Source organism: Psychrobacter sp. 1Y1 (assembly GCF_051847395.2).
Lineage (GTDB): Bacteria > Pseudomonadota > Gammaproteobacteria > Pseudomonadales > Moraxellaceae > Psychrobacter.
In genome coordinates, this window is record NZ_JBPYDF020000001.1 from 2,133,842 (window position 1) to 2,364,527 (window position 230,686).

Genomic DNA, 230,686 nt, shown 5'->3' on the forward strand with positions numbered 1-230,686 from the left:
CGCCGGGCACTGGGTCACTCTTTTCAAGCGCTATTTGAATAACGCGCTGACCTGAAAGCTGTGTCTCTAAGATATGCCCCGCCCATTTTGTGCCAAACGCTAAATAAGACTCAATTTTGTTTTGAGCGTCTGAACGTCTGTCTGCAAAGTCGCTCGCGTTAAAGAAAAACACACTAATATTTGGATTATCAGGTATTTCAGTCAATAGCATTCGCGGCGCCTGCAATAGCTCAGCATTAGCCGTCTTAACCGCTAGCGATACCTTACGCAAACGCACACGACCAAGTAAGCGGTCAATATCCGATACATCAGGGAATAAGTTATTAGATACGCCATCGACGACAGCAATACCCGTTGGCAGACCACCGCCATCAGGCGTGTCAGCCATGATCTCTGACTTTAAAATTTCTAAATCGTTTTGAGTAATTGCCATGTCGTCATCCGTCAAATTTTAGGCATTAAAAAACCCACTACGATGAGTGGGCTGTGGTTTTACTATTAGGGTTTACTTTTTAATCTTGGCAATTAGTTTTGCTGCTCTATCGTTAATGCGCTTTTGACGCTCGATAGGTAGTGATGCCATGTATTCATCGAATGATACGGTTTTCATAATAACTCCTTGTAAATTATAGCCAATTGTACCATTTTACACGCTCGGTATCTCTAAAAACCTAAGCGTTACGTTGTAATAATCGGTCAATTCAGGACTGGTTGAGTTCTTGACTGGCTTAGCTTCAATCGCCTCACCTGTCGTATCAAACATGACCTTCACGCGCTTTACCGCCCCATCCGCTAGATAGTCTAGCCAAAACGTAGCTCCTAGCTTGTCACGCTCAGATTTGAGCGCATTAACCGTTGCTCGTGATAGTACACCATGACCAGCAGGTGCTTGCATCGTGTATGGTCTGCCAGCTTTACGCTCTGATTGCTCGACGATCATTGTGCCATCAAGTGCGTACTTGGTATTTGATACGATAGCTGACCAGTCATGCTCACCTTCTGGGTATAAGCTGTCAGATAAAACGATAATTTCATTGGTCGCTGCGTTCGTCAGCTTTGTTTGTGCATTAGTACGCATAATATCCCTTAACTAAAACTGTGAATAGGCGTTTCTACTTCTACACTGTACTTATCGAGTAACTTATTAGCGGTACGCAATCTCATATCAACTAGCCACTTGTCACTCAATAGTGTTACTACTGGCTCAGCCTCGGGGTCATCTTCGTTGTACTCAATCTTTTGATGTACTCCGATAACATATAAGACGTACTGACTTGGGTGTAAGTCATCTGTCACTTGCCCGATAGCTTCATTAGCTTGAGACTCGTTATCAAACACCAGTTTATAATCTTGCATTTAATTAATCTCCAATGAGCGTATGCGACCATAGCCTGTCCATGACAGTTGACCGTTTACAAGTGATAGATTGAGTGTGCTGTCCCAATCACCTGTTAGTGCTGTGCCTGTAGTGATTTTTGATGCTATAAAATCAGCGGGACGTGTGACTGAGGTAGTATTTGTAACAATAAAAGAGGTAGGTGTCGCACCTAACTCAAACTGCATACCGTTAACAATGATGTCTGAGAATTTACTAGAAACTCCCCCGTTTGTATCTCTTTCATACACCCCTTGGGTTTTAGACAAACCCAAGACTGTGCTAATAGGTTGTATGGTTGCTTGTGTGTGCACGCCTGAGTAAATTAATTTACTACCGAAGCTACCGAATGTCACGGGCGTGTTATCCGAGCTACGTACTAAACAACTAAAACACCCAGCACCATTTAGCCCTGTGCCATTTGCGGCTGTAAACCTAGTGTAAATTATTACGTCATTTGGCATCACTAGCTCTTGACCTGTACCTAATATGTTAGGTTGTAAAGAGTAATTTCCTCCTTTATACCAAAAATTATCAACACCGTTCTGTAGTAAACTTTGCTTCCATACGTTAGTCGCACTCTGCTCAATTAATAACCCATTATCAAACCGTGGTACATCAACCGCGTACTCAACTAAGCCAGTGTCTTTAATGAGCCATGCTTTACCTGCACGATTGAAGTCAAAGACCTCAGCGAATGTTTTAGCTTCACCGCTTGCTTTGTATTCGCCTGTGGTAAAGTCAGCTTGTAGTTTGGGGCCGCTTTCAAAGAAACCAAAAAATCCGGATAAAAAGCTCGGTCTATCAAAGCCGAAATATTGCATGATAGCTCCTTACTTGATGATGTTGATGGGCGCACTGTCTCGCTTACTATTGCTCGCTAACTTGCAATAAACGGCTGTTTTGTATGCAAAAGTAGTGGGTTCGTTGAGCTTTAACTTTATGCTAGCGCTACCTGTTGGTGCGGTCGCACTGATAGCAATGTGATAAAAGTCGCCGATGTAAGCCGCCTGCACAGTGCAGTCGCCATCTGATAATTTAGTCCACGCTTTTGTTACTGTTACTTGTGTAGTCGCTGCCATATTCAGACCCTTTTATTTAGTAGTAAGTATTTCATTTGAGTAAGCAACCGTCACGCAGTCACTTAATTAAACAAAACAGGTCTATGTGATTTCACATAGACCTATCGAACTACAGATTCACAACTTGATACGTTGCACCTGCATCTTCATCAAACAGACATTCACCTTCGATACTCATCTCTGCAAAGTTCTCATTGATGAGGTCATAAGTGTCGGCTGGATCAAGTTTGACGCGGTAAGCAGTCGTAATCTGACGACCTTGCTGACCAACCGTGTTAATGCCATCAAGACGGACTTCATAATAATCAACGTCATCAGTCATTGGCTTGGTTACCTTAGACTCACCGTAACCGTAATCGATAGCTAGTGGTGCTGTATGACCACCTGTTAAAAGCTCAACACGTCCATAATCAGCATCGACTGTGTAATCAGTACCTTGTACTAATGGGCCATCTGCTGCATCAGTGATAGCCACGTCTGACACGTTGCCATGTTTCAAAAAGGTCATATCGCCAACTTCGCCAACGTTATGACTCTCACCTTCTACGGTATCTGCTGCCACAGTTTCAACAGTTGCTTGCAGTGCTGCACGCATCGCATCATCGCGTCGCTCTTGAATGGTTAATGAGACAGAGGTTTTTTTAGTGCCCTCGCTCACATCCCACAATTGGTTGTTGCCAGAGTGGTTCTCAAACAACTCTTGTTTGCCATCGACTGAGTGACTAAACGCCATTGCTGACGCGACGCCCACCCAAAACGCTGACTGCTTAACACCATCTTTCACTGGTGTCATATAGATTTTACCCTTGCCGATAAAGGCGTGGGATTGGTTTGTTTCTGCCATGAGTTAATTCCCCTCAATTAAGGCTTGAATTGTGTACTAAAGGTGAAAGGATAAAGCGCAAACGTGCTGAAATAGTCCGGTCTGCCTGATGTGCTAGTACGCTGTAACGCGCTGTGCCAATCGTCTAGTTGATAACCTTGCACATGGTTAATCACCTTACCGATAAGCTCTCCTGCATCGCGCATAAGAGCTGCTGTGTCTGACTGTGATGCTTGGTTGCTGACTGCGATAACAACCGTCCATTGCTGCACGTCCACGCTGTCTAGTGAGCCGACAGCGTTTGGATTATTGCTTGTGTTGACGACATAGAGCGCAGGTGTGATTTGCTTATTAATCTTGCTGATATCTGCAACGGTGCCGATGTGCTTAACGCCCCACTCGTCAGCTTTAGCCTCTAAGTGCTCGATTAGGCCAAGACCTACTGCAAAATAATTACTCATAAGTCCACGTCCATAATTCGATTGATAATGTTCAGCACTGATGCTCTGTCGTTCTCATTCATGCCAAGGAAAGGTCTAGCAGATATATCGCCCCATAAATGAGGGAATAGCGCCTTTTTACCGCCGTAGTGCATCATGCGTGCGTACACTACGTTTGTGCCCCACTTCACTCCGTCAGGTAGCGCAATATAGGTCAGTGACGCCATTAATCGGCCAGTATCACGCAAGGTTTTACCGTTTTGAATAATTGCACGTTGAGAAGGTATCCATGGTTGACGCTGTAAATCGTGCTGATTAGCAAAACGCTCCTCAGTCTGATGGACCATCTCGCTACCAGCCATACGGCTAAACTTTTGCATCTTTTTATTATCAAAATGCAAGTCACCTAGCCGCCTGATTATCTCGTCACCGCCTGATAGCTCTGCATCAAACATAGTCACCTCACGTTAGGCATCTTGGCAAAGACATCATCACCAAATATTTGACCAGGGTAGCTACTGCCAATTGGCACCGCAGGCTTAACATAAGTGCTTTGCTGCTCAGTGGCACTTAGTGGCTCAGCAAATGTGACATTAGCACGACCAGCACTAACATCCTTTAGCCAAGCAATCTCTTCTTTGTAGCGATCTTCTGGTTCGCCTGTTGCGTCGTTCTTATACAGCAAATATCTTGCGATATTGCAGCAGACAAGCTCCAAGTTATCCGTTTTAGCGATGGGTGTGTTATATCGGGTAGACAAGAAGCTGTCCATCTTGCCGCTTGCGCTTTTTAGTGCTTTAGCGGTTGCAGCCAAAGGGTCTTCATGCAACGACTCAAGCTGACCAATTTCTAATTCACTAAAGTGACTAATCAAATCATCACGAGTCGCGTACATAATCAGTCCTTTGGAAAGCGTGCGATTAGCTCAGCTTTGGTATCTGAGTCGTTGTACTCGATTTCTTCATCATCGAGTAAAGCTTTTAGCTCTTTATTGGTGAGTGTATCGAGCTCGACCACTTCACCACCTTCGCCAGTATCAACATCTTCGCCTTCAACGGCTTCAGCTTCTACGATGGCGCCTTGTTCAAGTAAGAATTTGGCACGCTTTTCGGTCAAGCCTTCAACCACTTCACCAGTCTTAAAACGGCCTACCGATTGTTTTGCAATATACTTAGACATAATTTGCTCCAAAAAAAACCCTGCGATTAGACAGGGTTATTAAAGTTAGTTGGTATTAAAGAGTGATAAAACCAGTACCGCCACACGCACCATTTTTATTGATTGGTACAGGTAGAGGGCTTGAGTCAGCGATGAATTTATCAACTGAAGGATCATCACTAAATACATGGTACGGCATCAACTCCATCGCTAATTTAGCAGGGTTATTACGATGCTTAATCATGCAGAAGTACAGCTTATTAGCACGCTCAGAGATTAACCAGAAACCATCTTCTGGAATCATCAAGTCGCTCGTACCATCTTCGGCATCAAAATCAGCGTCATACGTCCAGAACTCAATACCGTCAAGTGTGCCACGCAAGGTTGCTTTAGTCTCGCCACCAAAACTGCCATCAAACACACGAGTTGCTGTACTGTCTTTTGACGCTGTGAACTTGTCATTGAAGGTTTTGTTGTCAGCCATCGCATCAAAAACGCGGCTAGACATCAACGCATCAACTGGGCGACGCTTACCATGCTTAACCAAATCCTTAACCATGCCGCGAATATCTTCATACGGCGTAGCACCTGTTTGGTCCCATGCAATAAGCGGACTAAACGTCAAATCACTGTGGCGACCATAATCAACCGTTACACCTGCATTATCATCACCTTCTACAACAACCTTGCCGTACAGCAAAGCATCACGGCACATAATAGCGATACGGGCAGATAATGACTCACGGATAGTCCAGTAAGACACTGCTGCTGCCATTTCCCACTCATCTTGCATGGTAGGTGGCACACCTGCAGCATTGGTAGCAATCACGCGCATTGTCTGCAATAGCTTGAGCATTTTGGCTTTGATTTTGCTGCTAGGCTCTACAACACAGGCAGGTTTAAAGTAAGGCGCTGGAATATATTTAACATTCAACTCAACCTTATCTTTGATGACACGGCCTTGAGCTGTTGGTACCACAGCAGGTGCTAGCGGAATATAGGTTTTGATGTCACCTACAGGTACCTTGTCTTCGTTGTTTAAGTATTCTTCATCGTTAAAATAGCGGTCACGGAAAAAAGTGTCGACCGGCTTACTATGATCATAAACCGCGCCAAGTTCTTCAAAAGATGCTGTTTCAATTTCAGCGCCTTCAATATTAAAAGTAGCCATAAATATTTATCCTTATTTAACTACGCTAAGCGTGATTTTAGTTGAGCGATTAGCGTATGCACGCGCCGCTAGTTTCTGAGTCGCATCGAGTGCTGTGCCGTTCAGCTTGACCTGATCAACATCAAACTTACCCGCAACATAAACAGGCATTTCAATACCTGCAGCTGCTTTAGCTGTTGCTTGCTCAGCGGTTACGTCAGCAAGACAGATGACATGCCAATCAGCTTGTGCGCCTGTTTCAGTATTACTGTGAGTCGCTACGTTGGTACCAGCAGCAATCACCAGTAGGTCACCGCGTTTGTACGCTGTAGCAGTGGTAGGCACTACGCTATCGGTGATAGGTGCGACATCGACCGTTAACGGCTGCTCAGTTGTATAGTTGAAATCAACCATTATTTAGCTCCTTGTGCTTTAGCTGCTTCAACAGCTGCTAGAATTTTACTTTCGCCACCTTCGCGGCCATTGGTTGCTTGAGCTTTATCAAGACCATCTGGCAGCTCAGGCGCTTTAGGTGTAACTGGTTGAGCCATAAACTCAGCGACAGCAAACTGTGCGTCGTCCATTGCTTTAAACGCAGTTACTTGCTCGTCAGTAAACTCACGACCAGTATTAGCGGCTAGCTTATCGATAGCAGCTTGGCGTGTTGATGCTTGCGACTGTGCTAATGCGTTTTGCGCTACAAGCGCAGCAGCTTTTGCGTCAGCAGCTTCTTGTACAGCTTTGGCCTCAGATGCCTCTAGCTCTTTAATTTTGGCTTGCGCCTCTTGTAAATCCATTGATTCCCCCTCGGTTTTTGGATTTGTATTGCTCTGATTGGTGGTGCTTGACACTACTACGCTATCGGCAATTGCATCAATTAGACCTAATTCTTTGGCTTTAACGGCGGTGAAAACATCACCTTCCCAGCCTTTGACTGTTTTGGCATCAACATTACGCTGTGCTGCTACATGATTAAAAAAGATACTTGCTGATTCATCGACGCCTTCTTGTAGGCGCTGTTTTTCATCGTCTGTCAGTGGCATGAATGAGTTGAATGCGGCCTTCCATTTTCCTGATCGGAACAATGAAACCTTTTCGCCATAGCGTTCAAGCCAACCACTCTCTTCGGTGTGGACCACATAAACACCGATACTGCCAATACCCGACTGCTTAGAAGCCGTAACCTTACTTGTACTAGCACCTAACCAGTAAGCGGCTGAGTACATATCGCCACTGACAAACGTTTCAATCGGCTTTGCTGATTGGTAGATGCTCTCGGTGATACCGTCAAGTCCTGCGACATAACCACCGCCACTATCAATGTCTAAGACAATGCTAGTCACTGTGTAATCGTCATTGGCTTGCTGTATGTAGTCAGCTAAGTTTGCATAGCCTGTGACACCCCATGAGCGATAATCGCGTGAGGTTTCAGGTACTAACAGACCGCGTACATCGATAGTCGCCACACCGTTCTCGACTGTGTAGGTCGGCTCACTGTCATCACCGTCATAGCGTGATACTCTGGCCAACTCCTTAAAATCGATAGACGCAAGCTGATGCTCAAGCCCTGTGCAGCTCATGAGCGCATGACTGTCAATATCGCGCTTAATCTTTGCTTGTAAGTTCATAGTTTTACCTTTATGTAGGCATTAAAAAACCGCCCTTATCGGCGGTCTTTTTTTTGTTTCTTGCGTTTGGTGTAGATGGTCACCGCTATATCAGCTATCAGCACAACAGCTCTGAGTATTCGTGATTTATTCATTCGCTTTCTTCCTCAATCAGCTCTTTAGCCTCATCAATCATCAAAACAAGCTCTGGCACTGGCTGTGCCAACATCACTGTGATAGCCGCCTCAATACGCTGTCTTGCTGCCAAGATAGCATCTGACTGCTTGTAGTACGTGATAGCGAGTTCAGCTATCTTGTCATTGACTAGCTTATTCATGCGATTAGTGTATTGCGCTGGAGTACCGCCGAAACCATTCTGCGGGTTAATATCAGGTAGGTCACTATCAACAGTAATGCCTTTCGCTTCAGCTTGCTCTTTGGTCAACGAGCGCATATGGCAACGACATTTAAAATCATCTGGAGCGTAGTGTATATCCCAAAACGGGTCATCAATCGGTCTAATAATGCCATCTAAGATACGGTGAGCAGGTCGTTGACGACTATCATTGATACCGTCACGCATCAAATACGGGCGTTCATCTTTGTTCTGTTGCTGCTGATACCATCGACCACGGCCATAAGCACCTTGAATATTCGTTCTAAAAATATTATCTAGCCGATGCCTTGGTAGATTAATATCAATATCACCGTCTTTTACTGCCTTTTGAAAGTCTGCAAACGTGCCGCCACTATCGAGTTGATCATTGACCAGACCCATCACATGCTTAATCTGCTCAGTCTGCCCCAATCCTGCGATAGATACCGCTTGTTGACGCTGAATAGGCGTCATGCGGTCATAGTATTCATCAGGTAAGACCACGTTACGATTAAGCGCGTAAGCAATGGCTTCGATGAACTTTACGTCAAATGCTGCTGTTGTCGTTGCCATTACTCACTCACTTTATTTTGCACATTAAAAAACCCCACGGTTAGGCGGGGTCTTGTTTGTTAGTGTATATTTCTTGGTGGCTCAATCTTCGTAAAGACCCGAATACTCGTTTGCTATATCATCTTTAATAGCACATCGAATAGAACACTCGCCAATTGGCATATCAGGCGTTCGCCAAATAGGTAATCTGATAGGCTGACCCTTAACGCCGTACTGCTTACTGTGCTTTTCAATTTCTGCGGCGCTTGCCAATGGATTGACAATCATTATTGTGTGCGTTTTAGGAAAATCAAAACTCATCTCTTGGTTCATATCATTCACCCCTCTGTATTTGGAGTGCTGAATCTAGTTTATCGGCATAAAAATCTAACTTTCTAGCGACCTCTCTCGCCTCGCTTGCGGTTAGCTTTACACTTGCCCCGTATGCGGACTCATAAGGCTTACTAAAGTACATTGCTATCTTGTTATCAATTATCTTAAATTCTTTTTCATAATCACTCATATCATTAACACCTATTCAGATAATACACCCTATAAGGTGTGGCAATCGGGGGTGTAATCCGACTTTCAAAAGGGGTAATTAATCCCGTTCTAGCCACGCTTAATTATACCACTAAACCTCACTCGATTCATCAGCAAAACCATGCACATCAGCGACCTGTATAGCGGTATTAACCAACTGCGTAAACTCACTTTGAGCCAAGCTATCACCGACCATGCTAAATAGCGCCTCACGTAAGCTGTCAGCGTCCGTTGCAAGCTCGATAGCCGATAGCACCTTATTAACGTCAAACGGCTGTAAACTCAATTCAAGCGCATCATCTGCAACCCGTTCAAGCTCTTGCTGCTCATCAGTAAACTCACTGTCACTGTCAGCTGCTTTAAATGGCAGCCATGTTTTGCTAGTCATTGACGCATAGCGATTAGCTTGTGTCGATGTTGGCAGACTAACAGCACCATTACCATAATCCATATAGGCAATGTGCTGCTCGTTGTAACCATGCTCATCAACAAAGTATGACTTGGTAAAGCGAACACCCATATCATGCGCTTTCTTGTCAGCGTCTAACTGGTCTTGATTGATGAACTTCTTAGCCACCCATTTAAATTCAGGTATCTCAAATCCATTAGCCGTACAGATAACATCAATGAACCGTTGAACGGCTTTAAGCGCATGCTTACGGTCGCTGCTAAAGATAATCTCTTGCTGTTCTTGGTGTACTACCCCTTGACCGTAGGTACCGCCTTTATCCGTACCACTGGTAAGCGTCTGACCTAGCAAGTAAGTCGTGATGCTTTGCTTAACCACTGAATCATAGCTAACAAACGCTTCACCGTTACTGCCACCGGTTACCGCTGTCACATCCTCATCAACGCCGATAGTCACGACACCTGAGTTATGCGCTGCTAGTAGTGCATTAGCAAAGTCCTGCGCGTCAGCATCACTGGTTGCGTCAGTCTTACCGATAAGCAAGGGTGAACCAAAACGCTCCAAGAACTTAGACCAAAAACGCCAGCCATTGGTTTTGAAGTAATGCAGCCAGTACACGCGGCTTAATAATGATTTGCCTTTAGGGTTTAGATAGGTCGGCTTATGCTGTTGGTATAGATAGCGATAGTAAAAGTCAGCCTGATCACTAATCATGACCGGCTGACTACCATCGTTCGGAAACCATTGCAGCGCACCGCCAGATAATGGCTCAAACCATTGAATAGGTTTTGACATCATCGAGGTGACCGCATTACGCCCATTACTATCTTTACCCCAGAGCATTTCAATCACATCATAGCCGTACCACTTGCTAAGAGATGATCCTTGTAATATCGTCTCAAGATGCAGGTCTAACTGCTCATAGATAAAATCAGCAACAGCACCCTCGCTTGGTGTAATTGTATAAGTCGCACTGCCTAACTCTTCTTCACGTCTATCAATCGCTTGGTCAATGTCTGGGTCAGTAAGCAATGTCTTTAGTGCATGACGACTGATACCCGCTTTCTTAAGGATCTCGTCAGTGTCAGTACGAATCAGGTGTCGGTAAAAGGTCTTGCCACGTAAGTCGGTTACCTGCTCTTGGTTTAGCGCCTTACCTGCTGTGACACGGTAACGCGGCTTTTCAGTTATATCATTCATCTATACGTCCGTTTGCCAGCAGTGGCTCTGTGTCGTTTAGTATTAGCACCGCGCTTCATAGTGCGCTCATGTGCATATCTCAGTGAGTCAATCAAATGGTTATGCTTATCGATAATCTCCGGCAATATCTCACCGCTTAATCGGTCCGTCTTGTAGCTGTATAACCTGAACTCTTTGGCGGTTGCCGTGCACCTTGGATGAATGACAATCTGCTTATAGCCTTTTAGATGAGCAATGCCATCCTCAACACTGCCCTTACCTTTAACGCATGCCTTAATTTTTGGTATGCCGTTACGCTTCAGGTAGCTGATTGATTCAGGTCGAGCGTTATCAGCTATCACCTCGTAGTTTTCGATGCCTGGTATATTATCTTTCAGGTAGTCTGGCGTATCGTCAATCTCAAGACCAACCTTGCATGCCTCGTATTCGATATAGAGTATGCCGTCATGTTCCCATGAGTTTGTGGCGCCTGTTGGATCTGTAGAGAACCCAAAGTCTAAGCCGTTGTATGGCCCATTCCATGTTGGATGTCTTTCAAACTCTTTAACAATAAACTTACCGTTAAATATCTGAGCATCTGACGCTTCAAGATAAGCACCTTCCCAAATCCAGCAGTAGGTCGCATCATCAAGGTTTTCTTGATCATTAAGTCGCTCTTGCTCGAGCACGTCAGGGAAGAATGGGTTGTCGTTATAATTCATCTCAACGATGAACTCGTGTTCAACCTGTCTAAAACGTTTGTCTGTTGCACTACCTTTGTTTTCAGGGTTCCAAGTTATCCAAACCTCTGAATCATCTTCACGTACAGTTGGCAGTAGCTTTCGCCATGCAGCTTCACTGACGTTCTCAGCTTCATCTACCCAAGCGAGTAGTATTCTCGACTTACCTTTGATACTGTCTAAGTTATGACGCAGGCCAGTAAAGGCATAAGCAACACGCTTATTCTTAGTGCGAACGTATTTCTCACCAATCTCATAGTAATCATTGAGCCAACCGACTGACTTAATAGCCTGTTTAATTTCCTCTAATGACGACTCGTTTAATGAGTTCATGTACTCACGGCCGCATAGGATTATGCCGCTAGCACCTGCTTCGGCTAGTCGATAACCCTCTACGGCTGTCATCAACGCGAATGTACGTGTCTTGGCACTACCACGGGCACCATAAGCGCCTTTGTAGCGAGACTTAGATTCAAATACTGGTATAAGCTTGTCAGGTATAGTTATGTCAGCATAAACCTCATCACCTTCACTTAATAACTCGTCCATTTTCATCTACCTTTGGAGCCATTAAGCGGATGACTGTTGGTTTACTGCTCATACTCCCATCCTCCGACACATGGTTCACCGTATCTTTAAACATACCTAAATGCCTTGCCACATTATCAAGCGCTTTCATGCGGTCAGCTGTCATAACCTCGATGCCGAACTTAGTTTCTTTTGCACCTTGATAAACGAGCTTGGCAGCAGGCGATAGCTTGCTAGTGTCAGCAATGTGCACATGGGGTGAACCTTCACCTCTGCATATACCGCAATCGGGGTTAGGCTCACGACTTGGATCAATCTCTCGAGCATCATCGTCATCACCCATCGTGATGTTGTCGCCATAGCAATAACCACAAGCAACACGTCTAACGCTAGACAGCTCGTTATAGTCTGCATTGGCAATCTGCCACCACATAGTCACGACTTGATCCTGCGTGATAAATAAGCGTTTTTTACGATTTGCAATAGCGTCAGTGATAGCGGCCAGTATGCGGTCATCATTTAGCAATCGATGTGCTTGTTGACCTGCGTAGTTGGGTTTATACCCTGCTCGAATAGCTGCCTCTTTACCGTTAAAGTCGACAATGTATTCAAGGGCGAAAAGCTGCATCATGGGTGTGAGCTTTTTCGACATGCTCACCTCCAATTAGCGAGTGTTAAAAATGCCTCGTCCAATCAAGGGAGGCAAAAGTGGCTATCTAGTTGCTTCAATCAGATCAACGTAATATTGTGCATCACGATACCTGCAATTAGCGCGGTCTCTTAGCTTAGTCAGCCAGTACAGCTTTGCAATAGCATTGTCTGTATCATCCCATCGATGATAAAGCTGCTTGTTTGTTAGCTCGTAGTTCATAGCCGTCCATCGCTAAATTATAGGCATAAAAAAAGCCCCATCATTTAAGATAGGGCTTGAATAGGTTTTGTATTTACCACCTTCCGCTGCGGATGCATACAATATAACACCTTTATACTATAGGTCTGGGTCAGAAGTCAAACTATTTCTTCTGTTAATAGCTGCTCAACTTCTGATTCAGCTCTGTCAACTAACGTCTTGCAGTGCTTGTGGCACATCTTCATACCTGCTTTAATGCCGCCGCGTCTATACTCAGGCATTGATTTAGTGAGCTTCTGCGCCAGTCGTTGGTAGCTATAGCCGTATCGGTATTTGAGCTTGATCAGTCGATAACTAAAAGCATCATGCGTTTTGAGATAGGACATCGCGTGTTCAATATCTAACATATCATCGTCACAACCGATATCAACGCCGCCGCCATCGCTTGGCAGTATGAAGCTCCACGCTGATTTATAACCTAACGGACTGCAGCTACCGACGCTACCGCCGCTACCGCCGCCTACTGTTGATGCTGCGATATTGCCGCGGCCTACCCAGCGCCCCCACATTGTAAGTTTAGCCTTGATGCCTAGTTCATCAATCATTCGCCTTGCTCCTCAAAGTCCTGCAAAAATATCATTGGGTGTTTGCTGCCAATGTCGCCCTGGGCGTTTTGATAGGTGACGTACGTCTTAGCGACTCGCAAGATGAGTACCGGCTCGCCGCTTTCTTTGTTTATCCATGTTTTGTCTTTTGTGATCATTGGTCGGCCTCGCGGTCTAAATCTATCGAGTCAAGCTTTGCATAAAACTCAGACAGCGTACTGTTGTTAGTGATCACAATATCGCCAGGCTTTACCGCTAATGTCTGCTCTGATACATGTCCACCGTCGATGCCGCCGCGTCCTTTGATGTGGATCAGAAAACCATGCTTACGTATTAAGTCCGCTTCGTTATCAAAACGTACGTCTGGAACAATCAAGCATCGTCCCGCATTCATTGACTCGAAAACCGTTAGCCAAAAATCGTCAGCTATGAGATTACGACCCCATTCCGTGCCAAGCGTTTGCAGCATGTGACGTGTAGAGACACCGTATTGATTGGCGGGTAGGTCTTTAGCCTCATCGCTAGTATCGACGTCGATTGCGTTAAGCATGGCTTTCATTGGATCCGCGAACGAAGCGCTATACCAATCAGCGCCTAGTTTTTTTAGCAGATATTTTGCGGCTGTGTCTTTACCGCTACGAGCTTTACCCGCTATGCCGATTAATCTCATCTTATTCACTGGTAGCTCCCCGAAAGTCTGTAGTTCAATCCCATCGTCAAACGTGCAATCAACATCACTCATAACCCAATCCTCGATAAACATTTATAAACTTCGATATACTTTTTTATACTCTAAACCGGCGTCCCTTCTAGGCAGGGATTCAGCTCCGGCGCCTTTAAAACTAATAACAAACTTTTGTCTATCTATATTTTCCCTTTATTCTTTTTTTTAACTTAGAAAAAGAATAAATAAGGGGGTAAAAATAGAGTTGGGACGATAAGGACGATAAAAGGGCATATAACAAAGACTTGTCTATATAAGAGAGGTTTTTCAAAATGGGGTACTTATCGTCCTTATCGTCCCAAATATCTTAAAAACCTAACTTTTACCCTTAATTAAAATAAAATGTTAAAAACTATCGCCCCTACCGTCCCAAATATAGAAGCCAATCCGCAAAGATTGCGGGTTAACGACGTACCCGCAAGTATTACGCCATGCCGTCCTCTACATTCTCAAAGTCATCTTTGACGGATATACCCAAAATACCGCGTCCGCGAATACCATCAGAGTTCTTGACTCTTTTCACGTATGTTCGCGCTTCCAGTTTTTTGTTCAGTGTTCTAGCATTACTGATATATCTCAGCTCACCGCGCACCTCAGCAAACTGTTTCCAACTGGCCCACAGCGCCGCGTTAGTAGCGACCTTATCCCGACCAATCTCACAGCATTCTTCTATCCACTCAGCGAGTAGGTCCATATCGCTTTTATACTCGTCACGCGCTTCCTCAACGATGGCTGGCGGGTTCAGCCCTATCTCTAAATAAGCCATCGCACCGCGTACGAGCCATGCCAGGATGCCTTCATACTCAGCCTTGAGCTTTTCGCTACGGTCGTTGTCTTTGACGATATCGGGATCGGTACTGAAGTTACGGGTAAAGGGTACGAGCATGATGCGGCGCCAGATGCCGAAGTCGTCACCTTTAATGATTGGTTTGTGGTTGGTGGGTAGGATGACTGTCCATGTGGGCGTGAACTGTACGAAGGTGCGTGAGTATGCCGCGCGCGCTGCCATGGCCTCACCGCCAGTCATCGATTTGATCAACCCTTCTTTTAATTCGCGGTCTTCATCAGGCTCAGTCACATAAACAAAGCGACTACCGCGAAGGCGTAGGATATCGTCACGCGGACCACCAGCATTAGCGCCGCCACTACCTAAGAACGTCTCATTGGATGCGGTAATAGCATGCGCACCCATCGCGTCACGGATAGCGCCTAAGACAGTCGACTTACCATTACTACCGGTGCCGTACGGTATGACGATGATGTCTTCTTTAGGATCCGCAAGTAGCGTGTAACCCATCAGACGTTGGAAGAACTCGACCAGCTCAGTATCTCCGTAAAAACACTCACTAACGGTTTGCTCAAACAGTGGGCATTTAGCATCAGGCTTATATTTGGTGTGACTGGCAATCGTGATACGGTCCAGTCTGTCCGACGGTATTAGATCACCCGTGGTCAAATCGATAGCACCGTTGGCCACACCAAACAGCATTTTGTTAGCGTCTAAGTCACCAGTATTTACTAAGATGCTTTTTTCAGTACGGATGATTTTTACCATGGCAGTCATCATGGCGACTTTTAGACTGTTCTTAACAAAGTCGTATTGATCACTGGCCAAGATACCCTGCTCAGCGCCATCAGCGATAAGCTGCATGAGCGTATCTTTAGATAACTGCTCAAGCTCAGCCTGTGCCGATACGCGCCAGTAACTCCCTGTCCAGCGATACCAGGTCTCGGTATCCGCAGCAAACATAATGTTGTCGCCGAACAACTCAAGCATACGGCGTGCGTTACCGAACTCGGTATATTGCATCTGACGTTCTAAGTTCTCAGCGCTGGTATCACGCCCAAGCCCTAAAAGCGTATTGATGTTGGCATCTGAGATAGACTGCTTCATCATGGCTTTGTATTTTGTCTTAGCGGTTGCGCGTACTTCATTGCAAGTGATAACTTCGTTTTTATCAAGCTCACGGCCAATAGCGCGTAACGTCTCTTCAAACTCAAAGCCATCGCTACACTCTTCGATACGGTCTTTGTAGTCTTGAATAGCGTCACGCTTCTGTGCACGTTTTTGCTGCGTGTTGGCGTCATTACCCCACTTGAGCAATGTGCGAATAGTGATACCGCCACCATCGTGACCAAAGCCTGACCAGCGTTTTTCTAGGTCTTCATCACTTGAGTAGTTATCCGCTTTTTGCGACCAGTCATCCCAAACGTTAAACGCATCATCGCTACCGTCGTACTCATGATGTAACGCCATGCCGACTTGGAGCCAACGGTCGTAGTCTGCAGCGTCAAGGTTATTGAGTAGCTTTGCCGCTTCTTTTAGCGTCACGCCTACTTTGGCACCGGCAGTGAAGTCTTCAGGATCAGCTTTACCGCTATTGATAGTCTTAGCAGATGAGCCGCTACAAACTTGCATACCGGCATCTAACGCCATCTGCTCAAAGACTTCTAGCACTTGCGTTATTTCATCAGCAGTGACTATTGGTAGCTCAGACGCTGGCGTGTATTCCAGACCGCCAAGCATATCGGTCCACTCGTACGGCTCCTTAGTATCTGGGTGAATGTGATAAGCGACGAACTGCTGCCCTTTCCCCAGTATCTCGACACGCTGCTTTATGTCGCTGCTATCGGTAAACCAACGGCTTGCCGCTTTAGACCAGCCGCTATCACTGGCACGGTATACAAGCATCGTCTTTGGCGCTTGTCCGACACGCTCAACGGTCATACCTAAATTGTCATGACACCACTGCGCTAATGCCGACGCCAGTTCAGGGTTCAGCACATCGATGTCTATGGCGCACACTGGATACTCACCAATGCCGCACTTCACCCCGATACCCGCATCGATATCGTCAGCGGTAAAGGTTTTCTTTTGCCACTCTTTGATCATTGGCCCCTTTTGGCCTTTATTAATAGGTACGATGCTATACGCGCCGTCACACAGTCTTTTTGCTTGCATATTGTGGTCACTCATGGTTTACTTATCCTTAGTTGTGTTAAAAGAGAAATGAACCCCATCAATTCGCCGTTGACTGGGGTTTTTCTTCGTCTTGAGTTTTACCATCCCACCCTTCTCGCTGCTCTTGCACCATTCGAGCATGACGATCTGCTTCGTCATTGGCGGCTTCATCAAACAAGATTGCGTTGTTCAAGCACATGCCATACTCCTAACTGTTGATAATGTTTGTTCCAATTCGCCTTGAGTGTTGAGATTGTTGCATCGGTAAATACCAAAGCTGGGATTGGTCTAATTGATTGGTGACAGCATTTGCCATTAAGAGCGTTTGGGCAGTCGTCGCAGTTCATAATTTACTGTCCTTGTAAATGTGGATTATCTTTCGCGTGTTTGCGCTTAACGTGATTATTAAGGGACTGCAGTGCTGACATAGCGGTCTGTATCTTGTTCGATAGAACGTCCAACTCGCTGCAGCTTATGCGGCCGTCTTCTAATGCCTTGTGCATCTCAGCCATCACATCACCTTGACAAGCCGATGCTGACAACGCGGTCATGATCAGCTCATCCTTTGTCGCTTCACCATTCACTTCACAAAACACACCACCAAGACGATGAGCCATCGCTTGGATGATGCTGTGGTCATTAGTAAATTCCATAATGGTCAACGCTTCATCCAAACGTAGGTGGTGCGTATCGCAATTGGGGTTTACTTTGCTGTTGAGCACATTGTTTGACATACCCATACGAGCTGCAATAACAGGAGAACCACCGTGTTTTTCGTTGTGTACCGTCTTGTGTGCTGCGTCTATTACTTGCATTTGCGTGTCCTGTCTATCTATAAAAACGTTTTGTGTAAGGCATTATTGCCGTAATGTTAATTACAAGGTGTTAGGCTGGTTCGGCTTCTTTTCTCTGAGCATTACGCTCTTTGATAATATCTTTAATCTGATATTCGCGTAGTTCAGGAATTTGCTCATCATCCCATTGCGAAATAGCAGGGTGTTTAATACCTAACATTCGGGCTAGCTCATTCACTGAACCGCCAGCCACTTCAAGAGCTTCCGATTTAGTCATGTTGGTTACCTTAATATATTTAAAAAGTAAGTTAAGTTACCTATTAAAGCACAGAAAACTTACCTTATCAAGTGGTAAGATAACTTACCAATACGGAAGGAGGTGTTATGAATACTTTAGGTCAGCGAATACTGAAATTAAGAAAAGATAAAAAGCTCGCACGCGATACGCTTGGCACAAAAATAGGCGTTTCAAAAACTTCAATAAAAAACTGGGAAGATGATGAAAACCCTCCAAAATTTGAACACCTTCAAGCGATAGCTGACTATTTCGATTGCAGTATTGAGTACTTAACACACGGCGCAGGTGACGGTGATAATTTCAAAAAAATACAAGACAAACCCGTTAGACGCGCACCTGTCTTAAACTTTGTCCAAGCTGGCGCTTTTTGTGAATATCACGACGATGCGATATCTGATGAATCAGAACCCGTTATTGGTGACTGTGGCCCAAACGTATATTGGATAAAATTAGAAGGTAACAGTATGGAGCCTGATTTTGAATCAGGGGAGCTAGTTCTTATAGATCCAGATATGCAGCCTAATCCTGCTGACTATGTTGTCGCGCTACGTAAGGGTGAGAAGGCAGTAACTTTCAAGAAGTGGCGCCCGCGGGGCTTTGACGAAGCAACTGGCGAAGAGTATTCACAATTAATTCCCTCTAACCCAGATTTTCCTATCATTGATAGCCGGTTCATTCCTTTTTCAATCTGCGGCGTGGCAGTCCAGCGCAATCAAGTATTGAGGAAATAATGAAACCTTACGAATATTATTGGATATGTCACTTTATAAAAAATTCTAAACAAGTAAACAATCTACCCTTTGGTTGGTGTGTCTATCGCGAACCGGTAGATTTTTACGATTAAATAGAAAAATAATTCATACCTACAAGCCCCGTCATTGATGGGGTTTTTTGTTACCTATCGAAAATTAGGTAACTTTTCTTACTTTCTTTCTTGACACTAAAGGTAAGTTAAGTTACCTTATACACATCGAAAGGGCGAACGCCTTGTGAGAAATCACTAAAACTATTTAACGCATGAGTTTGAAAACTGTTAGTAAAACGCAGTGTGAAGCCCTAGCTGAGAGAATACGAAGTGGACGCGCCACGCCGCCATGGATTCGACCTTGAGATATCAGCCTTGTGTTTTATTGACTTTAGTTATCTGTGTAAGCGCCTTTGAGACGTATATGTGGATAGCACAGATTTAGTTATTTACATACATGCGATTGGTACGCCAGTCGTATGCAGTAAGCAACTAACAAGGACCGAGTTATGGAACGCTCAATAATCGTATTGCTTATAGCAATCATCATAGCGCCTTTAACAGTGCTACTGCCAAGGGCTTGTGCCACACAAGCCGCTAATGACCAAGCTGCTATCGAGATTCACAAAGATAGCATCCGTGACACTTATATAAGCCCCGCTGATCAAGTCTACATAGATTTTGCCAGTGATGATTTTAAGAAAGCCAATGAGCACGCAAACGAGTTTTTACGTGCTAACAGAGAGGACTAGACATGGCATACACCTTGAACCAACTAAAAGCGCTAGACGCCCGCGAACTGCTTACTCTCGCTGAGCATGACGTTTGCGAGTTCAGCACGTCCGATACGGAACGCGCTTTGATTTACCAGTTTAATGAGATGTTTGATTTAAACGATGAGCTACTTTGCCCAAACGATGTAGAAGACGTTTTGAACGAAGTCAGCGCCCAGCTACCCGAAGACGATTTCTTAGGACACGCCATAGATATCGCGAACGACATCGCCAAAGGCAACATGCTTAAAGGGGATATGAAAGCGGAAGGCCTAAGATTATCAAACCTGCTACAAGCCATCCAAGATGAGCAGCAAAGCGCTACCGAATACGCCTGTCATGAAATTTTGAAGTTAACCCAACCAACGGCTGCAAGCATAGCCTAATAAGGATAAACATTATGAGTATTGAAAGCGGAATTACCAAAATAGCTGAAGCGCTTGGCGCATTGGCACAATCCGGCAACGCTATCGCAGAAAGCATCAACCGCTACTGCGACATGGCCCAAGCCGAAGCGGTCAGCACTGGCGACGATGTTGAGCTGAACGAAGTGATCAACAAAGCGGTTGCCGAGTTTGAAGCTGAACACGATGCGCATAAGGCAAAAGCGGAGCAAAGCGACTCGCAAGTCGCTGAAGTTAAAGAGGACACCCCTGAAGAAGCTGCCACTGAAGAAGTCGAACCGGTAGTTAATGGCTCGGAACCTGAAAGCGATGAACCCGTCACCTTTGAAGAAGCCAAAACGGTTGTCATCGATGCGGTAGCCGTCAAGGGTAAACCCGCAGTCGCTGCCATATTCAAGCAGCTAGGCGCTAAGAACTTACCAGGACTTGAGCCAAGTCAATATAACGAGCTTGTCGCACTGTGCAAAGCGGCATAAGGAGTGAACCATGGCACACGCCAAACTAAGCCCATCATCGAGTGGACGGTGGCTCACCTGCCCCGCTTCACCCTTGATGGAGGACGGTAAACCGGACAGCGCCAGTATTTATGCTGCTGAAGGAACCGCCGCGCACTATTTAGCCGAACAAAGCTTGTCGTTCGGACATACAACGCCTGCCGAGCGCGTAGGTGAAACCATTCTAGTCTTTGATAACGGTGATTGTTGTTTTGAGCAAGATCGCAAAGATTGGATGCCTAAAGATGTATTCGCCAAGTTTGAAATCACGCAAGACATGGCGGCGTATGTACAAGTCTATATCGACCTAGTGGACGATTTAGTAGCTAGCACCCAAGGCGATTTGTTTGTAGAAGAACGCCTCAGCCTCACGCCGCTCACTGGCGAGGAAGGCGCAGGTGGTACGGCAGACGCGGTAATTCTCACCGATGATGAAATTATCATTGTCGATTTGAAGTACGGACAAGGCTTAAAGGTAGACGCTGAGAATAATACCCAGCTCATGATCTATGGCCTTGCAGCAATGGAAGAGTACAGCCTGATTGGTGACTTCAAGCAAGTGCGATTAATCATCAGCCAACCTCGTTTACACCATGTCAGCGAGTGGACAGCCGATATCGACACGCTTAATGCTTTTGCCAAGCGCGTGACCAATACGGCAAAACTTATCAATAGTTTAGACGTTAGCAGCGACTTAACCGAGCTATTCGCGCCAAGTACCAGCGCTTGCCGCTACTGCAAAGCCAATACGGAATGCAAGGCGCTTGCCGAGCACAACATCAAGTTAGTTAGTGATGATTTCGAGACTTTAGATGGCGCCTACACCGTAAGCGACGCGAAGTACGACAGCGACACGCTCGCCAAGGTTTACGGGCAAATCGACTTGCTCAAAGACTGGATAAAAGCCGTTGAGCAAGGCACGTACGCCAAGCTCATAAACGGTGAAAGCGTTGGGGATTTGAAACTGGTGGAAGGACGTGGCGGCGCCCGTAAATGGTCGGACGCAAACGAGGCTGAAACCACGCTCAAATCGATGCGCTTAAAAGTCGATGAAATGTACGACAAGAAAATCATTAGCCCCACTACTGCTGAAAAACTCGCTAAAGCGGGAACATTAGGCGATACGCAGTGGGACAAACTACAAGCCATTATTGTAAGACCTGAAGGCAAACCAAGTATTGCCGCAGGTAACGACCCAAGACCCGCCCTCTCTTTTAACACTGTCGAAGACTTCGACGATATAACCAACGTATAGGACTAAATAAAATGTCAAAAGTAATCTTACAAAACGTACGCATCGCCTTCCCTAACATCTTCCGCCCATCTGAGCAGTTCGATAACTTCGGTGCGCAGTTGATCATCGAGAAAGGCAGCGAAAACGAAAAGAAAATTAACGCCGCTATCGCAGAAGCCGCGACCGCCAAATGGACCGCTAAGGCTGAAAGCACCATCAAACAGCTAAAAGCGGGTAACAAAATCTGCTTTATCGATGGCGACTCTAAAGCTGAGTACGAAGGTTTTGAAGGCAACATGGCGCTATCTGCTACCAACCGTCAACGTCCTACCGTAGTCGGTAAAGACCGTAGCCCATTAACTGAAGCTGACGGCATTGTCTATGCAGGTTGCTACGTCAACGCCGTAGTCGATATCTGGCCGCAAGACAACCAATGGGGCAAACGTATCAACGCCAGTCTCAAAGGTATTCAGTTCTTTGCCGATGGCGACTCATTCACTGGCGGCGGCGTAGCATCTACCGACGACTTTGACGATATCAGCGAAGGCGCAGACGCTGAAGACTTCGTATAAGCGCATAGACAATTAAGTCTTAAAAAATCGATTAACTGCCGTAAGCAGTTTTATTTAGTGAGCCAATTGGGTGTTACCCATCACACAGTCGACCAGTTGGCTCAACTAAATAAACCCGAAAAGGAGTAATACCGTGGCACATTTCAGCTTATCCCGAAAGGCTAGAAAAGCGAATAAAAAAGCCGCCTACAATATGGCGGTCAAACTTAAAAAAGGCGAATCACTAAATAATAACGAGCTTGACAGCTTGCTTTTGTACTTCGCTCCGAGCTTACCGAAAAAAGCGACAAGCGCACTGCATTGGGTCGCCAAAGCCGCTGCGGTAAACGAGGAACGTAAGTATCTAAATTATGTACGTGTGCAAAACGGTACGGCATACGCCTCGGACGGTGGGCGAATACATATCGCTAAAAGCGACTTGCCGGAAGGCTGGTACTGTCCGCTAACCCTTGCGAGCGTAACGCCTGACCTACACGCACCTGATTATTTACGAGTAACAAAGCGTATGGCAAACGCGGTAACAACACAGGCAACGCTTGGCGAATTAACCAAAGGCATAGACGGTAAAAACCCATACCTCTTTCATACGGGATTAGATACCGCTGTGAATGAAAACTATCTTGTCGATGCACTGAACAGCCAGGACGCCAACGCTGCTTTTGAGTATGAAGAATACAACGCCAGTTACCGGCTTCACGGATCACATGAGTTCGGCGATTTTATCGTAATGCCTATGCGAGTAAAACCATGAATACGCTATTTTTAGATTTAGAAACCTTCAGCGAAACGCCTATCAAGCACGGCACCTATAAATACGCCGCTGACGCCGAGATTATGCTTTTCGCTTACGCTTGGAACGATGAACCGGCTAAAGTATTTGATTTAACGGGCACCGCCGATTACCGCATGGCTATCGAAGATTTATTAGCAGACGCCGACGTTATCATCGCTCATAACTCAATGTTTGACCGAAACGTGTTAAAAGCTAACGGCTTCAATGCGGATCTGAGCAAATGGCGCGATACGATGATTAAAGCGTACAGCCACAGCTTAGTCGGTAGCCTTGATAATCTTTGTACCATCCTAGGGGTTGACGCTGACCAAGCCAAAGACAAAGACGGTAAAAAGCTCATTCAATTATTCTGCAAGCCGTTAGGTAAAAACAGAACGCTCGAACGCGCGACCAAAGACACACACCCTGAAGAATGGGCGAAGTTTGTCGAATACGCGCGCTTAGATGTTGAAGCTATGCGAGCAGTCGATAAAGCCATGCCCGATTGGAATATGGCAAGCGAGATACCGCACTGGCATCTTGACCAGATTATCAATGATAGAGGTTTTAAAGTAGACACCGAACTGGTAGACGCTGCGCTCATAGCAATCGATATCGAAAAAGAACGCTTAGCGAATGAAGCGCAGCTAATGACAGACGGTGCCGTTGAATCAGCAACACAACGCGCAGCGCTACTCGAATTTATCTTGAGCGAATACGGTATCGATTTACCGGATATGCAAAAGTCTACGCTTGAGCGCCGTATCAATGATCCGGACTTACCAAGCGCAGTCAAAGACCTTCTCAATAACCGACTGCAAGCAAGTACGACCAGTACCAGTAAATACCAAGCGCTCGCGCGTTCTACCAACAGCGATGGGCGACTTCGTGGCACATTGCAATTTGCCGGAGCCGCACGCACTGGACGCTGGGCAGGTCGCACATTCCAACCACAAAACCTGCCACGCCCAACCATGCACGATGATGCTATCAACGCCGGTATCGAAGCGCTCAAAGCAGACTGCGCCGAGTTTATCACCGATAACATCATGGAGCTGACAAGCTCAGCGCTACGCGGCTGCATCATAGCGCCCAAAGGCAAAAAGCTAGTCGTCAGTGACTTATCGAACATTGAAGGACGCGCTCAAGCATGGCTTGCCGGTGAAACGTGGAAGCTAAAAGCCTTTGCTGATTTTGACAAAGGACAAGGCTACGACCTTTATAAACTGGCTTACGCTAAATCGTTTGGCGTATCGCCTAAAGCGGTCACTAAAGACCAACGGCAAATCGGTAAGGTGCAGGAATTGGCACTGGGTTACGGCGGCGGCGTAGGTGCTTTTACTACGTTCGCAATCGCTTACGGTATTGACCTTGACCAACTCGCAGACGACGCTTGGGACACACTACCGCCGCACGATGTTGAAGCGTCACGCTCATGGCTCGCCGTCCGTAAAAAGGACAAAGAATACGAGCACACCATGAGCGACAAAGCTTTTATTACGTGTGACACGCTCAAACGCATGTGGCGAAATGCCCACAGTAATATCAATCAGCTTTGGTATGACTTGGAGAACGCTTGCCGCAATGCGATTAACGCTGAAGGCCAAACGTTCAGAGCGGGTAAATTGGCCATACGTCGTGACGGTACTTGGTTACGTATCAGACTGCCAAGCGGTCGCTATCTATGTTACCCAAATATCCGCATCAAAGACGACACCATTCAATACCAAGGCATGAACCAGTATACCCGCAAATGGCAGTATCTCAGCACTTACAGCGGTAAGCTCTTTGAGAATATCTGCCAAGCCATGAGCCGCGACATCTTAGCGCACAACATGCACACCATCGACAAAGCCGGTTATAAGATTGTTTTAACCGTCCACGATGAAGTGATATGCGAAGCGCCTGATACTGACGACTTTAACCATGAACACCTAAGCGAACTGCTAGCGGCTAACCCGCCATGGGCCAAAGACATGCCACTTGCCGCAGGTGGCTTTGAAGACTACCGATATAAAAAGGATTAATTATGGCTCAAATTATTAACGGTGACGAAAATCACATCGGACTTATCCAGCAATTACCTTGTGGACGTATTCGCCAAATCGGTACGACTCCAGAGCAGCAGATGATGTTGCAAATGGTACTGACTTCATTCTCACAAGATAAGCCGATGGTCATACTGCCCGAGTCTTATGACCTGGTATTGAAAAGCGAGGTTAATGCGTGATCACTGAAAAGGACATTGAGCAATATCTTGTCAAGCAAGCGCAAAAGGGTACTGATTGGCAGATACGTAAAGCGCAATGGGTAGGACACAACCACTGCCCCGACCGCTTAATCATGACGCCTGATATCACTGTTTGGGTAGAAGTCAAAGCGCCAGGCAAAGAGCCGAGAGCCGGACAAGAACGCGAACATACTCGAATGCGCCGCGCTGGGCAAATTGTTGTCAGCGTCAGCACCAAAGACGAAGTCGACCAACTTATAAGCGAGATAAAAGATGCCAAAAGTAAATAAAGCAAAAGGCATCTGTACCACCGAAGGATGCGACAACGAGATACGTTGTAAGGGAGTTTGCAATAAACATTACCACGTAATGAAAAAGCTAAGACGTATGAAACCTTGCGGCTGTGGTTGCGGCGAACTTACCGCCCACACTTATAAACACGGGCACCATACGCGGCTATTTTCATCTGAAGAACAGTCGCGTCGCGGACAAATGAATACCGGCGATAAGTTGCGCGGCACTGGTAAAGGTCTTTGGTATGTTAAGCGCGACCAGAAGCATGAGCACAGAACCGTAGCTGAAAAGATGATAGGTCGCAAACTCACCTTTGACGACGTAGTACATCACATAAACGGTAATAAGCGCGATAACCGACCAGAAAACTTAGAGGTGATGACGCGCCAAGAGCACATCGCCGAACACCGCGAAGACATGATAAGGGGGCTTAGACGTGCCAAAGGAATTTGTACCACATGATTATCAGCAGATAGCGCTTGACCATATCCTAAGCACCAAGCGTAATGCTCTTTGGGCTTCCATGGGGCTTGGGAAAACCTCGGTATGCTTAACCGCTATCGATAATCTACAACTGGTCGAACCTGAGCCAGTTTTAGTCTTAGCGCCCAAACGAGTAGCAGCGACCACATGGCCAGATGAAGCGGCTAAATGGTCACACCTTCAAGGTTTGGACGTTACGCCGATATTGGGTAGCGCTAACGAGCGCAAAGCTGCACTAAAAACAGATAGCGCCGTTTATACCATGAACTATGAAAACCTACCCTGGCTCATAGAACACTACGGTAAGAAATGGCCTTTTAAAACCATCATTGCCGATGAATCCACGCGCCTAAAGTCTTATCGCTCACGCGGCGGATCTAAACGCGCAAGGGCATTGGCAAAGATATCGCATAGCCACGTTGACCGCTTTATTGAGTTAACAGGTACGCCAAGCCCAAACGGTTTAATCGATTTATGGGGACAGGCTTACTTCTTAGATGGTGGCGAACGCTTAGGCTACTCGTTTACTGCTTTTAAAAGTCGATGGTTTAAGAGTATCCAAGTAGGCGCACAGCGCTTTGCCGTGCGCTTAGAGCCGCACGACTTTGCACAAGAGCAAATCCAAGAACGCTTAAGCGATATCTGCTTAACGCTCGACGCACACGACTACTTTGATATCGCAAAGCCTATCGTCACAGACGTTTACGTTGAGCTACCAAGCAAAGCGCGAACGCTCTACGACAAGATGCAAAAAGAGATGTTTTTTGAGCTTGGCAACGTTGAAGTCGAAGCGATGAACGCCGCGTCTAAAACTATCAAGTGCCTGCAGTTGGCAAACGGCGCGATTTATACCGAAGGCGGCAACTGGCAACCGTTGCACGACGCCAAATTACAAGCGGTCGAATCCATCGTTGAGGAATCTGCGGGTATGCCCGTGCTAGTCGCTTACCACTTCAAAAGTGACTTGGCACGACTGCAAGCCGCTTTTAAGCAAGGTAAAGTTTTGGACAGTGATCCGCAAACGATACGCGATTGGAACGCGGGTAAAATTCCGATACTTTTCGCCCACCCTGCGAGCGCCGGTCACGGGCTAAACCTTCAGGACGGCGGCAATATCCTAGTCGTCTTCGGCCATTGGTGGAACTTAGAAGAGTACCAGCAGATTGTGGAGCGTATCGGACCCACGCGCCAAGCGCAAGCCGGACACAAGCGCCCCGTATTTATTTATCACATCATCGCAAAAGATACCGTCGATGAACTCATTATGGAGCGCCGCGACACCAAGCGTAGCGTTCAAGACATTTTACTTAACGCAATGAAAAGGACTTAATTATGAGTATGTTAGAACAGTTAAACCGCTCACTATCTCTGCAGCTCGCTAACGTTATGGAATCTGACGGCGAAGAGCTAGAGGAAGAAATCAAACGCACTAAAGCGGTAACCGATATTTCAAAGCAGATATTAGACGGTCACCGGATCGTACTTGACGCGACCAAATTCGCCTTCGAGAAAATGCAGCAAGAAGTCGACTTTGACAAATCATTATTAAGCGTTGGGTATGGCGGCTTGGAGGGACCTAAAGATGGCTAAATATCATAGATACACCGATGAGCAGCACGCTTTTATCGTTAAGCATCAAGCAGATATACCGCGCAAGGAATTAGCGGAGCTGTTCAACGCTGAGTTTGGCACTGAAGCTACTACGTCAATGATGAACGCTTACTGCCGTACTAGAAAGCTTAAAAGCAATAGTACGGGACGGTTTGATATCGGCAGGTATAGTCGTAAAGGCGCACATACCTACACCACCGAGCAACGCGCGTTTATCAAGAAGCACCAAGCGTTTAATACTCGCAAAGCATTGGTCAAAATGTTTAATACCCGCTTTGGTACTAACTTATCCAAAAATCAAATCGTTTGGTATTGCCTAGTACATAAATTAAAGCGGTACAACAACGCGAACCCAGGTAGCGAAGTGCCGATTGGCTCAGTGCACAAAGGCGGTAAGCAGCAATTACATATCAAAATCGCTAAAGATGAATGGGTACCGCTACATCGGCACAACTATGAAAAAGAATACGGTCCGCTACCGCAAGACCATACTATTCGATTTTTAGACGGTGATAGTTTTAATTGTGAAGTGTCTAATCTACTAGCCGTACCGCGATCAGCGCAAGGCGCTATTAACGCGACTAAAACATATAAGACTGAAAACACTGAGCTTAACAAAGCGACCATGTTGACCGCAGCATTAAGCACCGTCGTTAAAAGAAATAGTGAGACGCACCATGCCAAAACCTAAAAACCGCGATAAACGCAAGAAGCTAGCACAGCGTAAGCGCAACCAAGCCGTACAGCAGAAGCGCGATGATGGCGAGTTCGTGAAGTCGTTTACTGGTTATATGCAGCTCACATTCAAACGCGAGACAGACGATGAGACTATTCGCAAAAATGTGATCCGATGTGACGACTGGCTAAAGAATAGCTATCAGATATTTAAGAACCCACGCCGTTACCTGGTAGGCGTTAAGCTCTTTAAGTTTGATAAAAGCATTGAACCTGCTGAGCTCGAATGGGCTACAGAAACCGAAATAGCAAAAGAGAACATCGTTGACCTTGCTGCACAGATGGCAGACAAAATGTCGAAAGGACACGACGATGTTGACTTTGATAACTCTTACATACGCATTTATGCGTGAAGGATAATATTGTGATTAGTATACCAAAAGAAGTAAGCGCAGCAATGATGGAAGATGTTTTAGAGATGGGTTACGGTTGGGGCGTACTCTACGGACACGATGAAGATGCTCGGTACGCTAAAGCTGAAGAAATCGTCATTAATATAATTAAACGCTTTGCAGATGAAGCATTGCGGGGTAATAGCGGGGTGACTACCAATGGCAACGATTGAAACTGATATTGACCTTGAAGCGCTAAAGAATTCTGGTAAACGGGGACGTGAGCTCGTTAACTTTGCATTTAAAGAGCTGCAGTATGACGGTGAAAAGCTACTTCACACCGCCATCTATGCAGGTGCACCGCATGTGAATCATATTTATGCTGCCAGCATGCTTGGTTATAGCGCAGCCACATTGCGCAATTGGTCCAGTCAAAGTAATGGGCCTATACAGCCAAAGCGTATCAATGGCACACCTTACTGGCGTATGCGTGACATACGAAACTTGTTAGACCTTTAATCATAAAGATGGCCGGTATAAATACCGGCCTCTTTTAGTATAAATTGCTCAATCCTACCATGCCACATTCTCAATAAATCAATCGGACGGTCAACGTAGTGCTTTTCATCAATTGCACTTGGACGATGGCCCATAACTTGATTGACAATCCCACGCGGTACATCTACCCACTCAGACAGCGTTCTGAATGACTTACGCATAGCTTTAGGCGGCAAGTTCGGCAAGCCACTCTCTACAAGCAAGGTGCGATATTTTTTTGTTATTTCAATATACCCTTCCTGCCTTACCTTACTCCCAAAAACAAAATCATTGATACGCGGCAAAGCTTGGATAGTTTGCTTAGTATAAGGCGTCAGTGGAATGATACGTTCCCACTGATCAACCTTATCGACAATCTTAATCGTATTCCATTCAAAATCTATATCAGACCATTTAAGCTGCAGCATCTCCCCTGGTCGGGATCCGTTCATTAGCATGCAGATTAAAGCAGCTCGCTGAACGCTACCAATCTGGTCAACTACATTAAACCAAGTTTCTAACTGTTGCTTCTGCAGCGAACCTTTGTGAGCACGCACACTCTGTACTGACTTATTGACCTTGCGACTATTGTAAGTCTTATTAGGTATTAGTTCAGCGTACTTGTCTGTGTCTTCTGCCCAATTAGCGCATGCTTTAAACATACGAAAGTTTTTGGCCATGGTAGTAGCGCGTGTTTCGTTCTCTTTACGAATCCACGACTCTACAAAATCAGGCGTAAGCTCAGCAAGTGACACTTCCCATATATTACCAATTGGCTGAGCCATATAAGGCTTGTCTGTCAGATACGGACGCGCTGCTTGATAGTGATCATTAAGATAAGTCTTTGACCATTCAGATTTATGAGTATTGATGTAGTGCGTAAACAGGTCGCCAAACGTCAGCTGCTTGCGTACTTGTTCACGAGCAAAAGCCTTATTTTTGGCCATGTTGTCAGCCTTGGTGCGACTTGGATCAATACCAGATGCTAACTGCTTGCTAACCTCAGATGCTTTATCGATTGCGTCTTGCAAACTCATGACAGGGAATTTACCCAAAGTGATACGCTTGGGTGTGCCGGTACCGCCAACCCTACCTTGATAAATAAATGCTTTACTGCCACCAGGTGAAATACGTAAGCCCAGACCTGTGAATCTCACATCCCAAACGAAGTATTGTTTGTCCTGCGGTTCTAGTTTTTCAATTTTTGCAGTGGTTAACTTGGCTTCCATGTGATTACTAATCTATTTTATAAAAAGTAATCATATAGTAATCACATATAAAGTAAATTGCCATAAACTGAGTGATACTATTTTTAGGTGATGCACTCTAAGTTGCTGATATTGTTTACATAACTATATTGTAAATGATATTGCGGTAAACTGAGTGATACGTTTAGACACGGACTCATAATCCTTTGGTCGTAGGTTCAAGTCCTACTGGGCCCACCACATATTGAATCAGGCTTGTTCGCAGCGATGTGGCAAGCCTTTTTTTATGGGATTTTACGTAATTTCCGAATGCCTTGGTATATGGCGAACTATATAGAATACTGGTATATTTGTTGGTATAGATTATACCAACACGGAGATATACCAACATGCCATTAACTCATACGATTATCAACAAACTAACCCCAAGTGAAAAATGCACCCCTAGCCGCCCTGACAAGCATAGTGATGGTGATGGCCTTCAGCTATGGGTAAGACATACAGGAAACAAAGTCTGGGTCAGCGCTTATCGCTGGCAAGGTAGACAGCAGTCACTCACCTTAGGTAAATATCCTGTAATCACACTGCAGCAGGCACGCCAGCGTAATTTAGAAATAAAGCAGCTTATTAACGAAGGTATTAACCCAAAAGATAAGAAAAAGGAACAACGCGCTGAGCAAGACGGTTCGAGGCTTTTTGATACTATTGCCCAGGCTTGGTATGCAGACCGCAAGACCTTTTTGGCATCTAGTACGTTTAGTCGTAACTATTCAGCCTACATACGCGACGTTAAACCAGTTATCGGCCATAAGCTTATCGACGATATTACATCACCTGATATTTTAACGATTGGTAAAAATGTCGAGCAACGCGGGGCTAATGAGATGGCACGGCGAATAATGGCAGAAGTAGGACAAGTATTTAAGCACGCTATTCGTACTGGTATGGCAACGTCAAATCCTGCAGCAGATTTATCAGCGGCCATTAAACCGCATAAGACTAAAAATCACAGTCGCATTACTTCAAAAGAGTTGCCTCAGCTTTTAAGCGACATTGATAATTACACAGGTCACATCACTGTTAAATTGGGTCTATGGTTTCTATGCTATACCTTCGTGCGCACTAATGAGCTCAGGTTCATGGAATGGTCAGAGATCGACTGGAATGATAAAACTTGGCGCATACCTGCAAACAAAATGAAAATGGATAGACCTCACGTTGTGCCTCTTGCACCACAGGTTATGAGGATATTAGAGCGAATCAAAGAACTAAATTTTTCAGAGCAGTATGTGTTCTATAACCCCTCTACCCGTAAGCCGTACAGTCAAAATGCTTTTATTAACGCTCTATATCAAATGGGCTATAAGTATAAAATGACAGGGCATGGTTTTCGTGGGCTGGCAAGCACTACCTTACACGAGCAAGGGTTTATGCATGAAGCTATTGAATTACAGCTAGCACATGAACAAGAGAATAAAATTAGTAAAGCGTACAATGGCGCTCAGCATTTAGAATACCGTAGAGATATGATGAATGAATGGGCGAGTTTTGTTGATAGTGCATGTAACAATAATACTAAGACGTAGCTGAAGTAGAGACTAATTATGAGCAATGAGATTAAAGAGTTCTATGACTTAGATGAATTGACAACATTATTGTCTAGAAACTTAAATATTGATATAGAAAATAAAAAGGAATTGAGTGAGGTTATCTTCAAATTAATCTCAAAGAACCACCTTACTCCATATTTAGAATATAGAGGATTAGTAGGTGACGTTGAGTCCTATATATCATACGCTTCGTATCAGATTATCGAAACTCTTCTATATACTCTAGAACCAACTAACCTTAATGGAAATGTAAGCGAGAGCTCCAATTTATATAATTATAATCCTACTCTAAACTCCATAAAAAATCTAGTTAGGACGTTTGAGCATGGTTATAGTACTAAACCATCACAAATAGAGTATAAAACCCACGCTATTTTTAGATTATCGCCCTTATCCATTATAAATACTGTAGATGGTATACAAGTAGAACTTGGTTTTGACAAACCAGTGGCTCATATAAAGAAATTTATTGATTATCCCATAAAGAATAATGAACATGAATTTTATGGCTATCAACTTTACCGCTCAAAACAGGTTGATACTCCAAAGTTAAAAATAAATGACACTTGTAAGCTAGTATTCTCTCGATTTGATATTGAGTATTTTATAAATTCAAGTGATTACAACAATATAAGAGAGTTAGAGAATTCTAATTCATTGAGCTTGGAAGATAAAAACAGTAATCTTAATCGTAGAGCAAGAAATCAGGACCATAAAATAATCGCAATGATGGCCATTCTTCTATCTAAAAAATCTTCACAATTCAAAGTTGGTGAGAAACCTAATGCGTCAGCTATAAACGAAGAAATCCAAAACCTCGTTTGTGATTTACAAATCAATTCTGAATGTGGTTATGGACTTAAGTCCTCTAATAAACGTATTAAAAAGTATGTTGACGATTTTTTACAGACCTTGGTTTAGAAAATAAGGAAAACTGAAGGTTCAATCTGATTATTGAACCTTCAACTATCTCAATATTTCAAAATGTATCATTCTATCCATACCGAGACACCCCGTCACGGTTCATATGGAGAAACAGAATGTTACCCTCTCAAGACACAGAACATACTCATATTGAAAATAGTGATGTAGTAACTAACTATCTTCCACATCAAGGCATGTCACGCGCTAAAGACATCCTACCATTCTTACCGTTTGGGCGCACGACGCTACACGAATGGTCACAAAATGGCAGATTCCCAGCCAGCATTAAACTATCACCAACCATGGTCGCTTGGCGAAATGCGGATGTTATAGAGTGGCTGGAAAATCATAGTAATCCTGTCAATAATGCACAGGAGATTATTAATGAATAATATAATCAAAGAAAAAGCCCATGCTGACGGCATGGGCTTATCTCAATATCTAGCTGATTTCTTACTCGCTACGTTTGCAGACGTAGCAGATAACGAAGTTCTAGCAACTCTTATCAATACTCATGAAAATGCTGATATCTATAAACTACATTGTGATATTACCATTTTTTCTGGACAACTAGAAGGGCAAGTACAACTGGACACTGCTAATACGCTAGGTTTAGTTATGCTCAATAACAAAGCTGAGCAAGTTAATCTTGCTAGCATACCGCTTGATGATAACGGACGTATCTTTATATCCGATACCGACATACCGAGCGCCTTTATCATTGGCTCAATGAGTCGTGATAGTAAGTGGATAGTGGTAGCTGATCTTGCTGAGTCAGTGCGATGTTATAACGCTTATCGCAAGCAAGGCATTGACGTAACGGTACTCACTTGCCTTATACCGAGTTTATTAAATCGGACGGTAAAGCACTTTGCAGAGGTGCATCAAGTCACTATCGTGACCACCTCACAGTATAAAGCCAAAGTCATAACACCACTTAAAGGAGTGAATGTTGAAGCCATTATTTGTGAACATACGCTTATTTATGACGCGCTCGAGTTTGGTGCTGATTATGATGACTTGATAGCCGATGCTGAGATTATAAACTTGCAAGCACTAGGCAAACCAAAACCTAAACCTATCAGTCAAAAGCTACCACCAGTTAAGACACTTACAAGCACTATGATGCCAAAAATGATATGGGATTATGCTTCAAATTGTGCTGAGCGCTTGAGCGCACCTATCGAATATGTACTGATGCCCTTGATGGTATCGTTAGGTAGCGTAATAGGCACTAGGCTGAGCATTTACCCAAAAATGTACGATAATTGGGAAATAGTACCTAACTGTTATGGTGCAATTGTTGGTGATCCATCGAGTAAGAAATCACCGTCATTATCTGAGGGCTTAAAACCCATATCGCATTTAGTAGCGCTTGCTAAAAATAAGTACAATGAGGACAAGCTCGAGCATGACACCCAAAAAGAGCTTAACAAGCACATGACAAAGGCAGCTGAGAAACAGCTCAGTGAGCTTGCTAAAAAGCTAGCAACCCAAGCCGATGATGCTACTGAAATCAGCCAAGATGACCTAAAAGCCAAAGCGCAAGAGTTAGCAGAGGCCAAGCAGAGTGATGATCTGATACCTGAGATTAAACGCTACGTTACTGATGACGGTACGATTGAGAGTATCGGAGAGCTGGAGAGCAAACACAAAAACGGTATGCTGGTTAAGCGTGATGAGCTGACAGGTTGGCTTGCTTCACTAGAGAATGAGAGCAATCAACAAGCGCGCTCATTCTATCTTGAGGGCTTTAATGGCTTAGGTAGCTTTCAAGTCGATAGAATAGGCAGAGGCTCAGTGTTTATCGACACTCACTGTTTATCAGTTATTGGTGGCATTCAGCCTGACAAGCTTGAGTATTACTTATCTAAAACCATGAAAGGGCTAGGAAATGACGGACTTATCCAACGCTTTCAACTGATGGTTTATCCTGATCCTCTACCGAACAGTAAAGAGCGTGACTTGCCACCTGATAAAGAAAGCCGTGATGCTATCTATAACTTGTTTGAAACCATCGACAGTATGCAGCTAGGCGACTTCATGCGCTACGGTGCAAATCCGATTGATGAGTACCATAAGCGTCCCTACTACCGCTTTAATGATGAAGCTTATCAAGAATTTATGAATTGGTATGATGCGCTTAAACTCAGAGCTGGTGAAGCTGAACATAGCATCATAGCTGAGCATCTTCTCAAATATGCTAAAACAGTGCCGTCATTAGCACTAATCTTTCATTTAGTGGATTGCATCGAACATGGCACATCATTAGGTGCAGTCAATATAAATGCACTCAAGGCAGCGCTGGCATGGTGTGATGTGTTAGAGAGTCACATGATGAGAATATATAGCACTGTCACTGATAGCGCTAATATCAAAGCGTCTTATTTAGCCGATAAAATAATGAAAATGGTCAGAAAGGGAGCTGACAAAACTGACACAACCGACTGGATTAGTCATGGCTTTACCGCTAGGCAGCTAATCCGCAAAGGCTGGAAAGGTCTGAATGATGCTGATGGCGTATTGAACGCGCTTGAAATATTAGTCGAACATAACTGGTTGAGCTGGCAGGAAGTACCAAGTACAGGTCAAGGAGGTAGACCAACAGAGCGTTACTCTATTAACTCAAAATTAACTGAGCTTATATAGGTTATGGCAGTTATGGCAGTTATGGCAGTTATGGCAGTTATGGCAGTTATGGCAGTTATGGCAGTTATGGCAGTTATGGCAGTTATGGCAGTGTAGTATTAGAGCGCTATTGAAAAATAGCGCCTTTTTTTGTGCTTGAATGATAGTTTCGTCAGTAGTACTACTTATGGTTCTTATTGAGATTTCTTATATAAAAAATCTCTATTAAGATACCTCAATCAAACCACTGATCTTTATTTTTAATAATCCAATTGTCTAGCTTATCAACTTGAATAAACTCAATTTCAATTGGCACCGGAGGGTTTCTATGAATCCAATAAATTTGCCTAGCAATATACAACATAATTATTTTAGGGTTAGTTTCAGTATTTAGTGAGTATCCTAAAATTTCACAAATCCTATGATGGTTTTGAACAAGAAAATCATGTCGCTTCAATATTTTAGGAACATGAGTTTTTCTACCTTCATCGAAAACCCTATTTCGGAGACGCTTCATATCTTGTAAGCAATATGGAGTTTGGTTGTATTTACATTCGACCATAACCCAAGTATTTGATTGGGGAATGTATACCAGCACATCATAATCACCAACATCTTCAAAACCCTCTTTTTTAAACTTTCTTTTAAAATCTATACCATGATGACAATAGTTAGAATGAAAGTAGCGGTTAAATATTTCAAAGGTAACCAATTCAAGTTTTTTTTCTATGTCTTTTTTAATGCTATCAACTACCGTATTAACAGATTTCCAAGCAAAATTGGCAGGCAGGCAACCCTCAGCTATTCGAGCTAGCCATATTTTCCTTGTCCTAAAAGCACAACCTGCGCTCCATAAAACGCTGTCATTGCTTATTCTAATTAAAGGTTTTATATTTAAGCGTTGATCTCTTTTGTTGTACTCTAATACAGGTACATCAAATTCCACTTTGTCAGAACCCAATTTTTTAACCACTCTATCTGCATCTAAAGTTAAAAAATTGATGGCTTTTCTAATTTCTTGCTCTATAACAACTCTATTTGAATCCTGGAGTTCTAAAACCTCTCTAACACATACAGAAACTAATTCACTGAAAAAAGCGCAATAATGATTTTCTAGGTCGATTTGATTAATATTTGCCCAGCTTTGTAGAACATCTAGGGTTATAATAAGTGTTGTGAATGAAAAACCTAAATCGGCCATAAATGCCACATTGATTTGATTTAGTACTTTTTCAGTAATTTCTCCTGTAACCTCGTCACTTTCATTAACACCTACCCCCAGATTAGTACCTGCTTGTTCAATTCCGAATTCATGATCAAATTTTCCAGAGTTTTCTGAGAAAAACACCTGTGGAATGTATTCGCTGTCAATCTCAACTCCTCCAACCTCAATGCCGTGATGAATAACATCGCTGGCAGAGTACAACGTCATTAACCAACCTACGTAAGCAAGTATCAATAAAATATTTTCTTTAGAAGGTTCTTCACGACCACTAGACTTATTAGCAACTAGCCTTTCAATAATATAACGATGATGATTACTGTTTTTGTTAAACTCGCTCTGTAAGTCATAAACAGACTCTTCTCTATTAAATGCAACCTCATGTTCTAAGCTTTTTAATGCACGATGATTATGATGATATTTGAAGTTAATGTAAGCATCGTAATTATCTAACAAACTTATCAGCAACTGAACTTTATCAAACTTTGAAAGAAGCTTAAGTAGTGTGCTTAGATAGTCTGATGAAATATCGTTAATTAGATCTTTAGCAACAGCAAGCTCATATCGATTTTTCTCATAACCCTTATTTCTTATTATTTCTGCTAATTCCTTCCTCGCAATTATATAATGTTCAGGTTTAGGTAAAATATGAAAACTTTCAAGAGAGTCAAATGTTCTCTTCATCGCACCTAAAGATACTCTGGTTTGGTTCTTGTACGACTCTTCTAAAAGTTCAATGGTTTGATCCGAGATAAAGCTTTTATTTATTTCATAAATAATATTTATTACTTTCTTTGCTAGCTTGCCTTGAAACTCACTGTTGATCGAGTTGTCTAACTCTGTTTTCATAGCTAAGATATTTACAGATAGTCTGATTTCTAGACATTTATCATATTTGCTTGTATCTTGATCAACCCACCAAACTAAATCATTAAAAAAGTTTTTACTAGTAGGTCCTACTTTACCTTTATCGTCAATCAAGAAATTCTCATCAAGTAAACATTTGAAAATAATCGTTTGATACTGATTAACAACTATAAGTTGCGAGATAATGTTTCGTCTTTGAGATAGTGCATCTGCAGTACTCTCAGCAAAAAAATTAAGCATTCTACCGTTTATTTGAGGTAAGTTTATGAATTCATTAATTTCTACCAAAAAATGTATGGATGTATTTGACACTTTAGTTGACCAAGTATACTTAGTACCATTATTAGCACTTAAAAATTGGATATCATCGTAAGAGCTACTAGGTGTCCACTTAGATATTTTATCAGGGAAGTCTACAATCAAATTTTGCCAATAATTAGCCAAATATTTATAGCGCCAGTTAGAGCCACTATGAGGGTCTAAAGCTATAATGTCATAGGTAGTGGCTCCTTTTTCTAAAATTCCATTTGAGTCCTTGAAGGTTGCAAACTTGTCTACTAACGAAACAACAGAGGAATGCATCTTACGGTCATGTCTTTTTATAAAACTTAAGAATTTTACAAGCTCATCAGCATTTTCAATACTATCAAAAACTGAAATGAATTCAGGGAAAGGAAAGACTATTCCAGATTTTGGAGGTGAATAGTAACCTGCCGCGGTAGCGGCACCTCCTGTAACGTATAAGATCTCTATCTGTTCTCTTGAGACCATGTCTCCAATTCGCTCCTTAACATTAAAAGCATAAGGAGAATTTAATTTTTTAAAACCCCAGTACTCACTTTGAAGCGCATTCTGCAAATCAGTTTCAAGCTTTCCAGCTGTGTCTTCGTCATCATCTAAAATCACTACAAAATAAAATTTTTCATCAAAGTAAAACACAGAGGTTATTATGGGAGAGTAAATTTTTTCTGCATCAAATAATTGTAATGGTAATTCACTGAGTGTTTCTAATCTACGGTTGATGAAGTCAAGCAGTCGAAATGAGACTTCTTTAGGATCGGATGACTTTGAGGCCCACTTATCTATGACAACAGAGATACTATTACGAATTGAAAAAGGAAATAGTTTTTTTGAAATTTCGACAAACACATTTTGATTTACCTGTGACTGCATAAATGCATTAGTAAATTCGTCAAGACTTGAGTAAGTTCTCTCTTTGCCCAATCTTATAGCTATGCCATTGGTATCCTCGCTAATATAGTCACTAGTATTTGTAATCACCTGTCGACAAGCCATCCAAAAATCAACATTTGGAATCTCAATATGCCCATTTTGAACATCTTTAGGTAGATCGACGACATGCTTAAGTTGGTTAATTATATGATCTTGCAACTTTAAGGCATATAAAATGTCGACTATTGCTTCTGGCTTATCACCATGAATAATTAAGAAAGAATGCAAAAAGTCAGGCACTCTTTCAATACAGCCACCATAGAATATATTAAAGTACTGATTGTCGACGTTAACCTTAACTTCTCCCCAATCTATTTCAGGAACAAAGTCTTCCAACATCGGAAATGTGGGAAGTAAGTCTATTAAATAGCTAGAGAACTTGCAAAATTCATCGTAGTTGTTAATAGCTTTATTATATTTAAAGTCATTTTCTTTAATACTTAAAAATGCATTAACTAAAATACTCTGTTTTACAAGTGATGAGATATTAGGCGGCCATAGCTCTATAGTATTAATAGCTATAATAATATCTACAGGAGAGTACTGCTTCAAAAACAGGACTAGATCATCGTATAGTTTTGTATAGTTACTATCATTCTTATTTTTAGGAGAACTATATTTAAGTGAATTGTTGAGGCTCTGGATAGCTTTTTTATTTATCCCCAAAGAAGTGCTAACACCTAGCAAATCATAGATTGATTTGTGCTTTTTTTTCATATACCACCTCAAATTAAACTGACAAAACTGACAAAACCTCGCTACAAGATATATTTTTATTTGAATTCATTAAACATCGTTATGCTATAAATTACTACCTTTAAAAACTTCTGATGTATATCTAGAATATCGTCTTTAGTCTACTATTATTCAACTAATATCATTAGAATATAGCCCAAATATTTCATTACTCCCGATGAGGCATAATAATCGCCTGTTATAGCCAAATTCTTATCAGACCGCTTACGTTTTTTCTGTACTGCCCTAACCTCATAACCATGAAAATTCTCACGAGCACCCACACGTATTGAGCTATCGAGCCCTAGCTCTTTTTTAACATTACGTGCTGCTTGCTCGCTATGCGCCCTAATCTGCCAATGTCCAGCATCGGTAAGTTGACAACCTATTGTCACGAACTGCTGTAGCATTTCAAGCTGTGTCTCTTTAATCCCAAAATGAATCGATGATACGTTTAAGTTTTGTTTACCTGTAAATATTTCCACAAACGATTTCAGTCTAGCAGGTTCATCAATTGACATCTGATACGCACAATCAAGTGCTTTAACTAGAACCTCTTGATTTTTATGTCCACTCGGCGCACTCAGCAATAACCTATCATCAGTAAAAATCTGACAAGCTTTATCGTAAATCTTTCTAGCTTTATTGACAGAAATACCATGCCGAAGTGCGACTTCTGCCAACTGATCTGCTCTTTTATCAACGCTTATTTTTTGAAGCTCTTCTAACAGCGCAATGACATCGTAAACTTTAGGATGAATAAATATAGATAGCTGGGTATCTACTGCATCATTTTGTGTGTTTTGCTGGCAAGCCATGTTAGCTGGTGTGCTGTTATAAAAAAATAGAGAATCTTTGCTCGCAATCTTGTTGGTTAAATAGCCACGCAACTTATCAAGATGCACCTGTTTAGTACTGGCATTATATGCCCTGCTGTCTTGCCTATTCACCGTCTGGTAACCAATACCTGTCACCATCTCAAATATAGTTATAGGCATAACAAGTTTGGCCTTACTCATCTGCCACCCAGCCAGCAAATGAGCGGTATGGATATAATACTCAAACGTAGTATCTGGCGTTAGATGTCCAGCAAGGCTAGCCAGCCCAAACCACATCCCCTTTTCTTTATTATTAGCAAGAATAGCTTCAACGATAGCATCGCTATGATCTTTATCATAATCCGTCATCACCTGCTTAAGTGGTGAGCCGCTTAACACCAGTGCCAATTGGCTAATGGCGGTATGCCGAAAGCTATGAAAGGTAAAGTCATGATTATTTAATAAGCGATCCCATATTATTTTCATCATATTGCTGAAAAACATAGATGGTAGTGGTTGATCGCCTGACCCTTGTGAGAATAAATAGCGGCGCTTTAACCTTTTTTGTTGATAATAGAATGCGATGAACGGTTGCAACTCATCAATCTTGAAAATCTTATCTATCGGTATCACTCGTTTGGCACTACTGCTTTTAAGACTACGATAGCGGTTGGGTTTGAGAATTATTTTTGGCGCTTCAATCACTTGGCCATTGATAAACCCTATATCTGTAATGTCGTTAACCTTAGTACCAATGATTTCATTGATACGCATACCGGTGCGATAAGCAAGTGCTAGAACCACAAAGCATAATTGCTTTTGCTCAAAATCTAAATTTGATGACTGAATATAATCTTTCATCGCATGATACACATGCGGTGACACCATCTCAGATTTTACTACCTGCCGATTATTGCCCCATGGAAAATAAACGTAAGGCGCATCAAAGTGCATACGCTGATAATCATGAAATGCTTTCAGACGCCCATAAGTAAATTTCTGGCTGTCTTTCAGGCGGTCAAGATGAGATAGCTGTTGACCAGTAGCATTGTTATCATTATCTATACCACTAGACGTATCATCAAACTCTGATGATTTGCTAAGCACAGATACCCTGCGGCCATCTTTTACCTTACTCTGAATAATCTGCTCATAAACTTCCTCAAAGTCACTGCCTTCCCACTGATCAACGTCCTCATCCATCGTTAGCATCAGCCAGTCGCGGCCAATGCAGCCTACATACTTACTGATAGTATTTAGTCTAATGCTAGTATCACCGAGCAACGACAGAGTCCAACTAAGCAAGCGCTGTGCATTGGGCTGGCTAGCGTCTATTTTTAATGTTGTGATAGTAGAAATAGCGGCGTTTCTAGTCAGTTTGAGTGCATCTTGTAGCTCTTTGATCAAATTTTTACTAAAGCTTGGATAAGCTGTAGCATTTCTCTTGTCTTGTGATTTTCCTGCCGTCTGATAACTGGCATCAAACAGCTCAGACCACTCGAGTGGCTCAGGACTTGGCTTAATGGGCTCTCGGTTATAATGAATAAGTTTCTCAGTCGGCAGCCCCGTGGTTTTAATATCACCTTGCTTCACCACGGAAAGCGCACCATCAATCAGGCTACCCTCTAGCTGTCGCCAGTGATAGTTGGCATATTTAATGAGCAGTGAGTGCTGCGGGCGCTCACTATCTTTATTGGTGAGTTTAAGCGTTTGTGAGATATCGTTGATTATGGTATTAAATGGCTTTATCTTGGCAGTGTTTAACTCTTTATTTTTTAGAGCATATAAAAAACACAGGCTCATATCATCGGGGACATAATCAACAAAACGGTGTAAGCTTTCGCTGTCATCTAGCGTAACTCCATAATTATCATCACGCACTCTAAGCGGTATCACAGCCAAATGCTCTACTCTGCTTTTTTCATCAGTTGCTGGCATGCTAGTTTGATAAATCTGCCGCTCATCAAATAGCCAATCGTACAGCACTTTTAAAACCTCGATGTCGTTGATACCGCCATACATGATGCTGCAATACAGTACCCCTTCAACCAAGTCATTCACTGAGAAACGCCGTTTTCGTTGCCAAACCTCTATCATTGTCGCGCTACTGTCTGCCACAGCACGTCCATTCACAAACCAATCATAGTTAATGGTCAAGCGCTCACGAGTTGCCAGTATGGGTACCACAGGCTCATTAAGATATATCTGGTGAGTTTTATTATAATCACGAACAAACTCTAAAAACCCGCGCCGCGCCAATTGGAAGTTTTGAGCGGTGTCGAACGTCCCTTCTAGTAACTGGTTAATTGCTTCATAATGATGCTGCAGCTCACAAGGCGGCTGCATAGAATTTTGATTGATATATTCTTCGATTAATTTTTTAGCATCACGCTTAATACTTTTTTTGGATTCTTCTCTATTAAGCTGTCGCAGTTTATGAGCGCTAATATTATCCATATAGGCGAACCTCAATTTGTTTTAAGTGAAGATCTGTAGCGATCGCATCTAAATGAGGGCTGAGCTGGTGCAGCTGATTGATAGAGCTTGATGACATCGGGTGCATAAATTCCTGATCAGCATGTTCGTGACCGTAAAGGGCGCAAATCAGATAGTCAGGCACGCGGCCTGTGAGCATAGATCTCAGCTGGTGACGCAGCCAGTTATCCTGATGACTAAAAAAATCTTGCAACTGGTAGCGGATGCGGCTTGGTGTAATACTGGCAAAGCCTTTTGGATTTTTTTGGTAAATTTGAATGAGAGGTTGTTCTGATTGCAAGATTTCATTGATGGGATAAGGCGCTGCTGGACATAATGAATTATAGATGGCAGCAAATTGCTTAATATAAATAATGTAGTTTTGAATAGCCGTTATCAAAAACTTGCTAAGAGGAATGAGCCTGCCATCAGACTGCGCATGACGCTCTTCTTTGTCAGATACCCATAACATGCACCGATGAAAGTCAAACTGGTGTAGCAAGCCTGGTGCGTGCTTAACTGGGCGGATACCCGTTTGGATCATGACAATATGCCACAACCAAATACTATAGCTATTAAACTGCGCAATATAGCGATCCATGTGGGACTTTAGCTTGCCATTAAAGCTCTCGGCACTGACAGCCAGTTGATTAAAGAACTGCTGGCACATTGTGGTCTTTAGTGCCATATCACTACCAATGTGGCTTCTATGCCCGTTCATCGGTACGCTACACTCATCTATTAAAAGTGCTTTTTGCTCATCATTACAGTATTCAGTTATCAGCTCTACCGCTTTTATATAAGTTTGCTCTAGCTCTACCGTTTTAGTGCTAAGGTAATACAGCGCAGAGCTATGCCGTACATCAACGCCTGTGATCAGATCAGCATATAATGGCTTATTAAGCTCATTTTTTATCAGGATAAATAAGCCTGCTTCAATATACTGGGGACTCAGTGCTGGCAGGTTAAGTATATCTTTAGCGTAAGAGATAGCGGCTTTAACAGTATCGGATGAAACGGCAATCTTATCCTCAAGCATGATTTGCAAAGCTTCAGGCAGTGCGCAATAAAAGGTACTGCCGTAGCTTTGTCTGTGGGCAAGCAGATGACTTCGAGTATTGGTCGTCACATCAATCGTGATGCCAATGCTAATGATTTCACGGACACGATCATAAATGAAATACTGCCGTTGACTGCGACTGCATTGCCAATCAGCAATGATACTATCAATACTAAGACCGCTTAACAGTGATAGCAGTAGTACCACATATCCAGTGCCACTCTCTTTATCAACATCCATAAAACGTTGCCAAAGCGTGGCAAATAACATCTGGTAGCCGGTAATGCTTAGCTGACGATGATTGGTTGGGAAATGAAATTGATTACGGCGGGCATGTTGATGGTTGTTCTTTAATCGCCATTGCTGCATCTCAGAGGATTTAGCAATTTGTGTGGCGGGCTTAAAGTCATTGTCTAGTAATGGTATTTCATCGTCATCGGCAATATTTTCAGCGATTGCCACGTTACTGTGTTTTTTTAATTGTTTCGTACCAAACATTATTCTTTGTAGCGGCTCACCATCGATATGCATCACTGTCTTAGTGACTGCTTGAGCCGACTTTATGCATTTAATATTTTCAGTATAGGTTTTACCAATAAAAGCCTTATTATCAATCGCTACTTCATAAGCCAACCTAATTTGACCAATTTTACTACCAAGATATTGGTTGGCTATTTCACCTGTTGCCTCTTCCTGTTTGACGCTTACTTCATATTGTCTGATATAAAGTAAACATGAGAACAAGCTGTCGCACTGGGCGTGAATGCTAATTAACTGGTCGAGAATGCCACGTTGTGGATCAGAATGTCTTAGCGCCATACGAACACGCACACCAAGCTTATCTATTTTAGCAAAGTGCTTGTCATGGCGCACTGTGATCGTAACCATAACCTTTAAGTAGCCACTCATAAACCGCCAAGCATTATTATTGATATCAACTTCGCCATACGTCTGATAAAAGACAATTAGCATATAGCTGACCGCCCACTCTCCAGTTTTACCTTCCCGAATGATTTCTTTAATCACATCTTCACAGTCTATGCCAGTAAAGTCTGCAAAATTAGACTCTGGTGTCAACGGCAGTAAATCAGTATCATTATCTGGCACTAAATTAATCACATCAATCACTAGCTGAGACATTTGTATGTGATGTGGTGAACCTACTGGAATAAGCTTATCCAACACTCGCCTGTCGGTCACATCATTAAATAATTTAGTGTGACCCATAAGATATATCCATCCAATTCAGGTTTTTGGGCAGCCCCAGCATCGCCTCATCATTGGCTACCTTACACTGCTGATACTCATAAGCACTTTGGCTGATACCAGCAAACCTACAATAATTGTCTACCGTCAGACGCTCAATATTCATGAGTTCGCAAATAATACTTTTTGGTGCACTGGAGCTTAATGCTTTTAAAAAATCAGGGTGATTAATTCCCCGTGAGAAGGCCAGCTCGACAACCTCACTCCAAGCCAAACGCTTAATATCTCTGAAGCTTTCAGCGGCAACTAGACAAGGCTGACGTAAACTCATCTCGTCTATTAGAATTTCATCAAACCTTCTAAACTCATTAAAAAAATAATAGGTCGAATCTTTACCAATGACCAATCGTAGCGGTGGGCGATAATAGTCATCCAAGCCACCTATATTTATACCTCTCATTCTTGGCCTAAATTGATGCCATATTAGCAATGCCTTTTGCGCATCTTGATGAACAACCAAATTATATTTACTAAAAGTTATGAACTTCTGAGTAGGCTTTAGATGAATACTATTCATTTTAATACTATTAATAGTGAATTATACTAATTATGATATGTTATAACCTATCGATTGTAAAGCCTTTGATATTGCTGTTATATTTTTATCTTTGGATAAATAAAATACTGATTCATAACTATTTTTTAGACAAAAAAATACTCTCTAACCCATGATAAATAAAGGCTAAAGAGTATTTTAAAATTTCAATTTTAGTTGGGTGAGGAGGTTAACGTCTTATATCAGTCGACCTTCCTATCAAGCTTAGTTCTCTTCGTTATCATCGGGAACATACTTTAAAACATCTCCTGGGGTGACTTTTAATACTTGGCACAACTTACTCAGGGTATCGAATTCTATGCGAGTTGTCTCATCATTATAAATTCTATGAAGCGTTGACTTACTGATATCTGTCATTCTTACTAAATCTGCAACTCGCAATCTTCTTTCCGCTAAAAGCACTGGTAGATTACATGAAATCACAATAAAATCCTTATTGGTAAGTAAAAAATACTTGCCAGTGACTACTTTTCTGTTAAAATAATACTCGTTGGCAATAACTAAGTTTCCGTCAAAAACTATTTTCTGCTGACTAACGCTCTATTATGTCATAGACTCATCTTGCTGCTCAATAGCTGGCTAACTGTGATGGGTACGACTTGTTCGATAGATATAGTAACTATAAAAATGTGACACTAATCACAGTCATTCTGCCAGTAAAAAGGAGTATATCGTGGGCGTCAAGATTGAATGGAGCATGATACAAAATGCATGGGATAAACGGGTCTGTGAGGATTATTGGGCCTATAATCATAAAATCAGCTATGCAGATTATGTGCGTATGCTCTGTCAAAAATACAATATTAGCTCGCAAATATTATTTGAAACTGTAAGCCAATGCTATACTTGCTTAGATGATGTTTGCTGTGAATATTGTGGGAGCGCCTGTCCAATTGAAGTACCTGCTGATATCGCCTATATGCAGGCAAAAGAGAGTTGGTTTTGTGCAGTATGTGAGCATGCTATGTGGAGAAGTGACTTTATTAGCAAGTAAATAATCAAAGCTACTTTCAGCTAAAAAACTGATATTGGGAGTTTCCTAAAAACTGTGTAACTGCTTATAATCCATTAACAGGAGAATAAGCAATGACTACTCAATCTGACATTAAAAAACTGGCCGAGCAAATGGCTGGTAGCATGAACAGCTTCGATGACATCAAAGACTTTCAGAGGCAGCTCATGCAATCTTTTATCGACACCGCACTTGAAGCCGAGATGGAAGACCATCTCGGCTACCCCAAGCATGAGAAAGCAGATAAACCAAACAAGCGCAACGGACACACTAAAAAGACCGTCCGCAGTGATACAGGCGATCTTGAAATCTCTACCCCAAGAGACCGTGATAGCAGCTTTGAGCCTGTACTCGTTAGTAAGCATCAAACCCGTATCTCAGGTCTCGATGATAAAATCATATTCCTTTACGCCAAGGGTCAAACCACCACTGAGATCGTAGAGAGCATTAAAGAGCTCTACGATGTCGACATTTCAAGCTCTCTTGTCTCAAGAGTCACCGATAACATATTAGAGGACATTACTGCTTGGCAGAACCGGCCGCTGAGCAGTGTTTATCCTATCGTCTATCTAGACTGCATCGTCGTGAAGATACGTCAAGACAAGCAGATCATCAACAAAGCCATTTACTTAGCCCTAGGCGTTAACCTTAACGGTAAAAAAGAGCTGCTTGGTATGTGGCTCTCAGAGAATGAAGGCGCTAAGTTCTGGCTAGGTGTTCTTACCGAGCTTCAAAACCGTGGCGTACAAGACATCTTAATCGCTTGTGTTGACGGTCTAAAGGGCTTCCCTGATGCCATTAACACCGTCTATCCAAAGGCACAGGTTCAGCTGTGTATCGTACACATGGTGCGCTATTCAATGAAGTTTGTGCCGTGGACGGATAAAAAGGCCGTAGCGGCTGATTTAAAGGCCATCTACGGCGCTGATACCCTTGAGATGGCAGAGGCCAATCTTGAGCACTTTGATGAGACTTGGGGCAAAGATTACCCGCACGTGGTCAAGTCTTGGCGCAATAACTGGGAGGGCTTAACGGTGTTCTTTGAGTATCCGAAAGACATCAGAAAAGTGATTTATACCACCAATGCGATAGAGTCGCTAAACAGTGTGATTCGGACGGCAGTGAATAAGCGTAAGGTGTTCCCATCTGATCAGGCAGCATTCAAAGTGGTGTACTTAGCCACCCAGCAGGCGTCTAAAAAGTGGTCGATGCCAATCCGTAACTGGACGTCTGCTCTGAATCGTTTTATGATTATGTTTGATGATCGCATCAGTAAGCATTTAATCTAAATGGCAGTTACACAGAATCTGGGATGGTCTCCTGATATTTTTATCTGCCATAATCAATCCCTCTCACTTAAAACACTAACTCTATTCGTATTCATGACGATTTGGTTTTCGTTGACTTTATCATCAGTCAACAAGGCATCTGTATAACCAAATATATTTCCATTTATGTCGTGATATCACATAGCCTATTCAATCCTCAATATATATCGCTTTTAAATGAAACGAGTTAGGCTCATCAGTCATACTTGATCGATAATATATATACTCACCAGTATTAGATAATAGTCCTTCGACAGCATCTCCTATGTAAGCAAAAGCTTCTATTGGTAAGCTTTGCTCGCTCTGCATACCAACAAATATCCCTTTAGTATCATGGGCTTTTTTAAGTTGGCTAGTTAGCTTGTGTGTAGCTGTTTTCACCATATCTAATTCAGTATCACCCGTAGCGCTTGCGTGAACAAACTGGAATGAATTGCCACACTCAAGTAAGTTTATAACATCTACCACATCTATGCCGATAATAGTACTTGCCGCATTTACATCAAGCAGTTCAACGACATCTTTTATTTCATCAGGCTGACACTTAATAACTGCCTCTACGATATCTAAGCTTCCATGGTCATGATCATGATTATCTGTTTGTACGCCTACCAAAATATCAGCCCTTATTTTCTGTTTTAGCTCAAATAGTGCCTGCTCATTCCATTCATCGTTCATAACCAAACAACCAATGATAGCTGGTGGAAAACACTCTATGTTTGATCGATATAAAGCGGCACAGGGGGTATCATCTATTTGCGAGTTGTCGAGCTGATATTTCATGATTATACTCACTTATAATTAGAGCTTTTCGTTCAATAGATGGTTATCATTTAAAACCTGAAACACCGTGTCCATTTCTTCCAAAATTTTATCGGCCATCGTTCCTTCATTTATCATTGACCATGCCTTAGTAGAGCTCTTCCAGTTTTGAGGATCAAAGTAGTAATATGCAGGCCAAAGTGGCGAAGCACCAATATTATTTTTAATTAACTCTCTATTCAAAACAGCTTTCATATTGCTGGCTTCGATACAATTTTTAACTTCTTTTCTAGAATTAAATTTAATTCCTAAGCATGGGCGATCAAAATTTGCGCCTTGAAACTCAAAGGAAATATACCCTTTATTATAATTAAGGATTATAAAGTTAATCTGCTCGTAATTTTTACCCGTACCGATATAGCTGACATCTAATTGATATAAACCTTTATTATATTTTTCTATAAATTTAGCTTTCACATCTCGTATCAACTTTTGTATGAGCTCTTTTTTCATCTTGTCTACATTGCTTGATATCTGAATGCTAGCTTCTATATTCTCTACACTTTTCTTCATGATCTCTAAAACTGCATTATCTTCGTTCATATCTTCTATTCCCATAAATTTCTTTTGAATAAACTTAGTTAGCTGTGCAATAAATTCACTGACACTATGATTCTGGCATTCTACTTGACACGCTTTGAGCCAACCAATCAAGTCACTAAATCTAAGATGGCTATATTGATTGCGGGTTATCCAACCTTCTAAAGTTTTAGTATCAACGCTATACTCGCTTGGTACGTCATTATCCTCGTTTAAGTAAACAAGATGCCAAGAATTGTGTTTTCTATTTTTAAGTTCAATAGCATAATCTTTCATTTGGTCAAGCTGATCTGCTGCATAAGGTTTATTTTCAATACAAATGCCGTAGCTGTCATCATCCACCTGACATCTTAAGTAAATATCCATACGGCGTTGGGTATTACTTTTCCCCGTTATTTCTTCAAGAAAAACGTCTGTTTTCTCAAGATTGTTAAGGAAAATCTGCCAGTTATCGTTTTTATGTATAACAGGCAAACAATACTCAACAAATAATCTTAAAAAACTTTCTTTCTGAGCATGACTTCCTTTAGGATCAAGCAGAGCTGCCAAAATACGACTAATTCCTAACTCATCGGTATTGATATAATCAAAAGTACTGAAGTCTGGAGACAATTGACGACTATAAAGTGCTTGCGCAGTCTCTAAAGCGTTAATCTTTTGGCTCACATCATTTATCAAACTTTGCACGGTACTCATACTCATCTATCCTCTTAAAATCTCACTCGGTTTTATTCACTTATATTGCTGGTCATTGATTTGCTTTAGCATCTTGATAGTGTTTATATCGTAACTGCCAGCAAAGGATTGGTGTAAAAGCTGCTCAAATACACACTTGTTACCAGCGGCAAAGGCAAATAATGTTAGCGAAGATTGCAGCTTCAAATTATCCGGTGAACCAAAGATATCCAAAGCGCTTTTATCAGGATGTAATAGCAGTAATTCAGCGCACTCTATTAACCGTGCTCCAAGCACCTCATGCTGCAAATACGCTTGTGCTTGCTCCAGACTCTCTATTGCAAAGCGTCGAGACATTTTACTGTGCCCCAACCCTTTCATCTGTGGAAAAATAAACCACATCCAATGCGTGCGCTTACGACCTTGGGTCAGCTCTTCAATCACTTGTGAATAGATAGTATCTTGATCTTGAATAAAATCATCAAATAAATCTTTATCTGTCTTTGTCATCTTCTGCATTCCTTGCGATTTAAATAATGAGCGTTTGCCTACCTGCCACGCTAACCAGCCACATATATTGCCCCCATCCAGCAATGGTCAGGTTTATCAATCATCCTATTGCCGTAAAACACTTCTGCATCATCAGAAATCCGACTTTCAACAGCAGTTGTGACGCTAAAGAATTCATCAAGAGATAGCTTATGATCGCTTTCAATATCAAGCATCATATACTCGATACTAAGACCTTCAGGAATTTGATTGAGCAGATGATTAACGGTACTCTTTATTTGTTCTGAATCTGGTATGTCCGTTGCCCTAGCCTGTATAAAATTGGCAGGCTTTTCAGCCCCGCAAGATTTTTTGATATCATTAACATCTATACCAACCTTATCACAATCAGATAATACTGATTCAAACACGGTTATTACCTGCCTGACTTCATCCACTTTGCAAATAATGATCCCGTCTATTACTTCGAATCTATCAATATGCTTATCTGTGGTTTGTAGCGCAAACAATGTGCAACCGACTTGTTGTTGTAGATTTAGCAATGACTGTTCATCCCAACCATCTTCGATAACAATAAACCCAACCTCAGACAAGAGGTAGCTATCTGATTGTGGCGTATATAAAGTAGCTAAAGGTATGGGCTCTATCTGAAGCTCATCATTATCTTCTTCGTTGATATCGTTTTTTATAGTCTGTTTATCTTTAATACTACTATCTACTGTCATACTCGGCCCCTCTTTAAAGTGAAATCATTAATTACGGTTATAAAGCTGCATCCCACTTTCTAGGCGCTCAAGAATAACTGTCTTTAGCTCTAATGGTTCAATGACAACGGACAATTGCGACATACTTACCAGCCAATCTTGCAGACGAGTCGTATTAGCAACTGTAGCGCTGACTTGACGCCAAGTGTCATCAATAATCGTAATCTTCTGATCTATCGATAATGGGCGCTCATAAAGATGCTGACAGGCAAATTTCTGTACTTTTAAAACCAAGTTGATTTCAGTATTTTTACCAAACTCTAGCTTGCCCAGCTTCTGTAAGCTATCTAATGTAAAAACGTCACGCCCTACCCAGTCAGGTATTGGCTTATCTACGGCTACCTCGGTAATACGATTGACCGCAAAGTTGCGATGCTCCTCTAGCAATACGTCATCATCGATATGATCATCAGCAGAATTAAAGCCAGTGAGATAGATCATATTGTCAATAAAGATCAGTCCTTTGGGATACACCATTCTTTGAACTGGTTTTTCTTCCCATTTATTTTGATAGACTATCCGTAATTGACGATTCTGTAGCAAAGCTTGATGAATACTGCCAAACACCTTACTATCAAGATTTGGCGCTTGCACAATACTAGGCAAGGTGACGAGATGATCTTGCCATTGCCCTAGTGGACTTTGATGAAAATTATCTTTGTCTTGTCGACGTAGTTGAGTAAGCTTGTCTGTGATTCCTTGTTTAAAAGATACTGGTAAGTAGTTGGCGGTATATTTATCAAGCATCTCCCAAAAGAACACGGTTTGCTCGTTAATAACATCAATACTAAAACTGGGTTCAATATAAAACCGTGCCGTCTTGCCACTGATATTCTTGCCCCATGCTGGCACCCGGATTAAGGCGTCACTATAGAATATGTCGTTAAAGATTCGATTTAAGCCAATCAGATCGTTCTCTAAATTTTTACGCTCATTTGTATAATTATTAGGATCATTACCATAGTTGTGCATAAGCTCTGTCAGTGACATAGCATCTGCTTCACTTCGAGGAAGGCTTTGATATAAAGCAAATAGACGTGCTGACTTTGTATAGCTGGTGATTGGATGTGCAGGCATAGTAGCTTCTCTATTAGACTGATGAAGTAATCAACTTATTATTAAAATACATATTCAATCAAAACGAACCAAAATCGCAGTGCCATTATCGTAAGCATTGCCATCTGAGTCATACACTTGATGCTAAAGCGTCTGTAGCAAATCATTGCTCAGTACTGAATCATGAATGCCGTCACTACAAATTTCGAGACTAAAGACGATGCCACAGGCTTGGGCTATTGTTTCAGTAAGAGTTTCATATTCATCACTTAAAGTAGCTGTCATATTCATTCGCTTATTATTTATTATCATTAAGACAAGTATAGTAGACTACCTATAAAATTATTTTCTAGGTAGTCTACTATTATAAACCTCATAGATTATCCCAAGACAATAGTTAGCTTTGATTGTTGTTAGATCTAAGGGTATATCGCTAGTAAAGATAAATGAATCTATATACTATAGTCTAATCTTTCACTCCTACTTATAAGCCATCAACACATTAGAACTGCCATAAAAATAATAAAATACTTACTCTTGCTGATCATTGTAGATTTATCAAACACTACTACTCAGGTGAAGATACCAAAGTTTTCGAGGGTACGTCGTTATCAACTTTAATAGGACAAAGAGTCGATTATTTAATACACCCTAGTACTAAAAATCGATAATAAGCACCGTCTTATATAGCTTAGCGAATTTTTTAGTTTTCAAAGAAATACTCAGGTGGCTTGGGCAATATTGGGGTTTGACGGAAAACCAGAGTATGATATAGACCATTAAACTACTACCTTCATTTATATTTGTTTTACTAAGAGAATCTATTAATGAGTGACGTTTTATCACTGTCCCAGTTAGAGCAATACCTTTCAAAAGCGGCTTGGATCCTAAAAGGTCCCGTCGATGCTTCAGACTTCAAAGTCTATATCTTCCCCCTTCTATTCTTCAAGCGTATCTCCGACGTTTATGATGAAGAGTATCAGCAAGCGCTAAAAGAGTCTGACGGTGATATTGAATATGCATCCATGCCAGAAATGCACCGATTTGAAATACCACAAGGCTGCCACTGGAATGATGTACGTGAAACGACTACTAACGTAGGTCAAACCATAGAACAGGCGCTACGTGGTATTGAGCAAGCTAACCAAGACTTTTTATACGGTATCTTTGGTGATGCTCAGTGGGGTAATAAAAATAAGTTGCCAGATAAGCTGCTGATTGATCTAATTGAGCATTTCTCACAGTATCGTTTAGGTCATGAAAATGCCAATCCAGATATGCTAGGTAATGCCTATGAATACCTGATCAAGCACTTTGCTGACTTAACTAATAAAAAAGCAGGTGAATTCTATACCCCACGTTCAGTAGTACATTTGCTAGGGCTTATTCTCGATCCACACGAAGGTGAGTCTGTCTATGATCCTGCCTGTGGGACCGGAGGTATGCTGTTAGAGTGTGTCGATAACCTGAAACATAACGATGAAGATTTTCGTACTCTTAAACTCTACGGCCAAGAAAGAAATCTAACATCCAGTGCTATTGCACGTATGAATATGTTTTTACACGGTATCGAAGATTTCGAAATTCTGCGTGGTGACACCTTACGTGAGCCCGCCTTTTTCCAAGCCGATGGCCTGAAAACCTTTGATTGCGTTATAGCCAATCCGCCGTTCTCATTAAAAGATTGGGGCGCGGATAATTGGGCTAATGATCCCTATGGGCGCAATATCGCTGGTGTGCCACCTAAAGGTAATGGCGATATGGCTTGGGTACAGCATATGGTTAAGTCCATGAACAGTACAGGCCGTATGACCGTAGTATTGCCTCATGGCGCCCTATTTCGTAAAGGTGCCGAAGGTAAAATCCGTAAAGCATTACTAGAGCAGGATATTTTAGAAGCCGTCATCGGCTTAGGTCCTAATGTATTCTACGGCACACAGTTAGCTGCTTGTGTCATGGTCTTTAAACAGAACAAAGATGCTGACAAGAAAGGAAACGTGCTATTTATCGATGCTTCTGAACAAATACGCGTGGGCCGTGCACAAAACCACCTAGAACCAGAGCATGTTCAGCAAATATACCAATGGTATAGCGATTACCAAGATGTTGAGAACTACGCCAAGATCGCCAGTTTCGAGGACTTAAAAGAAAACGATTTCAATCTCAATATTCCACTCTACGTAGAGAAAATTATAGAAGATAACTTGCCTACTGTTGAAGAAGCTATGGCTGATTTAAAACAAGCATGGCAAGCCAGCCTAGAAGCGGAAGAAAAGTTTAAAACAATATTAAAAGGATTCTTATAATGGCATATTCTAGCTTATCAATTAAACAACTGATTACAGATATCAACTCTAATAAATATTATTTGCCTGCAATCCAAAGAAAGTTTGTTTGGGGTGAAGGAAAAATATGCAGATTGTTTAACTCTATTATGCAGGACTACCCGATTGGAACTTTCTTATTTTGGGAATTAACAGCTCAGAAAGCCAATGAATATACGTTTTATGAATTTCTTAAGAACTATCATGAGCGTGACTCTAAAAATCAGCTAGTCAACTACGACTTTCCTTTTGAGATTCGTGGAGTATTGGATGGACAGCAGCGTATTAGTTCAATGTATATTGCTCTTCAAGGTGTGTATTGCACTAAGAAGAAATATGCAAAGACCACGAACAATAGCGCATATCCCGAACGTAAAATGTATATAAACCTATTAAATGATGAGTATGAGTTTAAATTCTTAACTGACAAAGATGCTCAAAATAGTAAAAGCGGTTACTTTTATCTTGTTAGAAATATTTTAAGTGAGCTCGAAGATTCGGATGCTGACTCTGACAATATTGTTGATAAGCTAATTGAAACTGATCCTAGTAGATCAGAGCTGTTAATAGAGAATAGAAGACAGGCAAAAAAGATAATTAATCGTTTACTCAATAAATTTAACGATGACCAGCTAGTGAGTTACTTCAAGATCATTAATAAAGACCTAGATGATATCTTAGATATTTTTGTACGCGTTAATAGCGGTGGGACGATATTATCAAAATCTGATCTTCTATTCTCTACCTTAGTAGCACATTGGGAGGATGGTCGTGACCAAATTGAGAAACTTATATCTGATATGAATGGCGAAGATGGTCTCTTTAATTTCAATACCGATTTTTTGATGCGGACATGCTTATTTATTGTAGATGCTCCAATGAACTTTAAGGTGCAGACCTTTAACTCTACGAACATCAATAAGATAAAAGATAATTGGGACCAAATTCGCAAGGCCCTAATAGATGCAGCAGCAATGCTAAGAGAGTTTGGCTTTAATAAGAAGCGATTATCCTCCAACTATGCTGCAACTCCATTAGCCTATTATTTATATAAAGGCGGAAAGGTCAACTCTACGACTAAGCTAGAATTAAGAAAATTGATTGTGCATAGTCTCTTGAAGCAGGTTTATAGCGGTCAAGCAGATACGGCCCTAAGTGGTTTGCGTGATGGCTTTAGAATAAGGTCTGACAATAGCGATGAGTACATACTTAAAAACACTAGCTTTAATTTTTCCGAGTATAAACACACGAGAATGTCAGGCGGGAAGAAGCTAACCATTGATACCACGGACATTGAAAACTTCTTAGAGTACAAAAAAGGGGCATTTAGCTTCTTATTACTTTCAACGCTTTATCCAGACTTGAAGTTAGATCAAATATCATTCCATCAAGATCATATGCATCCTCACAGCAAGTTTAAGCCCTCTATATTGAAGGAAGTTGGAATAGACGGCGAAACTATCAAGCAGTGGCAGGATATGCGAGATCAGGTCCCTAACTTGCAGTTACTCGAAGGTCGCGAAAACACTGTAAAGCAGGCTACTGACCTATCTAAGTGGGTGAATAATAAAGCTGATAATGCAACTTATTATCGAAAGCGAAATTATATCTTAGATGAGCAGTCATTAGAGCTAGCAGATTTCGAGGATTTCTTTGCACATCGAAAACAACTTTTAAGAAAAAAACTGTATGAGCTATTTGATGTGACTCATATTCAAGAATCATTTGAGGAGGCAGTATAGTGGCCAACCAAGAACTTGAGCAAAAAGCCTTAGAAAAATACCTTTGGGGTGCAGCTACTACCTTACGCGGCACCATTGATGCTGGCGACTACAAGCAGTATATCTTTCCTTTACTATTCTTTAAGCGTATCTCTGACGTATACGACGAAGAGTTTGAGAAAGCGTTAGCTGAATCAGATGGAGATATGGAGTATGCCGCCTTTGCAGAAAACCACCATTTCCAAATTCCAGAAGGTGCACGCTGGCAAGACGTGCGTGAAACTACGGTTAATATTGGCCAAGCACTGCAAAGCGCTATGCGCGCTATTGAGCAAGCCAACCCTGATACCTTGCAAGGCATCTTTGGTGATGCCAGCTGGACTAACAAAGAGCGCCTATCCGATGCCATGCTCACCAACCTTATTGAGCATTACTCGCAGCATACGCTTAATTTAGCCAATGTACCTGACGATAAGCTAGGTAACGCCTACGAATACCTAATTAAAGAGTTCGCTGATGATAGCGGCCATACGGCAGCAGAGTTTTATACCAACCGTACAGTAGTCAAGCTGATGACTATGATCATGGACCCGCAGCCAGGTGAATCAGTCTATGACCCTACTTGTGGCTCTGGTGGCTTGTTACTGAACTGTGCGCTACATTTAAAGGACGAAGGCAAAGAGTACCGCACACTCAAATTATACGGCCAAGAGATTAACCTGCTTACCTCAGCCATTGCCCGCATGAATATGTTTATGCATGGTATTGAAGAGTTTGAGATTGTACGTGGCGATACTTTAGCCAATCCAGGCTTAATAGAAAACGGTGAGCTTAAAAAGTTCAACGTGATATTGGCTAACCCACCCTACTCGATTAAATCCTGGGATAGACAGTCTTTCGAAAATGACTCTTATGGTAGAAATCTGTGGGGTACACCGCCGCAAGGTTGTGCAGATTACGCATTCCAACAGCATATTCATAAGAGTTTAGATTCAGATAACGGACGCTTCGCCATACTTTGGCCTCATGGCATTTTGTTTAGAGATGCAGAAGCAGCAATGCGCAGAAAAATGATTGAATCAGATCAAATTGAAGCTGTGATTGGTGTAGGTGCAAACCTGTTTTATAACTCACCAATGGAAGCGATGATTTTAGTCGGTAATACAAATAAACCGGCTAACCGCAAAGGTAAAGTTTTATTTATCAATGGGAAAGATGATGTAATTGATAATAAAGGACTTGCTTACCTAACGACCGGACACATCGATAAGCTATATCAAGCCTATAATGACTTTACTGATATTCCGCATTACTCAACAGTTGCTACTAATGAAGAGATTTTAGCGTTAGATGGCAATATGAATATTAATTTCTATGTTAAAAAAGACAACTCAGATAGTGATATATGCTTTTCAACAGCACTATCCGATTGGCAACAATCTGGTGAGGATTTAAAGGTATCGATGAATAAATTATTTGAGGCAGCTGAATAACATGAGTGAAGTATTTGAAAAAATAGTTGCTGAACTAAATTTAGATAGAAATGATTGGCAGCTAGTTAAGTTTGGCGATATAGCCATTCAACAAAAACAAACCGTAGATCGTGAAAATACAGAACTAACTCGCTATGTTAAAGGCGAGCATATGTATTCTGAAGATATTCATTTGCGTGAATGGGGTGAATTGAAGGATGAATACTTAGGACCTGCTTTTATCCGTAAGTTTGAGGAAGGGGATATTCTGTATGGCTCTCGCCGTACCTATTTAAGGAAGGTCGTAATAGCTCCCTTTAAAGGTATTACCTCTAATACTACTTTTGTTATCAAAGCTAACGAGGAAAAAATCGATAAGCGCTTATTACCATTTATCATGCTATCTGAAGGCTTTTCACAACACTCAATCAAAAATTCAAAGGGTTCTGTCAATCCCTACGTTAATTGGAAAGATATAGCGGGATATGAGTTTTTACTTCCATCTTTAACCTTACAAAATAAATTAAGTGAACTGCTTTCTGATCTAGAAGTACTTAAAGAAACAGAAATTTGTTTAAGAAATAAATTACAAACTACTTATGAGGCTTTTATTAAAGAAAATTGTTTGAACAATAAAGGTAGCTCAACAAAATTAAGTGAGATTATAGAACGTTTGGATTCTGGGGTTAGTGTTAATTCCGAAGAAGGGGAAATAACAGCAGAAGATAAAGGAATTTTAAAAACAAGTGCTGTTTCATATGGTTTTTTTGATCCTAATGAGTATAAAAAAGTTAGAGCAGACGAACTAACTAGGCTAAAAGGTAAAGTTGAAAAGAACACAATTATTATTAGCAGAATGAATACTTATGAACTTGTTGGAGCTAATGCATATGTTGAAGACATTCACGATAACTTATATTTACCTGATAGACTTTGGCAAACTCATATTTCAAGAAAAGATATTAATGTTAAGTTTCTATGGTTAATTCTATCCTCTAAACAGTATAGAGCAAAGATCTCCATGCTTTCGTCTGGCACTAGCAATAGTATGAAAAATATATCAAAAGAATCATTTCTAAGTCTTAAGGTGTATCTTCCAAACAAGCCTTATCAAGATAAGATAGTTGGGCAAGTAGAACAAATTGAAAAGTCTAAAACTGATTTATCTAAGAAATTAGAATATTTAATCAAGTTAAATAAATCAATAATAAATCAGGTATTCTAGACATGAGCTTCACTGAGTTAAATAGCGTAGAGCACTACATCATCAATCAAATGAGCGGCGTTAACTTAAATGTGTCTCAAGAAAGCAACCAAGTTAATGAGCCTCGCAGTCAGTATGGTACCCAGTGGCAGTTTCAATCAGCAGAGCAGCTTGGCCGTAGTGTTAATGAGGTAATAGTTGAATCGCAAGTAAAAGCGGCTCTATTGCGCTTAAATCCTGATATCCAAGCAAACCCTGCATTGGCTGATGAAGTCATTCATGCCCTACGCGCTATTTTAATTTCGGTGAACCAAGTTGGTTTAGTCAAAGCCAATGAAGAATTTTTCCAGTGGCTAACGGGCGAAAAGACCATGCCCTTTGGTGAGAATAATCACCATGTGTCTATTCGCCTGATCGACTTTGAAAACCTCGATAATAACCAATACGTCATTACCAACCAGTTTCGTATTTATTATAGAGAAACCAAAATACCCGATATCGTCATGATGATTAACGGCATTCCTGTCGTCGTTGGTGAAGCCAAAACACCTATTCGGCCCTCTGTTAGCTGGCTCGACGGCGCGCATGAGATACACAATATTTATGAAAACGCGGTGCCACAGTTATTTGTGCCTAATATTCTCTCCTTTGCTACCGAAGGCAAAGAGTTCTTTTATGGCTCTGTACGCTGTCCACTAGAGTTTTGGGCACCTTGGCGTCTAAGTGATGATGACGATGCTATCGCTAGAAGCTTTGGTTTAGGTGGCGTGGGTAAAGAATTAAAAGATCTGCTTAACCCTGCCCGCCTACTCGATATCATGCGTAACTTCTCCTTGTTTAGCAGTAATAAGAAAAAGCAGCGTATGAAGATCATTCCGCGTTTTCAGCAATATGAAGGTGCGAATAAAATCGTTGAGCGCGTGGTTGAAGGTAAAATCAAAAAAGGCCTAATCTGGCATTTCCAAGGCTCAGGTAAATCCTTATTGATGGTGTTTGCCGCACAGAAACTGCGCCGTGAAGCAAAGCTAAAAAGTCCAACCGTTATTGTGCTGGTAGATAGAACCGACTTAGATACGCAAATAAGCGGCATCTTCAATGCGGCCGACATCGCTAACGTAGAGAGCACAGAAAGCATCAAAGAATTGCAGCAGATGCTTGAGCGTGACACCCGCAAAATAATTGTTTCTACTATTCATAAGTTCCATGATGCTAAGCCTAATATGAATACCCGCGATAATATTATTGTGCTGGTAGATGAGGCTCACCGTACACAAGAAGGTGACTTAGGGCGTCAGATGCGTGCTGCGCTACCTAATGCATTCCTATTTGGTTTAACAGGTACGCCCGTTAATAAAGCAGATAAGAATACGTTTTGGGCATTCGGTGCCGAGGAAGACCAAGGCGGCTATATGAGTCGCTATACCTTCCATGACTCCATTCGTGATGAAGCCACTCTACCCTTACATTTTGAGCCACGCTTAGTTGATGTTCATATTGATAAAGAATCGCTTGATAAAGCCTTCGCTGACTTTAAAGAAAGCCAAGCCCTAAGTGATGAAGACGCCGATGCCTTAAATAAAAAATCAGCCAAAATGGCAGCCTTTTTAAAGTCGCCTGAGCGCATTACTAAAATAGCTGAAGATATTGCTATCCACTTTATGGATAAAGTAGAGCCTCATGGCTTTAAAGCAATGATAGTCACGCCAGATCGTCATGCTTGTGTACTATATAAAGAAGCATTGGATGAGCACTTCCCTGAAGCGGCCAGTAAAGTGGTTATTTCCACTACCGCTAACGATGATTATGAGTTTAAAAAGAAATGGGGTATCGACAAGAGCCAACAAGAAAAAATAGTTGATGAATTTAATGATGCAAGCTCAGAGCTTAAATTTATTATCGTCACTGCCAAGCTTTTAACCGGTTTTGATGCGCCTATCTGTCAGACCATGTACTTAGATAAGTCCATGAAAGACCATACCTTGCTGCAAGCTATATGCCGAACCAACCGTCTATATTCAGGCAAGACCTTTGGCTGTATTGTTGATTACTTTGGTGTGTTTGATGATGCAGCAAAAGCGCTAGAGTTCGATGAGCTAGGTGCTCAGCAAATCATTACTAACTTATCAGAGCTACGCGAACAGCTACCACAAGCCATGAATAATGCCCTATCCCACTTTGAAGGCGTAAATAGAACCTTAGAGGGCTTTGAGGGTTTAGAAGCAGCACAGAACGCTATAGCCGATAATGAGAAGAAAGATGCTTTCGCATTGGACTTCAAATTCTTATTTAAACTTTGGGAATCGCTGTCACCGGACTCAGTGTTGGATGAATATAACCAAGACTATAAATGGCTAGCTCAGGTTTATGAATCGGTTAAGCCCGCTTCAGACAGTACCGGAAAACTGCTTTGGCTGACATTAGGCGCGCAGACGACAAAGTTGATCCATGACAACGTGCATGTAGGCGGCGTGCATGTATTAGATGAATTTGTGATGGATGCAGATATTATCGAGGAAATCTTCAATAACCCTAGTCCCAAAAAAGTAAAGCAATTAGAGAAAGCTTTAATTGAGCGTTTTAAGGGTGCAGGGGATCTTCCCACCTTTAAGTCTTTAAGTGAACGCCTTGAGGCTTTACGTGATAAAGCAGAAAAAGGATTAGTAGCTTCAATTGATTTTGTAAAAGAACTTTGTAAGATTGCTAAAGAAACGGTGCAGGCAGAGAAAGAGCTAGAGATTGATGTTCAAGAGAAATCACCTACAGCGGCTTTGTCTGAGTTGTTTTTAGAGTTAAAGACTGATCAAACACCGGCCGTGGTCGAGCGCATTGTTGGTGATATCGACGCAATTGTAAGAATTGTTCGGTTCCCCGGCTGGCAAACCACCAGCGCTGGCGAGCGTGAAGTACAAAAATCATTACGCAAAGCACTTTTGAAGTATAAGCTACACAAAGACCAGGAACTGTTCGATCGGGCTTATGCTTATATTAAAGAGTACTATTAGGTGCATATGTCTACATGTTTTAAAGGATCAGCAACCTATGTTTTAACATTTCTGAGAACTTAACCATCTAAGATTTATTTACTAATATATAAATCTTAGATAATGTTCAGCGAACTTATATAAACCTCCTTTTCTTAAATGATATGAGTAATATCAGGATTCGCCAAGGTTTCTTTCTCGCTGCTTCAAACCTTTAAGTATCAAATGGACAATTTCATCAACGAAATGTGTTTTCATTAATCGAATATAATCATCTTTACTCAGACCAGACTCTGAAGACAATTTTTCAACCGATAAATTTAACAATGATGTTTCTACCTGTTCGTAATTAGCTTCAAAGGAATTACCTTTTGCAATCTGTTGAAGTTCTATATACCCCGCATTATGGCTTATCTGCCACCCTTCAGCAAATTCTTCGCATATTTCATTATTTAAAATACTGTCACATAGCTTTTGGCAAAGTCCACCGAGACCTCCAGCCAAATATATTGGTTTATTCAAGTCGATAGCTATCAGAAATTCTTCTAGTACTCCAGGCATCTTACCTAAGTATCCCTCTAACTTGCCCCCTGCAAAAATTCTGATATCTGAATTCTCTATCGATTCTTCCCTCATAGTCGTTAAGCAACGCGACCATATATATTGGTTTTCTGGACAGTCAGGTTTAAGAAAAATTTCTTTATCCTTTAATATAGAGTCTATATCGCCAGGTACTTGATGCTTGACGATATCTAATAAACCATAATACTTAATACTAAATTCTTTACTGGCTGGAGTTAAGTACAAAGGCCACGCTAAGTGATTTTTAACATTAAACTGATCTGATTTTAAGCGCTCTTTTAATACTGATGCTTCTTCAAGAACAAACTCTGTAAAACCATTTTCCCTCAAGTCTCCCCCATAGATTAGAGTATGATCACGAGATAAAATATGTCTCGCCAAATCTTGAGAAAGTCTTTGCAACTCATCTGTATGCTGATGATGTTCCTCATAACCATCTTCAAGATAATCTGAAATAGAGATTCCAATATTATATTTCTCGGTTTGCTCTTCATTACTTGACCACAAAGGAGTAGACACTGTTATATTAAGATAATCTGTCCATATAGTCTCTTCTTGATATAGAGGTGGTTCAGGATAACAAAGATGCAATCTACCGGAGTCATTTGAGGAACTTTGATTCTTAGATAGAAGCTCTACTACCTGCTGTACTTCAGGAGGACGACAAAGAATAGAAGCTTTTGAATCAATCCATCCCTGAGATTGATAAAATTTTAAGGACACTTCTGCATATTTGAAACGCACAGTTTCTAATAAAGATGCAATTAGAATGCGCAATATATCTTTGTGCGTTAAAGTTTCAGCGGTAACGTGTACACAGGGTACATTACCGATAGAAGGGAAAATCCTATCTTCGTAGTCCTCAAGACTATTAACCACTACTATAGGTCTATGCTCTGATTTAGCAGTTAAAACTTCGCGCTGACACCAATATCTAGAAGAGTAGGCATCACTCACAATAGCTACCATTGTAGAATTTTTAAGATGACGTTCTATCTCTTCATCAAATTTAAAACCTGGCGATATTTCATTGGCATCGAAAAACCGATTCATATTACTATTGTCAATAAATCGCTTAATTTCTTGAGCGTGATTCAATCCTGTATCGCCTTTTTTTGCATGGCTTAGGAATAACTTTATTGACGTCTCTTTTCCAACCTCATTAGAATTAATATCATTTAGACCATAACGATACAGCTCATGTGAAAGCTCTAAAATACCACTTTCTATACGGTTATCGTCGGGCCAATTATGCGCTCTAATGAAATTATAGTTTTTAAGAGTTCCAGAGTAACTATGCTTCATACCGGCTTCATCAATAGCAACTGGAACAATAAAGTAGTCAGTGCTACCGCCTAGTTTATTGAAGTAGTCTACCCATGATGGTTCGGTCAAAGTTTGTCCACTAGTAAATACGAAGACAACATTTTTATCAGCAAGCTTAGGCGGAGTGTTCTTCGGTGGGTTACTTGGATTTCTAGAGCTATAGAGAAAGGTAGGTATATTGATCTCCCGTGAAAATGGTCTATCTGTATCGCGAGTAATATACCTACGGAACTCACTAATAATGTTAAAAATAAATTCTTTGTCGGAAGGGTGCCAAATAAAGTGAACAGCAAGAGGTGGTAAGTTCTGAGTAGAAGTAGTCATATTATAAAGATCCAAGATGGCTTTGATTAAATTTAAGCTTGCCAGTAATTTTGATGTTCTCCACGATTTGATGAAAAATAGGTACGATTATTGCTAGGCGTAACATGTATATTATTCCTTCTATGAAAAGCCTCATGAATCCATGTCATTAGCTCATGATGGCTCGTAGGATAGGAATAAATTTTCGCATAGCCAGCTTGTACGTTGTCATAGAGTCTAGGTGGAACATTACACGGCGTGTATACAGTTCCATTTTCAGATATTGAATAAGAGCAAGACCCTAGCGCATATGATTGATAGCTTGGCAATAATATGCCAATAAGTCCTGAACGTGTATTCTGACTGGTTTTTTTGATGCTATACCCCACCTCCCAATCAACATGTTTTCTTTTCCAAGTATCTTGACCAATCAATACAATAGTAACTGAGCTTTGAGATATGAATCTGTCTCGAATCACCTGGCGAGTAGTTTCAGTTTTATTATTAGGATCAATATCACCATCTTGAACTGAGCGAGAAACAAAGATTTCAACATCATTTGAGAAGATATTTTCGAACTCTCTCCGATCATCATCATCAGCGTGATGGAAACTGATGAATACTTTATGTTTTGGTATATTACTTAGCATATGGTTCTTAACCTCCTTCGTGATATGATCACTTTATAAGTTATCATGTAAAACGTACCTACGGGTACGAATATGATAATTAGAGTAGCATAGATTTATTGAGAATCGGGATACTGAACAATCTCTAAACAAGGTAGAATCAAAATGACTAAAGCTAATAGTATTTCTTTGACTAGCTATATTAAACTTGTTAAAGAGACTAATAAGTTTACTTCTGATAAAGCTCTTTTCGGTGCTCAGATGGGATTGTTTAGTGAAGTAGGTAGTTTAGTATCTTTATTAAAAAAGAAGCTACTCAACAACGACTCAAATGATCATTCAAATGAGTTAGTCATCGAAGAGATGGGAGATATTTTCTGGTATTTTACACTTATCACCATTGTTGAAAGCATTGATCTCTATGAATTAATCAACGATATCGATCCCTATGATAAACATGAAAGTACAATTTTCATAACAGGAATTAAAACCCGACCGTTTATTAAAGTTAAGTCTAAAGAAAGTATTAGTGACACTCAATTATTATTCAACGATCTGATAATTCATACAACATCTCTTAGCAAAGATACTACTTCAGAAAAAATTGAAAGATTTTTAAATATTTATCTGAAAATGATGGAATTTTTAAATCTTGATTTGTTAAGTATTGTTGAAAATAATACTTTTAAAATTAGAAATAGATTTGTACCAATTGAAGAACTTTATTTACCTCTATTATCGTTTGATAGCACTTTTAGTAAAGATGAGCAGCTACCAGTAGAGTTCGAGGTCCACATAGTTGAAAAACCGAATGGTAAGGCTTATCTGAAATGGAATGATGTATTTATCGGGAGTGCTCTAAATGACAACCATCAAGAGAATGATAATTACAAATATCATGATGTATTTCATTTAGCATTTGCAGCCATACTACACTGGTCCCCTACTTTTAGAGCCTTAATTAAACATAAGAGAAAAAGTGACCCTTCTCTTGATGAAACACAGGATAGTGGCAGACCGATTGTGATTGAAGAGGGTTTGAGTGCCTGGTTGTTTTCCATATCAAAGCAAAGGGGTATTGATTTTACTAAGGAAAGTAGTATTTCATATGATCTATTAAAAACTATTCAAATTTTCATCAGAGGATATGAGGTTGAAAAATGTCCGTTACAGTTATGGGTAAAAGCTATTATCCAAGGATATACGGTATTCAATCAGGTCGTCGCAAATAAAGGTGGCATTATAATAGGAAATCGTAGAGAAAGAACACTTGGATTTAAAAAGCTTGATACAGAATAAAAATCAGCCACTCTACAATATCTAAATCAAATAAATAGTTGTAATAATTATGATTAAACCGAATGAAGAGGTTTTTAAGTATTATTTTTACTTTATTCAAGAAAGAATGAATATATTTTGGAACAAGTATGAAGAAAACTATCCTCTAACACGAGACCCTACCCTACAGTCTTATAAATTTACAAATGTTTATAGAGCAATGGATAGAGTGAGTCAATACCTAATTAAAAACGTTATTTATTCAGATGAAAAATTTTCTGATAAAGATGTTTTATTTCGAATTATCGTATTCAAAATATTTAACAAGTTTGAAACATGGGAGTATCTTGAGAGTGAAATTGGTGAAATTTCTTTAGAAAACTTTAATTTGAAGCACATCAATAACGCTTTACTAGCGCGTAAAGTAAGTAATCCTATATTTAATAATGCTTATATGATGACAGGCACACATTCTTTATATAACCATCTTAATTATAAGCATGAAAAATGGCTCCAAATGGTTAAAGATGAGTTAATTGGGCAGTCTGTCATCGATAAAATCATCGATGCTACTTCTTTATCAGATACTTTTGACCACCTCAGAGGCTGCTCTTTTATCGGTGATTTTTTAGCGTACCAATATGCTATTGATATGAATTATTCAAATGTAATTAACTTTAGTGAGGATTCATTTGTAAAGGCAGGAATTGGGTCTATTAGAGGTATTAAAAAGTGCTTTGGTAATGCTTCGTCAGCGAGTTATAGTAATGAAGACATTATTAAATTCACGCAAGAAAACTTTGAATATTATCAGACAAAGTTTGATTTTGATGAATTCAAGCCTCTTTTTGGGAGAGCGCCTACTCTCATAGATTTACAAAACTGCTTTTGTGAAACGGACAAGCTTTTAAGAGTAAAGATGCCAGACTTACAAGTTCAGAATAAACGTATTAAGCAGCGATATAAAGAGACACCTAAGTCATTAGAGTTATTTTTCCCCCCAAAATGGAATATTAACAATAATATTGAAAGATTGTCTTTAGCTCCAAGAGCAGAAAACTTCACACTCTTCTAGCAGCTAAAAATATAAGTAAGATCAGTTGTGTATATAGAGAACTAAGTGACAGATACTACGGGAGTTTCCTAAAAACTGTGTAACTGCTTATAATCCATTAACAGGAGAATAAGCAATGACTACTCAATCTGACATTAAAAAACTGGCCGAGCAAATGGCTGGTAGCATGAACAGCTTCGATGACATCAAAGACTTTCAGAGGCAGCTCATGCAATCTTTTATCGACACCGCACTTGAAGCCGAGATGGAAGACCATCTCGGCTACCCCAAGCATGAGAAAGCAGATAAACCAAACAAGCGCAACGGACACACTAAAAAGACCGTCCGCAGTGATACAGGCGATCTTGAAATCTCTACCCCAAGAGACCGTGATAGCAGCTTTGAGCCTGTACTCGTTAGTAAGCATCAAACCCGTATCTCAGGTCTCGATGATAAAATCATATTCCTTTACGCCAAGGGTCAAACCACCACTGAGATCGTAGAGAGCATTAAAGAGCTCTACGATGTCGACATTTCAAGCTCTCTTGTCTCAAGAGTCACCGATAACATATTAGAGGACATTACTGCTTGGCAGAACCGGCCGCTGAGCAGTGTTTATCCTATCGTCTATCTAGACTGCATCGTCGTGAAGATACGTCAAGACAAGCAGATCATCAACAAAGCCATTTACTTAGCCCTAGGCGTTAACCTTAACGGTAAAAAAGAGCTGCTTGGTATGTGGCTCTCAGAGAATGAAGGCGCTAAGTTCTGGCTAGGTGTTCTTACCGAGCTTCAAAACCGTGGCGTACAAGACATCTTAATCGCTTGTGTTGACGGTCTAAAGGGCTTCCCTGATGCCATTAACACCGTCTATCCAAAGGCACAGGTTCAGCTGTGTATCGTACACATGGTGCGCTATTCAATGAAGTTTGTGCCGTGGACGGATAAAAAGGCCGTAGCGGCTGATTTAAAGGCCATCTACGGCGCTGATACCCTTGAGATGGCAGAGGCCAATCTTGAGCACTTTGATGAGACTTGGGGCAAAGATTACCCGCACGTGGTCAAGTCTTGGCGCAATAACTGGGAGGGCTTAACGGTGTTCTTTGAGTATCCGAAAGACATCAGAAAAGTGATTTATACCACCAATGCGATAGAGTCGCTAAACAGTGTGATTCGGACGGCAGTGAATAAGCGTAAGGTGTTCCCATCTGATCAGGCAGCATTCAAAGTGGTGTACTTAGCCACCCAGCAGGCGTCTAAAAAGTGGTCGATGCCAATCCGTAACTGGACGTCTGCTCTGAATCGTTTTATGATTATGTTTGATGATCGCATCAGTAAGCATTTAATCTAAATGGCAGTTACACAGAATCTGGGATGGTCTCGATACTACTGGTATAATCTTAATTATCAACCCTGTGAAAATAGTAAGTATAGCACCTACTACCATAGCGTAAGCTAGTAACTTGTCGTACTTTTTATCAAGTTCATTAATCTGTTTCTGTAGTTGAGCTGGAGAGGCATTGTCACTTCCTGTCATGTGCTTATTTATTAGGTCTCCAGTGACTCCAGATTGTTTTTGGTGTTTACCATTATAACCTTCAGATATACTTTTAAGCTCTGCGAACCAAATTTGGAACAAAGGTTTTCCTACCGTTAGATTTATAGGACTAGGTCCAGCGTTTAACACTGAAAATACAATCTTCCCTTCGAAATGAGGGTCTACATGAAAGCCGGATATATTGACTAATCCTTTAAATTTAATGCCTGCCTTGATTGAAATAAATGCCATTAAGTTATTCGGCATCTTAATATTTTCTTGAGTTTCTAAGAAACAAAACTGTCCTGGATTAATGATTATCTGTCCATTCTTAGCTTTCAAAACTTCATGTTTACTATCTGATGCTGAGTATGAGTGACCGAGTGATAGCTCATATTTATTGCTGTCAATATTATTCTTATTATGAAGTGGAATGATCGTTTTCAATTCCCTTCTCAGATCTTCTCTACCTAAAAAACTCATGTTTTTCTCAAACTGTAAGGATGAATATTTGTTTATAAAATAATGTTCGAATATAATTGATGATCTGTATCTATATCGTTACTATGTATTCATAGTATAAACAATTTTTAGATTTATAGTTATTTATTAAGATACTTATGTAAACTAATAGATGTATCGTTATAGGAGGTTGATATGAGTAAGAAAAGCAATATTTTTATAAGCCACTATGGTAAAGATGATGATAATGTTCAGAAATTAAAGCAACGTTTGAAAGACAAAGGCTACGATATTCGCAATAGTTCTGTAGACAGTACTAAGCACAACAACGAAAAAAGCTCTGAAAATGATCAAGCTATTAGGAAAATGTTAAAAGAAAAAATCACATGGTCTGGTACATTTGTTTGTTTGATTGGTAAAAGAACGCATACGCGCCCATGGGTAGATTATGAAATTGAACAAGCTGTATCGATGGGTAAGAAAATTATTGGTGTTTATAAACATGGGTGCGCAGTTGATACTAAGCTTCCCGAAAATTTAGAAAAATATGCCGACTCAATTATAGGCTGGAATTCAACTGATGATATAGGCAATGCGATTGCAAGTGATAAAGCTTCGTTCGAAAATTCAGATGGAACCGAAAGCGAACCCCTATACAAAATTCAAAGAGTGAGTTGTTAAATATGAATATTTTTTCTTATAAAGTTGAGCATGATTTAGGTCTAGCACCTAACCCTTTCCATAACTTTTGTACATTAGCTGTCTGTAAGTCTTCTATCAGACGCAATAGAAACCTGTCTATCGGTGATTGGGTTATAGGTACTGGAAGTGAAGCTCTAGGTAATACTAACCATCTTATTTATGCGATGAAAGTGGAGGAAAAGCTCACATTTAATGAGTATTGGGAAGATGAAAGATTTGAAAGTAAAAAGCCTATAATTGAAGGTAGTCTAGTTAAAATATATGGCGATAATATATACCACCAAGACGCTAATAACGAAGAATGGATTCAGGAAGATTCTGCTCATTCATTAGATCAGGGATTAACTAACGAAGATCATTTGAAAAGAGATACAGGTGGACAGTATGTACTTGTTTCCCAAGAATTTTATTACTTCGGTGAAAATGCTCCTAAAGTACCAGAAGATCTTATAGAACTTTGTCCTAAAAGTCGTGATATGGAGTACTTAAATAGGTCACAGGGTGTTGTAGAAGCTTTTGTTAAATGGTTAAAAGATAATCATAAAACAGGCATACATGGCGATCCTATCAATTGGAAAGATCACTATTGATGTGTAGTTCAACAATATAGACGTGTGTGTTGAATGATAAAATTTCAGTAAATTATAACTCTGAAAATTATCATTAAAACGCATATATCAAGCTAAAATAGTATGACTAGAACATTCTAAATTCGTTTTCTTCCATTCTAGTCAAGTTTTCCATGCCAGCCATATCAGCTAATAAATTCGTATAATTGATTAATATTTTTTGCAGTTCAACCAAGTCCACTCGGAATTCTTGGCGAAGCTCTGAAGACAGTTCACAAGAAATAGTGTACTCGTGCCATTTCGCAGTGAATGGTCGTACACTTGGTTCAATACTACTATAGAGATTTTAGTAAGTTCTTTACATTGCCCTCCATTAGTTTTTAGAATGTCTCGTGTCGTTTGAAATAAAGAGTAGATATTCTTCAGAGCAGTTAATTCGTCTCCATGATTTTTTTATAATTGCTAGGTAGCAATACTTGTTAGTAATTCTACATATAACTCCCAAGCACGCTGTTTATCCTTTTAATTGGGTTGCCACTCCATACTTAGAAAACCTGTTGTAAGGCTTAATGAGCTAAGACTCCAACTATCAAGTAATTCACTTCATGTGATTATTCCTCTGTCTTTAATCATGCTTTGATATTGATATATCATTATAATGTATTTCATTAAATTGCTTAACAAGTACATAAAAACACTGATAGTACAATAAGTAACAATATTTTTTACAGATTATTGATTTATAAATCTGGTTATTCCATTAGGTGATTACTCACTTATATTGTTGGTATATTTGTTGGTATAAGGAATTTATTTTCACATAATAACTTTTTATATCAATTACTTAAAAACAAAGAATGGTTGATACTGGGCCCACCATATTTAAGTATTAATAAAAAAGACCTTCAAGAGATTGGAGGTCTTTTTTATTGTCTGTTGTTTTTTTAGTAAATAACAACTATGTGTATAAGCATAGGTATAGGCACTTTATTCAAGCCTCTTCGCTGACAGCGGATAATTATTGATAGTTTTGTAGTGCTGATTTTTTTCAGACCTCTTGCGAGCCGCTACAGCGTAATGTGCTAGTTTTGGACCCAAAAAGCCTAACTATTAATATAGATAGGCTTTTCTTAGGTAAACAAGTGCTTTGCCTCTACAAGTCAGTAACAGATCTATACACGTAATGACTATCTGTTCGTAGTAGACAGTTTGTATATAATCATTGAAGATGGCTGAATAAAATCCATGTACCGATTGCAATTAGCATCACACCACCAAATATTTCAGCTCTGTGACCGATTATGGAGCCCAACACCTTTCCTAACATCACCCCTAGAGTGACCATTATCGTAGTCGCTAGACCAATTAGACCTGCCGCCAGCAAAATATTGACCTTTACAAATGCTAGGCTCACACCGACAGCCATGGCATCGATGCTGGTACCAAATGCAGTCAAAGCAAGTTTGAAAAAAGAATGTCTCGATAGCACTTCTGCCGTTTCATCACTTGGCTTCAGTCCCTCATACAGCATGTGCAGACCGAGCGTAAAAAGTATGACAAACGCGACCCAATGATCCCATGCCTCAATAAAAGACGCATCTATAAAGGATGTGGCAGAGTGACCAATTAACCAACCAATAATCGGCGTGATCGCTTCAATGGTGCCAAAAATAACACCCATTCTGAAGGCTTCGGTAAAACGAGGGTTTTTAAGAATTGCTCCTTTACTGATTGCCACAGAAAAGGCATCCGTAGACATAGAAAAAGCAAGTAATAGAAGTGCGATAGGATTCATGTGATTTTCTCTGGTCGAGTATAGAGTCCACGACATAGCCACACCCCCGACCTGCAGTGTAGATATATCGATGGTCTCGCCAACCGAGAGGTGTTCGCACCATGGCATGTGGCCAAGTATGTTGATACGAACGCTTTCGCAGTACGAAAGCAGGCTACTCCCCAAAGAGTGCTTAGATTAGCATTGATACGCTATAAGTCAATCATAAAATACTAAAGAAGAATTTTACACCTGATAAAGCGTGAAGTTGGAAACGCTAGCAAATACTCTTGGAGCAGATGAATGATTTAGAGAGTTATGAACATTAAAAAACCCTTCACGCTAAATTTTCATAGCATGAAGGGTTTTTTAATGCGTGACGCTTTTTAGTAATCCACGGTATAGCTCAAGCCGTAAGTTGTCCCTGAAGCAGGTAAGCGGTTTAAATCGCCAAAGGTCGTTTGATGATACACGGTCTGATAGTCTTTGTTTAAGATATTATACACGCCGTAGCCCATACGTCCGACAGGTAATTTGACTTGCCCAAGCACATCAAAGGTCGCATAGCCTGTCAATGGCTGCGCACTCGCGTCTGGGTCGTTCTGTTGGTCTTTATAAGCCTTGTCGCTACCGCCGACTGCCAGCGCTTGCAAGCGAATGTTACTGCCTTCGCTAAAGTTATACTGCGCGTATGCCGTGCCTTTGAGTGGCGTCAGGCGTACTGCATCCAGCTCCAGCCAGTCGCCGTCTTTTTTGTATTGCCCGCGGGTATAAGCAACACTGCCGCCTACTTGCCAGTCTTTGTTTAAATCATGCGTGAGCGAGGCTTCAGCGCCGTAAATACGTTCGTCCGTATCGACGACTTCGACGGTATAGTCGTTGGTAAAGCGCACGGTTTTGTCTGAGTCGTTATAAAAACCGCTAACCTTTGCGCTGGTATCACCGCGCGTACCTGTCCAGCCCAGCTCGTAGTTATTGATAGAAATGGGCTGAATATTGTCTGAGTTGACCACAAATCCAGCGCGCACGTCACGTAAGGCGCGCTGCACGTCAGCCGTGGTAAAGCCTTGCGAGAAGTTAGCAAAGACTTGGTCGTCATCGGTCAACTGATAGCTGGTACCAAGGTTAAACAGTACTTTGTCGTGCTTACTGCTACCCGCCTCAACCGCGCCTGCTTCGTAATCAATACCGTAAGCGTCAGCAATATCACTGATGCCATTGGTCGCAAAATAATCCGCCAATAGCTGTTCATAAATGGGCACAAAACGGTCGGTATCCGATTTGATGTTTTGATAGCGCACGCCAGCGCTGGTGTGCCATTTGTCGGTCATATCCACATCGGCATTGACGAACGCGCCCCATTTATCGATAGTGGTTTTTGGTCCGCCGTTATAGCTCAGACCATTACTTGTTGAAGTCAAGCCATTACTTGCAAGGAAGGTAGTCAGGTCTTGGCCATAATAGGTCTGCTCACTCTCTTCACGTTCAAAGTCCGCGCCATAGCTGAACAAGGTATTTTTACCCATAACATCGGTTTCAGTCTGCATAGCGGCGCGCAATCCCATCACCTCAATGTCCGCTTCTGATTGAGTAACCACAGCCGATGCAGCCAATAATTTTCCTAAGGTTGTTTCATCCGTCAAGCCATTATTTACCCATACCTCTTGGGCTTGTTTGTTAAAAAGCTTTCCTGACGGATAAAAGCGCGCCTTTTCGTCACGGTAATAGCCTGTCAGACTTAAGTTAGAACCCAAAAAGTCGCTGTCATTGTAGTTTAGGTTGACCGAGCTTTTGGTATTGTAGGGCTGGTTTTCGATATTGGCGCCATCGATAGCACGTAGTGACGGTATAGTACCTTTTACTAGCAGTACAGACAGATCATTGCCGTAATCGACGCCATAATCGGTATCTTGCTCGCTGTCATAATAAGTCGCCGCAAGATTCATGGTTTTGGTATCGCTAATATCAAAGCCAAGGTTGGCGTTGACGCTGATAGTATCGGTGTCTTGGTTGTCGGTTTGGTTGGCATCAGGGCTGATGCGGTCGCCATGACTGTCAAACTTGCCACCTGTGGTCTCGTAGTCTACATCGACATTACCATACACGCGCTCGCCGCCGTAGCCGATGCTTTGTCCCACATGATAGCCGAGCGAGTCGGATTTAAACTCGCGGCTGCTGTTGATGCCAAGGCGCGTCTGTCTTGTCAAGCCATAGCCTGCCGTCGATTTGGTCACAATATTAATCAGACCGCCGGCTGCCCCCGCGCCATAGATGCTGGTCGCACCTGAGAGCACTTCGACGCGCTCAATTTGCTCAGGGTCGATGCTGTTTAGCTCGCGTGACAGACTGCGCGAGCCAGATAATGGCACGCCATTTAGCAAATACTGTACAGGACGCCCGTGCATGGTCGTGCCGTAGTTACTAACCGAGCCGCTGCTCACGCCAAGGCTGGGCACGAGCTGGGCTAAGATGTCCCCAACCGTGCGGTTACCTGTCGCCTGCGCCTGAATGTCCGCCTCATAAATCACTTGCGTGACAGCAGGCATTTCACTGATTTTCTGTGCCAGCGCTGTGCCTGTTTTGGCATTGGCACTAACTGTAATAGCATCTAAAGTCACACTAGGTACATCGCTTGATGATGCATTCGGGGTCGCCGCAGCGGTGGCCTGCACACCTGATGCACTTTGCACTGAATTGGTATTAGTTTGGGCGTATAACTGCTGGCTGATACAAAGGGTAAGAAGAGATAGAGCAACATGATGGTGGCTTTTCATAATTACTTCACTTAGGTTATTTCACTTAGTTGGATAGGTGGACAGTGATACGCGTTATATTTAGCAAATAATACTGTATGTACTAACTTTGTGAATGACATTCTAAATGATAATGATTTTTATTTCTATAAGTATTTACAAATAGGTTTTTATAAGTAGCGAGTGACCATGTTGACTGACTTACTGCAATTACCGTCCGTTTCTTTGGTAAATTTGGCGAAATGGTTAGACAGTGACATAAGCGGCTTGTCTCAAAGTTTGTTCAAATAAATAGATAAAAGGGATAAGCCTTCAAGCAGATCGTCATTGACACCGGTAATCTACATGCTGCCCAACTATGAAGTTGATCGTTATGGCGCGCGGGGTAATTTGCACGCTGAAGGAATCGTGAATAATAAAAGCACCGCGATGATCACCAGTATTTCTTGGATAGCGCTCGCCGTGCTGTCACTACTACCTGCTGCTAATAACTGCGCACCTCGACTGTCTATATAAATGGTGGACAGCGTGATAAATATAGTAGAGATGATACGGCGACTGATGTTATTAAGGGCTGCTCCCTCAGTGACCGCGTCTTTGGATAAGCTGCTAAACCCTACCGTTGTGGTTGGCAGGTAAGCCAAACCTACCCCAATACCTCGCACACTCATAATTAGTATTAATAGCCAAAGCGTGGGCTGATACAAGCACCATGCCAGCATTAAGGTAGACAGCGCACTAATCGCAATTCCTACGATGCCAATCCCTCTGGCACCTTGCTTATCTACCATCTTGCCAGCGTAATGCGTGGTGATACTGGCCACGATCGTCGCGACCATCAGGACAACACCTGTCCATAAGGCATTCTCGCCCATCACGTCTTGGATTAACACGGGCAATAGCAAGAGACACAACATCAAACCGACTGTTTGGCTAATGCTAATGATATTACTGTGCAAATAGGTCTTATTGTTAAACAAGCGCACGTTCAATAACGGATGACGCTGACGCCGCTCATATGCCCACCAAACCATCGCAGACAGTAGAAATCCAATAGATAATAAACCCAACGTGGCTATCTTTAATAATCCGTCACTGCTGAGTAGCCCGCCAGTAAAATCTATTTTCAGCGTGCTCAGCCAAACCATCATCGCAAGCAGCCAAACAAGCAAACTGATAAACCCGATGATATCGAAAGGGGTTTCTTGATCATGTGAGCGCATGTCAGGTATTAGCCGCCATACCATCGCCATGACCGCCATACTAAGTGGCAACGTAATGGCAAACAGTGTCCACCACGCAAACTGCTCAACCAAGTAAGCACCGACCAAAGGGCCAAACGCTAATGACATCATAATAACAATGCCCCATAGCGCCATTACTCTGCCGTGCTGCTGCAGCGGATAAATCTGATACAGCATACCAATAGACAGCGGGATAATCAGACCGCCACTCAGTCCTTGTATAGCCCTAGCAATAATGACAAAGCTCATACTAGACGCCAGCATGCCAATAACTGAGCCCAACATAAATCCAAAAATTGCCGCCAAATAAACATGCTTAAAAGGAAACTTTTTGTTTAAGTAGCCACTCAGCATCAGCCCCACACTCATGGCCAAGACATAAGCATTTAGCACCCAGCCGCCCATCACAATATCGACATCAAACACCGACATAAAAACAGGAATGGCTGGATTAAGCGCACTATTGCTAAAGCTGACAACCGTACCGCCGAGTAATAGCGTCAGTAATACCTGCTGTACTTGTTTGTTGCTCAAGCCATCACTACTACTCTGAGAGGTTTCGTTTATAGAAGACTCATTTGTAGATACCTTGTTTATAGGGGCTTTATTTATAGGGGCGTTGCTCATTAAGCAGTGGCACCATAAAATTGGGTGATGGTCGGCATGACTTGTTCCTAGTTATTATTTTGCTAGCCTGCCAAGCACGTCATCCAATCTAGCTGAAACTTAACATCGTTATTCTTATCAAACTGCTGATCAAGTAAGGTTCGATAGGTCTATGCTGAATGAAGTAAAAATTGTCGGCCATTCAATGCTTGCAGACATGAGCTATCTATTTGCTGAGGCTGGTACCTTACGAATGAGCCATAAGAAATACCCACCACCGATAATGGCAGCAATCGTACCAGCTGGCAGCTCATAAGGGAAAATAACATAACGGCCAATCCAATCCGCTATCACCATTACCCCTGCCCCTAAAAGTGCAGCTAGTGGCAATTGTCGTTCAAGCTTCACAGCTCCCAGTGAAGTAGCCAAATGCGGCACCATCAAACCAATAAAGCTCAATGGGCCAACGGCAAGCGTGCTGGCCGTACTAAGTGCTGCTACTAATGCCAATAACGACAAAGTCACTGGCGTAACTGCCACACCTAAATTACGCGCCACACCTGTACCTAGTCCAAGAACGCGCAAAGGCTTAATCAGCAGTAGACTGAGTATAAATAAGATAGCGGCAATGCCAATGAGATACCATACTGTACTGGGCTGCGCACTGTAAGTCGTCCCTGATAACCAGCTGAGCATTGCTTCTAGACGTGGATCTCCCGAGAGCTTGACCATATGCATCACCCCATCCATCATGGCGGCAATGCCTATACCTACTAACAATAAATAACCTGAGCTGACCCTGCGTGCCAGCCAAATAATCAATAGCAGCACGGCCATCGCTCCTGACAGTCCTGAAACCAGCAACGTCCCTGCTCCCGCAGATAGCCCTAAACTTGGTAATAATAAAAACCCTAAAATAACCCCCAATGCAGCACCTGAACTGACACCTAGCACCTCAGGACTGGCCATAGGGTTACGCGTTAAGGTTTGCAGTAGCACACCGGCGACTGCCAACATCAAGCCTGTGGCCGCAGCGCTCAAACTGCGAGGTAAGCGGTACTGCTGCGTAAGCGCCCAGTCCGTACTTAACCCCCAACCATTGATATCTTGTACAAATAAACAGGCAAACATGATAATAGCGAGCACGCCAACGCCCCATCGCCAAAAGGCAATGGATGTATGCTTACCTGCAAGCATCGGTGTCACTGTCTCTATCCGCTCGCGACGCTGACGCAAAATCAGCCAAATAATCAGCGGTGCACCCAAGATACCTGTCATGGCACCAGCTGGAATCTGCATATCAAGTAACGGCTCAAGCAGTAACGCGACATTACTGGTCAACAACAACAGCAGCGCCCCCAACCCAAAAGCAGTAGCCAAACGCTTACCAATAGCAGAAATACCTAGCGCATTGACCAAACTTGCCGCACCAAGACCAATAAAACCAATCAAGCCAACTTCACTAATCACTAAAGCAGTCACAATTGCCACAATCAACACAACAAGTGCGCGAATCCCATTAATAGGTACACCCAGACGTTTTGCCTGCGTGTCATCTAGACTCATCAGCGTTAATGGTTTTAGTAATGGCAGACATACGACCGCCATCAAAATAGCAGTGATAACTAGCGCGATACTGGTATGCCAGCTATTTTGTGCCAAAAACCCAGCCGCCCATGACAACATGCCATTGCTACGCTCAGCAAAAAATAGCACTAGTACATTGGCTACGGCCGCCAGCAAAATATTGACCACCAAACCGGCCAATATCAAAATCAATGGATTAAATCGACTGGGTGCTGATAAGGCAAAGACCAGACCCATACTGATGATAGCCCCTACAAAGGCCACATAAAGTCCGCCATAAATAGCTAAGCTAGGCAAAAACAAAGTGACGATGAGCATGGCCAACTGTGCACCAACACCCACCCCTAGCGTCGTATCTGATGCGAGTGGGTTTTTTACCAATTGCTGTAGTAAAATACTGACCACGCCTAATAGCCCGCCAGCCAACAACGCCACCACGCTGGTCGCCACTAGATGCAGCTGTATCGCCATACTGGCAATATCCAATTGCGAGCTTGGTATAAGCAAGTCACTGACTGGGCGCGTCCACTGTTGATCTAACAGCGCCCAACTACTCCATAACGACAAAGCCGCTAGTCCGATGAGCATGGTCCATAGTCGCCAAGACAAATTGGCAAACAAGGAAGTTTGAGAATTGGGTTGATTCGGTGGCTGATTCAGTGGTGATGACTGTTTCGATGACGTTGATGAGGGTTTTGGAACTGTTGCTGCTTGAGAAGCTAATGTCATTGGATGAGCACTGTCGGTGTGGTTATTGATATTATTGTTTTGGTTGTTGTGAGTATCTGCATTGGCGCTCATAGTACTTCCCCGCCTTTTAATGAAACTTCTGACAAGTTGTTTGCTAAGCTAACCAATGATGACATCCCGCCATAAATCCATACTGGTGGTAACTCTCCCACACAGCGGGTATTACCATAACCCAGGCGCTGCCAAATCAAGCTGTCATCAATTTCAGCTCTAGTAATTGGGCTTAGTGGATCGATAATTAATAGACAAGTCTCATCATCTAGTTGCGCCAAATCTCCCATTCGTATTGGCACAAACCCCCACTGATTGCCATTGCCCAATACCACAAGCTCTCTGTCCATCTGCTCTAGCGCAGGCTGAAATAAACTATTTGCCACATACATACGCATGTTATTGGCATCTGCAAACTGTACCACTGCGAATTTCTTGGCTTTTGGATAGCGCTGCTGAAATTGCTGACTGGCCAGCTGTATGTCTTTTTGACTTTGTACAATATAGTCTTCAGCCATCTTCGGATTATCAATCAGTACGCCAAGCTCCCGCGTCGGTTCGGTATAGTCATCCCACGTTGCTGTCTCTCCTTTTGCCGCAGACATTACAGATTCCGCAGGGACATCGCCATATAAATTGCGTGCATGCTCATAAAAATAATTATCTATGACCATATCGACAGGCAGTTGAGCGATTAGCTCAGCGTTGGGCTGATAGCGGATGCCTAAGTCTGTTATCGATGTTGGCAGTTTAGGGCTACCCACCCATCTGTCCCAAACCCTAACATCACCTGTCGCAATTGGTGCATGCCCCATCGCTATTAAAGTCGCTGCATTACCCCAGTCGGGAGACACGATATTCATCCTATCGCTATGACTGTTTTCTGCTTCTGAGGTAGTGGATGTCTGACTATTACAGGCCGTCAATACCAAGCACAATGCGAGGGCGAACCATTTTAGTGTTGTCATTACTGATACTGACGTAACCATTGGATGTTTTGATAATTTATCTGTATAAAAAACGGGAGGCATAGAAGCGTATCTTTGTAGGCGAATTAAAAAGAAGGAGCAAAAACCAAACGTTAAGCGACTGCGACAGGCTGTCCAGTAATAGGATGACTGAGTAGCTGCATATCGACATTAAAGATATCGTGTAGCACGGTAGGTTGCATGGTACTGGCGATATCGCCGTTGTGACATATTTGGCCATTTTTCAGCGCGATGACTCGATCGGCATATTGAGCGGCCAGATTAATATCATGGATAATAATTACCACGCTTAATCCTTGCTCATCCACCAAACGACGAATGAGCTGAATGACCTCGATTTGATAATGCATATCAAGCGCAGCAAGTGGCTCATCGAGCAACAGATAACGGGTATCCTGTGCCAGACACATGGCAAGCCAAGCACGAGCGCGCTCACCACCTGACAGCGTGGCCGTGATTCGATCAGCGAAGGCTTCGGTTTGAGTCACTTTTAATGCTTGTGCCACTTTATCTTTATCAATCTGGGTGGGCTTTTGTAGCCATTTTTGATGCGGATACCGTCCCAACATAACCAGTTCACGCACAGTAAATCCAGCAGCTTCTGGCAATTGCTGCGGCAGATATGCCATTTGCCGCGCTAATTCCTTACTGCCATAGTCATTGATACTGTGCTCATCTAAAGTGACATTGCCGCTACTACTTGCCATCTCACCCGCTAGCGCTTTGATCAAGGTCGACTTGCCAGACCCATTATGCCCAACCAGAGCCACCAGCTGATTGGTATCAATCTCACAAGTCACTTTGTCTAATAGAGTATTTCCTTGACGGCTGATAGTCAGCTGGTTTGCACGTAGCATATAAGCACTCATTGTTGATAAAAATAATATGTCATAAAAATGATGGTTCATCGGCCATCGGTTGTAGACCAATTTTTGACGATCAAACCACAATAAAAATTGATTTTACTCGTAAATGATAACAAAAACAATTATCATTAACCATAAACTCATTCACTTTAATTTCAACGCTCTGTTGATTGCGAGTATTTATATGACCAACCTTCTTTTAGCTACTACAGAAAACACTGATAACCAAAACAGCCAATACACTTCCCTAAACGATCCTGAAATAGCAAGTGTGGTCGCTCATATTAATGAAGAGCACCTTGACGAACTGCTTGGATTTTTGAGTGCATTTACCTCATTATCTACCGCCGAATTGGATCTGGTCGATGCGCAAATAACTGATATTTATGTTGAAGGTATTGCTATACAGACTTGTCTAAAAAGCTCAGAGATTCAACCAGCTGGCACTCACAATACCTCGCTTCATGACCAGAATTTCTTTATCGATTTTGCCGCCCCCATCTCCCAGCTTGATGATTTGCAAGCCCAATATATCTTGCTAAAACAAAGAGCAGATAAAAAGCTAGGCAAAAAAACAATCAAACTGACCAAGCAAGTATTTGATATGAAAAATAGTTATAGAGTCAGCAAAAATATGCTGCGCCTTGAATTGAGCATGCCGTCATTAAATAGTGATACGCCATTAAATAATACCGCTCAGTTAAGTAATGCTAAGGGCGTCACAAGCTCGACGTCAGTACCTACCAACGAAGCGGGTTACGCTTACTTGTTTGATTTAGAGCACAATGCAATGGCCAATGCATTGATTACTGACAGCACTGATGACAATAAATCTAATGGCAATAAAGCTAGTGACTATAAAACTAATGGTAGCGAGAAGGAGAACTTACGCCCTGCTCGTCCTCACTGCTATTACACTTTGAGAAAAGCATGGCAAGCTGATGATGGAATACGAGCATGGGTTGATGTTTTTTTGCATGGGGATACGCCGGGCGGCAACTGGGCAGCAGCACTGCAAGCAGGCGAGACCGTTGTCACAAAACGAGAGTTTCCAGAAAAGGTAGAGCACTTACGAGACGGGCAAGCGGTACTGATTGTCGATGAGACCTCAATGCCAACAGCTGCACGACTGCTGGAGCTATGGAACAACCCTACGCCACCATTAGTCATTTGTGTGACACAAAATGCAGACGATCAAAGTTATTTTGATACTGTAAAAATACGCAGTGGCATTGATAACATTGGTAATGACAATAGCAATAGCAATAGCAATAGTGACAGTGACACTAATAATGATTGCGATACTGAAAGCCGCGAGGATAACCACTTTACCGTATTGCCTATAGTAACCAATCAACCAAACTCAGGGGCAGAGTTAGCCACGCTAATTGACAGAGAGTTAGGCGACTATTTGACTGACAATCCTCTACAGATTGATAAAGTTTGGGGGGCGCTAGAAGCAAATACTGCCAAAGCATTGCGCCCATTGCTGAAAGACCGACTTGAGCTAAGTCGTACCGATGTCGTGGTAAAGGTCTACTGGCGTCACGATTAGATTAGCCTTATAAAATGAAACTCAAAACCTATCCTATATATAGTGGATGCTACTGACGCATCCACTATTAATGTTTGCAGCAACGAATGCATGTAGGGTATAGTTTTCATTTTGAACGTTTAATCAACATAGTATATCGGCAGATAGTTTTATCGCTAGGATTACCAGTGATAGTCGAGTAGCACTTAGAGACTCATTTTTAATAGACTGTCTAACACCTGTGCCAGAATGCACTGTTATTTTTCTAACCCAAGGATGATGTATGAAAAAACTTAGGACACCTGACTCGTGTTTTGCTAACTTGCAAGATTACGATTTTGAACCGAACTATTTGATGGTCGATGATACAGAAGGTGGCGAGCTGCGCGTACACTACCTTGATGAAGGTCCAAGCGACGCTGATCCTATCTTATTATTACATGGTGAGCCTTCTTGGTCTTATCTGTACCGCAAAGTCATTCCCATACTAACAGCAGCAGGACACCGTGTTATCGCGCCAGACCTTCCTGGGTTTGGACGTTCAGACAAACCTGCATCGCGTGCTGACTACACTTATCAGCGCCATGTCGATTGGATGCAATCGGTGCTTGATCAATTAGATTTAAAAAATATAACACTGTTTTGTCAAGATTGGGGCGGTTTAATCGGTCTACGTTTAGTAGCAGCGCATCCTGATAAATTCGATCGCGTCGCAGCAGGTAATACAATGCTACCGACTGGGGATCATGATCCTGGCGAAGGTTTTCGCAAGTGGCAGAAGTTCTCTCAAGAGACGCCGCAGTTCAATGTAGCAGGCACCATTAAAAGCGGTACCACAACAACATTGTCTCAAGCCGTACTGGATGCTTACGATGCACCCTTCCCTGATGAGTCCTATAAAGAAGGTGCTAGACAGTTTCCTATCCTAGTGCCCACGACACCAGATGATCCTGCTTCAGAAAACAACCGAGCAGCTTGGGTCGTGCTAAGCAAATGGAGCAAGCCATTTATCACATTGTTTAGTGATTCCGACCCAGTGACTGGTGGCGGCGATCGCATCATGCAAAAGCTAATTCCGGGTACCAAAGGCCAAAATCATACGACTATTGTTAATGGCGGTCATTTCCTGCAAGAAGACCAAGGCGAAGCGCTGGCTGAGCTTCTATTAACATTCATTAATGACAATCCGAAAGCACAGTAATAGATAACAAAAACCCTGACTGCTAATGTACTAGCAATCAGGGTTTTTAGTAATGCCGTGATAATTGGTCAACGACAAAAGGCGCGAGCTGTCATAACTAAAAAATCTACTTTTTATACAGCCTTACTATACGATATTTTTAAAAATATCATCGATATACTTCTCTACCGCATCATTGTCGTTAGTAACCTGCGCATAAGTTCTAAGACCTATAATTTGAATTTGGAAATAACGCGCCAGCTCAACTGGGTCTTTCTCTGCGCTAATCTCACCGCTATCAATGGCTTGTCCAAAGAGCACGGCAAACGACGCCTCTATACCTTCCAATATATTCGTTGCATGTGCGAGCAAATCTGGACTATCGTTTTGAGTAAGCTCAGCGACTGTCTTGACGATCATGCACATACCACTAGGCGCAGTAGCGCTATTACAAACAATCACTGTATGGATAAAATGTTTTAAGCCATCTAACACTGTGTCTTTTTGCTCAATACAGTCGGCCAATCTCTTGGCACCATCTGCGGCATAGCGATTCAGTGACTCTGTAAATAGTTTATCTTTACTACCAAAAGCTGCATAAATACTACCTGGATGCATATTTACCACATCTTGCAAATTGCGCATTGATGTCGCGTGATAGCCTTTTTCCCAATAGAGATTTTTTGCTTTTTCGATCACATCCTCACGATTGAACTTTATCGGAGCACTCATAATTTTCACCTTAATATCTTTGCCATGAACTATCCACTACCTTGCTTATAGGTAGAGGTTTCTTAGGTAACGCTCTTACTTAATACGCTATTCTGTATCAGCGGTTAAGCGAATTTACTAAGCTAACCCTATCGCACCGACAGTTTTTGATTGTTTAACCAATATCAATCCTTGATTTAAGATATTGATGCTGGCATTGATGTCTCGATCATGGGTCTGTAGACACCTTGGGCAGTCCCATAATCTATCGCTGAGTTTAAGGTCATCTTTGCCAAGGACATAATCACAGCCTGAGCATGTTTTAGATGACGGATACCATTGGTCTATTCTCACAAGCGCTTTGTCATACCATTCTGCTTTATAAGCAAGCATAATTGTAAAGACTGACCATGAACTAGCGTTAATAGCTTTGGCAAGCTTTCTGTTTTTAACCATCCCTTTAATGTTCAAGTCCTCTATAGCAATGACATCGTGGTTTTTGATGATATTGAATGAGAGTTTATGTAGAAAATCAAGACGCTGGTTGGTTATTTTTTCGTAAATCTTCGCGACTTTAGCTTTTTGCTTTTGATAATTACGACTGTCTGACAGCTTATTTAGCAACCTCTCTACGTTTGGCTAAAATCTTTTGCTCACGCGCAAGCTTGTCTTTCAGCTTCGATAGAAACCTAGGATTAGCAACTTTAGTACTGTCTGATAAGACAATAAAGTTGGTCAATCCTAAATCAATGCCTATATTAGAATAAGTCTTTGGTAGCGGCTCCACTACTGTTTCAACCAATAGGCTGACAAAGTACTTACCAGATGGGGTTGCGCTGATAGTGGCACTTTTAATAAGCCCATTAATGCGGCGATGTATTTTTGCTTTGATATGACCAATTTTGGGGAGTTTGACACTGTTATATGTGAGTGCAACCGTCCCTTTTTGGTTATTAGTGGTGTAGCTGTCTTTGATACCTTTTTTCTTGAATTTAGGGAAGCCTGTGTCTTGTTCGAAAAACTTTTTATAGGCGCTGCGAAGGTTCTGCTGCACGTTAGCTAACGCTAAGCTATCTACTTCTTTGAGCCATTCAAACTCTTTTTTATACTGAGCAGGGTGTTGTTTAGAATCGTTTTATTTGCTTTATAATGATTAACCTTATCAGACAACATCTTATTCCAAATAAAGCGGGTACATCCAAATGATTTAGCAAAGAATACTTGCTGTTCGTCATTTGGATATAATCTCACTTTATAAGCTTTTAAGATTTGTTTGGGCATAAGGTATGATAACATCTTAAGCTATACTAAAAAATAATGATATACTCATCCCTCTACTTTAAAGGTAGAGGAATTCTGCACATAGTCATTAAAATCTATTTTAAGGCAAAGTTTGTAGAATCAACCTTAGTTACTGGTTTTAATCACTTTTTATATTATAAGACTTATTGAGTCTCTTTGCTTCGATTAACTATTTTTATCAAAGTTTTGCGGATAAAGCGCGCGTGCAGCAACGTCGTCAAACTCAGTTTTGAAATCAATACCTTTAGGAATGTCACGGGCTTTTTGTACCGCTGGACGAGCATTAATGCTATCAAACCAGCGCTTTAGATTCGGATAATTATCCAAGCCGCCTTCGCTTAGTACAACTGTCGCCTTATCAATCCAGCCCCAAGTAGAAATATCAGCGATTGAGTAGCTATCACCAACCATATATTCACGGCCTTCTAGGTGCGTATCTAGCACTTCATAATGACGCTCAGCCTCACGAAGGTAGCGATTAATTGCATATGGGATTTTTTCTGGCGCTTTATGTCTAAAGTGAACAGATTGACCAGAAAAAGGGCCCAATCCAGATGCTACAAACATTAGCCACGATAGCATCTCGCTACGATCTTCTGGCTGTCCTGCCAGCTTGCCTGTTTTTTCAGAAAGATACATCAAGATAGCCGTAGAATCAAACACGCGTTTGCCATCATCTTCTAGGGCAGGTGTTTTGCCGTTTGGGTTGATAGCACGGTACTCAGGTGTATGCTGCTCACCTTTTAGAGTATCTACTGCCACAAGCTCATAAGGCAGACCAGTTTCTTCAAGAAACAATGCTACTTTCATTGGGTTTGGCGTTTGATGGAAATAAAATTTAAGCATAACTTTATCCTATTATATGAAGACAGTCGTCTAATGACTACAAAAGCTGACAACTATAAAAATTGTAATGAGATAACAAAAACAAGCATCTGATTTGAAGCACATTTTTATTGTCTGACATACACTATAAACGCAAATGAACGGTCGTTCAAGTAATGTTATATATTGATATAATAAGCATCATATCAATACTATTTTCTCTACATGCAATGGATGAAGTCGATCAGCTCCATTTCGATAAGTCTTGTTCGTACTACAGAGCCACTAAAGTTAAAAAATATTTTTATCGTTGTTTTTTATTACTACTTACACAGTGTTACCTTCTTAAGATATTGATATTAATAGAGTAGTATGAATTAAGCAGAGTAATGTAATTGAGCCATTACAATTTACTTGAACGACTGCTCAATATCATTTATAGTAGTCTCTATTGACTCGCTTGCTAAGCAAAGTTGCTAATTTTGAGTAATTACTCAAGCCAATAATTAAATGTAAATCAGCGACTGCTTTGAAGCGGGCATGAAAACTCTAAAACACACTAAATCTTAAACCTATTATCAGGAATTATATTATGACCGAATTTACTCTACACGATAAAGACACAGCCCCAGCAGAAAGCAAAGACTTACTTGATTCTTCTATCAAAGCATTTGGTATGGTACCTAACCTACACGCTGTGATGGCTGAAGCGCCTGGTTTGCTTGAAGGCTATCAACAGCTACATCAACTGTTTTTAGACAGTAGCTTTGATGATGAAGAGACCACTGTTGTATGGCAAACTATCAACGTTGAGCATGCTTGCCATTACTGTGTGCCTGCGCATACTGGTATTGCTAAGAGCATGAAAGTAGATGACGCTATCACTGATGCATTACGTGATGAAACGCCACTACCAACTGAAAAACTGGAAGCATTGCGTACCTTCACACTATCTGTAGTCCGTAATCGTGGTAACGTTGATGACAGCGCGGTTCAAGCGTTTTTAGATGCAGGTTACACTAAGCGTCAGATTCTTGAAGTTATCCTTGGTGCTGCTCAAAAAGTAATGAGCAACTACACGAACCACCTAGCTAACACACCAGTCGACAAACCATTCCAGAAGTTTGAATGGCATAAAGCTGACTAATACGTTTTTCAGCTAACGCTGACACAGTCTATTTGATGTTTTCATGCTGTTGTTCGAAACATCTTCGGGCAGCAGTTTTTCATTTTAATTCATCGCTAATGAGAGATCCTATGGAACAGGTAAAAAAACCCTTACAAATAGACATCGTGTCAGACGTTGTGTGCCCTTGGTGTGCTATCGGCTATAGTCAACTAGCCGAGGCATTAAAACAAACCAACACGCTGCACGAGATTCATTGGCATCCATTTGAACTAAATCCTAATACGCCGCACGGAGGACGAAACTATCGTGAGCATATTATGGAGAAGTACGGTACAACTGCTGAAGACGTTAAAGAGAGCCGAGCTAGAATGACAGCAGCAGGTGCAGAAGCTGGATTTAATTTTCAGTTTGCCGATGATTTCCGTACCTACAATACTTTTAATGCGCATCAATTGCTGCATTGGGCTGATCAGCAAGGACGTATGCACGACCTAAAACAAGCATTGTTCGTTGCGCATTTCGTTGATAATAAAAACGTGGCTGACAGTACCGTACTGGCAGATGTCGCAGCAGATATTGGACTAGATCATAATGAAGCACTCGCCGTTATCGCAGATCAACGCTTTGCCAATGTGATACGTGAAGCCGTACAGCATTCAAAGCAGCAAGGTGTTCAAAGCGTACCATCCGTTATCTTCAACGGTCGGCATCTGGTGAGCGGTGCACAAGGTGTAGAAAACTACAAAAACATCTTGAAGCAAATAGCAGACATGCCAGAATAAAAACAATAAACTGGATCTGATTTACCAATTACACCCTACTGAGCATAGTATATAAAAAGGTATCATCATTATGTCAAACTCTAATCATTACGAGCCACCCAGCGTCTGGACATGGGATGCAGAAAGCGGCGGTAAGTGGGCAAGTGTCAACCGCCCTATCGCTGGCCCAACACATGAAGCGGATCTACCTCGCGGCAAACATCCGTTACAGATCTACTCAATGGGCACCCCTAACGGCCAAAAAGTCACCATTATGGTTGAAGAGTTATTGGCATTAGGTGTGACAGACGCTGAGTACGACGCGCACCTTATTCAAATTGGTGAAGGCGGACAGTTCTCATCAGGGTTCGTTGAGCTAAATCCAAACTCAAAAATCCCTGTACTTTTGGATACAGAGACTGGTAGCCGTGTGTTTGAGAGTGGCGCCATTTTATTCTATCTTGCTGAAAAATTCGGAAAACTACTGCCTAAAGATGCAGCAGCACGCACTGAAGTCATGAATTGGCTCTTCTGGTTACAAGGCTCTGCCCCTTACTTAGGCGGCGGTTTTGGACATTTCTACTTTTATGCGCCAGAAAAGTTTGAGTACCCTATCAATCGATTCACGATGGAAGTAAAACGTCAATTAGATGTACTAGAACGTGAGCTTGCAGAAAATCGCTATCTAGGTGGCGATGAGTATACGATTGCAGATATCGCCACTTGGCCTTGGTATGGCAATCTAATACTAGGCGAAGCATATAATGCAGGAGAGTTCCTACAAGTTGAGAGCTATCCAAATGTACGCCGCTGGGCAACTGAGATTTTAGAGCGTCCTGCTGTGCAACGTGGTCGCAAGGTAAACCGCACTTGGGGCGAACCTGCTGAGCAACTACACGAACGTCATGACGCCTCAGACTTTGAGTTAAAAACTCAAGATAAACTAGATGCTCAGACAACTGAAGAATCGAAAAAATAGACGCTTTGTCTATGACTTACTAGGGCGTGTCATCATTTAGATTGTGAGGCTCAAAATGAGAAAAATTGCAGTCAAACAAGGAAGAACTCGCCGCAAATATGAACATATTGACAAGATTTCTGACGATGTTTGACAAAATTTAGCCATTTTAAGACCACTAAATGTTTCAATGTGCTAATTGATGATATGCCCTAGCTTACTTAAGTAGTCTTATTAATTGATTTTAAAGGTAATGTTAACTTTTCCTATTACTACTTGGGACTACTGTAAACATCCAATACTTTTGCACTTAAGATTGCTAATGTAAGGCTGTTAAATACCAACTAACCATAAAAATACTATTAAAAAGGATAAGAACTATGTCAACAGATTATGCTCAAAAAATTCAAGCCGGTACTACGTTTCCTGAAATGGAAGTACAGGTATTAAACAGTGAAATGACTTCACTAGGCAAACCTGAAAACGGTCATGACTGGAAACTGGTCGTTGTATACCGTGGTAAGCATTGCCCAATTTGCACAAAGTATCTAAATACTTTAGAGACAGTAAAACAATCTTTCTATGACGTCGGTGTCGATATCATCGCAGTATCTGCAGACAGCAAAGAGCAGTTAGAAGGTCATCTAGATCAAATAGATGTTAGCTTCCCTATGGCTTATGGTCTGACTATCGAGCAGATGAACACGCTAGGTCTATACATCTCTGACCCACGTTCAGAAAAAGAAACTGATCATCCTTTCGCTGAGCCTGCTGTGTTCGTTATCAACGCTGAAGGAAAAGTGCATATTGTTGATATCTCGAACGCACCGTTCTCTAGACCAGATCTTGAAGCCTTGGCAAACGGTTTGGCTTTTGTTAGAAACCCAGAGAACAACTATCCTATCCGTGGTATGCACGGCTAATTGATATAGTAAATATAGAGTGTTGCTTCACTCGATTATTTAGCTGCTCAATATCTAACCAATTAAATTGCAAAGGGCGTATCGAGATAATTCTTGATATGCCCTTTTTTTTGTTTATTGATAACTTAACTGCTATCAAAATATTTAACTTCATTAATCTTTGCTCAGTACTAATGTGTGAGTAGTACTGTTAATCTATAAAAAGAGGTTCTAGACGAAACTCATAGACTAGCCAGCATATAAGGGCTATATTTGAGCTCGAAATATCACCATAGACACTTACCCTTTTAATTAATCTGTATTTCATTTTTTATCGGTTAGTTTTTATAAATAAAACAGACTGTGTTTATGGTCTGGTTCGTATTTCGCTTTGGCAAAATCTTGATATAATTGTACGTTCTAATTCACCAATGCTGTTTATTATTTGTTGTTAACACTCGTACACTGAGATTAATTTCTGCTAAAATCATGCAGCAACATTATCAATATCTCATCATAGGTATGAGTAAAAGGATTCGATATGCGATTGAAATCAATCGTTCAAAAATTACATGAACGCGCTCCAAAATTGGGCAAAGCTGCCTCACTGACGACAGCAACCAGCGTTATCACTTTTAATAGTATGTTAGCTGGTTTACCTGTCTGGGTAATGGGTGCTACCAAGGCTATCACCGGTGCTGCCATCGCTGACAAAGCCGTTATCGACGTGACGAACTATTGGATCAATAGCAATAACGCATTGATCGACAACGTATTACCACGCAAAGATTGGCGCATTAACTTACCTGATGATGTGCATACCAACGGTAAGTATCTACTGGTTAGCAATCATCAGTCTTGGGTTGATACCAGTATCGTGCAATATATCAGCGAAAAACGCTTGCCATTGACGCGCTTTTTTACCAAATTTGAGCTCATATATATTCCTGTCATTGGTCAAGCTTTCTACTTTCTCGACTTTCCTATGATGCGTCGACACTCTAAAGAAGCCATCGCCAAAAACCCTGCTCTAAAGGGTAAGGATATCGAAGAAGCGAAACGAGCATGTGCATTGCTCAAGGACAAGCCTTTTACACTATTGAACTATCTAGAAGGGACTCGCTTCACTCCTAGCAAACATGATAAACAAAAATCCCCATATACGCATTTACTTAAGCCACGCGCTGGCGGGTTATCACTGGCTATGAGTGCATTAGGGGAAGAGATCGATGGGATTTTGGACATGACGATCGTCTACCCTGACGGTGTACCCACTTATAGTGATCTATGGAAAGGTAATATCAAGCGTTTAGGCGTAGATGTGCGACATATTGAGATACCCAAAGACCTGTTTACTGCTATCAAGAACGGCGGTTATGAAACAGATGAAGCGATAAAAGCGCAGATGTTTGATTGGGTAGAGCAAATATGGCATCAAAAGGATCAACTTATCACAGAGATGCTAGCTGATTTTGAGAACAGTGACTTTAAGAGCAATGACTCTGAAACTAAAGATAGTACTGAACAGGCTTAGCCTATTCTATCTACCAATAATCTTTATTATTTGATAACCTCAAGGTGTGTCGCACGTGTACTAATATGATAAAGGTAAAGCCATATAATGATGAAGTTCCGCGAAAAATGGTTTCGGGCGTTGTGCCTTGCAATATTAGTACATGTTGGGGTTTTCTTTATTTTCTATCTCAACACTCATCAGACGGATTCGGTAGAAGTAGCTGAGAGTCAAACGAACTCGACTGAACCTATTGCTATCAACAATGTAGATCTACCTGAAAAGGTCTATACCACTACTGTCACCAACACTAAGACATCTAATGACACTAACAACAATGTAGAAGACACGGTCAATAAAAAATCTGAGATTGGTAATGAGCTTGAAGCATCTCAGCTAACAAGTAGTGATGAGCAAACAGCCAACGTGGAAAGCAGAAAAGCACCCTCTTCTCCAGCGACCAACAACGTCGATAATAAACCTAAAAAACCAGCTTCTACATCGATAGAATCAGTACAAGCAAACAAAAATCCTCCGCAAAAGGAAAAGGCGCTAGATGCCCAAACTGATAGCACTACCCAGTCTATAGTTGCAAACACTGATGATAAATTAGAAGAGATTAAGAACAATGCAAGCTTGCTAGATATAGACGTCCCTGCTCAAAAAAGTAACGTCAAAATAGATAAAGACTATCTTTCAGCAAAATCTGAAGTGGAAGCGATAAACGATCAATTGAGTGCCGCTATCAACGAAGTCAAAAAGCATAATCAGCAGAAAATTGATGAGCAACAACAGTTAAGAAATGAGGCGAATAGCCAAAGGCGTCCTGAAAATTCTAATTGATATTAGAAGCCTTATGGTTGGTGATCCAATTAGACTAAATACCTTTATACATAAAAAAACCCCAGCAATTAACTGGGGTTTTTATTATCTTATCAATAAACATCCAATATTAAACTATTAGCGCTCACCCAAACCTTCTGATAAGGTTTTGGTAATTGGCTTAGTTAAATAAGACAATACCGTACGTTCCATCGCTTTAATATCCACAGAAGCTGTCATACCAGGTTTAATGACAATCTCATCACCGCGCCCCTTAAACTCAGCACCATTAATCACAATTAATACACGGTAGTAAGGCTCTTCGCCTTTAGGTGTTTGCTCCATTAGCGTGTCTGGACTGATATAGTTAACTGTACCTTTCATGGCTCCAAAGATAGAGTAATCATAAGCATCGAGCTTAACCGTCGCTTCTTGACCTTCTTTGACATAAGCAATATCAGCAGGACTGACCTTGGCATCTATAACCAAGTCACTACTAGTCGGTAAAATCTGCATAATAACTTCGCCGGGTTTGACGACACCGCCAATAGTGGTCACGTTGATATTTTTAATTTTACCTTCTGTGGGCGCCATCAAGCGCTTCTCTTCAAGTACTTGTGCCCGATCTCGCAATTGCTCAAGCTCGGTATCTAGCTCTTCTTGAGCCTTGGTCATTTCAGCCTGTGCTTCTTCGAAGTACTTATTACGCTTGTTATTAATCTGCGCTTCGATATCAGCAACTTGACGACTGAGTTTAATGACATCGGCTTGACTGACATCGCCATACTTTAATAAAGGCTCATTCATGCGTAATTCTTGACGTGCCAACACTAGCATTTTCTCAAGAGAAGAGACTTCCTCGTTGATAGCTTGACGACGTCTGTTGTATAGCGCCCTTTGGTTTTGCACGTACTCAGGATAGTCCTGTACCCCTTTAGGAAATACCAACGGTTTTTCAAAAATCTCAGCATTTAGTCTTGCTAATTTAGCAGTTAGCGCAGCTGTCTTAGAAGCAGAGTTATCAACAGCTGCTTTTGCACGCTCTTCCTCCAACACTACCAATAATTGACCTGCCTTAACCTCTTCACCTTCTGTGACAGCCAACTGAGTCAATACGCCGCCTTCTGATGCTTGGATTTCTTGCGTTCGAGCACTGGCGATTACCGTTGCTTGCGCACGGGTCACTTGGTCAATCTTGGCAAATGATGCCCAAATAATTAAAGTGACGATCCCGATTAATGCTATCCAAATACTCAACCTTGAACGATTAACTTGGGGTTTAGTGGGTGTGTACTTATACTCTGACATGCCTACTTCCCTTGATCGTCTGTTGAATGTTTAGCACTGATGGGTTTTACGCTGATGTTTCTAACTCTAGAGGTAGCAGGCTTATTTTCGTCGGCACCTTCTTTTGACGGTTGGTTGGCTTTGTTAACGATTTTACCTTTTTGCTGCATGGTGGTTTTATTTTTTGCTTGATCGTTTTTTCTGAGCTCATCAAGTACAGCTTGTTTTGGACCGTCGATAATAATACGCTGGTTATCCATAATGATCAGACGATCTACCAAGTCTAGCAATGCTGTCTTGTGGGTCGACACAATAAACGTTTGCCCTTTCGTCAACTCCTGACGTAGCACTTGTAGACAGCGCTGCTCTTGTCGGTTATCCATAGAAGCTGTCGGCTCATCCAGCAAAAACACATCAGGTTTGGTCAATAATAAACGGGTAAATGCCACTAGTTGCTTTTGTCCCCCCGATAGGCCTTTACCGCCTTCACTGATCGGTAGGTCAAGACCACTTGAATGACTGGATACTAAGTTGATTAGCCCTGTCCTATTTAAAGTCTCTTGAAGGACATCATCATTGGGCGCTGCCATACCGATTAATAAGTTCTCACGCAGGGTTCCTTGAAACAGTCGATGGTCTTGCTGCAGATAACCCAAGCGCTCACTAAGTGTCTCACGACTGATCTGATGTATATCAAGTCCATCTAACAACACGCGTCCTTCCGTTGGTGCATACAGTCCTGCCAGCACCTTAAGCAAGGTAGATTTACCTGAACCAATAGGCCCAAGTATCGCTATACGCTCTCCTGGTTTAATCGACAGTTGCGGAACTGTAATGGCTGGTCGATCGTTGCCTTGGTAATTGAACGTCAATCCATCGCACTGATATGCGCCTTTTATATGCGTAGGCGATAATGGATACGCAACGCCTTGGTTGTCTTGCTCCAGTGCAAACAGACTCTCAATATTCATTTTGGCGGCTTTGGCATGAGCGTACTGTACTAGCAGGTTGGGTATCGCCATAACAGGCGCTAACACTCTACCACCAAGTATCGAGCAGGCAATCAGTCCGCCCATTGTCATGTCACCTTGCATGACGACAAACGACCCGACTATTACGATACCAACGTAGCTTACTTGCTGTAGCATCTGCGTAAAATACGTTAAGTTATCATTGGCATGCTTCATATCCAAATCGTTTTTGATGGTGACATCCATCACATCTAGCCAACGCGAGAGAAACTTCCAGCTGCCTGCTCCTGCTTTTATTGTCTCGACGCCTTCCACAGCTTCTACCAACAGACCCGTCTTATAATAAGAGGCAGTCGCGCCCTCTGATGCGATGGCATCGATGCGTTTGCGTGCAATCAGTCCCATCGTAATTGCGATGACCGCCGCTATCACTGGTACAACAGCGACTAATGGCGAGCCAATAAAAGCTATTAAGCTGATAAAAATAATGGTCATGGGCAAATCGACTAAGCCAAAAAGCGTGCTCGCCGTAAAAAAGCTACGTACTTGCTCATAACCACGTAGCTGTGCTGCCATAGAGCCAACTGACCCCGGCATTTGGTCGATACGTACTTTGAGTAGACGTTGGAACACTTCTCGAGATAGGTACTGGTCTAGACCGACGACGACCTTATCCATGATTTTTGAGCGAGAAAACTTCATAAACGCTTCAAACATGATGACTAAGAAGACGCCACTGGCTAAAATGATCAGCGTGTATTCGCTACGAGTCGGTATGACCCGGTCATACACCTGCATCGAAAATAAAGAAACGGCTAGTGCCAACATATTAATCAAAAAGGTTGCAATAACGGCTTCAGCTAAAATACCTTTATAATTACCCAAATCAGACTTTAATAGATCAGAAAATGTGGCCTTTCGCTGCTTAATATGATCTTCTTTTAGACGAATACGCATGACCAAAGTCAATTCTTCGGCACGCGTATGTACCTGCTGGTTCGCTTGTCTAAAGTTCCAACTTTTTTGCGGCGTTTGGCTATCAATCACGCCCCAACCTAAATCCGTTCGATACGCTAGTAAGGGCAAAAAAGCGGCATCAGGCTGCTCTAATATTTCTGGTGTATCTGTTATACCAATGCCTTGTAATACTGCAATGACACCGCCTAACTCATGAATGCTTTGACCTTGCCTGTCCGATTGCTCACTATGACGTTTGACAATATCATGGAGCCGTATGTTATCTACTGGATAGCCTTGCTGTCCGAGTAAATGCTTAATCGCATCAGTCAACGTTTCGGTCAGATCGACCTGCTCTGAGTGTTGCAGCTCATGGTGATCAACAGACTGAGACGGTGTCTTTTGTAATTGTGCACTCATATTAATCGCTTATTTAGTATTTTAGATGGTTGCATATGTAGGATAGGTTACGCCTGGTTGAATGACTTTACGATTTAATTATTTGTCATATCGTCTTGTTCATTTATCGGCGTAATACTGTAATCATCATTTAACATGAGATGTTCACCATTGTTCAAACTTTGTTCTGTTGTGACAGGTAGATTGACATTGACATATTCATCTGTAATGTTACCTCCATAACCAAACTCGCTACCGGCTCTGTTCTTATCTTGTTTGTTGAGCCATTTTTTTACAGACCCTATTGGGCTAAATAAACTCACTGGCTCACGATTACGAGAAAACTGTTGCCATTGCATAACGCCAAAATCTACTTGTAACTTATAAAATGACCCCAGCATCTCTGCGCGAGTTTGTACCAACTGGACTTGGTAATCATTATGCTCACGCACAGCATTGAGCACTTCTAACCATGATTTACGTCCTGCAATAAATTGGCGACGATAAGAGCTGACCACAATCTGGGCACCTGCTACAGCAGCAATCAATGATGTCTCTCGATCTTTAGCACTAATAAACTGTTGATACTGTACTTGAATATTTTCGATGACATTACGGCGTGCAGCTTCTTGGTTTTGTACTAGGCTGTTGACCTCTGCCTGTGAGGCTCGTGCTAGCGCAAAATTGGAAAAGCCAGCACCTGGTGCATAGCTTAATCCTACTGAGAACTTACCATCGTTTTCGTTATCCTCATGATAGTAAGCATGCTCATATTGGGCATAAATGGTTGGATAACGAGCCGCCTGTTGTGATTCGACACCTTGCTTAGCGGATTCAATCTGGAAGTGTTCTTTAACAACGGTAGGATTGTAAAAGCCAGCTCTATCAAATGCCATTCTTTCAAAGTCAACGGATTGCTGCTTGGCTTGATTTACCAATACCTTAAGGTTCGGTATGCTCGTGACACTCATCTGAGACAGTGGTTGACCAATGATTTGTTCTAACCTAGCAGCGGCAATACGTTGCTGCTCAACTGCCGCTTGATAAGATGTTTGCTCTTGCAATATACGGTTAGTCACCAGGTCAAGCTCAATACGAGCTGATACACCTTGACCAACGCGTCGCTGCATCATGGCTTCAAAATCATTAAGCTCTTTTAAATTCTCCACATGGACACTTTGCGTAGCGACGGCTTGGATATAGCTTTGCCAAGCATCAATCGTTGTTTTGGCCACTAGGTTTTGCTGCTCGTAGATATACTCTACCGCAGCCTTGTCATCGAATATGGCTTGATTCACATCTGCTGTGAGCTTACCCCCTGTCCATAAGGGCTGGCGAATTGTCACCTCTGAGACAAAATCATTGTCTCTATCGTAACCTGAGCTTACGCTTGGTGTTGGTAAAAGGTTTAATTTGGCCGCATTAATTCCTTCGGTAGTTGCTTGTTGACTCGCTCGAGCCGACCCTACTAAAGGATGCGTTTGAATTGCCTGCGCCACTAGGCTATTGATTTGGAAATCTGCTACTACTGCGTGTGAAGTCACGGTAAAACATATACCAGTCGCCAAAGCGGTCATAAAATGGCGCACTGAAATACTACGAAGTGACTGCTTACGATTTGACGAATTTTTCATATTATTTTAGTAATCGTCCTTGTTGATGCGCTCTTAAATGTGTATTCAACACTTCTGTGTTAAACCTTACTAGACCTAAGTTAGTAAGGCAACAACTCATATACTATATAAGCATGAATTAGAGCTCACTACTGTTCTATATACAAAAGTTAAAGCATTCTATTTAATTACTTAGGCTAACTTTATAGAAGAAGCTACTTGGAAGGTTGTTATTTTTTGAAGGTAGATGAAAAAGATGATGCTTGGTACCTTTTACTTAATATATTTCATGCAAAAAAAAGCAATGGTCCTAATATATTGAACTTACTAAGGTATAATTTGGTACGTCATAATTGGGAATTAGGGCATGTCTTCAATTGGATAAGCGATAAATAATAGTTACAATACCGCATCTATTAAGACGATGCGAGAAATACAAGTTATGGCAAGAACAGCACTAACAGATACGCTTTGGGATCAATTGCAATCAACGATGACACAGCATGGCTGCTATCACACTCAAAACAGTCGAGAGGTCATGGAAGCCATACTGTGGAAACTACGCACAGGTGCGCCTTGGCGTGACATACCTGAAGAATTGTGTTCGTGGAAAACAGCTTATAGTCGTTTCAACCGCTGGTCGAAAACTGGCTTATGGGAGAATTTTTTTTTAGCCTTTGAGCAGAAGTTGATACGGAATGGGTATTCACAGACGGAAGCTATGTTCGCTGTCACCAGCATGCAAGTGGAGCTCGGCGTGGTGAAGATCGTGCAATTGGACAAAGCCGTGGCGGAGCAACTACAAAGATACACCTATCCTGTGATGCCGATGGATATCCGCTCCATTTTAAAATCACTGGGGGTGACGTCCACGACAGTCAAGTTGCAGGTGAACTGATTGACATGATTGGACAAGCTGATTACTTTATTGCTGACAAGGGCTATGACTCAGAGGCTATCAGAGATAAAGCTCGAAGCCATAATATGATACCTGTCATCCCTAAAAGGAAGAATACCAAACAGCCTAATCCAGAATTTGATAGCTACTTATACAAGCTACGTCATCTTGTTGAAAATATGTTTGCAAGGCTCAAGCATTTTCGTAGTATCGCTACTCGCTATGAAAAGTTAGCTCGTAATTTTAAGTCAATGCTTTATCTGGCATGTACTATCGTTCATTGTAAGATGAATTGAAGACACGCTCTAGAAGCACCAAATTATTTTTATATTTTGTCTATACAATTAATAAGTGCTATTTAGGTTTATTTAACCTTTAAACCAACGATATGGTTAAGATGGCCAGTTTTTAGGTATATCGTCGCGCCCTCTACCCCTGCTTTTATTTGTACATTTATATCTATCGGCAGGCGTATCCAACTATCCTGCTGATATAACTGTCCACCCTCTATTAGCTCGCCTGCTACAACTAATATTTCTGCACCGCCATGAACTGTCTCAGTGAATAGCAACTCGCCTGCATCGATACGCTGTAGACTAACGCGCTCTACCCCATCGGAAAAAAGCGGGCAGATAGTACGGTTACCTTTTTGCTGCCAATTATCATTATTATAGGTGTCGATCGCCACGTGCTGCGTTTCGTCAGACGACATTTGCCGCAACTTGACGAAAATAACAGCACCTTCGTCACTATAAGGCTTATGGCCTGAAGTCGGCGGATTACGTAGATACCAACCTGCTGGATAATGAGTGTCATCTGCAGAAAAAGTGCCTGATAATACTAAAATCTCTTCGCCGCCTGGATGTAGATGATGCGGAAAGTAAGAGTTTGGCGCGTAACGCACAAGACTGGTAGCGCGAGCCTTCTCCGCGCCCACACGATCAAGCATGACACGCTCCACACCATTTTGTGGTGACTTAATCCATTGATGTGCTTCAGGAGTCAGAGAAGCACGTTGTGAAAAATCTGCATTAATTAGCATAAAATATTCCAAAAGTATTAAATGATTAGGGCGTACCCACAATATAAAACCGAGGACACGCCCTAGACGATAAACATAAATATATGACGTTATTACCGCACTAGAATGACCGGTGATAACGTGCTAGCGATAATTTCTGTCGTTGTACTTCCGAGAAACAGTTGCTGCCATTTCGAATGTCCGTACGCACCCACCACCATAATGTCGACATTGTTCTCTACCTGAAACTTTAACAACCCATCTACCGCATCAGAAGCAGATAAGTGATGTGCTTCAACGACAAACCCTGTATCTTCTAACTGTGCAGCGGCGGCGCTCATACTTTGCTTGGCGGCGTCATTCTGATTACCTACCATCACGATATGGCCTTTTAGACCTTTTAATAATGGACTTTTTGACACCATTCGTGCCGCTTTAATAGAGGTTTTGCTACCATCAAAGGCAATCATATAAGAGCTTGGCTCTTCAAATTTTTCTGAGCAAATCACTATGGGAATATCTGACCCACGAGCGACTGTCTCAATCTGACTACCAATATTGATCCGACTGTTCTTATGATCTTCTCCGCGTCGTCCCATTACAATCGCACGATTTTCTTCTTTGAAATGCTCAATACTAGGAAGCAGTTTGCCGTGGCGTTGATAAACGCGAACACTGACATCAGCGAAACTGCTTTGAATATGACTTTTGGCATCTTGTACCAATGCATTGCTATAGCTGTTGACGACTTTTGCTCTTTGCTCATCCAATTGGGACAACTCTTCTAATAAAAACTGACGACTATTGATGCCTATCGCGCCTGACAAGTCACGCCTAACTGAAGCAGGCACGTCACTGACATGTAATAACCCAACAGGTACGTTTAATTTACTGGCATACCATGCTGCATAGTCACAAACCGATTCAGTCACTGCCGAGCCGTCAATACAGGCCAAAATGTGCTGTGATGTTGTCATAATCTGTCCTTAAATTTAATTATTTAATCCTATACAGCTTGTTAGTCCTGACCAAGCCATGCTCTTTGGCTTATGTTCTCTGCTTTATACTCTTTAGCTTATGCTCTTTGATTAGGGGATGTTTCATTTACTTCATAATAGTTATCTTTCAAAAATTATCTTATCAAGTAAATTTACCTCTTCATTTGATAATAACCAATTTACACGGCTTCATCCAGCGATGTGTGCGACCCTTTTGCAATAATTGTAATTTGTGACCGTCAGCCTTGTACTTGGCTCACCGCAGACTGATACCTAGCTATATATAAAGTCTTATCATCGTCTGACCACATGCGCTAGCAAAGTTTGCTACAATGTATTTTTTAGCATTTATGATTTCGGTATCGTTATTTAGGTGATTGGATTATGGCAAAAAATGCCCTACAGGCTCAATTATTAAAGGCTGGCTTGGTTGATAGCAAAAAGGCCAAGAAGATCAGCAAGCAAACGCAACATGCCAAGCGCACTGGCGACTCAGAAAGCGTCGAAGCAAAAAAAGCGTTGGCAGAGGCGCAAGCTCAAAAGCTAGAAAAGGATCAAAAGCTTAATCAAGAAAAACAGCGCGTATTGGAAGAGAAAGCATTAAAGGCCAATATCGTCCAAATGATTAAGCAGCATCAAATTACTGAGACAGAAGGTGAGGTCAGCTATCAGTTTGTCGATGAGTCCAAGGTAAAGAAAATCGCTATCACTCAGAAACTCTACGATCAAATCGTGGCTGGTCACGTGGTTATCGCACGCTTGGAAGAAAGCTACGCGCTACTGCCTCGTCCATTGGCGGATCGTATCGATTCAAAAATGGAAGGCTTTATGGTTGTGTCAAACGACACTGCCGAAGAAGCATTGGCAGAAGACGATCCGTATGCCGCTTATGTGATTCCAGATGACTTGATGTGGTAAGGCATTATTTTACTGCTGTTGGCTTTACTATAGTGTTATAAGCATTCCCCCAAAAGCCCTTTATAGAATTTACGTTCTATAAAGGGCTTTTTTCGTTTATACGGGCTAGGCGAATTTTTGTAGCGCAAGATAAACGTTAAATGTGTCGATAGACTCAATCAAACGTACACAAATCAGGCTTCTTTAACCTAACATTGCTGGTTTGGTTAAAGAAAGTAACCTAGTCCTATAATTGCTAGAATATGGATATAATCAACTTGAACAGTTATTCAATAACCACTACAATGCGTTTTTAGTACATTTTGTGGTAATACTTTGTTTATTTTTGAGTAAACACTCAATATTGTTCATATTTTACCTGTTTTTGTTACCTGATAGTTCGGTGCCATCGTGCTCGTTTTATTTGCTTAATTTGTTCCAATTCACTTTTACTTTTTCTCAAAAAGAGATAATTCATGCCAAAACATTTACCACTCTCACTATTGTTTCTTCGCCTTGGTGTTTTCATCGTGTTCTTCTTTTGGACACTCGACAAATTCGTAAATCCTGAGCATGCCGCCAATGTATTTGCTAAATTCTACGTTTTAGAAAATTTGGGCATCACTATTGTTTACGTTATTGGTAGCTTACAAATTATTCTTATCTTCGCGTTTGTCATGGGTTTATTCAAAAAGTGGACGTACGGCATCATTTTATTACTACATGCTGCCTCTACTTTTGCCTCCTTTGGTCTTTACCTAACGCCTTTTGATAACTTATTGTTCTTTGCTGCATGGCCGATGCTGGCAGCCTGTTTGGCGCTATTCCTAATGAGAGACTATGACACCCTAACATTGGGTAAAAATACGTCTCCAGTATAAATGTCGGCGGCAGTGCTTATTGCTACAGTAGTATAAACATCAGACAGCAAGACATAATTTATATACTATTAAGACTGCCGACTTAAATTTTTTATCGTAGTTAAGCGATTCAGATGATTCGATTTGATCGCCACGTAACTCAACTATAGTTACTTAAGTATTGTTACTTAAGTTTAGTTATTCAGATGATGAGTATTCTACTGCTTGAGTAATAACTACGATTTTAGCCTTTGCTCCCTTATTTGGCCGGATTTTCCATGATTAAAAGAATATTTTTAATACTATTAATATTGATATTAGCGGCAAGCTTTTTTTATTTTGACCTAAATCAATTATTGACGCTTGATGGCTTAAAAGGGTCGATGGCGCAATTTAATGAATACAAAGCGCAGTCACCGCTATTGATTATCGGTGGGTTTTTCTTACTATATGTCGTCGTCACTGCCCTCTCCTTACCAGGCGCTGCGATTTTAACGCTAGCCGCGGGTGCGCTATTTGGTTTGGTTCAAGGCTTACTCGTTGCCTCATTTGCATCGAGTATTGGTGCTACCATTGCCTTCTTGGCATCGCGATATCTACTGCGTGACACCATCAAACAGCGCTTTCCTGAGCGGTTGGCAGCTATTGATGCAGGCGTCGAAAAAGAAGGTGGATTTTATTTATTTACCTTACGTCTGGTACCCATATTTCCATTCTTTTTGATTAACCTATTGATGGGTGTGACGTCTATTAAAACATGGACTTACTACTGGGTCAGTCAAATCGGTATGCTGGCTGGAACGTTTGTCTTTGTCAATGCAGGGACACAGCTGGCACAGATAGACAGCTTATCGGGTATTTTATCTTTCAACTTAATTATCTCGTTTGCGTTATTAGGTTTCTTCCCATTAATAGCAAAAGGAGTGTTGAACATGTTTAAAAAACGCCGTGTTTATAAAGGCCATACCAAACCTAAAAGGTTCGATCGCAATATGATCGTGATTGGCGCTGGCGCTGGCGGATTGGTCACAAGCTACATTGCCGCCGCAGTCAAAGCAAAAGTCACACTGATTGAAGCAGGTGAAATGGGCGGTGATTGTCTCAATTATGGCTGTGTACCTAGTAAGGCCATCATTAAGAGCGCAAAAATCGCTGACCAAATTCGCCATGGTGAAAACTACGGTCTAGAGAGCACCGTACCGCAGTTTTCGTTCAAAAAAGTGATGGCACGCGTACAGCAAGTAGTGGCTGATATCGCACCGCACGATAGTGTGGAACGTTATACCAATCTGGGCGTCGATGTGGTCAAAGGCTATGCCAAATTAGTTGACCCGTGGACAGTAGAGATCCAGCTAAATGATGGCGGCATGCAGACCCTAACAGCGCGCACCATTGTCATTGCCACTGGCGCTCGTCCATTTGTACCACCTCTGCCAGGTATAGAAGAAACAGGTTACGTGACCAGTGACACGCTATGGACTAAGTTTGCTGAGCTAGAAGAAGCCCCGAAAAAGCTAGTAGTACTGGGCGGTGGACCAATTGGTAGCGAGCTTGCGCAAAGCTTTGCGCGCTTGGGTTCTAATGTGACGCAAATTGAGATGAGCGATCGCATTATGGGTAAAGAAGACCTTGAAGTGTCTACCTTTGCTCACCAGTCGCTCACTGAAAGCGGTGTTAATATTTTGACCTCACATCAAGCAATGCGCTGCGAGATGCGTGATGGCAAAAAATACATTATCGTCAAACACAATGAAACAGAAATAGATATCGAGTATGATGAGCTACTTTGTGCCGTTGGTCGTAGCGCACGCCTTGAAGGTTACGGTTTAGAGGCGCTAGGTATCGAAACCAATCGTACCATCGTGACCAATGAATATCTCGAGACGTTATATCCTAATATTTTTGCTGCAGGTGATATCGTCGGTCCCTATCAGTTTACTCATGTCGCCGCCCATCAGGGTTGGTACGCCGCCGTAAATGGCTTATTTGGCAATTTGAAAAAGTTTAAAGTAGATTATCGCGTCATTCCGTGGGTTACGTTTATCGATCCAGAAGTCGCTCGTGTCGGTATCAACGAGCAAGAAGCCATTGATAAAGGCATCGATTACGAGATTACTCGTTTTGAGTTTGAAGAGTTAGATCGCGCCATTACAGATAGCGCGGCTAAAGGCTTTATCAAAGTCATCACCCCTAAAGGTAAAGACAAAATACTGGGTGTGACGGTAGTGTCTGAACATGCAGGCGACTTAATCGCTGAATTCGTATTGGCAATGAAACATGGTCTGGGTCTTAATAAAATATTGGGCACCATTCATAGCTACCCTACTTGGGCAGAAGGCAACAAATATGCCGCTGGTGAGTGGAAACGTGCTCACGCCCCTGAGACCGTATTAAGTTGGTTAGAAAAATACCATACTTGGCGTCGCGGTTAATTAATGGCAGTTTGCTGATCAACGTCATTAAATGATGCAATTAGCAGCAAAGTTCTAAAAGACTCTAATAAAGCTGGTTTAGATTTTGTGATATCTGTTTGGTTTGACATGGCAGACTATGAAATCTTTACCAGCTTTACTAACATTTAAATCATAACGGAAACTTGAATGCGCGTTATTACCGCTTTACCGATGCTCAAACGTCTTACGCGATATAGCACCTACGCTATGGTGATGAGCATTTGTATTGGTATATCAGCAAGCACAGCATCGCCAACTACTGCCAATATTAACCAAGACTTGTCACCTTGGCAGCAGATAGAAGCCCAAGGTAGCAATCAAGACGTTTACTTTTATGCATGGGGCGGTGATCCGCAAATTAACGCCTATTTACAATGGGTCGCCGATCAAGTCGATGATAAATATAATATTAACTTAGTCCATGTTAAATTGAGCGACACCAGTGAAGCAGTCAGTCGTGTACTCGCAGAAAAGTCTGCTCATAATGATGATCAAGGCAGTGTGGATCTCATCTGGATTAATGGTGCTAACTTTGCCACCATGAGTGAAAACTCGTTATTACTTAAACAATGGGCAAACAAACTGCCCAATTTTGCGTTGACTGATCCGGACAATAATCCAACCGTAAATTTCGATTTTGGTGTGCCGACCAACGGTATGGAAGCACCATGGGGACAAGCCTCTCTGACGTTCTATTACGATAACTTATCTACCAGTAAACCGCCAATAACGCTAACTGAACTGACCACTTGGACGGCAAAAAACCCTGGCCGTTTTAGCTACCCAAAACCACCTGATTTTTTGGGTATGAGTTTCTTAAAATATGTCTTAGTCATGCTACATGAACAACAAGACGCTCAAACGGGTAAAGACATTAGCGCACAGCTTAACTTGCCTGCCACTGAAGAAAACACCGCACTCGTATTAGACCCGCTATGGGCGTTTTTGGATAATTTTCATCCAACCTTATGGCGTAATGGCGAGCAGTTCGTGCAGACAGGTGCGCAGATGCGGCGCTTAGTCGATGATACTGAGCTGAGTCTCGCGTTTACCTTTTCGGCACCAGAAGTTCCTGCAGCCGTGCAGCGCTATGACTTACCTCAGAGCATTCGCAGCTATGCCATGAGTGACGGCAGCTTAAGCAATACTCATTTTGTCGCTATCCCTTATAATGCCAGCCACCCTCAGGCGGCACAATTAGTAGCCAACTTCTTAATGAGTCCAGAAGCCCAAGCAAAAAAACAAACCCCTTCGGTATGGGGTGACAAAAGCGTACTGGTCCAATCTACGCTTAGCCCTGCACAACAAGCGTTATTCAAAACCAAGCAGCCCCATCCAAGCGCCCTGCCCTTTGATAGTGTCAAACGCACGGTAAGCGAGCCGCATCCAAGTTGGGTAGAGGCCATTCAGCAAGGCTGGCAAGCACGTTATGGGGTGAGTCCATGAGCCACGGCTTTGATAAAATAACGAAAAAAGGTGATAGTCCTAGACCTATTACGCTTGAGAAAAAAGACCTGTTTACGCGTATCGTGTCTTTTAGTCCCAAACTCTTAATTCTCATATTAATACTACCCGTACTCTGTGGCCTTATCTGTGTACTGTTGCCTGCCCTAAGCTGGGTTCCTGCCCTAGAAAAAACAACCTTGAACCTGCAAGGGTTTATAGACCTATGGCAAACGCCTGGCATCACGCAGATGGCTGCGTTAAGTCTTGCTACAGGACTTATCAGCACCCTACTCGCTTTTGTTATTGCCCTGATGATATTGGCTGCGTTTTTTAACAGTGTTTGGTTGCAGCGTATTGAGCATTTATTAAGTCCTATCTTAGTCATTCCTCATGCAGCTGCAGCCATTGCCGTTGGGTTTTTGATTGCGCCGTCAGGTATGTTTGCACGGCTCATCTCCCCGTGGCTAACTGGTTGGGAGATGGCACCCGATGGTATGTTTCCACATGATCCATACGGTATCAGTATCATCTTGGGTTTAACCTTGAAAGAGCTGCCTTTTTTATTATTAATGGCACTGGGCGCGCTTGCTCAGCCTGAACTTGGTAAAAAACTACGTCAACAATATACTGTTGCGCTCAATTTAGGTTATTACCCAATTACTGCCTTTTTTAAGGCGGTCTTGCCTCTGTTATATCCTTTTCTACGTTTGCCTATTTTGGCCGTGTTGGCCTATGCCAGTGCAAGTGTAGAGATGCCGTTGATATTGGGTCCTAACACACCGCCAACGCTTGCCGTCTCTATCATACAATGGTTTAACGATGTTGACCTGACATTGCGTATCAAGGCATCAGCAGGCGCATTATTGCAGCTCGTACTGACAGCAGGGTTAGTCGGCTTTTGGCTGGGCGGCGAAAAAACTATCAAGGCAATATTTAGTGTTTCGTCAGTCAATGGCAAACGTCATTATGCAGATACTATCTGGCAAAAAGTCACCGCTATACTTACCGTAGGCGTGATTGGTTTTATGCTCATGTCACTCGCTGGCCTTGTTTTATGGGCATTTGCAGGGTTTTGGCGGTTTCCAGCGATGCTACCAGAGCAATTCGTGCTATTACACTTTCAAAGTGCCTTTACTCAAATGAGCACACCATTGGTCAATACGCTTAGCATTGGGGCCGTCAGTACTGCCTTTGCTGTTTTTCTGACGTTGCTATGCTTGGAGGCTGAGCAACTGAGTGCTAAGCCATTGTCACACTTCACCAGTTTTATTATTTACTTACCGCTCTTGGTGCCAAGTATTGCGTTTCTATTCGGCTTGGTCTGGTTACAGCAGTTGGCCAATCATCAATCAGAATTTTTTAACGTGGCATTCGCCCATCTTTTATTCGTGCTACCGTACGTGTTTTTATCACTGGCCAGTAGTTATCGACGCCTAGATCCTCGTTTAGCTCATGTGGCCGCCAGCCTTGGTGCTACCCCTATCAAGGTATTTTTCCAGATAAAACTGCCGCAGTTATTTGCCCCTATTTTGATTGCCATTGCTCTCGGTCTAGCGATCAGCTTTGGCCAGTACTTGCCAACTCTATTGGCAGGTGGCGGACGTATTGCCACTATCACGACAGAAGCGGTGACATTGGCAAATGGTGCCAGTAGGCGTACCAGTGCTGTCTACGCAATTATGCAAATGGCGCTACCGCTCATCGGTTTTATATTGGCTTGGATGCTACCCAAATACTTTTTTAGAAGTGGCACTCGATAGCAGGCTGGTCATAAACAAAAGCAAACGTTATCAAACATTAAAATAATCAGTCGTAAAAACGCAAACAAAGGGTTCCCGATGCCATCATCTCTACAGATAAAAGACTTACAGCTGTTTCGTCAAAACGAGCAGCTATTGAGTATCAATGAGCACATCGCTGGTGGCGACATCCTAACCGTGATGGGCCCTTCTGGTAGTGGCAAGTCCAGTCTACTAAACTGGCTAACAGGCACTTTGGCGAGTGATTTTACCGCGACGGGTACTGTCTGGTTGAACGATAAAAATGTGACTCACCTGCCTGCGCATTTGCGCAGTATTGGTGTGCTGTATCAAGACGCACTGCTGTTTTCGCACCTATCCGTCGCAGGCAACATTGCTTTTGCCATGCCAAAAGGAAACAAAAAACAGCGTGTTGAAAAAATAGCGCAATCTTTAGCGCAAGTGGGCTTAGAAGGGATGGGAGATCGTCACCCTGATAACTTATCAGGTGGTCAACAAGCACGTGTCGCCCTACTACGCACACTACTGAGTGAGCCCAAAGCGATACTACTTGATGAGCCGTTTAGCAAACTTGATACTCAATTAAGAATGGATACACGGCAGTTGGTATTCGATCAGATTCGTACTCATAAGTTGCCTGCTATTATGGTCACGCACGATCAAAGCGACGCTGAAGCAGCCAATGGTAAGGTTATTCATGTAGGACAATAGTTTTGGACATCAGAGACAAACACTCAGCCAAAATGACAAAGAAAGCAAAATACAAAAGGCAGCTCGCATGTTAGACAAGTTTATTACGCCCGTGATCAAGCCACTACTAACTCCAATAGTAGCGACATTGCATAAGCTCGGTATTACGGCTGATCAGCTTACGGTAGCTGGGTTTTTGATTGGTATGTTGGCATTACCACTACTCGCGTTTGAGCTATGGTATGGCGCGCTGGCAGCGATAATATTGAATCGTATTTTTGATGGACTTGATGGCGCAATGGCACGCTACGCACAGCAAAGCTCAAGCGCTGGCGGCTACTTAGATATCACCCTCGATTTTTCGTTTTATGCCGCTGTGCCACTTGGGTTTATTTTGGCAAACCCTGCACAAAACGCTATAGCAGGTGCCTTGTTGTTAGCGGCATTTATCGGGACAGGTTCGAGCTTTTTGGCTTTTGCGATTTCTGCGGAAAAGTTTCAATTAGACAAGCCACAGTTTAAATATAAGAGCTTTTATTATCTTAATGGCCTTACTGAAGGCACCGAAACTATTGCTCTGTTTATTGCTCTCTGTATTTGGCCACAGCAGTTTGTGCTACTTGCTGGTATCTTTGCTACTGCCTGCGCTGTTACTATTTTTACTCGTATACATGGTGGGTATCATACCCTCAAACAGCTCGAATCTACCAAGTAAGCATCTAGAGATATATGCCGTATCAAAACCCAGCAATGAACCTCTAAGCGTTTACTGAGTTATCGAGTCGCAACGCTTCTATAGATAAGGCCATATCTTCAGCAAGGGCATGTACCGTCGAGCTCTCTATGTCACGCTGGGCAAAGGCACGTAGCCCCATGACTTCTGCCTGTAGACGGCGTCCAAGTCTAACCGGATCAAACTCACTATCCATCTCACCGGCATTCTGCGCTTCCTTAAAGCATTCTATAAATCGCGTCTCCATACCTGCCAGCAGCATTTCCACCTTGGTTAACGCTGTCTGCTCACGCGCACCCAGCTCTAGTAAGCTTTTGACCAGCATACAGGCTCGGCTCGGTAATGCTTTGTCACGAATCCCGCCAAGCTGACGTATATAAGCGGCAAGGCCTAATAAAGGCGTTTCATGATGGCTTAATACTCGCTCAAGCTCGGTCAGTCCTAAACGCGCATAGTATTCTAGCGCTTCTTGAAACAGGCCCTCTTTATTACCAAAAGCGGCATAGATACTGCCTGGGCGCATATCGAGTGCTTGCTCGATGTCTTTTAGAGACGTGGCATGAAAGCCCTTTTGCCAAAAAAGCTGTAGCGCACGCTCCAAGGCGTCATGACGGTTGTAAAGTGCGGTGCGTGACATAATGTGCCCCATTTAAAAAGCCGTGACCTCATATAAAAATGGGCACGGCTATAAAACTTGAATGATTGCTCAATTTTATCCTGAATAGGTGCGACAGTAAAGTTAATATAAGAAACGGTCTGGTAAACAAACGTAATGCTAGGGCGCGACCTAGCAATCAGCAATCAGCAATCAGCAATCAGCAATCAGCAATCACTCTACAATAATTCAACAGTCATGCTGATAGCTAGTAAATGGTCTCTATAGTGGCTAATGACAATCTAGTTAAAAGTCCAGTTAATCGGTCAACAATACGTGTTTGCTCTTCTGATAAGCGGACAAACCATCACCGCCCAACTCACGGCCGATACCGCTGTGTTTGAACCCGCCCCAGCCTGCTTCTGGCAGTACGATTTGTTGCTCATTAATCCAGATATGCCCGGCTTTTATTTGTAGCGCCATCTCAAGCGCGGCAGTCTCATCAGCGCTCACGATGGTTGCTGCTAAAGCAAACTTGCTATCATTGGCTAGGCGAATAGCCTCTGCATCGTTAGTAAAGGTTGTACTGACTAATACAGGCCCAAACACTTCCTCCATCCATAATTGACTGGTCGCTGGCACATTTGTATAGATAGTTGGCGCTACAAAATAACCAGATGCTTCTACTAACTCACCACCGGTTAAGCAGTCCAGATTTTCAGCTGTCGCAATATCAAAGAATTTCTTAACTTGGTTCAGCTGCTGCTCGCTTACTAATGGACCCATTTGCGTCTCTGTCGCAAAACCATCACCAATTTGCAAACTTTCCGTTTTAACTTTTAACGTCTCAAAAAGCTGTTCAGCGATGTCTTGATGTACAACCAAACGCGACGTGGCCGAGCATATCTGACCTGCATTGGTAAATATGCCGCCAATAATTAAATCACAAGCATAATCAATATCAGCATCGGCGCATACCACAATAGCAGATTTGCCACCCAACTCTAGGCTAATGTCTTTGATGCCTTTTGCTGCTTGGATCATGACCTTTTCGCCGACGACATTACTGCCAGTAAAAGAGACTTTGTCAATCAGCGGATGGCTGGTCATAGCAGTGCCCACTTCCGCAGCACCCGGTAAAATATTAACTACCCCTTTTGGCAAGTCAATTTCCGATAAGATATTACCTAGCATAAGCTCTGGTAATAATGTCACCTCAGACGGCTTTAATAGCACGGTACAGCCTGCCGCTAGCGCAGGTGCCAACTTCCAAGAAGTCGTTACCATTGGGAAGTTCCAAGGGGTAATCAGCGCACAAATACCTACTGGCGAGTATGTCTTTAACAAACGAATGCCTGACTCAAGCGTTGATACTTTAGACCATGTTGCTTGCTCTGTGATGAGATTGGCATAGTAGCGATAGCAAGCGATGGCATCTCCGACGTCTATCTTCGCCTCTTCAATTGGTTTGCCGTTGTTTAATACAGACAGCCCAACCAAGGTATCGAATTGCTGCTCCATAGACTCTGCAATTGCATTTAGATAGCGGGCACGCTCACTTACACTAGTCTGTGACCAGCTAGCAAAGGCTTCATCAGCCGCTTCGACTGCCTGCTCTACATGGGCACTGGTGCACAGACGTGTCGTTGCAATCTCCTCACCTGAATTTGGATCATACAACGCATGGTTATTTCTATTATCAAAGCTTGCATTATTACCGTCAGTCGCGAGGGCTTCAATCGTAACCCAGTCACCATTGATATAAGCGGCATTTAATACAACTTCGTTTTGAGCCGTTTGTATGACAGTTTCTCTGGTTAAATCTGTAGAGTTCAGCATTTCCATAATGGTCAATCGCCTTATATTTTTGATCAAATTGTCTTTATGTGCGTAACGTCCGTAATGTGATTGGCTAAATAGTCGGTTTAACTGCCTACAGAAAAACCGACCATTTGAATATTATCGTCAGGCTAGATGCCTTGTGAATACTAGACACGCCACTAATACAGTAGATGCGCCACTGATGTAATCACTACCAAGCTGATAAGCGTACGAAGGATAAAGATTAAAAATAGCTCTAATACATTTAGCTTAATATTTGACTTCAAAATCAGCGCACCTACTTCAGACATGTAGATAATCTGAGTAATTGAAGCAGCACCAACGATGAAACGTGTCATCTCACTTTCAATGCTTTTACCGACCAATGCTGGCAAGTACATATCTGCAAAGCCCATAATCATGGCCGGGCCAGCTTTGGCCGCTTCTGGAATCTGCAACCATTCAAGTACTGGCACCAACGGTGTCGCAATCCAATTAAAGACAGGCGTGTACTCTGCTAAACCAAGACCGATGGTACCGATAGCGAACGTTACTGGAATCAATCCCAAATAGATATCAAACAGATTGTGTACGCTGCGTTTGAACACTTTACCTAAGCTAGGCATAGAATGCGCGCGAGTGACGGCACGATTGACAGCCCATTGGTACGTTGTATATTCAGCAGGGATGCCTTCATCTAGCATACTTTTGCCCGAGTGATACGTATCAGGCTTGAGTGATAATGGTGGTATGCGCGGCATGATAATCGCAGCGATAAAACCGGTTAGCGCAATGGTCAGATAAAAGAAGACAAAGTTATTGTCTACGCCGATGGTTTTGGCAACCACATAGGTAAAGGCGATAGAAGTGACGGAAAATGTGGTCGCGATAATGGCGGCTTCGCGCTGGCTGTAGAAGCTTTTATCATACTCTTGCATAGTGACTAGCAAGCCGATAGACGCGGCACCAAACCAAGAAGACATTGCATCGACAGCAGAACGACCCGGTAGTTTAAAGAGCTTGATAAATACTTTACTGGCTAAAGTACCCAAAAACTCCATCAAGCCGAAATCAGTCAAAAATGGCAGTGATAAAATGGCAAAGAAGAACAACGGAATTAAGACAGGAATCAAATCTTCAAAAATGACACCGCCCGTATTACGATTGATAATAAACTCAGGGCCGACTTGTAGAAAAATCATCCAAACAAATGCCATTCCTAAAAACCGGATGGCAAGCCAAAACCACTCAACATCAAAGAGTTTTTTAGCGAGCGAACCTTCATTCAGATTTGGCTTTAATACTTTGACTGCTAACGCACCGATAAAGGATATCGTCACGAGCGCCATCGTGATATAGGTCACCAAACCACCTAAGGCGGATTGTAGCGTATCGGTCAATACACCTAATAAAATCGTGACTTTACCATCCCACTCGAACGGTATGATAAATAACGCAATACCCAACGCTGAAAACAATAAAAACTTCCACATTGCCGCACGCCACTGTCCTGCTTTTGGCGTTTCTGGATCGACCGTATTATTCCCTAAAATCGGCTGCTGCGACTTATCCATGTAACTCGTCATTTAATTTCTCCTTAATGGGCGATGATTGCCAGTTTTTCCATTTCTCTGTCTGACCAATACCTGGGTTGAGCGAATTGGTTGGATCCAGTTTTTTATAAAAATAATGTAGCTCAGTTTTAGCAGGATACACATGCCCCACATTGTGTTCGGCAGGATACTCAATATGACGTTGGTCATAAAATGCCAGCAGGTCTTCCTTGAATTGCTTGGCATTGGTCTTAGGTTTCAATAAATAGTCTTGGTGCATGACATGACAGAAAAAATGCCCCAAATAAAAAGTTTTGCTGACTTGTTTTTGTAAATGTTCAGGTAGAGTCTCGTCCCAATCTACAGCATTTCTAGGTAAAGCAATATCGGTCGATAGCAGCTCGCCAAACTTATCTTGATTTAAATTATGATAACGAAACATGGCAGCGGTCGCGGCACTGCGAAATACCAATAACGTTTGCGATTCAAGCTCTGTGCATACATGCAGCGCACCTTGATATTGCTGCATATGATTTTGCAAAAAATCCTGCGCAGCAGCGATATTGTTGCCATCGTTTTTATTAGAATCTTTATTAATGCCATTATCAAAGTCGTTACCAAAACCATCTGCGACTTTTATAATCAAATGGTATTTATATGAGAGCGCCTGCGTAGTCAAAGTGGCTGGTAATGACGGCGGCATAAACCTAGATGTTAGTTGCAGTATCCAATCTGGCAGCGTATTTGGGAGATGCCACTTATCCAGATAATAGCCAATCTTTATTTGCAGTCGATACAGCGATCCTATCTTGCTAGCAGAGAGCTTACGCATACTCAGACAAGTGTCTCGACCATAGCACATCGTAATGTCGTTATAATCTTTGTGCATATACTCAGCCAACACGGGCAGGTTCAACTCGCTTTTTAACCATTGTTGCCTGAGTGTGGTGAAGGTATCAGCGTCGTTGGTCGAGATATAAAATGTTTGCTCGTGTTTAGGCTTGGCAAAGGTCGCTACCCTCACTGCAAATACGATGACCTTGCCAGCTGAGCCAGATGCTTCGTACAGACCGTTAGGATCGTTGTTAAATCTAGCAGGTGTCTCTGCCTCACAATCACGGACTTTATGTTGATAATGATGGTTGGTGCAGGCGTTACTGTTGCTCGTACTGTTTGAGACCTTATTAAACGTGCCAGCTTGCAGGTTCTCTAGCATTTCCTCTGGATGCGACCCCAAATCCAGTCCCAGATGATTGATTAACTCAAACGCTCCTGAGGTATTGCGTCTGGCAAATAACGCCATCTCAGTATAACCAGGTCCACGCTGCACTAGCATCCCGCCTGAGCTATTGCAGATTCCGCCTATTATCGATGCGCCAACACAACTAGAGCCCAATACTGAATGTGGCTCACGCCCTAATGGCGCAAGGGTAGACTCTAATTGCTGCAAAGTAGCGGCTGGCAAAGCAACCAGTTCTGCTGCATCATTAAGTAAATGCACACCGCCCAATAACTGCATAGAGATTACGACTAGTGGTCGATCATACTCTCCATTCGGAGTTGAGCCACCTGTTAGGCCTGTATTGGCCGCTTGAGCAATGATAATCACATCAAAAGTGGCACAGATATTAATGACGCGCCATAGTGCCACAAGAGAGTGCGGTATCACAACTGCGACGGTAGCGTCTGTGATAGCCTCAATTGCACCTTGCACATAAGACTGCTGTTGGCTAGGTTTTGTCAATACATTGGTCGTACCAACGACAGCAGCAAGTGCCGTTAACAAACGCGGTATGTGCTTATGTCTACTTTCTGACATTTCTCTAGCATTGGGCGTCATGAACGTGCTTCCTTGCATAACCAGCGTTTGTCATTTTTTTGACGTTTTTTAGAACTGTGACTATCAGTCTCGTGATTATCCGTAGCATTAGCGCCAGTATTACTATTAACTAAAATAAGTTACTGTCTTAGCCATTTCTTTTAGAAAGTCATCTGCTTCATCAATCTCATAAATGATTGGCTGTTTACCCTTCGTGTCTGTCTTTAATGCGTCTAGCAATTGCTGTTTATCGGTGATTCTGCGATAGCCAGCGCCAAACCCTGCTGCTAGTGGCTCAAAGTTTGGCGTTTTGATATTGACGCCAATCAATGGTAAACCGCCCTCTTCCATATAGCGACGAATCTCACCGTAGCCTTGGTTGTTCCATAGTAAGACGATCAATGGTAGCTCAAGCTCGGCTGCGCAGATAAGCTCGGCAATCGTAAATTGAATACCGCCATCACCCATTAGACTGACGACGGGTAGATTTGAGCCAACCATGGCTCCAATAGCAGCAGGCAAACCATAACCTAATGTGCCAAAACCCGTCGATGAATTAAACCATTTACGCGTCGCCAAGGCTTCAAGACCAAGGTTACCGCTATAAACAGGCTGCGTTGAATCACCAACGAAAATGACGTCTTCTACTTCATCTCTAATCAGCTTCAGTAAAGCATTTTGACCCGCAAAGTCTGTCGTTACATCCTTCAAGATGGCCTGCTTTGCTTCGTTTACTCGTGACAGTGCTTGATGATCGAATGTCTGACCTTCTAAGCGACTACACAAACCCCTAATCGCCATTTGTGCGTCGGACAGTACCGCGATATCTGCTCTAAATGGACGCTGCAATTGCTGGGCATCACAGTCGATACGGACCAGCGTTCCATTTATCTTAAACTCACCATTAAAGAACACATCGTAGTCAGTCTCACCAAGCTCAGTACCAATCGCTAATACCCAATCCGCCTCGGTAATCACGGCTCGGCCTGCGTCTAATGACTGGTTGCTACCTAAACTTAATGGATGACCAGGTGACAGCAAACCTTTGGCATTAATTGTCAAAAACGTTGGTGCATCTATCAGTTCTGCCAATCGCTGTGCATCGTGATCGACATCGACACAGCCGCCCCCATAAAGTATTACAGGGTTTTTCGCGGTTTGTAATGACTGTACGATTAGGTCTAATTGCGCAGGATTCGGCAGTGATCTTGTGACCTGCGGTAGGCTCAAAATATTTGTATCGGCTTGGCGAGTTGCGGCAGCATTTAAAGTAGGTGGCTTAGCGACATGACTGGCATCAGCGGTGATGATATCGATAGGCAACTGAATATGGACTGGTCCCGGACGTGCACCATTAAATAAAGCAAAGGCTTCGGCAATCACTGTCGGTAGCGATTCAGGTTGCCAAATGGTTTTGCTGGTCAGGGCTACTTTACTGACCATACCCTGCTGATCATGCAACTCATGTAGATGCCCTTCACCGCTACCCGTGTCTTTGACTTTGTTAACACTAGAGATGACCAACATCGGTATCGAATCAGCCAGCGCTTGTGCCATCGCTGTCATGATATTGGTCATGCCGGGTCCTGTGATAATAAAACAAACCCCAACCTTGCCGGAAGCGCGGTAGTAACCGTCCGCCATAAACCCAGCGCCCTGCTCATGACGCGGTGTCACATGACGAATGTTAGTACTAGGCAAGCCGCGATACAGCTCTACCGTATGTACGCCAGGGATGCCGAAAACGGTCTCTACCCCATAGTACTCTAGCCACTGTACCAGTAGCTCACCACAGGTTAGAGAAATGGTTTCTGATAATGCAGAAGACGTTTGCGTCAATTGGGTCATGGGTTATTCATCCTAAAGATTTTAATAAGTATTGGGTTAAATTTTTTATTTGAAGTTGCTTTTTATTTAGAGTAGTTAGTTATTTTAAATCGCTGTTAATTTTGAATAATAATTAAGTGCTATTCATTACAAGTCATGGTGCCGTAACCAATCATCAATCATGACGTTTAAACGTTTACCTGAAAAGCTAGGGAAATGCCCACCATGAACGACTCGCACTGGCAATGCGTTTAAGCGGCGCATGCTCTTGGCGTAGTCAGCCATGTTGCTGTGCCACGTATCTTCAATTAATGGGCCATCATAGATAAGGTCACCAGAAATCAGTGTTTCGCTAGCCGCTTCCCACAAGGCGATACCACCTGGTGAATGACCCGGCGTATGAATCACTTCAAATTGACGATTGCCCAAATCAATCATGTCACCATCTTCAAGCTGCATAATTTTCGCTGGTGCAGCAATTTTATAGCCGCAATGGGCATAAGGTTCAGGCGGTAGCGCGTCAAACATCTCATCGTTAACAAACATATCTGCCAAAGTACGAGCATTGTCTGGTTCAGCTAAGATGTGTGCTTCAGCAGAATGTACATGACAGCAGTCAAACTCATTTGCCGCGCCAATGTGGTCAAAATGGGTGTGACTGGCTACACCAACGATATCGCGATCAGCGAGCAAAGCAACATGGCGGCGCAATGGTACAGCACCTAACCCAAAATCTACTAATAAATCACGTTCGCTACCCCGTACGTGCCACAGATTACAGCGGAAAAACGGCTTAATCCATGGCTCGTCAATAAGTGTGATTCCGTCACTGAGCGTAGTGGTTCGATACCAGTTTTCTGGTTTAATTCGAGATAATAACTGCTCACTCATAAGTCAGCTCCATTAACGACATGAGTATCTTTAAGAGCACGCAGGTCCTTAAGATAATTTTGGTGCGTGCGACTTTCATCAATACGGGCGAGATCGATATCTACTATCATCGTGCCAGCGGTCAAACCAAGCCTTCCGATTACTTCGCCATCGGGACCAGCGGCGATACTATTACCACAGTAATGAAGGGTGTCTTCTACGCCTGAGCGGTTGATACAAGCAACAAAGCATTGATTGTCTATGGCACAAGCGCGAATTTGCAGTACCTGGCGTTCTGCATTTGGCAACAATTTGCTGTCGGTGACAGTATGACCTCCGCCCCCGCTTGTGCCAGCTCTCTTGCCACTTCTGGGAACTCATTATCGTAGCAAATCATTAAACCTAACTTGCCAAATCGAGTATTGACCACGCAGGACTTTTTACCTGCTGTAAAGAACTCGTTTTCACGATCCCATAAGTGACGCTTGTTATAAGTCGCAAGGTGTTTTCCATTGTCATCTAGCAGTATGGCAGAGTTGCTTAACTCACCATTAGACTGGCGCTCAGCGAGACCAAACAGTAGATGCAAGTTATATTTATCAGCAAGTCTCGCTGCCTCAGTGACAATTGAACCATCGATAGTTTGCGCTAAGCGATCAAGATGCTCAAAGATGTTGTAGCCTGTGAATGCAAGCTCTGGCAACGCGATCAGATCTACTTTTGCCTCTACTGCTAGGCGACAAAGCGACTCTAAAGCTTCTAGATTGGCCGTCGTTTCAGCCAGTAAAGGGCTGGTTTGAGCAATCATCAATTTCATAATGACGGCTCCTTTTTAGCTGAAGTGACAGCGCTACTAGGACGAGTGAACAGAGTCGCACCTAACCAGTAAAGTCCACCAGTAATAATAAAGACAGGTAATGAAGCACCGAAAGATGGAGGCGCTATCAAAGTCCAGTATGCGGCGAGCGCTGCACCGATTAGATAGGCTGCGATAGCAATCTTTGCAGTAGGACGACCTAACTGTTTGGTAGAATCAAGCAGCTTTACGGTGTAGCCTTCTTGACCAACAAGGTAATAATCGACAATCATGACTGAAAATGCTGGGATAAATAGTGCACCTACGATCAATAAGAAGTTTTGGAATTGGTCTAAAATACCTGGTATCAACGCCCCAAAGATAGTGACCAAACCAATGATAAGTGCAGGTTTCCAAAAGCTCATGTTAGGAGCAACGTTCATGCAGGATAGCGTTGCGCTATAGACTGCCATTACATTGGTTGTCATGACTGAAAAGAAGATAACTAGAGCAGCTGGTAGACCAAAACCAAAGTCAGCAAGCAGACGAGTCGGGTCGTAAGTCTGTTCCATACCGTTTAGGATAGAAAGCCCTGATATCGTCGCACCCAAGCCCATAGCAACGATAGCCGCCATGATGTAGCCAAAGTAAGTACCCCATACGGCAATCTTTGAAGTTTTACAGTTACGGTTGTAATCAGCTGCTGAAGACATCCAAGAGAACGCAGTGGCAATGACAATATCAAACGCGATACCTAACGTAATACCATTACGTGATTCAACTGGCATCTCAAACAGGGTCGATACATCATAATGTTGATTAAGTTGATAGAGCACGATAACGGTAAGCGCGGCCATGGCTAGTGCCGCCCAACGTTCGACAAGCTCAATACCGAGGTGACCGCGTAGCACAATTAAAACCACGACGGTCTCGCACAGAATCACAAACAGTGGCAGGTTACTATAACCTGTGGTCGCTTCAATCGCGTAGTTCAGACTCATGCCAGCGAGCAGCGCCTGAATACAGCTCCACGCAATGAGCACACCCATGTTTACCAGTGAAATCAACTGGCTACCAAGTGGTCCATAAGCTCTACGTGTCAGAGCCATCGATGGCAAACCGGTACGCTGACCCATCAGACCAACTAAAAGCAGTGGAATTGCACCGATTAAAGAACCAATGAGTACGGTCGTGATAGCAGTGGTAAAACGTAGATCTGGTACCAACAACATCCCAGTTAAGATGGTCGTGACTACGATATTGGCACCAAACCACAGCGCAAACGTACCAATTGAACCCAAACTGTGTCCAGCTTCATTTGGAGAAAGGGTATCTTGACCAAAAAATGAAGAAGGTTTACTCATTAGTGTCTTCCTTAACCGAGTTATATTAATACCAGTCATTGCACTGGTGCCGATAAAGCTACTCTATACTCCACATCTAACCAATAAGAGATTGTTAATAACCCATTCCTTTTACGGTTATCATGTTGAGACTTAACGACTAGTAAACTGCCTTAACCTTGTCGTCATAGCGTACGCCCGGCAGGATACATAGCATCTCGAACAATAAATTCGCCGCCAATACCGAGGTATTACCAAATGGATCGTACGGTGGTGATACTTCAACCAAATCACCCCCTACCACGTCTAGGCCGCGCATACCGCGAATGATTTCGATACCTTGAGTAGAGGTCAAACCACCGATTTCAGCAGTGCCGGTACCTGGGGCAAAAGCAGGATCGATACCGTCGATATCGAAGCTCAAGTAAACAGGACCATCACCTAGCTTTTCACGTACTTCAGCCATAAGCGGTGTTAGCGATTTGTACCAGCACTCCTCAGCAGGTACCACGCGGAATCCTTGCTCAATTGACCAGTCAAACTCTTCAGCGCTATAGCCTGTACCACGTAGACCAATCTGCACCACACGATTACCATCGATAAGGTTTTCTTCAACAGCGCGGCGGAACGGCGTACCATGAGCGATTTTTTCGCCAAACATATCATCATTGATATCAGCATGAGCATCGATATGCACCATGCCGACAGGGCCATGTTTTTTAGCAAGTGCACGCAGAATGGGCAATGCGATAGTATGATCGCCACCTAGTGTTAGAGGAATCGCGCCGTGTTTGACGATTTTATCGGTATAGAATTTTTCGATGATATCAACGCTTTTTAGCAGGTTGAATGTATTGATAGGCACATCGCCGATGTCAGCGACTTGTAATGACTCAAAAGGCGCAGCACGAGTGGCCACATTGTAGGGACGAATCATTCTTGACTCATCACGAATCTGTCTAGGACCCAATCTTGCACCGCTACGGTTGGATGCACCGATATCTAAAGGCACACCAACAAATGCTACATCTAGCCCTTCAGCATCGGCTTGCGTTGGCAGGCGCATCATAGAAGCAAAACCGCCAAACCTTGGCATTTCATTGCCGCTTAATGGTTGATTGAACGTCATAAGTTCTTCCTTGTTCTATTTGGTTTAAGTACACAATTTGCTACATACCATTGACAATACATAAATATAAGAGCATGAACCATGGTAAAATTTAGAAGTAAACTTCTGAATTTTCGTAGTAAAGCAGGCTTATATGTCATTAGCAGAAGTTTGTCGAAAAGCGTATTTATTGGAGGTTGGTTCTTGATATTAGATGAGTTAATAAAAATAGACGTAAAAACGCTACGTAGTTTTATGGCTATCGTAGACTGTCAAGGGGTGACAGCAGCTCAGGCACGTCTAAATGTTACACCTTCGGTGATTAGTGGTCATTTGACGCATTTGGAAGACCGTTTGGGCATGACATTATGTCATCGTGGTCGCGCAGGGTTTAAGCTAACAGAGGATGGCGCAGCGGTTTATGAAGCTTGCGTCGCTTTTACAGAGTCAGTCGCCAACTTTCAACATCAATTGCATTATATCCAGCAACTAGATTCCGTTCATGGCGGACACATCAGGTTGTGCTTAACCGATCAAATGCCTAAATTTTTTTATGATGCACTAAGACAGCGGCTTGCTAGCAGCTACCGTAATAACCCGTTGATACACTTTTCTATTGACGTCCAAAGTCCTGAGAGCATGTTAGAAAAGCTCTTAAGTAACGAGAGTGACATTGGCGTGGGTTATTTTGGCAGCTTCCCACCTTTACTCACTTTTAAGCCAGCATTTGTTGAAAAACAAGTGGTCTGCTGTGGACGCGAACATAGATTGTTTTACAACTCAGACGGATTAACTTTTGAGGATTTAGAACAGAACTATCCGTGGATAAAAAGAGGCTATGTGGTAGAGCATCATATCAATCATATTCGCCCCAAGACATTAAGCGCGACTACTTATCATATGGAGGCGACAGCGCAGCTTATCCTTGCAGGTCACCATGTTGGCTACTTGCCGCGTGATTTAGCGAAGCGTTATGAGGGTATGGGCCTGATGAAAATACTACTGCCTGATGAGGCAAGCTATGATGTCGAGCACCATTGGGCATATCGAGAAAATCAGCCTAAACAAGCGGCTGATTTTTTGAATAAAATGATGAACTTATTATAAGATACCACTAGGTTTATTACACTATTGCAGACGGTTGTTGGTACTTTAGGCCAATGGTTCTCAGCTTCCCTTTGTCATCAACTTCTTTGATGACTAATGACCATTCATCACTTATCACAACGGTATCGCCTGATACTGGCGCGGTACCTAGATGTGATTTTACATACTCTGCTACCGTTTGCTCCCACATATTTTTTGCGCTGTCTTCATCGGACGTTTTTAATGTTTTTACCAGTGTCTCAGACGCCATGATGCCTGTAAAAAATGGCAAGTCGCCAAGCTTCACACTAGGTGATAACAGCCAGTCGCCATAGAAATCATCAATAGCTTTACGATCTAGTGTTGTGTCATTAAAAATCTTGGCAATTTTGCTGGCGTGATTACCTCTCATCGCATACCAGACACTATCGCCGAATTTTAGCTTTGTATGCTCATCGACTACTACGATTTGCTGGTTACGCACTAGCGCAAAGACACTGATTTCATCTGGGTTAATACCTTTGGAGATACCCATAGGATGACGCCCAATGGCAAATGCACCTGACTTTGCCTCAAACTCATACAGCGTGATACTGGCCTTATCGGATACCCAGACTTCATGCTCCTCTTTTGGGTCTTTATTGGTTGGAATACGTACCTTAAACAGATTGGCCATCGTCGGGATGGTTGTGCCTTGCAAAATCAACGACAGAACCACGACGCCAAAGGCAATATCAAACAGCATAAAGGCGTTATCTATCCCAGCCATGACGGGTAAAATTGCCAAGGTAATAGGCACTGCACCGCGCAAACCAACCCAAGAGATAAACCCAATCTCTCTGTCTTTAAATTTGAAAGGTTTTACGCTGGTATAGACGGCAATAGGACGCGCGACAAAGATCATAAAGAGCGCGATTGCAACCGAATAATGCCAGACATTGAGGACGTTTGACGGAGTGACCAATAGTCCTAATACTACGAAAAGCACCGCCTGCGACAGCCAAGCAAAGCTGTCCATCACTCGCATGACATGTTCTGTTGAGCGCACCTTGTGGTTGCCGATTAGCACACCAGTGAGGTATACCGCCAAAAATCCACTGCCGCCAATGAGATTGGTCGCGGCGAACACAGCCAAGCCAGCGGAGAGGATTAAAATGGCGTACATACCTTCTGCCAAATGCACCTTGGGCAATAATCGGGATAAGAAATAACCGAACAATAAGCCCATACCTAGCCCAAAGCTCAGCTGCTGTAGTAATAAAACTAAAAATCCAAATACTGTCTGACCATCAGGATCAACATTTAGGGCAATCAAACCAGTGACTAATAAAATAGCCAAAGGATCGTTGGCACCAGACTCAAGTTCAAGCGTGGCTTGTACACGGTCGTTAAGCTTGACGCCGCCATTACGTAATAGAGAAAATACCGCTGCTGCATCGGTTGAGCCGACAATCGCTGCCATCAGCAAACCAAAGCGCCAATCGACATCAAGTAGCCAAGTGACAAAGACCCCTAGCACCATGACCGTGACCAACACACCCCACGTGGCCAGCGTAATCGCAGGTTTTAGACCCACTCGGAACGATTTAAAGGACGTACGTAAACCACCATCTAGCAAGATACAGGCTAAGGCTGCCTGCCCAACGAAATTGGCTAGCGCATACTGAGAGAACTCAATACCCAAGATACCTTGCTCGCCTGCCAACATACCCACTATCAAAAACAGCAACAACAATGGTACGCCTAAGCGCGCCGATAATGTACTCGCCATGATACTGGCGAAAATTAGTACTGCGCCTACGAGATACAGGATATTTAAGGTATCCATTTTTTTTGAGCCCTATTTTTTATTATTAAGAATAGTAATTGATTACGATGGGGTTTTCGTTATCTTGCTGTTAGTAGATATTACACCAGTGAGCCTACCATAAGCGGCCGTTATTCAAAATATGAATGACAATTATTTATGATGATATTAACATCACCATCAGAACTAGCAGCCAATACTAGGGCGTGTCTTCATTTCAAAAATGGTGATAAAAATGAGATAAATTGCCGTCAAACAAGAAAAATAGCGCAGATAATATCGGGATATTAACCAGCTATTTGACGCTGTTTGGCAAGATTTAGCCATTTTTAGCCCATTTAGATGACTATCGGGTGAATTGAAGACACGCCCTAGATAAATAAAAAAGACTTCAATAAAAAAAGTTTAAATATTAAAGTTAAGCTTATAAAATATCATTGCTGTGCTAAAAAATTTTACGTCTTAATATTAATTAACCTTGAATGTATTGCCATGTCAGTACCAGAATCGCAGCCGCAACCGTCCAAGCGACCACACCTAATAGCAGTGCCTTGTATAAACTCATATAACTGATGCTAAAAAACACCACAAAGGTATAAATCAAATGCGGTATGACGCCAAGCATACTGAATATCAGCGCGACCTTTAAATCAGCGGGACTGCGCTCAGTACCAACGATAAAGTGACTGATTAACGTAAAAGTGGGAAATAGTGGCGCAAGTGCCGCCAAATAGAAAAATCGGGTTTGGGCGAACATTTGAATCGCCAGTACCATCAATGCGCCGATAAGCATTTTTAACCAAATCACGACGGGTCTGTCTCCTGTTGACTATCAAGGCTGAACGTAGCTCAATCCGCCATGATACTAAAGTCTGCAAACTGACATAAGAGCAATCGCTGATTAATTAATCCGTATGATAAAAAAATGCAAAAACCCCATCTAGCTAAGTTGCTAAATGGGGCTGTTACTTTTATTCATTAAGCTTTTACGAATGACTTAGTCCTTTTTTGGCTTTAATGCCGCGCTGATGTCTGCTAGCAATGGTGGGATATCATGCTTGTCTGCAATCACCTCAATCATTATAAGCTTATCGGTAGTCGCAGCAGCTTTGTCGAAAGCAGATTTTAGCTCGCCTGCTGTCTCTGCTTTGAGTAATACGCTATTTTCTTCTGTCGCGCCAAACGCTCGCGGCATGATTTGCCAATCGCATTTAGGAATATCATTATAGTATTGATTTTCGCCATGAATTGCGCGCTCTACCGTATAGCCGTCGTTATTGATTAAGACGATCACAGGATTGATGCGCTCTTGAATCATGACCGCTAGCTCTTGGATCGTTAGCAATGCTGAACCGTCCCCAATTAATAACACACTGCGCTTATCTGGCGATGCGATTGCCGCGCCCAAGCTGGCAGGCAACGTGTAGCCAATTGAGCCCCACATCGGCTGCCCATACGACGTTACCCCTTCTGGCAGGCGCACATCACTGATACCAAAATAGGCCGTCCCTTGTTCAGAAAACACCAAGTTATTGTGATCTAAGCGGTCAGCGATAATATGCCATAGGTCATCTTGGCGGATAGCCTCACTGTCTTTACCTTTTTGTTCGTGCGGCTTAACTTCTTCACAGAAAGGTTTTGGCACGATATTAATGCCAGAGGTCATCACTTCATGTAGGGCTTGCAACGCATCTTTTAGCGCAATCGGTGCAAAGTTCTTACCACTGATAGAAGCACGCTCATAATGCAAGTCTACGACCACATCTTCATTGATATCTTGGCTAAACCCTGCGGTAGTAGTGTCAGTATATTGCACCCCTACTTTAATGAGACATTCACAGTTTTCTACCGCATCTTTCACAATTGGACGCGAAGCAACACCCGCATAAGTGCCTGCCCAACGATCGCTATTTTCATCAAGTAGCGTCTTGCCCCAAGATAGCGTGGTATAAGGAATATCGGTATCAGCAATCAACGCTTTGAGCTGCGACTGTAAGCCCAAACGATGCACCATCAAATCTGCCATTAGCGTCGTGGTCTTATTTGGCAAAAACTCGGTTAGTGCTTGCTTAAAATCTGATAATGCCGCTTGGCTAGTAATGTCTTCTTGGCTATCGATCAGCTTGGTCGTTGGTGGATAGATAGGCTGACGAGCAACATCTGGTGATAATAGTAAGTAACCTGGGCGATGCTTTTTGAGAATTAAGCGAATCACTCGATCAATTTCTGAAGCAGCATTTTCAGGAGTAAGCTGCGCTCGTGCTACCGTCACAGGCTCAACCATCTTAATAAAATGATTGAATACGCCATCACCAAGCGAATGATGAATACGGCGCTTTGAATCTTGTAGCGCTGTGCTTGGTGCACCGACGATATGCAACACTGGCGCGTACTCAGCAAAAGAACCTGCAGTTGCGTTAATCGCTGACAGCTCGCCCACGCCAAAGGTCGTCACCATGGCGGCAAACCCACGCTCGCGTGCATAGCCATCGGCAGCATAACCAGCATTTAGCTCATTGGTGTTACCTACCCAGCGCAGCTTGTCAGAAGCAAGAACGTTATCCAAAAAAGTTAAGTTAAAATCACCAGGTACGCCAAATATCTCAGATGCACCCGCTTCTGCGACACGATCAAACAAATAATCAGCGATGGTATATTGTTGACTCATTTTTTATCCTTATGACTTATCTTTGTAAGTATTGATAATTGTGAATGTGATTACGATTAAATTATAAAGTGCGTCCCAGCTTATTTATGTACTACAAAGCTTTTGGAATACATATTATAATAAACCGTTATAACATATATCCATGGCCAGAAGACACGCCTATTTTAATAACTTTAATTTTTTTCGTCATAGGTGTTGACACCTAAAAAAAACTGCGTATAATACGCCTTCATCAACTGACGATAGTTAATTGATAATTAGCGGGAATAGCTCAGTGGTAGAGCATAACCTTGCCAAGGTTGGGGTCGAGAGTTCGAATCTCTTTTCCCGCTCCAAATACTTAAAAAGCCTCACTTAACAGTGAGGCTTTTTTTTGTCCAATTTTAAGGCTTATAGAAGATATTTCGAAATATCTTTTCTGATTCAGTTAAGTTTAGCTACTCAATCAAAAATCTCATTTTCGGTGCGGTGCCCATTTGGTGCCCAAACCGTGCCCTGCCTTAAAACTGCGTATGCGTATCTGACCACAACCTAGCTATTTTTGGTTCAAAAATCATCATGACACCTAACCTAGTAAATTTGGCACTATGCTGACTTTTGAACCCAACCTCAATTCAGTAAAAAACGTGTTTCTCAGAGGTATAATTTTTCTAAAATGCATTTTGGTTTTATAACATCTAAGATTAATTGTCGTTTAAACAGTGATGACCACGACCTAATATTTGAAAAAAATTGGGACGAGTAAAATATTTATCGGCGCTAAGTTTGATGATTTTCAAGACACTCCAAAGAACTATTCTATTAAGCATTCTAACTTTCTTCTGAACCCCCTTCCTCACAAACTTCATCTTCTTCATAGAGGATAATATCGCCGGGTGTGCAATCTAAAAGCTTACAAAGCTCATTTAATGAATCAAAGTCTATTCTAGTGACTTCATTATTGTACATTCGATACAAAGTAGATCTTCCTAGTTTAGACATCCTGTCAGCATCAGCTACACGGATGCCTCTTTGTGCAAATAAAACAGGTAAATTGAGCTTAATCATTTATAAAATCCCTAAAGTGATAAAAAAGTGCTTGCAAGTGATAATATTTATAGATAATATGTACTCATTAGTGATAACTAATCATTCACTAATAGTAAATTTATTTCACATGGAGAACTATTATGTCACAGACTTATCTCACTACTCAAGAATTAGCCGATCGTATCAAATACGATGCACGTACTATCCGTAACCAACTTAAGGACACTGTTTTGATTGAAAACATCCATTACATTCGTCCTTTTGGCGGTCGCAAGATTTTGTACGTTTGGGAGCGTATTGAAGAGGATATGTGCAAGCCGGTTATGAGTGCCATCAACGGTATGGCTTTACAGTAAGTTTTATTTAAACAAGGAGTCAAATAATGGCGTCAATAAGATCGAGACGTGGCAAGCTATTCGTAGATTTTCGATATATGAATATGCGTTGCCGTGAGACGACTAATCTCACAGACACTCCAGCTAATCGAAAGAAGCTGGCTAAAATTATCGAAAAAATAGAAGCAGAAATTACCCTAGGCATCTTCGACTATGCTGCTTACTTCCCAAAGAGTGAACGAGCGCAGGAGATGACGGCACTGGCTGATAGAGCCGAATCTTGTATCAGTCGCAATCCGACCTTTAAGGAGTTTTCGGAAACGTTTTTTGAGGAGAAAAAGATTGAATGGCGGCCGAGCTACCGGCAAAAGATACAGATTATTTTGGAAAAGTATTTGTTACCTGAATTTGGTGGTAAAGCGGTACATGCCATAAAAAAATCAGACTTGCTGACCTTCCGTAGCTCCCTCGCCAAAGTTCGTTACGGTAAAGATGGTCAGTCAAGTCTGTCAGTAGCACGAATCAATCAGATTATGATACTTCTTCGTATGATACTAGAAGAAGCGTCAGATCGCCATGAGTTTGAGATGCCTTATAAAAATATTAGGGGCTGTAGTAGATAAGGATTAAATATCACACCATTTTCTCAAGGTTTTCAGCTGATTAGATGGTGAGCCATAGTTGAATCTAAACTCGCACTCTTTTAAAAACAAATGGAAGTTCTTCTTATTAATCCCATTATACTTTCTGAGTGTTCGTTTGGACTGATTCCAGAAGTTCTCAATGCCATTGATGTGATTGTTCTTACCGCAAATGAACTCTATAGAGTGATTGACTCTGAAATGTTTAAACTCGCTCACATCCAGTGCATTGTAACTTCGATAGCTATCCGTATAAACAAAGCTGTCAGGCTTGATTTTACGCTTAATAACAGGCATTAGGGTAGTCTGTTTGGTGTCTGCTACGACAATGGTATAAACCTTACCGTTTCGTTTTAGAATACCAAATACAGCGGTTTTACCAGCTGCCCCGCGACCTCTTTTGCCTTTGCGTACACCGCCAAAGTAACTTTCATCTAATTCGACCTCACCATCAAAAAGCTCATCAGCTTCTAATGAGAGATGGTAATCTATCACAAGTCTTATTTTATGATAAAAAAGTGCAGCAGTATTAGGCTGAATATCAAGCAAATCTGCGGCTGTTCTAGCAGTCACTTCAGCCGTAAAAAACTCTAACAGCCTTCGCTGTGCTTTTTTACTTAGTTTACAACGGGTTATCTTCATAAAAGTAGTCTAGCATAGTGCTTATCTACTACAGCCCCAAATATTAAGAATCTTAAACAAGCTCGTCCTGATGTAAACCCGTTTACATTGAGTGAGGTATGGCTGATTTTAAAACATGTCCGTGCTGATTATAGACCCTACTACACCATTCGCTTTTTTACCGGTATGCGTACCAGTGAGATTGATGGGCTTAAGTGGGACTGCATTAACTTTGATCGCCGTGAGATCAGTATTAAAGGGGCGTTAGTAAACGGTGAAATGGGACCAACGAAGACGTTAGGCTCACAACGTGATATTGCAATGTCGCAACTGGTGTACGACGCTTTGTTAGAGCAGAAGCAACGTACCTATGGTAAGTCAGAGTTCGTATTCTGCAACTCACAGGGCAATCCGATGGAGTACCGTAATGTGAATAGACGAGTGTGGAAACCCACGCTTGCCCTACTCGGTCTGAAACATCGGCGTGCTTATCAGACTCGGCATACCGCAGCGACGCTTTGGCTCGCTGCTGGTGAGAACCCTGAGTGGATAGCTCGTCAGATGGGTCACAGTAGTACGGAGATGCTGTTTCGTGTGTATAGCCGTTATGTGCCTGATATCACCCGTCAAGATGGCTCAGCAATGGATAACTTGCTACTGGCGAGCAAGGAGAAGCTAACCAGCGCATCGAATAGCTCTGACACTGAAGCACTAATCACGAATGCAAAAACTTACAAGGAGACGTCACAATGAAAATCATTAATTATGAGCAGCTGTTTGGTGAGTTTAAACGGGATGGTGCAATCAGTGAAAATGCGAATGAGATTGCTAATGCATTGATGCGTGAGTTGTATGTTTCATCGGGTCATAACCTCGCTCGCTTCTTGGGAGTGAAGCGGTGCTTTAATAACGATATGGCTATGCGTGTGTGGGTGCAGAAACGCTTGGACGCTCAAGATGGGTACTTTGTAGAAGATATGACCAGTCAGCTTCAAAGCGAGCTTCATGAGCTACTACCGCACTCTGACTATGGCAGCTACTGAGGAGAGTATTATGAGTGTCAAAATTCAACCTAATATGACGCAGAGCCCATACGATGTCAAAATGTGTGAGGATTACTGGGCATATGATAATCAGAGCGGCTTTATTAAACATGTGAAGACGCTTTGTGAGAAGTATGAGGTAAGTCCTCAAGTACTCTTTGAGACAGTCGCTCAGTGTTATGCTTACTTGGACGATGTTGTATGTGAGTACTGCGGTTATGCTTGTCCGATTGAAGTACCTGCTGATATTCGTTATATGCGCGCAAAAGATAATTGGTTATGCGCAATATGTGAGCATGCTTTATGGCGGACAGATCAAGCAAACAAATAAGCACTAATCATCCAAAAACCCAGACAGCTCAAGCTGTCTGGGTTTTTTATATGAGACATATTTTAAACACAGTACAACTTTAACATGCCACTACAATAAGTGTGGTTTAATTATTATAGTTAAATTGCATAAATAAAACCTCCCAAATTTAACTGTACGGAATTGACAGCAAGGGTCAGAATGAACCGCCCCGGGATTGTCGGAGACTCAACATTCTGAGAGAATACGACAATGAAAAGACAAACCTACACTCCTGAGATTAAAGAACGCGCCGTTCGCATGCTGATTGAAGCGTCGAGCGACTATCCTTCTACATGGTCAGCCATTCAAGCCATAGCGTCAAAGATTGGCTGTACACCTGAAACCCTGCGATCCTGGCATAAAAAGCACATAGACCAAACCATTCCCGCCTCAGTGCAGGCTCAAAGTGACAAAGAGCGTATCAAAGAGCTTGAACGCGAGAACAAAGAGCTCAAGCAAGCCAATGAGATTATACGTAAGGCTGCTGGTCTTGAAGCCCAGGCGGAGCTCGACCGTCCACCCAGATAATGGTTCAGTTTATTGATGACTATAGAGGTAGTTATGGGGTCGAGCTGATTTGTAGAGTACTACCGATTGCCCCGTCAACCTATCACCGTACTAAAGACCTAGAGTGCTGCCCTGAAAGACGTTCACTGCGCAGTCAGCATGACGACTACTATCTCAGCGAGATTAAACGCATCTGGCAGGACAGCAAATGTCGCTATGGTGCTCGCAAAGTCTGGCGGCAGATGAAGGCAGATGGCATTTATATTGCACGCTGCACCGTCGAGCGTTTAATGAGTCAGCACGGCTTACAAGGTGTCTGGCGCGGTAAGGGTAAGATTACCACCAACAGCCGTGACGACCAAAAGCGTGCTGACGACTTGGTCAATCGTAACTTTAATGCCCATCGTCCTAATCAGCTGTGGGTTGCAGATTTTACTTATATCAAGACATTGAGCGGCTGGGTTTATACCGCTTTTATCATCGATGTATTTGCTCGCGCTATTGTCGGCTGGAAAGTATCGAATCGTATGAACACTGATATGGTAATGGCAGCATTAAATCAAGCGATAACAGATAGAAATAATCCCAAAGATGTGATTCATCACAGTGATCGAGGGGTTCAGTACTTATCTATTCGCTATACCGATAAGATGACGGACTCTGGCGTGATTGCTTCTGTTGGTACAACAGGCGATTCATACGATAATGCACTGGCTGAAACGGTCAATGGGCTTTACAAGTCTGAGGTGATTCATTATTTAAAGCAGAACTGGACTGGTGTGAACGATGTTGAACTTGCAACCCTTGAATGGGTGGATTGGTTCAACAAGAAGCGTCTACATAGCACGATTGGATATGTGTCACCCTTTGAGTTTGAAAAGCGGTATTATGATAATTTAACCCTGTCAGGCATCGCTGCCTGACTCAAGTAGATCAGCCTTCGATATAGTCGGGGCGGTTCAAAATATTGAGCTAATGAACCTTGCCGACTTTTGTCGTAACTGTTTATCCAAATGGTATAAAGCGGCTGGTGAAGAGCGTGGTATTGAGATTGAATACGAGGATGCTCGCGAGCTTGTTTATGGTATGCCTTATGCTGAGTGGAAAGAGAAGTATCAACAGAAAGCAACGCCAGAGCAGCTAGCGCGTTTTAACGAGATTGAAGCTGCTAAGAATAAAACGGATTAAAGCTGACAGTGATGGCTCAAATAAAATAAGCCACCACTAGAGAGTGATATCAAAAAACCCAACATTGCCGCTAGATTAGCGGCTTTCTATGGATTTGAGTATGCTACTAAACCCTATGGTTCCTTGTTTCTGCATTTGACGGTCAAATAGGCGACCGATTAATGGCAATGGTACAATCAATCGACCCTCAGATACCCAAGTCACGTGTGTGGTGCCATCGCCCAAGTCTTTTAAGTCAATGATACCTTTATCATGCTGCATTTTGATGGGTTTAGATTTTTCGATTTGGTATTGCATATGAGTAGGACGCTTAAACGCTGTAATCCGTTCCCAGAACTTAACAGGTCCCGCTTGAATGCTACGTAAAGCTCCGACTCCATTGCGCTCCTCGTCACCTTCATTCACCAACTTAGCCACTCCCACCGCTTTAAATGAGCCATAACTGGCATGGTCACTCAGTGCTTCAAATACCTCATCAATCGGTTTTTTAACAATGCGCTCTACTTTTATTTTAAACATAATATTATCTCATTAAGACTAAAGTTATTTAGCTTACGGCTATTTTAGAAATAAATATAGCCGTCACATTGTGAAAAATTATTACCGTGAAGAACCTCTACCTTTCGAAGGACGCCTGCCATTGGTAGTAGGTTTGCCATTGCCTCCAGATTTACCATTACTGCCTGACGGCTTACCACGACCAGTAGGACGTCCATCCCTACCTTTAGAACCTGCTGGTTTTCTAGCATCATCTTTGGCGTATTTGTTACGCCCCTTTGCTGCCCCTGCCGATTTTGTAGATGGTTTTGACTTTGATGAAGCATCAGCACGAGATTTTTTTCGTGGCGTATTGCGAGATTTCTTGTTTGAGTGATTGTCTTGTGAAGAAGAGTCTTCTACAGATTTAAGTAACACAGACAGCTCTTTTGGGGTTAAGTCTCGCCAGTCACCAACGGGAAGACCCTTAAGACTTACATTCATAATCCGCGTACGTTCAAGCTTGACGACTTCGTAGCCAAAGTGCTCACACATACGACGAATTTGACGGTTCAAACCTTGTACGAGCGTGATGTTAAAGACATTAGGCGCTACTTTAGTCACTGGGCATTTCTTGGTCATCTTGCCAAGCATCGGCACACCGCCCGCTAAACCTTCGATAACACTATCCGTTAACGGCTTATTTACGGTAACTAGATACTCTTTTTCATGGTTATTACCAGCACGTAGTACCTTATTGACCAAATCACCGTTATTAGTCAAAAAGATCAAACCTTGAGAATCTTTGTCCAAACGGCCAATCGGAAAAATACGCAAACTATGTCGCACAAAATCGACAATATTGTTTTTCTCAGAGCTTTCCGTGGTGCTCACAATGCCCACTGGCTTATTTAATGCAATAAAAATAAAATCATCAGGCTCTCGTGGCTCAATAAGCTGCCCATTGACCTTTACTGCATCACCAGCAACTACCTGATCACCTACTGACGCACGTTTGCCATTGATGTATACATTACCTTGTTCAATAAAGCGGTCAGCGTCTCGCCTAGAGCAAATACCACTTTCGCTGATGTATTTATTTAAACGAGTCGAGGAAGCGTTGAACATAAAGCACCGTTTTACCTGATAAGAAGCGTTTTTTGCTAAGAAAAAAGCCTAAATTGAGTGGATCAATAATGATGAAATAGCTCACATTATATATGAAATCGACTGACCCTTTGAGGAGAGATGGGTAAAAACCAAGAAAGGTATAAAGTCATGTAACCGTAAATAGCGTCAAGACAACTTATCAATGGTATCGAAGGTCAGATAAGCTTATACGGGATCATTCCTAGTATACCCCTTACGACTACTATGGTACTGACATAAACAATCAACTTCAATGCTTGCTTCAACATATGCAGGTCCAATAACTGGCTTCATATCTGGTATACAAGGTCTTGTGCCACACCATGCTTCAGATTCCACAGCTACGTCAAGCGGTAGAACCTTGCGTGCATACGTCAGTACTGATTCTAATTGATCAAAGTTTTTTGGGTCATCTGACATTGCCATTTCAGCTCCAGTCGTAATTCTAATGCCTTGATCCATCGCTCCCATTACAAAGCCTTTTTCTACATCAAATAAGCTGTGAGAAAATGCGTTTTTATCAGTCATTTGAAAGTGTTGATGATAACCACGCATAGGAAATAATGGAATCTTATAACCTGATGGCTTGATAAGATTAGCTGACCAAGGACCTGCAGCAATTACTAATTTCTGACATGAGTAGGTTTTGCCATCTGTCGTAACCTGCCAACCCTCTTCCATCTGTATAACGCTGTCTACCGTTGACTACTTTATCTCTCCAGCCATTTTTTCAAAATTTTCAGCATATGCTTTGACAAGATTGCCAGGGCTTTTTATCTGCCAAGAATTTTTCCAATGGATACCACCGACATAGTCTGTAAAATTTATGTTTGGCTCCAACTCTTTTAGCGCTGCTAGCGATAAAACTTCATACTCCACGCCTTGATTAGCCGCTTTTTTTGCTTTGCCAATGGCTTTTTCAAAACTACTGGATAGACGGTGAAGCTCAATCCAGCCTATTTTTCTAACTAGCTCATCAGCGCCTGATGCCTTAATCATAGGGTCATGCTCGTTTGTGCAATGCTGAATGAGAGTGGACCATTCTTTATCTATCTCTTTAACCTTTTTCGGACTGGAATTTATCTAGTATTGTAATAAGGGGCGCTGAAGATTATAGATAGCAGACCAACGGTATCGAATATCGGTACTATTATTCGCCAATACTCTGAGAACTTCTCTAAAACTTCTAGGAAATGGTTTAATATTTACGGCTTCTCTTGTGATAATACCTGCATTACCATATGACGTTTCTTCTCCTGGTTGCTTTTTATCGAGCAAGAGAACTTGAAAGTTGCTTTTTTGAAGATGCCAGGCTATAGAGGTTCCTACTATGCCTGCACCAATAACGATCACGTCATAGCGCATATGAATACCCTTAAGTATCAAGCCAATTTTATTAATTTAAAGTGATTGCCTTTACATAGATTCTCATAAGAAAGCTAAATTATTGGTTGCTTATTTTTATAGCTCAATAGACTGACCTAAACCTTCTTTTTTAGCGTTTTGGGCAACCTTTATAGCAACTGCTGCATCAAAGCTTGCGGCGCCAACGGACTTAAATAGCGTAATACCTTTACCCTCATTCGCATCAATACTGATTTTTTTATTGACCAGATCACTTAACGTACCTGTCAGTTGATCCCATGTCCAAGTGCTCTGAATGTCATTATGAGCTTGTATTAAATCACCTGCTTCATGTAAACCACCCTCTGCATCATCGATAATAATAGCAGTACTGGCTTCTATAACCGAGTTGCTGACTTCTTTCATTGTTGCTTGATAAGCACCAACTGCATTGATATGAGCATCCGGCTTTATTTGTGAAGCTTCAAAAAGTCCTGTCGTCGCTCTTGTTGCAAGATTAATAATATCAGCGTTTTTAATAGCCTCTTCGACACTTTCATAAACTTTAAAATCGACTTGCCATTGTGGATATTCTTGCTCAAATTTATTCTGAAATTCATGTGCCGTTTGAGGCGTCCTGTTCCAAATATTTACTTGTTTAATATTTGGACGCACAGTGAGTATCGCATTGAGTTGTTCATATGCCATTCCTCCAGTACCTATCACCGCTGCCTCACTACTAGCTGGACTCGCTAAATATTTAGTCGCAATTCCGGACAGTGCTGCTGTTCGTACTTGGGTGATATATATGCCATCCAAAAATGTCAGCACATCTCCTGTTTCATTGTCTGATACGGTAATGACTGCCATGGTTGTTGGCTTATCACGTTTAGGGTTGTCTGGACAGATATTTACCAGCTTTACCACTGCATACTCATTATCACCATCAAAAACTACTGAGGGCATAGATAGATGTGAGCCAGATGTGTTTTTGTTACTTTCCTCAAAAGTAGGAATCACTAGGCGCTCAGGTGTCTTAATCCATGTTGAATGTTTTCCTTGTACTTTTAGTAAATCCTCAATAGCGTTAATTGCCATTGACATCGTCAGTTGTTTTTTTACCGTATTAATATCTAAAATTTGCATGATTATTCCTAAGTTGCTCTATGGCTTTATTATGATTTTATAAAGATATTGTAAAGTATAGAAATTAAGCATCATCAATACTTAAAATCTAATCACATATCAAAAATCTTACCACGGTTCATAATGTTGTTTGGATCGAATACTTTTTTGACTTCCTTTAGGTACTCAATCTCAGTCTCACTGCGGCTATAGTGCAGATACGGCTTCTTCGTCATACCAACCCCATGCTCAGCAGACACTGAACCGCCATATTTTTGTACCGTCTCAAACACATATTTATTGACAACCTGACACTCAGCAAAGAAATCATCTTTGCTCATGTTCTCAGGTTTTAAGATATTCAGATGCAAATTACCATCGCCGATATGACCGAACCAACAAACTTCAAAGTCAGGATAGTTACTGCTGACAATATGATCAATCTCTTCGATAAAGGTCGGTACGTGGCTTATTAGCACCGATACATCGTTTTTGTAAGGGGTAAAGACTGAGATGGTTTCTGAGATATACTCACGTAGCTTCCACAGTTCTGCCGCTTGTGTGAGATTTTGGCTCATGACACCATCAACCACCCAACCTTGCTCCATACAATGCTCAAATATGGCCATCGCTTTATCCATAATCGGCTCATAAGGCGCTTCAAACTCTAATAATGTATAAAATTTGGTACGGGATTCAAACGGTTCTTGTACTTGACCATGTGCCATTAACTTATCAATCGCTACATCGTCAAAGAACTCGAATGCCGTCAAATCAATTTGTGCTTGAAAGGCAGAGAGTACGTTCATCACATCGTTAAAGCTGTCCATGCCAAGCACCATGACATTTAAGTCTTGTGGCTGACGTTCAAGTTTTATTTGCGCATGAGTAACAAACCCTAGCGTACCTTCACTACCGATGAACAATTGGCGCAGATCATAGCCGGTGGCGTTCTTTACCATGCCGCGATTGAGATGCAAGATATCGCCTTTACCCGTGACGACAGTCAGACCCATAATCCATTGACGAGTCATGCCGTAGCGGATGACTTTGATACCGCCAGCATTGGTACCGATGTTGCCGCCTATCTGGCTAGAGCCTGCTGAGGCAAAGTCGACAGGGTAATATAAGTCTTTTGATTCAGCGAACTCTTGTAACTGCTGAGTGACGACACCGGCTTCGACTTCAACTATTCGATCGGCAGGATAGAACTGTCCGATATGGTTCATTTTATCCATACTAACGACGATTTCGCCATTGGCAGCAACCGCGCCTGCAGAGAGTCCGGTACGACCACCACTAGGGGTGAGGACGACGTTGTGTTCATTAGCAAGCAGAACAATCGCTTGGACTTGTTCGGTGGTCTTTGGAAAGACGATGGCAGCAGCAGCAGGGGCAAAGTGCTTGGTCCAGTCTTTACCCCAGTGCTCTAGGCTTTCGGCATCGGTTTTGATTTGGGTCGGATCGAAACTATGCTCCTGCTCTAGCTTACAGATAACAGTATGAATAGATGACTGTAAAGGCTCAATAGAATCGCTCACTGAATATATTCCTTAACATGATAAAAATAAATGGGGCTGTAGTAGATAAGCACTATGCTAGACTACTTTTATGAAGATAACCCGTTGTAAACTAAGTAAAAAAGCACAGCGAAGGCTGTTAGAGTTTTTTACGGCTGAAGTGACTGCTAGAACAGCCGCAGATTTGCTTGATATTCAGCCTAATACTGCTGCACTTTTTTATCATAAAATAAGACTTGTGATAGATTACCATCTCTCATTAGAAGCTGATGAGCTTTTTGATGGTGAGGTCGAATTAGATGAAAGTTACTTTGGCGGTGTACGCAAAGGCAAAAGAGGTCGCGGGGCAGCTGGTAAAACCGCTGTATTTGGTATTCTAAAACGAAACGGTAAGGTTTATACCATTGTCGTAGCAGACACCAAACAGACTACCCTAATGCCTGTTATTAAGCGTAAAATCAAGCCTGACAGCTTTGTTTATACGGATAGCTATCGAAGTTACAATGCATTAGATGTGAGTGAGTTTAAACATTTCAGAGTCAATCACTCTATAGAGTTCATTTGCGGTAAGAACAATCACATCAATGGCATTGAGAACTTCTGGAATCAGTCCAAACGAACACTCAGAAAGTATAATGGGATTAATAAGAAGAACTTCCATTTGTTTTTAAAAGAGTGCGAGTTTAGATTCAACTATGGCTCACCATCTAATCAGCTGAAAACCTTGAGAAAATGGTGTGATATTTAATCCTTATCTACTACAGCCCCAAATAAATTGCACTATTAGCTGATGTGACCACGCTAACTTTTATATCGGAATCACTATGTGTATAGCTTGTGATGACATGCACAAGTAAACTACCTAATAACCTTAAGGCATTGTCCAGAATGATACAACGTCAGTCCTAACTCAGTCAGTCCAGACTTAAGTCCTCCAAAAGAAACTTTCGCTTCCTCCAGGGTTTTAAATGGTAGCGGTATACTGCCCCTATCACCTGTCAGTATATAATCGGCGAAACACTTACCCATTAGTGTACCTGTCGTAATACCGCGCCCATTGTAGGCCGTTGCTGTTAGCAAACCTTCATCCGGTTCCATCACTCTAAAAATATGATCTTGCGTAAAACCGAAGCTACCGCACCATTCATATTGCCATTTAAATGCTGGCAAATCTGGATAGTAGCTTTTTTGAACAGTATTTGCCCATGCTTGATAAAAGGATTTTGGTTTAAGCTGCTTACCTCCCACTGTTCCTAATAACAAACGGCCATCGTCATCACGACGAAAACTAGATAATGCTAGACGAGTGTCCCATGCACCTGTTTGGTACGGCAAAATACGGTCTGCCACCTCTCCGCTAAGTGGTTCAGATGCAACTTGATAGTAATCAACCAAATAAAAAGTTTTAGATACCTCTGCCCATTCACCTTCTGTATAAGCATTAGTTGCAATAATAATGCGTTCAGATTTAACGTGAGCTTGGGAAGTTTTTGTATACCAATAACCATCTGCCTTTTCTATAGCTTCGACTGCTGAATGCTCATAAATATTCACGCCAAGATCTGTCGCTACCTTGGCCAGACCTCGTACATAAGCTAACGGGTTTACGGTACCAGCTCGATGATCTAATAACGCTTTGTTGATACTCATCGTGCCACAATATTCGTGACATTTGCTTCCAGTCAATACTTCAACATTGGCACCGCGGCGACTTTGCTGCTCGTATCTGATATCCACATCAGCCTCACCTTTAGCGTTATGTGCCATATGTATATTTCCAGCATTTGTAGCTTGCGCATCGATGTTATAACGTTCGATCAGATCGAATACTAAGCTTGGCGCCTCGCCAAGCGCCTTTGTCAAACGCTCACCTGCCACCTCACCCAGAGCAATATTCAAATCTTCAGGGCGAGCCCAAGTACCTGCATTAACTAGGCCTACGCTTTTCCCTGAACCGCCACTACCAATAGTCTCACTCTCTAACAAAACAACCTTGATGCCTTTTTCAGCCAAATGAATAGCAGCCGATAATCCCGTATATCCTCCACCAATAATACAAATGGTCGCTTGGGTGTCACTATTTAGCTGATTATAGGTGTTAATATTAGGCGCAGTTATGCGCCATAAACATTGCTCTTGCAACATACCATACTCCTTTGGTATTACACTTCATGGACTGAAGAGGTGGTATCAACTTTCTCTACAACGTGCTCTTCACGCGGTATAAACTTATCCATGAAGGCCCATAGCAAACCAAACAAAGGCGATAACCAACATGCAAAGGCAAAAGGTGCATAAGTCAATGTTGCTATGCCAAGTGTAGCAGCAACAAAGCTACCACCCATGTTCCAAGGAATAAGCGGTGACAACAACGTACCAGCATCTTCGATAGATCGTGTTAACGTCGTACGTTTGTAGCCCATCTCTTTATATTTGTCTTTTAATAAACGTCCTGGCAATACCAAAGTCGTATAAACATCTCCAATCAAAGTACCAACACCAAGGACACTAGCATAAGTTGTCAGAATTAGGCCGAGACGCGATTTCACAGCCTTATCTATTTTTGCCATGATTGCTTTTAGTGTGCCGTAATGTTCAAGTGAGCCAACAAAAGCGAGTGCAAAGATAGTCAAAGTAATAACCCACGTCATCGACATGACACCACCTTTTGATAACAGCTTATCAACCACTTCAAAACCTGTTTCGCTCACAAATCCGTTTTGTAAAACATTGAAAATCTCACTGACTCCGACACCTTGCATGAAAAAAGCAACAAATGAAGCCACTACCACGCCGCCTAAAACGGTTGGTATCGCTGGCATTTTCATGACAGCTGCTGCCACCACGACGATCGCTGGCAATAAGGTAATAACGCTTAGATTATAGTTATTAGCTAGGCTTGTTTGCAGAGCTTGAATAGAAGACAAATCAATACTGTCATCTCCATAACTCATTCCAATCCAAGCATATAAAGCTAAAGCGGTAACCATCGCTGGGACTGTCGTGGGTAACATACCTCTAATATGATCCCAAAGCTCAACGCCAGCGGCTGCAGGTGTTAAGTTGGTGGTATCTGACAATGGAGACATTTTGTCCCCAAAGAACGCACCCGAAACGATAGCACCACCTGTAAAGTGCGCTGGAATGCCTAGCCCCATACCTATTCCCATCATCGCAAGACCAACCGTGCCCACGGTACCCCATGAGGTACCAGTAGCGACCGAGATAATGGCGCAGATAATACAGACTGAGAACAAGAACGAGGAAGGAGAGAAAATACTAAAGCCATAGTACAGGATGGTCGGAACTGTGCCTGCGATAATCCACGAACCAATGAGCATACCTACACCCATCAGAATTATCATCGCAGGTAAGCCAATTTTGATTACTTTTAAAAACCGCTCTTCCATACCTAGCCAATTACGGCCACGCAGCTTCATGAATAAGCCTGTAATCAAAATTCCACAAGCCAGTGGTATATGAGGAGTAAAGTCTTTAAATACGAAAAACTGCACCATGAGAATCATAGCAGTCAAGATAAGGGGAGCAATATCCAATAAGAAGCTAGAAGATGGGCCATAGCCATCTACATCAGGGTCAAGCGGTTTATCATCAATCATGACAGTTCTACCTTCCTTAGTAGTAATCAATAGTAGTCGTAACCTAATCCGTAGTTGCTTATTGCTTTTAAAAATAAAGCGATTGTTGCAGCTGCTAAGCACAGATGGAATATGCTTCGCAGCTACCAATCAGTTAATATTCAAACAGAACTAGATGTCGATTTTTATTAACCGAAGCTAATACCTTGCGCTAGCGGTAATTCTTTTGAATAGTTGATAGTATTGGTTTGACGGCGCATATACGCTTTCCATGCATCCGAACCTGATTCACGGCCACCGCCTGTTTCTTTTTCACCACCGAAGGCGCCACCAATCTCAGCACCACTGGTACCGATATTTACATTGGCAATACCACAGTCACTACCTCTATCGCTTAGGAAAGTTTCAGCTTCACGCAGATCATTGGTGAATACGCATGACGATAGGCCTTGAGGTACATCATTTTGCATCTCAATCGCTTCATCAAATTCCTTATAAGACATAACGTATAGGATAGGCGCAAATGTCTCACTTCTAGCTACATCATTTTGCTCATCAAACTCTACAATGGCAGGTGTCACATAATATGCGTCAGGATATTTATCTGCGAGTACACGTTCACCCCCTGTAACCGTACCACCGGCTTCTTTGGCCTTTTTCAAGGTGTTTTGCATATTATTGAAACTGTCTTCATCGATAAGTGGACCAACTAAATTACCCTCTAGTGGGTGACCGATCGTGACAGTCTCGTAGGCAGATTTGATACGAGGCAAGATGTCATCTTTTACAGACTCATGGACAAACAAACGACGTAAAGTGGTACAGCGCTGACCAGCTGTGCCGACTGCTGAAAATAAAATTCCACGTAATGCCAGATCCAAATCAGCGCTTGGGGCCAAGATCATGGCATTGTTACCACCTAGCTCTAGCAAGCATTTGCCAAAACGATTCGCAACCTTTGGCCCTACTTCCTGACCCATGCGAGTACTACCAGTTGCACTAACTAGAGCAACATCTTTATGCTCAACCAAGGCATTGCCGACGTCTGTCTTACCCAATAACAATTGAGATAAGTGCTCTGGCGCATCGCCAAATTTAGCTAACGCTTTTTCAAACATTGCTTGACACGCTAGCGCCACTAATGGGGTTTTTTCTGATGGTTTCCAAATAACAGGGTTGCCACAAACGATAGCAAGCGCTGTGTTCCAAGACCAAACCGCGACTGGGAAGTTAAATGCAGAGATTACGCCAATCACACCAAGAGGATGCCATGTCTCACGCATATGGTGTCCTGGACGTTCTGATGCGATAGTCAAACCATATAACTGACGTGAAACCCCAACAGCGAAGTCACAAATATCAATCATTTCCTGTACTTCACCTAGACCTTCTTGCTTAATTTTGCCAGCCTCGAACGATACCAGCATACCCAAGTCTTCTTTATGCTCACGTAGCACTTCACCTAGTAATCGAACTAACTCGCCGCGTCTTGGTGCAGGAACGGTACGCCATTCTTTAAATGCTTGCTTGGCATTGATAATCTTGGTATCGACATCATCAACATTATCAACATTATCCAAAGTGATTTTGCCAATAACTGAGCCATCAATTGGACTACTAACGTCAAAATCGCCATTTTGATATTGTTCTTCTTTGACACCCATAGCGGACATATACTGCTTAATCATAATCAATCCTCTTACGTTGGTTTGCACTTCCTTGAAAGTAGTTATCAAGTTAACTTGCAATAAGCTAAGTTGCAAAATAATTAATTTCTTACTGCCATTCCTTTTCGGAATGACGCCTAAATGCCGTGATAATTCATATTAATTTGAAGAGTTATTACCTTTAAATATTGCTATTCAACTTCATCAAACACGCTTTAAGACTCTGTTCTTGCAGCGTTTTATATAACTCAAGCTCATCGTAAACACTTATACCTAAAGCGTCTTCAAACTCTTGCTGATTTGAGCTAATCTCATAATTGTTTTGCTTACCATCATGTAGGTTAGACTGAAAAATACCTGCCGCACTCACTGGCAAAAAATCTTCATAGACAATAGGTTCAATACGGACGACACCCTGCTTAATCAGACCTGATACTGCTTGTTTTGATGCAGATGTATTCGCGTCCTCTGCTCCTAACGAGACTAGATCTAGATCAGCACTGCTGATATCTGAGCTACTACTCACTGCTTGGTAATAAAAATAGGCCAGCTGCTCATCGTGTAATGTTTGATAGTCATCTGGGAAATCACTAAAGGAGATTTCTAGAAGTCGATAATACTCTGAAGCATTGTCTTCGTTCGGTGTCACCCTCAACTGACGACGAGCTTGATTAAGCAATTTGTCATATAGCTCTCTACCTTTAGGGGTCAAGGCCACCCCACGCTGCTCAATTTCTCCAAAGCGCGCGGTATGCTGACCTGTCTCGTAACTGCCTCTTGGGTTTTTAAAACTGACCATTTCCTCTAAAGCTTTAAAACTGGTTTGGCGTAATAAAATAGGGCACTCTCGTCTCGGTGGCCCTTCTATAATAGCTTTGGATGGAATACCTCTTGTCTGCATACCTGCCTGTACTGTATCTATATCTAAAGTTCTGGGAGTGAGATGGTTGATATGAGGACCTTTAAAGCCGACGACATCTGCTATTAGTCCATGTTGTGCTAATAGCCGTTGGTATAGCTCCTTTGAGACCGGCGTGTGGTCATGCCAGCGAAAGGTCTCTAATGCCTCTTGAATAAACTGTTTTGCTTCATCATCTGTCAAACCACCTTGCCTCTCAAAGCGTTCAATTAGACTGATTGCATTGTCAGTAAATATACTGCGATTACTTAATGTCGTTAGTACCTCATGCTTTAGTACATCATCAACTAAATCTAAGCGTAACAAAGAGGTAAACACGCGAAATGGACTGTTATTCAACGATCGTGCATCAAGCGCTCTAAACGCCGTGGAATGTACTGGCACACCCGCTGGGGTCAAATCATAATAGCCCACAGGGTACATTCCCATTACAGCAAAAAGCCTACGCATCATATGAAGCTCAGCAGCTGTACCCAGTCTAATCGCGCCGTGGCGCTCCATACTTAATCTGTCGATTTCCCCAGTATGCTTAAGCTGTTGTCGAACTTTAGGATTTTTATCTAATATCTCCTTGTTTACTTCAGTTACTAGATCGATTAGCTCACCATACAATGGCACCTCTTTTTGGTACATTTCTGACATCGCAATAGAAAATGTGTGGCGAATATCATCACTACTTACAAATGTATCTTTCACAGTTAAGTATCCTTCTTAGACGCGGCATAATTCATAGAATCAAGTTAAGGTAGTTTTTATTGAACATAAAATATGTTGGCATAGCACCATGAAATAGTTAGATCTAAAATCTAATTATTGGGAGCCTTATCAGGAATAGCAGCAAGCACTTCTTTTAAAATATTGAGTCCAGCGGTTAGTATTTCAGGTTCAATTGTCAGTGGCGGTAGTAGCCGAATAATATGTCGATGTTTGCCACTTGGCATTAATAATAATCCTTTCTCTCTGGATTGCTTTAATACATCAGCCATGATGGTAGGATGCGTTCCATAAACGGGGTGCCGCAGCTCAATACCTCGCATAGCACCTACTCCAGTAAGCCCATATATCCATGGTGATACTTCCTGCTGCTGCCACTCAGTCACTGTTTCTTCGATAGTTTTTGCATAGTGTTGGGCAGACTGCCATACCTCATCTGCTTGCATGATGTCTAAGGTCGCATTTGCAGCCGCGCACGCTACTGGATTACCTGAATACGTACCACCTAAGCTCCCTTTTGGTAGACCATTCATCACACTAGCCTTACCTACCACAGCACCTAAAGGTAAGCCTCCCGCGATACTTTTACCCAGTAATAATAGATCAGGTTCGACTTCTAAATGTGTAAAGGCAAAGGGAATACCCGTACGGCCGTACCCTGCTTGAATTTCATCCATAATCAATAGCATGCCATGTTCATCACAAAAGGCTCGTAAATACTGAGCGAATGTGGCTGACATTAACTGAAACCCACCCTCTCCTTGTACTGGCTCCACAATAATGGCACCGATGTTATCAATGTCAGTTTCTACTTCGAAGAGACGCTCTAAAGCATTAATAGCCTGCTGATCACCAATGTCGTTATCAAAACTAGGAAAAGGGATGTGATAAACGCTACCAGCTAATGGACCTAGTCCTCGCTTATAGGGAGCAACCTTGCCATTTAAGTTAACAGCGGCAAGCGTACGCCCATGAAAACCACCATCGAAAGCGATGACACCTGTACGACCTGTTTTCATACGAGCTATCTTTATAGCGTTTTCAGTGGCTTCTGCACCGCAATTGGTAAGCATGCCTGATAGCTCATCTTTAATAGGAATGAACTCACACAGTCTGGGCATAAAGGTTTGATAGGGAGTATGAGCTGCGGCGTTGTACGCATAATGAATAAGTGACTGTGCTTGAGTGATAATAGCGCTGACAATATGAGGATGGCAGTGACCAAAGTTCAAAACACCGATACCACCTACAAAATCAATATAGCAACGGCCTTCACTATCCCAAACTTTTGCATTTATACCTCTAGTTAGCGTTACCGGATGCACCATTGTAAAAGCATCGGTAACGTTGTATGTCTGTTCCATGAACATCTCTCACCTTCCCTAAGTTAGAGCTTCATTTCATCAAAACTTACTGGCAGCAGCAAACGAATATTAGTTGTGATGCCATTCCTTTTTGTCATTGCACAAAAAAACCGGCACAAAGCCGACTCATATATCTTTATTAATTAGGAGTATTTTCTAGGTACATCAATAGCAAAAATTTTAAAATCTATTTTACAATATCAATTCTAAATCCTGCTCAGACTGATTTGTCTTTTCAAGATAGGCCGAAATCCATTCTAAAATAACTTTTACTTTGTGTGAGTTGCCCAATGATAAAGGGTAAGACATATAATACGCTCCCCTACCTTTTGAAGCGTAACGCCATGCTGTTACCAACGCACCTGATTGTAATTCTGGTGCCACTAAGCGCAGCGGCACCAATGCAATGCCATATCCAAGTAAAGCTGCAGATATCGTCGTATGAAAAGTATCAAAACGTGGACCCATAAAGGTACCGTCTATACTAATGTCTTGCTGGCGAAAATACTCGTACCATGCACTCGGACGCGAGCTCAGCTGTAATAACGTGCAGTTATCGATATTACTTGTACACGGCGCCTTATCTTTCAAATAATCCGGATGACAAACGGCCACACTATATTCGTCAAACAATTTTATCGATTCCATACCGCCCCAAATACCATCTCCATATAAAAAAGCAACATCGATATTTTGATCTTCAGAAAAAAATGGCCCAGACAATTCCTTGATATTCAAATTCAGAAGCGGATAGGTCTGACTAAAGCCATTTAATGCCGGCATCAACCAACGAGAGCAAAAGGTTGGGTGCGAGACAAGCTTGAGCACCTCTGAGTTATCGCTATTTGACATCAAATTAGTAGTCGCAGATTCGATATGCTTGAGAATATCCAGTACTTCAAGATAATAAGTCTTACCAGCTGGCGTTAAAGATATTCGATGCGGTGTACGATAAAAAAGTGAAAGGTTTAACATCTCCTCTAACTGTGCTACTTGCTTACTAATAGCACTTTGGGTCATATGCATTTCTTGCGCAGCATTGGTAAAGCTTAAGTGCCTAGCAGCTGTTTCAAAACACTGTAAAGCAGTTGTTGAGGGGTATCTTCTAAAAGCAAGGGGCGTTTGGATTTCAGTTTTCATAGTTTATTTATTCTTTTGTACCATATGGTATAGAGTGTAAAAATATACACTGTTTTACTTGGGTTGACCTGTGCTGTCAATCTTCTAGTCATTAATTTAAAAGGTTTTACTTACGTAGCCTAACGATAATAATCAAACCATACTTGTATTGATGTTTTATAGATAAAACCTTTCTGCATGCTAGTTCTGATTCAAACATTTAAAAATAGTGTAGTTATTTCTCCTATTTACGATCAGGTTTTCAAAAGAGATTAATACTCAAGATACTCTCTAATCGGGCGCTTCTTAAGTTGTGAAGCGTCCTTTTTCAGGCGATTAATCATCTCAAACTCCCATCCTTGCTGCGACTGTCCGGCTGCGCTATTCGGGGTCACTAAATGATTGTATTCCGCCATAAAAGTAGGGTAAAAATTTTATAAAAAAGCCGTCTATCACTGATAAACGGCTTTTTTGTTCATAAAGGACAGTGCTACAAGCTTATCTACTTGTTCAAGCTAGTTTGCTCACTCTCATTTGTGTTAAACAAATAGAATGAAACTAATAGGTCGCTAGCTCAAGACCAATACCGGCACCAATATCGCTAGAGCGATTGTCGAAATCAACTCCCCATACTCTAGTCGTCACTTTAGTCATAGGCTGCAACTGATGTTCCCAAGAGACGTCGATAGCAGTGAGCTTGTCAGTTATTGGAAAAGCTTGATTATCCGCCTCCCCAGTCCGAGAGTCTAACTCTCCTGACTGATTGACTTTAGCGTGTTGTAGCTTCGCATGGATAAAGTTACGTCCATCAAGCCATAATCGACCACCGAGCGCGACACTTTCGGCATCACCACCGAGCGCATAGCCGAGTGGATAGCCTTGCTGATAATAGCCATCAGTGTATGTTCCATGATCGTAAGAAATACCACGTACTTCACCGCTGGTGCGCGTATCAGTATATTCCGCATAGAGTTGATAAGGCTTGCCCATCGCCGCAGAGGCATAATCTACGCCAGCCAAATACATATTCTTAGCGGGTAGACCGCCGGCTTCATCTTCACCAACATACTGTCCGTAGACACTCGCTGGCACGTTAAATAAAGGTGCTAATTGCACGCGTGCATCGAAGCCGCCTAGTTGGTTGGCTGGGTCACCGTTATCATTACCACCATTGTCCTTGGTTCCCAAGATGGCATCGCCAAATGAGCTGATACTATCTGGACGACCTTCCCCGCCCCACATAAAAGTACGAGAAGCGCCAACCTCTAACCAAGGTAATGGGCTGGCTGCTAGGCGCGCGCCAAATAACTTGGCATCTGGAACCGCGTCATAGTCATCCAATTGACCAGCAAACAGCTGATACTGCCAAGGACCGACCCAGTTTAAATATTTATAAGTTGGTGCGGTTTGCGTATCACGCTGCATAGTAATCCCTGTAACTGGAATGCTAGCATCTCCTCGAATGAGACTGCCATCCTGCCCGGGTCCCCACCATGCTGGAATTTTACCAGCGATCAACCACTGATTGGCAGCCATACCAGCAATATAAGAGCCTTCAAAACTGACATCTGAGTCATCATCAATCAGCTCATCATTCTTAAACGTTGCCTGCAAATTGAACTCCCAATTGGCTTCGCTTAAGCCGACCGAACCGCTAATCTGCTGCCCTGCTAGCTGATCATCACCAAAAGTCTGCGGCAAAGACTGACGATCGGTATGTAGCGTTATTTCGCCAGAGGCTTTAACCAAAGAGTCGCGATCTTGACTGAGCCGCGTCTGTATCGACTGTACGACTTGCTGCTGTACCACATTAGTGAATTGAGCGCCTTGTAAGCCTCGCTCGATCTCATTTGCGCTCAATGGCCAAGTGCTGGTACTGATCTGCGTAACACCTTGAGTGTTTAGCAAATCAATATCTGCTTTGAGACGTAAGTCATTTATATATAAATTCTGTGCTGATGCAGTCGTTGTCAGCATTGGCACTATCGCTACGATACTGACACTTAACACTGTTAATAATTTTTGGGGCTGTAGTAGATAAGCACTATGCTAGACTACTTTTATGAAGATAACCCGTTGTAAACTAAGTAAAAAAGCACAGCGAAGGCTGTTAGAGTTTTTTACGGCTGAAGTGACTGCTAGAACAGCCGCAGATTTGCTTGATATTCAGCCTAATACTGCTGCACTTTTTTATCATAAAATAAGACTTGTGATAGATTATCATCTCTCATTAGAAGCTGATGAGCTTTTTGATGGTGAGGTCGAATTAGATGAAAGTTACTTTGGCGGTGTACGCAAAGGCAAAAGAGGTCGCGGGGCAGCTGGTAAAACCGCTGTATTTGGTATTCTAAAACGAAACGGTAAGGTTTATACCATTGTCGTAGCAGACACCAAACAGACTACCCTAATGCCTGTTATTAAGCGTAAAATCAAGCCTGACAGCTTTGTTTATACGGATAGCTATCGAAGTTACAATGCATTAGGTGTGAGTGAGTTTAAACATTTCAGAGTCAATCACTCTATAGAGTTCATTTGCGGTAAGAACAATCACATCAATGGCATTGAGAACTTCTGGAATCAGTCCAAACGAACACTCAGAAAGTATAATGGGATTAATAAGAAGAACTTCCATTTGTTTTTAAAAGAGTGCGAGTTTAGATTCAACTATGGCTCACCATCTAATCAGCTGAAAACCTTGAGAAAATGGTGTGATATTTAATCCTTATCTACTACAGCCCCTAATTTTTTATTCATAAGGGTCTGCTTTTATGTTGAAGTGTGGCGATAAGTAAGCGTTAGCTAATTAGACACAATTAACTTCAGCCATTCGAGTAAATACAGTATTGATGGCATCAACGGTCTGCTCAATCTCAGCAGTAGTCAATGTAGGATGGACTAAGAACATTAGACTAGTCTCACCCAGTTGCTTCGCTATTGGTAGCGGCGTCTCTGGACGCAACCCAGTATTATCAAATGCCTTTTCTAAATATACCTCAGAAGCGGACCCCGAAAAACACGGTACATTTAACGCATTGATCTCATTAATAATTCGATCGCGTGACCATCCTTGTGGCAGAGTCTCTGGCTGCACATATACATAGAGCTTGTAGTAAGCGTGGATACAGTCAGCAAACGCTGATGTTGCCTCCAACTTAGGTACTGATAAATAGCTTTGTGTCTCCCAACCAGCGCATGCATCTAATATTGCATGGGCATTGGTAGTACGCTTAGCAGTCCAGTCGTTCATACGCTGTAACTGAATACGGCCGATCACTGCTTGCATCTCCGTCATACGCCAGTTGGTGCCAAAGCTCTCATGTAACCAGCGATAGCCTGGTGGATGCTCGGTCTCATAGACCGCTGCATAGCTCTTGCCATGGTCCTTATACGCCCACATTTTTCGCCATAGCTGCTCATCATTGGTAGTGACCATACCACCTTCACCGCCCGTGGTCATGATCTTATCCTGACAAAAGCTCCATGCCCCAATATGACCAATACTACCAACGCTACGGCCTTTATACTTGCTACCATGTGCTTGAGCACAGTCTTCTATAACATATAGATTATGCTGCTCTGCTAGCGCCATAATACCGTCCATATCACATGGCCAGCCAGCCAGATGCACACAGACGATGGCTTTGGTTCGCTCAGTCAATACTGCGGCAATTGTCTCAGGTGTGATATTGCCTGTCTCGGCATCGACATCAGCGAATATCGGAATCGCACCTGCATTGACCACAGATGAGATACTGGCGATAAAGGTACGCGGGGTGACAATAACCTCATCACCTGCACCTATACCGAGCGCTTGCAAGGCCACATCTAGAGCCAAGGTACCGTTACCCATTGCTATCGCATACTTGCTATCTGACCAGTCAGCGAACTCCTGCTCAAACTGACGGCATTCTTGCCCTGTCCAGTAGTTGACCTTGTTGGATAACAATACTTGGCTGACCGCATCGGCCTCTTGTTGCGTAAAACTTGGCCAAGGTGAAAAGAGAGTGTTTAGCATATAGTCCTCTATAACGCTGATGTTTTATCATTAATAAGTCATCGTTAGGCGTTGATTGTTTCTATTTTTTTAATAATCGTGCCGGATTGCCGACGACGACAGCGCCAGCTGGCACGTCTCTAATTACTACTGCGCCCATACCAACAACCGCACCTTTACCTATAACTAGTGGCTTATCAGGTGTGCCTTGCTTAAGGATAGCTCCTGCACCAATATAAGCATGGTCATGAATATGGACATTACCATTACAGCTCACTCTAGGGGCAAAGGTAACGTAGTCACCAATCACACAATCATGCTCTACATAACTATACAAACTAGCATGAAAACATTTACCAATAGTCACATTTGACGCTATCGTAACAAACGGGCTAATCGCTGCCCCTATTCCAATAACTACTCTTTCCATGATTAGTGTAGTCCGATCTTGAACGGACCATAGCGATATGCCGTCGTTCGATAGTCTGTTAGCTATTTTTTGACGAATATTACTGTCTGCAATAGCAATTAATACATGTTTATTCGCACAGTCTAGACCTTTAAACTGTTCATAATTCATAGCTATACGGTCGTTAATAGTACTTTGTAGATCTAATGAATCATCAATAAATATCACTTGGCTATCAATATTCAATCGTTTCAGTTGTTGAGCTGCTACTGGCATTAAGCTACGGCCACAGCCTGCTGCCCCATAGACAGCAAAAATTTCATTCATAGCGTTACTTCTGATTTATCTTATTTGTAGAACCTGTAAATTTACTCATAGTGGCTTCACCATCCGCACTGATACCATCTTTAATCAGCACTTTTTTGACAGTTTTGAATAGTATCTTGACATCTAACCATAACGATTGGTTGTCTACATACCATGTATCTAATTCAAACCTCTCTTCCCAAGTAATAGCATTACGGCCATTAATCTGCGCCCAGCCTGTAAGGCCCGGAAGCATTTCATGGCGCCGTTTTTGTTCATCAGTGTACAGAGTCAAATATTCTTTTAAAAATGGTCGTGGACCGACTAGACTCATATCACCTTTTAATATATTTACAAGGCTAGGTAACTCATCAATACTTAGCTTTCTAAATATATTACCAATTCTAGTGATGCGATATTTGTCTTCAAGTAAATCGCCGTTCTCATCTCTTTCATCTGTCATTGTTTTTAGTTTAAAAATAGTAATAACTCTACCGTCTTTCCCACCTCTTTCTTGAGTGAAGAATGGAGATTTTTTTAAATCGAGCCACACAATAAATGAAGAAACCAACAAAACACATGACCAAATAGGCAACGTTCCTAATACTAGTATCAGATCAAGTATTCTTTTTAGCATTTAAGTAACCTTTAATTTCGTTGAGTTGATATACAGAAGATATAGACAGAATCGTACTTTTGATAGCAGGCTCTAAGAAGTTATACTCTAAAAGTCTAATAACACCTTCAGACTCAATTAATGCTTTATCAGCAGAAAATGGGCGTATGCTAACCACAGTACCATCGTCGCAATCTGTTAATATCCGATCATATTCTAGCTCTTGAGGGTTTCTATAAACACAGAAACCATCAAATATATTAGTCTCTAGCGCCTTTTCCATAAACTCTAATGAATAAGGAAAACACAAAGCACTACCTACCAAACCGCTTTGCTTTAAATCTTCTACATCATGTCGCATTTGTTCCTGCTGCTTAATAAAACTATCTATTCTTTGTTGATCAGACAAATTACTACGCCACATCCACTGTATGGCTTCTAATTTATCTATCTCAAATATACTCAGATAGTTACTTACTTTTTCCTTTAATCTATTACTAGAGTATTCATAGTCAGAAAAATGTGGTTCAGCCAATTTGACAATATGTTTAAAAACTATAGTGCTATCTATCAAAGATACTTCTTTTAAAGCCTTTTGTAATAGAGGAAAAGAGTCATATTCCGAAGATGAATGTATGGTATTAATTCCAGCATAATATGCTTGACACAATAGCTTAGCCCAATAATGCCCATCTCCTTTATCTTCACTCATTCTCATTGAGCCAAAAATAAGTGGGCTCATAAAAAATTACCCACATCGAAAGCGCACTTCCAAATAAATCGTTCACCTTCCATAGTGGCTGAAAATGAGTTTCTACCATGAATGACTTCGTTATCTTTCCATAAAATGGCCTGACCAGGCTGTAACTTGATCTCAAGTAAATTTTTATGTATCGAAGGACTATTTTTTAGAAACATGTGGAAAGTTTCTGCAATTTTGCTAATTTCTTGGTCTACACTTTTCTCCACACAATAATAATTCCAGTTAATTTTCCATATACCATCACTCTTACTAATAACTTTATCATGTCTACTGTCACCTGAACGGGCATGAGTGACCACATTAGCAGTCAAATAAGAAAGTAGTTTCGGTGCCTCTTTTTCTAATGCATTAACGACATCACTAGCATTTATAAAAATCGTCTCACCACCATCACCGGCATTTGTCACACAACATAATAAACTTGAATTTGGGAAGTCTGGTATATAACTGCCATCAGTATGTAAAGGTTGTGCTTCTGAGGAATGACGATAAGCATTTTCTATTTTCGGATCATATCTAATTTCCATCCATGCTTCACCAGTACGTTGTGAGCTCCTATCTTTAATAGTGGCATCTTCAGCAAAAGGAGCAACTTTTCCTAATTGTGGAAAAAGTGAATCATAAAATTCTTTCACATCAGCAACCTTTGAAGTAGGATCTAAAACTACCACTTTAATGGCATCATCGTCCCATGCTGAAAGCAGATCATGACAGCCTTGACTTGGATTATTTGGGTCTATATCAATAGATTTAAACATTTGATTCTCTCTACAATTATTTATTTATATTAAGTAATTTATACATTAAATAGCACATTGGAGCTAGCAATACATACGGTCTGACCAAAAAGTATTAAACTTTCATCATTAGGTAGAAGGTTACCCTACTTCTATGTTGCATCATGCATATTACGAAACTTAACCATCTCAAACAAAATACCATTTAGTCTATGGCGTGTTTGACGAAACAATACTAGAAGGCCAATGTTTTACTAATTTTATAAACAGTAATAGCATACACAGGAGATAAGATAATCAAGACTGTAGTTAAGGTTGTGATATCAAAGAGTCGTTTTATCATATAAAACTCATTTCTTTATACATTTTTTGAATAAAAATCTAAGTAGTTTTGCCAAACCATTTTTTGGTCGAAATTTTCAATAGACCAATCTCTGGCTAATTTGTACTCAAGCTTGAAGTTCGGATTACTAGCAGCTTTATCGATTTCCTTAACGATACTATCTGTATCTTTAAAAATAAATTTTTTGCCGCTTATCCCCTCACTTACGCTATCTTTAACACCAACTACGTCATATGCAAAAGTTGGAACTCCACAACTTGCAGCTTCGATAGCTACATTACCAAAGCCTTCTCGATGACTCAAAAAAAGGTGTAGATCGGCACTTTGGAAGTATTTGATAATATTAGCTGTATAAGGTATATGCTCTACATTTGAATAGTTATCCAGAATACTTTTTAATAGCCCTTCAGAATACTTATCTTCAATCTGACCTACTAAGAGGAATTTTATATTTTCATTTTTAGACTTCTTTATGATTTCCGCTAGGTCATAAACTCCTTTATCGTAGCAAATACGACCAATAATCAAAACCTTAAAACCAGCATTACCATTTTTTTTCCGGTTAGACTTAATAGGCTGAAAGTTCACTGTATCGACGCCATTTGACGATCCTCTCCCCAGTAAAATCGCTTTATTTTCATTAAGTAAGCAGTCATTAAGATATGCTTTCTTCAAGGAGTCGGAAATAAAAACAACTTTATTAGATGTTAATAAAGCTAATTTATCAAGCATGTGAAAAAACAATCGTTTTTTCCCAGAGAAATTTTCATAAACTCTACCACGTATGATAGCAATACGATTTTTATGTAAGGTAACACGTGATGCAATACTGCCTATTAACAAGGCCTTTGGGGTAGAGTAAACTATTATATCAAACCGATTAAAAGTTAAATACTTCAATAAAAACATTAGAGATTTAGTATCTTTTAATATAGATGGATGGCGCTTAAAATTAGCATTAATTACTTTACCTATTTTTCGTTCAGTAAGTATATCTAATTGTACTTGGTCACCTCCACAAATAAGCGTAATATCAAATTCTGAATTATCTTTAATAAATTCAAGCTGTCCACGACATAACACATTAAATGCAATAGCATCAGTGATTATAAAGCATATTTTTTTAGCCAATTTTATTATCTCTTTTTACTGTAGCAATAGGAATCTCAAAATCGATTATAAACTTAATTTCATTTTCAATACGAATTTTTTCTAACTCAGTAAGTCGTATAGAATTACGACGCCTACGAGCTATTTTGATAGCAGTTTTAGGAAGGAATCTAACTATTAATGTCTTAGCTAAGTTATTAGAAAAAGCTTTAACTTTAAGCTTAAAACCAAAATTACGTTTGGCATCCGCTATTATTGTATGACGCCCTATTGAATAAGCAAGTAGCAGTTGCTTTTGAGTCACATTATTATCTTCACGATAATAATATAATGGTTTATCAATAAATCCGACTCTTAGATCGTCTTTAGAATATGAGCGTACCCATAAATTTGTATCTTGCGACTTATGTAAGTTTTCTTTATATTTATTGCGCTCAAACCACGTACGACGACCCAGTAAAGAAGCGTGAACGATGCCTGTATTACCAGATAATAAACCAGTACTAGTAATCTTATGGTTTAAGGACACACACCTTACACCTAAAGGTTCATTATTGTTGCTTAAAGAGCATAATCCTGTAGAAACTAAATCAATACCTGGATTGGCCTCTAGCATGTTAAGTTGTTTTTCAATACGTACAGGTGACATAAGATCATCAGCATCCATACGTGCTATAAAATCATACTTTGCAAGACTCACTACTTGATTGAGACGTCCTGCTAGTTTTAGATTATCACCATCAGAATAAACAGTCACTCTAGGATCATCTATAGATTGTGCCAGCTCCAATGAGCGATCTGTAGAACCATCATCGATTAAAATAAGCTCCCAACTCTTGTGAGTCTGCGCAAAGATAGAACGTACAGCATCTAACAGCGTGGATTCTGCATTATAAAAGGGAATACAAATAGTCACATAAATGTTATCAGTCATTAGAATATCTCAAAAATAGGATTGATAATATAAGGAGTCAAATTACTAAATCTAGTAGTTGTCAGAATAAAATAAAAAACAAACAGAATTACTGCTGAGCTAGTTATATAGACGTTATTTATTCGTTTAAAAACTACGGGCAGTATTAAGATAAGTGTCCAAGTAAAATAGCTAAGCAAACGCTGTGGTCCTGAAGGGTTAGCACCCAACATAGCGACAGGTATTAGAAATACTACACCAATGGCATAAAAGGTAAACAGTTGCATAAACTGTTCATCTCTGATCTTATAAATACGGATAATAATATATATCACAAATATAAGTATGGCATAAAAACCTAGCGTCAGATAACCACCACCTTCTTGATCTGCAGCTGAATAGCCTTTATACCTATCATTCGTTTCAGCAATGTAAGAAATTAAAAATTGAACACTAAACAATGACCCTAAAAATGTGATTATTACTTTATATATTAATTTTATTTTTGAATTTACTAGAAAGTAAAATGGTATTATGAATAACGCGGTAGTATGGAATAAAGAAGCAACAATGCATACTAACAAGTATTTAAAAAATCTTTTTTCCAACAAATATGGAGTAGCAAGTACAAATATCGCCATTGCCAAACCTTGTCGTAATCCATTAAAGAAAAAAGTATAAACTCCTAACGTCATAAATAGAAATACAGAAAACCAATAATTCACACTATATTTTCTAATAACCTTTAGGTAACAATAGACTATAGTCAGTCCTGAAAGCCAAAAAAGCCAAAAGTAATTATAAGTTATACTCAATAGAGTGTATTTTAATAATTGGTAGCCAATTTCAACAGATTCATTAAATTGAAAATTATAGATATTTAGACTACTTCTAAAGTCTTTAGTATAATTCCATGAATCTGTACCAACTCGAAAACTGCGTATACCTGCAAATAAAGACAATACTATTAATGGAACCCAAAAAGACTTTCTACTTAAAGCCTGTTGCTCTAGCACTATCCAAAATATAACAAAGCTAAGGACTAATAAATATGGCAGCATTTTAGCCCTCTATAAAATATGTTTAAAAAGCAAATAAAGAATTATAAACTCACATAAATTTGAGCGATTTTTTGGGCATTAGTAACAGCATCAAATCCATTGATTTCTAATGCTTTCACTATTTCTTCTTCAGTAGGCTCTGAATATCTTGAACTTAATAGATTATCAACCCAATCCTTAGCAGACTCAAGGGATAAAAAATCAACCAAATTCAATCCCAGGTCTACCTCAGTAGATATCTTATCAGAGACTAATGCTGGTAGACCAACCGTTTGACTCTCTACTAACACTACAGGAAAGCCCTCATGTAAGGACGGCATAATCATATAGTCCGCACTAGCCATCAATTCAGTAATATCAGTTCGTACGCCTAAGAATTTAACATTATCTGATAGTGACTTATTTATAACCTTTGCCTTTAGTGTTTGTTCTAATGACCCTTGTCCAATAATATACAATGTAAAATCAATATGACGACTTTTTAGCTCTTCCGCAATTTCTAAAGAAAATTTATGGTTTTTAACCTCATTCAAGCGACCAACTTGAATTATTTTTACATTATTATCGCCAAACTCTTGACTAATATAATTTTGTGATTCATTAGCAACTTTTATCATATTTTCTACGTCAACAGCATTTGGTAGTAGCCATACATCTTTTGTGGTACCAAATAAATAATTAGCAGCTAATTCACCGCATGCAATTTTATGAGTTGATACTCTACGATTGACTATTAGTGCCCACTTCTCATAGGCTTTTTTAGCAGTATTAGAATAGCCATTGTTCGTATTATGTGAGTGTGAAATACGATGCTTAACTCCAGCACCCTTTGCAGCTAATAAATGAAACGCATTGCTTAATAACATATGCGCGTGGACAATTGTATATTCAGGACGCCTTTTCAAAAACTTTTGAAGTTTTAACATGCGTTGAATAGGATTATTAGCCAATATGGGAATTATTTTGCCGCCCATTTGAGTTATCTCAGCGTCATAATCGCCTTCTCTATCTGTAAAAGTTATAAAGTCAAACTGAATTTGAGTACGATCTATATTACGGTACAGATTCATTAGCATCGTTTCTGCACCAGCACGATCCATTTTACCTACTATGTGTACAATACGTTGTGGAGTCATTATTTATTTACCTCAAGATATCCTGCATCAGATTCATACATAGAAATAATCTTATCTATCATAACAATTCGATATGCAAGCGTAGTCGCTGATATTCTTTGAGAGCTTTTTGATTTTAGGTAAGCTTTAGGTGTCGCAGGTAAGTAATCAGACAGTAGTCTTTTCACTGCTTGACGCACTAGAACGATTGTTGATTTTGACCCATCATTTATTGATCGCTTTGAAAGAATATGTTGAACAGAATCAATCAAATCTGGATGAAAATAGCCAGTTTTTTTAACCTCTAGTAGCTTATGCAACAGATATTCATGCCCACATATACTATCAAAATACGAATTCATTGAATTTAGAGAACCTACTGCTTTAAAAGATACACCACTACGATCGTACTTTTTCCAGAGCTTTTGAATGTGGCGTTTATTCCCTTTTTCTTTGTCAGGCAATCCCATATAAAGCTCATATAGCGACCAATTAAACATAGGTGCTCTATTTTCTACAAAGCCACTTATTTGCTGTGAAAATGCAGATATTATCATTGGAACACGATAGCTGACGTAAAGACGGTCTCTCCACCTCACTAAAGACTCTCCATCTAAACACTCTATCTTAATTTTACTATTGTTCTGTAGTTGGATGTACTCTTCCATACCAATAAAATCTTTTATATTTATATAGTCAGCTAGTAGCTGCAAACCTTGATGCATTCTAGCTTGAGCAGGATTAATATCTAACCCTTCTGTATAAGGAATGTCACCTCTTACGATTATTCGATAACCGCGCTTGAAAAAATCACCCCACATATAGAAGCTATCTGTAAATGCATTAAAATGATCAATACGCCCTTCACTTGTTTCTGTAAAGCGATCGAGTACCTGATCATAATCACTAACTTTGGTAGGCAAAGACAGAATCAATAATTCTTTTTTGTAAGAGTTGGCTACGCGTTCTGCTGCGGCTGTATCGTCAAATTTTTTTCCTTTGTTAAATACACCCCAATTAGCAAGCGTTAATTTATCAATCAAACCAGCCTTTTTACTAAGTGCTAGTAATAGTCGACTATCTAATCCACCAGATAGAGGGAGTAAGACTTGATCGTTAGCATACTCATTAATAATTTTTTTGAGTGATTTTGTAACTTGCTTTTCGTATATTTTGAGATACTCACTTAGTTTAGTACTACCAGAACACGGTAGAGACATACCCCGCTTCTGTATCGAGTCAAAACTCCAGTTACCAACGCCCAGTTTATATTCTAAATTTGGAAGTGCTTGTATAACCTCCTGATCCCAAGATATAAACGGCCCTTGACAACCAGAAGATAAATACCAAGCAATTGCTGCTTGATTTAACTTAAAGGTGCTTTTCAAAGCTACGATGGCACGCTGTGATGTAGATACTATTAATATATTTTCATCATAGTAGTACCATAATGTTCGCGATCCGAACTGATCACAAAAAAATGATACTTCATCATTTTTATTTGTGATGACAGCATAGGAGCCATCAGCGTTAGAACTATAAGATTTTACTTTATTATCAGTTTGGTCTATCCAGCCAATAACTAATGCATTATCTTCAGGTCCAGCAACACCTTCACTATTCTGTATGGCATAAAAACCATTAGCATCTTCTGGCCATATTTTTGCCGTATTTTGGCTTTTATTTTTGATAATCGTAGGCTCTAATAGACAGCATACCTGTTCAAGTTTATCAATAATTTTTGACTGTTCTGTTGGTTGCCGCGTTTTTATAAAGATGTAATTTGCCATTAGATACTCTATTTCATAGTTTATTATTTAAAAAGAATAAGCAAAGTTAACGGCGAGCTTTGCGACGTGCTGAAGAAATTTGATTAAGACTCTTACGCATAGCTTCGATAACAGGAGCAGCTATGCGTACGTGCAGCCTTAAACTTAAAAGTAAAAGTCGTATTTTAGGAGAGGGTGAGCTATAGGCACGATACTTACTCATCTTTTCAGTATGTTGTTTTGCTTTTATAACAGCTTCTTCAAGATACTGGGTATCTATTGTAGTTAATACAAACCAAATCCCACTGTGAATCTTATTCGCTAGAACTATTTTAACTGGCAACGATGTTGAATACTGTTCAGTTATATTCGCAACTAACCCATGTGATGAGAATATATGTAGAAGTTTACGATCACCTGACCCAGTAATAGAGTCACCGCGTTGACGATAATGATAATAACCGTTATCAATTTCAACAATTTTAGATGCAGCAAACCCTGTTTCCCAATGGAACGGCCAGTCTTCATAATATTGCCCTACCGGAAACTTTAACCTTTTATTACGTACTAACTCAGTACGCATAAACTTTAGCCAAGCAAAATGTGGATATTTAAAATAATCTACTTCCGTCATAGGCTTACAGTGATTGCTTCTACTTTCTATCTCTGGAACTATTTGTACTGGCTGGCCATCTTGAAAGGTTTTAGACTTAAACAGTACAACATCAGCAGCACAGCTTAATGCTGATGTCAAACCAGCCTTTACCAAATTTAAGTCTATAATATCGTCAGAATCGACGAACATCATATATTCGCCTGTCGCAAAGTCGATACCTGTATTACGTGCCGCAGATAGACCACCATTTTTCTTATGTTGAATTATTTTTATACGCTCATCTACAAGATGAAAGTCAATCGCTTCTCTAGAACCATCAGTTGAGCAATCTTCAACTACGATAATTTCAAGGTTTTTATATGTCTGCTGCTTTATAGAGTTGAGACAGTCATCGATGTAAGTTTCTACGTTATATACTGGAACGATAACGCTCACTAACGGTTCTTTTATAGTATTCATATATTGGTTAGCACTTTTCTCAGATCGGCATATGCCGCTATATTAACTGGAGAGTTATTTAGATTGCCTTTAGGCACTGATAAGAGGTTATAGATTGCTTCATCAATATGACTGATTTCTTCTAATTCTAAAAAAACAAGTCTCGGATGATCGCTCAGCCAATCTAAATGAGTTTGTCTAATTTTGTGATTAGAGTTTGGTAGTACCAAACACGGCGTACCTGATAGTAAGCATAATATCATACCGTGTAGACGGTCAGTAACTACTAGCTTGGCTGCACGGAATTGGTTCAGTTTATCTGACAAGAGTGTTGCACAATAATCATTATCTAGTTGTGAGCCACCAGCATGAGTATCAGTCTTCGTAATTTCATAACCTGTATCAGCTAAAGCCTTGTCAACTATAGCGTGCTGTGTAGTCGATAGAGCAATCTCTTTATCATTTCGTAGGCACTTTAGAATACCTGAGGCTTCTAAACCATCTGTAGCACCAAGCGACTCTGCCGACGCACTCATTACAATATCTGGCACTAAACCAATATTGACATTGTTATATTTATTAAAGAGCTCGATGAGCTTGTTATGTGTAATAGATTCTCTTGCAAAAATGTGTATATCTGGATGCTTAGCATACTTCTTTACGATAGTTTTTAACGCACGCTTAGATTTAGCTGAATCATCCCAATCCAGCGTCTGTGGAAAACAGACAATACGATTAGAAGGAAAAGACTCGATAACTAACTGTCGTAACTTTTCGATATCAGGATAAATGCCACCCATATTACCACCACCAATGATGGTAACCATATCTTCATTTTTTATCTGCTTCTTGATCGAACTGAGCACAAATCTTGTCTGACTAATAGGTATACTAATGACCTCATATCCAGTGAGCACATTTTCAAGATACTGTTTTTGAGCGCGAGAAATGGCGATATCGCCAATATTGCCATAGTCTGCCGCAAGAAAAATGAAGCAACGCTTATTTTTTGGCAAAGAAAAATATTTTTTGTGAATGTGAGCAGATAAAGATTGCTTTACATTCAAGGGTATTAATCTTTTAATTATTTTACGCATTTGATGCCTCGTCACTTTTTTTAGATTTTATTATTACAAATAACAATAAACTTAAATATCCAATGGCATTTATAATAGAAAACAATGCTATTGCAAGAATGTCACTATTGTTCCAATTACCAATATAAAGAGCACCAACTCGACCAAAAGTAATCATTACCTCATATACAAGTAGGGTAGATTGCATTTTTAATGCGGGCATGGCTGCAACTGCTGGTTGAACAGCTAGCATAGCAATCATCCACAAAGAAACCCATTGTGAATACTGACCTGCAATTTTCCACTCACTACCAAGAGCCCAAGGTAGAAATACATCACCGAAAAGAGCAATAAAGCCAAAAGGAATTGCTCCAACTGAAAATAAAACTAGTGCAGCCTTACTAATCAAAATGAAGGCATTTCCTGTCCTGTTACTAATTGCCCTAGTTATTTTTGGATAAAAAACTTCGCCTACTGATTGTCCTAAAAGCATTACTGGCGCACTTAAGAGCAGTAACACTAATGAATACTGCCCAGCAGCCCCTGCTCCAAATAATGTTGTTAGCATTAGTACAGGTAGACCTATAGAGAAAGCTCTGAGCACACTCTGTGGCATACGATATATAGCAAAGTCACGTTGCTCTATGGCTGCATTACGAACACCATCTGTACCAAACCAGTTACTTATCTTTAAAACACCTTTTCTAGGTACTCTTAGCATCTGCATCAAAAAATTTGTAAACTGCCCTACTATTGTAAGTAAGATAAGTAGCAATCCAGACGGTGCAAGCAGCCCTCCAATAAGCTTGCTAGTATCTGTAAACAGCTTGCTTTCTACATAGGCTCGAGCTTTAGCTTTAAAAAGACTTGCTCTAATAGCAGATTGATTTGCGACAGATAGAAAGGCGCCTACTACTAACGTTAATGGTATTAGATACAGCATCTCAGGCGCTTTCTCCATACCTGTCCATACTGCCAACCAAGGTTTTCCTACGTGAACTAAGATCAGTGAAAGAGGTGCAATGATCAAACCACATAATATGGATAATCTTGCTACTGCTGCTGCATCCTCATCACTCTCAGGCATGACGATAGCATTTGCATAACCCATAGTAGAGATTGGAGTAATGATATTAACGATTGCAGCAAACGCAGCGGCAATGCCAAAGGATTCAGGGCCATATAAACGTGTAAGAAACGGCATAAATGCCAAAGCTATGGCTTGTCCAGCAGCAATACCTCCGCCCACCATAGCAACATCTCGAATAAAATTGCTAGATTTGAGTCTTTTTACTATGCTCTGTATAGATGAAAATACTGCAGAAGGCATTATTGAAATCCAAATTAAAAGTATGTCAAACCTATGATGCTTGGAAAAATGATGCTAACTAACACCTTTTATTTAAGCTTTCGACATACCAAGGCATCGCTTTCTCAATACCCTTAACAATATCAAACTGCGGTGCATAGCCTAATGCCTTCTGTATCTTACTGATATCGGCCTGACTATGACGTACATCCCCTTCTCGAAAATCTTTATATACAGGATCTTGAGTATAAGTCACCCCATTGAGCGCTAGATTCTCTTGTAACGCTGTGAATAGTGTATTAAGCGTGGTACGTCCACCCACCGCCACGTTATACACCTCGTTTTTAGCTTCATCGGTAGCAGTCGCGGCTAAGATATTAGCCTGTACTGCATTTTCAATGAAATTAAAATCGCGACTAGTCTCACCATCACCATTAATGAATACCTCATTATCCGAGATCATCGCCGCTGTCCACTTTGGAATCACCGCTGCATAGGCACCGTCTGGCGTTTGACGCTTGCCAAAGATATTAAAATAACGTAGGCCAATAGTATTGAAGTTATAAGTACGCGCAAATACGTCTGCGTATAGCTCATTGACATACTTGGTCACCGCATAAGGAGATAATGGATTACCAATAGCATCTTCTACTTTTGGCAATGCCGGATGATCACCATACGTTGAGCTACTTGCCGCATATGTGAAACTCGATACTTGAGCATCGCGAGCAGCCACTAACATATTCAAGAATCCTGAAATATTAGTGTGATTAGTGTTGATTGGATCAGCAATAGAGCGCGGTACTGAGCCGAGCGCCGCTTGATGCAGCACATAATCAACACCTGCGCATGCTTGCTCGCAATCGGCTAGCTCACAGATATCACCCTCTATAAAGCTAAACCTTGACCACTGCTCCACGCTGACCACGCCCTGCACTTCATCGAGATTATGCTGAAAGCCAGTGGCGAAGTTATCTAGACCCACTACCTTTTGCTCTAACAATAGTAGTGTCTCAAGTAGATTGGAGCCGATAAAGCCTGCTACCCCAGTGATTAGCCACGTTTTAGGCGTCTGGACTAATGTTTCTTTGACTTGATTATAGGTTGTTGCTGTCATAGTATTTCTCATATGCTGTTCTAAGTTAGCTTTAGCTTATAGACGGATATCTGTATCTTCTTTAGCAAACACATACTTCAAATCATAGAGCACATGATTGGCTTTACCTAAGCTGCGAATGTGTGCGACACCCATATCGACAAACTCACTATGAGCCACGGCAAGGATGATACTGTCGTAGCTATCGATCGCAGGCGTACTAGTAGGTGTGATGCCGTACTCTCTTTGAGCTTCTGCGGTATCTACCCAAGGATCATAAACATCGACTTCGATATTGTACTCTTGTAGCTCATGGACAATATCGATGACCTTGGTATTACGTACATCAGGGCAGTTCTCTTTAAAGCTCAAACCTAAAATGAGTACTCTCGCGCCTTCGACTTGAATACGCTTTTTGATCATAGTCTTGACCAATTGCGTCACCACATATTCGCCCATACTATCGTTTAGACGACGACCAGCTAAAATAATCTCAGGATTATAGCCGATAGCTTGCGCTTTATGGGTGAGATAATACGGATCGACACCGATACAATGACCGCCAACTAAACCCGGACGAAACGGTAAAAAGTTCCACTTAGTACCAGCAGCCTCTAACACCGCCTCTGTATCGATATTCATCTTATTAAAGATCACCGCTAGCTCATTGATCAGCGCAATATTGACATCGCGTTGGGTATTCTCAATGACCTTAGCCGCTTCTGCTACTTTAATGCTTGGTGCTTTATGTGTACCAGCGGTAATAATCAAGTTATATACACTATCGATGAAGTCTGCGACTTCAGGTGTAGAACCTGCAGTTACCTTCAAAATATTAGTAACTCTATGTTCCTTATCTCCTGGGTTGATACGCTCAGGACTATATCCTGCATAAAAGTCCTGATTAAAGATAAGTCCAGAAACATGCTCCAATACTGGAATACATACCTCTTCAGTTGCGCCAGGGTATACAGTAGATTCATAAACAACTATGTCATCTTTTTTAAGCAAGCTACCGATAGCTTCGGATGCTTTCACTAATGGTGTGAGATCTGGCTGTTTATACTCATCGATAGGTGTTGGTACAGTCACAATAAAGAAATTGCATTCCTGGAGATCCGCTATTTCTGAACTGAAACTCAAATGTGTTGCTTGAGATAACTCTTCATTATTTATTTCTAAAGTATGATCTGTACCTGATATTAGTTCAGCTATACGATCAGTATTGATATCAAAGCCGACAACTGAGTGATGCTTACCGAATTCAACTGCTAGTGGCAAACCAACATAACCAAGGCCAATCACCGCTATTTTTAAATTTTTAATATGATGCATAAGTGTTCTCTCTATAATATCTATTAATCAATAGATATTACTAATTAGTATAACCATCAGGGTTTTTAGATTGCCATCGCCAAGTATCTTCCATCATGTCCTCAATAGACCTTTGAGCAAACCAATTTAATTGTTGATGAGCTTTAGTCGCATCAGCATAACAACTAGCAATATCACCAGCTCTTTTCTCTACAATTTGATAGGGGATGTTAGTATTACTGGCTTTTTCAAAGGCTTTCACCATATCTAAAACAGAATGACCACTACCAGTTCCTAGATTCCATACATGGTATCCTAGATTGTTGACTATATAATCTAATGCGCTTAAGTGTCCTTCAACCAAGTCCATAACATGTATATAATCGCGTATACCTGTCCCATCATAGGTAGCATAATCATTACCATAAACAAAGAGTTTATCTCTTTTACCAACTGCAACCTGAGCGATATAGGGCAAAAGATTATTGGGAGTACCATTAGGATCTTCACCTATCATGCCACTATCATGTGCGCCAACTGGGTTAAAATACCTCAACGTAGCTACTGACCAGGTAGGGTCAGATTCTACTACCTGCATTAGCATTTGCTCTACCGCCATTTTTGTATAGCCGTAAGGGTTCGTAGGCATAGACATAGGGCATTCTTCAGAAATTGGTAATTCGTCTGGATCGCCATATACAGTAGCAGAAGAGCTGAATACTATTTTCTTTACGCTGTATTTTTGCATAGACATCAATAACTGTAAGCTTCCGCTAATATTATTATCAAAATACAACAATGGCTTTTCAGTACTTTCACCTACTGCTTTTAGACCTGCAAAGTGGAGGACAGCGTCGATATTATATTTATTAAAAATACTATTCAGGCATTCACTATCTCTTATATTACCTTCAACAAATATACATTGTTTATTACTTAGAGCTTCGACTCTCTTGATAGACTCGTAGCTACTATTTAATAGATTATCTAAAACAACTACTTTATGATTCGATTCTAGTAATTTCAGTAGCATATGGGAACCTATGTAACCTGCCCCGCCCGTTAATAGAATCATAGAAAGCACCTTATAAAAATTTAATTCTGTTTTCGAAGAGTTTTACTAAAATGTCTGATTATGAAACCGATTGATAACCTACTACAAAATGCTTAAACTGTTGCTTTAGCCAACTGACATCATGATATTGTGCTTTGTTAATAAGTTCAGACAACACTATTTCAATCTCGCTTAACGGAAAACTGTCTTCGAACGCCTGCATGATAAGGGGATGAGAGGTTTTTTGTACGTTATCTTCACCAATGATCAGCTCTTCATACAGTTTTTCACCTGGTCTAAGACCTGTGAATATGACCTCTATATCTCCATCTGGATTGCTACTGTCTTTAGGCTCATAGCCACTTAGACGTATCATTCGATGGGCTAGATCCACTATTTTTACTGGTGCGCCCATATTTAAGACAAACACTTCACCACCCGTTGCCATTGCTCCAGCTTGAATCACCAAATTTGCTGCTTCTGGTATCGTCATAAAGTAGCGAGTGACGTCTGGGTGAGTCACTGTAATAGCATTACCTTGCTCTATTTGTTTGGTAAATAGCGGTACAACCGATCCAGATGAACCAAGCACATTACCAAAGCGCACCATACTTATACGCGTCTTACCACCCACTATTTGGGCGGTTTTTTGCTCAGTATTCTGCCCTATCGATTGGCTTAGACCTTGACATACTAGCTCTGCTAAGCGTTTAGATGCGCCCATCACATTGGTCGGTCTTACCGCTTTGTCAGTAGAGATCATTACAAAGATCTCAACCTGAGCTTCGATGGCTGCCCGAGCACAGTGATAAGTGCCCTTAGCATTATTGATAACACCTTCAAATGGATTGTGCTCAACGATAGGCACATGTTTATACGCCGCAGCATGATAAACCGTTTGGATACTATGATCCTTGAGTACTCGTATCAGGTTAGCTTCATTGGTTACATTACCGAGAATAGCAATGACCTTGATACCTGCATAACGCTCTTTGCTCGCGACTTTGGCAATAAGCTCTTGATGAATGCTATATAAGGCAAATTCTGATAACTCGTATAGTACTAGGCAGCTTGGTTTGTTTTTGATAATTTGGCGGCACAGCTCACTACCGATAGAGCCGCCAGCACCCGTCACTAGTACACATTTACCAGTTATATTCTGCTGCAATAAGTGCTGGTTTGGTTCAACTGTCTGTCGGTTTAGTACATCAAGAATATCTACCGGACGCATGGTACTAACCGTTACCTTTTCATCAGCAATCTCATGCAAGCTTGGTAGCTGCTTGATTTTCACTGGTACATTGGCCAGTTTGTTAATGATCATACGATGCTTTGTGAGGCTAACAGACGGTAGTGCCAAAAATACCTGCGCCACATTTAAGTTTTCTACTACGTCGATCAGCTCATTGGCGTGGTATATTCTTTTACCACCAAAATAAGCGCCACTAAGCTGGGCGTTATCGTCAACAAAACCTACGATGCAATATTTATGCGAATGCTGTAGCGCCTCAAATAACTCTTTACCAGCAGAACCTGCACCATAGATGATGACATTTTCATAAGTACCATAGCGCTTGTCACGACTGCGGAGCTTACCCTGCCAGCTTGCCAAAAGCTCTTTGATAGTAAGCCGGCTACTCCACAACCAAATAAACAGTAAGAATAGATAAATAATAGGCGTTGAGCGTGGTATTGCTGGCAACCAATCAGAGAAGATAATGAGCTGATAGGCCAAAATAATGAACACAAACAACTGCAATACATGGCGCATCACCGTATCAAAGAAGACTCGCGATACCCCCTTATAAAAACCTATTGCGTACAAGCCTACAACAGGAATCATTGCGTATAAGAGTAGCGCTATAGGGCTAATATGATTGGCGATATAACCGTATCGTAATGCCACTGCTAAAAATAAACACAGCATAGACATTAGCAAGTCAGCACTGATCAATATACTACGCTTGATACCCCGTGGCAGGGATAGTAACCATTGCGCATGACTACGCAACCAACGATTTCTAGCCTTAATATATTTCTTGTTAGAAAAAGGATGAGTGTTATCATTCAAGTCTGATTGTATCGACATAATTTCCAACTATTTAACTATGAACATAATCAAAGATAAGATTTGCTTAAATACTTATTACTTATTAATGCCTACCTATAGATTACCTACTAGATGCTACTAGCTACTTAGTGTCGCCATACGCATAATTATAATGATAGCTATATTTGTCCATCAGACCTCTTTGTACATCATTGAGAATAATGCCATCTACCTGCATATTGGCTTTATGCATCTGTTTGACAGCGTATGTGACCTGCCCTACTATCGATTTATCATAACGCGCCACCATCAGCACTTTGTCTGCACTCTGCGCCAATATAACTGCGTCTGAGGCTGCAAGTACTGGTGGTGAATCGATAACGATATAATCATAGTGTGTTTTTAGCGTTGTCATCAGTTGAGTGAATCTGTCACTCATTAGTAGCGAAGCTGGATTGTGAGGGTGTCGACCACGCGGTATAAAATCGATGTCATCCACGCCTGTTGGATGAATGAAATTTTTGATGTTTAATTCACTGGTAGGCTGTGCTATTGAAGTAGTATCAACCTTGCCTAGGCGACCACGTCCTTCGACCAGATAGTCAGCCAACCCATTATCTTGGCTCAAATTAAACATCTTATGTAGCTCGCCCAGACGCATATCGCCATCTATCACCAGTACTTTTTTATTTAGCTGCGCAAAAACCTCTGATAAATTGGCACTGATAAATGACTTACCAACGCCTGGACTTTCACCAGCAATCAGGATGACCTTGCCTGCCGGGCGAGTAGACTCACTATTACTACCACCCATTACCTCAAATACAGTTGAATTTTTCGGTTGGTTTGGCATCGAAAATATCAGACTGGTTCTAAGGCTTTTAATAGCTTCATAGCTCAAACTGCTGTGATCTACGTGTGCCAACAAACGCATAGTTCCTTGCTTACTTTTACCAATTCTCGATAGCAAAGGAGAACGCGGTATGGTGGCAATCACTGGCACACCTGTCTTCGTCTCTATACGTTCAGGGTCTTTGACCACATTGCGTAATAGATTTTTTAGCAGTACAAGCATTGTTCCCAACATAGCGCCTAATAATAAAGCCAACACGATGATTTGTAATTTTTTGGGCGCGATGGCTTTATAGGTGCTAATAGGCAAATCAATAATACGTGCAAAACCAATCTGACCTGCTTTTACGATTTTAAGCTGTTCATAGTTTTTGAGGAGTGTAAGATAAATCTCTCTATTGATAGCTGTATCTTCAGATAGCTTCAAGAAATCTCGTTGGATTTCAGGTAGGCCAGCAATTGTATTATCAATCTCTCGTTTTCGACGATTGAGCACTGCCAATTGCTCGTTGATTTGTACTACCAATGGATGCTCATTGGTATAGTACGTAGTCAGGTCTGCTTTTTTCAGCTTCAGCTCATTAAGCTGCGTATCGATTTGCGAGTTTTCTGTCAATAATAGCTCAGCTTCTTTTGCCACATCGATGGTGCCATACTCTTTACGGAACTCGTTAAAAGTTGCCTCAGAGCTCTCTAAAGTAGCTTTGAGCGCTGGAATCTGAGTCTCCATAAAGTTAAGCGTTCTGGTGGTCTCCTCTGAGCCACGCGACTGATTCTGATCAATGTAAGAAAGCACTATTTGATTAAGGACATTAGTGACTTGCTCTTGACTATCACCCGTCATAGATAACTGAATAACTCCTGTTTGCTGCCCTTGCTCAACGACTGATAGTGCACTATTGATACTATCTGTCGTCGCTTTTAGCGATTGCTTATGGATAGTAACTGGATAACCATCGTCAGGCAGCTCATTGACCGTAATATGAACCTGACCATTGCTACCACGGAATTTATGCGCTTGACCAAGCTGACCCTTAAAGTCATCCAAACCATCTGTTAATACAAAGCCCGTTTTAGTCTTAGTCAAAGTAAATTCATGATTTAAATAAGCGCGTGATACATTGAACTGACTGACCTGGGTACGACCTTTGCCACTCTCTAAAGAAACCCCTTCTGGAGTATTGACTTGGGTATCAATACGGTCGGTTTTGATTTTGTCAAATGCACCAATATTAGGGTTAGCAAGTTTAATCCGTAGGTGTAATAGCGTCACAACTGGCTCTAAAATCATACGCGATCTAATAAGCTCAGTTTCTGTTTGCGCTTTACTTGCTTCAGAGCCTACCAATTCAGATATGCTCTCACCTAAGGCAGCAATACCTTGACTGTTTTCTTCAATCTGTATAAGTGCATCAGATTTAAAGGTGGGGTTGACATAACGGCTATACAAAACCCCAATAACTAGTCCCAGTAATGCAAAAAACAGAACGATCTTCCAGCCGCGTAACAGCACCAAAAGAAGCGCCATGAGATCAATCTCGTCATCATCTTTTTCTATCTTTGCTTTGGAAGCGTTCTGTGAGTCTATAGTCATAACGGCTTACTCATCATGTTAAGTTATTAGTGGTCTACCTAAAGGCTCGTTATCGAACAATTAGTCGTAAACGCTTAGCTAATCTGTCCAGTCCATAAGTCAAGACTAGAAACAATACCTTGTCGAGCAGTCTCAAATGCTGCTTTTTCTTGCTTATAAGGGTCTGCAATATCTTCATCAATCCAGTGGCCAATCCTAAAAGTTTTACCTCGGCAATGGGGCCAGCGCTCGGTTATCCACTTCGTTTGATTTGCCGACATTGTCAAAATCAAATCTGCACGCATGACTAATGTTTCATCAATTTGTTTGGCGATGTGTCCCGACATATCGATACCCAACTCTGACATGACAGTTATAGCATTGGGATCAGCTCCATTACCAACCACAGCAGACACTCCAGCAGAATCGATAGTTTTCTGTGGATATTGTTGTTTTAGTATTGCTTCGGCAATGGGGCTACGGCAAATATTGCCTACACAAACCACCAAAATATTGTCAAAGGCCATAACTTTAAATCCCTATACCGACCTTTACAATGTGGAGATGGTTCGGATGGCAGAAGTTGAAGGTAATAGCGAACTGATAACACGATTCCAGCGTGTCAGACCTGTAGGATCGACATAAAGGATGTCATTTGGCTGCATCTCAAAACGATTAGCAATGGCTAGATTGGTAATTGTCTGCATATCAACATAGTAAATATTGGTACGTTGATAATTTGGGTTATCACGTACGATATATACTTTTGCTGCATTGGCTGTAGCCGAATTCAAACCTCTAGAGCTACCCAAAACTTGTGCTAAATTAAGACCTTCTTCTAATATAGGCACAGGTTCGATCTGACCGAATTCTCCCAATACATAGACTCTATTGCGGCTCTGGCTATTAACATGAATAGAGTCGCCATCCTGAATATAGATTTGATTGCCTGATGAACCTATTTGACGTAAGGTTTGTAGCCCGATATCATAGTTTCGGCCATTACGGTTAAGGACAATACTATTTGAATCACCTGTCTCTGTCGCGCCGCCCGCTTTTGATATCGCGCTGTACAGCGATACAGGAGCATCATCAATAGTGAACTCACCAGGCTGCTTGACTTCCCCATCGATAAAGAATTTATTACCACGATAATCGATGACTTTTACCTGCGGATCTGAATATTTTAGATAGCGTTGTAGTTTGCTCTGCAGAGAGGCGGTAAACTGAGGTACACTTAAACCAGCCGCCTTTACTCTACCAACCAAAGGAAACTGTACAAACCCTTGTTGATCTACTGGATAACCTGACGCATAAGGGTTATTACCACTTTGGGCTACGGCAGGCGTCATGTCTGGGTAGCCAACCAAATTAATACTGAGTATGTCACCCTGAGAAATACGATATTCGGCCTTCTTGGAGCTAGCAATAAGATGATAAATATCGTTGTTAGGTTGAGTTACTTGTGGTGGTGGCAAAGTCGTCAGGTTAAGCGGTTGAATATTGAATTTGAGGCCGTTTTCGGCAGTAAAGTCTCCTACCGGCGGCAGTTCTCCAGCTTGTAAACCAGAATTTATAGTCGTTGTAGCGCACCCAGTAGACCATAAAGTAGTAAGCAATAAAGCCGATACACTCAACAACTTAAAAGATTGCCGCATAATAAAAACCTTTTAGGAAATCACAATAATGAACAGTAACTAACAAAATCTTCTGCTTTACAAAAAGATAGGTTCAACTTCTATAGAATTACACAAAGAATGTTTATGTCATATAGAAACATTCTATCACAATTTTACCTATCCTATACATTATTTACAATTGGATTAATTATATTAACATTTTAATCAATCACTTACATTATTAGTGAGACTAACTCCATAATTAACATTATCTAATCAGTATTTTTACATCTCGACTTTCTTATAGAAATATATAATTATTTATTTACACTTTGGCTAGCAAGAACAAGAGTTAGTAGTTCAATTTTTTTCTTAAAATCAGCTGGTATCTTCAAGCTATCACAATACTTCTATCAATTTATGCATCCGTTACTGTCCTGAGAAGTACTGAACTCATCATAAGTCACTCGTTATTTTTTGAGCATAAAATAGTTGTTTATTAGATGTAGCATTTATCTAAAACCATTTGAATTGTAAGCTAGGAGGATCGGCAATAAGGACAAAGTACCCGTTCGAAGTTTAAAAACGTCGATATAGATACTCATACCAACCATGCTATTTCATTGATTGAGGTGCTTGACTTAGGACCTTGTTCCTTTGTAGAGAACTTTATAGGAGAAGGCTTAGGCGCGCAAAATACTAAGCCACTTATTGATACGCTTATGTATATAATGTTTAGCGATGACTATTTGGCAGACGCCACTCGAGCAAATGAGCGTGAATACTGGAGTGATCATATGCCAAAGCTGGGAGCAGATATTTCGCGCAATGCTGATGGCGTTATTCATCGTACTGGCGTATTTATGATTCCAAAGGCCGGCCATTGGGTAGCACGTGAGCAACCAGAAAACATTAATAGATATATTGTAGATTTCATTTCATCGCATTCGTAATGATATAAAATGTGCTTTACCGTAGAAATAAAAGGGCTCTTTAGGTATATAGTCTGAAGAGCCCTTTTTTGTAGTGTGCCAAATTACTAATCACCTTACAAAATAGCTCTCCATACTACTAAGCATCATCTAATAGCTTATTAAGCTCGTCCACCATTGGATCGTCAATAATACTGCCTTCTACATAGCTGATTATCTCATCTACAGTCGTCAGATCCATTTCACGAATACCTAAACTGGCTAGTTGCGCATTAATCGATTCTAAGCTGTCATTATCTTCAGTATCATCTAATAAATCCTCTTCAAACCTACCTCTGACAAACCAATACATTTTTTCTAGTACGGTTTCTTTTTTGGTTAAAGTAGAATAACCATCACCATAAATAAATAGGTTGAAATGATAAGGTATTTCTACATCATTAATGAAAAATGTACGTTGGCACTCTAATGTATAGGCTTGAATCTCTTCATTTTCAGCGCTTTCATCACTTTTGTTGTCTTCATCATATTCAATCGCCTCTTCTATCAACTCACCTAATATCTGATAGTCGCCGACTTTGATTTTGTGATTATAAATGATAGCAGAGTCTGCAATTGCATCGAAAATAATGGCACTGACATCTAAGGTATGGTTATCGATATCATAGAATGCTTTTAACGCTGGCAAAAACTCGGTCAGCTCTTCTTCTGGCACTTGAATGAGAAACTGCTGCTCGTATATTTTAATCATATCTTCAGGAGCATAGGTATTAGCAGTATTGGTCTCGTTTCTACCTGTTGGCTGCAAAGGTAAAAAATTATACGGGTTATGTTTGGTCATTCAGAACTGCCTTTTTGCTTAAGTTAAATTTATTAAATGTCTGTGTTGCTCAATCTCTAAGAGCCTTTGAACGCGCTACTATTTTTCAGTACCGTAAGACTTTAGGATTTATGGGCGTATTGTCTCTTATTCAGGCAATTTTAGATAGACAGTTATAAATATACAAGTTCAATCACTCTGGTTTAGACAGGCAGTCAGAATAATACAGACTAAAAAGACGATACTAGCCAGCAGCGGCTTGGTATCGCCTTCAAGGGTTAAACCCATCTTCTCTTTTCTCTAAGACTACTTACATACTAATTCACTTGCTGCCATCCTGATATTGCATGATGTTCATTTTGATGCGCAAATAAAGGGTGAGCTTTGGCTTCATGCAAACTCAACACAGGGGTCACACAGACATCTGTTGCTGCAAATACACGTTGCCAATGCTCAAGCGTTTGACTGGCGAATTTTTCCGCGATTGTGTTGGTCGCGGCTTGACTCTCAGGTCTATTGGGCATAATACCAAGTTGCCAGTGTATTGCTTTAAGCGCTGGCAGCTCCAATACCTCACATAGACCTTGCCAAAATTTCAACTCTAAGGAACCAACCGCCATATGCCGCTTATCAGCGGTTTGGTACAGTCGGTAACATGGCAATGCACCGCCTAAAAAGTCATGCTGCGGCAGTAGAGTGTCGTTTAAGCCATTGCCTGAAAGGCTATTAATCAGTTTGCCTGTGACCTTTGGCATGACCATATGATTGTACAAACTGTGCGTCATGCTAATAGCAATGTGTCGTCCCCTGCCCGTACGCTGCGCGGCAAATACGGCAGCCAACAGTGCTATCACTGCTGTATCACTACCACCTGCCAAATCCGCAAACTGGATATTAGGCATAGCCTGCTCACCCTGCGCTGTTCTTAGCTGATCTAGTACACCGCTCATAGCCATAAAATTGATATCATGACCTGCCTTATTGGCCCAGTCATGATTCACTTGAGAGCCATCTGTTGAGTAAGCACCTTTTTTTGCGTAATTGTCTGCTAAGCCATAACCAGTAATAGATACCATTACCAACTTTGGATTGATGGCATGCAGGGTCTTAGCATCTAGTCCCATTTCTACCAAGACACCTGGACGAAAGCTATCTAGCATCACATCAGCTTCTTTAAGATGTGCTTTTATAACTTTAATTGCTTTGGGATCATGAAAGTCATGCTTTTCGGTCGTCTTACCATGATTTAGAGCTGCGAAGAGCTCACCAAATACCCGAGCAGGATCGCCTTGTTTGGGCTCGATTTTAAGGACGTCCGCGCCCAAATCCGCAAGCAAACGCGTGGCAAATGGCCCAGGTAGATTACGAGTCAGATCGACCACTCGTAACCCTTGTAGACAGTCTCCCATTTGATCATGATTTGATACATGCATGTCAGTCATCGGAGAACGCCTCGCCTTTGGCTACCATATCTAACAAGATTTGAGCTGGCTCAAAACGTTCGCCATATTTCGCAGCCAGCTCACGACTCCGCTCAACAAACGCACTCACGCCCATTGCATTGATAAACTGTAGTGTACCACCGTGCTGCGGTGCAAACCCCCAACCAAAGATAGCGCCTATATTGGTATCGGCCACTGAGCGCACGACATTTTCCTGATAGCATTTAGCAGATTCATTGGCTTGAATAAACATCAGACGATCAACCAAATCTTGCTGCGAGGGTTGCTCCAATTTTGGCGGATATAAATTTACCAGCTCAGGCCATAGATGCTTATCACCCTCTGTTGGATAGTCATAGAATCCTTTGCCATTTTTCTTACCTTCGCGCCCATGCTCATTGACCAGTGTTTTCAGTATGTCATAAGAAGGACGCACTACGATTGGCTTACCTTCGGCTGCCATATCCGCTTGCTGCTGTTCACCAACATGTAACGCCAAGCTTAACGACACTTCATCTTGTAATGCTAGCGGCGGCATCGGCATACCTGTTTTCATACCGGCAACTTCAATGCTACGCGGATGCACACCCTCTCCTAGCATCGCAATGCCCTCTGATACATAGGTGCCAAATACTCGCGAAGTATAAAATCCGTGGCTGTCATTGACGACGATAGGCGTTTTACCTATTTGCACAACATAGTCGAAAGCTTTGGCCAACGTTGCATCGTCGGTTTGCTCGCCCATGATAATCTCAACGAGCGGCATCTTGTCTACTGGAGAGAAAAAATGCAGACCGATAAACTGGTTTGGGCGCGTACTGGCTTTTGCCAATCCAGTAATCGGTAGCGTTGAGGTATTAGACGCATAGACGGCCGTGTTTGAAATCACTGCTTCACTTTGCTGGGTACACTTGGCTTTAATTTCTCGGTTTTCAAACACTGCTTCGATAATAAGATCGCAACCTGCCAAATCATCGTAAGAAACTGTTGGCGTGATGCGTTCTAGGAGGGCTTGTTTTTTCTCTTCGGTAGCGCGCTTTCGGCTAATGGCCTTATCTAAAATATTCGTAGAATACGCTTTGCCTTTTTCAGCATTGACAATTTCTGTGTCCAATAAGACAACGTCTATACCTACTTTGGCAGTGACATAAGCAATGCCAGCGCCCATCATGCCAGCGCCCAAGATACCGACCTTTTTAATTTGGGTTCGCTCAAATCCTTGAGGACGAGACTGACCTTTTTTGATGCTATTCAGCTGAGTCCATAAGGTGTTGATCATGTTTCTAGATTCAGTAGACATCACGCAAGCTGCGAAATAACGTGACTCAGTCTCAAGCCCTGTATCGATGTCTACTAAACAGCCCTCAAACACACAAGACATAATGTGAGTAATCGCAGGATAGTTGCCATGTGATTTTTGATTGGCCATAGCAGGTGCGATAGAGAACATCGGTACGACGCTAGGGTGCTTGCTATCACCGCCGGGGATTTTAAAGCCTTTTCTATCCCATGGCTGCTGCGCACTTGGATTATTTTGAATCCAGTCTTTTGCTTGCTTCAGCATATCTGCTCGATCAGTAGCGGTCGCATCAATAAGTCCAATGTCTTTTGCCGTAGATGGTCGTAATTCTTTACCCTGAGTCATCAGCTCCAGTGCTGCTTGAATACCGACCAATCGAGGCAAACGCTGCGTACCGCCGCCGCCAGGTAGCAAGCCCAGTTTCACCTCAGGCAAACCTAGCTTGGTCTTGGGTGTATCAATGGCAATACGATAATGACATGCCAGTGCAAGCTCTAAACCGCCGCCTAGTGCGGTTCCTGTCATAGCAGCGACCACAGGTTTACCTGATGTTTCAAGTGTACGCAAACTCCCTTTTAACTTTTCGGTCAGTACAAATGCTTGCTCGGCTGTCTTTATCTGGTTCAATTGATCGATATCTGCGCCAACCACAAAGGTGTTTTTGGCTGATGTGAGTATCAAGCCTGTAGCTGCGTCATCATTAATGAAACTATCGACTATCGTGGCGAACGATTCGGTAAAACCATCACCGATGACATTCATTTTGCGCTTGCTTTGATCTATCATCACAGTGACGATGCCTGCATCGTCACGTTGGGCAGAGAAGTTTTCTAATTCATTAATGGCTGTTACGCTATCTGCTGTTTGGTTAGCTGTCTGGTTATTTTTCATCATTTTTACCCCTTAAATGATTCTTTGTATATTGCGTTTTAGTCTAATTGGTTTTCAGGTCTATTTTAGAAAAAGTTAAACGCGCTCGATAATGGTGGCAATACCCATACCACCACCCACACATAGCGTAATCATAGCGGTCTTTAGGTCGCGTCGTTCTAACTCATCAAGGACGGTCGTCATGAGCATCGCGCCCGTTGCCCCAAGCGGATGACCCATGGATATTGCACCACCGTTGACATTGACAATATCAAGCGAGATGCCAAAATCATCAGCGGTATTCATCGGGACAGCAGCGAAGGCTTCGTTAATTTCCCAAAGGTCTATATCAGAGGCTTGCATGCCCACTTTATCGAGGGCTTTTTGGCAAGCTGGTGTCGGACCTGTCAGCATAATGGCAGGCTCTGAGCCAATGACTGAGGCCATCGTGATTTTGGCACGTGGTTTTAGCCCTGCTTTTTGACCAGCTGCCGCGCTACCAATCAAGCAAATTGCTGCCCCGTCGACGATGCCAGAGGAGTTACCTGCATGATGCACATGATTGACGCTTTCGATCGTGGTATATCTGTCTAATATCACACTATCAAAGCCCATTTTTCCCGGCATAATAAAGGAAGGTTTTAGCCCAGCTAAGGTCTCGACATTGGTATTAGGACGGATGGTTTCATCTTTATCCAATAGCATCATGCCATTGATATCGGTGACAGGGACAACCGATTTATCATAGTAGCCCTTTCCCCAAGCATTGGCAGCGCGGCGATGCGACTCGGTGGCAAAGGCATCGACATCACTACGACTAAAGCCTTTGAGCGTTGCGATGGTATCTGCACCCACTCCTTGCGGTACGAAATGCGTCGCTTCATTGACACGCGGATCCATGTACCAAGCACCGCCATCAGAGCCCATAGGCACACGGCTCATAGACTCAACACCGCCTGCCACTACCATGTCTTCCATACCTGACATGACTTTGGCAGCAGCTAAATTGATAGACTCTAAACCAGAGGCACAAAAGCGAGACAAAGTAAGACCTGCCACACTTTGTGCCCAGCCAGCGTCAATCACAGCGATACGCGCAATATCAGAGCCTTGCTCGCCCACTGGCGTCACGCAGCCAAGTACCACATCATCTACCAAGCTGGTATCCAATTTGTGGCGCTGTTGCATCTCCTTTAACAAAGTTCGCGTCAGCCAAATCGGTGATGCCTGATAAAGAGAGCCGTCCTTTTTTCCTTTGCCACGTGGCGTGCGGATCGCATCATAAATATAAGCAGTCTCAGTCATAAAAAATCCTTTTTTTATTTTTTAAATAAACAGTAATTATCGTAGTCTTATAATATAAGCGTCTACATAAAGCGTGAAGCCAGCTCTTTCATAATTTCATTGGTACCGCCATAGATTTTTTGCACGCGCGCATCAGCATATAAACGAGCGATAGGATATTCTGTCATATAGCCATAGCCACCAAATAGCTGCACGCATTCGTCGATGACCTCGCACTGTTTTTCGGTAACCCAGTATTTGATTAATGAGGCATGCGGTACAGACAGTTTGCCCTCTAACATCGCATCGACTGCTGCATCACACATGGTGCTGGCAGCGAGATAATCAGCATAGCATTCCGCCATCTTAAAGCGGGTATTTTGAAACTTCCAAATAGGTTTGCCAAAGGCTTCGCGCCCTTTTACATAATCTAGGGTTAGATTGATAGCAAGTTTCATCGAGCCAACCCCGGATAGCGCAATGATTAAACGCTCACGCGGCAACTCCTGCATCATTTGTATAAAGCCCATACCTTCTACCGTACCCAACAGGTTAGTTTGTGGCACACGTACATTGCTAAAGAACAACTCTGAGGTATCCTGCGACGTCAAACCAATTTTATCGAGATTGCGTCCACGCTCAAACCCTTCTACTTTGTCCGTTTCTACGATGATAAGTGAGACGCCTTGTGCGCCTTTTTCACGGTCTGTTTTGCATGCTAATAGGATAAGATTAGCGTGCTGACCATTGGTGATAAAAGTCTTAGAACCATTGATAATGTAGTCATCACCATCTTTTACCGCATAGGTTTTGATGTTTTGTAGGTCGGAGCCAGTACCAGGCTCGGTCATGGCGATAGCGCCGATATATTCGCCCGTTGCCATTTTGGGTAGCCACGCTTGTTTTTGTTCTTCAGTACCGTGGTCTAAAACATAAGGCGCGACAATACCTGAATGCACCATACCGCCAAATCCTGATTGATTGGCCTCTATCTGAGCGTAGATAAGTGCCGCTTCATGACCGAAATCGCCGCCGCCGCCACCATACTCGCTTGGTATCGCCGCACACAAAAACCCCATCTCGCCCGCCTCTTCCCACGCATCGCGATCAATCATGCCATTTTTACGCCACCGCTCATCTTTGGGATCCCAAGATTGAAACATTTTTAAGGCGCTGTCGTGCACCATCTGATGCTCTTCGGTCATCCAGTTTGGGGTGAATTTTTCGATACTCATAATGTCTATCCTTGACAAGGTGGAGTGAATAACAACTATATAGTCAAGTCTATATAAGTCCGCTACATCGTCATCCTCGCTAAGCATACTAATGTATAACTTGCACTCGGTTTCCTTGTATCGAAATTATATTGAACTGACTATATCTAAGCCATTTTGTAAATTATGGTAATTTATATTACCGTTGTAGATATACGATAAATTCTTTGTATTTATTAATATATGAGTCTTATACTAGGCTACGAAAAACCACTTCGCAATAAATTAAATAAAAATGGTAATCTACATTACTTATTAATTTAATCATGTTAAATTATCGAGCAAATCATTTAACTGGTAGGGCGTATCAAATAGCCAATACTTTAAGAAGCGATAAATATGAAAACCTTTAATCAGTCAGATAGCTTTACGCAAACTCGATCTCTAACGCCCCTATCCGATATGCGGCCCGCAACTTTGGATAAAATTGAGCAAGCTGTTCGTAAGGTCTTTGCAGGATTTGATGCTAATGAGGTGACGATGGCGCAAATTGCAAAGTCTGCAAACGTTTCTTTGCAAACGCTCTACAAGTACTTCGGGGATAAGCAAACGCTGTTTTATACCATTATGGATATTGTACTCGGCAGATTAGCCGCTCGAATTATGGATCATCTGCAAGGGATTGATAGCGTACAAGATCGTCTACGTAAGACACTGTGGGTCTGCTTTGATTTTGTAGACTCGCATCCAGATGCGGTGATGGTGCTGTCTTCTGTCTCGGCCTCGCGTATACGCAATATCGCAATCTATGAAAACAAAGAGTTAATTGGCGCGTTTTTAGCGGTACTAGAAGATGGACAAAATCGTGGGGTGCTCAATGACACTGTTCCTTTGCACATACTGTTCGATGTGTTTATGGGGTTAATCAGTCGACTTGGTTTAATGCATACCATTCGCCAAACAGAAACACCATTAAATGCAGAGTTTGATGCACTATTTGTGATTTTATGGCGCGCCATCTCTAAACCTGAAGCCTGAGGCTTAAAATGAATTTTATAAAACTGATATTTAGCAGTGTTTGACTCTTACAAGAAAACATAACGTAAAAAACTAAAAAGCCCCACTCTATCGTGGGGCTTTTTTATACTGAGGCTTCTGAGTCGATGAGCTTAAATTATTACACCATTCATATACTCACCGCATGTTAGATACTGCTAGATTTTGGCAATCCATATTCTGCATGGTCAACCACTTGATTATCTTGTTCAATAGTCAGTCGATAGCCTTTGATGATACCGTCGTATGGCAAACTGCCCTCATACTGCTGATAATGCTCGCAGATGCTGTCTTGAATCACTGATTTACGGGCAGCATCGTCTAATTTGGCAAAACCGCTAGGCAAGTGTACTTGGGCAAAACGTGAAGCCGCGCCACGAGACAGCCAGTTATCAGCACTCGTAAATGTAAAATCTACTTCCGCTCGTAAGCTATATCTAGGTAGCGTGTTAGAGTGATTCGCCAAGTCATATTTAATCTGCGCAATATCTTCTGCGAATGGTTGATATGGTATCTCAAGTACAGCAAACAGTTTTGCTAAAAACTCATCAGCGGTAAAGTGTTTGTCCATATAGCTACCATCAAGTCCAAGGAATTTGCTCGACAGTACATGGCGCAGACGGTCATAGGCAGGTATAGTATGTTTAAGAGGATAGCCCATTTGCTTGACGATATCTTGCGGGCGCAGCTCAAGCGACTCTATTTGATTGATAATATATTGCGCTAGAGAATGGCGTGGATGATAACGACGGGTATATTTAGATGGATTAGCAATGTGGCTCATGATATTGAACACCTTAGACTCCTGTAACTCCGACGAAAAAGTATGATATACGCCCAAATAGGCAAAAAATCAGGCACAAATGAGGTTGTCGGAGTACAGGCTCATGCGCTTTACCAGAGTTGTTTTATATCGTGCTGGAAGTTGCAAGGTTTGTCACGCCGCCATGAGACTATTGTCATGGTCGGAGATAACAAAACTGTTAAACCCACGATAGATCGTTCAACGATGATAGCACACCAGATGACAAAAAATAAATACCGATATTTGTGACCGTTTGTGAATAATTCTTTTTCACGTTGCCATTTAATCTTAGACATTTCGATCCACTACTTATTCATGTATTAAAAAGAGGCACAACATCGAAATGTTAGGGTTGAAGTATTAAAAATTATGCTCGATAGCCTAACGATTGACGTCAACGACTATTCGACCACGAACCTTACCATCCAATAACTCGCTGGCTGTCGGAATGACTTCGCTTAGACCAATCTCTCTAGTAATTGCATCTAATTGCGTCATATCCAAACTTGTACTCAAACGCTGCCATGCTTCTACACGCTCATCATAAGGTCGTGTCACGCTATTAATACCAAGCAAACTAACACCGCGTAAAATAAATGGCGCAACAGTAGCAGGGAAATCCATGCCTTGAGCCAGTCCACAAGTAGCGATTAAACCATCTTCACACGTGCTAGCACAAACATTGGCCAGCGTATGACTACCAACAGAATCAATTGCGGCAGCCCATCTCTCCTTACCAAGTGCACGGGCCGGACTACTTAATTCAGCTCGGTCAATGATCGTCGTTGCACCAAGGCTTTTTAAGTACTCCGACTCCTCTAGACGACCCGTAGAAGCTGTGACAGAGTAGCCTTGGTTTGCCAAAATTGCGATGGCAAAGCTACCAACACCGCCATTAGCACCAGTCACCAATACTTCACCACGCTCTGGTGTCAGTCCATGACGCTCTAATGCGATTATACAAAGCATTGCGGTATATCCTGCTGTACCTATCGCCATCGCCTGACGTTCAGTCATCGAGTCAGGGAGCGGGATAAGCCAGTCACCGTTTAATCGCGCTTTTTGTGATAGACCGCCCCAATACTTCTCACCCACGCTCCAACCATTTAACAATACCTTGTCGCCAGCTTTGTAACGCGGATGGCTGCTTGTTTCCACAGTTCCCGCTAAATCAATCCCTGGAACTATGGGGAATGTGCGTACCACAGGGCTACGACCCGTGATAGCCAGTCCATCTTTATAATTGAGCGTGCTATATGCCACACGAACCGTGACATCGCCTTCTGGCAATTGCGTGTCCTGTATCTCAGTCAGATTAGACTGATAAACATCGTCATTTTTTCAATTAATATTGCATTAAACATAGTAGCTCCTATTTAGACCAATCGTCTATAAATGAGTAAAAAATAATTTAGACCGGTCGTCTAAAAATATAGATAAAAAAATTACTTCTGTATCCCTGCTGCAAATCCTCGGAAAAAGGTATCTAATGGGCTGACGTCTTGTACCAACTTGGCACGCAAAACCGCACCTTCCCAACCAATCCAAAAGTAAGCAGCAAGCTCATCACAATCACTATGAGAAGGTATTTGTCCTTGTTGTACTGCAAGACGCAAGCAATCTGCTAAACGCTCCTGCCAATCAAGCAATATGTTTTCTAACTCACAACGAAAACTCTCAGGCAACACGACAATCTCTTGACCTAAGTTGCCTACCAAGCAGCCGCGTCGAAATTCATGCTTAATCATTCCCAACTTAGCATCTTCAACAAAGTCACTAATACGCTGCATAGGAGATACTTGATCATCCAAAAGACAATAATCTAGCTTGCGAGCAAAATATAATGCATATTGCTGCAACACTTCCTGTCCAAATGCTTCTTTGTTTTTGAAGTAATTGTAGAAGGAACCTTTAGGCACATTGATACGTTTGAGTATGGCATCGATACCAGTGGTCGCAAAGCCTTGCTCTGTCAGCATCTCCATCCCAGATCTCAAAAGAGCTTCACGGGTATCCGTAAACTCTCGTTCAACATTAGGTGGACGCCCTCGACGGGCTTTTGGCTTAGTAATCGTCATGCATAGATATTATGACCGATCGTCTTTAATGTCAATCAATTATTTTTAGCGGTTTATTTATCCATCAGTCGCGACAGTTTTTTGACTGTCATCGCTATCAGTCCTCACCATGATACGTCGCCTCATCCACCCAAACGATGGGATCTTCGCACAAATGTACCAAGTGATACCAGATATCACTGCTACGGGCGATACGGTGGTGACCGCCTTCGAAATAGTCAACTTCCCAGCTGTCAGGCAGATTTACTAAAGTTCGTCTGGCCACTGCTACATCCAAGCTTTCATCATCCACTTCTACCATAACCCGCACCATCTCGGTATTGGTAGTGGGAAAAGACAGCTTCATATCAGCCACTACTGGGATACGGTCAGCCAATACCTCACTTGGATAGATACAAGGCGCAATCAACAGCGCGCGCAAGTTATACTTATGGGCAAAATGATTGGCAAACCAGCCGCCAAGCGAATGCCCTGCCAACACTACTCGAGGATACTGTGTCATTTTCTCACGAATCAAAACATCATAAATCTCAAATATTTCTGCAAAACTCTTTCGATAATTGACCGTTTGACAGTGTTTTGGCTCACGCGTGATACAAGTATATTTACTGGTCTCATTGCTAGAATCGAGACCATGAAAAAACAGTAAAAACGTGTCGTTATTTTCGATAGGAAACATCATAACCTTCTCCTTTTTTAATTATTATTTAGGTTGATTCTTAATAATTTGGCTTATAAATTAAACCGATTTTTGGCTAGCAATCTGCGCTTGATACAAGCTCAAAATCTCATCACAAGCCAGCATTGAGATATTTTTTGAAAAACCTTCGTTAAACCAAAAGTCATAAACCGCTTGGACAATAGCTTTCACCACTCCCACATTTTCTGGCTTTTGTTCTGCTAGTTTCATCGCAATGTCTTGCGCTTGTATATCCGACTCGCTATAGGGCGCGCTCCAGCCCACGCCATAACGATAGAGCACATCATTGATTGCCAATATGAATATAGCATTGGACACCCCAAATGAGCCAATAAGCCTGTCAAGCATTGCACAGCGCTCTTCATAAATACTGACCTCTATCGGCATATCAGCCCGCTCAAACAGACAATCACAACTCACCATATGCGAGGGTTGACTAAAATCATCCCACAGCAGTGGATAAGTTCCGCGAATCCCGCCCTTTTCCACTACATTAAATTGCCAAATCGCATAATGCGTATCTGGCACCTTATAAGGCACATGTATAAACCACTGCATCATCGCATCACTGTCGTACATGATATGAGTGCTACCAATCCGTACGCCCTGCTTAGGTAGTACATCCTGATACACGCTATTTATATCATCACTATAGAGCGTCACTTTACGTAAGTTTTCATCACTGGCATCGCCTAGCTTTGCTCTTGCTTCCTTTATATTTCGATAGGGTTTAAAGGGTGCTACCCATCTGAGCGTCTCATTAGTATTATTCACAAAATAAATATCATCTTCATAACTGTCTACAGAAACCGTTTCGAGGTAAAACAATGGCTGTTTTCGTACTCGGCTTTTCTCATCATTTGCTAGTGCCGTTATACTAGATAGCTTTGAGCCACCCGACCACTTAAAGTTATCTAACCGTTTTTGCTCAAACTGATACGTTAATGTGGTCATCGTTATATCCTTATTGTTTTGATTTTGGTTTTTTCGCTGCAGTTTTTCGTTGTTGTTATATTCTGAATGCCGATTTCAAGCCAGCCGAGTTTGTTCGTCATTGTTTGAATGACGTCATTATCTATAAAGTTACGTAAATTAATCGACTTGGTCAGGTAGTAGTTTTTAGTATTGATAGACTTTTTAGCCATAGTTTTTCGCTGTTGCATCGCTAATATTTTTGCAACGCCAACGAGCTTTTTCTGCTAGGTTTTTTGTTTATTAATAAATATAGTTTTTTGGGTTTGTACAGGCGTAGAAGTTTAGGATTAAACGTAAATAACACTACTAGAAAGACTTCGCTAAAATAGCGTTTCAAAAACTTAGTTAAAAAGTGAAGCGTTGCGCTCCGAGGGTTAACTGGTTTTTATCTCATGTCATTTTGCCTGACCTAATAACTATAGTATAAGCTCACATAAAAATAAAGCTGTTTAAAACCTTCTACGACAACTGGTGTCGCTTCTTTTTAAATGAATTGTAGTTTAGTCGTTAGCAAGTATCCCAACACAATAAGTATCATTAGCGACAGTTTCATATTGCTTAAGTATCCTCAATAAACGTCCAATTAACAATCCTTATCAAAAAACACCTTTCACGATTGACGTGGGCTTGCTATCTTGCCCCGCAACCCTTGTATTCTAATTAAGCCTGCCCCACTTTGACCTATCACACGTAGTATTCGCATCTGTATTGGATTTTATGACACATAACCTTGAGGCCAGCTCAAACGCTCGCCGAACTCAGTATTTTCAAGTATTTTTGATGGGCGTTAGTGCCTTTATTATGAACACCACAGAATTTGTCCCTGTGGCGCTGTTGAGCGACATTGCCCAAGACTTCTCTATTACGACGGCAGAAACTGGCTGGATGTTGACACTCTATGCTTGGATTGTCGCAGCGATGTCATTACCACTAATGCTACTGACCAGTCGATTTGAACGCAAACGCTTGCTCTTGGGGCTTTTTGTAGTATTTATTGCCAGTCACGTACTTTCCGTATTTGCATGGAGCTTTGACGTGCTGCTCATTAGCCGAGTTGGGATTGCGTTATCGCATGCGATATTTTGGTCCATTACGGCCGCAATCGCGATACGTGTCGCACCTGAAGGCAAAAAAGCCATGGCGCTTAGCGTACTGGCGACGGGTACGTCGTTAGCAATGGTACTCGGTGTGCCGCTAGGACGCTTAATTGGGCAATGGTTTGGCTGGCGGGCTACCTTTGGCGGTATTGGCGTCATTGCCTCAATTGTATTTATTCTACAAGCGAGACTCTTACCGACGTTACCTAGTATGTTTGAAGGGTCTTTTAGAAAGATTCCAGAACTCCTCAGAAATCCCTTATTGGTCTGTCTATACCTGCTTATCTTATTGGTCTTTACAGCGCACTACACAGCTTATTCTTATATAGAACCATTCATGCGCCAAGTCGGTAATATCAGTGAAAACGCTGCGACTTTTGTACTGTTACTATTCGGTGCAGCAGGAATTGTAGGTAGTGTGATATTTAGTCGTTGGGGTGACCGGTTCAATACCAGATTGATGCTGATATCGACCATACTGATGCTCGTGTCTATGCTTGCGCTGTTGCTCGCAGTGACCTCTGTATGGGCGCTCAGCTTTATCGCTTTGCTTTGGGGCGCAGCGCTCATGCTACTGATTATCTCAATGCAGGCCAAAGTCATCATGGTCGATGTCAATGCGCAAGACATGCTGATGTCGATGTTTTCAGGTATTATTAATCTGGGAATTGGTACGGGCGCGCTATTCGGTGGTTATGCCGTGACACACATCTCACTATCTAGCGTAGGGTACACAGGTGCGGCTATCGCAGTTGTGGCGTTACTCTTAATGCTATTTATGATCAAGCGTTTTCCTGAATTGAGTAAGCGACTTGGCTAGCTGATAAGTCGCTATTAAAGGATAGCCAAAAATAGCAGTCGGGAAGGAACCTTCAGAAAATAACAAGCAGAATGCCAGCCATATAAATGGGCTGGCATTTTCTTTGTGTGTGAATACAACGATATAGCCTACAAATCATTTCAAGTATTTCTTAGACACCGATTGAACGAACGTTCATGGGCAGTTATACTGATTTTATTGGACAAAAGTATACTTAAACTATAAGCATACTCTAGGAAAGACTGACAGGCATTAAGCACACAAGGATGAGTGTAAAATGAATGATATTCAAAACAAGGGAATGGCTCGCTATAATCTACAATTAAAATCAATTACGATAGTTATTATGAGTTCTCGAATTATGGGAGGTTTATGATGCCTAATGGAATAAACCAACAAGACAGTCAGGTTCAAGGAAATCAATATAACACTGCGCCCCTTAGATTGGGTAAATTGCATTATGCTTGGATCGTTGCCACTACAGGCTCTGTAGCAATGTTCTGCGGACTTGGGTTAGGACGATTCGCATTTGGCATGTTACTACCATCCATGTCATCTTCTTTAGGATTAAACTATACCCAAAGCGGAATCTTGGGATTCACCAACCTGATAGGATATCTGGTTGCAGTGCTTCTAAGCCCTTTTATCCTACCTCGGTTGGGTACTCGAACGACTGCGACAGCTAGTCTACTCCTCATTGCTGTTTCTATGCTCGGTATGGCTTTTACCACCAGTTTTCCAATACTTTGCGCACTCTATGTGCTGACAGGTATCGGTAGCGGTGGCGTGGTCTTACCAATGATGAGCGTCATGTCGCATTGGTTTTTCCCTTCACACCGCGGGCTTGCTTTAGGACTGGTCATGGCTGGGCCTGGATTTGGTATCATTTTATCAGGTTTTGTCGTACCCAAACTCTTACCCATCTCTACTCTACTGTCTTGGCAGACAGGTTGGCTAATTTTTGCCGTGATTAATATTGCGGTAGCTTGGCTTACTTTCGCTTTGATTCGCAATCATCCAGACGATGTCAGACAAAGCCCTTTTGGGCGCGCACCTACCTTACCTGTTAAAAATAAGAAAAAGCTAGAACGTAGCAATATTAAGCTGCTCGTACATTTAGGTGTCATCTTTGCTATTTATGGCGCTACTTATATGGTTTACGTCACTTTCATCGTGACCAGTATGGTTGGCTCATATCAATTGAGTGAAGCGACTGCTGGTGGTGTTTGGGCATGGATTGGACTGCTTAGCATGCTCTCAGGCATGTTGTTTGGCTGGATTTCTGACCATATTGGTAGACGCCTTGGTCTGGCGCTGGCTTTTTTCTTCCTTGCCATCGCTTATCTGCTAGTCGGACTGACTAATTGGGGTTTAGGACTGTATTTGTCAATTATCTTGTTTGGCTTAGTAGTGTGGAGTGTGCCTGTCATTATGGCTGCCTCGGCGGGCGACTATTTCGGTCCTGCAGCGGCGGCAAGTGCACTTGCAGCACTGACTTTTGCTTTTTCAGGTGGACAGGCTCTTGGGCCAGTGGCAGCAGGCTATCTCGCAGAAATCACTGTGGACTTTAGTATCAGTTATATGATATCTGGTATCGCCGCTTTTGTAGCGCTTGGACTTGCCTTATTATTGCGTCCACAAAAACAAGCTTAATTCCAGTCTCTATAGTATTGATACTGCTAACTATACTTACTCTTGCCACCAGTGACGTCTGTATGCGCATTTGGCCTGATTATCTTATTATGGAGTGCTGAGTTTATACTATATATAATTGGGCAGTTACTTGGGTTAAACAAGCAATATCAATAGATAAGCCTTATACTTTTCAATAAAAATAACTGAATAAAAATCAGGTGCTTACAGCATAATTACATAGAAGGAAACAAAATATTATGTGAGCGAGACAGTATGATTTTTCAATACTTGAACACCCCTTTTTTATGCTCTAAAAACTTATTTAAATAAGGCAATATTCTTGCAATTTTGCAATCAAAACGATTGCTAGCTTTCTAAAAAGTGGTTACACTCGGTTGACAAACTATTACATTGATGACAAGGAAGTCGCTATGCCTCGTAATACCTCACGTTCTAAAATTAGCCATACCTCTCTCAAAACTTTTACCAAAAGTATGCTTGCTATCAGCCTATCTATCGCTGGTATTTCTCACGCAAATGCTTATGACAGTGTCACCTTTTTTGGTGATAGCCTGACCGATGGGGGCTATTTTAGTCAAGTTGTACCAGGTCCTGCTCAGTTTACCACCAACCCTGACAACACATGGGCGACCTCATTCGCTGAGCAGCTAGGTACCACGGCTGTTCCCGTTGTCTATCTTGGAAATCAAATTGGTAACAACTACGCTATCGGCGGTGCAAGAGCAGGCGAAGGAGCGCTTTTCCCTGGCGGTATTCCTATTGCTTCTGCCAATAGCCAAGTCGATAGCTATCTCGCCAATAACACAGTAGATCCTAATGGACTCTATGTTGTATGGGCAGGTGCAAATGACTTGCTTGCGGCGGCTGAAGATCCTGCTAATGCTCAAGCGACCATACTTAGAGCAGTATCTAGCCAAACCGAAACGATTCAGGCACTAAAAGACAATGGTGCCAAATATATCTTAGTACCCAATATTCCTGATGTCGGTCTGACGCCTAGGTTTGTTCCAGACCCTGATCTAGAAGGTCAAGAACTTGCAGGGGCTTTGGCAGCCCAAAGAGCGGCAACTGATGCAGCCAGTCTCTACAATCAGTTTATGCTTAGTGGCGTCGCAGGTACTGGCGCTAATATCATACCGCTAGATATGTTTAGCTTAACTCAGGAGATCATTGCGTCGCCTGCTCAGTATGGTTTCACTAATGTCACCGATGAAGCTTGCGGTGACAACAATAGCTCTCTAACTTGTGGACCTGATACTCTTGTAGAAGCAAATGCCAACGAAACCTACTTCTTCGCTGATGGTATTCACCCGACTGGTCAAGCACATCAAATGATCGCCGACTATGCAAATGCTGTTGTCACTGCGCCTAGCTTAATCGGCGTTTTGCCACATATTGCAACGACAACCGGGCTTGCAACCAATGAGCGCTTACAGTCACACGTCAACCAAATCCAGAGCAGTGAGCAAAAACCTGCCCGTACACTATGGGCCGTCGGTGAAGTTGCTAATCAAGAAATTGCAGGGTTTGATGGTGATAATAATACCCAAGTATTGCTTGGCATAGATTTTGCTCATCCTAACTCAGCCAATGCAGTGACAGGCTTATACGGTAACATTACCCAAAAAGACTTTGAAAACTCAGACGTTGGCACAGGTTTGAGTGATGTTGATCTGGGAGAAGTTGGTTTTGGTGTCTATCATAGCAACAAGTTTGGCGGTTTACAGATCAATGGTGCTGCAGGATTTGGCAACATGGATGTCGATGTCACACGTGCTGTGACACTAGGCAGTAACCAACAACAGTTTAAGTCAAATGCTGATGGCAAGCGCTTTTATGCCAACTTGCAGGCAGGCTACCCAATGCAAGTGAGCAATATTGCCGTTACGCCTTATATCGGTGCAACAGCGAGCCGCGTAAAAATTGACGGACTCAAAGAAAAAGAGATGTCTGGCATTGCTATGCAGTTCGATGAGCAGAAATACTCTACGACATATGGCAAGCTTGGTCTCAAAGCCAATCATAGCTTGATGGAGAACCTAAACTTATTTGGTGATATTCATTACCAAAAGCAGCTAAGTGACAATCGCGAAGCGGTAACCTCACGTTTAAATACGCTACCAAATATCAGCTTTGAGACGCCTATGGTCGAAACTGATGATGATAACGTTGCCATGACACTTGGCCTATCTAGAAGCTTTGGTCTATTGAATGCCAATGCTGGTGTCACGCATTCACAAGGTAATGACGACGATTCAACCAGCCTATTTATTGGACTTAATGGTGCATTCTAAATAAGTCGTTAATCTAGAAAAATGGTATAGGTGATAATTAATCGCCTATACCATTATAAATTCAAAGACCTCTGCAATATACTATATTGCTTTTGCTCTATAAATTTTCTGCCGCACAACTTCTCAACGACAAAACCTACTATCACAAACTCTCTAAAAATCTACTTTACCACGCAAAGCCTTTGTCTTACCGCGCTGGGTTTTTTTATCCACCCGTTTACGTTTGGCATTTCTGCTAGGTTTGGTCGGCCTTCTGGTTTTATTGACATAAGTGGCTTTAGTGATGAAACTTTGCAGTCGTTCTAACGCATCTATCTTATTACGCTCTTGCGTACGAAACTGCTGTGCCTTTATGATGAGCACCCCTTCTTTGGTTATTCGGCTATCTTTGCTATCGAGCAGTCGTTGTTTATACTCATCGCTCAGACTTGAGTTGTTAATATCAAAACGCAGGTGAATGGCAGAAGATACTTTATTGACATTCTGGCCACCTGCGCCTTGCGCTCGTATGGCGCTGATCTCTATCTCATTATCGTTGAGGCTAATATTGTTGTTAATGAAAATCATAGTTTGCTTTTATCGAATGTGAATGGATATGGTTCATGATAAAGCATTATATAGTCAACCCTCTATAAATTAGGTACGGTGTCAGTCTCGCTTAGTATACTGCTTGTAATACTTTCACTTGGCTTTCTAGGGCGTGTCCTCATTTTAAAAATGGTGATAAAAATGAGATAAATCGCAGTCAAACAAGGAAAATAGCGCAGATAATATCGAGATATTAGTCAGCTATTTGACGCCATTTGGCAAGATTTAGCCATTTTTAACCCATTTAGATAACTATAGATTGAATTGAGGACACGCCCTAGTATCTGAATTATATTGAACCGACTGCCTATATTTAACTAAATATGGATTGGTCTGCTACTTTGCCAACAGTTGACGACAACGTTCAATCACTGGAGCATCGACCATCTCTCCATCTACTTTAAATACTGCCTGGCCGCTCCGCTCGTACTCCTCGACCACACGCTGTGCAAATAACAAAGTCTCATTTGTTGGTTGCAATGCTTGTTGGACGACAGCCACTTGCTTGGGGTGAATACATAGCATTCCAGACATGCCCATTTGTGACCATAGCTGTACTCGATCGCTCAGTCCAACTTCATTGTTGAAGTCAGGATAAATGGTATCGATAGGCGGCGATAATTGGTGCACTTTTGACGTCAGGATGAGTTGATAGCGGATTTGATTGGCGATGATATCTGCAGCAGGCGTTCCTACTTGTACTTGCAAATCATTGCACAAATCTAAAAATCCATAACTAAACGCGGCCAAGCCGACTGCTTTTGCCATACTATCGATTTGATACAATCCTATCGCACTCTCAATCAGTGCAATCACGGGTAAATTGGTAAGCTGATGTACGTTATTAATATCTTCTGCTTGCTCGGCTTTAGCCAATAACACGCCAGCCAAATTAGGCATCTTCTGACAGAGCACTATGTCTTTAAAAAATTCTTCGCTACCTGCCTTATTAATACGTACCCAAATCGGCTGATAACCTGCACTGTCGTGATATTGCTGTAATGCTTCGCGTGCGGATGCTTTATCCTCTGGCGCAACAGCATCCTCTAAATCGACAATAACCGCATCTGCACCACTAGCAAAGGCTTTCGCTACTCTATCAATGCGAGTCGCTGGCACAAACAGCCATGTTTTATTTTGAGAAATCGTTTTTATTTTATTGTTGATAACTGAATTCATGCGTGACTCCATCATATTGTCCAAGTAGCTATTAGCATATTTATTATGCCACTATACAGCTGATGCTCATTTAAAATTAGCAATTTATTTGATAGTGCAAAACCAAGATTACTTAGACATTCTATTAAAAAATAAATCAAAAAAACCACATGAAAATAAATCTCATGCGGTTCTTGAGTCTAATGCAGTTTTAAACAATTACTTTCTTATCTAACCTATGTCTTATAGATTATCTAATTAAGCCAGCATACCACCATCGACAACGATTGTTGCGCCTGTGGTATAGCTTGAGGCATCCGACACTAGATATAACACCGTACCAGCCATTTCATCAGGCTCAGCCACACGTCCTAGCGGAATCGAGTGTAGTGCCATTTTTAAGACTTTATCGTTGGTAGTCAATGCGGAGGCAAACTTAGTATCCGTCAAACCTGGCAATAGCGCATTAACACGGATGTTAAGTGGGCCACATTCTTTAGCAAAGGCTTTGGTCATGCTAATGACTGCCGCTTTGGTAATTGAGTAGATACCTTGCTTATCGCCTGCTACTAAGCCGTTGACCGATGCGGTATTCAAGATGACGCCGCCGCCCTGATCTTTCATCATTTTGCCAGCGGCCGTCGACATAAAGAAGTAACCACGGATATTAACTTCAACAGTCTTATCAAAGGCGGCTAAATCTGTATCTAAGATATGACCATAGTAAGGGTTGGCTGCAGCGTTATTAACTAAGATATCAATTTGACCAAATTCACTTTTGATATGCTCAAAAATTGCGTCAATTTGCTCCATGTCTCCCACATGACATGCAAAAGCACTGGCCTTATGACCGTCAGCTTTAATGCTATCTGCAACTGCTTGGCAAGCATCAATTTTGCGGCTAGAGACAATCACATGTGCGCCTCTTGATGCCAATAGACGGGCAATAGACTCACCAATACCACGGCTCGCGCCAGTTACTAAAGCAACCTTACCGGTTAAATCAAATAAATCTTTCATCGTTGTTCCTTATATTTTTATAAACTTTATATTTTCAATAATTCTTGAGCACTGAATTCATGTATCTAAAACGTATATCTAAAATCAGATAACTAAACGCAGATAATCGCTGTCATAACTAACGGCGATTATCGAGCACTAATGAACTGAACAAAGAGCGCTCAACGATCACGGTTACGCTAGCATACCACCATCTAAGGTGAAGGCATGACCATTCATAAAGGTACTTTCATCGCTGGCAAGCCATGCAATTGCACTAGAGATTTCATTCACATCACCTAGGCGGCGCAGTGGACTGGCCTTAATTGTTGCTTGCTGCGTACGCTCATCCATCGTTGCCATAGTATTGCGTACCATTGGCGTATCAATGAAGCTTGGGCATACCGCGTTAAAACGAATATTGGCGCGGGCGTACTCGTGGGCGGCAGACTTGGTCAAACCCATAACGCCATGTTTAGCTGCACTATAGGCTGAGAGCATAGGGGCTGAACGCAGACCAGCAATAGATGCGACGTTAATCACATGACCACCGCCATTAGGTATCATACAGTTGACTGCAGCACGCATACAGTGCCAAACACTTTTTAAATTCACTGCGATATTACGATCAAAGTCATCATCACTCAGCTCATGCATGGGCGAAGGCTTGTGGTCGATACCCGCGTTATTGACCACCACATCTAGACCGCCTAGCGTCTCTACCGCAAAGTCAAACAACGCACGCACTTCATCACCACTGGTCACGTCTACTTTTTTGAAGACGATACTGTTGCCAGCATCTTGACCTTGTTTGGCAACCGCTTCGCCCATCTCTTCTGCCATATCACCGATCACGACCTTAGCGCCGCGGCTAGCTAGCAATAATGCGCTTGCGGCACCGATACCTGACGCACCGCCCGTGATCAAAATTCGTTTTCCAGCTACATCTGATGCAATTCCATTTGTATTCAGTGTCATGATCTATCCCTCTACCTTAAGTACTAGTTTGCCGAAATTTTCACCGTTAAAGAGCATCATCAAAGTATCAGGGAACGTCTCGATACCTTCAACAATATGGTCTTTCACTTTCATATCACCTGACTGAATCCAGCCAGCAATCTCTTTCATGGCGATTGGATATTCTTTGATATTATCGAATACTACGATGCCTTCCATGCGAGCACGATTGACCAATAGTGATAGATAGTTCGATGGGCCTTTTACTGCTGTGGTGTTGTTATATTGGCTGATAGCCCCGCAAATAACGATACGCGCATGTAGATTAATCTGAGTAAGCACGTCATTTAAGATATCACCGCCTACGTTGTCAAAGTACACATCGACGCCGTCTGGACAGGTTTTCTTTAGTGCTTTTTTCACATCTTCGTTTTTGTAATCAATCGTCGCATCAAACCCAAGCTCATCGACCAAGAACTTACATTTCTCAGCACCGCCCGCGATACCGACGACGCGGCAGCCTTTAATCTTGGCAATCTGACCGACCAAGCTACCAACCGCCCCAGCAGCGCCAGAGACGACCACGGTCTCACCCGCTTTTGGCTGACCCGTCTTTAGGAGACCGAAATACCCTGTCATCCCCGGCATACCTAGTACACCCAAGTAATAAGACAGCGGCGCTAGGCTCGGATCAACTTTATGCAGACCAGTACCATCGCTGACCGCATATGACTGTACGCCGTCGTGACCTGCGACATAGTCACCTACTGCAAATTTTTCATTTTTACTTTCAATCACTTCACCCACAGTACCGGCGCGCATCACTTCACCAATTTGTACTGGCGCGATATAAGATTTGGCATCGTTCAGCCAACCACGCATCGCCGGATCGATAGAGATGTATTCAACCTTAATCAGTAACTGACCATCGGTAATCGTCGGTATTTCTGTCTCGGTATAATCCCAAGTTTCAGCGCTTGGCTCGCCTACTGGTCTTGCTTTTAGGCGCCATTGTTTATTAATTTTTGTCATGTCTCTTTCCTTAGAGTTGTCCTTAGAACCAGTCCGCTTGCATATCAGTGCAAACTGAGTTGGTGTTGGTTAATAATTCGATGTCGCGTTTAACTAATGGTAGTTCCCAATCGATGAAGTATTTAGCCGCTTGTATCTTGCCTTTATAAAAGTTCTGCTGCTCGACATCTTGCGTCGTATTTAGTAGCTGCTCGGCTTTACTGGCTTGGCGAATCCAAATCCAGCTCAGTACAATTGAGGCAAAAATATTCATTAGTGCTTGAGCATTACCAGTCAATGTCAGCGCTTCTTCTGTCTGCAACACTTTGCCCAAATGCACGAGCACTTCATGCAACTGACCCATATAAGGCATCAGCTTGCCTGCAAGTTGTGCACTCTCAGGCGTAGTGATGCTTTCCAAATCTTGTGTAATTTCACGTTTTAGGATTTGAATGCCTAACCCACCTTTTTGCCATAACTTGCGGAATGACAAATCTAGCGCCTGCACACCATTTGTGCCTTCATGGATAGGATTTAGACGATTGTCACGCCAAAACTGCTCAGCTTGATATTCGCGCGTATAGCCTGCGCCGCCCAATACTTGAATACCCAAATCATTGGCTTTTGGACCATACTCAGATGGCCATGCTTTTAGCACTGGCGTTAGCAAATCTAATAGTTCGGTTAGCTCATTTTTTAGCGTTTCGTCTTCACAGGTATTGATACGGTCAATTAGGTTTGAGCCATATAAGCACAATGAGATGCCGCCTTCAGAGTAAGCTTTTTGTGCCAATAGCATTCGCTTTACATCACCATGCTGAATAATAGCCGTTGCATCATCTTCAGGCTTATTGTTTGGCGCAATGCGACCTTGTGTACGGTCTTTGGCATAATCTAGCGAGTACTGATAGCCGCGATAACCAATCATAGAAGCGCCAAAACCAACTGCAATACGTGCCTCATTCATCATTTTGAACATATAACGCAAGCCAAAGTGCTCTTCGCCGATTAAATAACCATGACAATCGCCTTCATCGCCGAAGCTCAATGCCGTAGAAGTCGCACCTCTATAACCAAGTTTATGAATCAGTCCGGTCAGATGTACATCGTTACGCTCGCCAACAGACAATTCAGCGTTCAAGCGATACTTAGGTACGGCAAATAAAGAGATGCCTTTTACGCCGCCTGGACCGCCTGGTACTTTGGCCAGTACCAAATGCACGATATTGTCAGACAGCTCATGATCACCTGCTGAGATATAAATCTTGCTGCCTTTAACGCGGTACGAGCCATCATCCTGTTTTACCGCGATGGTTTTGATATCGGCAAGTGATGAGCCTGCGTGCGGCTCGGTCAATGCCATGGTGCCAGTAAATTCACCTGTCAGCATGCGCGGCATAAAGGCCGCTTTGATATCATCACTAGCAAAATGCGAGATGACGTTGATTGCCGCAGTGGTCAGAAATGGATAGGCAGTCGTTGATGGATTGGCTGCCATAAAGTAGCCTGCCACAGCAGTCATCACCGTCTCAGGCAGTTGCATACCACCGTCTTCAAAACTATAACGACCGGCGATAAACCCTGACTCACGGAACGCATCAAAAGCGACTTTCACATCGTTTATCATGCTGACTTTTTTACCATCGAACTGCGGCTCGTTCTTATCCGCGATATGGTTGTGTGGCAAAAATAAATCTGTCGCGATCTTGTTTGCCGTCTCTAATACAGCATCAAATGTCTCACGGCTATGCTCTGAAAACTTTGCGTGCTCGGTGAGTGATTCCATGCCTAGTACATCATACAATTGGAAAGGTAATTCAAAGTCGTTTAGGAGGGTATCTGCGGCCATAATATTCTCGTTAACTGATTAAATGTGGTTATCAATTGATATTAGTCTAATTTGACACCTGTCCGTATTGTCATTTATGACATAATTATGGTCAAATAAGACACAAACAGAGTATCTAACCAGCTAAAATCAACCAAATAATGGCTATTTTGGTAAGCACAGCAAAGGAAACGAGTGACTTATGCCCTATTTCAAACCTTTTAAAATGATTATTCTTGGCTTCGATGGTGTGCTCGGTAGTGTACTCTCTGGCGCATTGGACTTGTTTTCATTCACGGGGGTCAGTTGGCAGCGCTTTTCGAATGAGTCTGTAGAGCCACGATTTAATGTTCAGATTGCAAGCTTAGGTGGTGGCGATATTAGGTGCAGCAATCGGTTAATCATGCAAGCCCACTGCGATATTCGAGACGTGACAGAGTGCGATTTATTGCTTGTGCCCACCATTGGCGACTCTATTGATAAGGTATTGACGCAAAACAGTGAGCTACTGCCCCACTTAGTACGGCTTGCGAATACCAAGGCCGATATAGCAAGCAATTGTAGCGGAGCATTTTTTTTGGCAAAGGCAGGATTGTTAGATCATAAGATAGCTACCACACACTGGGGCTATGCTAATAAGTTTAAGGCAGATTTTCCATTGGTGTATCTACAAGAGAATCAGTTTGTGACCCATTCGAGAAGCGAGTCAACAAACCAGTCGGGCAATATATTTTGTGCAGCTGGCGGCAGCGCCTTTTATGATTTGGGGCTATTATTAATAGAGCGTTACTGCGGACGTGAGATTTCTACACAGGTGGCAAAAACTCAAATTATTGATAGCAAAAGAGGCAGTCAAAATAGCTATACCAATGTGACCCTGCACAAGCCACATTCCGACCATTTGATTAAACAGGTCCAAGAATATATCGAAGAAAACTTTCAACATTCTTTACAGGTCAGTAGTTTAGCCGCTATGGTAAATATTACCCCGCGCACTTTAAATAGACGTTTCCAGTCCTGCGTAGCAATGCGACCGATTGAGTATATTCAGGCCGTTAGAATTGAACAAGCCAAACGCTTACTTGAATTGGGCGATGTATCAATAAAGTCGCTTGCCGATCAAGTAGGTTATGATGATATCTCTTCATTCACGCGTCTATTTAAACGTGCAACAGAGCTGACGCCTAAAGAATATCAAGATAAGTTTTCGCGGTTGGCTATTTAAAAAGGACAGTGCTTAGCGTTTAAGCAGTCTGCCACAACCCTTTTACTTGGATAGCATCAGCTTTTATAGTTGGGTAATCGTTAAATACCAACTGATAGCCGCCATTTGTATTAGGTATGAGCTGGCAAGTTGCTCCCAGCGGAAAACTGTATTTTTTGCCGATATGACCAAAAGGCATACCACTATATATCGGCAATCCTGTTAGTTCACGCAGCTGACGAATAACTGTGGCGACATCATAACGTTTGTCATAACTGTCCTCGCCCGTACCAGATAACGCCCCAAAAACAATGGCTCGCTGCCCTTTGAACACACCTGCGAGATATAAATCATATAACATGCGCTCAATACGATACGCCTGCTCACCGACATCTTCTAGAAATACAATACCGCCATCGATACGCGGTAAATACTCACTACCTGCCAGCGCTGACACGACACTTAGGTTACCACCCCAAATCGTACCAGTTAATGGTTTCGGCTCACCCTTTGTCAGTATGGCAGGTAGCTGCTGACTGGTTAATGAAGCATCTTGTATGCTGATAGTTAGATTGGGATTGGTTAACACTTCAACAAACTGCTGACAGCTGACTTTATCGGGCGCAGTTTTACCAAACTCACTATAAAGCATCGGTGCGGCCAGCGAGCTCATTGACCCTTTTGCCAATAGCGCACACTGAATAGCTGTCACATCGCTAAAGCCTGCGAGTATCGTGCCGCGCTCCTTCATAACCCGTCCTAGCGTCGCCCAATCCACCATAGGCAATATGCGCATGGCACCGTAACCACCGCGCACACCTAGCAGTAGTTTTGGCGCGGCTATTGCCCCAGTGGCAAGGTTTTGAAAATCGCTAGCACGCTGTGAGTCCGTTCCCGCAAAGCGTAAATACTGACGATTGGTAATAGCAGGATTTTCTACTTTAAACCCAGCACAAACCACTCGATCTAATGCCAACTGATTACGCTCATCACTACCACCAACGTTAGAGCTAGCAAAAAGCCGCGTCTCAATCGTAGGCGTGATACAACCTGTCTGCGTCAGTGACTCCTGTGACGTTTGTGATGATGAGCTATCATTCAACAGCGAAGTTGGCAGATCATCTTTAGTCAGCTGCGTACTATGATCAGAATCGATAGGACTGGCTGCAAGCGCTTGAGACATACCTTGGCTCGCCAATACTGCTGTGCCTGCACTCACACCGACTCGACGTAGAAACTGACGGCGGTTTAGCCCAGATGTTGTTTCAGTTGCATGACTATTTTTATCATCTTTCCATGACTGACGCTTAATCCCCATATCTTGCTGCTACCTTATCGCTTTTATTTTTATGATTTGTGTTTTTAGACCTTGTGGCAGCATATTGTAGACGCTTTTCTGACACTGATGGTTGCCTAATCTTTACCGATATTTACTTTTTCGCTACTGGGACACACAATATAGGTCGATTAGATTTGTTACTGTAAATACAAATTCATCGCAAAAAACAAAAGGTAATAATTATGTTTAATAAAAAAACCGATAAAAACAAGTCACTTGACTCTAATTTAGAATATTTGCTAGGCAAAGAAGACAAGCTTAAAGAAAAGTTAGAGGACAGCGGCTATCTTGAGCCGTTTAGTGATGATTTAATGCTATTTATGAGTCTTGTCAAAGACTATTACAAAGGTGACTACCGTAAGATCCCTTTCAAAACAATCTCAGCTGGCGTTATTGGTGCGCTCTATGTGCTAAATCCAATTGACCTCATTCCTGATTCTATTCCGTTTATCGGCCATATCGATGATGCGCTAGTACTTAAATTTTGTTTAAAGCAGGCCAGAAAAGATCTGCAAAAATACAAAGAATGGAAGCAGGAACAATCAGCTACTAAGGATAAGTTAGAATCTAACAATGATACGGATAAGACTGATAACGACAAGACTAGTACTGATGAGAAAGACAGCGACGAGACTGGTACTAATTTGAAGAAAGCCTCATAAATATTAGTACTTTCAGCTAAGAAAAAACTGCACTATCGAAAAAGCCACGACCGCGAATTAACTTTTCGGTCGTGGCTTTTGTTACTCACAATCCATTCAATACTGTATTTTAATCAGGCACTTCATAATTAGCTTTTTCTGGATTAAGACCAAACGAGTAGACGAATGTCGCAACGAGACTATTGACAATAATGAAAGGTAAATCAATCGCAGTATGACCAAGTGCATAGCGACCAAGCAGCCAAGAGACGATCAACATGATAATAAAAAATGCACCCAAATATGCCAAAATTGCAGGGTGTTTCAAATTATAAGGCTGCTCAGGCGTCGGTTGTTTGTCTAATACATACGTCCTTACCGCCCAACCAGCTGCATAAGAGAACCCACCTAACACTACGTAACTGAAAAAATTCATATCGCTTAACTCTAATGGTATGACTGTTTATAACAAAATACTGTCTATGCAAATATCATCCACCAAAAATAATATTTATAGTCGATACTTATCTAAATACTATCATCAATGCTTATTTAAATACTGTCATCAACATTATCGATAACAAGATTGGCATGTGGATTGGCTAAAATATCAGTATTCACCTCATCGCACTCCACACGGTAGATCGTGTTGGCACCTCGGTAAATATACGACAAGTACTCACTGTCTAAAAGCGGATCAATATTTGCATAGGCTGGTTTGACATGAGCCAGTACAAGTACACGATCAGGACGACCAATGACTGCATCGATATTGTCTGGATCGATAGAGAAGAACTGCGGTATATCGCTATTGTCTATCACTTCTAACGGCTCTGGTGTATCCCAGACGCGCTTAGCAGTGACGGGTTCTTTCATCTGCATCACCCAAGTGTCATTTTGCTGGCTGACCTTTATCTGAGCAGGCTCATCTTGACTCACCGTATAACAACCCTCAAAGACAGACAGATCTGCTGCAACTTCGGTATCTGCTTGAGGGCTGGTATCATTACAAGCGCTCAGAAAAATCGCGCTGCTAGCAGTCACACTGAGCATCAAATACGTCAGTCTCTTATTAAATAAATTCGAGCGTAAGGACATAATGGGGTTATCCTGCAATCATGCATTAAAAACTTTTATTAAGTGTACTATTGTCAAAAAACCATCAAATAGCAGATACAAAAAATGCGCTTGGGCATTTTTGTAGCAAAGACAGCTCTGTCATTAAAAACCAGTGGCTTTCAGCGAGCTTCGTTATTTTAACAGAAAACCAGGACGTTACTATTATGTTATAAGTTACCGTGAGGGTTTTCTGACTTTGTGCGTCACGACTGCCCATATTTATGATAGATTTGTTATACTCACAACGCCATCATCATCGTTCGAATAACATAAACGAGATGCTCTAGTACCACCCTATGCTTACCACTTATCAGGTCCATACTCTTTTATGTCAGACAACCGTAATTCAATGCCAAACACTCATAAAGATAACGCGATTGATCCATTGGCTGCTAAAACAAATACCACTGTGGCCTATACTGATGGTGCTTGCAAAGGCAATCCTGGCGCTGGCGGCTGGGGCGCACATCTTATATTTAGTGATGGCAGCACGCAAGATTTGTACGGCGGCGACAAAGAAACCACCAATAACCGTATGGAACTAATGGGCGCGATACAAGCCCTGACCCATAGCCCGCACGAGCATACACTTGAGATTTGGACTGACTCCAGTTATGTCAAAAAAGGCATCACTGAATGGATTGAGGGTTGGAAGAAAAAGGGCTGGAAAACTGCCAGTAAAAAGCCTGTCGCCAATCAAGACCTATGGCAACAATTGGATAAGCTCTGCCAACAGCGTGATGTTAGCTGGCATTGGGTCAAGGGTCACGCTGGACATGCTGGTAATGAAAAAGCAGATGAACTGGCAAACTTAGGTGTCACCTCAAACAGCGGCCATTCAGCTATGCTCAATGAAGCAGACATGACTAAAAAAAAAGACCAAATAGTGACTGATATTGATACTAATACTGACGCTAACACTGATACCTTGCAAAAATCGTCTAGCGCTGACTGGCTAAGTTTCGATCCACTGGGTCTAGATATGATGGACGATGAGTTTGATGAAGAGCCATTAGAACCTGAGCCGCTAAGAGAAGATAATCAGAGCACACCTGACAACCTTCAAACAAATGAAAACAGTGCTGTAGAATCTCACAGCCATCAAGACAATACATACAACCCGACGAGTACCAAAGCTATGCCAGATATTCAAACGCACCTAGATGATACCGTCGACAATGATATATTGCCAAGTGTAGAATCTGATGCCCCTAAGTTCGATGGGGATACTAGCCGTGCCAACCCATATTTCAAGCCGCTACTACCAAAGCCGATACACCGCCATGAAGCAGATCGTCAGCTTATCATGGATACAGAAACCACAGGGCTTGATGCGCTAAAAGGCGACCGTATTATCGAGGTCGGTATTGTGGAGCTGGTCGGACGTAAGTTTACTGGTGAAAAGCTGCACGTTTATATCAATCCGCAGCGCGGTATGGATGATGAAGTCATTCGTATTCATGGTATCTCTGAAGCATTTTTGACCGACAAGCCGACCTTTGATCAAGTGGCTCAGTCTTTGTACGACTTTATGGATGGCGCGGAAATTATCGCTCATAACGCTACTTTTGATATGAACTTCTTAAATATGGAGTTTGCAAAAGTTGGTCTGAATGACTTTGCCAATCGAGTGCAGGTAACCGATTCACTGGCGATGGCCAAGCAGCAGTACCCTGGGCAAAAAAACACGCTAGATGCCCTCGTGCGTCGCCTAGATGTTGGTAAGCAAGACCGTACTTTTCACGGAGCATTACTTGATTCAGAGATTTTAGCCGAAGTTTATCTGGCGATGACTGGTGGGCAGGTCACGCTTGCCATCGAAGAGGATACAGATACCGATGGCGGACAAACTGCTCATGCAAGTTTCGCCAATTTAGCGAATTTATTGCTGGCATCAACGGCGGATGAAACTGCTGACCAAAGCTGGTATGCCGCTTTGGCAGAAGACTATCCTGCCCTAAAAGCTAGCATGTAATTGTTGTTCGAATTTTTATTGAACCGACATTTGTATAATTTAGTCTTGATTATTATGATAGAAAGCGTTAAAACATCACTAACCAATATTTTCTAAGTCAAATTTACACTATTGCTATTCTCATCAGTACATTATGGAAAAATACTTATGGACCAGTCTGCGCAAATGAAGCTAACCGCCCCAACGCTTAGTGTTACTGATTTTAACCTACCATCACTCCATTTACTGCATGATGAGGTTATAGCAACGCTTAAAGACACCGAGATTCATCTAGGCGAGTTCAATGATGATAGTAGCCAAGCACCTTTATTGTCGGACTCTATCGAAGTATTAAAGCAGCTGTCTTGTATTTTCAAACTGATTTCTTTAGTCGGTGCAGAAGCATTGAATGACGCCATTGTTGGTGGTTTACAGAGACTGTATGACAATGGTGATAACAACGATACTGATTTGATCATGGATCTATCAGAAGCCATCATGACCTTGGATCGTTATGTCGAGTTTGTCCTCTTGACTGAATCGGTAGAGCCTACTCTACTGATACCTGTCATCAACAAGCTTAATGCACATAGTCAAAAAGCTCCTATTACAGCAGACTATTTTTCTGCATTTGGCAGCAGTAGTGTCATCATCGCCAATCCTGAACAAAACTTTGAATCTCTAAGCACGCTTAATCTAGACACAGAGCTGCTGACCAACGCGTATCGTAGTGGCCTTGCGGTTGCACTACTCAATCAAGATGGCAACATTGACTCAGCAGACCAGCAAAAGTTGGATGCTATGAGCGCAGCCTGCGCATTAATCGCAGCAAATACTGATAGCTTATTTTGGCAAGCGGCGACTGCTGCTGTGACTGATATCGCAGCAGTATTACCATTAAACCTAAGTCAAAAACACACACTTATTTATTTAGAGCAACAATTTCAAAGCTATTTACCAGTCATGGATACCCGCTTTGCAGATTTAGTGAGCTTTGCCTGTCAACGTGATAACGAGCAAGCGCAGCAATTACGTGAACAATATGCCAGTAATCATTTAGAAGGTGCTCAGCTAGAACAAATGAAGCGCTTTTTATTCGGTCCTAACCGCGAACTTACCGATACGTTAAACACAATTATTCAACATCAGATTAATAACATTAAAGAACACGTCGATAGCTATGCACGTGGCGATTCAATCAATCCTATTGATATGCAGACCGCGCAAATTATCGAAGAGCTGACTGAGCTTAGTTCAGCATTACGTTTATTAGGTCTGTCCAACGCAGCCAATAGTCTTAGCGAAGCAGCAAAAGCTGTTGGTCATTGGCAAGCACCTTCTCCTGAAGATTTCGATCATTTGCTACTAGCGTTAATGCACGCAGAGAACGCCACCATTGCTATGGCAGAGATGCATACACCAGGGGCAATCTATCTACCACTGAATAATCCGCATATCTCATTGCATCAGCTTAATACAGCCAATGATACCTTGATACAAGAAAGCCGAACTGCGATTGCTAGTGCTGAGCAAGCCATCAATGATTATTTGGCGGAGCCTGAGCGCGACATGCTCAATATCCAAAATATTCCTGGGATGATGCGTCAAGTAGCAGGCGCGGTACGTTTCTTACAGTTGGCCACACCTGCCAGCATGCTGAGTCAGCTAGCCAACTACATTGAAAAGCGTATCGAAGGCGGACGACGTATCGAAGACAGTACGTTAGCCTGCATCGCTGATGTTATTATGGCGGTTGATCATCACTTAGATGGTTTTGAGAATAATCGCCCTGTCAGCAAGCAAGCGCTTGATGTGGGTCAACAAAGCTTAAGCCATTTACTTGCTGCTTAACTTTTCTCATTGTCGTGTCATGGTCATTACCTCTTAACCATGACATCTCATTTGAATACAGATAGTTCAAAATAATGTAGGTACGAGTCAGGCACGTGAAAGCGCTACAGTCATTAGGCTGAACTAGCTTGGTCATTAGGCTGAACCAACCTGACAACATATATGGATATCTGGTTTACATAGAATTGATGATACTTTACTCTAAAACAGTCTGTGTCTACCTCGATGCGGACTTACTTTATAATGTTTGGAATTTTATATGGCCCATGCTTTTGTATTAAGTGATGACAGTATCTTATGCCGTCAAATGCCAGATGGTTGGTGGCCTTTACAGGTTCAGCTATCGCCCGATAGTAGTGACTTAAGCGAGCAAGCTTATCAGGTTGGTCACGTAACGCTACACGAGAGCCTAGCACCAAATCATTGGTTATCAGACGGCAGTAATAGTACTGGCAACCATGCAGATAATACGGTTGATGCCAATATGGCTCATAGCTTTACTGCCCAAGCTACGAGCGCCATGACTTATGACTATGCAGTTGCTCATAACGTGACGCTACCAATTATTGCTGAAAGCAGTGGTAACACTTTTGTTCCTTATCGAAAACTGATGACTCATTTGCCAGTCGCCTTGTCAGATCAGATTAGCCAGGCAATACAACTACTAAGCTGGCAAGCAGATACACAGTTTTGTGGTCGCTGTGCTAGCCCTACCGTACATGCCAACCAAGGCGAACGTGCCATGGTTTGTCCAGTATGTCGGTTGCGCCAGTATCCCCGCGTACAACCATGCGTCATTACTGCTATTACTCGTCCAAATCCAGTAACAGGTGAGATGCAAATTTTACTGGCTCACCATCATCGTCATGGACAGCAAAACCTACCGCCAATGTATGGTTTGATCGCAGGGTTTGTAGAAGTTGGAGAGAGTCTGGAGCATGCGGTGGTACGTGAAGTCGCGGAAGAGGTCAATATCAGCGTATCAGATATCCGCTATGTCAGTAGTCAGCCATGGCCTTTTCCCTCTAACTTGATGCTTGGTTTTCGCGCCTCGTATGACAGTGGCAACATTATCTTGCAAGAAGATGAGCTAGCACATGCTGATTTCTTTGATCTCTCAAACCTACCTAGAATCCCGCCAAAGGGTAGTATCGCTCGTGATTTGATCGACCAAGTGGCTAAAGAACAAAATATAGATTTATAATCAGTCCTTATCTACAAATACCACATTACGCTATAGTATTGTATTTTCAATCTCATCTCTTTAAAATCGCTGCTCCTGTGACAAGCGTTTTACTCTAGACTTTATTTTTTAATAAGTAACACGCTAACCTGAGCAGTAAGACGCTGACAGAGCAGATGCTCTTATAGATACTGTTTTACAAAGACCGCTTTCTCAACCTTTTATCTCTATTTATACTAATACCAATTCTAACGACTGGTATTAAGGTCCTTAATTAAATGCAAAGTAGCACCAATATACGCTTAGTTAATCTACCTATCTTATTCGATGCATTACACATTGATACCTTGCCCGCTGACATACAGGCAAAAATTGCACGTGTGGATGCTTGTTTGCCACAGACGCAGTGCGGGCTATGTGAGCATCCAGATGGTTGCCTGCCATATGCCGCTGCGATTGTATTAAATGGCGAACCATATAATAAATGTGTACCTGGTGGTCAGCCAGTCACGGACGCGATTGCTCAGACTCTCGATATAGATACTCCTTACACTATGCTGACAGCAGTGCCTTCACAGTGGCCCATAGATGCCACCTCTGAACGTCCGACCGAGGTTCGTGCAGTTATTCGTGAAGATGACTGTATCGGCTGCACCAAATGTATTCCTGCTTGCCCAGTAGATGCTATCGTTGGTACTGGTAAGCATATGCATACGATTTTTACAGATTTGTGCACGGGCTGTGAGCTATGTATTGCGCCCTGCCCTGTTGATTGCATTGACTTAGTTACGATTGAGCGAGAAATATCTGAGCCTGAGCGAATAGCAGAGCAAGAGGATTTGAGACAACGCTACCACACTCATTTAAAACGCGTCACAGAACAGCTTGCCGATACGAGCAATAGTAGACCTGTCGTTAGTATGGTAGAGGCTAAGCTCAATAATGCAGCAAGCCAGTCTCTAAACATCAGTGAGTCACAAGCAAAAAACACCATTGCGGCTGCCAAGCTCCGTACCAAAATCAAAAAACTAGAAAAGCAATTGAGTGTGCGTGCAAATGATAAGAAACAAGTAGAGCTCGAATCCTTACAAGCAGAGCTTGAGTCATTGCAAGTAGCGCTATAACGGTAATGGCTGATTAAGCAGTTAATTCGTTAATAAATTGATACTTTAATCATTAACATGAATGTTAGCGCTAGCATATAATTTGGCACCACCATTCATCAAAATAATAGTCAAAATGCCATGAGTAAAACGGTCAAACATAAAACAGCTGACACACCGCCCTCTAGACGAATGCCCAATCGTGACGTGCGTCCATTCTTTGAAAAGCTGGCAGCGACTATTGATGAACCTGTCACCGAACTCAATTATGACAGTAATTTTGAATTACTTATCGCGGTAATTCTGTCCGCACAAGCGACTGATGTCAGTGTCAATATTGCTACCAAGCAATTGTACCCAGTAGCTAACACACCTGAGGCGATACTAGCATTAGGCGAAGACGGTCTCAAATCCTATATCAAAAACATTGGTCTATATAATGCCAAAGCAAAAAACGTCATAAAAACTTGCCGTGATTTGATTGAGAAATTTGATAGCACTGTTCCTGATAACCGCAAAGATTTAGAGTCACTGGCAGGTGTCGGCCGAAAAACTGCCAATGTCGTGTTGAATACGGCCTTTGGCCAGCCGACCATGGCCGTTGACACGCATATCTTTCGGGTGGGCAATCGTACTGGGCTTGCCACTGGCAAAACCGTACTTATGGTCGAAAAAAAGCTGGTCGAGCGCATCCCAGAAGACTTCATCGTAGATGCCCATCATTATCTTATCTTACACGGCCGCTATACCTGTCAGGCACGTACACCCAAATGCGGCGCTTGCCCTGTCTATGAAGAATGTATGTTCAAAGATAAAGCTGCATTTTTAGAGTTGTAACGTATTGTTCATTTCAAGCAGATGCTACTACAGCCAATTACTCAGCTAGATAAACTGCTATCCAGTAACCAGCTTTGATTGCAGTGAACTGCTTGTTGAGCATTTCTTATAGTAGAGCAAGTGTTGCTCACTAGAGTTTTATAACGTTTCAAGGTAGAATAACCCTATTTTGCGTTAAGAGATTTTGGCCATTATCCTGCTTCTGATAAGGCAATCTGCACATTAGCGTTGTCTATTAGGGTAAGTATTGACCCAACTCGTTACCGCCAAGACCATATCAGAGCGAGGCAGTATCATTTTATATATTGATTGAATGATAGTCAGCTCACCTTTTGGTCATATTTATTAGCAAAGATTTTAGTCAAAACCGATTTTAAATTGAGAAATACCGATTATCTGCCGCGTAAATGCGTGGTCAAAATTAATTAAAGCGGCACCTAGATGTGCTGCTTTTCCTACCCTTATTGATTCAATTAAGCGATCCCATTATGCGTGAATACAACTTATTTACCTCAGAATCTGTGAGCGAAGGCCATCCTGACAAAATGGCTGACCAAATATCAGACGCTATCCTTGACGCTATCTTACGTGAAGATCTGCACGCACGTGTGGCATGCGAAACCTTAGTAAAAACAGGCGCAGTCATACTTGCAGGTGAAATCACTACAACGGCAAATATCGATTTAGAGCGTCTGGTCCGTGACACTGTAAATGGCATCGGCTATCACCATTCAGACCTAGGCTTTGATGGCGAGACTTGTGCAGTCATCAATATGCTAGGCAAGCAATCTCCTGAAATCGCGCAAGGCGTCGATCGTAGCGACCCAGAAGAGCAAGGTGCAGGTGACCAAGGCTTGATGTTTGGTTATGCTAGCAATGAGACCGAAGTCCTGATGCCAGCGCCTATCGAGTATGCCCATCGTTTGATGGAGCGTCAGTCGGAGCTGCGTCGCGCAGGTGAGTTGCCGTGGTTGCGTCCAGATGCCAAAGCGCAGGTGACCTTGAAATATGATGGTAATCGTCCTGTCGCCATCGATGCTGTTGTATTATCAACACAGCATGATCCAAGCATCTCGCAGTCAGACCTACAAGAAGCCGTGATGGAATCTATCATCAAGCAAGTGCTACCAGCTGACTTACTGCACGCTGGCACACGCTATCATATCAACCCAACTGGTAAGTTTGTGATTGGTGGTCCTGTTGGTGATGCTGGTTTGACTGGTCGTAAAATTATTGTTGATACTTACGGCGGTATGGCACGTCATGGTGGCGGTGCGTTCAGTGGTAAAGATCCTTCAAAAGTCGATCGTAGTGCTGCTTACGCGGTACGTTATGTTGCCAAAAACATTGTAGCAGCAGGTCTTGCTGAGCGCTGCGAAGTACAGGTCAGCTATGCGATTGGTGTCGCTGAACCTACTTCTATCTCTGTTAATACCTTTGGTACTAGCAAAATCAGTAACGATGAGATCATTCGCTTGATTCGTACGCATTTTGACCTACGTCCTTACGGCATTACCCGTATGTTGAACTTACTACAACCAATGTATCAGCAAACGGCTACCTTTGGACACTTTGGTCGTCCAGGCTCAGAAACTGCCTTTACGTGGGAAAAAACAGACAAAGCTGATATCTTAAAAGCAGACGCTGGTTTATAAGAGTCACTACTTTAAAACGTTTACCAACCATTTTTATATACTAAAAACTACTGACACTTATTATTAGGAGTTGCTTATGTCTCAAGACAATATTCAAGACCAAAACGCTGATGCTAACATCGAAATCACCCCTGAAATGCAGGCATTCTATCAACGTGCTGATGCTATCATTGGTATCGCAAACAGCCAGCTAGGCCCTGAAGCACATTCAGGTCAAGTAGGTGCTTCTTTATTGTATGCTGCAGCACGTTATAGCGCGTCAGTTGCCTCTATCGGCTTCGTCAAAGGCGATGATTTCGCCAAAGAAAAAGATGATATCGTCGAGTTTTATGTCAAACAGTATCGCCAAATGCTGAGCGACAATTTAACTGATTATGCTCAAAACTTTGACAAGTACGTGCAGCTAAATCAAGACGACAAACCAGCTGAATAAGCGAATCTCGTCAGTCTAGATGTCTTTGATTTAGACATGCTGTCGTAGTATCAATATTTGATGGCAGAAAACAAAACCCCAAGCTTAATTGAGCTTGGGGTTTTTTGTATGATGCTTAAGTGGATAGCTACTGATAAATGAGCTACCATAAATGCTTAAGCGTTTAGCCTCAGTAGGCAAATCCATCAGCGATAACAGGATGCTATCGAATATTATGAATAAGGACATTTCTTATGAAACAAACTATATCCAATCTCCGATTTTCCACAATTAATCAATCTTCGTTCAAACCATCATTACTGATACTGACTTTAGCCTTAGTTTTAAATGGCTGTAGCTCTATGTCTGATGTAGGCACGTCTGGTCAAACACCTACCCCATCCAGTCCTGATATCGGTCAGCAATTTGAAGGTGCTGCTCTTACTCAATGTCCGCCCGCTAACCCTGCCAATAATATCTGTACGGCACAATATGAACCCGTCTGTGTAAAGACGAAAGTTGGATCAGTTTTTAGCTACCGAACGGCTAGTAATGCCTGCTCAGCCTGTAATATCCCTGAAGCCGTTGGTTATACAAAAGGCAAATGCAATTAATCTATAAAACGATTATATCGAAAGCTACTGTACTGAAAGCTGCTGTATTGGAAGATTTTTTATTAAAAATATTGAACATCCGTAAAAATACCCAGCTTATGACAAGCTGGGTATTTTTGTAGCTAAGAAATAAACTCTAAAGCTTAAGCATCTTTCTCAAGTGCTGGTGGGCCTTTTAGCAACTCTTCATCACGGAACTCATTAGCCGAGTTGTGCTCTGCTGACTCTTCTGTGGTGAACCATTGCTGATTACGATACAGTATCAAGCGATCTCGACTGAGACCGCGCAGTAGAGAGTACATCATCACGACGATCACAATAGCAAAAGGAAAACCTGAGACAATCGATGCCGCTTGTAATGCACTTAAGCCACCTGCTGCTAGCAATACAGCAGCGATAACACCTTCAGAACCAGCCCAAAATAAGCGCTGAATCTTTGGTGGATTGGTATCACCACCTGATGTCAGCATATCGATGACAAAACTGGCTGAATCTGACGAGGTAACAAACCATAATACAATCATCACCACGATGAGCAAGTTGACCGCACCTGTTAATGGATAAGACTCCATCAATTTAAAGATAGCGCTACCCGTATCGGCTTTGACCGCTTCGATCAGACCTGGGCTAACTATGTTAGGGTCTGCTGCTGCTACCAACTCCATATTTACCGCAGAACCACCAAAAGCAGTAAACCACAGGAACAATATCGTGATAGGAATTAACAGTACGCCTAATATAAATTCACGGATGGTACGGCCACGAGAGATACGTGCAACGAATACCCCAACGAATGGTGACCAGCTAATCCACCATGCCCAATAGAAAATCGTCCAAGAAGCTTGCCAATTTTCTTCGCCTCTATAAGACTCTGTCCATAGACCTAATGGCACGATTTGATGCAAATAGTTGCCGATGTTTTCTACGAAGCTGTTAAAGATAAACTGCGTAGGCCCAAAGATAATCACAAAACTTAGCAATATCACAGTGAACAATATATTGGTATCACTTAGACGCTTGATGCCTTTATCCAATCCCATAAACAGAGATAACCCTGCTAGCATGGTGATAAGGCCAATCAAAATAATCTGCACCGTAATATTATTGGGTATACCAAATAACGTCTCAAGGCCTGAGTTGATCTGCAAGACGCCAAGACCTAACGTGGTCACTACCCCAAACATCGTACCAAATACGGCGAGCGTATCTACCGTATGTCCCCAACCGCCGTAGATTTTTTTACCCAATATTGGATAAAGTGTCGAACGGATAGCCAGTGGTAAACCTACTCGGTAATGAAAATAAGCGAGCGATAGCGCAACCATGCCATATAGCGCCCATACATGTAGACCATAATGTAGGAACGAGATATTCATCGCTTGCTTGGCAGCGGCAACTGTCTCCGCCTCGCCTAATGGTGGTGCCATGAAATGATACAACGGCTCAGCAGTGCCCCAGTAAAGCAGCCCAATACCGATACCTGCTGAAAACAGCATACCAATCCAAGAAACCATATTGTACTCTGGCCTCTCATTCTGATGACCGAGTCTGATATCGCCGTAGCGGCTAAATATCATATAAATACTCATGACCAATGTTAAATTGACCACGACAATAAAGAACCAGCCAAAGCGTAAAGAGACAAATGCTTTTGCTTGGTTAAATACGACTTCTGCTTGTTCGTTGAATAAAGCGCCAAAAATAATGAACGCCAGTATCAAGATTGCTGAAGTCAAAAATACAGGTTTACTTACCCGCGGAAAAGGGCCTAATCGGCCAACTTTTACATGATCCATAGGTATATCCCCAAAAAAGTGCGTAACCATACCAAGGTATGAACGAATTATCAAATATAACACCTTGTAAATACTGCCGAATGTATAGAAATCGTAGTAACATTTCGGTAATAATTTTCAACAAACCGAATTTGTCCTGAATAAATTTAAGTATCTTCACCCAATAAAGAAGCCCCAACTTAAAAATAAATTGGGGCTTCTTCTGTTAAAAGCTTAAGTAGTTGTCCTACTTTTACCTACTTTTAGTCACCTTTAACAATCTTAGGTGGCCCTTTTAGTAGATGCTCGTCAACAAACTCATCAGCTGAGTTATGATCTGCTGATTCATCTGTGATAAAGCTTTGCTGCGCTCGATATAGAATCAAACGGTCACGGCTAAGGCCCCGCAACAACGCATACATTATGACAAAAACCACTAAAGCAAATGGCAATCCTGCTACGATGGCAGCTGCCTGCAAAGCAGACAATCCACCAGCCGCTAACAATATGGCAGCGATAACGCCTTCTGTGGTTGCCCAAAACAAACGCTGAATCTTTGGTGGATTGGTATCACCACCAGCGGTCAACATGTCAATAACAAAACTGGCTGAATCTGACGAAGTCACAAACCAAAGCATAATCATGACAACAATCATTAACGTAATCGGTTTGGCTAGTGGGTAGTACTCAACCAGCTTAAAGATTGCGCTACCCGTGTCTGCTTGTACTGCTTCAACCAACCCTGGGCTAATACCTGTCACAGCAGAGGCAAGCTCCATGTGAATCGCTACGCCACCAAAGGTCGTGAACCAAAAGAACAAGATAAGCATAGGGATTAATAGCACCCCAAACGTAAACTCACGGATGGTACGGCCACGAGAGATACGGGCAATAAAGATACCAACGAATGGTGCCCAGCTCACCCACCATGCCCAATAAAATATCGTCCAAGCACTTTGCCAATCTGTTCCACTATAAGACTCGCCCCACGTACCCAAAGGCACGATCACGGTCAGATAGTTGCCGATATTTTCGATAAAGCTATCAAATATAAAGAGCGTTGGCCCTAAAGCCACCATGAATACCAATAAAACGATTGTAAAACCGATATTGATATCACTAAGGCGCTTAATACCTTTATCCAGACCCATCATAACGGAAGCGGCTGCAAGCGCTGTGATGAAAGCTATCAAACCGAACTGTACAGTGAGACTATTCGGCATGCCAAATAGTTTCTCAAGTCCCGCATTGATCTGCATCACTCCAAGCCCGAGTGAGGTGACCACACCAAACATCGTACCAAACACGGCCAAGATATCGACCGTATGCCCCCAGCGGCCATAGATTCTTTTGCCAAGTAAAGGATACAAGGTTGAGCGAATCGATAAAGGCAAACCGCGACGAAAATGAAAATACGCTAACGACAGTGCCACAATCGTATAGATGCCCCAAGCGTGTAGACCCCAATGCATAAATGAGATATTCATCGCTTGCTTTGCGGCTTCAACCGTTTCGGCCTCGCCCATTGGTGGTGCCATAAAGTGATACAACGGCTCCGCTGTACCCCAATAGACGAGACCAATACCAATACCCGCAGAGAACAACATGCCAATCCAAGAAAACAGATTGTACTGCGGTCGCTCCGTTTGATTGCCTAAACGAATATCACCATAGCGACTCATTCCTAAGTAAATGCAAAGCCCGAGCGCTGTATTCACTAAGATAATAAATAACCAACCGAACTTATCGGTAATAAAATTCTGTAAAAAACTAAAAACTGCCCCTGCTGTTTCAGTGAAAAGCGCACCGAAAATAATAAATCCAACGATCAACAGTGACGATGTAATAAACACAGGTTTACTCACCCGTGGAAAAGGTCCTAATCTGCCTACTTTTACTTCTTCCATGTGCAAGTCTCAAAATTTAAGGAATATTACCTTAACAAAATAGGCTTTAACTATCAATCAATTACAAAATAAAACTTGATAAAACTATTAATTTACTCTAAAAGAATTCAATAGTTTTATTAAAATAATTAAATATACAGGTAGGTAACTACGTCTTTAATTCGATGTTTTTTCAATATTGTTTCGATGTTATTTGGGCAGTAATCTGAGTAATTGTGCATCATTACCGTCTTCAAGTGTCCACACTTGCCCGTCTACTGCTAGCACACTGCGTACACGCTCTCCCATGTCATAGCGATAACGCTCAGCCGCGGTATTGTCGTCGTTTATGCCCACTACGATAAGCGCTTTAGACGATAAGCCACTGATGAGCGCATTGCCCTGCCAGCTAGGAAAATCATTATGAGCACCAGCCGTATAGATGCTTATAGCAGATGGTGATATGACAGGTGTCCAAGTAATTTTGGGTGCCGCAAACTCTGGCTTTGTGTCATGGTCAGGAATGTCTAGACCTGAATAATTGCGTCCATTGGATACCACTGGCCAGCCATAGTTGTTACCCTTCTCAATAATATTAAATTCATCGCCACCTTTTGGTCCCATTTCATGCGCCCAAAGCTGTCCACTATCGTCAAATGCCATACCAAGCACATTGCGATGTCCGATGGTCCAAAACTGTTTGGCCAACTCATTAACAGTAAACGGATTGTCTGTCGGGGTGTTACCATCAGGACTCAACCGTATTATCTTACCCAGATTGCCATTCATGTCTTGTGCTGGGTCTTTGTCTTGACGCTCGCCTGAGCTGATATATAGATAGCGGCCATCGGGAGAAAACAGCAGGCGATGACTATAATGTCCTTGCCCTGTGACTTTTGGAGACTGTTGCCAGATAGGCGTGATATCTTGCAACGTAGGTGTGGCTGTCTCTAATCCTGAGAGTGTCGCTTTGATAACTTTAGCACCAAATTTATTGCTATCAGCTCCTGCCCCTGCTTCTGCGTAGCTAAGATAGACGGTATTGGACGTAGTAAAATCTGGCGACACGATGATGTCTCCTAAGCCGCCTTGACCACCGTAAGCGACTGTAGGAACGCCTTCGATTTTGATCTTATTACCCGTCGCTGTATCTACGATAAATAGCTCACCTGTTTTTTGTGTCACCAGTAATTTTGGTGCTTGACTACCTGTATTGGGTAAGGCTGTCATGGCCCAAGGCTCATCAAAGGTAGCGATTGATTTGGTGGTAAAGTCAGGCTTGCTAGTCTCTTTTTGTGTGGTGGTTTGTGTGGCGGTTTGAGTATCGCTATCTGAAGTTGAAACTTCTTTAGATTCTGTTGCAGTACTTTTATTATTAATAGTACTTACTGTAGAAGGGTTGGAGCACGCGGCAGTGCTAAACAACAATGCTGCAATAATTAGCGGCGAAGTTAAAGGTATATTTATACGTTCAATATGAGCTGTCATCGGTCTGTTTCTCCATTCAGTTGATACTGATACTATTAGTTGTTGATTTAGTTATAACATAGTCCTGAAACTTAAGAGATATTGAAATGGTAGAAGAACAGTAACGTAAAACGCGCCTTATAAATAAAAACCCCTTACCTACAATTGTAGATAAGGGGTTGGCTTTAAGCGTAAAGTTGGGTTATAAAGACGTCAAGGATAAATTGATTAGCTCATTCTAAGCTTATCAAAAGTTAGCTTGTCATCGGCACCTACATCGACTTTGATAATATCACCAGCGATAAAATCACCTGCTAATAGCTTCAATGATAATGGGTTTTCGATCTCTTGTTGAATGGCACGCTTCAAAGGACGAGCGCCATAAACAGGGTCATAACCCACCGCAACCAATTTGTTCATCGCATCTGCTGACAGCTCAATATCCATCTCACGCTCTTGGATACGCTGACGCAAGCGATCCAATTGAATATCAGCAATACCTGCCATCTGCGACATACCAAGCGGATGGAAGACTACGATTTCATCAATACGGTTGACGAACTCTGGACGGAAATGCTGCCCAACAGAATCCATTACTTCCGCTTTGATATCCTCGTAGCTCTCGCCAACCATCTCTTGAATCTTATGCGAACCCAAGTTGCTGGTCATGATAATCACGGTGTTTTTGAAATCTACCACCCGACCTTGCGAATCGGTTAAGCGACCATCGTCCAATACTTGCAGCAAGATGTTAAACACATCAGGATGCGCCTTTTCTACTTCATCGAACAATATGACACTATATGGCTTACGGCGTACGGCTTCTGTCAATGTACCGCCTTCTTCGTAACCGACATAACCTGGAGGTGCCCCGACGAGACGGCTGACACTGTGTTTTTCCATATATTCACTCATGTCGATACGTACAATCGCATCTTCAGAGTCAAACAAGAAGTTTGCTAGTGACTTAGTCAGCTCGGTTTTACCAACACCCGTAGGTCCCAGAAATAAGAACGAACCAGAAGGACGGTTGGGGTCAGATAAGCCTGCACGGCTACGACGTACCGCATTGGCCACCGATTCGACCGCTTCGTTTTGACCAATGACACGCTCATGGAGCTTTTCTTCCATTGCGATCATCTTGTCACGCTCACCTTGCATCATTTTGCTGACTGGAATACCAGTCGCGGCCGCCACCACTTCGGCGATTTCGTTGTCTGTCACCTTGTTACGTAGTAATTTCACACCGCTACCTTCACCTGTCTGCTCTTTTTGCTCAGCCAAATCAGACTCATGAATACGACGTTCTAACTGCGGAATGGTTTCGTACTGCAGCTTACTCATGGTCTCGTAGTCGCCTTCGCGGCTAGCCTTGTCATAGGCGATACGGGCCTTATCCAGCTCATCTTTTAGCTGTTGACTGCCTTTGACCAGTGCTTTCTCTGCCTGCCAAACCTCGTTGAGATCAGCGTATTCTTTTTCTAATTCTGCTATTTGTGCATCGAGCACTTTACGCTCGGCTTGCGCGCCAGCATCCTCTTCATTTTTGAGCACTTCACGCTGCATTTTTAGCTGAATCAAGCGACTATCTAGCTTACCTAATGATTCAGGCTTGCTATCCATCTCCATTCGCAAACGACTGGCCGCCTCATCAATTAAATCAATCGCCTTATCTGGTAGCTTACGGTCAGTGATATAACGATGACTCATGCGTGCAGCAGCGATGATGGCACTGTCTTGAATGTCGACGCCATGATGCAGCTCGTAACGCTCTTTTAGACCCCGTAATATCGCAATGGTATCTTCGACCGTTGGCTCATCAACCAGTACTTTTTGGAAGCGACGCTCAAGCGCGGCATCTTTTTCGATATATTTACGATACTCATCCAGCGTCGTCGCTCCGACACAATGCAGCTCACCGCGTGCTAGTGCGGGTTTTAGCATATTACCCGCATCCATCGCACCTTCAGATTTACCCGCCCCGACCATCGTATGCAGCTCATCGATGAATAGGATGACATTGCCTTCCTGCTTGGCCAAGTCGCTCAATACGCTTTTGAGACGCTCTTCAAACTCACCGCGGAATTTTGCCCCAGCGATTAGCGCACCTAAATCTAACGACAGCACTTCTTTACGGCGTAGACCTTCTGGTACGTCACCATTGATAATTTTTTGTGCCAAGCCTTCGACGATAGCTGTTTTACCAACGCCCGGCTCACCGATGAGCACAGGGTTATTTTTGGTACGGCGTGACAGCACCTGAATAGTACGGCGAATCTCTTCGTCACGGCCAATGACTGGATCTAGCTTGCCAAGCTCTGCTTGTTCAGTTAGATTAATCGTGTATTTATTAAGTGCATCACGCTGATCTTCGGCGTTTTGGTTATTCACCGTATCATCACCGCGCAATTGCTCAATCACAGCTTTTAGCTTGCTTGCCGTTACGCCTGCACTTTCAAAGATTTTTTTGGTTTCGCCCTGCTCAGCGAGTGCCAACATCACCCATTCTGTTGCGATAAAATCATCGCCTTCTTTTTGTGCCTGACGATCTGCCAAGTTCAAGATTTTGACCGAGTTTGGGTTTAGATTGACGTCACCTGTCGGCTCCGAAATGGTCGCTTGGTTATCTAGAGCTTTAGCAACGCCATTTTTTAGCGCTGGAATAGAAGCACCTGCTTGTTGGCAGATAGATAAATTGGACTCATCTTGTAGCAACACAGCAAGCAAATGCACAGGATCGATACCTGTATGATCGCGACCTAATGCTAGGCTTTGTGCTTCTTGAATGGCGGACTGCAGTTTTTGAGTAAACTTCTCAAATCTCATGTCTATATCCTTTTATAATTGGTATTCTCAATAGCACCTCTAAGGATTATCTTAGTCTAGTGCCTACTGTTATCTGTCACTTATATAAGGTATATATACATCTATTTCAAGACAATTACTAAATAAAACCTTACTTAAAGCAATGATATTTATTATTAATAATATTTAAAGGGGCTGTTAATATCAGTTAAAGGTAGTTAGTAGATCAGTTGTGCCATTTTATTAGTGCAAATGAAAGATAAACCTCCATTAAATACGTTAATGAATAATGCACTTACTTAGTATAAATTAGATAATAATCCGACTGTTCTACTCCACGATTTCGATAGTAGTACCAAGTATCACCGCATCCATAATTCCATCCATCTCATCATTGGCAACAGCGATACAACCATCTGTCCAATCACGTCGTTGATTAAATAATGCCAAATACCCAAAGCCATTCATTTGGCCATGAATCATGATATCGCCACCCGGATTGACCCCTAATGACTGCGCTCGCGCCTTGTCTTCATCATTGGGATAGCTAATATGAATAGAGCGATACGCAATGGAATTTTCATTCTTATAATCTAATGTATAAACCCCAACTGGCGTACGCTGATCACCTTCTTGTTGCTTATGACCTGTTGGACTGCCCCCTAGCGCAATACGATACGACCTAATAACTTTACCATCGCTCATCAGTTTTAAGATACGATCTGATTTGTCGACAATGACTCTATCAATGGCTGTAGAAGTAGGAATGGGATTTTCGGGTTTTGAGGTGCTTTTGGCATAAGCAATGGCGCTGGTGCTAACAATGGCAGCAAGACTAAGGCCAATGATAATGGGCAACCAAGGTGTACCCTGCTTATTTGATGGGTGAAATTTATTATAAAAAAATGGCATAGACTCTGATTCCCATAATTAATTTTTTGTCATTAATCATATGTATCAAAGCACTATGCCAGATTCTGTAGATACGTTTTGTGCAAAAGTGATGAATCACTCACTAGACTGTTACACCATGCGAATCGCACCATCTAAGCGAATAACTTCACCATTTAGGTAAGCATTATCGATGATATGAGTCACTAACTTGGCAAACTCATTGGGAGCGCCTAAACGTTTAGGATATGGTACACCTGCCTCTAGCTGCTCACGTGCCTTTTCAGGAATGCTTTCCATCATCGGTGTGGCAAAGACACCTGGTGCGATGGTCATCACGCGGATGCCATGACGTGCCAACTCGCGAGCAAGTGGCAATGTCAGACCAACCACGCCTGCTTTAGACGAAGAATAGCTGGCTTGACCTACTTGACCATCAAAGGCTGCAATAGAGGCTGTATTAATAATAATACCTTGATCTGCATTCTTTTCTACATGCTCGCCTGCATTGCTATCACTAGCTATGCGCTTGGCAATGCTAGCAGCGACCAAACGGGCGACATTAAATGAACCGACCAGATTGACATTGACCCCGCGGCTAAATGCCTCAAGGTCTGCCGGATTGTTATCACGATCTAGCAGCTTTTGTACCACTACGATACCAGCACAGTTGATTGAGCCTTGTAAGCCGCCGAAAGCTGACTCTGCCATCTCAACCGCTGATTGCACTTCATCACCGTTAGTGATATCACAGCGCACAAAACGTGCGCTATCACCCAATTCAGCGACCAATGCTTGCCCAGCAGTTTTATTTAAATCAGCGATAACGACGTTGCCACCTTGATCTACAATCGCCCGAGCCACTGACTCACCCAAACCTGATGCACCGCCTGTGACCAAAAAGCTATTTTCTTTAACTTGCATGATTATTCCTTTAAATTTTTGCTTTTTATTAGATATTTTTCTATTAAATTTATAGACACTTTACCAATTCATTTATGCAGCAGACAGACTACGCAGCAAAAAGCGTTGTATCTTGCCACTTGGCGTTTTTGGTAACTCGGTCACAAACTCGACCTCACGCGGATAAGCATGAGTGGATAGGCGTTTGCGTACCAGCTCTTGGATTTCTTTGGCGATTTGCTCACTGCCTTCGATGCCATCTTTTAGTACCACATAAGACTTGATAGTGTGACCGCGCACTTCATCTGGCACGCCTACCGCCGCAGATTCTGCGACTGCTTCATGCTCTAATACAGTATTTTCGACATCAGTAGGCCCTACGCGGTAACCTGCGGTAATGATAATGTCATCATCACGGCCTGAGAACCAGTAACTACCATCACTATGACGCTCGACCACGTCGCCTGTCAGATAGTAATCATCTACAAAGGCTTGTTTTTCATTCCAGCTATAGCCACGGAAATAAAACGCAGGTGATTGACTGACGACGACTGCCAGCTGCCCTTGTTCGCCATCCGGCAGTACATTCATATCATCATCTAGTACGACTAGTGTATGACCTGGCAGTGCCATACCCATCGAGCCAACAGGACATTCATGTGTCAGTGCATGATGTGCACAGCAAGTCATGCCCGTTTCTGTTTGCCCATATTGGTCTTTGACTTGGCATGCTAGATAGGTTTCAACCCAGTTGACCACTTCAGTGTTCAGTGTCTCCCCTGCTGAGTTGGCACAGCGCAAAGACAGCTTAGCATTAGTATCGTTATGAGCGCCTTCATTAACACTATCAAACACACCACTAGATTTCATCATTCGAAATGCCGTTGGTGAAGAGGCCAAATTGGTAATCTGATGACGCACCATAAAATCACGGGTATTGGTCGCGTCAAATCCTGCTTCATTAAAATAAGTGGTGATACCCAGTAGCAAAGGCCCTGTGATGGCATAGTACAAGCCATACGCCCAGCCTGGATCTGCCATGTTCCAATACTGATCATCTTCACGTAGGTCAATGGCATAACGCATATATAGGTAAAAAGCAGGTAACGCAGCCAATGGAACGCTGACCCCTTTTGATTTACCAACCGTACCTGAGGTAAACATTTGCAAGAATGGCGCATCAGTATCGAGCACCACGGGTTCGAGCGTTTGCGACTGTGCTGCCATAGACTGGATATAGTGATCGTCATCCCACGTCTGAGCATCCTCAGTACTGCCGACCAATACCATTTTAGTTTGCTCAGCCAAATCTTCAAACTTGCTGCGATTCTCTGAATTGGTAAAAACGACTTTGGTATCGGCTTTGTCCATCCGATACTTGATTGAGTCATAACCAAAAGCAGTAAATAGCGGCTGATATACGGCTCCGATACGCCATGTCGCCAATACAACGGTTAGCAGCTCTGGCGTGCGCGGTAGCATCGTCGCTACCTTATCGCCCGCTTTTACCCCATACGACTGTAGCAAGTTAGCGATTTGTGCACTCGCTTTGTCAAGCTCACCAAAGCTCATGCGTGTTATGTTGCCTGCGGTATCTTCGTGTACTAACGCAGCATTATCAGCGCGGCCATCACGTACGTGACGACCACAGCAAGCCATATAGGCATTCAGACGATCATCTACGTTCTCGCCAAAGATTTCTGACAGCAGTGTATTCATATCAAAATTATTATAGTAATCGGTATAGTTTTTTGGTGTGACGGTAGTATCTGTATCAATATTTATCGGGGTTTGAGAGGCGGTGTTCATAAGCTAATCCTTTAGCAATAGCAGGTAACTGGTAAAATGGTATTTATGATTGAAAAACGGTCACATCCTATAGACCGTTTCATAGGTTCGTATTTATCATGCTCTATTAGTAACGCATTTTTACGTTTATTTCAATACATAACGTATCATTTTTATTTTATAGAAATAAAGACAATCTATAACTAATTATCATTAATTCGTTATAAGTCCGCGAAGACACCTAAAATAGCTAAAGTACTGCCACATATTTTCGATTTCCTATTAGAGAATTAACACCTCAGTATTATTAGACCTCTTGCAAAAGTCATAGTCTAAGCTCGGAATTAATGATACCAGCAAATAGCTTCATTCTAAGATCGTAGCGCTGACGACGGTTGCGATATTTATGAGCCACGATTTTAAACAACTTGATTAAGCCTATTTTGTGCTCAACCACAATACGGAACTTTGCCAGATATTGATTGGCCTGTTTGCATATCTCCAATAACTGACCACCACGAGGTTTCTTAAATGGTGTGAAAGTTTGGTTATGTAGCTTTGCTAACCCTTGATAACCACTGTCTGCTAGATAGTTAGTATTCTCAGGTAACCAATCAGAACAAGTATCTTTATACAGCTTAAAATCGTGGATTGACCCTTTACAGGTTTGCACATCAAGTATCAAACCGGTTTGCCAATGAACGATAACCTGCGCTTTTAAGGTATGTTGTTTCTTCTTGCCACTATAGTAGTCTCTCTGGTTTTTTTTGGACGCTCAATAGGGGTTTCGGTGGCATCGACAATGACGACTGACCAATTGATGTCCTCATCGACACGACTAGGCAGCTTTTTGGGCAATTCAAACTTACCAAAGTCAATCAGTGTGTCTTCTACTTTACGAATGATACGGCTAGCAGAAGACTCATGAATACCAAAGTCCATACTGATATGATAAAGCGTGCGGTATTCACGCCAATAAGTCAGGGCTAGTAGTATCTGCTCCTTAAGACTGAGCACACTTGGTCTACCTGATTTGGTCTTAGATGCTTCATGCTTTTGCATGGCCTCAAGCATGTCATAAAAGGTGGCTTTATGAATGCCAGTGTAGCGTTTAAAACCAGCGTCACTTTGTTTGAGTAGCTTATCTATGTTTGGCATATCTATTAAGTAAGTAGAGTTCAATAATATACGTTGTGTCTTACAACTACTTTTGCAAGAGGTCTATTATATAAAACCTCACACCTAAACATCAGCTCTTAAAAACCCTAACAATGCTTTCTCTTCACAGCTTTGATATTTTTTGGTTCGTCCACGGCGTGCTTGTTTGTAATTTTCAAAAAACTGCCCTGCCAAAAAACGCTCAATGACAATGGGATGAATATAAGAGGCACGGCATACGGTTGGCGTATTGCCCAGCTCTGCTGCCACGCTTTTTACCATATCAGTAACTAATTGCTGTCGCTCAGCGCTTTCTGGTGCACTGGCTAGTATGCTAGTGCCTGCAGACGTTTGTAGCTCATCATATAGGTAGCTTGCCGCAAGCACACTGGCCATCCATGTACGAAAATCCTTTGCACTGTACAGTTTACTTTCGCAGTCCATGCCGCAGGTATGCATGCGTAAGTAGTCATTGATATCACTACTGTCAACGACTTGCTTATGACCGTTGTCGTCTAGATATTTGAATATCTGATAACCTGGCAGTTCAGAACAGGCTTGCACGATATCAATCAATCGCTCGTCTTGCAGTTCGATATGATGCTCTTTCGCGCTTTTTCCGACGAAATCGAACGCCAGTCCATTGTCGGTTTCACTGACATGCTTGCTGCGTAGCGTACTCAGACCATAGCTTTTGTTTTGTTTGGCGTAGCGGCTGTTGCCGATACGAATCAAAGTAGTCTCTAGCAATTTAACAACGGCAGCGAGTACATTGGTGCGTGACAACGATTCTGCTTCCAAATCTGTCTCGACCTGCGCGCGTAAATTGGGCAGCGCCTCTGCAAACCCTATCATCGCATCAAACTTTGCTTGGTCACGAATATTGTTCCATGACGGATGATACAGATACTGCTTGCGAGATTTTTCGTCTCGCCCTGTTGATTGTAGATGGCCTCTTTCGTCTTTGCATATCCACACCTCTGACCACATGGGCGGTATCACCAACGCATCAAAACGCTGACGCAATGCTCTGTCTTTTACCGTGTTACCCGTTGCATCACGATAAGTAAAGCCGCGACCCCAGCGTCTGCGCTCGTAGCCTGGTTCGTCGTCACTCACATAACGCAAATTGGCACGGCGTGCGAGATGCTCGTAATCATGACGCACGTCTTTGGTCATTGTCTGCTGGCTAGTCTGTAATTTTGCCTTTGTCATAAACCTATATACCTTTAAGAATTCATGGTTTTAGCATAATTAATGGCGGTAGTTTTTGCTGTTTATTTGGCACAGACAAAGTGTAATCGATGTGTAAAATAAAATTGAAATTATGGATGCTAAACGATGCGTTTGTGAGGCATAATTTAGCACTACTCACGACTTAAGTTTATTAAAATAAAATGTACCCTTCATCTGTAGAAATAAAACCCCTAGCTCGCGCCGATTACGACTTTTGGTTAACATTATGGCAAAGCTACCTAACCTTTTATGAGACCAGTTTGCCCATGAGCACGACTGATACAACATGGCGCAACTTGCTCAATAACGACGTCGCTACTTATGGAATTGGGGCGTGGAAGAATGGTACATTGGTAGGTTTTACCCATGTCGTAATACATCCAACGACTTGGAGTAGTACGGCATGTTGTTATCTACAAGATCTCTATGTCAATGAGTCTGTACGTGGAAAGGGTATCGGACGGGTATTAATTGAAGCGGTATACAACTTTGCTGATGAAAAAGGCTGTAATCACGTTTATTGGAAAACTCAAGAAAGTAATGCTGATGCACGCCAACTGTATGACAAAGTCGCAAGCTTAACGGACATGGTGCAGTACCGTAAAAACTTATAGTTTTTTATAGTTCAGAAATAAAAAACGCCAAGCATAAAATACTTGGCGTTTTTCGTTTTGATACTGCTATAACTTAGAAGTCGTTATTTACCGTATACACATAAGTAAGCGGTTTCGACGTCTACTTTTACCTGAAACTTTTGGTTAGCTTCAACGGTGAACTGCTCGCCAGCGTTAAACGTTTTCCACTCGTCACTTTCTGGTAGCTTAACAGTCAATGCACCGCTCACCACACTCATGGTTTCGAATTCACTAGTGCCAAACTCATACTCACCAATTTCCATGACGCCGACAGTCGCAGGCTTGGTAGCCGTTTGAAAAGCAATAGAAGTCACTTTATCATCAAAATAATTATTAACGCTTGGCATAATTTTCCTTAATTAAATGTTAGTTGCTATTTTAATTAGTTACTATTTTAAAACGGTTGCTTACAATCCTGCTTTTAGACTCGCTTCGATGAACTGATCGAGGTCACCATCTAGCACCGCACCAGTGTTAAAGGTTTCAACACCCGTACGCAAGTCTTTGATACGTGAGTCATCGAGCACGTACGAACGAATTTGACTGCCCCAGCCGACGTCAGACTTACCATCTTCAACCGCTTGCTGTGATTCCATACGCTTTTGCATTTCTAGCTCATAGAGCTTAGCACGTAGCATCTTCATCGCGGTGGCTTTGTTACCATGTTGACTACGCTCATTCTGACAGGTCACTACCACGCCACTTGGCTCATGGGTAATACGTACCGCAGAATCTGTCGTGTTTACGTGCTGACCACCCGCCCCAGATGAACGATAGGTATCGATACGCAAATCTGCTGGATTGATATCAATCTCGACGTTGTCGTCAATCTCAGGCGAGACAAACACCGCAGCAAACGACGTATGACGACCATTATTACTATCAAATGGTGACTTACGTACCAAACGGTGAACACCAATCTCGGTACGCAACCAACCAAACGCATATTCGCCTTTAATCTCAATCGTTGCCGACTTAATACCAGCCACGCTACCTGATGACACTTCAATCACATCTACTTTGAAGCCATGTGCTTCTGCCCAGCGTGTATACATGCGCAGCAGCATTTCAGCCCAATCTTGCGCTTCAGTACCGCCACTGCCTGACTGAATATCCAAGTAGCAGTTATTTGGATCCATCTCACCGCTAAACATCCGGCGGAATTCTAAATCAGCAACACGTTTCTCAGCGCTATCTAGCTCGCTCTGCACATCGGCTAGCAATGACTCATCTTCTGCTTCGACTGCCAACTCTAGCATGGCAGACGCATCTTCTAGTGTCGTCTCAAGAGAAACCACCACATCGATAACACCATCAAGGTGACTTTTTTCTTTATTAATTTTGGTCGCACGCTCTGGATCGTTCCATAGCTCAGGGTTTTCTAACTCTAAATTAACTTCTTCTAAGCGTTCTTGCTTACCATCGAAGTCAAAGATACCTCCGCAAGTCCTGCCCACGCTCTGATAAATCTTTAATTTGCTCTTGATACGGATTGATTTCCATAAATATTCCTGTTTTTCTAATAAAAGTAAATAACGCATGTGGCGCTATTTTAAATGAGATTGATACTAAATGGTTCGCTAATTATCGCTATTGCTAATGTTGCTACTATTATTGGATTGGACAGCTTATATTGACCAATCTTCTACTGCCCAGCGATGCGCCAGAGCATGCGCATGAAGCGCGTCATCAGGTGACACGCAAACGGCCACATCTGCCCATTCGAGCAATGGGATGTCGTTCTTAGAATCTGAATACGCATACGTTTTTTCAAAGGTGATGCCAGAGGCTTGCTGTTTATTTAGCCATTTATCTAAATGGTATATTTTGCCCGCTTGGAAGTTTGGTCTGTCAGTTAGCTTACCTGTATAGCGATTGTCTTTGATCTCTAATGGCGTTGCCAATACATTGGCTTCTTCCACGCCAAAACGCTTGGCAATAGCCGATACCACAAAATCATTGGTCGCAGAAATAATCACTACATCGTGCCCTTGCTCAATGTGCTGACATAACGCTTCCATCGCTTTTGGGCGAATATGTGGCTCGATTTCGCTTTTAATATAGTCTTCTCTTAGCTCATCAAGTCTATCAAGCGGCAGACTGCTTAAAAACTGCGCGACGAATTCATTGTACTCTGTCGCGTCTAGCGTACCTTCGATATAG

Annotated in this window: 208 protein-coding genes, 1 tRNA gene, 5 pseudogenes, 1 riboswitch and 1 other annotated feature (2 of these 216 cut by a window edge); of the genes and pseudogenes, 76 read left to right on the forward strand and 138 right to left on the reverse strand. The window is 42.1% G+C overall.

Going from position 1 to position 230,686, the window contains the following annotated elements; genetic code table 11:
• From ACS8FA_RS22750 to ACS8FA_RS22870, 25 genes are all read right to left on the reverse strand, one after another.
• Nucleotides 1–433, reverse strand: partial view of a hypothetical protein gene (locus ACS8FA_RS22750; protein WP_439265901.1) — the 5' end (the start) only. It extends 3,194 nt beyond the left edge of the window; 433 of the gene's 3,627 nt are visible here — the first part of the coding sequence; its start codon is at nt 431–433; the stop codon falls past the left edge of the window.
• A gap of 213 nt (nt 434–646) precedes the next feature.
• The gene (locus tag ACS8FA_RS22755) at nt 647–1,078 is read right to left on the reverse strand and encodes a hypothetical protein (protein WP_439265903.1); all 432 of its coding nucleotides are present in this window, start codon (nt 1,076–1,078) and stop codon (nt 647–649) included.
• 8 nt (nt 1,079–1,086) lie between these two features.
• A complete protein-coding gene (locus ACS8FA_RS22760) occupies nt 1,087–1,356 on the reverse strand; it encodes a hypothetical protein (RefSeq protein WP_439265905.1) in 270 nt (89 codons plus the stop codon).
• Nucleotides 1,357–2,199 carry a phage head spike fiber domain-containing protein gene (locus tag ACS8FA_RS22765; protein ID WP_439265907.1) on the reverse strand — a complete coding sequence of 281 codons (843 nt, stop codon included), beginning with the start codon at nt 2,197–2,199 and terminating at the stop codon, nt 1,357–1,359. It abuts the gene before it with no gap.
• Between the two features lie 9 nt (nt 2,200–2,208).
• Nucleotides 2,209–2,457: a hypothetical protein gene (locus tag ACS8FA_RS22770; protein WP_439265908.1), complete on the reverse strand. Its 249-nt coding sequence runs from the start codon at nt 2,455–2,457 to the stop codon at nt 2,209–2,211.
• A gap of 109 nt (nt 2,458–2,566) precedes the next feature.
• The gene (locus ACS8FA_RS22775; protein WP_439265910.1) at nt 2,567–3,301 is read right to left on the reverse strand and encodes a phage tail tube protein; all 735 of its coding nucleotides are present in this window, start codon (nt 3,299–3,301) and stop codon (nt 2,567–2,569) included.
• Nucleotides 3,302–3,318: 17 nt separating this feature from the next.
• Nucleotides 3,319–3,741, reverse strand: a complete 423-nt coding sequence (locus ACS8FA_RS22780) for a phage tail terminator protein (protein ID WP_439265912.1) — start codon at nt 3,739–3,741, stop codon at nt 3,319–3,321.
• Entirely contained in the window at nt 3,738–4,175 is a 438-nt protein-coding gene (locus tag ACS8FA_RS22785; RefSeq protein ID WP_439265913.1) for a phage virion morphogenesis protein, read from the reverse strand. The genes ACS8FA_RS22780 and ACS8FA_RS22785 overlap by 4 nt, the downstream gene beginning before the upstream one ends.
• A 2-nt stretch (nt 4,176–4,177) precedes the next feature.
• The gene (locus ACS8FA_RS22790) at nt 4,178–4,615 is read right to left on the reverse strand and encodes a phage protein Gp36 family protein (RefSeq protein WP_439265915.1); all 438 of its coding nucleotides are present in this window, start codon (nt 4,613–4,615) and stop codon (nt 4,178–4,180) included.
• Between the two features lie 2 nt (nt 4,616–4,617).
• Nucleotides 4,618–4,899: a hypothetical protein gene (locus tag ACS8FA_RS22795; protein ID WP_439265917.1), complete on the reverse strand. Its 282-nt coding sequence runs from the start codon at nt 4,897–4,899 to the stop codon at nt 4,618–4,620.
• 55 nt (nt 4,900–4,954) lie between these two features.
• Nucleotides 4,955–6,049 (reverse strand): major capsid protein, encoded by a 1,095-nt coding sequence (locus ACS8FA_RS22800; protein WP_439265919.1) that lies wholly within the window; start codon nt 6,047–6,049, stop codon nt 4,955–4,957.
• Nucleotides 6,050–6,061: 12 nt separating this feature from the next.
• On the reverse strand, nt 6,062–6,442 hold the full coding sequence (locus tag ACS8FA_RS22805) for a hypothetical protein (RefSeq protein ID WP_439265921.1): 381 nt from the start codon (nt 6,440–6,442) through the stop codon (nt 6,062–6,064).
• On the reverse strand, nt 6,442–7,656 hold the full coding sequence (locus tag ACS8FA_RS22810) for a S49 family peptidase (protein ID WP_439265923.1): 1,215 nt from the start codon (nt 7,654–7,656) through the stop codon (nt 6,442–6,444). The genes ACS8FA_RS22805 and ACS8FA_RS22810 overlap by 1 nt, the downstream gene beginning before the upstream one ends.
• 130 nt (nt 7,657–7,786) lie before the next feature.
• Nucleotides 7,787–8,584: a phage head morphogenesis protein gene (locus ACS8FA_RS22815; protein ID WP_439265925.1), complete on the reverse strand. Its 798-nt coding sequence runs from the start codon at nt 8,582–8,584 to the stop codon at nt 7,787–7,789.
• 81 nt (nt 8,585–8,665) lie between these two features.
• The gene (locus tag ACS8FA_RS22820) at nt 8,666–8,896 is read right to left on the reverse strand and encodes a hypothetical protein (protein WP_439265927.1); all 231 of its coding nucleotides are present in this window, start codon (nt 8,894–8,896) and stop codon (nt 8,666–8,668) included.
• Between the two features lies 1 nt (nt 8,897).
• A complete protein-coding gene (locus ACS8FA_RS22825; RefSeq protein WP_439265929.1) occupies nt 8,898–9,086 on the reverse strand; it encodes a hypothetical protein in 189 nt (62 codons plus the stop codon).
• A gap of 111 nt (nt 9,087–9,197) precedes the next feature.
• Entirely contained in the window at nt 9,198–10,715 is a 1,518-nt protein-coding gene (locus ACS8FA_RS22830; RefSeq protein ID WP_439265930.1) for a phage portal protein family protein, read from the reverse strand.
• A complete protein-coding gene (locus ACS8FA_RS22835; protein ID WP_439265932.1) occupies nt 10,712–11,983 on the reverse strand; it encodes a PBSX family phage terminase large subunit in 1,272 nt (423 codons plus the stop codon). The genes ACS8FA_RS22830 and ACS8FA_RS22835 overlap by 4 nt, the downstream gene beginning before the upstream one ends.
• Nucleotides 11,964–12,614: a terminase small subunit gene (locus tag ACS8FA_RS22840; RefSeq protein ID WP_439265933.1), complete on the reverse strand. Its 651-nt coding sequence runs from the start codon at nt 12,612–12,614 to the stop codon at nt 11,964–11,966. The genes ACS8FA_RS22835 and ACS8FA_RS22840 overlap by 20 nt, the downstream gene beginning before the upstream one ends.
• A 356-nt stretch (nt 12,615–12,970) precedes the next feature.
• A complete protein-coding gene (locus ACS8FA_RS22845) occupies nt 12,971–13,417 on the reverse strand; it encodes a hypothetical protein (RefSeq protein ID WP_439265935.1) in 447 nt (148 codons plus the stop codon).
• Nucleotides 13,418–13,571: 154 nt separating this feature from the next.
• A complete protein-coding gene (locus tag ACS8FA_RS22850; protein WP_439265938.1) occupies nt 13,572–14,159 on the reverse strand; it encodes a deoxynucleotide monophosphate kinase family protein in 588 nt (195 codons plus the stop codon).
• Between the two features lie 406 nt (nt 14,160–14,565).
• Nucleotides 14,566–17,118: a phage/plasmid primase, P4 family gene (locus ACS8FA_RS22855; protein WP_439265940.1), complete on the reverse strand. Its 2,553-nt coding sequence runs from the start codon at nt 17,116–17,118 to the stop codon at nt 14,566–14,568.
• A gap of 43 nt (nt 17,119–17,161) precedes the next feature.
• A complete protein-coding gene (locus tag ACS8FA_RS22860; protein ID WP_439265942.1) occupies nt 17,162–17,302 on the reverse strand; it encodes a hypothetical protein in 141 nt (46 codons plus the stop codon).
• A gap of 151 nt (nt 17,303–17,453) precedes the next feature.
• Entirely contained in the window at nt 17,454–17,918 is a 465-nt protein-coding gene (locus ACS8FA_RS22865) for a phage regulatory CII family protein (protein WP_427608053.1), read from the reverse strand.
• A 70-nt stretch (nt 17,919–17,988) separates the two neighbouring features.
• Nucleotides 17,989–18,174, reverse strand: coding sequence for a Cro/CI family transcriptional regulator (locus ACS8FA_RS22870; protein WP_439265944.1), 186 nt, complete (start codon nt 18,172–18,174; stop codon nt 17,989–17,991).
• Nucleotides 18,175–18,281: 107 nt separating this feature from the next.
• Here ACS8FA_RS22870 and ACS8FA_RS22875 point away from each other — a divergent pair, with 107 nt between their 5' ends.
• From ACS8FA_RS22875 to ACS8FA_RS22955, 17 genes are all read left to right on the forward strand, one after another.
• On the forward strand, nt 18,282–18,926 hold the full coding sequence (locus ACS8FA_RS22875) for a LexA family protein (protein ID WP_439265946.1): 645 nt from the start codon (nt 18,282–18,284) through the stop codon (nt 18,924–18,926).
• Between the two features lie 523 nt (nt 18,927–19,449).
• Nucleotides 19,450–19,692, forward strand: a complete 243-nt coding sequence (locus tag ACS8FA_RS22880) for a hypothetical protein (protein ID WP_439265947.1) — start codon at nt 19,450–19,452, stop codon at nt 19,690–19,692.
• Nucleotides 19,693–19,694: 2 nt separating this feature from the next.
• Complete coding sequence (locus tag ACS8FA_RS22885) at nt 19,695–20,099, forward strand: hypothetical protein (protein WP_439265949.1); 405 nt, start codon at nt 19,695–19,697, stop codon at nt 20,097–20,099.
• Nucleotides 20,100–20,113: 14 nt separating this feature from the next.
• Nucleotides 20,114–20,593, forward strand: a complete 480-nt coding sequence (locus ACS8FA_RS22890; protein ID WP_439265951.1) for a hypothetical protein — start codon at nt 20,114–20,116, stop codon at nt 20,591–20,593.
• A gap of 10 nt (nt 20,594–20,603) precedes the next feature.
• Nucleotides 20,604–21,866: a DUF2800 domain-containing protein gene (locus tag ACS8FA_RS22895; protein ID WP_439265953.1), complete on the forward strand. Its 1,263-nt coding sequence runs from the start codon at nt 20,604–20,606 to the stop codon at nt 21,864–21,866.
• 11 nt (nt 21,867–21,877) lie between these two features.
• Nucleotides 21,878–22,417, forward strand: coding sequence for an ssDNA-binding protein (locus tag ACS8FA_RS22900; protein WP_439265954.1), 540 nt, complete (start codon nt 21,878–21,880; stop codon nt 22,415–22,417).
• Between the two features lie 133 nt (nt 22,418–22,550).
• A complete protein-coding gene (locus ACS8FA_RS22905) occupies nt 22,551–23,168 on the forward strand; it encodes a hypothetical protein (RefSeq protein WP_439265956.1) in 618 nt (205 codons plus the stop codon).
• Entirely contained in the window at nt 23,165–25,216 is a 2,052-nt protein-coding gene (locus tag ACS8FA_RS22910) for a DNA polymerase (RefSeq protein ID WP_439265957.1), read from the forward strand. Before ACS8FA_RS22905 ends, ACS8FA_RS22910 begins: the two co-directional genes overlap by 4 nt.
• A gap of 2 nt (nt 25,217–25,218) precedes the next feature.
• Nucleotides 25,219–25,419: a hypothetical protein gene (locus tag ACS8FA_RS22915; protein WP_439265959.1), complete on the forward strand. Its 201-nt coding sequence runs from the start codon at nt 25,219–25,221 to the stop codon at nt 25,417–25,419.
• On the forward strand, nt 25,416–25,709 hold the full coding sequence (locus ACS8FA_RS22920) for a PDDEXK family nuclease (RefSeq protein ID WP_439265960.1): 294 nt from the start codon (nt 25,416–25,418) through the stop codon (nt 25,707–25,709). The genes ACS8FA_RS22915 and ACS8FA_RS22920 overlap by 4 nt, the downstream gene beginning before the upstream one ends.
• The gene (locus tag ACS8FA_RS22925) at nt 25,693–26,175 is read left to right on the forward strand and encodes an HNH endonuclease signature motif containing protein (protein WP_439265962.1); all 483 of its coding nucleotides are present in this window, start codon (nt 25,693–25,695) and stop codon (nt 26,173–26,175) included. Before ACS8FA_RS22920 ends, ACS8FA_RS22925 begins: the two co-directional genes overlap by 17 nt.
• A complete protein-coding gene (locus tag ACS8FA_RS22930; protein ID WP_439265964.1) occupies nt 26,150–27,526 on the forward strand; it encodes an SNF2-related protein in 1,377 nt (458 codons plus the stop codon). The genes ACS8FA_RS22925 and ACS8FA_RS22930 overlap by 26 nt, the downstream gene beginning before the upstream one ends.
• A 2-nt stretch (nt 27,527–27,528) precedes the next feature.
• Nucleotides 27,529–27,786 carry a hypothetical protein gene (locus ACS8FA_RS22935; RefSeq protein ID WP_439265966.1) on the forward strand — a complete coding sequence of 86 codons (258 nt, stop codon included), beginning with the start codon at nt 27,529–27,531 and terminating at the stop codon, nt 27,784–27,786.
• On the forward strand, nt 27,779–28,498 hold the full coding sequence (locus ACS8FA_RS22940; RefSeq protein WP_439265968.1) for an HNH endonuclease: 720 nt from the start codon (nt 27,779–27,781) through the stop codon (nt 28,496–28,498). Before ACS8FA_RS22935 ends, ACS8FA_RS22940 begins: the two co-directional genes overlap by 8 nt.
• The gene (locus ACS8FA_RS22945) at nt 28,485–28,895 is read left to right on the forward strand and encodes a hypothetical protein (protein WP_427608081.1); all 411 of its coding nucleotides are present in this window, start codon (nt 28,485–28,487) and stop codon (nt 28,893–28,895) included. The genes ACS8FA_RS22940 and ACS8FA_RS22945 overlap by 14 nt, the downstream gene beginning before the upstream one ends.
• 11 nt (nt 28,896–28,906) lie before the next feature.
• The gene (locus tag ACS8FA_RS22950) at nt 28,907–29,107 is read left to right on the forward strand and encodes a hypothetical protein (protein WP_439265969.1); all 201 of its coding nucleotides are present in this window, start codon (nt 28,907–28,909) and stop codon (nt 29,105–29,107) included.
• Nucleotides 29,094–29,393 carry a hypothetical protein gene (locus tag ACS8FA_RS22955; protein WP_420229077.1) on the forward strand — a complete coding sequence of 100 codons (300 nt, stop codon included), beginning with the start codon at nt 29,094–29,096 and terminating at the stop codon, nt 29,391–29,393. Before ACS8FA_RS22950 ends, ACS8FA_RS22955 begins: the two co-directional genes overlap by 14 nt.
• Here the strand turns inward: ACS8FA_RS22955 and ACS8FA_RS22960 are convergent.
• Nucleotides 29,390–30,640, reverse strand: coding sequence for a tyrosine-type recombinase/integrase (locus ACS8FA_RS22960; protein ID WP_439265972.1), 1,251 nt, complete (start codon nt 30,638–30,640; stop codon nt 29,390–29,392). The two genes, ACS8FA_RS22955 and ACS8FA_RS22960, sit on opposite strands and share 4 nt — an antisense overlap.
• Before the next feature lie 368 nt (nt 30,641–31,008).
• Between ACS8FA_RS22960 and ACS8FA_RS22965 the strand changes: the two genes are divergently transcribed.
• The 4 genes from ACS8FA_RS22965 (at nt 31,009) to ACS8FA_RS22980 (ending at nt 35,802) form a co-directional block, all read left to right on the forward strand.
• Nucleotides 31,009–32,205 carry a tyrosine-type recombinase/integrase gene (locus ACS8FA_RS22965; protein WP_165597355.1) on the forward strand — a complete coding sequence of 399 codons (1,197 nt, stop codon included), beginning with the start codon at nt 31,009–31,011 and terminating at the stop codon, nt 32,203–32,205.
• Between the two features lie 18 nt (nt 32,206–32,223).
• The gene (locus ACS8FA_RS22970) at nt 32,224–33,150 is read left to right on the forward strand and encodes a hypothetical protein (RefSeq protein WP_439265974.1); all 927 of its coding nucleotides are present in this window, start codon (nt 32,224–32,226) and stop codon (nt 33,148–33,150) included.
• A gap of 119 nt (nt 33,151–33,269) precedes the next feature.
• Complete coding sequence (locus tag ACS8FA_RS22975; RefSeq protein WP_165597241.1) at nt 33,270–33,545, forward strand: helix-turn-helix transcriptional regulator; 276 nt, start codon at nt 33,270–33,272, stop codon at nt 33,543–33,545.
• A complete protein-coding gene (locus ACS8FA_RS22980) occupies nt 33,538–35,802 on the forward strand; it encodes a YfjI family protein (RefSeq protein ID WP_193834178.1) in 2,265 nt (754 codons plus the stop codon). Before ACS8FA_RS22975 ends, ACS8FA_RS22980 begins: the two co-directional genes overlap by 8 nt.
• Here the strand turns inward: ACS8FA_RS22980 and ACS8FA_RS22985 are convergent.
• The 6 genes from ACS8FA_RS22985 to ACS8FA_RS23010 form a co-directional block, all read right to left on the reverse strand.
• Entirely contained in the window at nt 35,785–35,985 is a 201-nt protein-coding gene (locus ACS8FA_RS22985; protein WP_522902004.1) for a hypothetical protein, read from the reverse strand. The two genes, ACS8FA_RS22980 and ACS8FA_RS22985, sit on opposite strands and share 18 nt — an antisense overlap.
• Nucleotides 35,986–36,016: 31 nt before the next feature.
• Complete coding sequence (locus ACS8FA_RS22990; RefSeq protein ID WP_165597239.1) at nt 36,017–39,820, reverse strand: hypothetical protein; 3,804 nt, start codon at nt 39,818–39,820, stop codon at nt 36,017–36,019.
• 146 nt (nt 39,821–39,966) lie between these two features.
• Entirely contained in the window at nt 39,967–43,113 is a 3,147-nt protein-coding gene (locus ACS8FA_RS22995) for a site-specific integrase (protein ID WP_439265977.1), read from the reverse strand.
• The gene (locus ACS8FA_RS23000) at nt 43,106–45,418 is read right to left on the reverse strand and encodes a hypothetical protein (RefSeq protein ID WP_439265978.1); all 2,313 of its coding nucleotides are present in this window, start codon (nt 45,416–45,418) and stop codon (nt 43,106–43,108) included. Before ACS8FA_RS23000 ends, ACS8FA_RS22995 begins: the two co-directional genes overlap by 8 nt.
• On the reverse strand, nt 45,405–45,974 hold the full coding sequence (locus ACS8FA_RS23005; RefSeq protein WP_165597236.1) for a hypothetical protein: 570 nt from the start codon (nt 45,972–45,974) through the stop codon (nt 45,405–45,407). Before ACS8FA_RS23005 ends, ACS8FA_RS23000 begins: the two co-directional genes overlap by 14 nt.
• Before the next feature lie 243 nt (nt 45,975–46,217).
• A complete protein-coding gene (locus ACS8FA_RS23010) occupies nt 46,218–46,436 on the reverse strand; it encodes a helix-turn-helix domain-containing protein (RefSeq protein ID WP_165597235.1) in 219 nt (72 codons plus the stop codon).
• 250 nt (nt 46,437–46,686) lie between these two features.
• Between ACS8FA_RS23010 and ACS8FA_RS23015 the strand changes: the two genes are divergently transcribed.
• Nucleotides 46,687–47,007, forward strand: a complete 321-nt coding sequence (locus tag ACS8FA_RS23015; RefSeq protein ID WP_165597234.1) for a hypothetical protein — start codon at nt 46,687–46,689, stop codon at nt 47,005–47,007.
• A gap of 92 nt (nt 47,008–47,099) precedes the next feature.
• Nucleotides 47,100–48,314 carry an IS256 family transposase gene (locus ACS8FA_RS23020; RefSeq protein WP_439267509.1) on the forward strand — a complete coding sequence of 405 codons (1,215 nt, stop codon included), beginning with the start codon at nt 47,100–47,102 and terminating at the stop codon, nt 48,312–48,314.
• Nucleotides 48,315–48,503: 189 nt separating this feature from the next.
• On the opposite strand, the gene ACS8FA_RS23025 is transcribed toward ACS8FA_RS23020, so the two are convergent.
• From ACS8FA_RS23025 to ACS8FA_RS23050, 6 genes are all read right to left on the reverse strand, one after another.
• Nucleotides 48,504–49,136 carry a hypothetical protein gene (locus tag ACS8FA_RS23025; RefSeq protein WP_193834177.1) on the reverse strand — a complete coding sequence of 211 codons (633 nt, stop codon included), beginning with the start codon at nt 49,134–49,136 and terminating at the stop codon, nt 48,504–48,506.
• Between the two features lie 18 nt (nt 49,137–49,154).
• On the reverse strand, nt 49,155–50,411 hold the full coding sequence (locus ACS8FA_RS23030) for a PDDEXK-like family protein (RefSeq protein WP_439267341.1): 1,257 nt from the start codon (nt 50,409–50,411) through the stop codon (nt 49,155–49,157).
• Nucleotides 50,412–50,447: 36 nt separating this feature from the next.
• The gene (locus ACS8FA_RS23035; RefSeq protein WP_165596929.1) at nt 50,448–50,900 is read right to left on the reverse strand and encodes a DUF1810 domain-containing protein; all 453 of its coding nucleotides are present in this window, start codon (nt 50,898–50,900) and stop codon (nt 50,448–50,450) included.
• A gap of 50 nt (nt 50,901–50,950) precedes the next feature.
• Nucleotides 50,951–51,625 carry a hypothetical protein gene (locus tag ACS8FA_RS23040; RefSeq protein ID WP_165596928.1) on the reverse strand — a complete coding sequence of 225 codons (675 nt, stop codon included), beginning with the start codon at nt 51,623–51,625 and terminating at the stop codon, nt 50,951–50,953.
• A gap of 27 nt (nt 51,626–51,652) precedes the next feature.
• On the reverse strand, nt 51,653–52,741 hold the full coding sequence (locus ACS8FA_RS23045) for a helix-turn-helix transcriptional regulator (protein WP_165596927.1): 1,089 nt from the start codon (nt 52,739–52,741) through the stop codon (nt 51,653–51,655).
• Between the two features lie 123 nt (nt 52,742–52,864).
• On the reverse strand, nt 52,865–53,005 hold the full coding sequence (locus ACS8FA_RS23050) for a hypothetical protein (protein ID WP_193834156.1): 141 nt from the start codon (nt 53,003–53,005) through the stop codon (nt 52,865–52,867).
• A 542-nt stretch (nt 53,006–53,547) separates the two neighbouring features.
• Here ACS8FA_RS23050 and ACS8FA_RS23055 point away from each other — a divergent pair.
• The 5 genes from ACS8FA_RS23055 to ACS8FA_RS23075 are packed head-to-tail and all read left to right on the forward strand — an operon-like array spanning nt 53,548 to nt 62,443.
• Nucleotides 53,548–55,026, forward strand: coding sequence for a type I restriction-modification system subunit M (locus ACS8FA_RS23055; protein ID WP_439267338.1), 1,479 nt, complete (start codon nt 53,548–53,550; stop codon nt 55,024–55,026).
• Nucleotides 55,026–56,786, forward strand: coding sequence for a DUF262 domain-containing protein (locus tag ACS8FA_RS23060; protein ID WP_439267336.1), 1,761 nt, complete (start codon nt 55,026–55,028; stop codon nt 56,784–56,786). The genes ACS8FA_RS23055 and ACS8FA_RS23060 overlap by 1 nt, the downstream gene beginning before the upstream one ends.
• On the forward strand, nt 56,786–58,258 hold the full coding sequence (locus ACS8FA_RS23065; protein ID WP_439267334.1) for a type I restriction-modification system subunit M: 1,473 nt from the start codon (nt 56,786–56,788) through the stop codon (nt 58,256–58,258). Before ACS8FA_RS23060 ends, ACS8FA_RS23065 begins: the two co-directional genes overlap by 1 nt.
• Nucleotide 58,259: 1 nt before the next feature.
• The gene (locus tag ACS8FA_RS23070; RefSeq protein ID WP_439267332.1) at nt 58,260–59,462 is read left to right on the forward strand and encodes a restriction endonuclease subunit S; all 1,203 of its coding nucleotides are present in this window, start codon (nt 58,260–58,262) and stop codon (nt 59,460–59,462) included.
• 2 nt (nt 59,463–59,464) lie between these two features.
• Nucleotides 59,465–62,443 carry a type I restriction endonuclease subunit R gene (locus ACS8FA_RS23075; protein WP_439267330.1) on the forward strand — a complete coding sequence of 993 codons (2,979 nt, stop codon included), beginning with the start codon at nt 59,465–59,467 and terminating at the stop codon, nt 62,441–62,443.
• A gap of 153 nt (nt 62,444–62,596) precedes the next feature.
• On the opposite strand, the gene ACS8FA_RS23080 is transcribed toward ACS8FA_RS23075, so the two are convergent.
• Entirely contained in the window at nt 62,597–64,654 is a 2,058-nt protein-coding gene (locus ACS8FA_RS23080) for a TIR domain-containing protein (RefSeq protein WP_165596822.1), read from the reverse strand.
• A gap of 32 nt (nt 64,655–64,686) precedes the next feature.
• The gene (locus ACS8FA_RS23085) at nt 64,687–65,283 is read right to left on the reverse strand and encodes a TIR domain-containing protein (protein ID WP_165596821.1); all 597 of its coding nucleotides are present in this window, start codon (nt 65,281–65,283) and stop codon (nt 64,687–64,689) included.
• A gap of 144 nt (nt 65,284–65,427) precedes the next feature.
• Between ACS8FA_RS23085 and ACS8FA_RS23090 the strand changes: the two genes are divergently transcribed.
• The 3 genes from ACS8FA_RS23090 to ACS8FA_RS23100 all read left to right on the forward strand — a co-directional run bounded on the left by ACS8FA_RS23090 (nt 65,428) and on the right by ACS8FA_RS23100 (nt 68,945).
• Nucleotides 65,428–66,561 (forward strand): MazG C-terminal domain-containing protein, encoded by a 1,134-nt coding sequence (locus tag ACS8FA_RS23090; RefSeq protein WP_439267327.1) that lies wholly within the window; start codon nt 65,428–65,430, stop codon nt 66,559–66,561.
• A gap of 49 nt (nt 66,562–66,610) precedes the next feature.
• Nucleotides 66,611–67,615, forward strand: a complete 1,005-nt coding sequence (locus ACS8FA_RS23095; RefSeq protein ID WP_439267326.1) for a nucleotide kinase domain-containing protein — start codon at nt 66,611–66,613, stop codon at nt 67,613–67,615.
• Between the two features lie 115 nt (nt 67,616–67,730).
• A complete protein-coding gene (locus tag ACS8FA_RS23100; protein WP_439267509.1) occupies nt 67,731–68,945 on the forward strand; it encodes an IS256 family transposase in 1,215 nt (404 codons plus the stop codon).
• On the opposite strand, the gene ACS8FA_RS23105 is transcribed toward ACS8FA_RS23100, so the two are convergent.
• Entirely contained in the window at nt 68,937–69,614 is a 678-nt protein-coding gene (locus ACS8FA_RS23105; protein WP_439266801.1) for a dCTP deaminase domain-containing protein, read from the reverse strand. The genes ACS8FA_RS23100 and ACS8FA_RS23105 overlap by 9 nt on opposite strands.
• A gap of 174 nt (nt 69,615–69,788) precedes the next feature.
• Between ACS8FA_RS23105 and ACS8FA_RS23110 the strand changes: the two genes are divergently transcribed.
• Both ACS8FA_RS23110 and ACS8FA_RS23115 read left to right on the forward strand, forming a co-directional pair.
• The gene (locus ACS8FA_RS23110; protein ID WP_439266799.1) at nt 69,789–70,274 is read left to right on the forward strand and encodes a TIR domain-containing protein; all 486 of its coding nucleotides are present in this window, start codon (nt 69,789–69,791) and stop codon (nt 70,272–70,274) included.
• Nucleotides 70,275–70,276: 2 nt separating this feature from the next.
• The gene (locus ACS8FA_RS23115; RefSeq protein ID WP_439266797.1) at nt 70,277–70,885 is read left to right on the forward strand and encodes an Nmad2 family putative nucleotide modification protein; all 609 of its coding nucleotides are present in this window, start codon (nt 70,277–70,279) and stop codon (nt 70,883–70,885) included.
• 1,198 nt (nt 70,886–72,083) lie between these two features.
• Here ACS8FA_RS23115 and ACS8FA_RS23120 read toward each other — a convergent pair.
• From ACS8FA_RS23120 to ACS8FA_RS23145, 6 genes are all read right to left on the reverse strand, one after another.
• A complete protein-coding gene (locus ACS8FA_RS23120; RefSeq protein ID WP_439266795.1) occupies nt 72,084–72,695 on the reverse strand; it encodes a manganese efflux pump MntP in 612 nt (203 codons plus the stop codon).
• A riboswitch (yybP-ykoY riboswitch) is annotated at nt 72,667–72,834 on the reverse strand. It overlaps the preceding gene by 29 nt.
• A 190-nt stretch (nt 72,835–73,024) precedes the next feature.
• Nucleotides 73,025–75,412 carry a TonB-dependent receptor gene (locus ACS8FA_RS23125; RefSeq protein ID WP_102091428.1) on the reverse strand — a complete coding sequence of 796 codons (2,388 nt, stop codon included), beginning with the start codon at nt 75,410–75,412 and terminating at the stop codon, nt 73,025–73,027.
• A 350-nt stretch (nt 75,413–75,762) separates the two neighbouring features.
• Entirely contained in the window at nt 75,763–77,262 is a 1,500-nt protein-coding gene (locus tag ACS8FA_RS23130) for an MFS transporter (protein WP_439266793.1), read from the reverse strand.
• A 201-nt stretch (nt 77,263–77,463) separates the two neighbouring features.
• Nucleotides 77,464–79,629 (reverse strand): Fe(3+)-hydroxamate ABC transporter permease FhuB, encoded by a 2,166-nt coding sequence (gene fhuB, locus ACS8FA_RS23135; RefSeq protein WP_439266791.1) that lies wholly within the window; start codon nt 79,627–79,629, stop codon nt 77,464–77,466.
• Nucleotides 79,626–80,537, reverse strand: coding sequence for an ABC transporter substrate-binding protein (locus ACS8FA_RS23140; protein WP_439266789.1), 912 nt, complete (start codon nt 80,535–80,537; stop codon nt 79,626–79,628). Before ACS8FA_RS23140 ends, fhuB begins: the two co-directional genes overlap by 4 nt.
• 113 nt (nt 80,538–80,650) lie before the next feature.
• Nucleotides 80,651–81,415: an ABC transporter ATP-binding protein gene (locus ACS8FA_RS23145; protein WP_439266787.1), complete on the reverse strand. Its 765-nt coding sequence runs from the start codon at nt 81,413–81,415 to the stop codon at nt 80,651–80,653.
• 193 nt (nt 81,416–81,608) lie between these two features.
• On the opposite strand from ACS8FA_RS23145, the gene ACS8FA_RS23150 reads away from it, so the two are divergent.
• Nucleotides 81,609–82,979 carry a siderophore-interacting protein gene (locus tag ACS8FA_RS23150; protein ID WP_439266785.1) on the forward strand — a complete coding sequence of 457 codons (1,371 nt, stop codon included), beginning with the start codon at nt 81,609–81,611 and terminating at the stop codon, nt 82,977–82,979.
• A 262-nt stretch (nt 82,980–83,241) separates the two neighbouring features.
• A complete protein-coding gene (locus ACS8FA_RS23155; RefSeq protein WP_439266783.1) occupies nt 83,242–84,159 on the forward strand; it encodes a haloalkane dehalogenase in 918 nt (305 codons plus the stop codon).
• Between the two features lie 126 nt (nt 84,160–84,285).
• Here the strand turns inward: ACS8FA_RS23155 and ACS8FA_RS23160 are convergent, their stop codons facing one another.
• From ACS8FA_RS23160 to ACS8FA_RS23180, 5 genes and pseudogenes are all read right to left on the reverse strand, one after another.
• The gene (locus ACS8FA_RS23160) at nt 84,286–84,870 is read right to left on the reverse strand and encodes a TetR/AcrR family transcriptional regulator (protein WP_101205246.1); all 585 of its coding nucleotides are present in this window, start codon (nt 84,868–84,870) and stop codon (nt 84,286–84,288) included.
• Nucleotides 84,871–84,987: 117 nt separating this feature from the next.
• Nucleotides 84,988–85,473 carry an RNA-guided endonuclease TnpB family protein gene (locus ACS8FA_RS23165; protein WP_439266781.1) on the reverse strand — a complete coding sequence of 162 codons (486 nt, stop codon included), beginning with the start codon at nt 85,471–85,473 and terminating at the stop codon, nt 84,988–84,990.
• Nucleotides 85,463–85,960, reverse strand: a pseudogene (locus ACS8FA_RS23170) (transposase); the annotation flags it as partial. The gene ACS8FA_RS23165 and the pseudogene ACS8FA_RS23170, both read right to left, overlap by 11 nt.
• Nucleotides 85,924–86,145, reverse strand: coding sequence for a helix-turn-helix domain-containing protein (locus ACS8FA_RS23175; RefSeq protein WP_522901997.1), 222 nt, complete (start codon nt 86,143–86,145; stop codon nt 85,924–85,926). The gene ACS8FA_RS23175 and the pseudogene ACS8FA_RS23170, both read right to left, overlap by 37 nt.
• A 171-nt stretch (nt 86,146–86,316) precedes the next feature.
• A complete protein-coding gene (locus tag ACS8FA_RS23180; RefSeq protein ID WP_101205248.1) occupies nt 86,317–86,997 on the reverse strand; it encodes a glutathione S-transferase family protein in 681 nt (226 codons plus the stop codon).
• A 571-nt stretch (nt 86,998–87,568) separates the two neighbouring features.
• On the opposite strand from ACS8FA_RS23180, the gene ACS8FA_RS23185 reads away from it, so the two are divergent.
• From ACS8FA_RS23185 to ACS8FA_RS23210, 6 genes are all read left to right on the forward strand, one after another.
• Nucleotides 87,569–88,123, forward strand: coding sequence for a carboxymuconolactone decarboxylase family protein (locus ACS8FA_RS23185; RefSeq protein ID WP_101205249.1), 555 nt, complete (start codon nt 87,569–87,571; stop codon nt 88,121–88,123).
• Between the two features lie 110 nt (nt 88,124–88,233).
• Complete coding sequence (locus ACS8FA_RS23190) at nt 88,234–88,887, forward strand: DsbA family oxidoreductase (protein WP_439266777.1); 654 nt, start codon at nt 88,234–88,236, stop codon at nt 88,885–88,887.
• Between the two features lie 70 nt (nt 88,888–88,957).
• Nucleotides 88,958–89,845, forward strand: a complete 888-nt coding sequence (gene yghU, locus ACS8FA_RS23195; RefSeq protein ID WP_439266775.1) for a glutathione-dependent disulfide-bond oxidoreductase — start codon at nt 88,958–88,960, stop codon at nt 89,843–89,845.
• Between the two features lie 359 nt (nt 89,846–90,204).
• Nucleotides 90,205–90,747, forward strand: coding sequence for a redoxin domain-containing protein (locus ACS8FA_RS23200; RefSeq protein ID WP_439266773.1), 543 nt, complete (start codon nt 90,205–90,207; stop codon nt 90,745–90,747).
• Nucleotides 90,748–91,267: 520 nt separating this feature from the next.
• Nucleotides 91,268–92,260 carry a 1-acylglycerol-3-phosphate O-acyltransferase, YihG family gene (yihG, locus tag ACS8FA_RS23205; RefSeq protein ID WP_439266771.1) on the forward strand — a complete coding sequence of 331 codons (993 nt, stop codon included), beginning with the start codon at nt 91,268–91,270 and terminating at the stop codon, nt 92,258–92,260.
• An 87-nt stretch (nt 92,261–92,347) separates the two neighbouring features.
• Nucleotides 92,348–93,082, forward strand: a complete 735-nt coding sequence (locus ACS8FA_RS23210; RefSeq protein ID WP_439266769.1) for a hypothetical protein — start codon at nt 92,348–92,350, stop codon at nt 93,080–93,082.
• Between the two features lie 117 nt (nt 93,083–93,199).
• On the opposite strand, the gene ACS8FA_RS23215 is transcribed toward ACS8FA_RS23210, so the two are convergent.
• From ACS8FA_RS23215 to ACS8FA_RS23225, 3 genes are all read right to left on the reverse strand, one after another.
• A complete protein-coding gene (locus ACS8FA_RS23215) occupies nt 93,200–94,369 on the reverse strand; it encodes a beta-barrel domain-containing protein (RefSeq protein ID WP_201580478.1) in 1,170 nt (389 codons plus the stop codon).
• Nucleotides 94,370–94,371: 2 nt separating this feature from the next.
• Nucleotides 94,372–96,696, reverse strand: a complete 2,325-nt coding sequence (locus ACS8FA_RS23220; RefSeq protein WP_134292228.1) for a type I secretion system permease/ATPase — start codon at nt 96,694–96,696, stop codon at nt 94,372–94,374.
• A 74-nt stretch (nt 96,697–96,770) separates the two neighbouring features.
• Nucleotides 96,771–98,309, reverse strand: a complete 1,539-nt coding sequence (locus ACS8FA_RS23225; protein ID WP_439266767.1) for a TolC family protein — start codon at nt 98,307–98,309, stop codon at nt 96,771–96,773.
• Between the two features lie 421 nt (nt 98,310–98,730).
• Between ACS8FA_RS23225 and ACS8FA_RS23230 the strand changes: the two genes are divergently transcribed.
• A protein-coding gene (locus ACS8FA_RS23230; protein ID WP_439266765.1) for an IS5 family transposase occupies nt 98,731–99,482 on the forward strand; the annotation gives its coding sequence in 2 pieces (ribosomal slippage) (nt 98,731–98,974 and nt 98,974–99,482; 753 coding nt in all).
• Nucleotides 99,483–99,550: 68 nt separating this feature from the next.
• Here the strand turns inward: ACS8FA_RS23230 and ACS8FA_RS23235 are convergent.
• Both ACS8FA_RS23235 and ACS8FA_RS23240 read right to left on the reverse strand, forming a co-directional pair.
• On the reverse strand, nt 99,551–100,228 hold the full coding sequence (locus ACS8FA_RS23235; RefSeq protein WP_439266763.1) for a cupin domain-containing protein: 678 nt from the start codon (nt 100,226–100,228) through the stop codon (nt 99,551–99,553).
• A 92-nt stretch (nt 100,229–100,320) separates the two neighbouring features.
• The gene (locus ACS8FA_RS23240) at nt 100,321–101,184 is read right to left on the reverse strand and encodes a universal stress protein (RefSeq protein WP_439266761.1); all 864 of its coding nucleotides are present in this window, start codon (nt 101,182–101,184) and stop codon (nt 100,321–100,323) included.
• A gap of 405 nt (nt 101,185–101,589) precedes the next feature.
• Between ACS8FA_RS23240 and ACS8FA_RS23245 the strand changes: the two genes are divergently transcribed.
• The 7 genes from ACS8FA_RS23245 (at nt 101,590) to ACS8FA_RS23275 (ending at nt 110,026) form a co-directional block, all read left to right on the forward strand.
• Nucleotides 101,590–102,123, forward strand: a complete 534-nt coding sequence (locus ACS8FA_RS23245; RefSeq protein ID WP_102078489.1) for a DUF2058 domain-containing protein — start codon at nt 101,590–101,592, stop codon at nt 102,121–102,123.
• 455 nt (nt 102,124–102,578) lie between these two features.
• Nucleotides 102,579–102,983 carry a hypothetical protein gene (locus ACS8FA_RS23250; RefSeq protein ID WP_439266759.1) on the forward strand — a complete coding sequence of 135 codons (405 nt, stop codon included), beginning with the start codon at nt 102,579–102,581 and terminating at the stop codon, nt 102,981–102,983.
• Between the two features lie 257 nt (nt 102,984–103,240).
• Complete coding sequence (locus tag ACS8FA_RS23255; protein WP_439266757.1) at nt 103,241–105,394, forward strand: dihydrolipoyl dehydrogenase family protein; 2,154 nt, start codon at nt 103,241–103,243, stop codon at nt 105,392–105,394.
• A 168-nt stretch (nt 105,395–105,562) separates the two neighbouring features.
• Nucleotides 105,563–106,861 carry an ABC transporter substrate-binding protein gene (locus ACS8FA_RS23260; RefSeq protein ID WP_439266755.1) on the forward strand — a complete coding sequence of 433 codons (1,299 nt, stop codon included), beginning with the start codon at nt 105,563–105,565 and terminating at the stop codon, nt 106,859–106,861.
• Nucleotides 106,858–108,621 carry an ABC transporter permease gene (locus ACS8FA_RS23265; protein ID WP_439266754.1) on the forward strand — a complete coding sequence of 588 codons (1,764 nt, stop codon included), beginning with the start codon at nt 106,858–106,860 and terminating at the stop codon, nt 108,619–108,621. Before ACS8FA_RS23260 ends, ACS8FA_RS23265 begins: the two co-directional genes overlap by 4 nt.
• Nucleotides 108,622–108,699: 78 nt before the next feature.
• On the forward strand, nt 108,700–109,332 hold the full coding sequence (locus tag ACS8FA_RS23270) for an ABC transporter ATP-binding protein (RefSeq protein WP_439266752.1): 633 nt from the start codon (nt 108,700–108,702) through the stop codon (nt 109,330–109,332).
• Between the two features lie 67 nt (nt 109,333–109,399).
• Nucleotides 109,400–110,026 carry a CDP-alcohol phosphatidyltransferase family protein gene (locus ACS8FA_RS23275; RefSeq protein WP_439266750.1) on the forward strand — a complete coding sequence of 209 codons (627 nt, stop codon included), beginning with the start codon at nt 109,400–109,402 and terminating at the stop codon, nt 110,024–110,026.
• Between the two features lie 43 nt (nt 110,027–110,069).
• Here ACS8FA_RS23275 and ACS8FA_RS23280 read toward each other — a convergent pair whose 3' ends face one another.
• From ACS8FA_RS23280 to speB, 10 genes are all read right to left on the reverse strand, one after another.
• The gene (locus ACS8FA_RS23280) at nt 110,070–110,681 is read right to left on the reverse strand and encodes a TetR/AcrR family transcriptional regulator (RefSeq protein WP_439266748.1); all 612 of its coding nucleotides are present in this window, start codon (nt 110,679–110,681) and stop codon (nt 110,070–110,072) included.
• A gap of 276 nt (nt 110,682–110,957) precedes the next feature.
• On the reverse strand, nt 110,958–112,484 hold the full coding sequence (locus ACS8FA_RS23285) for an aldehyde dehydrogenase family protein (RefSeq protein ID WP_439266746.1): 1,527 nt from the start codon (nt 112,482–112,484) through the stop codon (nt 110,958–110,960).
• Between the two features lie 155 nt (nt 112,485–112,639).
• Nucleotides 112,640–114,046 carry a YjiH family protein gene (locus ACS8FA_RS23290; protein ID WP_439266744.1) on the reverse strand — a complete coding sequence of 469 codons (1,407 nt, stop codon included), beginning with the start codon at nt 114,044–114,046 and terminating at the stop codon, nt 112,640–112,642.
• The gene (gene dld, locus ACS8FA_RS23295) at nt 114,027–115,853 is read right to left on the reverse strand and encodes a D-lactate dehydrogenase (RefSeq protein WP_439266742.1); all 1,827 of its coding nucleotides are present in this window, start codon (nt 115,851–115,853) and stop codon (nt 114,027–114,029) included. The genes ACS8FA_RS23290 and dld overlap by 20 nt, the downstream gene beginning before the upstream one ends.
• A gap of 105 nt (nt 115,854–115,958) precedes the next feature.
• Nucleotides 115,959–117,680 carry a 5-guanidino-2-oxopentanoate decarboxylase gene (locus ACS8FA_RS23300; RefSeq protein WP_439266741.1) on the reverse strand — a complete coding sequence of 574 codons (1,722 nt, stop codon included), beginning with the start codon at nt 117,678–117,680 and terminating at the stop codon, nt 115,959–115,961.
• A gap of 126 nt (nt 117,681–117,806) precedes the next feature.
• On the reverse strand, nt 117,807–118,550 hold the full coding sequence (locus ACS8FA_RS23305; protein WP_439266739.1) for an MBL fold metallo-hydrolase: 744 nt from the start codon (nt 118,548–118,550) through the stop codon (nt 117,807–117,809).
• Nucleotides 118,547–118,837, reverse strand: a complete 291-nt coding sequence (locus ACS8FA_RS23310; RefSeq protein WP_439266737.1) for a nitrilase-related carbon-nitrogen hydrolase — start codon at nt 118,835–118,837, stop codon at nt 118,547–118,549. The genes ACS8FA_RS23305 and ACS8FA_RS23310 overlap by 4 nt, the downstream gene beginning before the upstream one ends.
• Nucleotides 118,789–119,346, reverse strand: coding sequence for a carbon-nitrogen hydrolase family protein (locus ACS8FA_RS23315; RefSeq protein WP_439266735.1), 558 nt, complete (start codon nt 119,344–119,346; stop codon nt 118,789–118,791). The genes ACS8FA_RS23310 and ACS8FA_RS23315 overlap by 49 nt, the downstream gene beginning before the upstream one ends.
• Nucleotides 119,343–120,689, reverse strand: coding sequence for a purine-cytosine permease family protein (locus ACS8FA_RS23320; protein ID WP_201572115.1), 1,347 nt, complete (start codon nt 120,687–120,689; stop codon nt 119,343–119,345). The genes ACS8FA_RS23315 and ACS8FA_RS23320 overlap by 4 nt, the downstream gene beginning before the upstream one ends.
• A 139-nt stretch (nt 120,690–120,828) precedes the next feature.
• Entirely contained in the window at nt 120,829–121,797 is a 969-nt protein-coding gene (gene speB, locus ACS8FA_RS23325) for an agmatinase (RefSeq protein ID WP_439266733.1), read from the reverse strand.
• A 183-nt stretch (nt 121,798–121,980) separates the two neighbouring features.
• Here speB and ACS8FA_RS23330 point away from each other — a divergent pair, with 183 nt between their 5' ends.
• A complete protein-coding gene (locus tag ACS8FA_RS23330; RefSeq protein WP_522902005.1) occupies nt 121,981–122,883 on the forward strand; it encodes a LysR substrate-binding domain-containing protein in 903 nt (300 codons plus the stop codon).
• Between the two features lie 16 nt (nt 122,884–122,899).
• Here the strand turns inward: ACS8FA_RS23330 and ACS8FA_RS23335 are convergent, their stop codons facing one another.
• The 3 genes from ACS8FA_RS23335 to ACS8FA_RS23345 form a co-directional block, all read right to left on the reverse strand.
• A complete protein-coding gene (locus ACS8FA_RS23335; RefSeq protein WP_439266731.1) occupies nt 122,900–124,690 on the reverse strand; it encodes a potassium/proton antiporter in 1,791 nt (596 codons plus the stop codon).
• A gap of 451 nt (nt 124,691–125,141) precedes the next feature.
• Nucleotides 125,142–125,477: a GlpM family protein gene (locus ACS8FA_RS23340; protein ID WP_224737711.1), complete on the reverse strand. Its 336-nt coding sequence runs from the start codon at nt 125,475–125,477 to the stop codon at nt 125,142–125,144.
• Between the two features lie 189 nt (nt 125,478–125,666).
• Entirely contained in the window at nt 125,667–127,337 is a 1,671-nt protein-coding gene (locus ACS8FA_RS23345; RefSeq protein ID WP_341609459.1) for an alpha-keto acid decarboxylase family protein, read from the reverse strand.
• A gap of 260 nt (nt 127,338–127,597) precedes the next feature.
• On the opposite strand from ACS8FA_RS23345, the gene ACS8FA_RS23350 reads away from it, so the two are divergent.
• Nucleotides 127,598–127,672, forward strand: a tRNA-Gly gene (locus ACS8FA_RS23350).
• A 475-nt stretch (nt 127,673–128,147) separates the two neighbouring features.
• Here the strand turns inward: ACS8FA_RS23350 and ACS8FA_RS23355 are convergent.
• Nucleotides 128,148–128,384, reverse strand: coding sequence for a helix-turn-helix domain-containing protein (locus ACS8FA_RS23355; RefSeq protein ID WP_192519426.1), 237 nt, complete (start codon nt 128,382–128,384; stop codon nt 128,148–128,150).
• A 122-nt stretch (nt 128,385–128,506) separates the two neighbouring features.
• On the opposite strand from ACS8FA_RS23355, the gene ACS8FA_RS23360 reads away from it, so the two are divergent.
• Complete coding sequence (locus ACS8FA_RS23360) at nt 128,507–128,722, forward strand: hypothetical protein (protein WP_021815097.1); 216 nt, start codon at nt 128,507–128,509, stop codon at nt 128,720–128,722.
• A 26-nt stretch (nt 128,723–128,748) separates the two neighbouring features.
• Nucleotides 128,749–129,324: an Arm DNA-binding domain-containing protein gene (locus tag ACS8FA_RS23365; protein WP_439266728.1), complete on the forward strand. Its 576-nt coding sequence runs from the start codon at nt 128,749–128,751 to the stop codon at nt 129,322–129,324.
• Nucleotides 129,325–129,327: 3 nt separating this feature from the next.
• Here ACS8FA_RS23365 and ACS8FA_RS23370 read toward each other — a convergent pair whose 3' ends face one another.
• Nucleotides 129,328–129,984, reverse strand: coding sequence for an IS1595 family transposase (locus ACS8FA_RS23370; protein ID WP_045455674.1), 657 nt, complete (start codon nt 129,982–129,984; stop codon nt 129,328–129,330).
• A 39-nt stretch (nt 129,985–130,023) separates the two neighbouring features.
• Here ACS8FA_RS23370 and ACS8FA_RS23375 point away from each other — a divergent pair.
• The 5 genes and pseudogenes from ACS8FA_RS23375 to ACS8FA_RS23395 all read left to right on the forward strand — a co-directional run.
• A pseudogene (locus ACS8FA_RS23375) lies at nt 130,024–130,716 on the forward strand (site-specific integrase); the annotation flags it as partial.
• On the forward strand, nt 130,713–131,006 hold the full coding sequence (locus ACS8FA_RS23380) for a hypothetical protein (protein WP_439267495.1): 294 nt from the start codon (nt 130,713–130,715) through the stop codon (nt 131,004–131,006). The pseudogene ACS8FA_RS23375 and the gene ACS8FA_RS23380, both read left to right, overlap by 4 nt.
• Nucleotides 131,007–131,016: 10 nt before the next feature.
• Nucleotides 131,017–131,337, forward strand: a complete 321-nt coding sequence (locus ACS8FA_RS23385) for a hypothetical protein (protein ID WP_439267493.1) — start codon at nt 131,017–131,019, stop codon at nt 131,335–131,337.
• A gap of 231 nt (nt 131,338–131,568) precedes the next feature.
• A protein-coding gene (locus ACS8FA_RS23390; protein WP_102091412.1) for an IS3 family transposase occupies nt 131,569–132,788 on the forward strand; the annotation gives its coding sequence in 2 pieces (ribosomal slippage) (nt 131,569–131,851 and nt 131,851–132,788; 1,221 coding nt in all).
• Nucleotides 131,844–131,960 (forward strand) — a sequence feature (AL1L pseudoknot). It overlaps the preceding gene by 117 nt.
• 52 nt (nt 132,789–132,840) lie before the next feature.
• Nucleotides 132,841–133,053, forward strand: coding sequence for a DUF1244 domain-containing protein (locus tag ACS8FA_RS23395; RefSeq protein WP_439267451.1), 213 nt, complete (start codon nt 132,841–132,843; stop codon nt 133,051–133,053).
• Between the two features lie 75 nt (nt 133,054–133,128).
• On the opposite strand, the gene ACS8FA_RS23400 is transcribed toward ACS8FA_RS23395, so the two are convergent.
• The 6 genes and pseudogenes from ACS8FA_RS23400 to ACS8FA_RS23425 form a co-directional block, all read right to left on the reverse strand.
• Nucleotides 133,129–133,572 carry an SRPBCC family protein gene (locus tag ACS8FA_RS23400; protein ID WP_439267453.1) on the reverse strand — a complete coding sequence of 148 codons (444 nt, stop codon included), beginning with the start codon at nt 133,570–133,572 and terminating at the stop codon, nt 133,129–133,131.
• An 81-nt stretch (nt 133,573–133,653) separates the two neighbouring features.
• Nucleotides 133,654–134,658: a 23S rRNA pseudouridine(2604) synthase RluF gene (gene rluF, locus ACS8FA_RS23405; protein ID WP_439267455.1), complete on the reverse strand. Its 1,005-nt coding sequence runs from the start codon at nt 134,656–134,658 to the stop codon at nt 133,654–133,656.
• A gap of 207 nt (nt 134,659–134,865) precedes the next feature.
• Nucleotides 134,866–135,678: pseudogene (locus ACS8FA_RS23410) on the reverse strand (NAD(P)/FAD-dependent oxidoreductase).
• 84 nt (nt 135,679–135,762) lie between these two features.
• Nucleotides 135,763–136,044: an NAD(P)/FAD-dependent oxidoreductase gene (locus tag ACS8FA_RS23415; protein WP_439267457.1), complete on the reverse strand. Its 282-nt coding sequence runs from the start codon at nt 136,042–136,044 to the stop codon at nt 135,763–135,765.
• 96 nt (nt 136,045–136,140) lie between these two features.
• Nucleotides 136,141–137,169 (reverse strand): ornithine cyclodeaminase family protein, encoded by a 1,029-nt coding sequence (locus ACS8FA_RS23420; RefSeq protein WP_439267459.1) that lies wholly within the window; start codon nt 137,167–137,169, stop codon nt 136,141–136,143.
• Nucleotides 137,170–137,261: 92 nt separating this feature from the next.
• A complete protein-coding gene (locus tag ACS8FA_RS23425; RefSeq protein ID WP_439267461.1) occupies nt 137,262–138,656 on the reverse strand; it encodes a D-2-hydroxyglutarate dehydrogenase in 1,395 nt (464 codons plus the stop codon).
• Nucleotides 138,657–138,759: 103 nt separating this feature from the next.
• On the opposite strand from ACS8FA_RS23425, the gene ACS8FA_RS23430 reads away from it, so the two are divergent.
• Nucleotides 138,760–139,416, forward strand: a complete 657-nt coding sequence (locus ACS8FA_RS23430; protein WP_045455674.1) for an IS1595 family transposase — start codon at nt 138,760–138,762, stop codon at nt 139,414–139,416.
• 110 nt (nt 139,417–139,526) lie between these two features.
• Here ACS8FA_RS23430 and amaA read toward each other — a convergent pair whose 3' ends face one another.
• The 8 genes from amaA to ACS8FA_RS23470 all read right to left on the reverse strand — a co-directional run bounded on the left by amaA (nt 139,527) and on the right by ACS8FA_RS23470 (nt 150,027).
• Nucleotides 139,527–140,813, reverse strand: a complete 1,287-nt coding sequence (gene amaA, locus ACS8FA_RS23435) for an L-pipecolate oxidase (RefSeq protein WP_439266104.1) — start codon at nt 140,811–140,813, stop codon at nt 139,527–139,529.
• Nucleotides 140,814–140,830: 17 nt separating this feature from the next.
• Entirely contained in the window at nt 140,831–142,288 is a 1,458-nt protein-coding gene (gene nhaC / locus ACS8FA_RS23440; protein WP_439266102.1) for a Na+/H+ antiporter NhaC, read from the reverse strand.
• Nucleotides 142,289–142,455: 167 nt separating this feature from the next.
• Nucleotides 142,456–143,955 (reverse strand): L-piperidine-6-carboxylate dehydrogenase, encoded by a 1,500-nt coding sequence (gene amaB / locus ACS8FA_RS23445; RefSeq protein WP_439266100.1) that lies wholly within the window; start codon nt 143,953–143,955, stop codon nt 142,456–142,458.
• A gap of 160 nt (nt 143,956–144,115) precedes the next feature.
• Nucleotides 144,116–145,495 (reverse strand): 2-oxoadipate dioxygenase/decarboxylase HglS, encoded by a 1,380-nt coding sequence (hglS, locus tag ACS8FA_RS23450; protein WP_439266106.1) that lies wholly within the window; start codon nt 145,493–145,495, stop codon nt 144,116–144,118.
• A gap of 164 nt (nt 145,496–145,659) precedes the next feature.
• Complete coding sequence (locus ACS8FA_RS23455; protein WP_439266099.1) at nt 145,660–146,931, reverse strand: 2-aminoadipate transaminase; 1,272 nt, start codon at nt 146,929–146,931, stop codon at nt 145,660–145,662.
• Nucleotides 146,932–147,123: 192 nt separating this feature from the next.
• Nucleotides 147,124–148,071 (reverse strand): LysR substrate-binding domain-containing protein, encoded by a 948-nt coding sequence (locus ACS8FA_RS23460; protein WP_439266097.1) that lies wholly within the window; start codon nt 148,069–148,071, stop codon nt 147,124–147,126.
• A 251-nt stretch (nt 148,072–148,322) separates the two neighbouring features.
• Nucleotides 148,323–148,466 carry a hypothetical protein gene (locus ACS8FA_RS23465; protein ID WP_439266095.1) on the reverse strand — a complete coding sequence of 48 codons (144 nt, stop codon included), beginning with the start codon at nt 148,464–148,466 and terminating at the stop codon, nt 148,323–148,325.
• Between the two features lie 142 nt (nt 148,467–148,608).
• Nucleotides 148,609–150,027 carry a capsule assembly Wzi family protein gene (locus ACS8FA_RS23470; RefSeq protein ID WP_439266093.1) on the reverse strand — a complete coding sequence of 473 codons (1,419 nt, stop codon included), beginning with the start codon at nt 150,025–150,027 and terminating at the stop codon, nt 148,609–148,611.
• 85 nt (nt 150,028–150,112) lie between these two features.
• On the opposite strand from ACS8FA_RS23470, the gene ACS8FA_RS23475 reads away from it, so the two are divergent.
• Nucleotides 150,113–150,769 carry an IS1595 family transposase gene (locus ACS8FA_RS23475; RefSeq protein ID WP_439266092.1) on the forward strand — a complete coding sequence of 219 codons (657 nt, stop codon included), beginning with the start codon at nt 150,113–150,115 and terminating at the stop codon, nt 150,767–150,769.
• An 84-nt stretch (nt 150,770–150,853) separates the two neighbouring features.
• On the opposite strand, the gene ACS8FA_RS23480 is transcribed toward ACS8FA_RS23475, so the two are convergent.
• The 20 genes from ACS8FA_RS23480 to ACS8FA_RS23575 form a co-directional block, all read right to left on the reverse strand.
• The gene (locus ACS8FA_RS23480; RefSeq protein WP_439266090.1) at nt 150,854–152,065 is read right to left on the reverse strand and encodes a DegT/DnrJ/EryC1/StrS family aminotransferase; all 1,212 of its coding nucleotides are present in this window, start codon (nt 152,063–152,065) and stop codon (nt 150,854–150,856) included.
• A 61-nt stretch (nt 152,066–152,126) separates the two neighbouring features.
• Entirely contained in the window at nt 152,127–152,780 is a 654-nt protein-coding gene (locus ACS8FA_RS23485) for a NeuD/PglB/VioB family sugar acetyltransferase (RefSeq protein ID WP_439266088.1), read from the reverse strand.
• Between the two features lie 4 nt (nt 152,781–152,784).
• Nucleotides 152,785–153,396 (reverse strand): sugar transferase, encoded by a 612-nt coding sequence (locus ACS8FA_RS23490; RefSeq protein ID WP_439266086.1) that lies wholly within the window; start codon nt 153,394–153,396, stop codon nt 152,785–152,787.
• A complete protein-coding gene (locus ACS8FA_RS23495) occupies nt 153,377–154,117 on the reverse strand; it encodes a hypothetical protein (protein WP_439266084.1) in 741 nt (246 codons plus the stop codon). Before ACS8FA_RS23495 ends, ACS8FA_RS23490 begins: the two co-directional genes overlap by 20 nt.
• Nucleotides 154,114–154,896, reverse strand: a complete 783-nt coding sequence (locus ACS8FA_RS23500; protein ID WP_439266082.1) for a TauD/TfdA family dioxygenase — start codon at nt 154,894–154,896, stop codon at nt 154,114–154,116. The genes ACS8FA_RS23495 and ACS8FA_RS23500 overlap by 4 nt, the downstream gene beginning before the upstream one ends.
• A 337-nt stretch (nt 154,897–155,233) precedes the next feature.
• Nucleotides 155,234–156,349, reverse strand: a complete 1,116-nt coding sequence (locus ACS8FA_RS23505) for a glycosyltransferase (protein ID WP_439266080.1) — start codon at nt 156,347–156,349, stop codon at nt 155,234–155,236.
• Nucleotides 156,342–157,262: a glycosyltransferase family 2 protein gene (locus ACS8FA_RS23510; RefSeq protein WP_439266078.1), complete on the reverse strand. Its 921-nt coding sequence runs from the start codon at nt 157,260–157,262 to the stop codon at nt 156,342–156,344. Before ACS8FA_RS23510 ends, ACS8FA_RS23505 begins: the two co-directional genes overlap by 8 nt.
• Nucleotides 157,262–158,302 carry an EpsG family protein gene (locus ACS8FA_RS23515; RefSeq protein WP_439266076.1) on the reverse strand — a complete coding sequence of 347 codons (1,041 nt, stop codon included), beginning with the start codon at nt 158,300–158,302 and terminating at the stop codon, nt 157,262–157,264. The genes ACS8FA_RS23510 and ACS8FA_RS23515 overlap by 1 nt, the downstream gene beginning before the upstream one ends.
• A gap of 41 nt (nt 158,303–158,343) precedes the next feature.
• Nucleotides 158,344–159,438 carry a glycosyltransferase gene (locus tag ACS8FA_RS23520; protein WP_439266074.1) on the reverse strand — a complete coding sequence of 365 codons (1,095 nt, stop codon included), beginning with the start codon at nt 159,436–159,438 and terminating at the stop codon, nt 158,344–158,346.
• Nucleotides 159,438–161,207 carry a hypothetical protein gene (locus ACS8FA_RS23525; protein WP_439266073.1) on the reverse strand — a complete coding sequence of 590 codons (1,770 nt, stop codon included), beginning with the start codon at nt 161,205–161,207 and terminating at the stop codon, nt 159,438–159,440. The genes ACS8FA_RS23520 and ACS8FA_RS23525 overlap by 1 nt, the downstream gene beginning before the upstream one ends.
• Nucleotides 161,208–161,253: 46 nt before the next feature.
• On the reverse strand, nt 161,254–162,261 hold the full coding sequence (locus tag ACS8FA_RS23530; protein ID WP_439266071.1) for a glycosyltransferase family 2 protein: 1,008 nt from the start codon (nt 162,259–162,261) through the stop codon (nt 161,254–161,256).
• On the reverse strand, nt 162,258–163,337 hold the full coding sequence (locus ACS8FA_RS23535; protein ID WP_439266069.1) for a polysaccharide pyruvyl transferase family protein: 1,080 nt from the start codon (nt 163,335–163,337) through the stop codon (nt 162,258–162,260). The genes ACS8FA_RS23530 and ACS8FA_RS23535 overlap by 4 nt, the downstream gene beginning before the upstream one ends.
• Nucleotides 163,330–164,646, reverse strand: coding sequence for a lipopolysaccharide biosynthesis protein (locus ACS8FA_RS23540; RefSeq protein WP_439266068.1), 1,317 nt, complete (start codon nt 164,644–164,646; stop codon nt 163,330–163,332). Before ACS8FA_RS23540 ends, ACS8FA_RS23535 begins: the two co-directional genes overlap by 8 nt.
• Nucleotides 164,647–164,704: 58 nt before the next feature.
• A complete protein-coding gene (locus tag ACS8FA_RS23545; RefSeq protein ID WP_439266066.1) occupies nt 164,705–165,742 on the reverse strand; it encodes an NAD-dependent epimerase/dehydratase family protein in 1,038 nt (345 codons plus the stop codon).
• A gap of 36 nt (nt 165,743–165,778) precedes the next feature.
• Nucleotides 165,779–167,056, reverse strand: a complete 1,278-nt coding sequence (gene tviB / locus ACS8FA_RS23550; protein WP_439266064.1) for a Vi polysaccharide biosynthesis UDP-N-acetylglucosamine C-6 dehydrogenase TviB — start codon at nt 167,054–167,056, stop codon at nt 165,779–165,781.
• A gap of 40 nt (nt 167,057–167,096) precedes the next feature.
• Entirely contained in the window at nt 167,097–168,110 is a 1,014-nt protein-coding gene (galE, locus tag ACS8FA_RS23555) for a UDP-glucose 4-epimerase GalE (RefSeq protein ID WP_439266062.1), read from the reverse strand.
• Nucleotides 168,111–168,168: 58 nt separating this feature from the next.
• On the reverse strand, nt 168,169–170,178 hold the full coding sequence (locus tag ACS8FA_RS23560; protein WP_439266060.1) for a polysaccharide biosynthesis protein: 2,010 nt from the start codon (nt 170,176–170,178) through the stop codon (nt 168,169–168,171).
• A gap of 103 nt (nt 170,179–170,281) precedes the next feature.
• Nucleotides 170,282–172,585: a polysaccharide biosynthesis tyrosine autokinase gene (locus ACS8FA_RS23565; protein ID WP_439266058.1), complete on the reverse strand. Its 2,304-nt coding sequence runs from the start codon at nt 172,583–172,585 to the stop codon at nt 170,282–170,284.
• A 74-nt stretch (nt 172,586–172,659) separates the two neighbouring features.
• Nucleotides 172,660–173,091, reverse strand: coding sequence for a low molecular weight protein-tyrosine-phosphatase (locus tag ACS8FA_RS23570; RefSeq protein WP_439266056.1), 432 nt, complete (start codon nt 173,089–173,091; stop codon nt 172,660–172,662).
• A 24-nt stretch (nt 173,092–173,115) separates the two neighbouring features.
• Complete coding sequence (locus tag ACS8FA_RS23575; RefSeq protein WP_439266054.1) at nt 173,116–174,222, reverse strand: polysaccharide biosynthesis/export family protein; 1,107 nt, start codon at nt 174,220–174,222, stop codon at nt 173,116–173,118.
• 683 nt (nt 174,223–174,905) lie between these two features.
• On the opposite strand from ACS8FA_RS23575, the gene ACS8FA_RS23580 reads away from it, so the two are divergent.
• Nucleotides 174,906–175,136 carry an alpha/beta fold hydrolase gene (locus ACS8FA_RS23580; protein WP_522901998.1) on the forward strand — a complete coding sequence of 77 codons (231 nt, stop codon included), beginning with the start codon at nt 174,906–174,908 and terminating at the stop codon, nt 175,134–175,136.
• A gap of 118 nt (nt 175,137–175,254) precedes the next feature.
• Here the strand turns inward: ACS8FA_RS23580 and ACS8FA_RS23585 are convergent, their stop codons facing one another.
• From ACS8FA_RS23585 to ACS8FA_RS23605, 5 genes are all read right to left on the reverse strand, one after another.
• Nucleotides 175,255–175,956 carry a hypothetical protein gene (locus ACS8FA_RS23585; RefSeq protein WP_439266050.1) on the reverse strand — a complete coding sequence of 234 codons (702 nt, stop codon included), beginning with the start codon at nt 175,954–175,956 and terminating at the stop codon, nt 175,255–175,257.
• Nucleotides 175,957–176,252: 296 nt separating this feature from the next.
• Complete coding sequence (locus ACS8FA_RS23590) at nt 176,253–177,377, reverse strand: CaiB/BaiF CoA transferase family protein (RefSeq protein ID WP_439266048.1); 1,125 nt, start codon at nt 177,375–177,377, stop codon at nt 176,253–176,255.
• Nucleotides 177,370–179,571, reverse strand: coding sequence for a 3-hydroxyacyl-CoA dehydrogenase NAD-binding domain-containing protein (locus tag ACS8FA_RS23595; RefSeq protein ID WP_439266046.1), 2,202 nt, complete (start codon nt 179,569–179,571; stop codon nt 177,370–177,372). The genes ACS8FA_RS23590 and ACS8FA_RS23595 overlap by 8 nt, the downstream gene beginning before the upstream one ends.
• 72 nt (nt 179,572–179,643) lie before the next feature.
• Nucleotides 179,644–180,852, reverse strand: a complete 1,209-nt coding sequence (locus tag ACS8FA_RS23600; RefSeq protein ID WP_439266044.1) for an acetyl-CoA C-acetyltransferase — start codon at nt 180,850–180,852, stop codon at nt 179,644–179,646.
• A 62-nt stretch (nt 180,853–180,914) separates the two neighbouring features.
• Nucleotides 180,915–182,066 carry an acyl-CoA dehydrogenase family protein gene (locus tag ACS8FA_RS23605; RefSeq protein ID WP_439266042.1) on the reverse strand — a complete coding sequence of 384 codons (1,152 nt, stop codon included), beginning with the start codon at nt 182,064–182,066 and terminating at the stop codon, nt 180,915–180,917.
• 378 nt (nt 182,067–182,444) lie between these two features.
• On the opposite strand from ACS8FA_RS23605, the gene ACS8FA_RS23610 reads away from it, so the two are divergent.
• The gene (locus ACS8FA_RS23610; RefSeq protein ID WP_439266040.1) at nt 182,445–183,083 is read left to right on the forward strand and encodes a TetR/AcrR family transcriptional regulator; all 639 of its coding nucleotides are present in this window, start codon (nt 182,445–182,447) and stop codon (nt 183,081–183,083) included.
• Nucleotides 183,084–183,249: 166 nt separating this feature from the next.
• Here ACS8FA_RS23610 and ACS8FA_RS23615 read toward each other — a convergent pair whose 3' ends face one another.
• The 5 genes and pseudogenes from ACS8FA_RS23615 to ACS8FA_RS23635 form a co-directional block, all read right to left on the reverse strand.
• Nucleotides 183,250–183,885: a hypothetical protein gene (locus ACS8FA_RS23615; protein ID WP_439266039.1), complete on the reverse strand. Its 636-nt coding sequence runs from the start codon at nt 183,883–183,885 to the stop codon at nt 183,250–183,252.
• 402 nt (nt 183,886–184,287) lie between these two features.
• Nucleotides 184,288–185,247, reverse strand: a pseudogene (gene acuI / locus ACS8FA_RS23620) (acrylyl-CoA reductase (NADPH)); the annotation flags it as partial.
• A 104-nt stretch (nt 185,248–185,351) separates the two neighbouring features.
• Entirely contained in the window at nt 185,352–185,984 is a 633-nt protein-coding gene (gene acuR, locus ACS8FA_RS23625; protein WP_439266037.1) for an acrylate utilization transcriptional regulator AcuR, read from the reverse strand.
• A 97-nt stretch (nt 185,985–186,081) separates the two neighbouring features.
• Nucleotides 186,082–186,666 carry a YqiA/YcfP family alpha/beta fold hydrolase gene (locus ACS8FA_RS23630; RefSeq protein ID WP_439266035.1) on the reverse strand — a complete coding sequence of 195 codons (585 nt, stop codon included), beginning with the start codon at nt 186,664–186,666 and terminating at the stop codon, nt 186,082–186,084.
• 57 nt (nt 186,667–186,723) lie between these two features.
• On the reverse strand, nt 186,724–187,638 hold the full coding sequence (locus ACS8FA_RS23635; RefSeq protein ID WP_439266033.1) for a hypothetical protein: 915 nt from the start codon (nt 187,636–187,638) through the stop codon (nt 186,724–186,726).
• A gap of 738 nt (nt 187,639–188,376) precedes the next feature.
• Here ACS8FA_RS23635 and ACS8FA_RS23640 point away from each other — a divergent pair.
• From ACS8FA_RS23640 to ACS8FA_RS23650, 3 genes are all read left to right on the forward strand, one after another.
• On the forward strand, nt 188,377–189,576 hold the full coding sequence (locus ACS8FA_RS23640; RefSeq protein WP_439266031.1) for a sugar transporter: 1,200 nt from the start codon (nt 188,377–188,379) through the stop codon (nt 189,574–189,576).
• A 372-nt stretch (nt 189,577–189,948) separates the two neighbouring features.
• Nucleotides 189,949–191,229 carry an MFS transporter gene (locus ACS8FA_RS23645; RefSeq protein WP_522901999.1) on the forward strand — a complete coding sequence of 427 codons (1,281 nt, stop codon included), beginning with the start codon at nt 189,949–189,951 and terminating at the stop codon, nt 191,227–191,229.
• 413 nt (nt 191,230–191,642) lie between these two features.
• Entirely contained in the window at nt 191,643–193,526 is a 1,884-nt protein-coding gene (locus ACS8FA_RS23650) for an autotransporter domain-containing protein (RefSeq protein ID WP_439266027.1), read from the forward strand.
• A gap of 153 nt (nt 193,527–193,679) precedes the next feature.
• Here ACS8FA_RS23650 and arfB read toward each other — a convergent pair whose 3' ends face one another.
• The 6 genes from arfB to ACS8FA_RS23680 form a co-directional block, all read right to left on the reverse strand.
• Nucleotides 193,680–194,093, reverse strand: coding sequence for an alternative ribosome rescue aminoacyl-tRNA hydrolase ArfB (arfB, locus tag ACS8FA_RS23655; protein ID WP_439266025.1), 414 nt, complete (start codon nt 194,091–194,093; stop codon nt 193,680–193,682).
• A gap of 357 nt (nt 194,094–194,450) precedes the next feature.
• A complete protein-coding gene (locus ACS8FA_RS23660) occupies nt 194,451–195,293 on the reverse strand; it encodes an HpcH/HpaI aldolase/citrate lyase family protein (protein ID WP_439266023.1) in 843 nt (280 codons plus the stop codon).
• A gap of 237 nt (nt 195,294–195,530) precedes the next feature.
• Entirely contained in the window at nt 195,531–196,292 is a 762-nt protein-coding gene (locus ACS8FA_RS23665) for an SDR family oxidoreductase (RefSeq protein ID WP_102083154.1), read from the reverse strand.
• Nucleotides 196,293–196,466: 174 nt separating this feature from the next.
• Nucleotides 196,467–197,249: an SDR family NAD(P)-dependent oxidoreductase gene (locus tag ACS8FA_RS23670; RefSeq protein WP_439266021.1), complete on the reverse strand. Its 783-nt coding sequence runs from the start codon at nt 197,247–197,249 to the stop codon at nt 196,467–196,469.
• Between the two features lie 3 nt (nt 197,250–197,252).
• Nucleotides 197,253–198,260 (reverse strand): NADP-dependent oxidoreductase, encoded by a 1,008-nt coding sequence (locus ACS8FA_RS23675; RefSeq protein ID WP_296211754.1) that lies wholly within the window; start codon nt 198,258–198,260, stop codon nt 197,253–197,255.
• A gap of 22 nt (nt 198,261–198,282) precedes the next feature.
• Nucleotides 198,283–200,088, reverse strand: coding sequence for an acyl-CoA dehydrogenase family protein (locus tag ACS8FA_RS23680; protein WP_439266018.1), 1,806 nt, complete (start codon nt 200,086–200,088; stop codon nt 198,283–198,285).
• Nucleotides 200,089–200,269: 181 nt separating this feature from the next.
• On the opposite strand from ACS8FA_RS23680, the gene ACS8FA_RS23685 reads away from it, so the two are divergent.
• Nucleotides 200,270–201,292: a GlxA family transcriptional regulator gene (locus tag ACS8FA_RS23685; RefSeq protein ID WP_439266016.1), complete on the forward strand. Its 1,023-nt coding sequence runs from the start codon at nt 200,270–200,272 to the stop codon at nt 201,290–201,292.
• A gap of 19 nt (nt 201,293–201,311) precedes the next feature.
• Here the strand turns inward: ACS8FA_RS23685 and ACS8FA_RS23690 are convergent, their stop codons facing one another.
• On the reverse strand, nt 201,312–202,589 hold the full coding sequence (locus ACS8FA_RS23690) for an LD-carboxypeptidase (RefSeq protein WP_439266014.1): 1,278 nt from the start codon (nt 202,587–202,589) through the stop codon (nt 201,312–201,314).
• Between the two features lie 203 nt (nt 202,590–202,792).
• Between ACS8FA_RS23690 and ACS8FA_RS23695 the strand changes: the two genes are divergently transcribed.
• Nucleotides 202,793–203,272: a YkvA family protein gene (locus tag ACS8FA_RS23695; RefSeq protein ID WP_165597862.1), complete on the forward strand. Its 480-nt coding sequence runs from the start codon at nt 202,793–202,795 to the stop codon at nt 203,270–203,272.
• A gap of 109 nt (nt 203,273–203,381) precedes the next feature.
• Here the strand turns inward: ACS8FA_RS23695 and ACS8FA_RS23700 are convergent, their stop codons facing one another.
• Both ACS8FA_RS23700 and ACS8FA_RS23705 read right to left on the reverse strand, forming a co-directional pair.
• Nucleotides 203,382–203,687, reverse strand: coding sequence for a hypothetical protein (locus tag ACS8FA_RS23700; RefSeq protein WP_439266011.1), 306 nt, complete (start codon nt 203,685–203,687; stop codon nt 203,382–203,384).
• A 116-nt stretch (nt 203,688–203,803) separates the two neighbouring features.
• Nucleotides 203,804–204,349, reverse strand: a complete 546-nt coding sequence (locus ACS8FA_RS23705) for a hypothetical protein (RefSeq protein ID WP_439266009.1) — start codon at nt 204,347–204,349, stop codon at nt 203,804–203,806.
• Between the two features lie 349 nt (nt 204,350–204,698).
• Here ACS8FA_RS23705 and dnaQ point away from each other — a divergent pair, with 349 nt between their 5' ends.
• The 8 genes from dnaQ (at nt 204,699) to ACS8FA_RS23745 (ending at nt 213,979) form a co-directional block, all read left to right on the forward strand.
• The gene (gene dnaQ / locus ACS8FA_RS23710) at nt 204,699–206,345 is read left to right on the forward strand and encodes a DNA polymerase III subunit epsilon (protein WP_439266007.1); all 1,647 of its coding nucleotides are present in this window, start codon (nt 204,699–204,701) and stop codon (nt 206,343–206,345) included.
• 147 nt (nt 206,346–206,492) lie between these two features.
• Entirely contained in the window at nt 206,493–208,175 is a 1,683-nt protein-coding gene (locus ACS8FA_RS23715; RefSeq protein ID WP_439266005.1) for a hypothetical protein, read from the forward strand.
• 259 nt (nt 208,176–208,434) lie between these two features.
• Complete coding sequence (gene nudC / locus ACS8FA_RS23720) at nt 208,435–209,379, forward strand: NAD(+) diphosphatase (RefSeq protein WP_439266003.1); 945 nt, start codon at nt 208,435–208,437, stop codon at nt 209,377–209,379.
• Between the two features lie 257 nt (nt 209,380–209,636).
• Nucleotides 209,637–210,482 (forward strand): RnfABCDGE type electron transport complex subunit B, encoded by an 846-nt coding sequence (locus tag ACS8FA_RS23725; protein ID WP_439266001.1) that lies wholly within the window; start codon nt 209,637–209,639, stop codon nt 210,480–210,482.
• Nucleotides 210,483–210,653: 171 nt separating this feature from the next.
• Nucleotides 210,654–211,298 (forward strand): endonuclease III, encoded by a 645-nt coding sequence (gene nth / locus ACS8FA_RS23730; protein ID WP_522902006.1) that lies wholly within the window; start codon nt 210,654–210,656, stop codon nt 211,296–211,298.
• A 488-nt stretch (nt 211,299–211,786) separates the two neighbouring features.
• Nucleotides 211,787–212,953, forward strand: coding sequence for a methionine adenosyltransferase (gene metK / locus ACS8FA_RS23735; protein WP_057760687.1), 1,167 nt, complete (start codon nt 211,787–211,789; stop codon nt 212,951–212,953).
• Nucleotides 212,954–213,029: 76 nt separating this feature from the next.
• Nucleotides 213,030–213,386, forward strand: a complete 357-nt coding sequence (locus tag ACS8FA_RS23740; protein ID WP_102078350.1) for a DUF3144 domain-containing protein — start codon at nt 213,030–213,032, stop codon at nt 213,384–213,386.
• 341 nt (nt 213,387–213,727) lie between these two features.
• Nucleotides 213,728–213,979, forward strand: coding sequence for a hypothetical protein (locus tag ACS8FA_RS23745; RefSeq protein ID WP_439265996.1), 252 nt, complete (start codon nt 213,728–213,730; stop codon nt 213,977–213,979).
• Nucleotides 213,980–214,122: 143 nt separating this feature from the next.
• Here ACS8FA_RS23745 and ACS8FA_RS23750 read toward each other — a convergent pair whose 3' ends face one another.
• The 10 genes and pseudogenes from ACS8FA_RS23750 to ACS8FA_RS23795 all read right to left on the reverse strand — a co-directional run bounded on the left by ACS8FA_RS23750 (nt 214,123) and on the right by ACS8FA_RS23795 (nt 227,867).
• Nucleotides 214,123–215,775: a BCCT family transporter gene (locus ACS8FA_RS23750; RefSeq protein WP_057760694.1), complete on the reverse strand. Its 1,653-nt coding sequence runs from the start codon at nt 215,773–215,775 to the stop codon at nt 214,123–214,125.
• A gap of 242 nt (nt 215,776–216,017) precedes the next feature.
• On the reverse strand, nt 216,018–217,661 hold the full coding sequence (locus ACS8FA_RS23755) for a BCCT family transporter (RefSeq protein WP_058025181.1): 1,644 nt from the start codon (nt 217,659–217,661) through the stop codon (nt 216,018–216,020).
• A gap of 189 nt (nt 217,662–217,850) precedes the next feature.
• Entirely contained in the window at nt 217,851–219,128 is a 1,278-nt protein-coding gene (locus ACS8FA_RS23760) for a PQQ-dependent sugar dehydrogenase (protein WP_439265993.1), read from the reverse strand.
• 207 nt (nt 219,129–219,335) lie between these two features.
• Nucleotides 219,336–221,933 (reverse strand): ATP-dependent chaperone ClpB, encoded by a 2,598-nt coding sequence (clpB, locus tag ACS8FA_RS23765; RefSeq protein ID WP_439265991.1) that lies wholly within the window; start codon nt 221,931–221,933, stop codon nt 219,336–219,338.
• 309 nt (nt 221,934–222,242) lie between these two features.
• The gene (locus ACS8FA_RS23770; protein ID WP_439265990.1) at nt 222,243–222,824 is read right to left on the reverse strand and encodes a L,D-transpeptidase family protein; all 582 of its coding nucleotides are present in this window, start codon (nt 222,822–222,824) and stop codon (nt 222,243–222,245) included.
• A gap of 111 nt (nt 222,825–222,935) precedes the next feature.
• On the reverse strand, nt 222,936–223,727 hold the full coding sequence (locus tag ACS8FA_RS23775) for an SDR family NAD(P)-dependent oxidoreductase (protein ID WP_439265988.1): 792 nt from the start codon (nt 223,725–223,727) through the stop codon (nt 222,936–222,938).
• 72 nt (nt 223,728–223,799) lie between these two features.
• Nucleotides 223,800–225,515 (reverse strand): AMP-binding protein, encoded by a 1,716-nt coding sequence (locus ACS8FA_RS23780; protein ID WP_439265986.1) that lies wholly within the window; start codon nt 225,513–225,515, stop codon nt 223,800–223,802.
• A gap of 304 nt (nt 225,516–225,819) precedes the next feature.
• A pseudogene (locus ACS8FA_RS23785) lies at nt 225,820–226,203 on the reverse strand (transposase family protein); the annotation flags it as partial.
• A gap of 8 nt (nt 226,204–226,211) precedes the next feature.
• Complete coding sequence (locus tag ACS8FA_RS23790; RefSeq protein ID WP_522901981.1) at nt 226,212–226,652, reverse strand: transposase family protein; 441 nt, start codon at nt 226,650–226,652, stop codon at nt 226,212–226,214.
• A gap of 84 nt (nt 226,653–226,736) precedes the next feature.
• On the reverse strand, nt 226,737–227,867 hold the full coding sequence (locus ACS8FA_RS23795) for a DNA topoisomerase IB (RefSeq protein WP_439264899.1): 1,131 nt from the start codon (nt 227,865–227,867) through the stop codon (nt 226,737–226,739).
• A gap of 182 nt (nt 227,868–228,049) precedes the next feature.
• Here ACS8FA_RS23795 and ACS8FA_RS23800 point away from each other — a divergent pair, with 182 nt between their 5' ends.
• A complete protein-coding gene (locus ACS8FA_RS23800; RefSeq protein WP_439264896.1) occupies nt 228,050–228,502 on the forward strand; it encodes a GNAT family N-acetyltransferase in 453 nt (150 codons plus the stop codon).
• Between the two features lie 83 nt (nt 228,503–228,585).
• On the opposite strand, the gene ppnP is transcribed toward ACS8FA_RS23800, so the two are convergent.
• The 3 genes from ppnP to ACS8FA_RS23815 all read right to left on the reverse strand — a co-directional run.
• The gene (gene ppnP, locus ACS8FA_RS23805; protein ID WP_102091166.1) at nt 228,586–228,870 is read right to left on the reverse strand and encodes a pyrimidine/purine nucleoside phosphorylase; all 285 of its coding nucleotides are present in this window, start codon (nt 228,868–228,870) and stop codon (nt 228,586–228,588) included.
• Nucleotides 228,871–228,930: 60 nt separating this feature from the next.
• Nucleotides 228,931–230,026, reverse strand: a protein-coding gene (gene prfB / locus ACS8FA_RS23810) for a peptide chain release factor 2 (protein WP_439264894.1) whose coding sequence is annotated in 2 segments (ribosomal slippage) — nt 228,931–229,953 and nt 229,955–230,026 — 1,095 coding nt in all. Because the reading frame shifts where the segments join, the coding sequence is not laid out codon by codon here.
• 125 nt (nt 230,027–230,151) lie between these two features.
• Nucleotides 230,152–230,686, reverse strand: partial view of an HAD family hydrolase gene (locus ACS8FA_RS23815; protein WP_394123709.1) — the 3' portion only. It continues 167 nt past the right edge of the window; 535 of the gene's 702 nt are visible here — the last part of the coding sequence; the start codon falls outside the window, past its right edge; the stop codon is at nt 230,152–230,154.

Coding starts and splice junctions, on each gene's coding strand:
- ACS8FA_RS22755 (WP_439265903.1), bottom strand. CDS start 1,078: ATGCGTACTAATGCACAAACAAAGCTGACGAACGCAGCGACCAATGAA.
- ACS8FA_RS22760 (WP_439265905.1), bottom strand. CDS start 1,356: ATGCAAGATTATAAACTGGTGTTTGATAACGAGTCTCAAGCTAATGAA.
- ACS8FA_RS22765 (WP_439265907.1), bottom strand. CDS start 2,199: ATGCAATATTTCGGCTTTGATAGACCGAGCTTTTTATCCGGATTTTTT.
- ACS8FA_RS22770 (WP_439265908.1), bottom strand. CDS start 2,457: ATGGCAGCGACTACACAAGTAACAGTAACAAAAGCGTGGACTAAATTA.
- ACS8FA_RS22775 (WP_439265910.1), bottom strand. CDS start 3,301: ATGGCAGAAACAAACCAATCCCACGCCTTTATCGGCAAGGGTAAAATC.
- ACS8FA_RS22780 (WP_439265912.1), bottom strand. CDS start 3,741: ATGAGTAATTATTTTGCAGTAGGTCTTGGCCTAATCGAGCACTTAGAG.
- ACS8FA_RS22785 (WP_439265913.1), bottom strand. CDS start 4,175: ATGTTTGATGCAGAGCTATCAGGCGGTGACGAGATAATCAGGCGGCTA.
- ACS8FA_RS22790 (WP_439265915.1), bottom strand. CDS start 4,615: ATGTACGCGACTCGTGATGATTTGATTAGTCACTTTAGTGAATTAGAA.
- ACS8FA_RS22795 (WP_439265917.1), bottom strand. CDS start 4,899: ATGTCTAAGTATATTGCAAAACAATCGGTAGGCCGTTTTAAGACTGGT.
- ACS8FA_RS22800 (WP_439265919.1), bottom strand. CDS start 6,049: ATGGCTACTTTTAATATTGAAGGCGCTGAAATTGAAACAGCATCTTTT.
- ACS8FA_RS22805 (WP_439265921.1), bottom strand. CDS start 6,442: ATGGTTGATTTCAACTATACAACTGAGCAGCCGTTAACGGTCGATGTC.
- ACS8FA_RS22810 (WP_439265923.1), bottom strand. CDS start 7,656: ATGAACTTACAAGCAAAGATTAAGCGCGATATTGACAGTCATGCGCTC.
- ACS8FA_RS22815 (WP_439265925.1), bottom strand. CDS start 8,584: ATGGCAACGACAACAGCAGCATTTGACGTAAAGTTCATCGAAGCCATT.
- ACS8FA_RS22820 (WP_439265927.1), bottom strand. CDS start 8,896: ATGAACCAAGAGATGAGTTTTGATTTTCCTAAAACGCACACAATAATG.
- ACS8FA_RS22825 (WP_439265929.1), bottom strand. CDS start 9,086: ATGAGTGATTATGAAAAAGAATTTAAGATAATTGATAACAAGATAGCA.
- ACS8FA_RS22830 (WP_439265930.1), bottom strand. CDS start 10,715: ATGAATGATATAACTGAAAAGCCGCGTTACCGTGTCACAGCAGGTAAG.
- ACS8FA_RS22835 (WP_439265932.1), bottom strand. CDS start 11,983: ATGGACGAGTTATTAAGTGAAGGTGATGAGGTTTATGCTGACATAACT.
- ACS8FA_RS22840 (WP_439265933.1), bottom strand. CDS start 12,614: ATGTCGAAAAAGCTCACACCCATGATGCAGCTTTTCGCCCTTGAATAC.
- ACS8FA_RS22845 (WP_439265935.1), bottom strand. CDS start 13,417: ATGATTGATGAACTAGGCATCAAGGCTAAACTTACAATGTGGGGGCGC.
- ACS8FA_RS22850 (WP_439265938.1), bottom strand. CDS start 14,159: ATGAGTGATGTTGATTGCACGTTTGACGATGGGATTGAACTACAGACT.
- ACS8FA_RS22855 (WP_439265940.1), bottom strand. CDS start 17,118: ATGAGTGACCACAATATGCAAGCAAAAAGACTGTGTGACGGCGCGTAT.
- ACS8FA_RS22860 (WP_439265942.1), bottom strand. CDS start 17,302: ATGTGCTTGAACAACGCAATCTTGTTTGATGAAGCCGCCAATGACGAA.
- ACS8FA_RS22865 (WP_427608053.1), bottom strand. CDS start 17,918: ATGCAAGTAATAGACGCAGCACACAAGACGGTACACAACGAAAAACAC.
- ACS8FA_RS22870 (WP_439265944.1), bottom strand. CDS start 18,174: ATGACTAAATCGGAAGCTCTTGAAGTGGCTGGCGGTTCAGTGAATGAG.
- ACS8FA_RS22875 (WP_439265946.1), top strand. CDS start 18,282: ATGAATACTTTAGGTCAGCGAATACTGAAATTAAGAAAAGATAAAAAG.
- ACS8FA_RS22880 (WP_439265947.1), top strand. CDS start 19,450: ATGGAACGCTCAATAATCGTATTGCTTATAGCAATCATCATAGCGCCT.
- ACS8FA_RS22885 (WP_439265949.1), top strand. CDS start 19,695: ATGGCATACACCTTGAACCAACTAAAAGCGCTAGACGCCCGCGAACTG.
- ACS8FA_RS22890 (WP_439265951.1), top strand. CDS start 20,114: ATGAGTATTGAAAGCGGAATTACCAAAATAGCTGAAGCGCTTGGCGCA.
- ACS8FA_RS22895 (WP_439265953.1), top strand. CDS start 20,604: ATGGCACACGCCAAACTAAGCCCATCATCGAGTGGACGGTGGCTCACC.
- ACS8FA_RS22900 (WP_439265954.1), top strand. CDS start 21,878: ATGTCAAAAGTAATCTTACAAAACGTACGCATCGCCTTCCCTAACATC.
- ACS8FA_RS22910 (WP_439265957.1), top strand. CDS start 23,165: ATGAATACGCTATTTTTAGATTTAGAAACCTTCAGCGAAACGCCTATC.
- ACS8FA_RS22915 (WP_439265959.1), top strand. CDS start 25,219: ATGGCTCAAATTATTAACGGTGACGAAAATCACATCGGACTTATCCAG.
- ACS8FA_RS22925 (WP_439265962.1), top strand. CDS start 25,693: ATGCCAAAAGTAAATAAAGCAAAAGGCATCTGTACCACCGAAGGATGC.
- ACS8FA_RS22935 (WP_439265966.1), top strand. CDS start 27,529: ATGAGTATGTTAGAACAGTTAAACCGCTCACTATCTCTGCAGCTCGCT.
- ACS8FA_RS22940 (WP_439265968.1), top strand. CDS start 27,779: ATGGCTAAATATCATAGATACACCGATGAGCAGCACGCTTTTATCGTT.
- ACS8FA_RS22945 (WP_427608081.1), top strand. CDS start 28,485: ATGCCAAAACCTAAAAACCGCGATAAACGCAAGAAGCTAGCACAGCGT.
- ACS8FA_RS22955 (WP_420229077.1), top strand. CDS start 29,094: ATGGCAACGATTGAAACTGATATTGACCTTGAAGCGCTAAAGAATTCT.
- ACS8FA_RS22960 (WP_439265972.1), bottom strand. CDS start 30,640: ATGGAAGCCAAGTTAACCACTGCAAAAATTGAAAAACTAGAACCGCAG.
- ACS8FA_RS22965 (WP_165597355.1), top strand. CDS start 31,009: ATGCCATTAACTCATACGATTATCAACAAACTAACCCCAAGTGAAAAA.
- ACS8FA_RS22970 (WP_439265974.1), top strand. CDS start 32,224: ATGAGCAATGAGATTAAAGAGTTCTATGACTTAGATGAATTGACAACA.
- ACS8FA_RS22975 (WP_165597241.1), top strand. CDS start 33,270: ATGTTACCCTCTCAAGACACAGAACATACTCATATTGAAAATAGTGAT.
- ACS8FA_RS22980 (WP_193834178.1), top strand. CDS start 33,538: ATGAATAATATAATCAAAGAAAAAGCCCATGCTGACGGCATGGGCTTA.
- ACS8FA_RS22990 (WP_165597239.1), bottom strand. CDS start 39,820: ATGAAAAAAAAGCACAAATCAATCTATGATTTGCTAGGTGTTAGCACT.
- ACS8FA_RS22995 (WP_439265977.1), bottom strand. CDS start 43,113: ATGGATAATATTAGCGCTCATAAACTGCGACAGCTTAATAGAGAAGAA.
- ACS8FA_RS23000 (WP_439265978.1), bottom strand. CDS start 45,418: ATGGGTCACACTAAATTATTTAATGATGTGACCGACAGGCGAGTGTTG.
- ACS8FA_RS23005 (WP_165597236.1), bottom strand. CDS start 45,974: ATGAATAGTATTCATCTAAAGCCTACTCAGAAGTTCATAACTTTTAGT.
- ACS8FA_RS23020 (WP_439267509.1), top strand. CDS start 47,100: ATGACTACTCAATCTGACATTAAAAAACTGGCCGAGCAAATGGCTGGT.
- ACS8FA_RS23025 (WP_193834177.1), bottom strand. CDS start 49,136: ATGAAATATCAGCTCGACAACTCGCAAATAGATGATACCCCCTGTGCC.
- ACS8FA_RS23030 (WP_439267341.1), bottom strand. CDS start 50,411: ATGAGTACCGTGCAAAGTTTGATAAATGATGTGAGCCAAAAGATTAAC.
- ACS8FA_RS23035 (WP_165596929.1), bottom strand. CDS start 50,900: ATGACAAAGACAGATAAAGATTTATTTGATGATTTTATTCAAGATCAA.
- ACS8FA_RS23040 (WP_165596928.1), bottom strand. CDS start 51,625: ATGACAGTAGATAGTAGTATTAAAGATAAACAGACTATAAAAAACGAT.
- ACS8FA_RS23045 (WP_165596927.1), bottom strand. CDS start 52,741: ATGCCTGCACATCCAATCACCAGCTATACAAAGTCAGCACGTCTATTT.
- ACS8FA_RS23050 (WP_193834156.1), bottom strand. CDS start 53,005: ATGACAGCTACTTTAAGTGATGAATATGAAACTCTTACTGAAACAATA.
- ACS8FA_RS23055 (WP_439267338.1), top strand. CDS start 53,548: ATGAGTGACGTTTTATCACTGTCCCAGTTAGAGCAATACCTTTCAAAA.
- ACS8FA_RS23060 (WP_439267336.1), top strand. CDS start 55,026: ATGGCATATTCTAGCTTATCAATTAAACAACTGATTACAGATATCAAC.
- ACS8FA_RS23070 (WP_439267332.1), top strand. CDS start 58,260: ATGAGTGAAGTATTTGAAAAAATAGTTGCTGAACTAAATTTAGATAGA.
- ACS8FA_RS23075 (WP_439267330.1), top strand. CDS start 59,465: ATGAGCTTCACTGAGTTAAATAGCGTAGAGCACTACATCATCAATCAA.
- ACS8FA_RS23080 (WP_165596822.1), bottom strand. CDS start 64,654: ATGACTACTTCTACTCAGAACTTACCACCTCTTGCTGTTCACTTTATT.
- ACS8FA_RS23085 (WP_165596821.1), bottom strand. CDS start 65,283: ATGCTAAGTAATATACCAAAACATAAAGTATTCATCAGTTTCCATCAC.
- ACS8FA_RS23090 (WP_439267327.1), top strand. CDS start 65,428: ATGACTAAAGCTAATAGTATTTCTTTGACTAGCTATATTAAACTTGTT.
- ACS8FA_RS23095 (WP_439267326.1), top strand. CDS start 66,611: ATGATTAAACCGAATGAAGAGGTTTTTAAGTATTATTTTTACTTTATT.
- ACS8FA_RS23100 (WP_439267509.1), top strand. CDS start 67,731: ATGACTACTCAATCTGACATTAAAAAACTGGCCGAGCAAATGGCTGGT.
- ACS8FA_RS23105 (WP_439266801.1), bottom strand. CDS start 69,614: ATGAGTTTTTTAGGTAGAGAAGATCTGAGAAGGGAATTGAAAACGATC.
- ACS8FA_RS23110 (WP_439266799.1), top strand. CDS start 69,789: ATGAGTAAGAAAAGCAATATTTTTATAAGCCACTATGGTAAAGATGAT.
- ACS8FA_RS23115 (WP_439266797.1), top strand. CDS start 70,277: ATGAATATTTTTTCTTATAAAGTTGAGCATGATTTAGGTCTAGCACCT.
- ACS8FA_RS23120 (WP_439266795.1), bottom strand. CDS start 72,695: ATGTCGTGGACTCTATACTCGACCAGAGAAAATCACATGAATCCTATC.
- ACS8FA_RS23125 (WP_102091428.1), bottom strand. CDS start 75,412: ATGAAAAGCCACCATCATGTTGCTCTATCTCTTCTTACCCTTTGTATC.
- ACS8FA_RS23130 (WP_439266793.1), bottom strand. CDS start 77,262: ATGAGCAACGCCCCTATAAATAAAGCCCCTATAAACAAGGTATCTACA.
- fhuB (WP_439266791.1), bottom strand. CDS start 79,629: ATGAGCGCCAATGCAGATACTCACAACAACCAAAACAATAATATCAAT.
- ACS8FA_RS23140 (WP_439266789.1), bottom strand. CDS start 80,537: ATGACAACACTAAAATGGTTCGCCCTCGCATTGTGCTTGGTATTGACG.
- ACS8FA_RS23145 (WP_439266787.1), bottom strand. CDS start 81,415: ATGCTACGTGCAAACCAGCTGACTATCAGCCGTCAAGGAAATACTCTA.
- ACS8FA_RS23150 (WP_439266785.1), top strand. CDS start 81,609: ATGACCAACCTTCTTTTAGCTACTACAGAAAACACTGATAACCAAAAC.
- ACS8FA_RS23155 (WP_439266783.1), top strand. CDS start 83,242: ATGAAAAAACTTAGGACACCTGACTCGTGTTTTGCTAACTTGCAAGAT.
- ACS8FA_RS23160 (WP_101205246.1), bottom strand. CDS start 84,870: ATGAGTGCTCCGATAAAGTTCAATCGTGAGGATGTGATCGAAAAAGCA.
- ACS8FA_RS23175 (WP_522901997.1), bottom strand. CDS start 86,145: ATGTTATCATACCTTATGCCCAAACAAATCTTAAAAGCTTATAAAGTG.
- ACS8FA_RS23180 (WP_101205248.1), bottom strand. CDS start 86,997: ATGCTTAAATTTTATTTCCATCAAACGCCAAACCCAATGAAAGTAGCA.
- ACS8FA_RS23185 (WP_101205249.1), top strand. CDS start 87,569: ATGACCGAATTTACTCTACACGATAAAGACACAGCCCCAGCAGAAAGC.
- ACS8FA_RS23190 (WP_439266777.1), top strand. CDS start 88,234: ATGGAACAGGTAAAAAAACCCTTACAAATAGACATCGTGTCAGACGTT.
- yghU (WP_439266775.1), top strand. CDS start 88,958: ATGTCAAACTCTAATCATTACGAGCCACCCAGCGTCTGGACATGGGAT.
- ACS8FA_RS23200 (WP_439266773.1), top strand. CDS start 90,205: ATGTCAACAGATTATGCTCAAAAAATTCAAGCCGGTACTACGTTTCCT.
- yihG (WP_439266771.1), top strand. CDS start 91,268: ATGCGATTGAAATCAATCGTTCAAAAATTACATGAACGCGCTCCAAAA.
- ACS8FA_RS23210 (WP_439266769.1), top strand. CDS start 92,348: ATGATGAAGTTCCGCGAAAAATGGTTTCGGGCGTTGTGCCTTGCAATA.
- ACS8FA_RS23215 (WP_201580478.1), bottom strand. CDS start 94,369: ATGTCAGAGTATAAGTACACACCCACTAAACCCCAAGTTAATCGTTCA.
- ACS8FA_RS23220 (WP_134292228.1), bottom strand. CDS start 96,696: ATGAGTGCACAATTACAAAAGACACCGTCTCAGTCTGTTGATCACCAT.
- ACS8FA_RS23225 (WP_439266767.1), bottom strand. CDS start 98,309: ATGAAAAATTCGTCAAATCGTAAGCAGTCACTTCGTAGTATTTCAGTG.
- ACS8FA_RS23235 (WP_439266763.1), bottom strand. CDS start 100,228: ATGCTAATTAATGCAGATTTTTCACAACGTGCTTCTCTGACTCCTGAA.
- ACS8FA_RS23240 (WP_439266761.1), bottom strand. CDS start 101,184: ATGACAACATCACAGCACATTTTGGCCTGTATTGACGGCTCGGCAGTG.
- ACS8FA_RS23245 (WP_102078489.1), top strand. CDS start 101,590: ATGGCAAAAAATGCCCTACAGGCTCAATTATTAAAGGCTGGCTTGGTT.
- ACS8FA_RS23250 (WP_439266759.1), top strand. CDS start 102,579: ATGCCAAAACATTTACCACTCTCACTATTGTTTCTTCGCCTTGGTGTT.
- ACS8FA_RS23255 (WP_439266757.1), top strand. CDS start 103,241: ATGATTAAAAGAATATTTTTAATACTATTAATATTGATATTAGCGGCA.
- ACS8FA_RS23260 (WP_439266755.1), top strand. CDS start 105,563: ATGCGCGTTATTACCGCTTTACCGATGCTCAAACGTCTTACGCGATAT.
- ACS8FA_RS23265 (WP_439266754.1), top strand. CDS start 106,858: ATGAGCCACGGCTTTGATAAAATAACGAAAAAAGGTGATAGTCCTAGA.
- ACS8FA_RS23270 (WP_439266752.1), top strand. CDS start 108,700: ATGCCATCATCTCTACAGATAAAAGACTTACAGCTGTTTCGTCAAAAC.
- ACS8FA_RS23275 (WP_439266750.1), top strand. CDS start 109,400: ATGTTAGACAAGTTTATTACGCCCGTGATCAAGCCACTACTAACTCCA.
- ACS8FA_RS23280 (WP_439266748.1), bottom strand. CDS start 110,681: ATGTCACGCACCGCACTTTACAACCGTCATGACGCCTTGGAGCGTGCG.
- ACS8FA_RS23285 (WP_439266746.1), bottom strand. CDS start 112,484: ATGGAAATGCTGAACTCTACAGATTTAACCAGAGAAACTGTCATACAA.
- ACS8FA_RS23290 (WP_439266744.1), bottom strand. CDS start 114,046: ATGACGAGTTACATGGATAAGTCGCAGCAGCCGATTTTAGGGAATAAT.
- dld (WP_439266742.1), bottom strand. CDS start 115,853: ATGACGCCCAATGCTAGAGAAATGTCAGAAAGTAGACATAAGCACATA.
- ACS8FA_RS23300 (WP_439266741.1), bottom strand. CDS start 117,680: ATGACCCAATTGACGCAAACGTCTTCTGCATTATCAGAAACCATTTCT.
- ACS8FA_RS23305 (WP_439266739.1), bottom strand. CDS start 118,550: ATGAGTGAGCAGTTATTATCTCGAATTAAACCAGAAAACTGGTATCGA.
- ACS8FA_RS23315 (WP_439266735.1), bottom strand. CDS start 119,346: ATGAAATTGATGATTGCTCAAACCAGCCCTTTACTGGCTGAAACGACG.
- ACS8FA_RS23320 (WP_201572115.1), bottom strand. CDS start 120,689: ATGAGTAAACCTTCTTCATTTTTTGGTCAAGATACCCTTTCTCCAAAT.
- speB (WP_439266733.1), bottom strand. CDS start 121,797: ATGACGTTCAATCAACCATTAAGCGGCAATGAAATGCCAAGGTTTGGC.
- ACS8FA_RS23335 (WP_439266731.1), bottom strand. CDS start 124,690: ATGGATACCTTAAATATCCTGTATCTCGTAGGCGCAGTACTAATTTTC.
- ACS8FA_RS23345 (WP_341609459.1), bottom strand. CDS start 127,337: ATGAGTCAACAATATACCATCGCTGATTATTTGTTTGATCGTGTCGCA.
- ACS8FA_RS23355 (WP_192519426.1), bottom strand. CDS start 128,384: ATGATTAAGCTCAATTTACCTGTTTTATTTGCACAAAGAGGCATCCGT.
- ACS8FA_RS23360 (WP_021815097.1), top strand. CDS start 128,507: ATGTCACAGACTTATCTCACTACTCAAGAATTAGCCGATCGTATCAAA.
- ACS8FA_RS23365 (WP_439266728.1), top strand. CDS start 128,749: ATGGCGTCAATAAGATCGAGACGTGGCAAGCTATTCGTAGATTTTCGA.
- ACS8FA_RS23370 (WP_045455674.1), bottom strand. CDS start 129,984: ATGAAGATAACCCGTTGTAAACTAAGTAAAAAAGCACAGCGAAGGCTG.
- ACS8FA_RS23380 (WP_439267495.1), top strand. CDS start 130,713: ATGAAAATCATTAATTATGAGCAGCTGTTTGGTGAGTTTAAACGGGAT.
- ACS8FA_RS23385 (WP_439267493.1), top strand. CDS start 131,017: ATGAGTGTCAAAATTCAACCTAATATGACGCAGAGCCCATACGATGTC.
- ACS8FA_RS23395 (WP_439267451.1), top strand. CDS start 132,841: ATGAACCTTGCCGACTTTTGTCGTAACTGTTTATCCAAATGGTATAAA.
- ACS8FA_RS23400 (WP_439267453.1), bottom strand. CDS start 133,572: ATGTTTAAAATAAAAGTAGAGCGCATTGTTAAAAAACCGATTGATGAG.
- rluF (WP_439267455.1), bottom strand. CDS start 134,658: ATGTTCAACGCTTCCTCGACTCGTTTAAATAAATACATCAGCGAAAGT.
- ACS8FA_RS23415 (WP_439267457.1), bottom strand. CDS start 136,044: ATGCGCTATGACGTGATCGTTATTGGTGCAGGCATAGTAGGAACCTCT.
- ACS8FA_RS23420 (WP_439267459.1), bottom strand. CDS start 137,169: ATGCAAATTTTAGATATTAATACGGTAAAAAAACAACTGACGATGTCA.
- ACS8FA_RS23430 (WP_045455674.1), top strand. CDS start 138,760: ATGAAGATAACCCGTTGTAAACTAAGTAAAAAAGCACAGCGAAGGCTG.
- amaA (WP_439266104.1), bottom strand. CDS start 140,813: ATGTTGCAAGAGCAATGTTTATGGCGCATAACTGCGCCTAATATTAAC.
- nhaC (WP_439266102.1), bottom strand. CDS start 142,288: ATGATTGATGATAAACCGCTTGACCCTGATGTAGATGGCTATGGCCCA.
- amaB (WP_439266100.1), bottom strand. CDS start 143,955: ATGATTAAGCAGTATATGTCCGCTATGGGTGTCAAAGAAGAACAATAT.
- hglS (WP_439266106.1), bottom strand. CDS start 145,495: ATGTCAGAAATGTACCAAAAAGAGGTGCCATTGTATGGTGAGCTAATC.
- ACS8FA_RS23455 (WP_439266099.1), bottom strand. CDS start 146,931: ATGGAACAGACATACAACGTTACCGATGCTTTTACAATGGTGCATCCG.
- ACS8FA_RS23460 (WP_439266097.1), bottom strand. CDS start 148,071: ATGAAAACTGAAATCCAAACGCCCCTTGCTTTTAGAAGATACCCCTCA.
- ACS8FA_RS23465 (WP_439266095.1), bottom strand. CDS start 148,466: ATGGCGGAATACAATCATTTAGTGACCCCGAATAGCGCAGCCGGACAG.
- ACS8FA_RS23470 (WP_439266093.1), bottom strand. CDS start 150,027: ATGCTGACAACGACTGCATCAGCACAGAATTTATATATAAATGACTTA.
- ACS8FA_RS23475 (WP_439266092.1), top strand. CDS start 150,113: ATGAAGATAACCCGTTGTAAACTAAGTAAAAAAGCACAGCGAAGGCTG.
- ACS8FA_RS23480 (WP_439266090.1), bottom strand. CDS start 152,065: ATGCTAAACACTCTCTTTTCACCTTGGCCAAGTTTTACGCAACAAGAG.
- ACS8FA_RS23485 (WP_439266088.1), bottom strand. CDS start 152,780: ATGAATGAAATTTTTGCTGTCTATGGGGCAGCAGGCTGTGGCCGTAGC.
- ACS8FA_RS23490 (WP_439266086.1), bottom strand. CDS start 153,396: ATGCTAAAAAGAATACTTGATCTGATACTAGTATTAGGAACGTTGCCT.
- ACS8FA_RS23495 (WP_439266084.1), bottom strand. CDS start 154,117: ATGAGCCCACTTATTTTTGGCTCAATGAGAATGAGTGAAGATAAAGGA.
- ACS8FA_RS23500 (WP_439266082.1), bottom strand. CDS start 154,896: ATGTTTAAATCTATTGATATAGACCCAAATAATCCAAGTCAAGGCTGT.
- ACS8FA_RS23510 (WP_439266078.1), bottom strand. CDS start 157,262: ATGACTGATAACATTTATGTGACTATTTGTATTCCCTTTTATAATGCA.
- ACS8FA_RS23515 (WP_439266076.1), bottom strand. CDS start 158,302: ATGCTGCCATATTTATTAGTCCTTAGCTTTGTTATATTTTGGATAGTG.
- ACS8FA_RS23520 (WP_439266074.1), bottom strand. CDS start 159,438: ATGACTCCACAACGTATTGTACACATAGTAGGTAAAATGGATCGTGCT.
- ACS8FA_RS23525 (WP_439266073.1), bottom strand. CDS start 161,207: ATGGCAAATTACATCTTTATAAAAACGCGGCAACCAACAGAACAGTCA.
- ACS8FA_RS23530 (WP_439266071.1), bottom strand. CDS start 162,261: ATGAATACTATAAAAGAACCGTTAGTGAGCGTTATCGTTCCAGTATAT.
- ACS8FA_RS23535 (WP_439266069.1), bottom strand. CDS start 163,337: ATGCGTAAAATAATTAAAAGATTAATACCCTTGAATGTAAAGCAATCT.
- ACS8FA_RS23540 (WP_439266068.1), bottom strand. CDS start 164,646: ATGCCTTCTGCAGTATTTTCATCTATACAGAGCATAGTAAAAAGACTC.
- ACS8FA_RS23545 (WP_439266066.1), bottom strand. CDS start 165,742: ATGACAGCAACAACCTATAATCAAGTCAAAGAAACATTAGTCCAGACG.
- tviB (WP_439266064.1), bottom strand. CDS start 167,056: ATGCATCATATTAAAAATTTAAAAATAGCGGTGATTGGCCTTGGTTAT.
- galE (WP_439266062.1), bottom strand. CDS start 168,110: ATGATTCTATTAACGGGCGGGGCAGGTTACATAGGTTCCCATATGCTA.
- ACS8FA_RS23560 (WP_439266060.1), bottom strand. CDS start 170,178: ATGTCGATACAATCAGACTTGAATGATAACACTCATCCTTTTTCTAAC.
- ACS8FA_RS23565 (WP_439266058.1), bottom strand. CDS start 172,585: ATGACTATAGACTCACAGAACGCTTCCAAAGCAAAGATAGAAAAAGAT.
- ACS8FA_RS23570 (WP_439266056.1), bottom strand. CDS start 173,091: ATGGCCTTTGACAATATTTTGGTGGTTTGTGTAGGCAATATTTGCCGT.
- ACS8FA_RS23575 (WP_439266054.1), bottom strand. CDS start 174,222: ATGCGGCAATCTTTTAAGTTGTTGAGTGTATCGGCTTTATTGCTTACT.
- ACS8FA_RS23580 (WP_522901998.1), top strand. CDS start 174,906: ATGTATATAATGTTTAGCGATGACTATTTGGCAGACGCCACTCGAGCA.
- ACS8FA_RS23585 (WP_439266050.1), bottom strand. CDS start 175,956: ATGACCAAACATAACCCGTATAATTTTTTACCTTTGCAGCCAACAGGT.
- ACS8FA_RS23590 (WP_439266048.1), bottom strand. CDS start 177,377: ATGACTGACATGCATGTATCAAATCATGATCAAATGGGAGACTGTCTA.
- ACS8FA_RS23595 (WP_439266046.1), bottom strand. CDS start 179,571: ATGATGAAAAATAACCAGACAGCTAACCAAACAGCAGATAGCGTAACA.
- ACS8FA_RS23600 (WP_439266044.1), bottom strand. CDS start 180,852: ATGACTGAGACTGCTTATATTTATGATGCGATCCGCACGCCACGTGGC.
- ACS8FA_RS23605 (WP_439266042.1), bottom strand. CDS start 182,066: ATGAGTATCGAAAAATTCACCCCAAACTGGATGACCGAAGAGCATCAG.
- ACS8FA_RS23610 (WP_439266040.1), top strand. CDS start 182,445: ATGAAAACCTTTAATCAGTCAGATAGCTTTACGCAAACTCGATCTCTA.
- ACS8FA_RS23615 (WP_439266039.1), bottom strand. CDS start 183,885: ATGAGCCACATTGCTAATCCATCTAAATATACCCGTCGTTATCATCCA.
- acuR (WP_439266037.1), bottom strand. CDS start 185,984: ATGACGATTACTAAGCCAAAAGCCCGTCGAGGGCGTCCACCTAATGTT.
- ACS8FA_RS23630 (WP_439266035.1), bottom strand. CDS start 186,666: ATGATGTTTCCTATCGAAAATAACGACACGTTTTTACTGTTTTTTCAT.
- ACS8FA_RS23635 (WP_439266033.1), bottom strand. CDS start 187,638: ATGACCACATTAACGTATCAGTTTGAGCAAAAACGGTTAGATAACTTT.
- ACS8FA_RS23640 (WP_439266031.1), top strand. CDS start 188,377: ATGACACATAACCTTGAGGCCAGCTCAAACGCTCGCCGAACTCAGTAT.
- ACS8FA_RS23645 (WP_522901999.1), top strand. CDS start 189,949: ATGATGCCTAATGGAATAAACCAACAAGACAGTCAGGTTCAAGGAAAT.
- ACS8FA_RS23650 (WP_439266027.1), top strand. CDS start 191,643: ATGCCTCGTAATACCTCACGTTCTAAAATTAGCCATACCTCTCTCAAA.
- arfB (WP_439266025.1), bottom strand. CDS start 194,093: ATGATTTTCATTAACAACAATATTAGCCTCAACGATAATGAGATAGAG.
- ACS8FA_RS23660 (WP_439266023.1), bottom strand. CDS start 195,293: ATGAATTCAGTTATCAACAATAAAATAAAAACGATTTCTCAAAATAAA.
- ACS8FA_RS23665 (WP_102083154.1), bottom strand. CDS start 196,292: ATGAAAGATTTATTTGATTTAACCGGTAAGGTTGCTTTAGTAACTGGC.
- ACS8FA_RS23670 (WP_439266021.1), bottom strand. CDS start 197,249: ATGACACTGAATACAAATGGAATTGCATCAGATGTAGCTGGAAAACGA.
- ACS8FA_RS23675 (WP_296211754.1), bottom strand. CDS start 198,260: ATGACAAAAATTAATAAACAATGGCGCCTAAAAGCAAGACCAGTAGGC.
- ACS8FA_RS23680 (WP_439266018.1), bottom strand. CDS start 200,088: ATGGCCGCAGATACCCTCCTAAACGACTTTGAATTACCTTTCCAATTG.
- ACS8FA_RS23685 (WP_439266016.1), top strand. CDS start 200,270: ATGCCCTATTTCAAACCTTTTAAAATGATTATTCTTGGCTTCGATGGT.
- ACS8FA_RS23690 (WP_439266014.1), bottom strand. CDS start 202,589: ATGGGGATTAAGCGTCAGTCATGGAAAGATGATAAAAATAGTCATGCA.
- ACS8FA_RS23695 (WP_165597862.1), top strand. CDS start 202,793: ATGTTTAATAAAAAAACCGATAAAAACAAGTCACTTGACTCTAATTTA.
- ACS8FA_RS23700 (WP_439266011.1), bottom strand. CDS start 203,687: ATGAATTTTTTCAGTTACGTAGTGTTAGGTGGGTTCTCTTATGCAGCT.
- ACS8FA_RS23705 (WP_439266009.1), bottom strand. CDS start 204,349: ATGTCCTTACGCTCGAATTTATTTAATAAGAGACTGACGTATTTGATG.
- dnaQ (WP_439266007.1), top strand. CDS start 204,699: ATGTCAGACAACCGTAATTCAATGCCAAACACTCATAAAGATAACGCG.
- ACS8FA_RS23715 (WP_439266005.1), top strand. CDS start 206,493: ATGGACCAGTCTGCGCAAATGAAGCTAACCGCCCCAACGCTTAGTGTT.
- nudC (WP_439266003.1), top strand. CDS start 208,435: ATGGCCCATGCTTTTGTATTAAGTGATGACAGTATCTTATGCCGTCAA.
- ACS8FA_RS23725 (WP_439266001.1), top strand. CDS start 209,637: ATGCAAAGTAGCACCAATATACGCTTAGTTAATCTACCTATCTTATTC.
- nth (WP_522902006.1), top strand. CDS start 210,654: ATGCCCAATCGTGACGTGCGTCCATTCTTTGAAAAGCTGGCAGCGACT.
- metK (WP_057760687.1), top strand. CDS start 211,787: ATGCGTGAATACAACTTATTTACCTCAGAATCTGTGAGCGAAGGCCAT.
- ACS8FA_RS23740 (WP_102078350.1), top strand. CDS start 213,030: ATGTCTCAAGACAATATTCAAGACCAAAACGCTGATGCTAACATCGAA.
- ACS8FA_RS23745 (WP_439265996.1), top strand. CDS start 213,728: ATGTCTGATGTAGGCACGTCTGGTCAAACACCTACCCCATCCAGTCCT.
- ACS8FA_RS23750 (WP_057760694.1), bottom strand. CDS start 215,775: ATGGATCATGTAAAAGTTGGCCGATTAGGCCCTTTTCCGCGGGTAAGT.
- ACS8FA_RS23755 (WP_058025181.1), bottom strand. CDS start 217,661: ATGGAAGAAGTAAAAGTAGGCAGATTAGGACCTTTTCCACGGGTGAGT.
- ACS8FA_RS23760 (WP_439265993.1), bottom strand. CDS start 219,128: ATGACAGCTCATATTGAACGTATAAATATACCTTTAACTTCGCCGCTA.
- clpB (WP_439265991.1), bottom strand. CDS start 221,933: ATGAGATTTGAGAAGTTTACTCAAAAACTGCAGTCCGCCATTCAAGAA.
- ACS8FA_RS23770 (WP_439265990.1), bottom strand. CDS start 222,824: ATGCCATTTTTTTATAATAAATTTCACCCATCAAATAAGCAGGGTACA.
- ACS8FA_RS23775 (WP_439265988.1), bottom strand. CDS start 223,727: ATGCAAGTTAAAGAAAATAGCTTTTTGGTCACAGGCGGTGCATCAGGT.
- ACS8FA_RS23780 (WP_439265986.1), bottom strand. CDS start 225,515: ATGAACACCGCCTCTCAAACCCCGATAAATATTGATACAGATACTACC.
- ACS8FA_RS23790 (WP_522901981.1), bottom strand. CDS start 226,652: ATGCCAAACATAGATAAGCTACTCAAACAAAGTGACGCTGGTTTTAAA.
- ACS8FA_RS23795 (WP_439264899.1), bottom strand. CDS start 227,867: ATGACAAAGGCAAAATTACAGACTAGCCAGCAGACAATGACCAAAGAC.
- ACS8FA_RS23800 (WP_439264896.1), top strand. CDS start 228,050: ATGTACCCTTCATCTGTAGAAATAAAACCCCTAGCTCGCGCCGATTAC.
- ppnP (WP_102091166.1), bottom strand. CDS start 228,870: ATGCCAAGCGTTAATAATTATTTTGATGATAAAGTGACTTCTATTGCT.